Source organism: Klebsiella sp. KTE92 (genome assembly GCF_000398905.1).
Taxonomy (GTDB): domain Bacteria; phylum Pseudomonadota; class Gammaproteobacteria; order Enterobacterales; family Enterobacteriaceae; genus Klebsiella; species Klebsiella variicola.
On the sequence record NZ_KB976100.1, the window covers coordinates 1,270,682 to 1,460,370 of the forward strand.

Sequence of the window (189,689 nt, forward strand, 5' to 3'; positions counted from 1 at the left end):
TGCGGGCTGCCCCGGCCTGCCGGGAACGTCTCAGCGATGTTGAGGCCGCCAGCATCGGCAGTTTCAGCAACAATGGTGAATAAATTAACGGCAGGCCGCACGAATCCCAGGTCGGGTAAGCGGAGCGCCACCCGACAAAACAACGGCGCATCGGGCTAAGGCGCCGGGCAGCGGGGACAGGGTGCGCTCTGTTGCCCTCACCCCGGCCCTCTCCCACAGGGAGAGGGGGAAAACCGAGCCTCACTCCGGCTCTTCATACACAGGAAGAGGGGGGAAACCGGCAGTTTCAGTCGCCGCAAGTGGGTAAATTAACGGCAGGCCGCACGGACCCCAGGTCGGGTAAGCGAAGCGCCACCCGACAAAACAGCGGGCATCCGCTGGCCTCACCTCATCCGGTGTTCTCCGTTGACCAGCGCTTCGCGATCGAAAAAGCGCTGGATCACACCCTCCGCCATAAACGCCGCCCGATCGGACATATGGGCGATGACGTCGGCATCGTGGCTCACCAGCAGATAGGTTATGCCGTGCTCCTGTTTCAGGCGGTTAAGCAGATTGAGAATTTCCGCCTGCACTGACATATCCAGCGCCGAGGTCGGCTCATCCAGCAGCAGGATCTGCGGGCGCAGCAGCAGGGCGCGGGCAATGGCCACGCGCTGCCGTTGCCCGCCGGAGAGCTGGTGTGGATAGCGGCGGACGGCGTCGGCGGCCAGACCCACCTGCTCAAGGGCGGTGGTCACCCGCGGGGCAACGTCGCGGATGCCGTGGATCTGCAGCGGCTCCGCCAGGGTGCGCCACAGAGTATGGTTGGGATGCAGCGAGGCGTACGGATCCTGAAACACCATCTGCACGTTGCGCCGCAGCGCGCCCTGAAAGCGGGCGCCCGGCGCGATGCCCTGGCCCAGCAGTTCTACGCTGCCGCGCCATTCGCGCTGTAATCCGGCGAGCACGCGCAAAATCGTCGATTTACCGCAGCCGGAGGCGCCGATCAGACTGAAGGTTTCCCCGGCGTCGACACAGAAACTGGCGGCAGAGACCGCCGTCTTCGCGCCGAATGTTACCTGCAAATCCTGAAGATTAACGATCGCCATGGGCCGTCTCCGTAAAGTCCTGGGTTCTGTCGAGGGTCGGCAGCATCTGGCCGTAGGTGTGCGCATTCGGCCGGCAGGTCCACAGGGTGCGGGTATAAGGGTGCGTCGCGCTCGGCAGCGCCGACGCCGGCATCTCATCGACCTGTCTCCCCTGGTACATCACCAGCACGCGATCGCAATGCGCGGCCACCAGCGGCAGATCGTGGCTGATCAGTAGCATGGCCATCTGCCGCTGCGCGCACTGCTCCACCAGCAGCTCGAGGATCTGGTTGCGCAGGCGGGCGTCGAGGGCCGAAGTTGGCTCGTCGGCTATCAGCACCTTCGGGTTATTAAGCAGCGCGAGGGCGATCATCACCCGCTGCCCCATCCCGCCGGAGAGCTCCCCGGGATAGCGGCTGAGGACCGGCAGATCCAGACCGACGGCGGCGATGGCGTCTTTAACCGCCTCGGCGCGCCCACGGCGGCTGAGACGCTGATGCAGGGTTAACGCCTCTTCCAGCTGCGTCTGAATGGACTGCACCGGATTCAGCGCATAGCGCGGATCCTGCAGCACCATAGCGATATCGTTGCCGCGCAGCGCGCGCCAGCCGCGGGCGCTGAGGGTTAGCACATCGCGCCCCAGCACCTCCAGCCGTTCGGCGCTCACCACCCCGGGCTTGCGCACCAGGCCCATCAGCGCCCGGGCGGTCATCGATTTGCCGGAGCCGGATTCGCCCACCAGCGCCAGCCGCTCGTTGCCGAGGGTGAAGCTGACGTTGTCCACCACCCGGGCGGTGGGGTAGTCGACGGCGAGTCCCTGGACGGTCAGTCGGATGTCAGTCATGTTGCGGCTCCAGAATATCGCGCAGGCCATCGCCCAGCAGGTTAAACGCCAGGCTGGCGAGCAGGATCGCCGCGCCGGGGATGGCAGCGATCCACCACTGGTCGAAAATCACCTGCATCCCGTCGGCAATCATCGCTCCCCACTCCGCCATCGGCGGGCGGGCGCCCAGGCCGAGAAAGCCGAGACCGGCGGCGGCGAGGATAATGCCCGCCAGATCGAGCGCCAGCCGGACAATCGCCGACGGCAGACACAGCGGCAGAATATGCCCAATCAGTAGCCGCCAGCCGCGGATGCCCAGCATCTCCGCCGCGGCGAGGTAGTCGCTATGGCGCAGGCGCTGAATTTCGCTGCGCGCCTGACGGGCGTAGGCCGGCCAGGTGGTCAGGGCTAACGCCAGCGCGCCGTTGACCAGCCCCGGGCCGAGCATCGCCACGAAAGCGAAAGCGAGGATCAGCCGCGGCATCGACATCACCACGTCGGTAAAGCGCATCAGTATCCGCTCCAGCCACCCGCCATAGTAGCCGGAGAGGATACCTACCAGCAGCCCGACGGGCAGGGTAATGGCGGTCACCAGCGCCACCAGACCCAGCGCCGGGCGGGTGCCGTAGAGCAGGCGCGACAGCAGGTCGCGGCCGTAGCTGTCGGTGCCGAGCCAGTGTCCCGCCCCCGGCCCCTGCAGGCGGGCGGCGGCATCCTGCCAGTTGGGATCGTGCGGCGCCAGCCACGGGGCGAACAGCGCGGTCAGCACCAGCAGGATCACCAGGGTCAGGCCACTGAAGGCGGCGGGTGAGCGGCGCAGACGGCGTAAAAACAGATAAGTCGGCATCAGCGCACCCTCGGATCGGTTAACCGCACCAGCAGGTCGGTCAGGTTATTGATCAGCACAAAACTCACGCCAATCAGCAGCGTGCCGCCCATGATCGCCGTGGTATCTCCGGCGAACAGCGCGGTGGTGAGGTAGCGGCCGATCCCCGGCCACGAGAAGACGGTTTCGGTGAGCACCGCCCCTTCGAGCATGGAGGTCCAGGCTAGAGCGGTCACCGTCAGCAGAGTGCCGCGGATATTGGGCAGGACGTGGCGCAGCAGAATCGTCATCTCTCCGGCCCCTTTGGCCCGCGCCAGCAGAATGTACTCTTTGTTCATCTCGCTCAGGCAGGCGGAGCGGGTCAGGCGGGTGATGCTCGCCAGCGAGTAATAGCCCAGCACCAGCACCGGCAGCGCCAGATGGCCGATCGCATTTTTAAACGCCGCGGTATCGCCGGAGAGCCAGGTGTCGATCAGCGCAAAACCGCTGCGCGGCTCGACGGTGTACTGATAAATATCGTCGAGGCGACCCGGGCCCGGCGCCCACTGTAGCCGGGCGTAGAACAGGGCCAGCATCAGCAGGCCGAGCCAGAATATCGGCACCGAGTTGCCCAACAGGGTAAAGGTGCGCACCGCCAGATCCCACGGTGAACCGACGTAACGCGCGCACAGCACCCCGGCGACGATGCCCAGTACCGCGCCGACGATCAGCGCCAGGGTCGCCAGCTCAAGGGTGGCCGGGAAGACGGCCAGCAGATCGTGGAGCACCGGCTGGCCGGTGGCGCTGGCGATACCGAGATCGCCATGAGCCAGGTTGATTAGGTAGTGCCAGAACTGCACCGGCAGCGGCTGGTCGAGACCCAGCTGATGGCGAACCTGGTCATAGGTCGACTGGCTGGCATGGTCGCCGACGATCTGCAGTACGCGGTCGACGGGCGACAGCGCGGAGAGCGAGAAGGTGACCAGCAACAGCCCGAACAGCGTGAGCAGCAGCGTCAACAGCCCCTGCAGCAGGCGGGTAAGGTGAGTGGAAAACGATGGCATGGAAAATGGAAATTCCTGGTATATCAGCATGATTCCCGACGGCGCGACGCCCGCCGGGCCCGGGTGGCGAAACGGTCATCCGGGCAGGCGAGGCCGCCGTGCCCGGTGACATAACCCGCTTACTTGGTCACGTTATCGTACCAGACCATATCGGCGTTCAGCCCCTGCTGATAGCCCTTCACGTTATCGCGTACCACGATCTGGGTTTTCCCCTGGTCAATAAAGACGTATGGCGAATGCTGCAGCAGGGATTCCTGCATCGTTTTGTACAGATCGAGGCGTTTCGCCGGGTCCGGCTCCGCCACCGCGGCGAGGGTGGCTTTATTCAGCTCAGGGATCTGCCAGCCGTTGAGCCCGGCCACGGTGCTGGATTTACCATCGTTCCAGGCAAAGGCGCTGGCGTTGGAATGCGCATCAAAGTAGTCCGGGATCCACAGGCGGATCGCCGCCTGATGCTGCTTCGCGCGTACCCGGGCATAAACCTGGCTGCCGGCGGCCGGCAGCAGATCCACTTTCACCCCGCCCTGGGCAAAGCTGGCCTGCAGCGACTGGGCGATGGTGATAAACGGCGGTTTGTTCTCCACGTCGAGGGTGAAGTGGGCATCCTTAATGCCCGCTTTATCGAGGATAGCCTTAGCTTTTTGCGGGTCGAAGGTGAACGGATTGGTCTCCAGCGCCCCCGGCAGGCCGGCCGGCAGGAAGCTTTGGTGAATAAAGTACTGGCCTTTCAGCAGGTTTTTGGTGATGCCCTCATAATCGACCAGCCAGCGCGCCGCCTCCCAGAAGGCCGGATTATTCAGCAGCGGGTTGGCGCTGTTGGCGGTATTAAACACCAGATAGTTCTGCTCGGCGGACGGGATGCTCAGCACCTTCACGCCGGGTTTATCCTGCAGGGCGGCAATCTGGTCAGCGCCGAGATCGCGCGCCACGTCGGCATCCCCCTGCTGGATCAGCAGGCGGCGGGAAGCCGGGTCGGGGACGTTTTTAATAATGATGCTCTTGATCTTCGGCGCGCCGGTGGGGGAGCTGGCGTTGGCTTCCAGCACGATGGCCTGATGCGGCTGGTAGACGCGCATTTTATAGGCCCCGCTGCCCGCCGAGTGCATCTTCAGCCAGTCGTTGCCGAAGTCATTATTTTTCGCGTTCGGCGCCACCTGTTTTTCATCAACGATGGAGGCGATAGGGGTGGAGAGAATATTCAGCGCCACCGCCGGGCTGACGTCGGCGGTCCAGTGCAGCGTCAGGGTATGGTCATCAATCTTTTTCAGCTGGCTGGCGATGTTGTCCGGCTGCCAGCCGAGCACGTTGAGAATAAACGCCGGCGATTTATTCAGCGTCACCGCACGGGTGTAAGAGAAAATCACATCTTCCGGGCGCAGCGGATTACCGGAGGCGAATTTAGCATCCGGCTTCAGTTTGATGGTCAGGGTTTTCGCCGCCGGATCGGCCTGCCAGCTTTCGGCGAGGATCGGTACGATTTTTTCAGGGTTGTTGCGGTCCGGCTGCACCAGACGCTGATAGAGGCTGGGGACCGTCTGAATGCTGGAGAGTTCGTTCGCTTCCGCCGGGTCGAGGCTGACGATATCGTCGAGACCCTGGGCGACCACCAGCGTGTTGGGCGGTGTAGCGGCATGCGCGGCGGCGGTGAGCGCCGTCAGTACCAGTAAAGGCAACAGTTTTTTGGTCATGTGCAATCCCTGAAAAATGGTTGTTTTAATTTTTTATGCCTCGCTACGTTAGGCCGCTTGCCAAAAGGCGTAAAGTCAAAATAAGGATATCCTTATGCTAAAAACGCATATTCAAGAACGACAGGTTATTGCCGGCCGCGCAGAAGCGTCTTTCTCCGCTTCTGGCTTCTTGCTATAACAAATCGTCTATTGCAAGGAGGTGGGTGTGCCGGAAATCAATGAGTTTGGCCAGCAGGTGAACGACCTTGTTCCTGGCTGGCAGGGGGCGCAAGTCCTGCGGCGGACGGCGTTAAATGGCCGTTTTTGTCGACTGGAGCCGCTGGACGTTGACCGTCATGCGGCGGATCTGTTTGCCGCCTATGCGCTCGGCGACAACAGCGACTGGACGTGGCTGGCGTCTACGCGGCCGGAGAGCGTGGCGGCGACCGCCCACTGGATCGCGGGCAAGGTGAATGATGATGCTCTGGTGCCGTATGCGGTGGTTGACCTGCGTAGCGAGCAGGCGGTGGGCATCGTCAGCTATCTGGCGATCGAGCGGGAAATGGGCACGGTTGAGATCGGCCATGTCACCTGGTCGCGACGGATGAAAAACACCCCGCTGGGTACCGAAGCGGTCTGGCTGTTACTGAAGAACGGCTTTGACCATGGCTACCGTCGGCTGGAGTGGAAATGCGATTCGATGAATGTTGCCTCGCGCCGGGCCGCCGAGCGGCTGGGCTTTAGCTGGGAAGGACGTCTGCGGCAGAGGCTGGTGCGTAAAGGGCGGACGCGCGACAGCGATATGCTGTCCATCATCGACGGCGAGTGGCCTGCGCGCGATGCGGCGCTGCGGGCGTGGCTGGCGGCGGAGAACTTTACTGCCGACGGGCAGCAGATCAAACGCCTTGAGTCATTTCGCTAACATCACCCTATGTGGTCAAACCCGGGAACGGCACCCCGGTCGCGCTGCGCTTACCGGGGCTACGTTACATTGCCTCAGGGTAGGCCGGGCAAGGCGTAGCCGCCGCCCGGCATTGACCCGTTAACGGCGAACCGGCGCTTCGCCAGCGACATAATACGCCGCGGTGCTGCGCGGCAGCGGCTGGCGGCCGCGAATGGCGTCAGCCATCTTCTCGCCGATCATAATGGTGGTGGCGTTGAGGTTGCCGGTGATGATCTGCGGCATAATCGAGGCATCGACCACCCGCACGCCTTCCAGACCGTGGACGCGGCCCTCGCCATCGACCACCGCCATCTCGTCGTAACCCATCTTACAGGTCCCGCACGGGTGGAACGCGGTCTCGGCGTGGTTGCGCACAAACTCATCCAGCTCGGCATCGCTCTGGCATTCTATTCCCGGACTGATTTCGCGGCCGCGATACTTATCCAGCGCCGGCTGGTTCATGATTTCGCGGGTAATGCGGATGGCGTCGCGGAACTCCTGCCAGTCCTGCTCATGGGACATATAGTTAAACAGGATCGCCGGATGGGCGTGCGGGTCGCGCGACTTCAGGCGCACGTGGCCGCGGCTGGGCGAACGCATTGAACCGACGTGGCACTGGAAGCCGTGCTCTTTCACCGCGTTGGAGCCATTGTAGTTAATCGCCACCGGCAGGAAGTGGTACTGAATGTTCGGCCAGGCGAATTCTGCGCGGCTGCGGATAAAACCGCCCGCTTCGAACTGGTTGCTGGCGCCGATGCCGGTGCCGCCGAACAGCCACTCGGCGCCGATCTTCGGCTGGTTCCACCACTGTAGCGCCGGGTAGAGCGACACCGGCTCTTTGCATTCATATTGCAGATACATCTCCAGATGGTCCTGCAGGTTCTCACCCACGCCGGGGAGATCGTGCACCACCGGGATATCGAACTGCCTGAGCAGCTCCGGGTTACCCACGCCGGAGCGCTGCAGGATCTGCGGCGAGGCAATCGCCCCGGCGCACAGCAGCACCTCTTTGTTGGCCGTCGCTTTTGACGGGATCGTGCTTTCTCCCTCCAGCCACTCGACGCCCACCGCGCGCTTGCCGGCAAAAATAATGTGATCGGTCAGCGCATGGGTGCGGATGGTCAGGTTCGGGCGCCCTCGCGCCTGGTCGAGATAGCCGCGGGCGGTACTGGCGCGACGGCCCTGCGGCGTCACGGTGCGGTCCATCGGGCCAAAGCCTTCCTGCTGGTAGCCGTTGAGATCGTCGGTACGCGGATAGCCCGCCTGCACCCCGGCTTCAACCATCGCCTCGAAGAGCGGATTATTGCCCGGCTTCGGTGTCGTCACGCTCACCGGGCCATCGCCGCCGTGATAGTCGTTAGGCCCGATATCGCGGGTTTCCGCTTTCCGGTAGTAGGGCAGGCAGTTGAGATAGCTCCAGTGCTCCAGACCCGGCTCTTTGGCCCAGTTGTCCAGATCCATCGCGTTGCCGCGAATGTAGCACATGCCGTTGATCAGCGACGAGCCGCCCAGTCCTTTGCCGCGTCCGCACTCCATGCGGCGATGGTTCATGTACGGCTCAGGTTCGGTTTCGTAGGCCCAGTTGTAGCGTTTGCCCTGCAGCGGGTAAGCCAGCGCGGCGGGCATCTGGGTGCGGAAGTCGAACCGGTAGTCCGGGCCGCCGGCTTCCAGCAGCAGGACGGTGGTGTTTGGATCTTCAGTCAGTCGTGTTGCCAGAACGTTGCCGGCGGAGCCGGCGCCAATAATGATGTAGTCAAATTGCAAAAAAACCTCCCGGTTAAAATATGGACTGGAATTTACCCATCTCAACCTGGATGGACTTCACCTGGGTGTAACTCTGCAGCGTCATGACGCCATTCTCGCGGCCAATGCCGGAGTGCTTATAGCCGCCAACCGGCATCTCCGCCGGGGATTCACCCCAGCTGTTGATCCAGCAGATGCCGGCTTCCAGCTGGTGGATAAGACGGTGGGCACGGTTGAGGTTGGGCGTCACCACGCCGGCGGCGAGGCCGTATTCGGTGGCGTTGGCGCGGCGAATGACCTCCGCTTCGTCGGTATAGCTGAGGATCGACATCACCGGGCCGAAGATCTCTTCGCGCACGATGGTCATCTCGTCGTTACAGTCGGTAAACACCGTCGGGGCGACCCACGCGCCGTTATCGAAACCGTCGCCTTTCAGCGCCTCGCCGCCGCACAGCAGGCGCGCGCCTTCGCGTTTGCCGCTCTCGATATAGCGCAGAACGTTGTCGCGATGGGGGAAGCTGACCAGCGGGCCGAAGTTGGTGTCATCGGCAAACAGATCGCCGGGGCGGATGCGGCCCACGTGTTCGAGGATCTTGTGCTCGAATTCCGCCTTCCGTTTCGCCGGGACAAACACCCGGGTGCCGTTGGTACACACCTGACCGGAGCTGTAGAAGTTGGCCATCATGGCGATATCGGCGGCGAGGTCGAGGTCGGCATCGTCTGCGATAATCAGCGGCGATTTACCGCCCAGCTCCATGGTGACCTCTTTCAGCGACGATGCCGCGGAGTTGGCCATCACTTTTTTGCCGCTGGCGACGCCGCCGGTGAAGGAGATTTTGGCGATACCCGGATGTTCGGTCAGATACTGGCCGGTCTCCGCGCCGATCCCTGGCAGGACGTTAAACACCCCGTCCGGCAGGCCCGCTTCGCTGTAAATTTCCGCCAGCTTGAGGGCGGTGAGCGGGGTGACCTCGCTCGGTTTGAAAATCATCGCATTGCCGGCGGCCAGCGCCGGCGCCGATTTCCACAGGGCGATCTGGATCGGGTAGTTCCACGCGCCGATCCCGGCTACCACCCCCAGCGGTTCGCGACGGGTATAGACGAAGGAACTGTCGCGCAGCGGGATCTGGCTGCCTTCCAGCGCCGGGATCAAGCCAGCGTAATACTCCAGCACGTCGGCGCCGGTGACGATATCGACGGCGGCGGTTTCGCTGAGGGGTTTACCGGTATCCAGCGTCTCCAGCCGCGCCAGCTCATCGTTGCGCTGGCGCAGAAGGTCGACGGCGCGACGCAGGATGCGCGAGCGTTCCATGGCGGTCATCGCCGCCCAGATTTTTTGCCCACGCTGCGCGCTTTCAACGGCGCGGTCGACATCCTCGCGTCCGGCAGCCTGAACGGTCGCCAGCACCTCGCCAGTGGCAGGGTTGATGGTCTCGAAGGTGCGACCGCTGGTGGCCGATGTATAACCACCATTAATATAAAGCTGCTGTTCTGCCATTCGGGACATAACGCCTCCTCGGTTATGGGTTCGGTAAATGCTGACGAATAAAGTGGCTGGTCAGCGACTGCGCCAGCGTCTTATCCAGCGGTTTGCCGCTGAGCGCCGCCCGCAGCCACAGGCCGTCTATCAGCGCCGCCAGCCCGTAGCCGGCCTCCTGCGCCTGCTCGCGCGGCAGCTCGCGGCGGAATTCGTACACCAGGTTCGACAGCAGCCGACGGCTGCTGACCTGCTGTAACCGATAAAGCATCGGCTGGTGCATGCTGCTGGCCCAGAAGGCCAGCCAGGCCTTCATCGCCGCGCTGCTGATCTGCGTCTCATCAAAGTTGCCGCCGACAATCGCCTGCAGGCGCTGGCTGGCGCTGCCGTCCGGCAGGGCGTGCAGACGGTTGAGCACCGCGTCGCGCAGCTGGCTGGTGATGTCGCGCATGGTCGCCTCCAGCAGACCATTTTTATCTTTGAAATAGTGACTGATGATCCCCGTCGATACGCCCGCCCGTCGGGCGATCTGCGCGATGGTCGCATCATGCATTCCGACTTCATTTATAGCGTCCAGCGTGGCGTCGATCAGTTGCCTGCGCCGGATTGGCTGCATCCCCAGTTTGGGCATTTTTGCCACTCCATTCATCAGCGTTGGTTAACTATTAAAGCGGTTTTTGATTGGACGTTCAATATAAAATGTGTCTTAATTGTTACGTTATTGAATTTTAATAGTTACAAAAACAGTGGGGATACTGGATGACAGATCTTTCGCAAAACAGAGAAAAGGACAAAATCAATCCGGTGGTTTTTTATACCTCGGCCGGACTGATTTTGTTGTTTTCCCTGATGACGATCTTTTTTCGCGATTTTTCTGCCGAGTGGATTGGGCGCACCCTCGACTGGGTGTCGAAAACCTTCGGCTGGTACTATCTGCTGGCGGCGACGCTGTATATCGTCTTCGTCGTCTGCATTGCCTGCTCGCGCTTCGGCTCGGTGAAGCTCGGGCCGGAGCAGTCAAAGCCCGAGTTCAGCCTGCTGAGCTGGGCGGCGATGCTGTTCGCCGCCGGGATCGGTATCGACCTGATGTTCTTCTCGGTCGCCGAGCCGGTGACGCAATATATGCAGCCGCCGGAAGGGGCGGGGCAGACCATCGAGGCGGCGCGCCAGGCGATGGTCTGGACGCTGTTTCACTATGGCTTAACCGGTTGGTCAATGTATGCCCTGATGGGTATGGCGCTGGGATACTTTAGCTATCGTTATAATTTGCCGCTCACCATCCGCTCGGCGCTGTACCCGATTTTTGGCAAACGGATCAATGGGCCCATCGGCCACAGCGTCGATATTGCGGCGGTGATCGGCACCATTTTCGGCATCGCCACCACCCTCGGTATCGGCGTCGTGCAGCTCAACTACGGTCTGAGCGTGCTGTTCGATATTCCGGACTCGCTGGCGGCAAAAGCGGCGCTGATTGCGCTGTCGGTGATCATCGCCACCATCTCGGTCACCTCCGGGGTGGACAAGGGCATCCGCGTGCTCTCCGAGCTGAACGTCGCCCTCGCGCTGGGGTTGATCCTGTTCGTGCTGTTCATGGGCGATACCTCCTTCCTGCTCAATGCGTTAGTGTTGAACGTCGGCGACTACGTCAACCGCTTTATGGGCATGACGCTGAACAGCTTCGCCTTCGACCGGCCGGTGGAATGGATGAATAACTGGACGCTCTTTTTCTGGGCGTGGTGGGTGGCCTGGTCGCCGTTTGTGGGCCTGTTCCTGGCGCGCATTTCGCGCGGACGCACCATCCGCCAGTTTGTGATGGGCACCCTGATTATTCCGTTCACCTTTACCCTGCTGTGGCTATCGGTGTTCGGCAACAGCGCGCTGTATGAGATTATTCACGGCGACGCGGCCTTTGCCGAGGAGGCGATGGTCCACCCGGAACGCGGATTCTACAGCCTGCTGGCGCAGTACCCGGCGTTTACCTTTAGCGCGTCGGTGGCGACCATTACCGGTCTGCTGTTCTACGTCACCTCCGCCGACTCCGGCGCGCTGGTGCTGGGGAACTTCACCTCGAAGCTGAAGGACATCAACAGCGACGCCCCGAACTGGCTGCGCATCTTCTGGTCGGTGGCCATCGGTCTGTTGACCCTCGGGATGCTGATGACCAACGGCATCTCGGCGCTGCAGAACACCACGGTGATCATGGGTCTGCCGTTCAGCTTTGTGATTTTCTTCGTGATGGCCGGACTGTATAAATCCCTGAAAGTGGAAGATTACCGCCGGGTCAGCGCCAGTCGCGACACCGCCCCGCGTCCGATGGGCCTCCAGGATCGTCTGAGCTGGAAGAAGCGCCTGTCGCGGCTGATGAATTACCCGGGCACGCGCTATACCAAACAGATGATGGAGACGGTGTGCTACCCGGCGATGGAAGAGGTAGCCCAGGAGCTGCGGCTGCGCGGCGCCGCAGTGGAACTGAAGAGCCTGCCGCCGGAAGAGGGCGAGAACCTGGGCCACCTCGATCTGCTGGTGCACATGGGCGACGAGCAGAACTTTATCTACAAGATCTGGCCGCAGCAGTACTCGGTGCCGGGCTTTACCTATCGGGCGCGCAGCGGGAAATCCACCTATTACCGGCTGGAGACCTTCCTGCTGGAGGGCAGTCAGGGTAACGACCTGATGGACTACAGCAAAGAGCAGGTGATCACCGATATTCTCGACCAGTACGAACGGCACCTGAACTTTATCCATCTGCATCGGGAAGCGCCGGGGAACAGCGTGATGTTCCCGGATGGCTAATCAGGGAAGCCCCCGTCGGGAAAAGGCTGACGGGGGCGACGGGCGGTTACGGGTAGTTAAAGGCGTCCGGATGGTTGTCGAGGCTACCGCTGAGGGCGGCAAACAGCACGGTTTTGCCATCGATGGACAGGGCATCGCTGACGTTAAGCCAGGTCAGCTTCTCCTGGTCGGTTTTTTCATCGACCACCGAGTAAACGCCGGACATCTGTTGGCTTTTCTCCGACCAGATCACCGCGATACGTTCATGGCCGCAGTCGTGGGGTTTGCAGGCGCTTAACACCTGCCAGGATTCGCTACCCAGTTTCACCGTCTGCGCCGGTGAACCGGTGCCGCCGGTGGTTACCCAGGCGGGCAGCTGATGGCCTTTGACCATCTGGTTAAACGACGCCCGGGTGGCGGCATCGTGGGCCAGACTGTTCAACGTGACATCGCCTTGCGCCATGACGCTGGCGGAGGCGGCTAAGGTGATAATAGCGGTAAGCGCTTTAAACATGTTTCCTCCTGGACTTATTCCGTCCTCATAACAAGCCTCTTTATAGTGAGCGTAGGGAATGATTAATGCAAACTCTGACATATTTTCTGTGAATGATTAGAAGCGGTGCGCGCATGGACGTTACGCTAAGCGATATGCCATGATGCGGATTGATTTATTTTCCAAATATATGCCCTTGTGATAAAGCAGTCAGCGAAATGGCATAGTTATTCAGGCGATAAAGCATGGCGTATGTGAATCATCTACTGACGTTTATTGAGAGTAATCCGGCGCTGGCGGTGGGGTTTAATCTTATTCTGCTGCTGGTCTCCGGCATATTTGCCCATCTTTTATGCAAGTTCTTGCTGATTAAAGTGGTGCGTAAGGTCTTCTTTAGTAGCCACAAACAGGATGTGCCGCTGGAGAAGGATCGACGCATCGCCGAAAAACTGTCCAATTTCATTCCGGTTATTATCGTCTATTACGTCCTGCAGTTTATGCCGGCGATGCCGGCATCGCTGGTGACGGCGATTAATACCATCTGCGGGATCTTGTTTTTTATTTTTATGTCGGTGTTTTTCAACGAGATGCTGGATATTGTCAACAGCTCTTATCTGCGAAAGACCAAACGTAAAAATCATTCCATTAAGGGCTATATCCAGATAGGCAAAATCTTAGTTCACATCCTGGCGGCGATTATGATCCTCGCCGTGATGTCGAACAAATCGCCGATCATTATTATCTCCAGTCTGGGGGCCGTGGCGGCGGTGCTGATGATCGTGTTCCAGCATACCCTGCTGTCGCTGGTGGCGAACGTTCAGCTGTCGTCTAACGACGTGCTCCAGTTGGGGGACTGGATTGAAATGCCTGACAAGAACCTCAGCGGTGAAGTGACGGATATCGCGCTGCACACCATTACCATCCGCAACTGGGACAATACCATCTCCCGCATCCCGACGAAGAATTTCCTCACCGAGACCTATACCAACTGGCAGGCGATGTTCTCCTCCGGGGCGCGGCGGATCATGCGCAGTATCGCCATCGATCAGCACTCGGTGCGTTTTCTCGACCAGGAGATGCTCTCCTCGATGCTAACCATCCGCGGGGTGAGTGAGCCTTTGGGCACGCTGCTTGACGGCCGGGATCCCGGCGGCGTGGCCGATCGCTGGTTTGTCGATAACGGGCTGACCAACCTGACCCTGTTTCGCCACTATCTGATGCACTATCTCGCCGAGCGACCGGATATTATTAAGGAGATGTACATTGTGGCGAGAACGCTGAAACCGTCGCCGTCGGGCATCCCGCTGGAGATTTACTGCTTCACCTCCTCGACGCTGTGGAAAGACTACGAAAACACCCAGTCGGCGATATTTGAGTACATTACCGCGGTGGCCGGACAGTTTTCCCTGCGACTTTATCAGTATCCCGCCGGGCACGATTTCTGGCGTCTCTCCCAGGAGCATGCCGCCCGGACGGGCCTGCCGCCGTCGGCCGAAGGCTAAGCGCTGATTTGCTGGCGCCAGAGGGCGATCTCCTCCTCCAGCCAGGCGATGAACCGGGCGACTTCCGGCCGGTTCTCCGCCTGCGGGGAGAGGATCAGCCAGTAGTGCCAGGGGTAGGGGACGGTGACGGCGGTGAGCTGCACCAGCTCGCCGCGGGCTATCGCCCCCGCCACCAGCGAGCGCCGCTCCAGCGCTACGCCGGCCCCCAGGCGGACCGCCTCCAGCACCAGATTGGAGTCGTTCAGGCGCAGGCCCGCGGGGACGATCGGCTTTTCCAGCCCCGCCTGGCTGCACCAGGCGTTCCAGGACTCCATGGAAAAAATAATATCGCTGGCGGCGATCGCCTGCGGGGTGGTCGGCAGGTCGCCGCTGCGATAGTGCGGCGCGGCCACCACCAGTTGTTCATCGGCAAACAGATGCCGGCTTTCCATCCCCTCCCAGTCGCCTTGCCCCATGCGAATGGCCAGATCGATACCCTCCTGTTGCAGGTTAACCACCGCCAGGCTGGTCAGCAGGCGCACCGCGATCTGCGGATGCCGCGCCTGAAAGCGCGCCAGCCGCGGCAGCAGCCAGTGGCAGCCAAAGGAGGGGAGCGTCGCCAGGGTCACTTCCAGGGTGCGGGGTTTGATCTGCACCATGCGCGTGGCGTCGGCGATGTGCTGTAACGCCTCGCGGATTTGCAGGGCATAGAGCCGTCCTTCTTCCGTGATGCGCACCCCGCGGCCGTGGCGGATAAACAGTGTGACGCCGACCAGCGCTTCCAGCTGTTTGATGTGCTGGCTGACCGCCGAATGGGTCACGCTCAACTCGTGGGCGGCCTGCGTCACGCTGCCGAGGCGCGCCACCGCCTCAAAGCTGCGCAGGCTGGCGACAGGAGGAAAATCTGCCATGGTGGTTTCTCTGTCAGTGAGTCGATACGTTAACGTTACTACCGGGTTAGCGGCTTTTAAAGCCGCTGCAAACAGGCTGAAAAGGAGCCAAATGCTGCCTCAGTCGGTATAGCACAAGGGGAACTGGAGGGCTACCGCGAATCGCCAATCTGTTAGTTTGACTAACCATTGCGGTAAGTATCCCGTGATATTCGCGGCCTCGGTTTTCCAGTAAGGTAAAGCCGCAACCCCTTTATCGCAGGCAGGAGTGACGATGAAACTCATTGGTATGATGGATTCACCTTATGTAAGACGCGTGGCGGTTTCTCTGGCACTCTATGGCGTGGAATTCGAGAGCCTGCCGCTCTCGGTCTTTAGCGGCTTTGACGAATTTTCCCGTATTAATCCGGTGGTCAAGGCGCCGACGGTGGTGTTCGATAACGGGACGCAGCTGATGGACTCGACCCTGATCCTCCACTATTTCGAAACGACCAATCCCACCGGGCGCCGGCTGCTTCCCGCGCATCCCGAGGCGCTGGCCCGCGATCTGCACCTGCTGGGGGTGATCCTCGCCGCCAGTGAAAAAGCGGTCCAGCATGTTTATGAGCACCGTCTGCGGCCGGAAGAGAAGCAGCATCAGCCGTGGATAGCCCGGGTGACCGGCCAACTGCTCGCCGCCTGTCGGGAATGGGACGCCCGGCTGGCAGACCGCGCCGCCGCCGCGCAGCCGGATCAGGTGCTGGTCACCAGCACGGTGGTCTGGTCCTTTATCCAGTTGATGATCCCGGCGGTGGTGTCGGCAGCGGCGTTTCCTCATATCCGCGCGCTGGCGGAGAAGGGGGAGGCGCTGCCGGTATTTCAACAGTATCCGCTGGTTTAACGGCGGGGGGCGCGTTGGATTGCAGCCGGACGAAGACATTATCGCCCGGCTGGGTTGCGCTCAGCGTCTTGCCAGCGTCACCGCGTGTTGCCAGGACTGCCATCGCTGCACAAGCCTATGATGCCGGATCAGGTCTGGCGCATAAGTGATGTGTTCTGGTAAAAAGGGCTGAAGCTCTGCCACCGTCAGCTTGTGCAACGCTTTACGCGCCAGCAGTGCCGCACCGGTCGCCGACAGCTCGGCCACATCGCTGCGCATCACCGGACACCCCAGCAGGTCAGCCTGATACTGCATTAACCAGTCGTTTTTGGTGGGGCCCCCATCCACCAGCAGCGTGTTGAGCGTAAAGCCATGATGGGCACGCATCGCAGTGATTACATCGGCAATCTGGTAGGTTATTGACTCGAGCGCGGCACGAATGAGATGGGCCCGCTTCACGCCCCGGCTTAATCCATGGATCAAACCGCGGGCCTTATCGTCCCACCAGGGGGCGCCCATGCCGGTGAGCGCCGGCACAAAAAAGACGCCTAAGGTGGAGTCGACCGAGCGCGGCAGATCATTCAGCGCCTGGGCCAGTTCGCCGGGAGCGCGTTCGCTCAATCCGGTACTGTCGGCCATCCACGCCACCGCATCGCCGGTATGGGGAATGTTCCCCTCGAGTGCATAGACCAGCTTTTCTCCGTCGTGCCAGGCCACCGTGGTGGCGAGATTACTGACGTGACACGCCACCGAATCGACGGGCGCCATCACCGAGGTCCCTGTACCGTAGGTGGCTTTAACGCAACCGGCGGCGCCCAGACCGTGGGCGAAAAGGGCGGCATGCGAATCGCCAATCATCGCCATTACCGGAATGCCATCAGGGAGGGTGGCTAAACCCGCGGTGTAACCAAACAGGCCGCTCGAAGGTTTAATCACCGGGAGTGCTGCACGCGGAATGCCAAACAGGGCGAGCATATCGGTATCCCAGTCCGCTGTGTGCAAATTCATGAGCTGCGTACGAGACGCGTTGGCATAATCACAACAAAAATGCTGGCCTTGCGTCAGGTGCCAGAGCAGCCAGCTATCCACCGTACCGAGGCAAATCTCGCCATTTTTCGCCCGGTTCAGGCCATCCGGAGTGTGGTCCAGCAGCCAGCGCATTTTCGAGGCGGAAAAGAGCGGGGCGACTGGCAGGCCGGTTACCGCCTTGATCTGCGGCTCATGACCTTGTTCACGCAGCATGTGGCAAAATGCGGCAGTACGTGCACATTGCCAGCTCAGGGCGGGCGCTATAGCCTCGCCCGTTTCCCGATACCAGCCCACGACGGTTTCGCGCTGGTTGCTGATCGCCAGGGCGGCTACACGCTCCGCGCCAACGGCGGCCACTGCGCGAGAAATCACCTCCAGCGACGCGGCAAGCAGAAGCTCCGCTGACTGTTCTACCCATCCTTCCTGCGGCGTAGCGATTTCAAGCGCACGGGAAAATTGCGCAATTACCCGCCCGTGGCTGTCGAAGGCAACGGCTTTGGCATTGGTTGTGCCCTCATCGAGGGCAATAATAATATCCTTGTTTACCGACATAGCGGCCTCCGGCCTCACTGGTGGAGATAGGTCGACACGCCCAGGTAGCGCGTAAATGCTTCGTGCAAAATTGCGGCACTGGCGGAATGGTTCATCGCGACATGGTGCTCAAAGCCATTGCGGCAGATCCACGACAGCAGATTTTCCAGGTGGGGAACCTGAATGACCGCCCGACAGCCTACCGTATCGAGGGGATCGTCAACCGACCGACCTTCGCCGACGTAGGCTTTGATTTCGCCAGTCAGGTCGTCGGTGCTGAGGCGAAAATAGGTCAGCGCGCCGCTTTTCATGCGACCATGCACGGCACCGCAGGTGTTTTCTTTGCCGACGGTGGTGCCGATAATATCGGCCGTTCCCATGCGCGGCGACTCAAGGCTGGCCGAGGCAAAGTTCCCGCAATGAAACAGCACACATTTATCGCGATCGTCGCCGAAGTTATTGTTCCAGTCCGCGATCGAGGCGGGGCTCAGGTTGCTGCTGGCGAGCGCATACATGGAGAGCGCGCCCATGACATCGACCTCACAGGCGCTTGGCATCAGTTGTCCGGACATCACGCTCATGATGGAGCAGACGTTAATCCCCAGATTTTCCTGAAGCGAGGTCCAGCACTGAATTGCGGTGGTGTCGATGTCGTTGGCAACAATCCACTCGCTCAGGACCACAAACAGTTTCGCCATGGTGATCAATTTATCTGCCGGAATACCGCTGGCGTCAGCATTATCGATCAGCAGGCGGCGCTTCTCATCCACTCGAATATCGTCATCACGCAGGGCTTTAATCCGGGTAAATACCTCTGACAGATCTAACGTTTCCACTGCGATGCCTAAACGTTCGAGCAGTTTTTCACTGTAGCGAACGGTGTTAAAGCCCGCTGGACGAGCGCCAATCGCGCCAACGCGCACGCCGCGCATACTGTTCACCACGCGACATATCTGCGTGAAGCGCCGGAGATCCTGCTCAAACACCTCGCCGCTAAGCGCGCAAACGTGCTGGGTGGTCAGCGTAAACGGGATACCGTACTGGCGCAGGTTGTTGCAAAGGGAAATTTTGCCGCAAAAGCTATCGCGGCGAGTCGACAACCCCATTTTATCCAGATTATCCTCTTCGGCCTGAATAAGCACCGGGACGTTGAGACCGGAGAGGCGCAACGTTTCGGCGATGGCTTTTTCATCACCAAAGTTGGGTAACAGCACCACGACACCGTGAATGTTGTCGCGGTGGGGGCGGAACAGCTCGGCGCAAATTTTGGCATCCTGCCGGGTTTCCACGCCACCCAGTTCCGTCTGGGATGGTTCAAGCATAATGGTGTTAATCCCAAGGCGGCTAAACAGCGCTACCGCCTGTTCGCGCGCTTCGGCGACCAGATAGCTGGGGAAAAATCCCCGGTTGCCAATAATGACGCCCATGGTGAGTTGTTGAGGAATACGGGACATTGCGTTCTCTCCAGTAAGATGTTCTTGTTATTTTTCAGCATGCTTTTTTTGTGTGCAGCTTGCGGGCGTGCTTCACCACCCCGGCGGCATCGATTTCATGGCGCGCGCGCGTGGCGGCGCGATCGGCGGCAATGGCGTATTGCCCGTCAGGGATACCTAAGCGCCGCAACGGGATAGCGCACCCGGCCTCGGCCAGCACTTCCGCCACCAGGCTCCCGACGCCGCCGTTGACGTTGTGTTCTTCCACCGTGATCGCGGCCGGACAGGACTGGATTGCCGCCAGTAGCGCCTGGGTATCACAAGGACGAATAGATGGGACACTGATAACGGTGGCGTCAATACCTTCTGCAGCGAGTTGTGCGGCGGCTTCCACAATTTCATGTACCGTTGAGCCCATGGCAACCAGCGCAATATCGCGCCCCAGACGCAGCACATCAATGTTGCCTGGAATAAACCGGTAATGTTCATCATGCAGTTCCGGCAGCGCTTTACCGTCGAGGCGTATATACACTGGCCCGACGTGGGCAAGGGCATAATCAATAATCTGCCGGCACTCGCCGGGACTGGACGGTGCGTAAATTTCAATATTGCCAAAACCGCGCAGAATGGCGATATCGTCAATACTGTGGTGGGTGCTGGCCAGTGGACCGTAGCTGGCACCCGCGTTCAGCCCGAACAGTTTGACGTTGGTGTTGTTGTAGCAAACGTCAACCTTAATCTGTTCATTGGCACGTGAGATAAGGAATGGCGCCGCGTTGCAGGTCACGGCCACTTTACCCCCCAGCGCCAGGCCGGCGGCAGCGCCAACCAGCGTCTGCTCGGCGATGCCGACGTTGACCAGCCGGCCAGGGAATCTTTTGATAAACGGGGCTATTTTCGCCGTTGAGGTGGAGTCGGCCACCACCGGCACCAGATCCACACCGCGGTCTACAGCATCAATAAAGGCATTCACCATCACCGTGGCGAGATGTTCGCTATTACTCATCTTTCAGTTCCTCCAGCGCCAGTTCAATTTCTTCTCCTTTCGGTACCCGGTGATGCCATTCGGGGCGTCCCTGAATAAAGGAAATACCTGCGCCTTTGGTGGTATTGGCAATCACGACGTGTGGTTTCCCGTTCGGCTGCAAGCGCTCAAGCGTGGCGACCACCTCCGCCATATCGTTGCCGTTGCACTGTGTGACCTCCATGCCGAAAGCGCGCCATTTTTCATCCAGCGGATCGGTATTCATGATCTCTTTGGTCGCACCGGCCAGCTGCAGATTATTTTTGTCGTTGATAATAATAAGGTTATCCAGCTGGTAGTGGGCGGCGACCAGCGCGGCCTCCCAGTTGCTGCCCTCCGCCAGTTCGCCATCGCCGGTGACGACAAATACGCGACGCGGGTTGTTATCGCGTTTCGCTGCTAGCGCAATGCCTACCGCCACGGGCAGACCATGGCCCAGCGCACCGGTATTAAGCTCAATACCTGGCGTTTTGTGCTTTACCGGGTGTCCTGGCAGAGCCGAGTCGGCGTGTTGATAGGTTGCCAGCCAGTCAACGGGAATAAAGCCTGCTTCGGCCAGCACGCAGTAATAACCGCCGACAGCATGCCCCTTCGACTGAATATAGATATCGCGGTCGTCACTCTCTTTTCGCGCAGGGGAGCAGTTAAGGATACGAAAATAGAGGGCGGTCAGAAGTTCGACTTGTGACAGATCGGCACCAGTGTGGCCGCCTGCCGGGCTTTCCGCATTTAAGACGATGATGCGGCGGCGGATGGCACGTGCTTTTTGTTCTAACTCCTTAACGGAGAGTGAAAACGGATTCATAAAACACCTCTTGAAATTAAATTCCTATATGAATAAATATTCCGGCAGGGCAAAGAAACACTTCCCATCCTGACTACCTTTTATCGTCGTCAAAACAAGGTATTAATAACTGATTGAATATATATTCAGTTATGATTTATTATTCATGTAGGTAAGATATGCCCCGTGACGGGGTTTGTCCACGATTTGTAGGGCCTATTTTCTAAAAAAGGAGAAAACGATCACATTTGGATCGTCGGGAAAAGGGCGCTGCGCTTGTTATCTATTCAATGATGCATAAAAATAACGAGCAGAAAACAGAGGGGAATGCCATGTCGAAGCAGGATGAACAGCGGTTGCTGGTGAAGATCGCCACGCTTTACTACAGCGAGAATAAAAAGCAGTCCGAGATCGCCTCGCTGCTGCATCTGTCCCAGTCTTTTGTTTCACGGGCGCTAACCCGCTGTCAGAAAGAGGGGCTGGTGAAAATTACCGTGGTCCAGCCGACAAACATTTTTGTCGATCTGGAAAAGGCGATTGAGGAGCGTTTTGGCATTCGACAGGCGATAGTCGTGGATGTGGGCGAGAACGCCAGTTACAGCCAGGTAAAGCATGCCATCGGCAGCGCAGCGGCGCACTATGTCGAAACGCGGCTGCGGCCGGAAGACCTCGTGGGGATCTCGTCCTGGAGCAGTACGATCCGCTGTATGGTGGATGAGATGCATCCGCAGAACATTCGCGCCGCCGGGGTGATTCAGCTGTTGGGCGGCGTCGGTCCCAACGGCAACGTGCAGGCCACCATTTTAACCCAGCAGCTGGCGGCGCATTTAGGCTGCCCGGCGTGGCTGTTGCCGTCGCAGAGTATTGAGCACTCCGTGGAGGAGCGCAGCCGTCTGGTAAACAGCCCGGACGTCGCGGCGGTGGTGGCGAAATTTGCCGAAGTGGATGTGGCCATCGTCGGTATTGGTGAACTGGAGCCTTCGCAGCTGCTGAAAAACTCCGGTAACTATTATAATGAAACCATGCTCCAGCTGCTGGCGGCGCGCGGCGCGGTGGGGGATATCTGCCTGCATTACTATGATGCGGCGGGCAAACCGGTACTGAGCCAGGATGAGGATCCGGTGATCGGTATGGAGCTTGATCAAATTCGTCGCTGTCCGCAGGTGATTGCGCTGGCTGGCGGCGTGGACAAAGAGAACGCCATCCGCGGCGCGTTGCAGGGCGACTATATTGATGTCCTGATCACCGACTTCCCGACCGCGCGCGCGTTAATTAAGGGCTAAGCGGGGGTTGAGACTGGCGTGCCTGGCGCGCCAGCGTCGCCAGTTCGTCCGCGCTGAGGCGAGTCATCCGCAATACGGTTTCAGTGTCCATGCCGTTCTCTAACATCATCAGCGCGATGCGGCAGGCTTCGCGATGCTCACCCGCTTGTAAACCTTCGTTCAAGCCTTGCTGTAACCAGCGTTGTTTTCCCTCTTCGCGACCTTTCTGCTTCAGGTACTCGGCAATCGTCATCAGGGTATCCTCATATTGCGGCAGACGTTCGACCAGCTGGTCGATAAAGTCATCCGGGTCGGCGCTATTGCCATGCAGCGACATATAGGTAAATAACGTTTTGAACTGCTGGTGGTCAGTGTATCCCATCAGCACCACCTCCACCAACTGCTGGAGGATATGGCTAAGATCGCGTTGACGGATGTGTTTCTGGACCAGTTCCAGAAGCGCGATCCGCCGATGCTGTAATATGGCATTGTCGGGAATATCTGTCACATCGACGAGCGGGAAGGCCCCGAGATAAAGCTGTTTTGCCGGTGAGTCAGGTGGAAACTCATCCAGCCAGCACAGTGAAAAGGGATAGGGAGAAATGCTGCCATGATAAAACAGCATGGGTATTACCAGCGGCAGCGCTTTATGGCCGCGATCAAGATGCTGTTGCATGGCCGCGAGGGCATAGCGCAGGAGTCTGAACGCCATATGGCTGTCCGGGGTGCTCTGATGCTCAATGACGACATAGATATAGCCCTCTCCCTTGCTGGTATGCAGAGAGTAGAGAATATCGGAATAGCTGGCGCGCAGGTTGTCCTCAACAAAGCTCCCGGATTCCAGGTGCAGAGTGCTTAAGTCGCACAGTTGCCGCAGCGCGGGCGGCAGATGAATATCCAGAAAATCGCGTGCGGTTTCGCTGTCGCGCAGAAAGCGCTTAAACAGACTGTCGTGCGGGGTCGAGTGAGGACGTTTTTTCATGGCTTCCTTGCCTGGCAGAGCAGAGTGGCGGGATGCTACCACTGCTTGCCGTCGGGCAGGATTTTTCGATGAGATTTTGCGAAGCGCCTCGGAGAAAGGCGCATCGTGAGTCAGGCCCGCTCCCCCTGTGGCCTGAGCCACAGGGGGACTTGCGGTTACTTATTCTCCATAACCGCCCTCTGGGCGACCACCGCCGCCTTCTGCTGCATCCGGTTTTGCATCTGATCGATAATGACCGCCACAATAATCACGATCCCTTTGATGACCATCTGCCAGAACTCGCTAACCCCCATCATCACCAGCCCGTCGGCGAGAAAACCGATGACAAACGCACCAATCAGCGTACCCAGAATGGTTCCCCGGCCGCCGGCCAGCGATGTTCCGCCCAGTACGACGGCGGCGATAGCATTCATCTCAAAAGCGGTACCGTTAGCCGGATGGCTGGCCAGCAGCTGTGCGGAGACCACGATCCCGGCTATGGCGGCGCAAAAGCCGGACAGCGTGTAGACCAGCACTTTAATTTGCTTCACTTTCACGCCGGATAGCTCGGCGGCACGCTCATTGTCACCGATCGCATAAACATGGCGGCCAAAAGGCAAACGCCGGGCGATATAGGCGATGATCAGCGCCAGGAGGATCATCAGCCAGATGGCCCACGGGATGCCAAAGAGCGCACCTGCGCCAATTTCATCGAAACCCGTGTTGCCCAGCTGCGGATTGCCCGCGAGCCCGGGGAAGGTTTGGCCATCAGAGGTCAGCATCGCGGCTCCGCGGAGCACATACATAGTACCGAGGGTGCAGATAAACGGCGCCACATTGTAGCGGGTAATGATCCAGCCATTAACGGCGCCAATCAGCGCGCCTATCAGCAGCACCAGGGGCACAATGACCCACACGCTTGGAAAAATGGCGATGCCGAACATCGGCAAGACGATCCCTTTGGTGATAAGCCAGCCGGCTATCATTCCGCAGAGACCGAGCGTGGCGCCAATCGAGAGGTCGATACCGGCAGTGATAATGACAAAGGTGATCCCCAACGCCAGAAAGGCGTTAATCGCAATGTGTTTAATCATAATCACCATGCTGCCAGCGGATAAAAAACCGGGCACGGTCATCGTGAAGAAGCCGACAATCAGGAACAGCGCGATAAAGGTGCGCAGTTTTAATAACAACAGCAGGATATTTTCACGGGAGAGAGAGGCTCTGCCGCGCGGCGCCAGTGCGACCGATTGTGTCATTTTCATCTTAGAACCCCTGAGCGCTTGCTGAAACCAGCGCCGACTCTTCGGCCTGGTCACGAACGATATCGGCGGTCAGTTTGCCGCCTGACATCACCAGGATACGGTCAGAGACCGCCATGATTTCTTTTAAATCGGAGGTGGAGAACACCACCGCCATTCCCTGCTGCGACAATTGCACCATCATGCGAAACACATCCCCCTTTGCGCCGATGTCGATCCCGCGCGTAGGCTCGTCAAGAAACAGCACCTTCGGATTGGTTAACAGCGAACGGCCAATAACCACCTTTTGCTGATTGCCGCCGCTGAGCGCCTGGATCTCGACTTCTGGTGATGAGACCTTGATGGATAGATTGCCAATTGTGCTGGCGACGACGGCCTCTTCCTCTTTATTGGCAATGGTTACCCCGCGCTGAAGACGACGCCACAGGCTGGCAATGGTCAGATTGCTGGCGACTGAAGAGATGGGAAAAATCCCGGTCCGCTTACGATCTTCCGGCACCAGACTCATGCCCATGCGGATACGTTCGGCCGTGGTTAATCGCTGGGGAACCGGTTTGCTGTCCAGCCAGATCTTGCCAAAGTAGTGGCGCGCTGTCCCCAGCAGACATTCAAACAGCTCGGTTCGTCCGGCGCCCATTAGACCGTAGATCCCAATAATTTCACCGGCATGTGCTTTAAAACTGATGTTATCCACCACCGTATTGCCCGCGGCATTCACGCAGGTCAGGTTCTCCACTTCCAGCAGTGGGGCGCCGAAGCGGCGATCCGGAGGAAGAAAATGGCTTACCGGATCGCTTCCCAGCATTTCACGGACGATCCATGGCACATCAATTTCACTCACCCTGGCCTCCGCCTGGAATTTGCCGTCACGCAGAATGGTAATGACGTCGCCGATGGCCATCAGCTCTTCCAGACGGTGTGAGATGTAGATGATGGACACCCCCTGACGCGTCAGCTCGCGGATGACCCGAAACAGGATATCCACCTCGGTTTTGCTTAAGGCGGATGTAGGCTCATCAAGGATCAGAATGTCCGCATTTTCCGCCAGCGCTTTGGCTATCTCAACCAACTGCTGCTGACCGACCTTCAGGTTACCCACCAGCTCCCGCGGCGAGATCGGCTGATCGAGTCGCTGCAACAGCTCCGCGGCTTGTCGTTCCTGCTCTGCTTCGTTAATTGGCGTAAGCCCGCGCTGTAGCTCGCGACCAAGAAAGATATTTTCCGCGACGCTAAGATTTTCAAACAGGTTCAGCTCCTGGTGGACCATACCAATGCCGTGGGCGGCGGCCTCGCGGGTGCTGGAGAAATGGACTATGTTGCCGTTGAGTTCCATTTCGCCCAGGCTCGGCTGTTGCACACCGGCGAGAATTTTCATGAGCGTTGATTTACCCGCGCCATTTTCTCCGATGATCACGTTAACTTTGCCACGCCAGACGTTGTAGTCGACGTTATCCAGCGCCACCGTGCCGGGGAACAGCATGGAAATACCACGGGTGCGTAAAATGATTTCCTCTGCGGGTGAACTGGCCATCAGCGCGCCTCCTGTTTTAGCTCAAGAGCGGCCGCATCCTGCAGGCTGCCGTTAACCACCGTGACCGCAAAGAGAATATCGACAGACTTGCCTGTCCAGCTCGCGTCCACTGTCGGCAACGATTTTATTGCCTCCCGGTTGTAGGCGCGTGAAAGCTGCGCAAACTGCACCTGGTTGGTAAAGTCTTCAAATTTAAAACCGCTGGCATCGCGAATGGCGTTGCCTCGCATGACAGGACCCAACTGCACGACCAACGGCTGGCCCAGTAGCGTAAGAGTGAGCTTTTGCTCGCGTGGGTTGCTGACGTCAGTCCCGGTCACCTCGCTGTTCAGGCGGACAAAGACGCTCTGTGGCGTAGCGCCAGACGCCTGGCGCACTTTTTCCAGCGCAGTCGCGTCCAGAGCATGTTGGTTCGCTGCGTCAATCACTCGAGATTGCCAGGTTTGTTGCGCGATCTGCTGCGGGGTGAGATGGTCGAAGCTGGGTTTCGCGTTCGGGTCGGCAGGCAGCACTGGCTTGCCATTCTCATCTAAGTCCACCACCGTGCAGGCCGTCAGCAACAGGGCGGCGCAGCCCATCAGCACGGCGCCCCATTGTTTTAACCGCATCATTTCCGCCTTACTCGCTGAGGTTGAACATGTTGAGTTTTTTCGCATTGCCACTATCGATGAGGATGCAGTCCATCAACTGCTTCTCTTCTTTCTGGGCTTTCCCGTTCTTCAGGAAAAAGTCCGCCTGTTCCACGGCCATTTGCGCCTGCTTCCAGCCAGGCTGGAGAACCGTGGCTTTAATGTTGCCCTGCTTGAGTATCGAGTCGCGGGTGTAGTCGCTACCGTCGAAGCCGACGACAATCACGTCGTTTTTACCCGCGGCTTTCAGCGCCGCTTCCGCCCCCAGCGCCATGGTATCGTTGCCGGAAATCACGCCGACGATATCCGGATTGGTCTGCAGAATGGCTTCCATACGGGTAAAGGCTTCCGTCTGGCTCCAGTTCGCCGTCTGCTGGGCGACCATTTTCATTTCCGGATAGTCGTCCAGCACATCGTGATAACCCTGCGAGCGGACGCTGGCGTTAGTGTCGGACTGACGACCTAACAGTTCGACATACTTGCCTTTACCGTTGAGGAGGCTGGCGAATTTTTCCGCGCCAAGCTGGGCGCCCTGATAGTTGTTAGAGACGATCTGCGCCACGGCGACGCCGGTTTTATTGATCTCTCTGTCGATTAAAAATGCCGGCACACCTGCCGCTTTTGCTTTTTCCAGCGGGCCGACGGTGGCATCCGCGCCAGCGTTATCCAGGATGATGGCTTTGGCTTTCCGCGCAATAGCCGTTTCAATCAGTTGGTTTTGTTTGTTGACGTCATCATCGTGGGAGGCGACCAGGGTGCTGTAACCCAGCTCTTTCGCTTTCGCCGCTGCGCCGTCAGCCTCCGCTTTAAAGAATGGGTTATCATGTGAAGGGGTAATGATCGCGATCAGGCCATTATCGGCGGCGAAAAGTGAGCCAGATGCGGCCATCATGGAGGCAAACAGAACAGACTTTATCAGGGTAGTTTTCATTATTATCTCCGCATTGAATATATATTCAATAATGATTTATTATTCAATGTAACCATAAAGCGGCCAGCCAGAACTGTCTACGGTTTGCACAGGTAATTTCTTAAAAAGCGAAAAGGATCACGCTTCGCGAGGCGGGCAGGTACAGGTAATAACGAAATCGTCTTTTATCAGATGATTGATTTGCAAGGTGAAATCAGCAAGCTGTACGGAGAAGCTGGCGGTAAAACGTAAATGAACCTGCTGCGCAGTGAGCGCCACAATCCGGGCGCTATGGAAGCCGGGCAGGGCTAAAGCATGAGAGGACCAGGCCTTAAACCCACTCTCTTTTGCCGAAAACGCCAGCGTCAGCGCCAGCGGGAAGGGCAGGCCGCTGCGCAGCAGCGCTGTTTTTTCCGTCGGACTGATAATGCTGTCCTCCAGCTCCGCCGCCATCTGGGGGGTAAACCGGCGCTCAATATCGACGCCCACCGGCCGATCGGCGATCACCGCCAGCGCGCGCTGGGCGCAGTGGCTGATGCTACCGAACCAGGGCGTGGGCCACAGCGGCTGGCGCTGGTCGCCGATGGCGGGAGGCTGTTTCTCCCCCACCTCGCGCAGGGCGTATACCGCGGCGATGCGTCCGGCCAGGTGCTCCGACTGCCGCTTGCGGCCCCAGCCCCTCAGACTGGCGTGATAGGGCAGCCAGAACAGATCTTCAGGCTGGAAAGTCGCCGGGTCGAAGTCGATCTGCTGCAGCGTATAGCCGGCCAGCGGCAGCGTGGCGTGATGGATGCGCATAGGACAAGGTTACCGCGGTTGTCCCCGCCCTTTATCCTGCAAGGGCGGGGGAGGGAGAACCCGCTATCAGAAGTGGGTGTTGACGCTCAGGTACCAGGTGCGGCCCGATTCGTTATAGGTCTCGGCGCCGGCGCCATACATATAGCCGGTGGTGCCCCCGGTGGTCTGGGCGTTGCCCGCGCGCCAGTGACGCTTGTCGAAGACGTTATCCACGCCGCCGGTCAGACTGACGTATTTGGTGACGTCCCAGGTCGCGCTCAGGCCGAGGATGCTGTAGGGGCTGACCTCGTTCTTCTCGCTGCCGGTAACCGGTTGACCCTTGTAGTTGTACTTCTTCGGCTCCTGCTTGCCGTACCAGGTGAAGGTCGACTGCAGCGAAACATCATCGCGTACCTGCCAGCTCAGGGTGGAGTTCAGCGTGTATTCCGGGATAATCGACAGACGATCGCCGGTCTCTTTGTTCTTACTCTGCAGCATATAGGTGATGTTGTTGGTCCAGTTGACGGTCTCGCTCACCGGCACGTTCAACGTCCCTTCCAGGCCTTCCACCACCGCTTTTGGTACGTTTTCCCATTGGTAGAGGTCGGTGCCGCTGCCGTTGGTATAGACCGGGGCATAGCCCGCTTCAATCTTGTTGCGGTAGTCGTTGCGGAACCAGGTGACGCCCGCCAGCCAACCGTCGCGTTTAAACTCGAGGCCAATCTCTTTGTTGATGCTGGTCTCGGCTTTTAAGTCGTCGTTACCCTGCAGATAGCAGCCGGATTTACTGGCGTAGCAACCCTGGCCTTTGCTGTAGAGAATGTAGTTCGGGTTGGTCTGATACAGGCTCGGCGCTTTATAGGCGCGGGCGATACCCATCTTCAGCGTGAAGTCGTCCCACAGGCCCTGCGACAGGTTGAGGGACGGGCTCCAGTTGTTGCCGACGATGCTGTGATGATCGAAACGCAGCGCCGGGGTCAGCATGGTGGTGTCGGTCAGCTCCATGTTGTTCTCAGCGAACAGCGAGAAGATTTCCGCCTGCGAGTACGGGCTGCGGCCGGTGCTGTCGTAGCCCGGGATGCTGCCGCCCGACAGCGCCTGGGTGTTGGAGGCGTTATCCTTCATCCGCTGCTGGTTCCACTCGCTGCCCAGCGTCAGGTTCTGATTAACCAGATAGTCGAAGGGAATGCTGACTTCACTGTGCAGCATCACATCCGCCAGATCGATATCCGAGAACTGATTACTGTTAAAGATCCCCTCGGTGCCCCCGGCCAGGCCTTCGCCTTTGCGCGAGTTGCGGGTGCGCTCGTACTGCGCCCAGTTGCTGGTGGTCACCCCGTTGTCCCAGGCGCCGTTCCAGGTGACCGAGTAGGTGTTGCGATACAGACGGTTGGTCTCTTTACCGTAGTTCTCTTTCACCAGGTCGTTGGTGTTGGTGTTCTGAGTGTCGCCGGCGTAGAGGTTGCCCTGGCGGCTGTAGCCGGCTTCAAACTCCAGCGACTGCATCGGGGCGAATTCCCAGCGCACCAGACCATCGATGTTTTTATTTTGTACCCCTTCGCGCCCGGCAGGCAGGGTGTCGGCATAGATCCCGGTACGTTCGGACTGATGGCCCTGGTTGATATCCCAGGCGTCGGCCTGCGTTTTGTCGAGGTTACCGAACAGACGGAAGCTGAAATCGCCGCCCAGCGGGCCGCTGAGGCTGAAGTTAGTGCGTTTGGTGGAGCCTTCATCCTTGTGCTCCGGGGCGTTCATATAGGTGTTCCATGAGCCGTGCCACTCATCGCCGGTTTTTTTGGTGATGATATTCACCACCCCGCCGGCGGCGCCGTTGCCGTAGCGGGCGGCGGCCGGGCCGCGGATCACTTCGATGCGTTCGATCATCTCCGGCGGCACCCAGCTGGTGTCGCCGCGGGTGTCGCGCTCGCCGCGCCAGCCAAGGCGCACGGAATTGCGGCTGGTGACCGGCTTGCCATCGATCAGGATCAGGGTGTTTTCCGGACCCATGCCGCGGATATCAATCTGGCGGTTATTGCCGCGCTGGCCGCTGGTGGAGTTGCCGGTCAGGTTGACCCCCGGCATGGTGCGAATGATCTCCGAGACGTCGCGCGCTGGCGGGCGTTTGCGGATCTCATCGGCGGTGATGGTGGAGACGCCCGGCGCCTGCAGATTCTGCTCGGCGGCGGTGACCACCATGGTCTCTTCAGCAGCGCTGTTTTTATCGTCGGTGGCGGTTTCCGCTGCGCTTAACGGAAAAGCAACCCCGTAAATTCCCAGATTGACCAGCAAGGCCAGGGATTTGATCCTGTTATTCATTGTTATTCCTGCTCTTTAGTCGCCACGTTCCCCAAACGCCCCTTCCCACCGGGAGGGGAGGCGGCATAAATGTTGCCGGAAGAGGGCAAAGGCACTCCGTCGCTAGCTGAATAAGCTCTCTTCGACATGTTTTGTGAAAGACGCGCTTCCCACGGCGCGCTAATACGCTATTGCAAATGCAAATAGTTATCAATAATATTATCAATAAAGAATTACAATTAATTAAAAAAGTCACGCTATACATAGGGTTAATGACAGAATGTTAAGGACAGGAAGCGAGGAGTGGTGGCAAACCCTGCAGGGGCCGCAGTGCCGCGCAGTGGATGGCGCCATCGAGGTGACGTTCTGGTGGCGGGATCCGGCGGGGGATGAAACGCACTCTCCGCGCCGTCGGGTATGGCTCTATATCACCGGCGTGACCGACCACCATCAGAATGCGCGGCCGCAATCGCTGACGCGTCTGCCCGGGACCGACGCCTGGTCCTGGCGAACCACCCTGTCGCCGACCTGGCGCGGTAGCTACTGTTTTATTCCCTCCGACCGTGACGATGATTTTTCCCCTGAGGTGTTCAGCGCTGACGCGCCCGACCGCGCGCTGCTGCGCGAAGGCTGGCGCAAACTGCTGCCGCGGGCGATAGCCGATCCGCTGAACCCGCACAGCTGGCAGGGCGGACGCGGCCATGGCGTGTCGGCCCTGGAGATGCCGCAGGCGCCCGCGCAGCCCGGCTGGGACCAGTTTAATGAGGCGCATCCTCCCGCCCGATGCCTTGAGTGGCGCAGCGCGCGTCTGGGCAACCATCGCCGGGTCTGGATCTACACCACCGGCGAGGCCGTCGACCCGCAAACGCGGCCCCTGGCGATCCTGCTCGACGGCCAGTTCTGGGCCGAGAGCATGCCGGTGTGGTCGCCGCTGGCCGCGCTGACCAACGAGGGGAGTCTGCCGCCGGCGGTCTACCTGCTGATCGATGCGATCGACAACCAGCGCCGCGGGGTTGAGCTGCCCTGTCACCGCGATTTCTGGCTGGCGGTGCAGGAGGAGCTCCTGCCGCTGATCCGCGGCCATGCCCCGTTCAGCGACCGCCCGGAGCGGACAGTGGTGGCCGGGCAAAGCTTCGGCGGCCTGGCGGCGATGTTCGCCGCCCTCAACTGGCCGCAGCGCTTTGGCTGCGTACTCAGCCAGTCAGGCTCCTACTGGTGGCCGCACCGTGATGGCCGCGGGACGGGCTTTATCGGCGAACAGCTTCGCCAGGGTGAGGTGTCCGCGGCCGGGCTGCGCATCTGGCTGGAAGCGGGCCAGCGTGAACCGATTATTTTTCGCGCCAACCAGGCGCTGTTGGCGCAACTCACTACGACACAGCAGACGATTTTCTGGCGTCAGGTTGACGGCGGGCATGATGCGCTTTGCTGGCGCGGCGGGCTGACGGCAGGGCTTATCCAGCTCTGGCAGCCTCTGCTGTCGCACCCTTAGCACCGCGCTTTACGACAGGAGTTTGATATGCAATTCAGTAACCCCTTCGACAATCCGCAAGGGCAGTTTTACATTCTGCGCAATGATCAGCAGCAGTACAGCCTGTGGCCGGCGCACTGCGACCTGCCTGCCGGCTGGGCGGTGGTGTGCCCCCCGCAGTCGGCCGAGGCCTGCAACGCCTGGCTGGCGGCCAACTGGTCAACCCTGACCCCCGCCCATCATGCGTCATAAGGAGCTGACAATGACCACTCGTTTACCGCTGGTTGCCGCGCAGCCGGGGATCTGGATGGCCGAGCGCCTCTCCACTCTGCCAGGCGCCTGGAGCGTGGCCCACTATGTTGAACTGCGCGGCGCGCTCGACCCAACGCTGCTGGGAAAAGCGATTGTCGCCGGTCTGCAGCAGGCGGACACCCTCAGCCTGCGCTTTGAGGAAGAGGAGGGGGAAGTCTGGCAGTGGGTGGCGGCCGACCGCACCTTTGGCGAACCGTCGATCATTGACCTGCGTACGGCGCCGGATCCGCATCGCGCCGCCACGGAGCGGATGCAGGCGGACCTGGCGCAGGATCTGCGTGTCGACGGCGGCAACCCGCTGGTGTGCCATCAGCTGCTGCGCGTCGGCGACGACCGCTGGTACTGGTATCAGCGTTATCACCACTTGCTGGTGGATGGCTTCAGCTTCCCGGCGATAACCCGGCAGATCGCCGCCATTTACCGCGCCTGGCAGCGGGGGGAAGCCACACCTGAGTCGCCTTTCACCCCCTTCGCCGAGGTGGTGGACGAGTACCAGCGCTACGCCGGCAGCGAGGCCTGGCAGCGGGATAAAGCCTTCTGGCAGGCTCAGCGCCAGGCGTTACCGTCGCCTGCCTCACTCTCTGCCGCGCCGCTGGGCGGACGCGCCGCCGGGAGCGATATCTGGCGGATGAAGCTGGAGATGAACGCCGACGCCTTCCGCCGTCTGGCTGGCCATGCGCCGCAGTGTCAGCCCGCTGACCTGGCGCTGGCGCTCACCACGCTGTGGCTGGGCCGCCTGTGCAACCGGATGGACTACGCGGCGGGCTTTATCTTTATGCGCCGGATGGGTTCAGCCGCGCTGACCTCGACGGGGCCGGTGCTCAATGTTCTGCCTCTGGCGGTGCATATTGACGCCCAGGAGACGCTGGCAGACCTGGCGATGCGCCTCGCCGCTCAGTTGAAAAAGATGCGCCGCCATCAGCGCTATGACGCCGAACAGATCGTTCGCGACAGCGGTAAAGCGGCAGGGGACGAACCGCTGTTCGGCCCGGTGCTGAACGTCAAAGTCTTTGATTACCAGCTGGATATCGATGGTGTGCAGGCACTGACCCACACCCTCGCCACCGGCCCGGTCAACGATCTCGAGCTGGCGCTGTTCCCGGATGAAACCGGCGGGCTGTCGCTGGAGATCCTCGCCAACAAGGCCCGGTACGATGAAGCCGAGCTCCGTCGCCATGTGGCGAGACTGACCGCGCTGCTGGCGCAGTTCGCCGCCGATCCGGCGCTGCGCTGCGGCGAAGCAGAAATGCTCTCCGCCGATGAGCTGGCCCGGCTGGCGGCGGTCAACGATACCGCTGTGCCGCTGCCTGCCACCACCCTCAGCGCGCTGGTGGCCGACCAGGCGCGGAAGACCCCGGATGCCCCGGCGCTGGCGGACGCCCACTGGCAGTTCAGCTATCGCGAGATGCGTCAGCAGGTGGTGGCGCTCGCGCAGCTGCTGCGTCAGCGCGGCGTGAAGCCGGGCGACAGCGTGGCGGTGGCCCTGCCGCGCTCGGTGTTCCTGACCCTGGCGCTGCATGGCATTGTCGAAGCGGGGGCCGCCTGGCTGCCGCTGGACACCGGCTACCCGGACGACCGCCTGCGGATGATGCTGGAAGACGCCCGGCCGTCGCTGCTGATCACCTCGGAGGATCAACTGGCCCGCTTCAGCGATATTCCGGGGCTGGAAAGCCTCTGCTATCAGCAGCCGCTGGCCGCCGGGGATGACGCGCCGCTGGCGCTGTCAAAACCGGACCATACCGCCTACATCATCTTTACCTCCGGCTCCACCGGGCGGCCTAAAGGGGTGATGGTCGGCCAGACCGCCATCGTCAACCGCCTGCTGTGGATGCAGGATCGCTATCCGTTATCTGCCCAGGACGTGGTGGCGCAGAAAACGCCGTGCAGTTTCGACGTGTCGGTGTGGGAGTTCTGGTGGCCGTTTATCGCCGGCGCGCAGCTGGTGATGGCCGAGCCGGAGGCGCACCGCGACCCGCAGGCGATGCAGCAGTTCTTCGCCCGCTACGGCGTGACCACCACCCACTTTGTGCCGTCGATGCTGGCGGCGTTTGTCGCCTCGCTGGATGCCGACAGCGTCGCTGCCTGCCGCACGCTGCGGCGGGTATTCTGCAGCGGCGAAGCGCTGCCGACGGAATTGTGCCGCGAGTGGGAGCGCTTAACCGGCGCGCCGCTGCATAACCTGTACGGCCCGACGGAGGCGGCGGTGGACGTCAGCTGGTATCCGGCCTGCGGGCCTGAGCTGGCGGCGGTGACCGGCAGCAGCGTGCCGATTGGCTGGCCGGTGTGGAACACCGGGCTGCGCATTCTCGATGCCGCGATGCGCCCGGTGCCGCCGGGGGTGGCGGGGGATCTTTATCTCACCGGCATCCAGCTGGCGCAGGGCTATCTGGGACGTCCGGACCTCACCGCCAGCCGCTTTATCGCCGACCCGTTTGCCCCCGGTGAGCGGATGTATCGCACCGGCGACGTGGCGCGCTGGCTGACGAACGGCGCGGTGGAGTATCTTGGCCGCAGCGACGACCAGCTGAAGATCCGCGGGCAGCGCATCGAGCTTGGCGAGATTGACCGGGTGATGTCGGGCCTGCCGGACGTGGCGCAGGCGGTGAGTCACGCCTGCGTCTTCAACCAGGCGGCGGCGACCGGCGGCGATGCCCGACAGCTGGTGGGCTATCTGGTCTCTGACTCCGGCCTGCCGCTGGATACCGCGGCGCTGAAAGCGCGGCTGGCGGAACAGCTGCCGCCGCATATGGTGCCGGTGGTGCTGATGCAGCTCGCTGAGCTGCCGCTTAGCGCCAACGGCAAACTGGACCGCAAAGCGCTGCCGCTGCCGACCCTCGGCGGGGAGCGCAGCGGCCGGCCGCCGGAGCCCGGGATGGAAACCCTTGTCGCCACGGCCTTCAGCCAGCTGCTGGGCTGCGAGGTGAACGATATCGACGCCGATTTCTTCGCCCTCGGCGGTCATTCTCTGCTGGCGATGCGTCTGGCGGCACAGCTCAGCCGCCAGCTGGCGCGGCAGGTGACCCCGGGGCAGGTGATGGTGGCCTCGACGGTGGGCAAACTGAGCGCGCTGCTGGCTGCCGATCTCAGCGATGAGCAGGCCCGGCGCCTGGGGCTGGATACGCTTCTGCCGCTGCGCGAGAGCGACGGCCCGACGCTGTTCTGCTTCCATCCGGCCTCCGGCTTCGCCTGGCAGTTCAGCGTGCTGGCGCGCTATCTCAGCCCGCGCTGGTCAATAACCGGTATTCAGTCGCCGCGCCCGCAGGGGCCGATGGCCAGCGCCGCCAGCCTCGACGAGGTGTGCGAGCACCATCTGCGCACGCTGCTGGCGCAGCAGCCGCACGGCCCTTATTACCTGTTTGGGTATTCGCTGGGCGGCACCTTAGCCCAGGGGATTGCCGCCCGCTTGCGCCAGCGCGGCGAAGCGGTGGCCTTCCTCGGCCTGCTGGATACCTGGCCGCCGGAGACGCAAAACTGGGCGGAGAAAGAGGCCAACGGGCTGGATCCCGAGGTACTGGCGGAGATCGACCGCGAGCGCGAAGCGTTCCTCGCTGCCCAGCAGGGGCAAGCCTCCGGCGAGCTGTTCAGCGCTATCGAAGGTAACTATGCCGATGCGGTGCGGCTGTTAACCACCGCCCACAGCGCGAAGTTTGACGGCAAGGCGACGCTTTTCGTGGCGGAGAAGACGCGGCAGGCGGGGATGGATCCGCAGGTCGTATGGGGCCCGTGGGTGGCGGAACTGGAGGTGTTCAGCCAGAACTGCGCCCACGTCGACATTATCTCCCCGCAGGCCTTTGAAGCCATCGGCCCGGTGGTCAGGGAGATTCTGGGGTAACGGTTGAGTTCGGGCTACAGCAGGTAGCCCGGCTCAGCGTAGCGCAAGCCGGCGAAAGAGGAGATTACCGGCGGCCCAGCGGGACCACCAGCGGCGTATGCGCCACCGGATCCTCAATGATCGTGCAGCGCAGGCCGTAAATCCGTTCAATCAGATCGGCGGTGACGATCTCCTTCGGCGCCCCCTCGGCGACGATCTTGCCGTCGCGCAGGGCGATCAGGTGGGTGGCGTAGCGGCAGGCCTGATTAAGATCGTGCAGCACCGCCGCCAGGGTATAGCCCTTCTCGCGATTCAGCTCACTCAATAGCTCCAGCAGGTCGATCTGATGGCTGATGTCCAGCCAGGTGGTTGGCTCATCCAGCAGCATAATCGCCGTCTCCTGGGCCAGCACCATCGCAATCCACGCCCGCTGCCGCTGGCCGCCGGAAAGCGTGTCGACGCTCTGCAGCGCCAGATCGCTGATCCCGGTCGCCCGCATCGCCTTGTTCACCGCCTCTTCATCTTCTTTGCGCCAGCGGGTAAACAGCGGCTGGTGCGGATAGCGCCCACGGGCCACCAGCTCCTGCACCGTGATATCGCCAGGAGTGGTGGCATTCTGCGCCAGCAGCCCGATGCGGCGGGCAACCTCTTTACTGGCGTACTGCTGGATCTGCGCGCCGTCGAGCCAGACGTGGCCGCTGGCCGGCGTCATCAGGCGACTGAGGGTGCGCAACAGCGTCGACTTGCCGCAGCCGTTGGGGCCGATAATGGCGGTGAAGTGGCCGTCAGGGATGGTCACGTTCAGCGACTCGGCGATGGTCTTGTTACCGTAGGCCAGGGTTAACTGCTCGCCGCGCAAACGGGAGGGGACAGCACTCATTTTTTGCGGGACTCCTGAATCAACAATGCAATAAGGTAAATACCGCCGAGGCTGACGGTTAACACGCCAACCGGCAGCTGCCACGGCATAAACAGCCGCTGGGCGCCGTAATCGGCCAGCGCCAGCAGCAGCGCGCCACACAGGGCCGATTGGGTCAGTCCCCAGCGGGCCGTGCCGCTCAGGCGGCGGGCGATATGCGGTGCCACCAGCGCAATAAATGAGATCGGCCCGGCCAGCGCCGTCGAGGCGGCGGTGAGCACCACCGCCACCAGCATCAGCAGCAGGCGCGAACGCTCGACCTGTACCCCCAGCGCGCAGGCGGTATCGTCGCCCATCTCCAGCAGTCGCATCCGGCGAACCAGCAGGGCGCTGCTCACCAGCATCAGCAGGATCAGCGGCGCCGACGGCCAGGTTTTACCCCAGGTCAGGCCGTTAAGCGATCCGGCGTTCCACAGGCCCGCAGAAAGGGCGGTCTCCAGCGAGGCGCGCAGCAGCAGCCAGGTGTTGAATGCCACCAGCATGGCGCGCACGCCGATGCCGATAATGATCAGGCGGAAGGTCTCGATCCCGTTGCGCCAGGCCAGCAGCCAGACCACCAGCGAGGTCAGCACCCCGCCGGCCATCGCCGCCAGGGCAATCGCCGTCAGGTTCTGGCCGAAGAGGACCATCGCCACCAGCACGCCGCTCCAGGCGCCGGTGTTAAAGCCCATCACGTCCGGGCTGCCGAGCGGGTTACGGGTCAGCGACTGGAAAATGGCGCCGCTGACGCCGAGCGCGGCGCCGATGAGCAGCGCCATTAACACCCGCGGCAGCCGCCATTCGTTCACCACCATCGCGACGTTGCGCGGCGCATCGCCGAACAGCGCGGAGAACACCTGGTCAATCGTCAGGGGCACCGGGCCTTGCGCCAGCCCGAGCAGAGAAATCAGCAGGCTGGCGGCTATCAGCAGCAGGCAACTGGCTATCAGGCGGCGGGACGGGGCAATCACAGGCCACCTCCCCGCGGCTGGCGGCGCACCAGCCAGATCAGCACCGGCGCGCCGAGAAAGGCGCTCACCACCGATACCCGCAGTTCGCCGGGCACCAGCAGGCGGCCAATCACGTCGGCAAACAGCAGCAGGGCCGGGGTGGCGAGCAGGGTGACCGGCAGCGACCAGCGATGATCGGCCCCCACCAGCCAGCGCGCCATATGCGGCATCATCAGGCCGATAAAGGCGATGGGGCCGACGACGGCGGTGGCGCTGCCGCACAGGACGGTGATGACGATCAGGCCGATCAGCTGGGTGCGGGCGACGCGGCTGCCGAGGGCGGTGGCGGTATCGTTGCCGAGGCTCAGACTGTTAAGCGCCCGGCTCAGCAGCAGGGCGGCGATCCCCGCCATCACCACCGGCAGCAGGACAATTTTCAGCGTCTGCAGGGTGCGGATATCCAGCGAACCGGCCTGCCAGAAGCGCAGCTGATCGTAGACGTCCGGGTTGAGCAGGGCGATGCCGTTGGACAGCCCCTCCAGCACCGCCGCAAGGGCGACCCCGGCGAGGGTGAGGCGCACCGGGCTCAGCTGGCCGCCGCCCTGACTGCCGGTAAAGGCCACCAGCAGCGAGGCGCAGAGCGCGCCGCAAAACGCCAGCAGCAGTTGCTCCTGCGGGGAGGTGATCCCGAACAGCGCCGCGCCGAGGACGATGGCGAAGCTGGCGCCGGAGTTGACCCCCAGCAGGCCGGGGTCGGCCAGCGGGTTGCGGGTGAGCGTCTGCATCAGCGCGCCGGCGAGACCGAGGGCGACGCCGGCCAGCAGACCGGCCAGGGTACGCGGCAGGCGCGCGTCCAGCACGATGGTGCAGTCGGCGCTTTGACAGGTTCCGCTGAAGGCGGTGAATACCGTGCCGATCGGCAACGATTTGGCGCCGATGGTCAGGCTAAGCGCGGCGGCTAAGGCGAGTAATAGCAACAATCCGGGCACGGCGACAGAGCGTACCGCGGTCGTAGAAAACGACATAACTGACATCCCTGATATGATAATGATAGTAATTATCGTTATCGATTTTATTCAGCTATGGTAGCATGACCCACAGTAAAAAGGGTATTAAAAATAACGACAAGGCGCTGTAATGAACCGACAATCCTGGCTGCTCAATCTCAGCCTGCTGAAAACTCACCCGGCGTTTCGCGCCGTTTTTATCGCTCGCTTTATCTCTATTCTGTCGCTTGGCCTGCTGGGCGTGGCCATTCCGGTCCAGATCCAGATGATGACCCATTCGACCTGGCAGGTCGGGCTGTCGGTGACGCTGACCGGTGCGTCGATGTTTGTTGGTCTGATGGTGGGGGGCGTGCTGGCTGACCGCTATGAACGTAAACGCCTGATCCTGCTGGCGCGCGGCACCTGCGGCGTGGGCTTTGTCGGTCTGTGTCTGAACGCCCTGCTGCCGGAGCCGTCGCTGGCGGCGATCTACCTGCTGGGGATCTGGGACGGGTTCTTCGCCTCGTTGGGGGTGACCGCGCTGCTGGCGGCGACCCCGGCGCTGGTGGGGCGGGAAAACCTGATGCAGGCCGGGGCCATCACCATGTTGACGGTGCGCCTTGGCTCGGTGATTTCGCCGATGATCGGTGGCCTGCTGCTGGCCACCGGCGGCGTGGCCTGGAACTTCGGCCTGGCGGCGGCGGGGACCTTTATCACCACCTTAACCCTGCTGCGTCTGCCGCAGCTGCCGCCGCCTCCGCAGCCGCGCGAGCATCCGCTGCGATCTCTGCTGGCGGGGCTGACCTTCCTCTGTCAGAGCCCGCTTATCGGCGGGATTGCGCTGCTTGGCGGTCTGCTGACCATGGCCAGCGCGGTGCGGGTGCTCTATCCGGCGCTGGCCGGGAGCTGGCAGATGTCGGCCGGACAGATTGGCCTGCTGTACGCCGCTATTCCGCTCGGTGCGGCGCTGGGGGCGTTGACCAGCGGTCAGCTGGCCCAGACGGTGCGGCCGGGTGCGCTGATGCTGGCGACCACGGTGGGATCGTTTGTCGCCATTGCGCTGTTCAGCCTGATGCCGCACTGGGCGTTGGGCGCGCTGTGCCTGGCGCTGTTTGGCTGGCTGAGCGCTATTAGCTCGCTGCTGCAGTACACCCTGATCCAGACCCAGACGCCGGAAAATATGCTTGGGCGGATTAATGGTCTGTGGACCGCGCAAAACGTCACCGGCGACGCCATCGGCGCGGCGCTGCTCGGCGGATTAGGGGCGGTGATGACCCCGGCGGCATCCGCCAGCGCCAGCGGCTGGGCGCTGGCGCTCGTCGGCGTGCTGTTGGTGGGGCTGCTACGCGAGCTGCGCCGTTTCCAGCGCCCGGAAATCGTCAACGAAAGTTAAGTAGGGTGCACTTGCCCGGTGGCGGCTACGCCTTACCGGGCCTACAGTCTCGGGCATTGTAGGCCGGGCAAGCGCAGCGCCGCCCGGCAAAGAGTTCAGGTTGCGTTCCCGTCCTGATACCCGGTGGCGGCTACGCCTTACCGGGCCTACGGTCTGGCCTGGGGGACTCTGGCATTGTAGGCCGGGCAAGCGGAGCGCCGCCCGGCAAAGAGTTCAGGTTACGTACCCGTCCTGATGGCACGGCCCGCGTTAGCCGAACAGGCTGGAGAGACGCTGGAGCACCAGCAGGGCGCTGTAGTAGTCAAGACGGAAGGTCTCGGTGCCCAGCGGGTAGACGCGTTTGCCTGCGACCGCCGGGAGATGCGCCAGCAGCGGGTTGGCGTAGATGGCATCCGCATCTTTCTGGTCGCCGGCGAACAGGAACAGGCTCTGGCCGTTCAGACCGGCCGCGAGGTTCTCCCCGCCCAGCTGCACGATATCGTGGCGTTTACCCTGGCTATGGCTGGCGGGCAGGCCGCCCGGCAGCGTCGCTAGGCTAAAGCCCAGCTGTTCGAGCATCTGCCCCTGGGCCGATGCCGGCGTCCAGATATTGGCGCTGTGCGCGGCGGCGGTATAGACCAGGGCGGTCACCGGCTGCGGCGGCAGTTTCATTTTTTCTTTTAACGAAACGAGCTGTTTATTGAAGTCGGCGATGCGCGCGCTGGCCTGCTGCTCATGGCCGGTGATCTGCCCCAGTTGGGTGAGCAAGGTTTGCCAGCTTTTATCGTCATAGTTGATGACCAGCGTCGGGGCGATCGTTTTGAGCTGATCGTACAGCGGCAGGGCAGAGTCGCCGCCGGTGGCGCTCACCAGGATCAGGTCCGGCATCTGGGCGGCCACCGCTTCCGCGCTTGGTTCGCCGATGTACAGCCGCGCCAGCTTGCGGGCTTTGGCGACCTCGCTCCACTGGCGCAGAAAGCCCTGACTATCGGCGACGCGGTTGTTCGGCGTGGTGGCGCCGCTGGCGACCACCGGAGCGTCAATCGCCAGCAGCGAGCCGGTGAGGGTCACGCTGGTGGAGACAATGCGCAGCGGCTGGCTTGGCAGGGTGTGTGTCCCGTAGCTGTCGGTGACCTGGCGCGGCCAGTCCGCCGCCTGGGCTGAGGTAATTCCTAAAAGCAACAGCATGCCGGTCAGCGCACCGCGGCGGCAGAAAGAAAAGAAGTTCACGTCATCGCATCCTGATTCGAAAGGTAATAAATGCGTCTCATTTTCAACTTTGCGTCAGCAGGATGCAAGCCAAAGTGGCGCGCAATGACGTAACGCGGTTGACATGGCGGGCAATACCTTTTAGGTTAGCCAACCAAAATACAAATGATAATTATTCGTAATATATTTATCGTTTTTGGAGGATGATATGGAAACGTCACTGGCTGAGGATGTACAGAAACACACCCAGACCCTGTCTCCGGACAGCTTCTTCTTTATGTCGCCGTACCGCAGTTTTAGCACCTCCGGCTGCTTCCGCCGCTTCTCACAGCCCGCTGTCGGCGGCGATGCGCTGAACGGCGAGTTCCAGCAGCAGCTGGCCGCCGCTTTTGCCGAGGCCCGCGCGGCGGGGATCCGCAAGCCGGTGATGGTGGGGGCTATCCCGTTCGACACCTGTCAGCCTTCCGAGCTCTATATCCCCGAGCGCTGGGAAGCGTTCTCTCGCCCGGAAAAACAGCGTTCCGCCCGCTACGCCGCGCCGCTGGAGACAATGGAAGTGGTGGAGCGCCGGGAGATCCCGGAGCAGGACGCGTTTTTAGCCATGGTGGAACGCGCTGCCGCGCTGACCGCCACCCCGGAAGTGGACAAGGTGGTGCTCTCAAGGCTTATCGATATTACCACCCGCGACCGCGTCGATAGCGGCGCGCTGATGGAGCGACTGATCGCCCAGAACCCGGCGAGCTTTAACTTCCACGTGCCGCTCTCCGACGGCGGCGTGCTGCTGGGCGCCAGCCCGGAGCTGCTGCTGCGTAAAGACGGGCCGCGCTTCAGCTCATTGCCGCTGGCTGGCTCCGCCCGTCGTCAACCGGACGATGTGCTGGACCGGGAAGCGGGCAACAGGCTGCTGGCATCCGGCAAAGATCGCCACGAGCACGAGCTGGTGACCCAGGCGATGAAGAGCGTGCTGGGCCCGCGCAGCAGCCAGCTGTCGCTGCCGGCATCGCCGCAGTTGATTACCACCCCAACGCTCTGGCACCTGGCAACACCAATCGAAGGCACCGCGCTGGCGCAAGAAAACGCCATGTCGCTGGCCTGTCTGCTGCACCCGACCCCGGCGCTGAGCGGCTTCCCACACCAGGTGGCGAAGCGCCTGATTGCCGAACTGGAACCCTTCGACCGTCAGCTGTTCGGCGGCATCGTCGGCTGGTGTGACGATGAAGGCAACGGCGAATGGGTGGTGACCATCCGCTGCGCGCGTCTGCAGCAGCGTACGCTGCGCCTGTTTGCCGGCGCGGGAATCGTTCCGGCCTCCTCGCCGCTGGGCGAATGGCGCGAAACCGGCGTCAAACTGACCACCATGCTTAACGTATTTGGCTTGAATTAAGAGGCAAGGATGATTGCATTTACCCGTTGGCCGGATGCGTTCGCGGCCCGCTATCGTCAAAAAGGCTACTGGCAGGATCTGCCGTTAACCAATCTGATCACCCGTCACGCGGAAAACGACGCCGTGGCGATTATCGATGGCGAACGGCAGATTAGCTACCGCCAGTTTAATCAGCTGGTGGACAACCTTGCCTGCTCGCTGCAGCGCCAGGGACTGAAGCGCGGGGAAACCGCGCTGGTGCAGTTGGGCAACGTCGCCGAGTTTTACATCACCTTCTTTGCGCTGCTGCGCATCGGCGTCGCGCCAGTGAACGCGCTGTTCAGCCATCAGCGCAGCGAGCTTAACGCCTACGCCGCGCAGATTAAACCGGCGCTGCTGATTGCCGATCGCGAGCACGCGCTGTTTGCTGACGATAGCTTCCTCCATGCGTTTATCGCTGAGCATCCTTCCCTGCGCGTCGCACTGTTGCGTAACGACGGCGGCGAGCGCGATCTGGCGACGGAGATTAACCGCCCGGCGGATAACTTTGTCGCCAATCCAACCCCTGCCGACGAAGTGGCCTTTTTCCAGCTCTCCGGCGGCAGCACCGGGACGCCGAAGCTGATCCCGCGCACCCATAACGATTACGACTACAGCATCCGCCGCAGCAACGAGATCTGCGGGATCAACGCGGAGACGCGCTACCTCAACGCGCTGCCGGCGGCGCATAACTATGCGATGAGTTCCCCGGGTTCGCTCGGCGTCTTCCTCGCCGGCGGGCGGGTGATCCTCGCCGCCGACCCGAGCGCCACCCTCTGTTTCCCGCTGATTGAACAACATCAGATCAACGTCGCGTCGCTGGTGCCGCCGGCGGTCAGCCTGTGGCTGCAGGCGATCCATGAATGGGGCAGCAATGCGCAACTGCAATCGCTGGAGCTGCTGCAGGTCGGCGGCGCGCGCCTGTCGGCGACCCTCGCCGCGCGCATTCCGGCGGAAATCGGCTGCCAGCTGCAGCAGGTGTTCGGCATGGCGGAGGGGCTGGTGAATTACACCCGCCTTAACGACAGCCCGGAGCGGATCATCCATACCCAGGGCTGCCCGATGTGCCCGGACGATGAAGTGTGGGTAGCGGATGCCGATGGCAACCCGCTGCCGCGCGGCGAAGTGGGCCGCCTGATGACCCGCGGGCCGTATACCTTCCGCGGCTACTACAACAGCCCGCAGCATAACGCGGAAGCCTTTGATGCCGAGGGGTTTTACTGCTCCGGCGATCTGATTTCGATCGATGAAGACGGGTATATCACCGTCCAGGGCCGGGAAAAAGATCAGATCAACCGCGGCGGCGAGAAGATCGCCGCTGAAGAGATCGAAAACCTGCTGCTGCGCCATGAGGCGGTGATCCACGCCGCGCTGGTCAGCATCGAAGACAACCTGCTGGGCGAGAAAAGCTGCGCTTATCTGGTGGTGACCTCGCCGCTGCGCGCCGTCGCGGTGCGCCGCTTCCTGCGCGAGCAGGGGGTGGCTGAATTTAAACTGCCGGATCGCGTGGAGTGCGTTGCCGCGCTGCCGCTGACGCCGGTGGGCAAAGTCGATAAAAAACAATTACGTCAGTGGCTGGCCGAAGGCAAGCTGGGCTGAAGGAGAACAGAGAATGGCAATCCCTAAATTACAGGCATATGCGCTGCCGGAAGCCAGCGATATCCCGGCGAACAAAGTCAACTGGGCCTTTGAGCCGTCGCGCGCCGCGCTGCTGATCCACGATATGCAGGAGTATTTCCTCAACTTCTGGGGCGAAAACAGCGCGATGATGGAGAAAGTGGTGGCCAATATCGCCGCCCTGCGCGACTTCTGCAAACAGAACGGCATTCCGGTGTACTACACCGCCCAGCCGAAAGAGCAGAGTGATGAAGATCGGGCGTTGCTGAATGATATGTGGGGGCCGGGCCTGACCCGCTCGCCGGAGCAGCAGCAGGTGATTGCCGCGCTGGCGCCGGATGAAGACGATACCGTGCTGGTGAAATGGCGTTACAGCGCATTTCATCGCTCGCCGCTGGAGGAGATGTTGAAAGAGGCCGACCGCGACCAGCTGATCATCACCGGCGTTTATGCTCATATCGGCTGCATGACCACCGCCACCGATGCTTTCATGCGCGATATCAAACCGTTCTTTGTCGCCGACGCCCTGGCGGACTTCAGCCGTGAAGAGCACCTGATGGCGCTGAAATACGTCGCCGGCCGCTCCGGCCGCGTGGTGATGACCGAAGAGCTGCTGCCGCTGCCGGCCTCCAAAGCGGCGCTGCGCGCGCTGATCCTGCCGCTGCTCGACGAATCCGACGAACCGCTGGATGATGAAAATCTGATCGACTACGGTCTGGATTCGGTGCGGATGATGGCCCTGGCCGCCCGCTGGCGCAAAGTGCACGGCGATATCGACTTCGTGATGCTGGCGAAGAACCCGACCATCGACGCCTGGTGGGCGCTGCTCTCCCGTGAGGTGAAATAATGGCGGCGCTGGATTTCCACGGCCAGACCGTGTGGGTGACCGGCGCAGGTAAAGGGATTGGCTATGCCACCGCGCTGGCTTTCGTCGAGGCCGGGGCTAACGTCACCGGTTTCGACCTTGCCTTTGACGGCGAAGGTTATCCGTTTGCCACCGAAACGCTGGACGTCGCCGATGCCGGTCAGGTACGCGACGTGTGCGCGCGGCTGCTCAACAACATCGAACGACTGGACGTGCTGGTGAACGCCGCCGGGATCCTGCGCATGGGCGCCACCGACCAGCTGAGCGCGGAAGACTGGCAGCAAACCTTCGCGGTCAACGTTGGCGGCGCGTTTAATCTGTTTCAGCAGACGATGGCCCAGTTCCGCCGTCAGCGGGGCGGGGCGATCGTCACCGTCGCCTCCGATGCCGCGCATACGCCGCGTATCGGCATGAGCGCCTATGGCGCCTCGAAAGCGGCGCTGAAAAGCCTGGCGTTAACCGTTGGCCTTGAGCTGGCAGGCAGCGGCGTGCGCTGCAACCTCGTGTCGCCGGGCTCCACCGACACCGATATGCAGCGCACCCTGTGGGTCAGCGACGATGCCGAGCAGCAGCGGATCCGCGGCTTCGGCGAGCAGTTTAAGCTGGGCATCCCGCTGGGCAAAATCGCCCGCCCGCAGGAGATCGCCAATACCATTCTGTTCCTCGCCTCTTCTCACGCCAGCCATATTACGCTGCAGGATATTGTGGTCGATGGCGGCTCGACGCTGGGGGCGTAAATGGCCTGGAAGCGAGAGCTCACGCTGGCGGCGCTGAACGCCAGCAGCGAAAACACCATGGTGGCGCATCTTGGCATCATCTACACCCGACTGGAAGCGGGGCTGCTGGAGGCGGAGATGCCGGTGGATGCGCGCACCCATCAGCCGTTTGGTCTGCTGCACGGCGGCGCCTCCGCGGCGCTGGCGGAGACGCTGGGCTCGATGGCCGGTTGGCTGATGACCGAAGAAGGGCAGTGCGTGGTGGGCACCGAGCTTAACGCTACCCACCATCGTCCGGTCTCCAGCGGGAAAGTGCGCGGCGAATGCCGACCGCTGCATCTTGGCCGCCAGAGCCAGAGCTGGGAGATAGTGGTGTATGACGAGAAGGGGCGGCGCTGTTGCACCTGTCGTCTGGGCACCGCGGTGCTGGGCTAAGAAGCCGCTATTTCCCCGGCTTGCGCGACGCTTAGCCGGGCTACGTATCGGCGCAATGAGTAGCCCGGATAAGGCGCAGCGCGCCGCCATCCGGGAATTTCCCTGCTCGCGCTGCGCTTAGCAGGGCTACGGTTTATGGACCAGGAAGCCGCTATTTCCCAGGTTTGCGCTACGCTTAGCCGGGCTACGGATCTGTAGGTCGGGTAAGGCGTTAGCCGCCACCCGACAAACAAACGGCACCGTTCACGGTAATCCTTTCATTCATTTTCCTGCCTTAAGTGATCTCGCTAGCAATGTGAGACAAATCTCTGTGGGTGTACGGCATCTGCGCTGTTTCGATGTTGTTAAATTCTGCGTTGTGATCTAGAAACAAAATGTAACATCCTGATTACCCTACCGGTGGACCACAACAATGAATAATTCAGGGAAATACCTTATCTGGACACTGCTCTCCGTGATCGGAGCCTTTGCCCTCGGCTATATCGCCTTAAACCGGGGTGAGCAGATAAATGCGCTGTGGATTGTTGTCGCGGCGGTCTGCGTTTATCTGATCGCATATCGTTTCTACGGTCTGTATATCGCCAAAACCGTTCTCGGCGTTGACCCGACGCGGATGACGCCGGCGGTACGACATAATGACGGCCTCGATTATGTTCCGACCGACAAAAAAGTGCTGTTCGGTCACCATTTTGCCGCCATTGCCGGCGCGGGGCCGCTGGTGGGCCCGGTGCTTGCCGCGCAGATGGGCTACCTGCCGGGGATGATCTGGATCCTCGCCGGCGTGGTGCTGGCCGGCGCCGTACAGGACTTTATGGTGCTGTTTGTTTCGACCCGTCGCGATGGCCGCTCGCTTGGCGAACTGGTTAAAGAGGAGATGGGGCCAACCGCTGGCGTCCTGGCGCTGGTGGCCTGCTTTATGATCATGGTCATCATCCTCGCGGTCCTGGCGATGATCGTGGTGAAAGCGTTGACCCACAGCCCGTGGGGGACATACACCGTCGCCTTTACCATCCCGCTGGCGATCTTTATGGGTATCTATATTCGCTACCTGCGCCCGGGGCGCATCGGCGAGGTGTCGGTGATCGGCCTGGTGATGCTGGTGTTCGCCATCATCTCCGGCGGTTGGGTGGCGGAAAGCCCGACCTGGGCGCCGTGGTTTGATTACACCGGCGTACAGCTGACCTGGATCCTGGTGGGCTACGGCTTTGTCGCCGCGGTACTGCCGGTCTGGCTGCTGCTGGCCCCGCGCGACTACCTCTCCACCTTCCTGAAAATTGGCACCATCGTGGGGCTGGCGATTGGCATTCTGATTATGCGCCCGACCCTGACCATGCCGGCGCTGACCAAGTTCGTCGACGGTACCGGCCCGGTGTGGAGCGGCAACCTGTTCCCCTTCCTGTTTATCACCATCGCCTGCGGCGCGGTCTCCGGCTTCCACGCGCTGATCTCCTCCGGCACCACGCCGAAAATGTTGGCCAACGAAGGCCAGGCCTGCTTTATCGGCTACGGTGGTATGTTGATGGAATCCTTCGTCGCCATTATGGCGCTGGTGGCGGCCTGTATTATCGACCCGGGCGTCTACTTCGCGATGAACAGCCCGATGGCGGTGCTGGCGCCGGCGGGAACCACCGATGTGGTGGCCTCGGCGGCGCAGGTGGTGAGCGGCTGGGGCTTTAGCATTACCCCGGATACGCTGCATCAAATCGCCAGCGAGGTCGGCGAACAGTCGATTATCTCCCGCGCTGGCGGCGCGCCAACCCTGGCGGTGGGGATGGCCTACATCCTGCACGGCTCGCTGGGCGGGCTGATGGATGTCTCGTTCTGGTACCACTTCGCCATTCTGTTTGAGGCGCTGTTTATCCTGACGGCGGTTGATGCCGGCACCCGTGCGGCGCGCTTTATGCTGCAGGATCTGCTGGGCGTGATTAGCCCGGGGCTGAAAAAAACCAGTTCGCTGCCGGCCAACCTGCTGGCGACCGCGCTGTGCGTCCTGGCGTGGGGCTACTTCCTGCATCAGGGGGTAGTGGATCCGCTGGGCGGGATTAACACCCTGTGGCCGCTGTTCGGTATCGCCAACCAGATGCTGGCGGGGATGGCGCTGATGCTCTGCGCGGTGGTCCTGTTCAAGATGAAACGCCAGCGCTACGCGTGGGTGGCGCTGCTGCCGACAAGCTGGCTGCTGATTTGTACCCTGACCGCCGGCTGGCAGAAGTCGTTCAGCCCGGACACCAAAGTCGGTTTCCTGGCCATCGCTAATAAATTCCAGGCGATGATCGACAGCGGCAACATTCCGCCGCAATATACCGAATCACAGCTGGCGCAGCTGGTGTTTAACAACCGTCTCGATGCCGGGCTGACCATCTTCTTTATGATTGTGGTGGTGGTGCTGGCGCTGTTCTCGATTAAAACCGCGCTGGCGGCGCTGAAAGAGGATAAACCGACGGCGAAAGAGACGCCGTACCAGGCGATGCCCGCCGATGCGCAAACTATAACCGCGCAGGCGAAGCGCGCGCATTAACCGGTGTGCCGGGTGGCGGCTTCGCCTTACCCGGCCTACATTTCTGATCCTCCTTCTCCCTTTGGGAGAGGGAAACAAAAGAGAAATGACTTATGTTCGACACCCTCTCCAAAGCGGGAAAATATTTAGGCCAGGCGGCGAAGATGATGATCGGCGTGCCGGATTACGATAACTACGTCGAGCACATGCGAATAACCCACCCGGATCAGACGCCGATGACCTATGAAGAATTCTTTCGCGAGCGCCAGGACGCGCGCTACGGCGGCAAGGGCGGGGCGAAGTGCTGTTAACCCTCTTTCGGCAGATAGAGGCTGATCTGCTCCTGGGTACAGCCGTAAATCGCCGCCAGCTTCTCGCGGGTGCGCTTCTGCGGACGGGAGTCCAGCGCTTCCAGCTGCGACACGGCGGACTGGCTGATGCCGAGTTTAGCCGCGACCTCCTGCTGGGATAGCCCGCGCAGGATGCGCCACGCGGCCTGCAGACTGACGTTTTCTTTATGCATCACGTCGCATACTTCGCCTGGTAGCATGACATTATCATAGATGTCTGATTCATAAGGAATATCTTCCCGGTCGCTTTCATCCTCGTCGTCGTACTCCAGCAGAGCCAGGCGCATACGAAAGTAATCGCTGTAAGGAATGACGACATACTGGTCTTTTCCTTCTTCATCCTTGATGTACTGAATAGTCATATTCGGTATCTTCCTCATGAAGGTAGGTGGTGGTGGTTCGGCGTTTAACCGCCACGACGTAGCAGGTATCGCCCGGCGGATCCCCAAAGGTGTAGATGACTCTGTAATCACCTAATCGCAGGCGGTAGTGGTTTTCGGGAGAGGACAATTTTTTGATATCCGAGATAGATGAAGCTTTATCATCCATCTTCTCCAGCCTGGATTTAATGCGGCTCTTATACCGATTATCGATTTTAGAAAATGGCTTATCTGCCGTTTTTGACCAGACAATCTTCATCCGTACCTCCACTGTACGCCCACACAAAATATAAGGAAATAATAAGACTATTAGATAAATTCCGAATTTCTTATGGGGTACTGTAGAGCGGAGAAAAAACGCAGGTAAGAGGCAAAACGCAACCCGTCGAGGCGGCGCGGGAAGGCCTCTGTCGGGCGACAGAGGCTTGCAGAAAATGTGCGATCAGGCGTTCAATCCGCCATCCACGTCCAGCCCCGTACCGGAGATCTGCCCGGCTGCCGGGCTGGCGAGGAAGGTGACCGCCGCGGCGATGTCTTCCGGCTGGCCGTAGTGACCGACCGCAATCATCTGGCGCTGGGCTTCCGCCTGTTCTCCGTCTTCCGGGTTCATATCGCTGTTGGTCGGCCCTGGATGGACAAGGTTAACGGTGATCCCGCGAGGGCCTAAATCACGCGCCAGGCCACGGGTCAGGGCGTTGAGGGCGGACTTGGTCATGGCGTAAACCGCGATGCCCGGCATGGCCACGCGATTAGCCAGACAGCTGCCGATGTTGATGATCCGTCCGCCATCGGCCATATGCACCAGCGCTTCCTGGGTGGCGATGACCACCCCACGAATATTGACGTTGATAAGCGCGTCAATGTCCGCCAGCGTCATGGATTCCAGTGGACCGCCGCGGGCGATCCCGGCGTTGTTGACCAGAATGTCCAGCCCGCCGAGGGACCGGGCCGCATGGGTTACCGCCTCCTGAATAGCCTGCGCGCTGGCGCTGTCGGCCTGCACCGCCTCGCCGTGCCGACCCAGGGCCTTTATTTCATCGGCGACCGCCTGGGCTTTATCGGCCGATTTTTCATACGTAATAACCACATCGGCACCGGCGCGTGCCAGCGACAGCGCGATTGCGCGACCCAACCCACGGCTGGCGCCGGTAACCAGCGCCTTTTTACCTGTTAAATCGATCTGCATGATGACCTCGTTGCGAGAGTGGTGAGCATCATCATTAGGTATAGACGGTCGGGGCGATTAACGGCTGAAGTATTCCACCTTCTCAAACGCCGCGCGCAGAACCTCAGGGGTTAACGTCACTGGTAAATAGTGAATCGACTCGCCCGGGCGCAGGGTATGGGCAATGACCCGGTCCAGTTCTGTGCGGTTATTGATATCGACCTCCAGTGCCGCCAGGGTGGTCGGCAGGTTAAAGCGCTGATACGCCTGCACTAACTGCGCCAGTACATCGTCCTGAGCAAGCAGGGCGCTCTGTACCAGAATGCCGTAGGCGACTTTGGTACCGTGGAGGAATTTATCCGTCTGCGGCAGCACCGTCAGTCCGTTGTGCACCGCATGGGCGGCGGCGACCCGGGTGTAACGTTCCCCCAGCCCGCCAACCATCCCGCCGCCGGCGATAATCGCCTCCACCACATCGCGAAACGCCTGGGTCAGATCGCCGCGGCGCTGGTCCGCCAGCGCCGTTTCGCTGCTGGCCAGCAGCACGTCGCGGATCGCCAGCGCGCCGTTAATCCCCAGCCGCACGGTGAGCGGCAGCGCCTCCGGCTGCGGCGCCAGCACTACGGCCTCATACCATTTGGCTAAGGTGTCGCCAATGCCCGCCAGCAGGTACTCCGCCGGGGCGTTGAGAATGATGCGCGGCTCGACCAGCACCAGGAAGTTGGCGTCATCGAAGATCTCAAAATTCAGGGCCTGTCCGGCGTCGCTATACCACACCGACAGCGGCGTCCACGCCGCGCAGGTAGCGGCGATGGTCGGGATGGCCACCAGCGGTACCCCCAGGCGGCGGGCCAGCACTTTCGCGCTGTCGAGCAGCGCGCCGCCGCCGACGCCAATCACTACCGCCCGATCGTCACCGGAGGCCTGCACCAGCGCCGCCACGTCGCGTTCGCTGCAGTGGCCGGGAAAGCGGATCTTTTTTGCCTCCGGCAGGTGGAAGGCCGCCGGCAGAAAAGGTTCGGCGCCGGCCAGGGCGCGCTCGCCATAGACCCACACCGCCCGCGAGAGCTGGTCGGCGCTGAAAAAATCGCTCAGCCGCTCAAGGCTGCCAGGGTGGGAGAAATAGTTGGCCGGGCCGGGTACGACGCGGATATCGCTGTTGCTCATGGAAGCTGTCCTTATAGGTGTTGGGCTAAACTGATGTTATGTCTGGACATCCAGATGGCTAATATTATTTCGTTGTATCTTATGCTTTTTACGCAGTTGTCAGCCAGCGGCGGCTATGAAAAATTCGTTAAATCAGAAGATTAATTACCGCACGGGAACAGTGATGAGCGCGAACCGCCTTGAGATGCATAACATTAGCCTGGCCTTCTCCGGCTTTCAGGCACTGAACAAGGTGGACTTTACCCTTCATGGCGGGTCGGTGCATGCCCTGACCGGGGCCAACGGCGCGGGTAAGTCGACGCTGATGGCCGTGCTGTGCGGGACGCATGCTCACTATCAGGGCGAGGTGACGATCAACGATCAGCCGGTCACCATTCGTTCGCCGCGGGATGCTAAACAGTTGGGGATCCACCTGGTGCAGCAGGAGGTGGATGTGGCGCTGGTACCTGGCCTGAGCATTGCGGAAAACATCATGCTGGACAGGCTGGCAGAGCCGGGCATGGCGTTTCGCTGGTCGCGGGTTCGGCAGCTGGCGCGCGAGGCGCTGGCGCAGCTGGACGTGGCGCTGGACGTCAGGCGCTCCATTGACAGCTGCACGCTCGCCGAAAAACAGCAAATCCTGCTGGCTCGCGCTCTGTCGCACCATTGCCGCTTTTTGATCCTCGATGAGCCCACCGCGCCGCTGGATCAGCATGAAAGTGAGCGCCTGTTTGCGGTAGTACGCCGTCTGCAGCAGCAGGGGATCGGGGTGGTGTTTATTTCGCATCGTATCCATGAACTGAAGGCGAGCTGCGACACCCTGACGGTGCTGCGCGACGGGCGGCTAATTGAGAGCGGCCCGATGGCGCCGCTGAGCGGCGAACAGATCGTCGAAAAGATGCTGGGCCACGAGCTGAGCGATATCTTCCCACCGCCGCGCCCGCCGCACGGCGAAGAGGTGCTGTTGCAGGTTGACGGTTTGCATGATGAGGCGCTGCTGCAGGATATTTCGCTGCGTCTGCGGAAGGGGGAAATTCTGGGTATCGCCGGGCTGGCCGGCGCGGGCAAAACCGAGCTGTGCAAAGCGCTGTTCGGCGCCAGCAAAAGCCGGGTGCAGCGTGGCGAGCTGAACGGCCAGCCGTGGCGACCGCGCGATCCTGCCGACTCGGTGGGGCGCGGCCTGGCGCTGGTCCCGGAGGAGCGGCGCAAAGAGGGCATTTTCATCGAAGAGCCGATCGCGATGAACCTGGCGGTCAGCGCCGATAACAGCTTTTCGCGCTGGAGCCTGTTTGGCCATCGGCAGGCCTGGCGCTGGGCGGAGGAGGTGATTGCCCGCCTCGGCGTGCGCGCCACTGGCCCGGGGCAGATGCTGCGCCGTCTTTCCGGCGGCAACCAGCAGAAGGTGGCCATTGGCAAATGGCTGCGCAGTCATGCCAATGTTTTGATTTTTGACGAACCGACCAAAGGGGTCGATGTGAAAGCGAAAACCGATCTGTTCATGCTGATCGATGGTCTGGCGCGGGAAGGCAAAGGGGTGATTTATGCCTCGGGTGAATTCGCCGAGCTGGTCGGTTTATGCGACCGCATCTGCGTGCTATGGGACGGACGGATTGTGGCGGAGATCCCCGGCGCGGAAGCCCGGGAAGAGACGTTGCTTTATTATTCAACCGGAGGAGCGGCAGCGTGAGCAAGGCCCTGGCAGTAAACGCGACGGTATCGGGCCGTCAGCGATTTTTTGATTTTCTCTATAAGTGGGGCATGTTGCTGACCGTGGTGCTGCTGGTGGCGGTCTTTGGCCTCGCCTCGGACAACTTCCTTGATCCGTTCAACATCATCAACATTCTGCGCTCGATCGCGATTGTCACGGTGATTGCCATCGGGGTGTCGATTTCTCTCACCATTGGCGGCTTTGATCTGTCAGTGGGATCGACGGCATCGCTGGCTAACGCGCTGGTGATTTCCCTGTTTGTCTGGCATGGCCTGGGGACCACCGAAGCGATTCTGATCACCCTCGCGCTCTGCACCCTGGTGGGGCTGTTTAACGCCTTTCTGATCGTGGTGCTGCGCATTCCTGACATGCTCGCCACCCTGGCCAGCCTGTTTGTGATTCAGGGCGTGGCGATGACCTACAGCTACGGCGGTTCGATTACTGAAAACATGGTGCTGCCGAGCGGCGAGATGGCGGAAGGCACTATCCCGGCGGGCTTTGGCGCGTTGGGGCAGGTGCCGACCATCGTCATCATCATGCTGGTGGTGACGCTGGTCGCCCAGCTGGCGCTGTCGTTCACCACCCACGGACGGCGGATGTACGCCATCGGCGGCAACCCGGAGGCCGCGCGGCTCTCCGGCCTGCGGATCACTCGTTACAAAGTCGCAGCATACGTGATTGCCTCGCTGCTGGCCGGGCTGGGCGGCATTCTGCTGGCCTCGCGTATCGGATCCTCGCAGGTCAACGCCGGCGGCGGCTATCTGATGGACGCGGTGGCGGCGGCCTGGATCGGCTTTTCGCTGGCGGGCTCCGGTAAACCGAACGCCCTGGGGACGCTGGTGGGGGCGGTGATCCTCGGCGTGCTCTCCAACGGGCTGGTGATGCTCTCGGTGCCGTATTACGCGATGGACATTATTAAAGGGTTGGTCCTGGCTGGCGCGCTGGCACTGACCTATTTTCAGCGCCGTACTTAACATTTTACAGGGTAAACAGCATGAAAAAGATCGCACTCTCTCTGATGACGCTGGGTCTGCTGCAGTCGACGGCGGCGCTGGCCACTGCCCCGACGCCGGTGCCGGCGGCGATTGCCGAGCACAGCGGCCCGATCCGTATTGCGGTGATCCGCAACCTAGGGTCTGACGATAACACCACCCAGTTTGTCTCCGGGGCGCTGCAGGAAGGCAAAAAGCTCGGTTTCAAAATCAGCACCTTCCTGAGCAACGGCGATGACGCCAAATTCCAGGACTTCGTCAACCAGGCCATCAGCCAGAAATACGATGGCATTATTCTCTCCCAGGGGCGTGACCCGTATTCCACCGCCCTGGTGAAGAAGGCGGTGGATGCCGGGATCAAAGTGGCGGTGTTCGATACCGCGGTGAGCGGTGAGATCCCCGGGGTGACGGTCAGTCAGCAGGATGACGCGTCGCTGACCGAGCTCTCTTTTGGCCAGCTGGTGAAAGACTTCAACGGCAAGGCCAACATCGTCAAGTTGTGGGTGGCGGGCTTCCCGCCGATGGAGCGCCGTCAGGCGGCTTACCAGACGCTGCTGAAGCAAAATCCGGGGATTAAAGAGCTGGAGTCGATCGGCGCCGTGTCATCCGATGTGCAGGGCGACACTGCCAACAAGGTGGGGGCGATCCTCGCCAAGTATCCGAAAGGGAAAATCGACGCGATCTGGGGCACCTGGGATGCCTTTAGCCAGGGGGCCTATAAAGCGCTGAAAGAGAATGGCCGCACCGAGATCAAACTCTACAGCATTGATATTTCCAACCAGGATCTGCAGCTGATGCGCGAAGCCGGCAGCCCATGGAAGGTGAGCGTGGCGGTGGATCCGAAGCTTATCGGCGCGACCAACGTGCGGCTGATCGCCAATAAGATCGCCGGCGAGCCGACGCCAGCCACCTACGACTTCAAGGCGGCGGCGATCCCGCAGGCGCTGCTGGCGGCCCAGCCGGGGGCGGTGAACGTGGCGTCGCTGGGGAAAATTATCCCTGGCTGGGGCCAGACCGAAGACTTTATCGCGCCGTGGTTCGCGACGCTGGAAGCGAAAAACAAATAAAATCAAGCCGGGTGGCGGTGGGCGGTGGCCTGGTGCCCTCACCCCGGCCCTCTTCCGCAGGGAGAGGGGGAAAACCATGCCACCGGGCGAGAGGGATCCCCTATGTCAGCATTACCTTCCCCCGAATACAGCCGCAATATGCGGCTGATTGGCCATAGCGATCAGGGCGGTCGTCCGGACGGCGTGCAGCTGATGGTGCACCGCGGATTCGCCTATATCGGCCATATGGTGTCGCAGGGCTTTTCCGTGGTCGATGTTCGCGATCCGACCCGGCCTACCACCGTCAACTATATTGCCGCGCCGCCGGGCACCTGGAACGTGCATCTGCAGGCGCATGACGATCTGCTGCTGGTGATCAACGCCCGGGATCTGTTTGCCGACGCCCGTTTTGCTGATGAGAAGGTCTACTACACCCGCTCGGTGGGCGACACGGTCAGCGATGTGCAGGACAAGGGCTGGAGCGCCGGGCTGCGCATCTTTGATATTTCCACTCCCGCGCAGCCGCGGGAAATCAGTTTCCTGTCGCTTAACGGCATCGGTATTCACCGCATCTGGTACGTCGGCGGCCGCTGGGCGTATGTGTCCGCGTTGATCGACGGTTTTACTGACTACATCTTCCTGACCATCGATCTGGCCGATCCGCGTAAGCCCGAAGTGGCCGGGCGCTGGTGGCTGCCGGGGATGCACCAGGCGGGCGGTGAAACACCGGACTGGCCGCAGGGCAAACGCTATGCGCTGCATCACGCCATTATTGCCGGGGATACCGCCTACGGCAGCTGGCGCGACGGCGGCCTGACGCTGCTGGATGTCAAAGACCGTACCCAGCCGACGCTGATTAGCCATCGCAACTGGAGCCCGCCGTTCGGCGGCGGGACGCATACCGCGCTGCCGCTACCGGATCGTGACCTGCTGGTGGTGCTGGATGAAGCGGTGCTCGACAATCAGGAGGACGGTGAGAAGCTGATCTGGCTGTTTGATATCCGCGAGCCGTCAAACCCGGTGAGCATCGCCACGTTCCCGCCGCCGGATGAAATCGACTATGTGGCGAAAGGGGCGCATTTCGGTCCGCACAACCTGCATGAGAATCGTCCCGGCAGCTTTGTCAGCTCAACGCTGATTTTTGCCACTTATCAGAATGCCGGCGTGCGGGCTTACGATATATCTAACCCGTATCGTCCGCTGGAGACCGGGGCGCTGGTGCCGGCGGCGCCGAAGACGATGATGGATACCCGTCCCGGCCGCCCGCAGGTGATCCAGTCCTGTGACGTGTTTGTCGATGCGCAGGGCATTATCTACAGCACCGATTACAACGGCGGGCTGTCGGTGATTGAGTATCTGGGATGAGGACAAGGTAAACGCAAAATTGTGCTCGCATGTCTGCCGGGTGGCGGCTTTCGCCTTACCCGGCCTACAAAAGTCTGCAAGATCAAACCGTTATGCGGTTATCTGTAGGCCCGCGCAAGCGCAGCGCCACCGGGCAATCCCAGAAGATTGCACTTTTTAGGCTTTGCTCCCTCTCCCTGTGGGAGAGGGTTGGGGTGAGGGCAAGGTAAACGCAAAAAGGCAATGACAATGGCCTTTTTTAGGGTGTGCTCCCTCTCCCTATGGGAGAGGGCCGGGGTGAGGGAAAACAGGCCGCACTCAGCTGTACTGGCGTACCCGCGCCAGCAGCTCGTCGACGCTGTCGATACGCTCAGCCAGCACAATCAGCGCTTTGCCGAGGGTAATGGCGTGGCGCAGGCATTCATGGCGCATGGCGTCGTCCTGGATAGTGTCGATATCCGCGACGTGCGACAGTCCGACGCTGCGGCGGATCAGTTCGCTGCCGCAGAAGCCAACCGCGTCGGCCCAGACTTTCTTCAGAAAGGCGGAAGCGTAGCCGGGGTAAGCCAGGGCCGCGTCGCGGGTTTTCTCCGCCGCCAGCGCCTGGAAGCGTTCGGCGAAGGTGGTCCACAGCTGGTGGATATCGTTCAGTCGCTGCTCGCGTGCGGCGGCGGCGTCGCGAATGCCGAGCTGGCCCGGCAGGCCGCAGTAGTTAAGCAGCAAGTTGCCGATGGCGGTGCCGATATCGAAGCCAATGGGGCCGAAATAGCCGAACTCGGCGTCGATGGCCTTCAGGCTGCCTTCGGCAACGAAGATCGACCCGCTGTGGATATCGCCGTGCAGCAGCGCTTCCGCATGGGCAAAGAAACGATGCTTCAGCGCCGCCACCGCCAGCTTTAGCTGGGCGTCGTCGCGCAGGACGGCAACATCGGCCTCCAGCTCCGCCGGGTAGTTATTACGCTCGTGGATCTGATACGGGTCGTTAAAGAACAGATCCTCGGTGATCTCGCACATCGCCGGGTTACTAAACTGCGCCACCTGCGCTTTTTTCTCGTGGGGATGGAGATAGAAATCGCTGGTGTGGAACAGCACCTGCGCCAGATAGTCGCCAAGCTGGCGGGCCGCCTGCGGGTAGTAGACGTTAGCGATAAGCTCCCCGCGCCAGATGCGGTGGTCGGAAAGATCTTCCATCACCATCACCGCCAGCTCGGGATCAAAGTGATGGATTTTTACCGTGTGCTGCGGGCTGTGCTGATAGTGGGCGACCAGGGTCTGCGCTTCCAGACGGGCGCGGTCGAGGGTCAGGGGCCAGGATTCGCCGACACAGCGCACGTAGGGCAGGGCCTGTTTGACGATCGCCCGGCTGACGCCCTGGCGATCGAACACTTTAAACACCAGATTGAGGTTGCCATCGCCCACTTCCTGCGCGCTGACCAGCTCAGATGGGTTGTCGATGCCGGCGAACTGCTGCGCGTAAGCCACGGCATCGTGGGCGGTGAAGGTATGGTATTGCGACATTGCCTCGATCCTCGAATTCTGATTAAGCCGTTCAGACGTCTATACTTCTGGATTCCATCCTGACACAATGTGATACAACAACGCAACAGGGATTTAACGACATGCAGACATTACAGACCACCAGCCTGCGGGTGAGTGAAAATCAGCTTTTTATTCTCGACCAGCAGGCCTTGCCGCAGGAGAAACGCTGGCTGGCGGCGGATAACATTGCGCTGCTGGTGGACCATATTCATGCCCTGCGGGTGCGCGGCGCGCCGCTGATTGGCCTGTCCGCCAGCCTGCTGCTGGCTCTGCTGGCCCAGCGCGGCCTGAACCGGGATGCACTCCAGCAGGCGCTGGAGACGCTGCGCGCGGCGCGGCCGACGGCGGTCAACCTGATGAATAATCTGGATCGCATGAAGCAGGCGCTGGCCCGGGAAGATTACCCGCAGGCGCTGGAAGCGGAAGCTTTGCGTCTGGTCGAAGAAGATAAACAGCTGTGCGACCGCATCGCTGAGGCGGGCAGTGCGCTGGTGAAGCCCGGCAGTCGACTGCTGACCCACTGCAACACCGGTGGCCTGGCGACCGCCGGGGTAGGGACCGCCCTGGGGGTTATCGCGCTGGCGCACCGGCAGGGAAAGGTGGCCAGCGTGTGGGTCGATGAAACCCGGCCACTGCTGCAGGGCGGACGTTTAACCGCCTGGGAGCTGGGCGAACTGGGCGTGCCGTATCAGTTGATCACCGATTCAATGGCCGCCAGCCTGATGGCGCAGGGGCAGGTGGATGCGGTGTGGGTCGGCGCCGACCGTATCGCTGCCAACGGCGACGTGGCGAATAAAATCGGCACCTATTCCCTGGCGGTTTTGGCCCATTATCACCAGATCCCGTTTTACGTCGCTGCCCCGCAGACCACCCTCGACCGCCATTGCCCGAACGGCGCGGCGATCCCCATTGAGCAGCGCGCGGCGGCGGAAGTGACCGGGGTGGCGGGCAGCTTCGGCGCGGTACAGTGGGCGCCGACGGGGGCTGCCGTTTACAATCCGGCGTTCGACGTCACGCCTGCTGGGCTGGTGAGCGGCTGGGTGCTGGACAGCGGGGTGGTCACCCCGGCGCAGGTCGCCGCCGGGGCGTTTGCGCCGGACAATGGATAGCCGACACCGTGCCGGGCCTGGAAAAAATGGCTTTCCCGGGCCCGGGCAAGCGCTGCATTGCTACGGCAGGACCATGGCTACCGCCGGGGCGGATGACCGGTCGATACGCTGACCGAGGGCGGTAATAGCCGCCTGGAAGGGACACAGCGTACCGACGTCGGTCTGACGGCAGCCCGGCTGACGCCACTCCTGACGCAGCATCGGGTGCTGCGCGTCCGGCGTCTGCAGACGACGCAGGTCGTCGAGGCCTTGCGCCTGGAAATAGACCCGCAGATAGCGTTCCCCGCTCTTCGCGTTGCGCCAGCGCTCCAGCACCAGGCTACTGCCCGGCGGGATATTTCCCCGGCTGTAGCCCGGCAGCTGCCAGCTAAAGTTCATCAGCGTGCGCACCATGGCGATATTGGTGTCATGGGCCACCAGCAGCAGCCAGCGTACGTTCGGATTCGCCTCCGGTTTGACGCCGTCGAGCATGGCGTTGAGCAGCACCGACCCGCGTTTTTGCGCGGTATACAGCACGTCGTTACTCAGATCGTAGTTTTCCGTTAACAGCGGCAGCAGGGCGGTGATCTGCCTGGCCTAGGTGATCTTGCCCCACGCCAGCTGGCTGAGAGGCAGGTTTTCACTCCAGCCGAGACGCAGCGTCTCCACCATATTGGCCATCACGCTCAGTCCGCTAATAGTGGTTTTCCCGCTTTTGCTCTGCTCCACCTGCCAGGGGGTGTCGAAGATCGGGCAGGGTTTATCGGCCTGACAAACCGCCTGTTGCAATAGCTGGATGGCCGGCGCCAGCGCCTGCCGACGCTGCGCCAGATCCCCGGCCTTCTCTTTCACCGCCGCCAGCTGGCGGGCGGGGTCGGTTTGCGTGGCGGCGAACTTGTCGGTCTGAAACAGGGGATCGGCATCCCCGCTGACATAATGGATAGCGACGCCGCAGCCGGGGAAGGCGCCATCCACCAGCGCCTGGGCGGTCGCCCGCGTCCGCTGCAGCGGGCTGGCGCGCACGTAAATCGACTCCGCCGTCGGGCATCCCGCCTGCAGCAGGCCAAGCTGGCGATAGTGCTGGCCTTCCTCACGCCCTTTGTTGACCACGGCGGCATAGCCATGGCCGGTGAGCTCGCCGTCATGGGTGGTCCATTCGGTCCACGGTCGTCCGGTGGCGGCCTCGATGGCTTCCCTGTTACCGGCTGTCGGCGGGCGGATACCGTGGCGGCTGAGCTCGACCACTTTCTCCAGCTGCCAGTCCGCGGCGGCGGCAGATTGCAGCGCCAGCAGCGGCAGCGCGCAGGCGATAAACAGGCGTAACAGCCCCTGATGTCTTGCAGGCATCATATCTTCTTCCTTAATTCGTTAATCGGTTATGAGGAGAACGAGGTCTGCCGTTCGACGGCATGGCGCCGGGCGACGATGGCGGCAGTGGTAAAACAGAGTAGCGCGGAACCCAGACCGGTACCCACCCAGAACAGCGCCAACGTGCTGAAATCATACAGCGTTTTGCCGTTCTCAAGGATAGCCGTTTTATCAATAATGATCCCGGTGAGAAACTCGCCCAGGCCGGCGCCGGCGTAGCTGGCGATGCCGATGGTGCCGAGCGCGGCCCCGGCGGCTTTGCGCGAGGAGATATCGACGGCGATCAGCCCGCCGAGGAAGCAGGTCAGGGCGCCAATGGTGGCCCCGAAGATAATCATCGCCAGAATATCAGTGTAATAATTGTGCGGCGACCAGAGCATCAGGGCGAAGCCGGCGGTGTTCAACAGGCTGATAAACCCGGCCATCACGCTGCGGTTGCGTGGGAAAAAGCGGTCGGAGAGCATGCCGGCGATGATGGTCCCGGCGATGCCGGCGATGGCGTTGACGCCGATAATCCCGGACGCCTCCAGCGTGGAATAGGCTTTATCCTGCTCGAGAAAGAAGATCCCCCACGAGTTGACGGCGTAGCGGTCGATGTACATAAAGGCGGAGGCGAGGGCGAGGGTCCACAGCGCCGGGTTGCGCAGCGCCAGCAGCTGGTTTTTAAACACTGAGCCGCGGGCTTCGGCCTCCTCCTGCGGTTCATCGCGGATGACGTTGATGGACGGGAAGCCACTGCTCTGCGGCGAATCGTGCATGAACAGCACCAGCAGCACCACCCCGGCGGCGCCGAGCGCGGCGGTGGACAGGTAGCCCATCTGCCAGCCAAATCCGGCGATCACTGCGGCGATCACCATATAGGTCACCGCCTCGCCGATATTATGCGCCGTCGACCAGATGCCATAGAAGGTGCCGCGCTCCTTAACGCCGTACCAGCGCGCCAGCGAGACCGCGCAGGGGCCGACGCCCATCGACTGGGCCCAGCCGTTGATCCCCCAGAAGATGGCCAGCAGCAGGGCGTTGGTGGTCATCCCCATCATCAGGTTCATCCCGGCGCTGAGCAATAAACCGAGGCTCATATAGCGCACCACGTTGGCGTGATCGGCGATAAAGCCGTTGACCAGCTTGCCGATGGCGTAGCTGAAGAACAGGGTTGAGCCGATCATGCCCAGCTCCGTCGGGGTGATCCCCAGATCCACCAGCGCGCTTTTGGCGACGGTGAAGGATAACCGGCAGACGTAAAAGGTGACGTAGGCCAGGGTCATGGCGATAAAGGTTTGCCAGCGCACCCGGCGAAAACGCTGTTCATCAAACGCGGCGCCCGCTTTCGGCGGCGACGCCCGGAAAAAAGCGATAATTCCAGACATAGGTGGTTCTCCGCAGGTCGGAGGCCTGACTGATTGATGTGGTTCGTCCGTGAATGAAGTTATCGTTACTGTGTAGAGTACATAATCAGAGATAGCCTGACCCGTAAGGGTTAATGTAAGGGTTGTGGGATCATCTTTTTCAGCTGCGGGTAGAGCGTCTGGCTGGCCAGCAGTAGCGGGTTGCCGCGCTGGATCCCCTCCTGCGCCAGAAAATCGTTGCTGGCGCCGCCCGCTTCGCGCATCAGCACCAGCCCCGGCAGAGCGTCCCACGGGTTCATGTGCGGCTCGTAGTAGCCAATCAACCGGCCCGCCGCCGCCCAGGCGCTCATCAACGCCCCGGAACCGTTGCGGATAAACATGCCGCCGTCGCTGAGCAGCGCCTGCAGAAACGGCAGAAAGTCCGCCGGGGTGACACGATGCGAGGTGCCGACGCCCATCACGCCCTCTTTGACCGTCGTCGCGGGGTGTGGACGGATCGGGGCGTCGTTGAGCCAGGCGCCATGGCCCCGCAGGGCGTGAAACAGCTCGCGATGGTTGGGGTCGTAGACCACGCCGATGACCGGTTCGCCGTCGGCGACGATCGCCAGCGACAGGCACCAGGTGTGCAGGCCGTTGAGGAAACAGCTGGTGCCATCGATGGGGTCGACCACCCACAGGATCCGGGCGTCGGGCAGGCGGGTGCCGCTCTCTTCGCCGAGAAAGCCATCTTGCGGAAACGCGCTCTGAATGCGCTGTTTGACAAAGGCCTCCACCCGTTTGTCGGCCACGCTGACCACATCCTGCAGGTCATTGCCTTTATGGTCGACGGTCAGCGCCTCGCGCTGTTGATAGTATTCAAACGCCAGCTCAGCCCCCGCTTTCGCCAGCTCGCAGGCCAGACGGTAGCGGGCCTGTAGCGCTTCTGATTCCTGAGATTGCATAGTGACTCCCTATTTTGCACACGTGTGCATTTTGCGTGAAAAAAACAGCCCCGAAGGGCCGAATGAGTGTGGCCGGGTTTCGCAGAAGATTCTGTGATCGCTCCAGCATAAAATGATTTTTTCATTTCGCACTATGACGAATAATTAGTTTCACCGGCACTTCGCGATGGCGTGAGGGCAGGCTGAAGCGGGCGATCCGCGTCATCAACAGATCCACCGCGTGGTGCGCCAGCAGGGCGGTATTCTGCTGGACGGTGGTGAGCTGATAGGGCTGCCAGTCCGCCTGCGGGATATCGTCAAAGCCGACGATGGCCGGCAGCGGGGCGGGGGCGTCCCGCAGGCCATCCAGGGCGCCCAGCGCCAGCATATCGGTGGCGCAGAACAGCGCCTGCACTCCGGGGTTTTCAGCAACCAATTCTCTGGCGGCCTGGTAGCCGGCCTGATAGCCGCCGCCGTCGCAGAAGCGGCTGCTCACCGCCATACCCGACGTCCGGGCGATGAAAGCGTCATAGCGCTGGCGGGTGCTGAAGTTCTCGCGATTTTCGCCAATAAAGCCAACCTGCTGCCAGCCTCGACGACTGAACAGATCCGCCACCAGCTTTGCTCCCTGGGCGTTATCGCTGCACACCCGGTCGCAGCCGGCGAGGTCCGCATGGCGGTTGATCAGGGTGACGGGGATCTTGCGCGCCAGATACTCTTCCGCCAGCGACAGCGGCGGCGCGCCGGAGGTGATGATCACCCCGGCGACGTGATAGCTCAGCAGTTGTTTAAGCGAGGGGGCGAGCTGCTGCGGATCGTCAGCGTTCATCAGCAGCGGCATAAAGCCATTGAGCGCCAGCTGATGGACCAGCGGCGCCAGCAGTTTGCTGCGAAACGGGTTGTCGAAACCGGCGGTGACGATGCCGATAAAATTACTGCTGCCAGTGATCATCGTCCGGGCGATGATATTCACCTGATAGCCCAGGGCTTCCGCGGCGCTCAGCACCTTCTGCCGGGTCTTCTCCGACACCGAGGCGCCGGGGGTGAAGGTGCGGGAGACCGCCGAGCGCGAGACGCCGGCCAGTCTGGCCACGTCCTCGGCCTTAATCCATTTTTTATCGCTCATCGTCGTTTCGCGCCGTCTGTTTTCCAGGAAGCCGACGCCCGGGCGGGCGTCGGTCACGCACACTGCCTGAAAAGGTATCACAGAAAGGCGCCGACGCGCAGCGCCTTGCGCCTTATGCCGGGTAGCGGATGTGCTCCACCTCACGCTGCAAAATCACCTTGCCGTGGCGAATGGAGGTCAGCACCCGTGCCTGACGACGGACGGCCTCGTAGTCGTTTTCCGCATCGAGGATCAGCAGGTTCGCCGGGCGGCCTTCGGCGAGGCCGTAGTTATCGCCCAGACACAGCGCCCGGGCGCTGTTGTCGGTGACGAAGTCGAGGCAGCGCTGCAGATCGTCATAGCCGAGCATATGGCAGATGTGCAGCCCGGCATCCAGAATGCGCAGGATATTGCCGTTCCCCAGCGGGTACCACGGATCCTGAATCGAGTCCTGGGCAAAGCAGACGTTGATGCCGGCGCGATCCAGCTCCGCCACCCGGGTGACGCCGCGCCGTTTCGGCCAGCTGTCAAACCGGCCCTGCAGATGAATGCTTTCGGTCGGGCAGGAGATGAAGTTGATGCCCGAGGCTTTCAGCAGGCGAAACAGCTTTGAGCAGTAGGCGTTATCATAAGAGCCCATCGCGCAGGTGTGGCTGGCGGTGACCTGCGCCCCCATGCCGCGCACCCGCGCCTCCTCCGCCAGTACTTCAAGGAAACGCGATTGCGGATCGTCGATTTCATCGCAGTGGACATCCACCAGGCGGCCGTAACGCTGGGCGAGGTCCATCAAAAACATCACCGAGCTGACCCCTTTGTCGCGGGTGTTCTCATAGTGCGGAATGCCGCCCACCACGTCGGCGCCCATCTCGATGGCGCGGGTCATGAGTCCGCGGCCGTCGGGGTACGATTCGATTCCCTCCTGCGGGAAGGCGACAATCTGCAGATCGATAAGATCGGCGGCCTCTTGTTTCACCGCCAGCAGCGCCTTCAGGGCCGCCAGCGACGGATCGGTGACATCCACATGGGTCCGGACGTGCTGGACGCCGAAGTCGCGCAGCATGCCGATGGTTTTCAGCGCCCGCTGGCGGGTGTCCTCCGGGGTAATACTCGCTTTGCGCTGGCTCCAGCGGGTGATGCCTTCAAACAGGGTGCCGCTGCGGTTCCACTCCGGCTCGCCCGCGGTGAGGGTGGCGTCAAGATGGATATGCGGCTCGACGAAGGGCGGGATCGCCAGCCGGCCCTGGGCGTCGATATCCCCGGCGTCGGCACTCTGCATCGCGGCCTGGGCGGAGATACGGTGAATCATCCCGTCCTGCAGGTCAAGAGTAAACAGCGCCTCCTGGCGGCGCAGGCGAGCGTTAATAATTTTCATGGTGGGTCCTGTAAATGGTTTTGCGATAAACGCCAGATCACCAGCGCGACCGAGGCGTTGAGATGAAACTGGGGGTGGCTGACCGGGTAGCCGGTCAGTTTTTCAATACGCTGGATGCGCTGATGCAATGTGTTGCGATGCAGGCCCAGCCGGTCGGCGGCCCGCACCACGTTGCCGTTCTCCTGCAGCAGCGTCTCGAGGGTCTCCAGCAGCAGCCATGGCGCTTTGCGGCCCGGTTCGATCAGGCAGCCCAGGGTGTCGTGCATAAAATCGTTGAGCAGCGCCGGGTCGCTGACCGCGGACAGCAATTTGATAAACCCCAACTGCTGATAGTCGCTGATACGCTGGGTCGGCCGCAGGGTATCGCACAGATCCAGCGCCTGGCGCGCCTGCGACAGCGCCCGCGGATAACCCTGCAGCTGCCTGACCGGTGCGGAGAGGCCGCAGAGCAGCGACAAACCCTCCTCTCCGTCCGCCAGCGCCTGCAGCCACTGCTGCAGCCATTTTTTCTGCTGAAAGCCTTCCCCCTCCTCATCCGGCAGCAGGAAAAGAAACATATTGCTGCGCTCCAGCAGCGGGAAGGGGTTGCCCTGCTGGTTGAGCTGCTGCTGCAGCTGCTGACGCACGCTGCGGTGGGCCTGCAGCAGCCAGGCTTCGGCCTGCTCGGGCGGGAACTGGCGAAACAGGCGGGAAAGCCCCTCCAGACGCAGCGCCGCCAGCCGCAGCGGACGGGTAAAATCGAGCTGCTGATGGAGGGCGCGCTGATGGAGCATCTGCAGATCCGGATAGTCGCCGGTGACCAGCTGCATCAGAATGTCGCGCTGTGACTGCAGGGCGTTTTCACTGCGGACCAGCGCGGTGCCGATGCGCTCGGTGACAATTACCATCTTCAGCAGGTAGGGCTGCTCAATCAGCGGAATGCCCAGCTCGTCGGCAAGGGCGATCAGCGTGGCGGGAATGGCGTGGATATAGGCCTCGCCGGTGAGGATCACCATCCCGGCGATGCCGCGCTGTTTTCCCTCCATCAGCAACTGGATCAGGTTGGCTTCATCACGGGGATGGTTGATGCCGGTAATAAAGACCAGCTCGCCGCCCATGATCCACTCGGCGATATGTTCATTTTCCGCCACGTAGTACCAGCGTACGGCCCGCTGCAGCCCTTGCTTTCCCGCCCGCAGACGCAGGGCGGAGAGTCCCTCAAGGGCCAGCAGTTCGCTGACCGTCAGGCTCATGGCTCCTGCTCCGCGACGGCGGCAGGCTGGCGTTTGCTTAGCAGGCTCAGGACGATATAGACCAGCGCGGAGACGGTGATCCCCACCAGCGGCGCGATCCACGGTGACAGATAAGCCACCACCGCGCCGGCGGCGTAGGCGCCGAGTCCCAGCCAGTTAAAACGCGGCAGGCGGGCGTTCTGCAGCAGGGGATAGCGCCCGCCGCGGGCGAACCAGTAGTCGGCGAGGATCACCCCGCCAATGGGCGGAATAATACTGCCCAGCAGCACAAGGAAGGGGATCAGCATTTCATACATACCGCCAATAGCGAGCACAATGCCCACCCCGGCGGCGGCGAGGGTTAGCGTCCGGCGACGTTCGCTGCGCAGCAGATGGCAGGCGGCGGCGGAGACGTTATAGATGGTGGGCCCCTGGATGGTCAGCAGGTTGAGACACAGCATGATCACCGCGGCGACCGACAGCCCCTGCAGGATCAGGACTTCCACAATATCGGCCTGTTGATAAACGATGGCGCACCAGGCGCCGGCGACGATCATCAGCCCGTTGCCGATGAGGAAGCTGCCCATGCTGGCGAGAATGGCGGTCCGGCTGGAGTTAGCCAGCCGGGTCCAGTTCGTCGCCTGGGTGGCGCCGCTGGCGAAGGTCCCGAAGACCATGGTGATGGCCGCCGACCAGGTCATGGTGTCGCTCGGGGCAATATGGGTCATCGCCTGCCAGCCGCCGGCGTGGTGCAGCGCCAGATACATGGAGACCATCAGCAGCACAAACATCAATGGCACCGACAGGCGCGACAGCGCGTCCAGTCCCTTGTAGCCCACCAGCGCGGTGACGCAGAACAAAATACCAAACAGCACCATCAACGGCTGGGTCAGCGCCTCGGGCAGGGCGAGGATCTTCACCAGCGAGATAGCGACCGTGGCGGTCCCCCAGGCGTACCAGCCCAGTTCGGCAAAGCCAAGAATAAAGTCGGCCAGCTTGCTGCCGATCTCCCCGAAGCAGAACCGGCCCATCAGCACCGTATTCAGGCCGCTGCGCGCGGCGATCCAGCCCAGCGACGCGGCATAGAGGGCCAGCAAGGCGTTGCCGATGACGGCTATCCACAGCAGATTGACGATGGAAAAGGAGACGCCGAGTTTGCCGCCGGCAAACATCGTGCCGGTGAAAAAGGTAAAGCTGAACAACACCATGGCGATGGAAAATACGCCTTTGCGTCCGGCGGCGGGCGCTTCGACGAGGGGAAAATCATTGCTGTTTGACATCCTGGAACCTCTGGCTGGTAGATGGGCGGTGATAGCCGGAAGTAGCAAGAGATGTGCCAGGAAAAACCGGGCACGGGGAATATCACAGGATGTGCACAGTGCACAGTAATGAGGAGGTAAAGAGGAGGAGATGCCATTTTAGTGGGCATCCTGCCATGTTTTGCACCAGTCCAGGGCAGAGGAGGGCGGCGAGCGCATCCCTGGCGCAGGAGGAGAATTTCAGCCAGGGCGATCCGCCAGTTTTTGGCCAGCGAGTAGTGGAGAATAGCGGTGTACTGAAAACGGTTGGTTAAATCACTGTGAATAAGGGTTATTTAATATGCATTTATGATATAACCATTTGTCTTGTGTGTGTTTCCTGAAATATTGTCCCCTCCGGTTAGCGGTGTTAGTATCGGGTAAATAGCCATTTAGACGGCTAAATAAATCATCGCTAACCTAAGGAACTGCTATGTGGCAAGAAAGACTCGCGCAACTGGTCACCACCTGTCATTGGATCGGGGCGAAAGGCTGGGCGCCGGCGACCGGCGGCAATATGTCGGTGCGTCAGGATGACACCTGGTGCTGGCTAAGCGAGTCGGGCCGCGACAAAGGCAGCCTGACGACCGAGGATTTTCTGCAGGTTGAGATCGCCACCAACCAGGCGCCTTCCGGACGGAAGCCGTCGGCCGAGACCGGCCTGCACACCCTGGTGTATCGCCTGTTCCCGGAAGCCAACGTGGTGCTGCATGTGCATACCGTCAACGCCACCGTGCTGTCGCGCATCGAAAAAAGCGACACGCTGGCGCTGCAGGGGTATGAAATGCAGAAAACCCTTAGCGGGCAGCACAGCCATCTCGATACCGTTCCGGTCGCCATCTTTGATAATGACCAGGATATTGACGCCCTGGCGGCGCGGATTGCCGATTATGCGCAAACGCGCCCGCTGCGCTACGGCTTTCTGCTGCGCGGCCACGGCCTGACCTGCTGGGGGAAAGATATTCAGGAGGCCCGCCGTCAACTGGAGGGGCTGGAGTTCCTGTTCGAGTGCGAGCTGATGCGCCGCCGCTACGAGCCCTGAGCCGGAGCAGGTATGGATTTTTATCTTGGGATCGATATCGGCACCTCGCGGGTGAAAGCGGTGCTGTTTGATCAGCATTTCACCGCCTGCGCCAGCGCCGCGGAAAATACCTCACCCCGCCTGTCGGCCAATGGCTACGCGGAACAGGATATGACCCAGCTGTGGCATTCGGTGCTGGCTATTCTGCGCCAGATTGCCCGCCACCCGGCGCTACAGGCGGGGCGGCTGCGGGCCATCGGCCTCGCCGGGCAAGGGGAGGGGGTCTGGCTCAGCGATGAGCAGGGCGAACCGGTGGGCCCGGGGATCCTGTGGAGCGATACCCGCAGCCACGAGCTGATGAGCGACCTGCTGCGCCGACCCGGCTTCGACCGCCGCTATTTCGCCGATACCGGCACCCACCTGCAGCCCTGCAATACCAGCCTGCAGCTGTACTGGCTGAAACAGTATCAGCCGGCGCGGCTGGCGGCCGCGCGCTATCTGTTTTTCGCCAAGGACTGGATCCGCTTTCGCCTGACCGGTGTGGCGGCGCTGGAGTTGACGGACGCCAGCAGCTCGTTACTCAATCAGCAGACCGGCAGCTGGTCCTCGGTGGTGATGAACGAGATGGGGCTGAACGAACTGCTGCCGCTGTTTCCCCCGCTGCTGGCCCCGGATGCTCCGGCCGGCACGCTGAGCGATGCGGTGGCGGCGCTGACCGGGCTGCCCGCCGCGACGCCGGTGGCCGCCGGGGCGCTGGATGTCTGTAGCGCCGCGCTGGGCTGCGGCGCGGTCAACGAAGGGGATATCTACACGATCCTCGGCACTACCTGCTGCACCGGGATCGTCTGCCGCGGCCCGCAGACGGTGAACGAGGCGACGCGCTTTGTCACCCATACCGAAGCCGGGCAGGTGATCTCGCTGTTTCCGATGCAGGCCGGTACGCCAAACATTGACTGGCTGCAGCAGCATATTTCGCTGGACGCCGATCTGGGTCGGCTGGAGCAGGCGATCGCGGAGGTGGAGCCAGGCAGCGGCGGCGTCTTCTGGCAGCCGTACCTCAATGGCGAACGTGCGCCGTTTTACAGCCCGGACGCGCGGGCCGGCTTTTTCGGCATTAGCCCGCACACCACCCGCGCCGAACTGCAGCGCGCGGTGTTTGAAGGCCTGGCCTTCGCCATTGTCGATGCGCTACAGGGTTATCCGCAGGGCGGCGAGCTGTATCTGACCGGCGGCGGCGCAGCCTCGGCGACCTGGCTGCAGATTATCGCCGACTGTACCGGGCGTACGGTGGTCTCCAGCGCCTTTAACGAACTGAGCGCGCGCGGCGCGGCGATTCTGGCGGCCCGCAGCGTCGCGGCGCTGGCCGAGACGCCTCCGCTGGCGCAGACCCGCTATCAGCCGCGCCCTCAGGCGCATGCCCGCTACGCGGCGCTGTATCCCGTTTACCGCCTGCTGCGTGAGCAGATGCTGCCGGTATGGCAGGCCAGACAGGCCGCCCTTCAACCTCTTTCTCAGGACGTACAACCATGAAAATCGTTTTTACCGCCGAGCATGCTGGCGACCTTAGCGCCTTCCACCAGCTGGGCGAGCTGCTGGTGGAGGGATGGGCGCTGGGCAAACCGAAACTTAGCGCCGGTCAGCTGATTGAGCTGGCCCATGACGCCGAGGTGCTGGTGACCAGCTATGATGAGGTGACAGACGCGGTAATGGCCGCCTGTCCGCGCCTGCAGGTGATCGCCTGTACTCGCGCGAATCCGGTGAATATTGATACCCAGGCCGCCCAGGCGCGCGGCATCCGGGTGCTCTACACCCCGGGGCGCAATGCCGATGCCGCCGCGGAGCTGACGCTTGGCCTGATGCTCAGCCTGGCGCGCCATATTCCGCAATCCCATGCGGCGCTGAAGCGGGGGGAATTCACGCAGGCTGATAATGCCGCCGCCGCCACCCAGCAGGGTCTGCGGCGGGATGTGGTCTGGGACGTGAGCCCGGAAAGCCCCTATGAAGTGTTTAAAGGCAGTGAACTGCGCAATAAAACGCTGGGGCTGGTGGGGTATGGCAACATTGGCCGCCGGGTGGCGCGTATCGCCCGGGCGTTCGGCATGGCGGTGTTGGTGGTGGATCCGTTCGTCGCCGCAGAGGATATCAATGAGCCAGGACTACAGAAAACGACCCTGGAGGCGCTGTTCCGCGAGGCGGATATCGTCAGCCTGCACCTGAGCAGCGGGCCGCACAGTGACGGGCTGGTGAATGCGGCGCTGTTAAACAGCATGAAGCCCGGCGCGCTGCTGATCAATACCTCTCGCGCTGCGGTGGTCGACGAGGCGGCACTAATTGATGCCCTGCGTCACGGCCCGCTGGGCGGCGCGGCGCTGGATGTCTATCACCGCGAACCGCTGTGGCGAGATCATCCTTTTGTTATCGAGTTCGATAACGTGATTATCACGCCGCATATCGCCGGAGCCACCCGGGAGAGTATCGCCAAACACACGGCGATGATTGCCGCCGATCTTCAGCGCTATGTCGCCGGGGAGCCGCTGCTGTACCAGTGGCGTTAAGCCGCTTGCGCCGCTGCGGCGGCGCGGGTCCATCGTCAGGGGCGATGGGCCGCCATAAAAGCCTGGGTCTGTTCCCAGTCCACTACCCCGGCATCCGATCCCATCCCGGTCGCCACCAGCGCGGCCACCGCCGAGGCGACGTCACACGCTGCTTTCACGCTGAGTCCGCGCGCCAGCGCGGCAATAAACCCGCCGCAGTAGCTGTCGCCGCAGCCGGTGGTATCCACTGCCTCGACCGGCCACGGCGCAATATGCTCCAGCGCGCCATCTCGACGGATAAGCCAGGAACCGTTCTCGCCGTCTTTCAGAATGCAGGTGCCCACACCGAGTGCCAGGAAGAAGCGGCCGATGGCCTCCGGCTGCGTCTCGCCGGAGAGAAAGGCGGCTTCCTCCAGCGAAGGCATGAAATAATCCACCGACGGCAACAGGGGCCGCAGTAGTTCGAGGGTGTCTTCATTCGGGGCGATAAGGTCAAAGCTGGTGGTGACTCCGCGTGCTTTAGCCGCCTGCAACAGCCGCGCGCTCTGTCCCTGGTCCATTGCCGCCAGCAGTCCGGTCCCGCCGTGATGCAGGAAACGACAGTCGAGGACGGCGTCAAATTCCGTTTCACTGACGAACAGGGCATCGGATGCGCCCCGGCAGTGCAGGGCCGGACGCTCGCCGTTGGGGCGAATCGGCAGGATCGTCGCCGAGGTCTCTTTCAGCGCGGTGCGCTGGATAAGCGAGCAGTCGATGCCCAGCCGGGCATAGCTGGCGAGGATAAAGTCGGCCTTTTCATCTTGACCCAGGCAGGCCACCGCTGCGGTGCGGATCCCCAGCTTCGCGGCGTTAATATTGGCCCCGGCGGCGGTGCCGGCGGGGTTGAGGCGAATTTGCTCAATAAAGGCGACGCCGCCGCGCGGCGGTATCGCCACCACCGGGCGCCCGGCGATATCCAGAATAGTCAGGCCGACAAACACGGCGTCAAAGGTTGCCATCGTTCTCCCGTTTAGCGATGCGTTTGGCGCAGGCGCGCCTGCCAGAAGGAAAGGGCGAGGGCCACCACCAGAATCACGCCGACCAGCGCGTCCTTCACCAGATAATTGAGCCCCATCAGGTTCAGGCTATTATCAATAATGGCAAGGAACAGCACGCCGCCGAGGGTGCCAAGGATGCTGACCCGGCCCAGACGATTAAAGGCGGTGCCGATAAATACTGCCGCAATGGCGTCCATCAGGTAAGACTGCCCGGCCAGCGGGGTAAACTGCCGCAGGTTGGCGGAGAGGATCACCCCGCCGACGGCACAGAGCGCCGAGGCGGCCACCAGCACGCCGAGCATGGTCAGGCGATCGCGGATCCCGGCGATGCGCGCTGCTTCGCTGTTCTGACCGATGGCGCGGACATATTTGCCCCACAGCGTGCGCTCGGTGACCAGCCAGGCCACCAGCCACAGCGCCAGCACAATCACCACCGGCGTGGGGATCCCACCAAGGCTGCCCACTGCCAGATCGTGATATTCCGGCGCCATCCGCCGATAAGCTATCGCGCCGCCGCCGTCGGTATAGATGCGCTCGGCGCTGCTGGCGATAAACCAGGTGCCGAGCGTGGCGAGGAAGGGGCGGATCCGGCAGATGAGGATCAGAAAGGCATTGAGCAGGCCAATCAGGACGCCGCCAAGCAGGGCGCAGCCCACCGCGGCCTGCCACGGCAGATGCCAGGTTTTCAGGGCGACGAGGGCGAAGGCGGCGCCGAAATCGAGCGCAACGCCCACCGACAGATCAATCGCCCCGGCGCTGACGATCAGGGTCATCGCCATCGCCACAATCAGCAGGATCGCGCTGCCCTGCAGCAGGTTGGCCCAGTTATCCACGGTTAAAAATACCGGATTCGCCCAGCCAAACAGGGCGATGGCCAGCAGGGTGATGACGCCAAATCCGGCCCGCGATAGCCAGGCCAGCGGGCTGCTGGCCGTCTGTTCTGTCGGGGCAGGGGTTTTCAGGGTGATTTGGCTCATGCCTCGCCTCCTTTGTGTCTGACCGCCGATGCCGCCAGCACCACCAGGATCAGGCCGCCTTTAATGGCGCCCATCCAGAAGATATTGACTCCCAGCAGGCCGAGCCCGTTAGAGAGGGCGTTGACCAGAATTGCCCCCAGCAGCGCCCCCCAGATGGTGACCACCCGGCGGCGCGAGAAGGCGGCGCCGATAAAGGTCGCCAGCACGGTTTCCAGCAGCAGCGGCGTGGCCGTCCCGCTGGAACTGCCGGAGCCCTGGCTGAGCAGCGGCAGAATAGCCAGCCCGGCGGCAATGCCCGCTAACAGCCAGACCAGCAGGGTCAAGCGGCGCACGTTCAGGCCGCTCATCTGCGCCATATCGCGGTTGCCGCCCACCGCCTGCACATGCTGGCCGAAGCGGGAGTGGTGGAGCAGGAACTGGAACAGGATAAACACCCCCAGCAAATAAATCAGCGGCCAGGGCAGGCCCAGCACGCTGTTATCGCGAAAGGCGACCATCAGCGGATCGCTGACCGCGATGCGTCGCTGGCCGGTCAACAGATCTGTCAGGCCGGTAAACGCCACGGAGGTCGAGAGGGTGGCCAGCAGCGGCGGCAGGCCGGCCGCCAGCACCAGGAAGCCGTTGATCGCCCCGCAGAGCAGGCAAACCGCCGCCAGCAGGGCCAGCAGCAGGAGATACGGCGTGTGCCATTCGGCCAGCCCGAGACTGAGCAGCGCGACGCCGAGCACCGCCGTCGCCGGCAGGGAGAGGTCGATGCCGCCGGAGACCACGTCATCCCCGCCCACGGCGATAACGCAGACCAGGCCGAAACAGAGGATCGCCAGCGGAACGCTCTGGACCAGCATCAGGCTGATATTTTGCCAGCTGAGAAAGTAGGGAGACTGTACGCTCAGCCATACCAGCAGCGCCAGAAACAGGATCAGGGGAAATTTTTCAATCAGCGTCGCCAGGCCCGGACGGCCGCGACGCTGGATAGCGGTACTCATAGTGAAGGCTCCTGTCCGCCGTTGATCGCCACCAGCAGGGCGTCCAGCGTTAGCCCGCGGGTGGGCAGATTGGCCGCCAGCGCGCCGCGCCAGAGGACCAGGATCCGGTCGCATAGTCCGAGCAGTTCGGGGGCGTCGCTGGAGGAGACCAGCACCGCCCGTCCTTTATCGGCCAGCTGGCGCGTCCGTTGATAAATATCGCGACGGGCGCCGATATCGACCCCAAGGGTGGGTTCATCGAGAATAAACAGCCTGGCATCGGTGCCGAGCCAGCGGGCGAGGATCGCTTTTTGCTGGTTGCCGCCGCTCATGTAGCGTACCGGCAGCGCCGGGCGTCCCGGGCGGATCGCCAGCTGTTCTATCCAGTAGCGCGCTTTCTGCTCGGCGATACCCCGCCGCTCCCAGCCAAAGGTAGCGGTCTCCGGCAGTGAGGCGAGATTAATATTGTCGGCGGTGGTGAAGGGCAGGATCAGCCCCTGATGGCGGCGGTCGCGTGGCACCAGCGCCATGCCGGCGCGGATCGCCTGCTTCGGCGTACGAATGCGCCGCGGCTGGCCGTCGAGGTGGATCGTACCGCGTTCTGCCGGGCGTAAGCCGTAGAGTAAGTCGACCAGCACATCGCGTCCGGCGCCCAGCAGGCCGGCGACGCCGACGATTTCGCCCGGCTGAATATCAAAAGAGAGATCCTGCAGCTGCCGCCCGTCGCTCAGTTGGCGCACCGAGAGCAGCGGGGTCGCCCCGTTGTCTGCCGCCGGGCGCTGGCGCGGGGTATACAGCTGGTCGATTTCCCGGCCGACCATCATGGCGATCAGCGCCTCGGTATTCTGCAGCAGGTCGCGGTCCGGGTAACCGACCACTTCCCCGTTACGCAGCACGGTGCCGCGGTCGCAGAGGGTGGCTATCTCATTGAGGTAGTGGGAAATATACAGAATGGCAATGCCCTGGTCGCGCAGGCGAAGGATGGCGGAGGAGACCAGACTGGCCTCCTGCGTCTCCAGGGGGGCGGTGGGCTCGTCGAACACCACCAGTCGCGCCGCGCCGTCGATCAGCGCGCGGGCAATCTGCACCAGCTTGCGCTCGGCCAGGCTCAGGTCGCGCACCAGCCGTTCGGGGTCGATCGCCAGCTGCCAGTTTTGCTGGAAAAATTGCGCCGTGGCGGCCTTCATCCGTCGGCGATCCAGCGTCCCCCAGCGGGTGCGATACTCCTGGCCGAGAAACACCGATTCCGCGACGGTAAAGTGCGGGATCAGGTTAAGCTCCTGGTGAATGACGCGAATGCCGGCGGCTTCAATGGCTGCCGGATTGCCGAGGGGCAGCGGGTGACCGTCGAGGGTCGCGCTGCCGCTGTCAGCCTGATAGACGCCGGCGAGGATTTTAATCAGCGTCGATTTACCGGCGCCGTTCTCGCCAATCAGGCCATGAATTTCCCCCGGATTGAGGCGCAGGGTGACTGAATTAAGCGCCGTAACGCTGGCAAAACGTTTGCCGATCTGGTCCATGACCAGACCCGCGGCGGGGCGCTCCCCGCCAGGGTGTTGATTTATCACTGCAGTTCGCCGTATCCCAACTGTTTATACACCGCTTTCGCCTCCTGCGGACCTTTCACCGGTATCACCGGGATAAAGGTTTGCACCGGCAGTTTCTGACCGGCAAAGTAGCGGGCCACGTTGTCGGCGGAGGTCTGGCCAATCAGATGCGGCTGCTGCGCGACGTTAGCCACAAACGGACTGCCGGGCTCTGCCATGATCTCCAGCGTCTCCGGACCGGCGTCGATGGCCGTCACTTTCACGTCCTTATCACGGCCGGTCTCTTCCAGTGCCTGGACGATACCGATGGCCGGTTGATCCCAGCAGGCGACATGGATGGCGTCCAGTTTGCCTTTCGGATACTGGCTGAGTAATTCGAGGGTTTTCTTCCGCGCGTCTTCCGGCGAGTTGGCGAACTGTTCCGCGAGCTCAGGCTGGATAATATGAATATCCGGATAATCCTTAAGGACATATTTCCACTGATCGTAGCGAATTCCGCAAATACGCAGCGCGCTGGAGAACGCGTTAAATACGGCGACGTTGCCTTTGCCGCCTAATTCATCCGCCATGTAGCGGCCGATGGTCGAGCCTAAGGTGTAGTTATCGGAGGTGGTATTGTTGACCGAATATTGAGAAACATGATCCACGGTAAATACCGGGATACCAGCATCACGCAATGCTTTAAATTTTGGTTCGACGGCGCTGTCGCCGAGAATACTAATTACCGCGTCCACCTTGCGTGACAGTAAAATATCGTGATTATTGGCATGAACCTGATTATCGCGACCGCCATCAACGCCAATGACTTTGCCCCCCAGTTTCTCCACTTCCTCTGTCGCACCCTTAAAGGCCTCGCGATCCCAGAAATGCTGAGTGCCGACAACGGCAACGCCAATGGTTTTTCCCTGTAAGGAGAGGGCGTCTGCGGCAGTGACGCTCAGCGAGGCAAGGGAAAGCAGTCCCAGCGCGGCAGGCAATAATTTTCTCTTCTGCGACATTGTTATTATGATCCTGTGATGAAGGTGGTTGCGGACTGGTAGCATGACAAGAAGCACCTCGCCACCTCAAATACAAAATAAGTCTAAGTTATGCCGGGAATGTTATATCGCAGAAACGCCAGAGAAAAAGGTTATTTTGCCATCGGGAACCTGAAAATATTTCATGATGCAAAATATACCTTTTTATTTTGTGGTTTTATTTTTTTCTTATTCCGTGTTTATTTAACGGATAAAGACGGCTTTCTGTTTATTGTGATGGCGTGGAGAAATAGGGCCCTTGCAGGGAAATGCAGGTGATTGCGCGGGCTACTAGTTTTTTTAGCAGAGTAATGTCTGGCTGGGGCGGGGATATTTCCGTCATTTCCTCGATTTATATTAACGAGTTTTTTGGCTGAGAAGAACGCGAGTGCTATGAAGAAACAGCATAATTATACGGTGATGCACTGGGGAACGTGGCAGGTGGAGAGCCGCGAGGGCGATATCGTGGCGGTTAATCCGGTGCCCTGGGATAAAAATCCGTCACGCATCGGTCAATCGCTCCCCGACGCGGTGACCAGCCAAACGCGCATTCGCCGTCCGGCGGTGCGCGCCGGCTATCTTCAGCAGGGGCCGGCGTCACGAGAAGGGCGAGGCAAGGAGCCCTTTGTCGAAGTCAGCTGGGAGGTGGCGCTGGAGCTGCTGGCTCGCGAGCTGCGCTCGGTCAAGGCGCGCTGCGGCAATGAGGCGATTTACGGCGGCTCCTACGGCTGGGCCAGCGCTGGACGCTTTCACCATGCGCAGAGCCAGCTGCACCGGTTTCTTAAGGGCTTTGGCGGGTACACCGCCAGCACCAATACCTATAGCAGCGCCGCGGGCGAGCGCATTCTGCCGCATATTCTCGGGCCGCTGAGCCCGCTGCACCGTCAGCATACCCATTTTTCCGAGCTGGCGCGGGAGTGTCAGCTGTTTGTCGCGATTGGCGGTCTGCCGCTGCGCAATGCCCAGGTCAACGGCGGCGGCGCCAATGACCATATGCTGCCGTACTGGCTGGATAAGATGCAGGCCAACGGCACCCGGTTTATGAATATCAGTCCGGTGCGCAATGACCTCAGCGCGGTGCCCGACGCCGAGTGGCTGGCCATTCGGCCGGGCACCGATACTGCACTGCTGCTGGCGCTGAGCTATGTGCTGATCGCTGAGTCCCTTTACGACCAGGCGTTTGTTGCCAGCCATACCGTCGGGTTTGCCCCCTATCGCGCTTATCTGTTGGGTGAGCACGACGGCGTAGCGAAAACCCCGGCGTGGGCGGCGGCGATTACCGGCCTGGACGCCCAGCGCATCGCCGACCTGGCGCGGGAGATGGCCCGCCACCGGACGATGGTGAATATCTCCTGGTCTATCCAGCGCGCCCGTCAGGGGGAGCAAGCCTACTGGGCGACGGTGGCCCTGACCGCGCTGCTGGGACAGATCGGCACGCCGGGCGGCGGCCTCGGATTTGGCTACGCCTGCACTAACCTGGCAGGCGCGGTGCGAAAAGCGTTTTCCGGCCCACGCTTACCCGCCGGGGAGAATGCGGTGGATAGCGTTATCCCGGTGGCGCGGCTGTCCGATATGCTGCTGCACCCGGGAGAAGCCTATGAGTTCGACGGTCAGCAGCTGCGCTATCCCGACATCCGTCTGGTTTACTGGGCGGGAGGCAATGCGTTTCATCATCATCAGGATATCAACCGACTGTGCGAGGCCTGGCGCCGTCCGGAGACGGTGGTGGTGCATGAGCAGTACTGGACCGCGCAGGCTAAATTCTCCGATATTGTCCTGCCAGCCACCACCTCGCTGGAGCGAGAGGATATCGGCAGCGGCGGTCACGACGGGTTTATGATCGCCATGAGCGCGCAGATCCCGCCGGTGGGCGAAGCGCGTGACGATTACGCCATTTTCCACGATCTGGCCGATCGGCTGGGCTTCGGAGAACAGTTCAGCGAGGGGCGGGACGCCGGGCAGTGGCTGCGTCATCTCTATGAGGAGTCAAGACCGCGGGCGCAGGAGGAGGGTATTGCGCTGCCCTCGTTCGAGGACTTCTGGCAGCAAGGGGTACTGGAGTACAGTGCGCCGGAGCGGCCGCAGATCTTTCTCGCCGATTTTCGCGCCGATCCGCAGCGCTATCCGCTCTCCACGCCCTCCGGCAAGATTGAACTCTTTTCCGCTACCGTCGCCGGGTTTGGCTATCGTGAATGCCCGGGCCATCCATGGTGGGATGAGGAAGAGGCCGCCCGGCAGCGACAGGAGGCGGCGCGGTGGCCGCTTCATCTGCTCTCCAGTCAGCCGCGCGCCCGCCTGCACAGTCAGTACGACCACGGCAGCGTCAGCCGGGCGACGAAAATTCAGGGACGCGAGCCGCTGTGGATGCATCCGAGCGATGCGCAGGCAAGAGACATCCGCGAAGGCAGCGTGGTGAAGGTCTATAACGACCGCGGGGCGATTCTGGCGGGCGTGCACCTGAGCGAGCAGATTTTGCCCGGCGTGGTACAGATGTCCACCGGCGCCTGGTATGACCCGCTGGATCCCAATGAAAAAGGAACGCTCGATAAGCACGGTAATCCCAACGTGTTAACCGAGGATCGCGGCAGTTCGCGCCTGGGGCAGGGCTGTAGCGCCCAGAGCTGTTGGGTGGAGATCGCCCCGTGGCGTGAGGCACTGCCGCCGATCACCGCCTTTGATCCACCGAGGTTTATTGAGGTTTAGGCGTTGGCGCTCGCCGGCGGCGGGGCGGGTAGTCCGGAGGAGGCGCGGTATGCGCCGCCTCCGGCAAAGCCCGCGCCTGGCGGTTTAAGACTGACGACAGTTTGACGTTACGCCAGCCGCGGGTAGGCGCTGGCGATATCGTCACCGGTAAACTGGGCGATCCAGCCTTCCGGGTTATCAAAAATGCGAATGGCGGTGAAGTTCGGTTCTGAACCCATATCAAACCAGTGCGGGGTGTGGGCGGGAACCGAAATCAGATCGTTCTTTTCGCACAGTACCTGGAACACCTCGTCGCCAATATGCAGGCAGAACAGGCCGGCGCCCTCGACAAAAAACCGCACCTCGTCTTCGCCATGGGTGTGCTCGTTGAGGAATTTTTCCCGCAGCGCCTCTTTTTGCGGGTTATCGGCGCGCAGGCTGATGACGTCCCAGCTCTGGTAGCCCTTTTCGGCGACCAGTTTATCAATCGCATGCTGATAGGCGGCAATGACCGTTTCCGGGCTGGGATTTGCGCCGAGGTCACGGTCGGCCTGCCAGCGCTCGAAGCGGACGCCTTTGGCGTTAAGTTGATCCTGAATCGCTTTGGCGTCGGTGCTGTGCCAGAGCGGTGTTTGCGGATCGGTCACGGAAAAAAGAGTTAATGCGCTCATGCTGGGATCTGCTCCGGATGAATGTCGTCAAAACGCTGAACCTGAGGATGGTGGCTCGCCGGGTCGCGGTCGCCGCGTACCAGCTGGATCGTTCGCAAACCTGCAGCCTCGGCGGCGTCGAGCTCCTGATGGATATCCGACAGGAACAGGATGGTGCCAGGGGCATGGCCCAGGTGTTCAGCAATGTTACGGTAGGACTGCACCTCGCGTTTGGCGCCTACCAGGGTATCGAAATAGCCCGTGAACAGATGAGTAATATCACCTTCATCGCTGTAGCCAAATAACAATTTCTGCGCGGCAACGGAGCCTGAGGAATATACATACAGATCAATGCCCTGCGCTTTCCATTTCTCCAGCGCCGGCAGTACGTCCGGATAGAGATGGCCGGTAAAGTCGCCGTTGAGATAGCCGTCACGCCAGATGATCCCCTGCAGCGCCTTTAGCGCCGTGGATTTACGGTCTTCGTCCATAAAGGCGAAGAGGGTAGTGATAAGGTCGGCGGTGCTGGCGGCCGGGGCGTCTGTCTCGCGGCGCAGGTTGTCGAGAATGGTTTTGACGGGCTCAGCGTACTGCTGAGCGGTCACAAAGCCGGCCAGTCGTTCGCGGGCGTAGGGGAACAGCACGTTATGCACGAAGCGGATATCGCTGGTGGTGCCTTCTATGTCGGTCACGATGGCGCGGATCATGGTTTCTCCAGAGTGGCGTGGCGCGGAATAACATTAGCATTTAGACGTCTAAGCGTCTTGATTGCCAAATATTAACATCGTGTTATAGTGGCTTCAACAACAGCATTACAATCGGTATAAAAAGAATGAGCAATAACCCTTTGATTCCAGAGAGTAAACTTCCTGCGCTCGGCACCACGATTTTTACCCAGATGAGTGCCCTGGCCCAGCAGCATCAGGCCATCAACCTGTCACAGGGCTTTCCCGATTTCGACGGCCCGCGCTATCTTCAGGAGCGTCTGGCGTACCATGTGGCGCAGGGGGCGAATCAGTACGCCCCGATGACCGGCGTGCCGGCGCTGCGCGAGGCGATCGCCGGGAAGACAGCGGAGCTGTATGGTTACCTGCCCGACGTCAATAGCGATATTACGGTCACCGCCGGCGCGACGGAGGCCCTGTACGCGGCGATCACCGCTCTGGTGCGCCGCGGCGACGAGGTGGTCTGTTTCGATCCCAGCTATGACAGCTATGCCCCCGCGGTGGCGCTGGCCGGCGGCGAATTACGCCGTATTGCGCTGCAGCCGCCGCATTTTCGCGTCGACTGGCAGCAGTTTGCTGCGGCGCTGAGCGATAAAACCCGTCTGGTGATCCTCAATACCCCGCACAATCCATCAGCCACCGTCTGGCAGCGCGAAGATTTTGCTGCCCTGTGGCAGGCGATTGCCGAACGCGAGATCTATGTCCTCAGCGATGAGGTCTATGAGCACATCTGCTTTGCTGAGGGCGGCCACGCCAGCGTGCTGGCGCATCCCCAGCTTCGCGAGCGGGCGGTGGCGGTCTCCTCGTTTGGCAAAACGTTTCATATGACCGGCTGGAAGGTCGGCTACTGCGTGGCCCCGGCGGCCATCAGCGCCGAACTGCGCAAGGTGCATCAGTATCTGACCTTCTCGGTGAATACCCCGGCGCAGCTGGCGATCGCCGACATGCTGCGCGAAGCGCCTGAGCACTATCGTGAGCTGCCGGCGTTTTATCGGGAACGCCGCGATCTGTTTATTGAAGCGCTGCGCCCAAGCCGACTGGAACTTCTGCCCTGTGAAGGGACCTATTTCCTGCTGGCGGACTACAGCGCCATTTCCGATCTTGACGACGTCAGCTTCTGCCGCTGGCTGACGACCGAAGTCGGGGTGGCGACGATCCCGCTCTCCGTCTTCTGCGCCGATCCGTTCCCGCACAAGCTGATCCGCTTATGCTTTGCCAAACAGCCGGCGACTCTGTTGGCAGCGGCGACGCGTTTGTGCCAGCTGTAGTTACTTAATCGTCCACGCCTGGGAGAACTGGCGGCCAGCGAACATCTCCGTGAGGCCGCTAATTTGCTTCAGGCGCAATACCTCATCGGCATCCATCCCCAGCTCTTTGCCGATTTTCTGTGGCGTCCAGCCAAGCTGGGTCAGTTCGCGGACAATCTCTGACATGGCGTGGATTTGGTGGCGCCCGCGCGCCCGGTTATGGCGTATGGTCGCTGCCATCAGCCCGTCACGCGAGGCGGCTTCACTCGTCAGGCAGGTCACTGGCAGATAACCTTTCAGCGTTTTTTTCAGCACCGCTTTGCTGCAGGCCAGCTCATGACGGTGAAAACCGTCGACAATCGTATACGCCTGCGGGCTTTGCTGGATGACGACGACCGGCTGGGTAAAGCCGTCGGCTTCCAGCGACGTTTGCAGCAGGCGTTTTCCGGTGGCGCCACGTTATTCGGATTGTAGTCGTTGGGGATGACCTGCTCCTGTTTTACCCACAGCACGCAGTCAACGGGCTGGGAGCGGAAGGGACTGCGCTGGTGGAGCACCTGACGAAACGCATTGATTGCCTCGATGCGCGCCTCGTCATCCAGCGTTTGCAGATAAGCGTCCAGCGCCTGCGTCAGTTGTTGTTGCATAATATTCCCCATTGTTGGCGATGTTTTTCCATGCGTTTACGGTAGCGCTGATAGTGGCTGCTTTTGGTCGGGCTAAACGAAAGCTGACGGCACCAGTAGTCGTTATTGAGCAGCACTTTGCAGACCCGCCGCCAGGACGGGATATCTTTGGTGCCAATGTCCGCAGGCTGGGTGTCCGGAATATCTTCCATGCCTTTTTTCTGATACCAACGCAGGTAGACGGCGATTTTGTTGCGGTAGTGCTCGGCAGTGGTTTCCGGCATGCTGTCGAGCAGGAACAGCGCATAGCTTTTCCATGTCAGGTGGTCGGGCTTGTCGATTTTTCGGTGGCCGTAAAATTGATTATCATGCCCGGCATAGACCCCGCCGCTGTGTGCGCCGCTCACCCGCTGACACATTGCGGCCCAGCGCTCAGGCTCCAGCACATGGTAGAGCCACAGCCCCTGGCGCTGCTCCGGACCGAACGGTTCGCAGATGCGCATATAGCGCAGCGGCACCCCGGCCTGATACATCAGATCGTACAGAGGGTTATAAGACTGCCCGCTTTTGGCAAACCAGGTCCAGATGTCGGCCGTTTTCCAGTCATAGAGCGGGTAGATATACCAGGCGTGGCCGCCCGGCGCCGAGGTGGTCCAGGGTTTATCATCGGCGAAGCGCTGTTTACGCTGCGAAGAGATGGCCATAAAGCGATTCAGTGACTCGTCGGCGCGAATGCCCACCAGCACGGCGGCGGGGCGCCGCTGTGAAAACCACTCGGCGAAGTGGCTGACAAAGGACTCAAAGCTCATCCCCGGTTGATAAAATGAAAAATAGCCCGGGTGGGTAATCGCCCAGGGCGGCGGCTGACGGACCCAGTCGGCCCCGGGCTCCCAGCATTGCCATTGCGGTTTATACTGCGTCAGCGCGTTTTGGGTGGTGAGCGGCAGGGCGACCCAGTAAAAGGTTTCGACAACATCCGCATACAGCGCACGCAGTTTTTCGCAGTGGGCGATGGTGCAGGAGAACTGCGCTTCCCAGTCAATAAACAACACACTGATTTTTTTACCCTGTAATCGCGCCGCCTGGGCGGTTAAATGCAGCATGACGGTGGAGTCTTTTCCACCCGAGAAAGAGACGCAAACGCGTGAAAAATTATCCAGCACCCACTGGATGCGCTGCTCAGTTGCCTGCAGCACCGATTCCGGTAAGGGATATTTAATAAACGACATGACCATTAATCCTTTAATAGTAGAGCTTCCCGTTTGTTCAGTATAAACGATGAGCGCTGCGAAATTAATGGTCGATCTGCATTCAAACAGTGTGAAAACAGGTGGGCAGTTACTCACTATTATTAAGTTGTGGGCGTGATATATCTCTGTCATTCATTAGAATGGAGATTAATTCAGATAGAAAATGATTTTGTGTAGATGATTGATGGTAGTTAATGTATATCGTGATCTCTGGAAAAAGTGCCTCTATATCGAGAGCGTGAAGTGGCATGGCCGGGAAAATAAAATCATATAAATAGGAGGGGATGAAGCCAATTAAGTCGGTTTTATTGATCATGTTAAGAATGGTCATAAAAGAGTCGCTGCGAAAGGCAATATTACCCGGATTTAACCATGGCGTGCTGCTTTGCTGGACGCGCTGAATGACAGGATCGTTGGTGATATAGTGGGTGAAAAATTCCTGCGCCAGCGCTTCAATCGACGTGAGTTGATCTCGCCGCGGATGGTCCGCCCGGCAAACCGCCAGCGTCTGCACCGTCTGATAGGGCTGACAGATCGTGGCGCGGTTGGTAATAGGCATTCGGGTGAACACCAGGTCCGCCTGGCGATACGCCAGCAGCTCCTCAGCCGATTCCGTGGTGGTCAGGTTATGGTGTTCAATCTGCAAATTGGCCTGATGACAGAGCTCATTAATCATAAAATGGCTATTCACTGAACAGAACAGCGGGGGGCCATATATCACGATACGTTTACGCAGTTCGGAGCGATTATTGAGATTGATGGTTTTTTCCAGCTGTTCGAGATTTTGTTGCAAATGATAATGAAGATTGACACAGGCGGTGGTGGGCGTCATCCCTTTCCCAACGCGAACAAATAACGGATCGTTTAACTGCTGGCGCAAACGCTGCAACGACTGGCTCACCGCTGACGGGGTGATAAATAACATGGCGGCTGCTTTGCTAATGCTCAAATGTTGATAGATACATTCAAAAATAACCAATAAATTCAAATCGAACTTTTTCAGATCGTAAAGATTTGCCATTAATGCAGTCCTGTGTATTATCAGCGCGGGTGGAAATATTCTTAGTGAGAATGTTGATTGGCTTAATATTTGCGGTGTGAATTTAATTACCGGACTATAACGTTAAGTTCTGCTTAATATATCTTATCGTCGACAGGGGCGCCAGCGGTCGTTGTTATCTGGCGCCATTATGCAATGGGATTATTCTTGTTCGCCCATCATGATCTGCAGTTTTTCTTTATTCGGCAGGCCGACCACCTGCTGCAGCATATTATCCTTATTCATATAGTAAATGGCTGGCGTGACGTTGGCTCCCAGTTCGTCCATCAGTTGCTGATTAACGTTGAGCACTTTCATTTTCTCCGGCGGAATAGCCTGCGGGATCGTCAGGGCCATTTTCCCATTCGATTGCTCATAATCATGCCAGGTCTTCGCCGGATCCTTGGTGGCAAGAATGGCGGCGGCGGTGGCCGGACTCTCTGGTTTGATCACCCCCACCAGCAGGGTGCGGATCTGCACTTTACCGGCTTCCACCCAGGGGCGGGACTGCTGCCAGAACTGTTTACAGTAGGGGCAGAAGGGATCGGCAAAGACATACAGCACGATGGGAGCGTCCTTATTGCCATCCTGCAGCCAGTGGGCGCTGGCCATCTTCTTCCACATCTCCTGTCCTGCCGGGGTATAGAGTTCTTTCTGAAACAACTGCTCGCTGAGGTTGCTGCCGTTCTCATCATACATATAGCCGGAAATGGCATGTTTGCCGTCCGGCGTGAGGTAGATGGCGACCCCCATGTCCTGGTATTTGCCCAGCCAGCCTTTCATTCCCCCTGGCGCCTCAAAGGGTTTTATAATGGTAATGCCCTGTTTTTCAATCGCTTTTACCGGAGCGGGGAGCTCCTCCGCCTGGCTGCATAACGGAAAAAGGCTGAGCAAGAGAAGACGCTTTAACATGAATATTCCTTGTAAAATCAGCAGGAAAGGGCAAAACGATTGTCGAACCTATCACAGTCATAGGCAAGATCAGCAGAATGACGGATTGCCCTTTGCTGGCGTGGGTGATGTAATCCTGGATGCTGTTACATTAAGGTAATGTAGAGCGCAACACATAGCCAGTCTGACTGGCGCTGAACCTACCTTCGGGTATTTCAGGTAACGGGGCCGCCTGAAAGGGTGGCCTTTTTACTTTTGTCGCGGCAAATGATGCGAAAAACAGCGATCAGCGCTGAACGCGTCGACAGGTTCACAGAGTTGTCTTGTTCCGGTTGTTAGATAACGCTTATTGATTCGATAATGTAAACGCATTGGTCGGGTCAGGAAAAATTCGTTAACTTAGACCTCAACGAAAACACGGAGGAAGTATAGATGTCCTTAATTAACACCAAAATCAAACCGTTCAAAAACCAGGCATTCAAAAATGGTGAATTCATCGAAGTCACCGAGAAAGACACCGAAGGCCGCTGGAGCGTCTTCTTCTTCTATCCGGCTGACTTCACTTTCGTCTGCCCGACCGAACTGGGCGACGTGGCTGACCATTACGAAGAACTGCAGAAGCTGGGCGTAGACGTTTACTCTGTGTCTACCGATACCCACTTCACCCACAAAGCGTGGCACAGCAGCTCTGAAACCATCGCGAAAATCAAATACGCGATGATCGGCGACCCGACTGGCGCCCTGACCCGTAACTTCGACAACATGCGTGAAGATGAAGGTCTGGCTGACCGTGCCACCTTCGTGGTTGACCCGCAGGGTATCATCCAGGCGATCGAAGTTACCGCTGAAGGTATCGGCCGTGATGCGTCTGACCTGCTGCGTAAAATCAAAGCGGCGCAGTACGTTGCTTCTCACCCAGGCGAAGTCTGCCCGGCTAAATGGAAAGAAGGCGAAGCGACACTGGCTCCGTCTCTGGACCTGGTCGGTAAGATTTAAGTCTGTTTGTGCCCGGCGGCGCTACGCTTGCACGGGCCTACAAGATTGTAGGCCGGGTAAACGGCGTGCCACCCGGCAATCAATGGGCGCTTTGGCGCCCATTTTATTCCAACACCATGATGCAAGCGCATTCAGGCAGCCTGACAAGGCCGCTTGCATGATGATGTTTTAAGCCCAGGAGATAACAATGCTCGACACCAACATGAAAACCCAGCTCAAGGCCTACCTTGAGAAGCTGACCAAGCCTGTTGAGCTGATTGCCACGCTGGATGACAGCGCTAAATCGGCAGAAATCAAGGAACTGTTGGCTGAAATCGCTGAATTGTCAGACAAAGTCACCTTTAAAGAAGACAACACGCTCGCGGTACGTAAGCCATCATTTCTGATTACTAACCCAGGTTCCGACCAGGGCCCACGCTTTGCAGGCTCTCCGCTGGGCCACGAGTTTACCTCGCTGGTGCTGGCGCTGCTGTGGACCGGCGGTCATCCGTCGAAAGAGGCCCAGTCGCTGCTGGAGCAGATCCGCGATATTGATGGCGATTTCGAGTTCGAAACTTATTATTCACTCTCCTGTCATAACTGCCCGGATGTGGTGCAGGCCCTGAACCTGATGTCGGTGCTCAACCCGCGCATCAAGCACACGGCGATTGACGGTGGGACCTTCCAGAATGAAATTACCGATCGCAACGTCATGGGCGTTCCTGCGGTGTATCTGAATGGTCAGGAGTTTGGTCAGGGGCGAATGACGCTGACGGAAATTGTCGCCAAAGTGGATACCGGTGCGGAAAAACGCGCAGCGGAAGAGCTGAACCAACGTGACGCTTACGATGTGCTGATTGTCGGCTCCGGCCCGTCCGGTGCTGCCGCGGCGGTCTACTCTGCGCGTAAAGGTATTCGTACCGGCCTGATGGGCGAGCGCTTCGGCGGTCAGGTGCTGGATACCGTGGATATCGAAAACTATATTTCGGTGCCGAAAACCGAAGGCCAGAAACTGGCCGGCGCGCTGAAGGCGCACGTCAGCGACTATAACGTCGATGTGATCGACTCCCAGAGCGCGACCAAACTGACGCCAGCGGCGACAGAGGGCGGCCTGCATCAGATTGAAACCGCCTCTGGCGCGGTGCTGAAGGCGCGTAGCGTCATCATTGCCACCGGGGCGAAATGGCGCAATATGAACGTACCGGGCGAAGATCAGTATCGCACCAAAGGCGTGACCTACTGCCCGCACTGCGACGGTCCGCTGTTTAAGGGCAAACGCGTAGCGGTAATTGGCGGCGGGAACTCCGGGGTAGAAGCCGCTATCGACCTGGCGGGCGTCGTAGAGCATGTGACCCTGCTGGAGTTTGCTCCAGAGATGAAGGCCGACCAGGTGTTGCAGGATAAAGTCCGCAGCCTGAAGAATGTCGACATCATTCTTAATGCGCAGACCACGGAAGTGAAAGGCGATGGCAGCAAAGTCACCGGCCTGCAATATCGTGACCGGGTGAGCGGTGATGAGCATCATGTCGCGCTGGCGGGGATCTTCGTCCAGATTGGCCTGCTGCCTAACACCACCTGGCTGGAAGGCGCCGTTGAGCGCAACCGCATGGGTGAGATCATCATCGATGCGAAGTGCGAAACCAATGTCAAAGGCGTATTCGCCGCTGGCGACTGCACCACCGTGCCGTACAAGCAGATTATTATCGCGGCAGGGGAAGGGGCAAAAGCGTCGCTGAGCGCCTTCGACTACCTGATCCGCACGAAAACCGCATAACAAGTCAGACAATAGACCTGCATAACAAAGAGGCTACCCTGGGGTAGCCTCTTTTTTTCTATTTCGTCATATTTACCTGACGACCATCACCGGGATATGGGCATGGCGGATCACGCTTGAGGCATTGGATCCGAGCAGGTGGGTACTGATGGACGGGTTGCGCGAGCCAATCACCACGACATCGGCGTTAATTTCGCTGGCCAGCTCGTTGACCATATCGCGCACGCTGCCGAAACGGACATGCAGCTTGATACGTGAGGGGTCAATGCTGAAATGGCTGACCATCGTCTGCAGACGAGTTTCCGCCTCATGCTGCAGGTGTTCTTCAAACCGCCGCAGATCGGCGGTAAAGCGGCTCATGGTGAAGCTCGCAGAGCCGGGTAATACGTGGAGCAGATGGATCACCCCGTCCTGCTGGGCCAGAAACTCCGCATGCCGGACGGCTTTATCGCTCAGCGCCATCTCAAAGACATCAACGGGCATAATGATAGTCTTATACATATGCAATCCTCCTTGTTCATTTGCGTCTATATCAACATATTATATGCGGATATAGTGTCATTCAGGTCGCAAAACTGTCAGTCAGGCAGGTGCAAAGCGTAAAAAAAGGTTAGCGGGGGAAGAAACAGCAGAAAGAGGATGTATGGACATCCTCTGAATAAAGCGCGAAACGCCTCAGGCAGCAGGGATTAGCGGTGGAATTCGCCAGCGGCTTCCGGCTGGTACAAGAGCTCCAGCACTTCCAGGTGTGTCGATGCACCGCCCGGCAGCTCCCAGTGAATGGTGCTGCCGACTTTCAGACCCAGCAGCGCGGCGCCCACCGGCGCGAGGACGGAGAGCTGGCTGGCGCTGTCAGTCACCTGAGACGGAAACACCAGCGTCCGCACGCGCTCTTCGCCGCTGGTTAAATCGCGGAATTTTACCTTACTATTCATGGTGACGACGTCATGCGGCATCGCTTCCGGCGCCAGCATTTGCGCGCGGTCGAGCTCGTCATTCAGGGCATCGGCAACCGGTAAGTTGGCGAAAGCCGGCTGCTCCAGCAGCCTGTCGATACGTTCGGCATCCAGTTCGTTAATGATGATTGCGGGTCTGGTCATTGCATACTCCATGTTATCCAGGAACCTGTCCGTAAAAGAAAACCCTCGCCGAAAAGGGCAAGGGTTAAGGTCCTACCATCATACTGAGAGTTGCCGGTAGTTTGAAGTGATGAAACGCACATTCAGCGTGCAACGCCCCCCGGCGGGCGGCGTTTTCTGCTCAGCATGTCGCTTTGCGCTACTGACCGACCTTGTCCAGGATAAACTGGGTTCCACAGTTGCCCGGATGGGGTTGCGGCAGAAAGGCGGACGTGGTCAGCGGGGCGTTGATGGTGGCGGCGTTGAGGGAGATTTGCATCTCGGTCAGATAGGCCGGATTACCGTTACAGGTTAATTTAAACGCCTTCACGCTTTGCGGACCCCAGGCGCGGGCCACCGCGGCATCGAAGTCGGCGCGGCTGACGGTTTGACCATAATGCTTCGCGAGGAAATCGCCTACCGGGCTATGCTTAATTTCCCCATTCAGGCGCACCATGGTGCCAAAATAGCTATCGGGATCAAAGCCGAAGCAGACGCCATGTTTGGCGTATTCGTAGCGCTCCAGGCAGGAGGTGCCGCCCGAACCCGGCATCACGTTATTGAGCTTATTGGCCATCTCCAGCGACAGCCCGGTTTCCGCCGCCTGGCATTTGCGGTTCGCTTTCACTTCCGGCATGTTGGGCACCGGGCGCGTGGCGCAGCCGTAGCGCATCCAGCGTCGTTCATCCACCCCGCGCGCGGCAATCGACTTTGGCAGCCCGGGCCACAGGCCGTGCACGGTCAGAAAGTCGGCTTTGTTCGCGGTGTCCTGCTGCAGGCGACACTCTTCCGGTTCGCTACGGTTGCGGTCAAGCATGCTCTGACAGAATCCGGTTTGCCAGGAGAGGGCAAGAACGTAGCGGTCAAAATCAGCGTATCGCGTCGCGGTGAGCGGTTCAGCGCCGGCCTGAGTGGCGGTGAGCACAAGGGCAAGCGCGGCGAAATCCTTCCTGAACATGTTTATTCCTGATTGTGGATGGCAAAAGATAACGGGGAGTTATTAAAGCATAAAAAAGGCGCCCGCTGGCGCCTTTTCGCGTGGTTAGACCATTAGTGGACTGCGCTGCCGGGCACCAGAATCTCAGTGGCGATAATCACCACCAGCAGGCCAACCATCACCGGCACGGAGGTACGTTTGACCACTTCGAACGGCGAAATTTTTGCCATCCCGGCAACGGCGACCACCACCCCGGAGACCGGCGATATCGTGCGGCCGAGGTTAGAGGCCTGCAGCATCGGAATCGACAGATAAGCCGGATTGATGCCGGAAGAGTGCGCCAGCTTGGGGATCATCTCAACGAAGGCGTAGAACGGGGCATTACCGGAACCGGTGGTCATTGCCGCCAGCATGGTCAGGATCACCAGCACCAGCATCAGAATAATACTGGCCGAGCCGAAGGAGGTGGCGATGGAGATCAGCCCATTGATAAAGCCGATGGTGCTTAGCCCCTGGGCGAAGACGCCGGCGGCGACCAGCAGCATCACTACGCCGGCGAAGGCGTCAGCCATCCCGCGGTAGGCGACTTCAAGCCCGCTGAAGACGTTTTTGGTGTTAAACCCGCGCAGGAACTCAAGGATCGCCGCCAGCAGCATGCAGCCGACGAGGATGGTGATAATGTGCAGTTCCGGTCCCCATTTACCATCAAAGATCAGCACGCCGATGATCGGGGTAAACGGCAGAATGGCGTACAGCGCCGGGGCGGTGGTGGTGATGTCGTTGACATCCAGCATTTCGTGGGAAATGTTCTCTTTTTTATCCAGGTAACGCTGCCAGAAGAAATGGGCGATTGCCATGCAGATAATGGCCGCGATGGAGATGGGCAGCGTGGTCTTGAAGGCAAAGTCGATCAGCGGCATTTCTGCGGCTTTAGCCGCCAGTACAACATCGCCAGAGGTAGGCGAGAGGATAATGGCCGCCGGTGAAGCGCAGATGGCTGCCGCCGCCCCGCGACTGATACCGACGTTCACCATCACCGGGAACAGCGTCGCCATCAGCAGCACGCCAAGGCCGGTCGCAGAGGAGACCGCCAGCGACATCAGGCAGGCGACAAAGTAGGCGGCAATCATCAGCAGATAGGGCGAATTAATATAGCGCAGCGGCTTTGATGCTAATTTCACCACCATATCATTGGCGCCAATATGGGTCATGTAGGTGGCGAAGCCGCACAGCATCATAATCATCATACCCAGATCGCCACCGCGGCTCATGAGTAGAATCTTAATGTATTCAATAATATCGGTGGCAGAATAACCGGTGCTGTCGGTATTGCCCGGCAAGACTTTATGCCCCAGCAGGGCGCTGACGATCAATAAGATTAAGCCCCCGACGAACAGCACCCCGGTGGCCGAGTAGCCCTTAATGATATAGCGGGCGACGCCCACAATGACCACAATCCCGATCAGGATCTCAACAAACGTCAGCATTTATTACCCCTAAGCCCAAAGAATATTTAGATAAAAAGCGTCATGCCAAATTTTAATGTGCGAATGTGCCGAAAAAACGGACAAAACTCGCTGATGCAAATCAATAAAGCGATAAGAACTACGCGTCACCCGTCTCGCCTGGATATAATCACCAGATGGATAGTTAAAAGGTTCTGATGGTCACCGGGCAAAAATCAGGAGTTTGCCTTATTTCGTTCAACCTGTATTGAGACTATCTTTGCTATTTTAGGCGGCTTTTAAATGAAAGTGGTAATGGAAAAGTGTTGATGTTACGTCGTTTTTCTCTGTTTTCTCTTGGTTTTTTTGGATGGTTGTTGGTATCCGTAAACGCCAGCGCGTCGTTTTCATCGACCCTCAGCGAAGGTTACCAGACCTTAAGTAATAACGTCGCGCAGACCTGGAATGAGCCGGAGCACTATGACTTGTACGTTCCAGCCATTACCTGGCACGCGCGGTTTGCCTATGATAAGGAAAAGACGGATAAGTATAACGAACGCCCCTGGGGCGCGGGTTTTGGCGTCTCGCGCTGGGATGAGAAGGGAAACTGGCACGGTCTGTACCTGATGGCGTTTAAAGATTCTTTCAATAAATGGGAGCCTATCGGCGGCTACGGCTGGGAGAAAACCTGGCGCCCGCTGACCGACCAGAATTTCCACCTTGGACTCGGCTATACCCTTGGCGTGACGGCGCGCGATAACTGGGACTACATCCCCATTCCGGTGATCTTACCATTGGCGTCAATAGGTTACGGTCCGGCGACTTTCCAGATGACCTATATTCCCGGCACCTACAATAACGGTAACGTTTACTTCGCCTGGGCTCGTATACAGTTTTAATTCGCTAAGTCTTAGCAATAAATGAGATAAGCGGTGTGTCTTGTGGAAAACAAGGACTAAAGCGTTACCCACTAAAAAAGATAGCGACTTTTATCACTTTTTAGCAAAGTTGCACTGGACAAAAGGTACCACAATTGGTGTACTGATACTCGACACAGCATTAGTGTCGATTTTTCATATAAAGGTAATTTTGATGTCTAAGATTAAAGGTAACGTTAAGTGGTTTAATGAGTCCAAAGGATTCGGTTTCATTACTCCGGAAGATGGCAGCAAAGATGTATTCGTACACTTCTCTGCAATCCAGTCCAACGGTTTCAAAACTCTGGCTGAAGGTCAGCGTGTAGAGTTCGAAATCACTAACGGTGCCAAAGGCCCTTCTGCTGCAAACGTAATGGCTATCTAACCAACACGTCAGTAGAATATAAAAACCCGCTTAACGCGGGTTTTTTTTTGCCTGTTTTTCAGATCGTTAACGGCTGGCGGCCTGCGAGAAAAGCCAGAAGGCGACGGCCGTCATGGCAAACGAACCCAGCAAATTCACCATCACGTTGAGGAGTGCCCAGCTCACCCGCCCCTGCTGCAGGAGAAAGACCACTTCCGCCGAGAAGGTGGAGAAGGTGGTCAACCCGCCGCAGAACCCGGTGGTGATCAGGAGCTTCCACATCGGGTCAATATCCGTCAGACGGTTAAACCACGCCAGCCCGGCACCAATCACAAAGGCGCCTACCAGGTTGGCCGTCAATGTCCCAATCGGGATAGCATGATGCACAGGGTTGAGCTTCATGCCGAGCCACCAGCGCAATACGCTGCCGGTGCCACCGCCAATAAAAACGGCGCAAAGAAGTTGAAACACGGTTGTTTCCTGCTATTTGATATAAGAGAACCTCAAGTGTAGCGCGCGACGGGCGCGATTGGCTATTCATAACCTGACCGGAGAAAAACATGCGGGTAGCGGCAGGACAATTTGCCGTCACGCCAGTATGGCGGACGAATGCGCAGACCTGTGTGACGATGATGCAACAGGCTGCGCGTGAAGGGGCGGCGCTGCTGGTGCTGCCAGAGGCGTTACTGGCGCGAGATGACAACGACCCGGATATGTCAGTGAAATCGGCTCAGCCGCTGGATGGGGCGTTTTTGCAGCTGCTGCTGGCTGAGAGCGGGCGTAACCGTTTGACCACGGTCCTGACGCTGCATGTGCCGTCGGCAGAAGGCCGTGCGACCAATACGCTGGTGGTCTTGCGGGATGGCGAAGTAATAGCCCATTATCACAAACTGCATTTATACGACGCCTTCGCAATGCAGGAGTCGCGGCGGGTGGATCCTGGCCAGCAGATCCCGCCGGTAATTGAAGTGGCGGGGTTACGCGTTGGCCTGATGACCTGCTACGATCTTCGCTTTCCGGAACTGGCCCTATCGCTGGCGCTGAACGGAGCTGAGCTGCTGGTACTGCCCACCGCATGGGTGAGAGGGCCACAGAAAGAGCACCACTGGGCGACGCTGTTGGCGGCGCGCGCGCTCGATACGACCTGCTATATCGTGGCGGCAGGCGAATGCGGGACGCGGAATATTGGTCAGAGCCGCATTGTAGACCCGCTGGGAACGACGCTGGCGGGGGCCGGGAGCGAACCGCAGCTGATCTTTGCCGATGTCTCCGCAGAGCACCTTGCGCGGGTTCGCGAGCGTTTGCCGGTACTGCAGAACCGACGATTTGCGCCACCGCAATTATTGTGATGTTTTTTTAAACAGGGCTTGATTCACCTTGTTACAGATTGCTATTGTGTCCGCGCGTCAAATACCCGTATTGTTTATCCTAATAATTCGCTGTGCACGTCAGGACGGACACCCCTGCGCTAACTCCTTCAGGGGGAAGGCTCTGGGCCGAATCACGCAGCCCACGCACAGGTGGATTACAATATGACGGATAAATGCGTGTATGATGGCGTATTCGCAGCTTGTATAGAGAAGAAGGTTAGCTATGGGTGAGATTAGTATTACCAAACTGCTGGTAGTCGCAGCACTGATTATCTTAGTGTTTGGTACCAAGAAATTACGTACGCTGGGCGGCGACCTGGGTTCGGCTATCAAGGGCTTTAAAAAGGCCATGAACGAGGATGACGATAGCGCGAAGAAAGCCACCGTGGAAGAAGAAGCGCCGGCGCAGAAGATCTCTCATAAAGAGTAATTGATCCGATGCGTCCCCCCGGAGGGATGCTGGCGGAACGGTGAAGAGGCCGCGACGAATATCGTTGCGGCCTTTGTCGTTTTTGGCGATGCCGCGCAGAAAAGATGCAACGAACTGTTACGAAAACGCGAAGCAGAGGAAGCAGAGGAAGCGGAGAGGGGCCGCTGCGGCGAAAAGGCGCGCAGCGGCAGAAGCGGCAGTTACTTCACTTCCATTCCTTTAGCCTGCAGGTCGGCATGATAGGAAGAGCGAACGAAGGGACCGCAGGCGGCGTGGGTGAAGCCCATCGCCATCGCTTCCGCTTTCATCTCTTCGAACTCTTCCGGGCTGACGTAGCGCTGTACTGGCAGGTGGTGACGGCTCGGCTGCAGATACTGGCCTAACGTCAGCATGGTGACGCCATGGCGACGCAGGTCGCGCATCACTTCAATGATCTCGTCGTTGGTTTCGCCCAGACCGACCATCAGGCCAGATTTCGTCGGGATCTCCGGATGCGCTTCTTTAAAACGCTCCAGCAGCTTCAGCGACCAGTTGTAATCCGCGCCCGGACGCACCTGACGATAGAGACGAGGTACGTTTTCGAGGTTATGGTTGAAGACATCCGGCGGGGTTACCGTCAGAATATCAAGCGCGCGATCCATGCGGCCGCGGAAATCCGGAACCAGCGTTTCGATCTTAATCGACGGGTTTTTCTCGCGAATGGCGCTGATGCAGTCGGCAAAATGCTGTGCGCCGCCATCACGCAGGTCGTCACGGTCCACTGAAGTGACCACGACGTAGCGCAGACCCATATCAGCGATGGTTTGCGCCAGCTTCTGTGGTTCGTTCGCATCTGGTGCAACCGGGCGCCCGTGCGCGACATCGCAGAACGGGCAGCGACGAGTACAGATCGCGCCGAGGATCATAAAGGTCGCGGTACCGTGGTTGAAGCATTCTGCAAGGTTCGGGCAGGAGGCTTCTTCACACACGGAGTGCAGGCCGTTCTTACGCATCGCTGCTTTGATACCCTGGATACGGGACGAATCTGCCGGAAGTTTGATTTTCATCCATTCCGGTTTTCTGAGCAGAGCTTCACGCTCAGTTGCCACGTTTTTCACCGGGATAAGGGCCATTTTATCGGCGTCGCGGTACTTAACACCGCGTTCCATCACAATGGGTTTACTCATAGCGTGCGTGTTCCAGTTGCGAGTCACGAAGGAAAGCGAATTAATTCAATGAAATGTTGCAATTATCAACTATTTTTGAATCAAGAGCAGGCAGTATACCATTGAAAAGGGGCAGAAAGCAGCCTGCCTGCCTCGCAAATTGTAAAATAGTTGTTGTTTTATCCTTTTCCTTTCCGTGCGCTACGCCTTAAACGCCTGGATTACCGTCTCGATAATTTCTTTCAGCAATGGCTCCTTCCCGCTTTGCTTATTGTAGTGCAGCGCAACATTAATTTTTTCGTCCTGCAGGGAGTGAAAATCCAGGGTTTGCAGTGGCCAGAGCCGGGATACCATGGCGAACAGGCGCTCGGTGGTCAGCCCCAGCATGTCGCTCTCGGCGATCATGGCTGCCTGGGTCAGCAGGTTAAAGGTGCTGAATCCGCAGCGTCGTTCGCCCATCTCTTCCTGCAGGCGGCGGTGAAGGGTGGGGTAGCGCTGGCCTTCCGGAAGCAGCAGCGCAAATTCATACTGAGCGAGATGGGCTTCATCCTGTGGGCCGTGCAGCGCAGGGTGCTCAGCACGGCAGTACATCCGTACCCGATCCTGGTACAGCACATGATGGCTTATCGCCTGGCCGCTGTGCAGATGAGTGTCAATTAACAGATCCACCTGGCGCTGGTCGAGCTGCCGTGCGGCGTCGGTGATGGCGATGTTGTGCAACAGGATCTGCGGAAAGGCCGGTTTTAGCGCACTGGCCACGATGGGTATCAGTAGCGCCCCCATGCCTGGCGTGGTGGCGATAGTGATCACCCGCTGCTGGTGGGGGCTACCGGCGATATCCAGCGCACTGAGGAAAGCCTCCATACCCCGGCTGATGTACTGATGAAGATGGGTAGCATACGCGGTGGGCATCACACCTTGCCCCTTGCGGATAAACAGCGGGTCAGGAAAAAGCGCCCGCAGTTTGTTAATCGACTGGCTAATAGCCGATGGCGTGATATTCAGTATCTTAGCGGCGTTGACGATGCCTTTATGGACGTAAACGGCTTCGAAGATGGTTAACAGGTTGAGGTCAATATTGCGCAGGATGCGAAACATCTGGCGGTCATAACGTTCATCCTGTCGTTCAGGGGATTCTGACGGAGACGTATTCTCTGGCACGCGATGAGTCCGGTTGGGAATGATAGGGCAAGTATAGCGGCCCACCACATCCCGTACGTGACAATTGATTGCAAAAATAATGTGTTAATCGTTTAGCGCCCCGCCGCCTGCGGGGCGCTGATCTACCGTTTACTGCTGGGGGAGATATTCGTGCGGGGGATGGTTCAGCAGCGCCAGCAGATTGGCAACCAGCCGCGGGGCGACCGTCTCTGGAGTCACCTCTGGCTGCCACTGGCGCATTTGCGTCATCTCCATGCCGGCATAGCCGCAGGGATTGATGCGCAGAAATGGCGCGAGATCCATCGCGATATTGAGCGCCAGACCGTGGAAAGAGCACCCTTTGCGGATCCGCAGTCCCAGTGAGCAGATTTTGCGATCGCCGACGTAGACCCCAGGGGCATCGGCGCGGGGATGCGATTCGATGCCATACTCGGCCAGGGTATTAACGACCGTTTGCTCCAGCAGCGTCACCAGCTCGCGCACACCCAGCTTGCGGCGTTTAAGGTTCAACAGAACATACATTACCTGCTGTCCTGGACCGTGATAGGTCACCTGGCCACCGCGATCGCTCTGGATCACCGGAATATCGCCGGGCACCAGCACGTGTTCCGCTTTGCCTGCCTGGCCCTGAGTGAAGACCGGGGGATGTTCCACCAGCCAGATCTCGTCGAGGGTGTCTTCATCGCGGGCGTCGGTGAATTCATGCATCGCCTGCGAGATGGGTTCGTATGGTTGCAGGCCAAGCTGCCGGATAAGAATTTTATTGTGCTGCAAAACAACATCTCCGCCGGGAAGAGAGGACTCAGGGCCGGGAGTATATCACAGCAGGGCGGAAGGGGATGAAAGGACCCGGCACGGCGGCCGGGTCGGGGAAAAGGTTACAGCACCATCCGTACGATATCGATATTGCCTAACTCTTCGTACAGCGTTTCCACCTGCTCAATGTGGGTGGCGTTGATGGTGATGGAGACCGAGTGGTAGTTACCTTTGCTGCTCGGTTTTACTGACGGCGAGTAATCACCAGGCGCATGGCGCTGTACCACTTCCACCACCTGATCAACCAGCTCCGGCAACGCCTGTCCCATTACTTTGTAAGTAAAGGGGGTAGGGAATTCCAGCAGTTCGTTAAGTTTGGTTTTCATGTCAGCTCCGGTGTTACGACAAAATAATAACTCCCACCAAGGGCGGGAGTTATCAGGTTACTTGGATAAATAGTATATGGGGATGGAAATCACACTTTCAAGTGTTCGATTTTTAACCAAACCAGTGGTGGAACATTAACTTAATGTAATCAATAATTTTGCCAAAGAAATTCCCTTCCGGGATTTCCTGCAGCACCACGAGCGGGCGCTGATCGATAGTTTTACCATCCAACTGGAAGTTGATGGTGCCGACCACCTGGTTTTTCTGCAGCGGGGCGTGCAGTTCAGTGTTATTCAGCACATAGCTGGCTTTCAGATCTTTCATCCGGCCACGCGGGATGGTCAGGTAGACATCTTTATCCACCCCCAGCGAGGCGCGATCGCTGTCACCGAACCAGGCCGGTTCGGAAGCAAACTCTTTGCCGGCTTTGATCGGGTTGACGGTTTCAAAGAAGCGGAAGCCCCAGGTCAGCAGTTTTTTGCTTTCCGACTCACGACCTTTGAAAGTACGTCCGCCCATCACCGCCGAGATAAGACGCATCTGGCCTTCGGTGGCAGAGGCGACGAGGTTGTAGCCCGCTTTGTCGGTATGACCCGTTTTGATGCCGTCGACGTTCAGGCTGTTATCCCACAGCAGGCCGTTACGGTTCAGCTGGCGGATGCCGTTGAAAGTGAACTCTTTCTCACGATAGATAGAGTACTCGTTCGGCACATCGCGGATCAGCGCCTGGCCAATCAGCGCCATGTCGCGCGCGGAACTGTACTGTCCGTCAGCATCGAGGCCGTGAACGGTCTGGAAATGGGTGTTTTTCAGGCCCAGGGCGTTAACATAGTTGTTCATCAGGCTGACGAAGGCGTCCTGGCTACCGGCAACATAGTCGGCCATGGCCACGCAGGCATCGTTACCCGACTGCAGGTTGATACCCCGGATCAGCTGCGAAACCGGAACCTGCATCCCCGGCTTGAGGAACATCAGAGAAGAGCCTTTGAAAACCGGGTTGCCGGTGGCCCAGGCATCGTTGCCGACAGTGACCAGATCGGACTCTTTGAATTTACCCGCTTTCATCGCCTGACCGATGACATAGCTGGTCATCATTTTGGTCAGACTGGCCGGGTCGCGACGGGAGTCGGCGTTATTTTCCGCCAGCACTTTGCCGGAGTTGTAATCAATAAGCACCCAGGATTCGGCGTCAATCTGCGGGGCGCCTGGGATCATCGTTTTGATATTCAGGTCATCGGCGCGGGCAGCGGAGGAGAGCGCTGCAACGGAGAGCGCCGTGATGAGTAAACGAGCGGTGAAAGAGGTCTTCATGGTCAGAACAACGGCATCCGTGATGGAGTTAAAAAAGTGCCTTACTATAGCAAATGCTCTGCGGGCCAGCATCCGACATTGCGCATGAGTTTGTTAATGACTTTTACATGCGCAAGGTGAACGGGCTGCCCGCGGCGTTTAGTTGGCGCGAGTAATAAAGGACTGCAGCTGCGCTTCGCTTTGCAGGCGCTGCTGAACGGCGCTGGCCTGCGCCTTATCAGCAAACGGGCCCAGCTGAATACGCCATACCGCGCCGTTTTGCGTGACCCGGCCTGGCACCGAGAACTGCTGGCTCAGGCGCTGCTGATACTGCTGCGCCCGCGCCTGGTCGCTCACTGCGCCAACCTGGACGACAAAATTACCGCTGGCGCTGGAGGTGGCGGTAGAGGAGGCGGCAACGGCGCTGGCGGTCGCGGCAGTGGCCGCTGTCGCCGCTACGCTACCCTGGATGGAGCCTGGCGCGGTGACGGGAGCCGTTTGCGTCGCGACGGCAGCAGCAGGGGCCGCAGTGGCGGCGGTCGTGGCTGCCGGCTCGCTACTCTCCAGCACGCCGCTGTTCAGCGGCGTCGGGGCGCCGAGGAAACCGCCGCTGTTCACCGGCGCGCCGACGCTGTCTTCCGGCTTCAGCGTGCTGTTGCTGATCGGGCGAACGTCGGCAGGCGCAGGCTGGTTCATACCTGTGGCGTCACCGCCGTCCAGATTCGGTCGGGCGGGCAGGGCGTACGTCTGTTTGGCGACGGTGGTGCAGGCCATTCCCGGACCGGAAAGCGAACCGTCAGGCGCAACGATGATGGGGTCGATACGCACCTTGGTGTTGTTCGAGGTGTTCAGACGGTCAGCAGACGCACGGGAGAGCGAGATAACGCGATCGTTACCATACGGGCCGCGATCGTTAATCCGCACGACGATCATGCGGCCGTTAGCGAGGTTGGTGATCCGCGCATAGCTCGGGATTGGCAGCGTGGGGTGCGCCGCGGTCAACTGGGTCGGATCGAAGGTTTCGCCGCTGGCGGTCAGGTTACTGTTAGGTTCCGCGTCATAGATCGCCGCAAAACCAGCCTGCGTAAAGTTGGCCGGATCCTGAACGATTTTATAGCTTTTACCGTCGCGCTCATAATCCTGATTCGCCGTGGCGTTCGGCGTTTCATACTGCGGATCGGCGCCGCTGATCTCAACCGTCGGGCCATTACAGACGGCCGGCTGTGGAGTACTGACCGTTTTTTGTTGCACGTCATCACTCGAACATGCCGCCAGCAGCCCCGCTGCTATGCAGATCCCCAGCCATTGCTTACGCATTGCAAACCCCTTTAAACGCTTTTCGACAACATTTTTCTGTGGGTATGGATCGACATCACGATACCAAACCCGGCCATCAATACGATCAGGGCGGAGCCCCCGTAGCTCACCAGCGGCAACGGTACGCCCACCACCGGTAAAATACCACTCACCATACCAATATTTACGAAGACATAAACGAATAAAATCAACATTAAACCACCGGCCATGACCCGGCCAAAGGTGGTTTGCGCCTGGGCGGCGATCCACAGCCCGCGCATGATCAGCAGAATATAGAGCGCCAGCAGGATCAGCACACCAATCAGCCCCAGCTCTTCGGCCAGCACGGCGAAGATAAAGTCGGTGTGGCGTTCCGGCAGGAACTCCAGCTGCGACTGCGTGCCGTGCAGCCAGCCTTTGCCGCGCAGACCGCCGGAGCCAATGGCAATTTTAGACTGAATAATGTGATAGCCGGCGCCCAGCGGGTCAGTTTCCGGGTCGAGGAGCATCATCACGCGCTGGCGCTGATAGTCATGCATCAGGAAGAACCACAGGATCGGAATAAAGGCGGCGACCAGCACCACGGCGATCCCGATAAGACGCCAGCTTAGACCGGAAAGGAACAGCACAAACAGCCCGGAGAGGGCGATCAGAATCGAGGTGCCGAGGTCGGGCTGCGCTGCCACCAGCAGGGTCGGCAGGAAGATCAGCACCAGCGCAATCGCGGTGTTCTTCAGCGACGGCGGACAGACGTCGCGGTTAATAAAGCGCGCGACCATCAGCGGCACGGCGATTTTCGCTATCTCCGACGGCTGAAAGCGGACGATACCGAGATCCAGCCAGCGCTGCGCCCCTTTGGAGATAGCGCCGAAAGCATCAACGGCCACCAGCAGAATAATACAGAAAATATAAAGATAGGGCGCCCAGCCTTCATAGACCCGCGGTGGGATCTGCGCCATGACGATCATGATCACCACGCCCATGGCGATCTGGCCGATTTTACGTTCCATCATGCCGACGTCCTGACCGCTGGCGCTCCAGATAACCAGCGCACTATAGGTCAGTAGCGCCAGCAGGATCAGCAGCATGGTGGGGTCAAGATGGATTTTATCCCACAGCGATTTTTTGTTCGGATTATCCGTCATTATTGATCCTCCCCTGCGGTGACCGCCGGGTTTTCGCTTGGCAGCGTGGTGTTGTTATCGCCCAGCATAATGTGATCAAGGATTTGTCGCATAATGGTGCCGACCGCCGGGCCGGCGCCGCCGTTTTCCAGGATCATCGCCACGGCAACCTGAGGGTTGTTATAAGGCGCAAACGCCGTCATCAGTTTATGGTCGCGCAGACGTTCAGAGATGCGGTGCGCGTTATAGGTTTCGTTGGCCTTCAGGCCGAACACCTGGGCGGTACCGGACTTGGCCGCGATCTTATACGGCGCGCTGGCGAAATATTTGTGCGCGGTGCCGTTGCCGCGGTTGGCCACGCCGAACATGCCGTCTTTGGCGATTTCCCAGTAGCCGGAATGGATGTCGCCCACCGGCGGCTCATGCGGCTGAACCCACGGAACGGGCTTGCCGTCTTCCACGGTGCTTTGCAGCAGGTGCGGCACTTTCACCACCCCGTCGTTAATCAGGATCATCAGCGCCTTGTTCATCTGGATGGGGGTGGCAGTCCAGTACCCCTGACCGATGCCCACCGGAATGGTGTCCCCCTGGTACCAGGGTTTCTTGAAGCGCTTGAGCTTCCATTCGCGGGTTGGCATGTTGCCCGAGCGCTCTTCAGAAAGGTCGATACCGGTGTAGTGGCCGTAGCCAAACTTGCTCATCCACTCAGAGAGGCGATCGATACCCATGTCATAGGCGACCTGATAGAAATAGGTATCCGCAGACTCCTCCAGCGCTTTGGTGACGTTCAGGTGGCCGTGGCCCCATTTTTTCCAGTCACGATAGCGTTTATCGGAGCCAGGCAGCTGCCACCAGCCTGGGTCGAACAGGCTGGTATTGCGGGTGATCACCCCGGCGCTCAGCGCCGAGACGGCGACGTACGGTTTTACCGTTGACGCCGGCGGGTAGACCCCCTGCGTCGCGCGGTTGACCAGCGGCGTGTTCGGATCGTTGAGCAGACCGGAGTAATCTTTACTGGAGATGCCGTCGACGAACAGGTTCGGGTCATAGCTTGGCGTAGATACCAGTGCCAGAACGGCGCCGGTACGCGGATCGGTGACCACCACGGCGGCACGGCTACCGGCCAGCAGGGTTTCGATATACTGCTGCAGCTTGAGATCGAGAGTGAGGTAGATATCGCGTCCGGCCTGCGGCGGCACCTCTTTCAGTTGTCGAATGACGCGGCCGCGGTTGTTCACTTCAACCTCTTCGTAGCCGGTCTGACCGTGCAGGACATCCTCATAATAACGCTCAATACCCAGCTTACCGATGTCGTGGGTTGAGGCGTAGTTAGCCAGCTTGCCTTCTTTGTCGAGGCGGTCGACGTCTTTATCGTTAATTTTTGAGACGTAGCCAATGACGTGCGTCAGCGCCGAGTTATAGGGATAATAACGACGCTTGTAGCCTTTGACTTCCACGCCGGGAAAGCGGTACTGGTTGACGGCAAAGCGGGCAACCTGCACTTCACTGAGGTTGACCTTTACCGGAATCGAGGTAAAGCGATGGGAGCGTGCGCGCTCCTTTTTGAAGCCGGCGATATCATCGTCGGTTAAATCGACGACGTCACGCAGCGCATCCAGCGTCTGCTGCACGTTATCGACTTTCTCCGGCATCATCTCCAGCTGATAAATGGTGCGGTTAAGCGCCAGCGGGGTGCCGTTGCGATCGTAAATAATGCCGCGGCTCGGCGGGATCGGTACCAGCTTGATGCGGTTTTCGTTCGAACGCGTCTGATAATCATTGAAGCGAACGATTTGCACATTGTACAGGTTGGCGACCAGAACGCCGGTAAGCAGCAAAATCCCCAAAAAAGCGACCAGCGCCCGGCGCACGAACAGCGAGGATTCAGCCGTATAGTCGCGGAAAGAATTCTGTAATTTCATTCGCTGCTTAGTCTACCCTGATCATCATTACTCACGGTGGTACGGGTGGTTGGTGGTAATGCTCCACGCCCGATACAGACTCTCGGCCACCAGTACGCGCACCAGCGGGTGAGGTAAGGTGAGGGTGGAGAGCGACCAACTCTGTTCCGCCGCTGCTTTACAGGCTGGAGAGAGGCCTTCCGGGCCGCCTACCAGCAAACTGACGTCGCGCCCGTCCTGTTTCCAGCGTTCCAGTTCGCGCGCCAGCTGCGGCGTATCCCATGGTTTTCCCGGAATATCCAGGGTCACGATACGGTTCTTACCGGCAGCGGCCAACATCATCTCACCCTCTTTTTCGAGGATGCGCTTGATATCGGCGTTCTTGCCGCGTTTACCGGCGGGGATCTCCACCAGTTCAAACGGCATATCTTTGGGAAAACGGCGCAGATACTCGCTAAAGCCGGTCTGTACCCAGTCCGGCATTTTGGTGCCAACGGCCACCAGCTGCAACTTCACGCATTAACTCCAGAGTTTTTCCAGCTCGTACAGACGACGGCTCTCTTCCTGCATGACGTGAACCATCACGTCGCCGAGGTCGACGACGATCCAGTCGGCGGCGGCTTCCCCTTCAACGCCCAGCGGCAGCATGCCGGCGGCGCGGGATTCCTGAACCACGTGGTCAGCGATGGACATCACGTGACGGGTAGAGGTGCCGGTGCAGATAATCATGCAATCGGTGATGCTGGATTTGCCATGTACATCAATGGCGACGATGTCCTGACCTTTCAGGTCATCAATTTTGTCGATAACAAAATCCTGGAGTGCTTTACCCTGCAAGTGTTCCCCCTGGGTGCATGAAGATTGATAATGATAAAGAGCCTGACAGTATACCTGAACTGATGAAAAAGTCGGGTGAAATGTCTGTCGGCAGGCGTTCGTGGCGGGGTATCATCCCATCCCTCGCCGCGGATTGCATCGCCATTTTTGTAAAACAATTTCTGCAAACATGCTGTGGCGGATGCTGCCCGGCAGCGGAGAATAGCAGCCTGCTCTGGCCTGTCAATGGTCTGGCGGGAATTCTTCTTGCGGCTGCCAGACGGCCTGGCTATTTAATACGCGCAGGGTGGTGAAATCGTCGCGCATATCGAGGAGGCTCCAGGCGCCATGGGCAATCGGGAAATGCCACATCGCCGCCGCGGGCATCTGCAACAGCAGGGCCGTCAGCAGGCTCAGGACGCCCTGATGGCCGACAATCAGCAGGTGGTCAAGATGGCGGTAGTCGGCCAGCGTTGTGGTGAATTCGCTGACGCGGCGGGCAAAATTCTGAAAGCTTTCGCCGTTGGTGGGGGCCACGTGCTGCCAGTCAGCACACCACGCGGCATAGTTTTCCGCATCCTCTCGCTGAAGGTCGCGATGATGACGCATCTCCCAGTCGCCGAAAAACATTTCATTGAGCGTGGCATGGCACTCACGCGGGATATGGCGATCGCCAAGCAGCAGATCGGCCGTTGTCCCGGTTCTCGCCAGCTCGCTACAGATGACTTTGTCGAAAGGTACTGCCCGCAGCCGTTCGCCGAGCGCTCGCGCCTGGGCGACGCCGCGCGGCGTCAGAGGAGTGGGGGCGTGGCCGCTGTATAACCCGGCAACGTTGGCTTCGGTTTCGCCGTGGCGAACTAACCATAATTTCATGATGATGCTCAGACAGGCGGTGGAGACGTGGCGCTACGATAGCGCTTTTTTAGCGTCGGGCCCAGTCCGGGGTCAGCAATAGAGTCCCTGCTCGCGGATGTAGTCCAGCACGGTGGCCGGCAGCATCTCGGCGCAGGATTCCCCGCGCTCGAGGCGCTGGCGGATAATCGTCGCCGAGATATCGAACCACGGCGTCTCCGCCAGGTAGATGGCCCCGGCGGGGCGGTTATGCAGGCGCTCTACGTCGTGGGTTAAGTGACGGTCCAGCCACTGCTGATCCGCGTCGTGCGCCATGGTCAGCGGGTAACCCGGGCGGCGGCAGACGATCAGATGAACGTTATCAAGGATGGTTTCATAGCGGTGCCAGGTGGGGAAGGTGAGCAGCGAATCCTGGCCGATGATAAACGCCAGCGGTTTGCGCGGCCCCTGCTCCTGGCGCCACTCCTGCAGCGTTTGCGCCGTCCAGGAGGGGGTATCGCGCCGCAGTTCGCGTTCGTCGAGCGTGAACAGCGGTTTATCGGCAATCGCCAGCTTCAGCATGTGCACGCGCTGGGCGCTGGTGGCTTCCGGCTGGGGACGGTGCGGCGGGACGTTGTTAGGCATGATGATGACCTTGCTCAGGCCAATCTGATTCGCCAGGATCTCGACCGGCTTGAGGTGACCATAATGCACCGGATCGAAGGTGCCGCCATAGATTGCCTGTAACTGAGTCATATCAACCATCAATAAAAACGTCCGCCAGGGCTTTGTGGCAGAGCAACAACGAAAGACTTTCCAGTTCGGGCCAGACGTCGTGCCCGTAATCCTGTTTAAAGGTCAGTTCCGCGCGGGTCAGGAGGGTCACCGCCTGGCGCAACTGTTCCCCGCTCAGTCGGGCGAGGGCATCGCTGAGCAGCTGACGGCGGTTTTGCCAGACCCGATGTTTATCAAACAGCGAGCGCAGCGGCGTGTGCGTCGACTGGCGTTTGAGCGTGACCAGCAGCAGCAGCTCCCGCTGTAGCGTACGCAGCAGGATCGCCGGCTCGCAGCCTTCAAGGCGGAGCTGTTGCAGAACATGCAGCACGCGCTTGCTTTTGCCTGCCAGTAGCGCATCGACCCAATGGTAAGGGGTAAAGTGGGCGGCATCGTTTACCGCCTGCTCAACCCGGGGCAGGGTCAGCTTACCGTCCGGCCAGAGCAGCGCCAGACGCTCCAGCGCCTGCGCCAGCGCCAGCAGATTACCTTCGTAACAGTAGCACAGCAGCTGACTGGCCGCGTCGTCGAGCTGCAGCTGATGCTGTTTGGCCCGGGCGGCCAGCCAGCGCGGCAGCTGCGCGTATTCCGGCGTCTGGCAACTGACCTGGACGGCCCGCTGCGCCAGGGCGGTAAGCCACGCGGCATTCTCCTGGGCTTTGGTCAGCTTATTCCCGCGAACTATCAGCAGCAGGTCGTCGTGCAGCAGGCCGATCAGGGTCGCCAGCTGTTCGTTGATCGCCGCGTTAGGGCCGTTTTCCGGCAGGATTAGCAGCAGCGTTTGCCGGCTGGAGAACAGACTCAACGCCTGGCTTAACGCGAAAATCGCCTGCCAGTCGGTACTGTTATCGATGGTGAAGGTGTGGTGCTCGGTAAAGCCCTGGGCGGCAGCGGCTTCGCGAATGGCGTCCTGGCTTTCCTGCAACAGCAGGGGATCGTTGCCAAGCAGCAGATAGGCCGCGCGCAGCCCTTCAGTGAGCTGCGCGCGGAGTTGTTCCGGGTACAACCGAATCATCATTGACCCAGAGTGGTGGATACGCGGTTACCCGAGGAAGCTGGTGCCGTGCTGCCGGCGACCGGTTTCTCTTCCTGCTGGGTTGCTTCAACATCTGCAACCTGCACGCTCGGCAGCTTACGAATCAGCTGTTCCGCCGCTTTGTCGTACATTTCCTGGATAATCATATCCTGCTCGGCGTCTTTCGCTAACGCCGCCTGCGGGTTATCGAAGAACGAACGATAGACCTTGGTGGTAATCGGATAGATATCGTGACCCGGGATCAGGACGCTGGCATGAACGGTCATGACCATCTGATATTCCGCGGTACGACCATCCTGGAACACCGAGGCGGTATCTTTCTGAATCGACGAACCATCGAGGCGCAGAGAAGGAACATCTTTACGCAGCGTGCTGGCGTCGATCAGGTCCACGCCATTAAGACGCAGCTGATTACGTACCGCGCGACTTAACGGTCCGTTCGGATCGCTCGACTGAAGAATCATGGTTTTCATGGTGGTGGGCACCTTCGTAGTGCTACGCAGATGCCAGCCACAGCCGGCGGTGACAAGCACCGCCAGGGATAACAACATTGTTACCAGATATCGCACGCTTCCTCCCGCGCTTAGCCAACGACCAGATTGAGCAGTTTACCCGGAACGTAAATCACTTTACGCACGGTTTTACCGTCGAGATATTTCGCGACCAGATGCTCCTGGCCGGCACGCTCGCGGACCTGCTCTTCAGTTGCATCTACCGCAACGGTAATTTTACCACGAACTTTGCCATTGACCTGGACGACGACGAGGGTGCTGTCTTCCACCATCGCGCTTTCATCCGCCACCGGCCACGGCGCGTTGTCGATATCGCCTTCGCCGTTCAGCTCGCGCCACAGGGTGAAGCTGGCGTGCGGGGTGAACGGGTTCAGCATACGCACCACCGCCAGCAGCGCTTCCTGCATCAGGGCACGATCCTGTTCGTCTTCCTGCGGCGCTTTCGCCAGCTTGTTCATCAGCTCCATGATCGCCGCGATGGCGGTGTTGAAGGTCTGACGACGGCCGATGTCATCGGTCACTTTGGCGATCGTTTTGTGAATATCGCGACGCAGCGCTTTCTGAGCTTCACTCAGCGCCGCCACGTTCAATGCCGCAACGTCCCCTTTGGTGGTGTGCTCGTAGACCAGTTTCCAGACGCGTTTCAGGAAGCGGTTAGCCCCTTCAACGCCAGATTCCTGCCACTCGAGGGTCATATCCGCCGGGGACGCAAACATCATGAACAGACGCACGGTATCCGCGCCATAACGCTCAACCATCACCTGCGGGTCGATGCCGTTGTTTTTCGACTTGGACATCTTGCTCATGCCGGTGTACACCAGCTCATGGCCTGCCGCGTCTTTCGCTTTCACGATGCGGCCTTTTTCGTCGCGCTCAACGATGGCGTCAACCGGGGAAACCCAGTTACGTTCGCCGTTTTCGCCTACATAGTAGAAGGCGTCAGCCAGCACCATGCCCTGGCACAGCAGCTGCTTCGCCGGCTCATCGGAGTTGACCATGCCCGCGTCGCGCATCAGCTTGTGGAAGAAGCGGAAGTAGAGCAGGTGCATGATGGCGTGTTCGATACCGCCGATGTAGATATCTACCGGCAGCCAGTAGTTGGCCGCTTTCGAATCCAGCATCCCTTCCTGATACTGCGGGCAGGTGTAGCGCGCATAGTACCAGGAGGATTCCATAAAGGTGTCAAAGGTGTCGGTTTCACGCAGCGCCGGCTGACCGTTAACGGTGGTCTTCGCCCATTCAGGATCGGCTTTGATCGGGCTGGTGATGCCGTCCATGACCACATCTTCCGGCAGGATCACCGGCAGTTGATCTTCCGGGGTCGGCAGCACGGTGCCATCTTCCAGGGTCACCATCGGGATCGGCGCACCCCAGTAGCGTTGACGGGACACACCCCAGTCACGCAGACGGTAGTTAATTTTACGCTCGCCTACGCCCATGGCTGCCAGTTTGTCGGCAATGGCGTTGAAGCCGGCTTCATAATCGAGGCCGCTGAACTCGCCGGAGTTAAACAGGACGCCTTTCTCGGTCAGCGCCTGCGCGGAGAGATCCGGCTCGCTGCCGTCAGCGGCGAGGATAACCGGCTTGATGTTCAGACCGTACTTGCTGGCGAACTCATAGTCACGCTGGTCGTGACCCGGAACGGCCATGACCGCGCCGGTGCCGTATTCCATCAGCACGAAGTTTGCCGCCCAGACAGGAATTTCTTCGCCGGTCAGCGGGTGAATGGCTTTAAACCCGGTATCGACGCCTTTTTTCTCCATCGTCGCCATGTCGGCTTCGGCTACTTTGGTATTACGGCATTCGTCGATAAAGGCAGCCAGCGCCGGATTGTTCGCTGCAGCCTGCTGCGCCAGCGGGTGACCCGCCGCGACAGCCAGGTAGGTGCAGCCCATAAAGGTGTCCGGACGGGTGGTGTAGACGGTCAGCTTATCGGCGTAGTTGTTGACGTCAAAGGAGATTTCCACCCCTTCGGAACGGCCGATCCAGTTGCGCTGCATGGTCTTTACGGTGTCTGGCCAGTGATCCAGTTTATCCAGATCGTTCAGCAGTTCATCGGCGTAGGCGGTGATTTTAATAAACCACTGCGGGATCTCTTTACGCTCGACTTTGGTATCGCAGCGCCAGCAGCAGCCGTCGATAACCTGTTCGTTGGCCAGTACGGTCTGGTCGTTCGGGCACCAGTTCACCGCGGAGGTTTTCTTGTATACCAGCCCTTTTTTGTACAGCTCGGTGAAGAACTTCTGCTCCCAGCGGTAGTATTCCGGGGTGCAGGTCGCCAGCTCGCGGCTCCAGTCATAGCCAAAACCCAGCATTTTGAGCTGGTTTTTCATGTAGGCGATGTTGTCGTAGGTCCACGGTGCTGGCGCGGTGTTGTTTTTCACTGCCGCGCCTTCCGCCGGCAGACCAAACGCATCCCAGCCAATCGGCTGCAGGACGTTTTTGCCCAGCATACGCTGGTAGCGGGCAATCACGTCGCCGATGGTGTAGTTACGCACGTGACCCATGTGTAGTCGACCAGAAGGATAAGGAAGCATCGACAGGCAGTAATACTTCTCTTTGCTCTCGTCTTCAGTTACTTCAAATGTACGATTTTCGTCCCAGTGAAGCTGGACTTTCGATTCTATCTCTTCCGGGCGGTATTGCTCTTGCATGGCAGCCAGTGGTCCTGTTTTCAATACAGCTACAAAATGTAGCCAATGGATGTGTTATTTCAGATCGGCATAGCATAGCCCAAACGCCCCCGTCAAAACAGCCTTTCGCACATTAACATCGGCAAAAGCCGCGCTGATTATTTCGCGACTCTGTGGCTTGTCAGACACAGCGGGAGAGGAATAAGGTCTATTATCAGAAGACGTTAACCACACCGGAGGCGAAATGATGAACAAGGTTGCTCAATATTACCGTGAACTGGTCTCCTCGCTCAGCGAACGGCTCCGCCATGGAGAGCGCGATATCGACGCGCTGGTGACACAGGCGCGGGAAAAAATCGCCCGCGCCGGCGATCTCACGCAGAGCGAGATCGAGTCGGTGATTGCGGCAGTAAAACGCGATCTCGAGGAGTTTGCCCGCAGCTACGAAGAGAGTCATGAAGACGAGAGCGACAGCGTGTTTATGCGGGTGATCAAAGAGAGCCTGTGGCAGGAACTGGCTGATATCACCGACAAAACGCAGCTCGAGTGGCGCGAAGTCTTTCAGGATTTGAATCACCACGGCGTGTACCACAGCGGTGAGGTGGTCGGCCTGGGCAATCTGGTCTGCGAGAAGTGCCACTATCACCTGGCAGTGTATACCCCGGACGTGCTGCCGCGCTGTCCGAAGTGTGGCCACGATCAGTTCCAGCGTCGGCCCTTCGAACCCTAAGCGGTGCGAAAACGATGCGCGAGGCTGCGCGCATCGTGGTTTGTCTTATTTCACGGTGTTGACTTCGGTGCTCTTGAAATACTGTTTCCCACCCATGTCGCTAACATATTTCTGCGATGAGTTGAGTACCAGTTTATCGGCGGTTAAGGTCCCGACGCCGCATTTCGCCAGGCCCAGTATGCCGCAACTTTTACCACCATTGACCACTTTGGTGGCGGTTAACGTCATATTGCCGCCCGCGCTGAGGGTGGAATAGTTGTAGATCGCGCCTTTATTTTTGGTATTTAAGGTCAGGTCGCCGGTGCTGCTGATCTGCCCTTCGTTGGTGATATCTGAGTAGGTCGTGATTGAAATATTCTTTGCATTGATAGTGCCATTGTTGCTTACCACGCCATGATCGGTGGTGATATCGGCCGCCTTCATATAACCATTTTGATTCAGCCAGTAGCTGTGGGCGGTAATGGCATTGGTGGCTTCCATGCGACCGCTGGTGCTTTGCGCCAGCGTACCGTTGGTCTGCAGGTTGATATTTTCGCCGGTGATATTACCGAGGTTATAGATTTCCCCGCTGTTTGCGCTGCCATCCTGCTTAAGCGACTGAATGGTGGTTTGGCCGGTAGAGTTAATGTTGCCGGTGTTTTTAAAGCTGTCGCCAACAAACGTCAGGCTGGTATTTTTGGCGCTGATTTTGCCTTCATTGAAGAAATCGCCCATCGCCGTGATGGAAATCTGGTTATTTGACAGCAATGAGGATTTTTCCTCGTTGCTGATTTTCCCGCCGCTGGTCAGCGTTAAACCGTTGGTGCCGGTGATCGAACCGGATTTAAAGCTCGTGATGTTACTGTTGGCGGAGGCAATCAGCTGGCCGCCGGTGAGCGATCCAGTATTGACGATAGAGCTCCCACTGGAAAGCATTAAGTAATAAGCGCCGGCGATGCTGCCGTCATTGGTGATCCCCGTGGCGGTGGAAACCTGGCTCAGCAAACCTTTGCCCGTTATTGTCCCTTTGTTCAGCAGGTTACCGTTGCTGGTGAGCTGCAGCGTGCTGTTAGCGACAATGGAGCCCTGGTTACGTACGCCAAAGCCGATGTTGTTGCCGACCATGCTGATGCTGTTGGCGGTGATGCCGCCAAGGCTGCTGACGTCGATGCTGTACTGCGGGTTGATCGTCATTTCGATAAGCGTCGCTTGTTTACCTGCAGAGGTTATCGCGCCAGAGCTGTTATCCATGGTGAAGCGACCTGCGCTGACCAGGGCATTATTGGCCTGTACTTTACCGTTAATCTTAATCGCGTCGGCGAGCAGAACCGCGTAGCCGTTAGCGGCGTTCATGCCATTTTCGCCGATGGTGAGGGTGCCGCCCGTTACGGTATAGCTGCCGATGGCGCCGTCGCTGGTCATGTTGACTTTACCGGTGGTCAGGATGGCCTTGTTGGTATTGACAAAGCTACAGCCTGAGCAGGTGATGCCGTTCGGGTTGGCGATCACCACGTCCGCTTTCTGGCCGTTGACTTCAATAAAGCCCTTCAGGCTACTGGCGTTTTTGGAGGTGACTTCGTTCAGAATCACCGAGGCGCTGCCGGCCGTCAGGTTGTTGTTTCTGGCAATATTGCCCAGCGTGTCGTGTTTGACATCATCGGCGCTGTTATTGAGGACGGTGCCATTGGCGCCAACGTTGAAGTCGCGATACAGATTATGGGAGACCCCGGCGGCGTTCGGTTTTTCAATATCGATAACCGTGGCGCCGGACGAATGCGTATAGCTGGTCGGGTCGGCATAGACCACCGACGAGGTTAATACTGCCGCGAGCGCGACATAAGAAGCTTTAAACTTAAACATTTTATTTATTCCTTTAAATTAAGATTAATAAACAACGTAGCTGAAAGAATCGATAATGATTGAATTAATACCTCCACTGTAATGAAAAGCCCATATTCAGAGCGTCGCTATGAAACTTATCTGGTTTACTGAGCGGGGTGCTAATAAACAGATCGTATTGCGTTGACCATAGCTCGCCGCGCAGGCCGCTGACGGCGCCGGAAAGGACTTTGCCTTTTTGATACAGATCGGCGCCAATAAGGCGACCCACATCCGCGCCCAGATAGAATTGCCGCTCGCTGCTGGGCAGATCCCAGATAAAATCGTTGCGCCAGTACCATCCCTGATTGCCGGACAGGCTGTTTTCACCGTCAAAACCGCGCACGCTCCAGCGACTGCCAATATTGAATTTATTATCGGAAGCGAGTTTGTCCGGGCTGAACTGCGCGCTCACTCGCGGAGCCCAGGTAAATTTGTCGCCGGTGGCGTCAAATTTCATCATCGCCTGCAGATTGCCATGGACGATCCGCGACAGTGGGCTGTACAGCCCGGCTTTTTCTTCCGGGGTGGTTGTTGAACTGAGCCACGGCAGGCTGCGCTGTATACCGATACTGGCATCGACAATCTTTTTGTTAAAGTAGTGCTGGTGGTTGAGGGTCAATTCCCATGAGGGGTTCTGCTTGCGCATCACCTGTAGCTCACTGCCGCCGAAGTAATAATGCGAGGTACTCTTGGCGATCCGCAGGTCGGCGGTGGTTTTTTGTTGCCGTGTGTGGGAGAGCAGACGACTCAGCGTGGCGCTGTAGTAGCGATTTTTACTCTTATAGTCCATCGTCGACCAGTTGCCGTTAAACTGCTGGCGATACTGGCTGTATGCCCCGTAAGCGCTTAGTGTCCAGTAGCCAAAGGGAATGGAGTAATACAAGCTGCCGTTGTGGTTGCCGTCGTTATGCTGATTGAACTCAATATCGCCCCCGCCGGAAAGATACAGGATATCGTTGAGAGTGGTCAGGTCGTAAAGGTAGAGGGCCCCGCCGGCCTGGTAGCGACCGCTGGCTTTGCTGCCGGCGTCGTCAAGCCAGGCGCCAAGCTGCCATTTTTTCTCCAGGCTGCGGGCAATCTGGATATCGCTTTCCCCTTCGTGCTGGCCCGGCAGCAGTTTCATATGCGCCGTAGCCCCGGGCAGACGCTGCAGATTGGCCATGCCCTGTTCAAGGTCGCTTAAGCGCAGGATCGTGCCGGATGAGGTTGGCAGTGAATTCCACAGGCGGGTGGTGTCTGAGCCATCGGCATAGTCGATAGCGCCCACTCTGCCGTAATGCAGTGTCAGCCTGAGAATACCTTGATCCAGCGACTGAGAGGGCACATCAATCAGCGAGGTGATGTAGCCTTGCGCGATCAGCTCATTTTGCAAGGTATACGCCAGCAGACGAATCCCTTCGCCGCCCAGACAGCGCCCCTGCGCCTGTTGCGCCGTTTTAGCCAGCAACTGGCGGGTAAGCGTCTGGTTATCGGAATTGATATCGACCCGGTTGATCAATTTGCAATGCGTTTCCTCAGGAAAAGGGATACCCTGCGGCGTCACGCGCTGTTGTGAAGACTGAAAATCCTGTTGCTGCGGCGTCAGTGCCTCCTGACGGGCTTTATCCTGCTCCGTCTGGTGAGCCGAAGTGGCCAATTGCGCGGCCCCGGCGGATGAGGTGCCCGCCAGCGTGATAAACAGCAGCCCAGTGAGCGTGCGAGATCGAATTAACATGAAGCAATATCCATTTGTTTCATTGGTTCGGTGACGCATCAGTTATTCTGCGTGCAGCAGAGAACATTGACGGTCTTTATTTCGCACAGGCAAGGTCAGGCGAGAATATTATATTTAATTAATACCATAATCATGCGACGAACCTGTTACGAGGCGTTATATGCTAGCGGCGGTGGTGAGGCAGATCCACGAATTCATTAGTGAATTCTTTATGAAATGATCGATTTAATAAATAAGTTCAGCTTTTATCCCCGAGGTTTATTTAATACGTAAATGATAGTAGCGATAACGGGCCACATAAATAATATTGACGAATAACATGGCGGAAAAGATAAGCTGCGCATACCGGGCGGTATGCGCAGAGAAAAACCATTAATGAAGAATTTTGGCGAGGAAATCTTTGGCGCGATCGGATTGCGGATTGGCAAAGAAGGCCTCTTTGTCAGCATCTTCGACAATCTTCCCTTCATCCATAAAGATCACCCGGTTTGCCACCTTGCGGGCAAAGCCCATTTCATGGGTCACAACCATCATGGTCATCCCCTCGTTGGCCAGCTCGACCATGACATCCAGCACCTCGTTAATCATCTCAGGATCAAGCGCTGAGGTGGGTTCGTCAAACAGCATGGCGATCGGATCCATGCACAGGGCACGAGCAATAGCCACACGCTGCTGCTGGCCGCCAGAGAGCTGCGCCGGGTATTTCTCCGCATGCGCCGCCAGGCCAACGCGCTCCAGCAGCTTGAGACCTTTCTTGCGCGACGACGCTTTATCGCGGTTAAGCACTTTGACCTGCGCCAACGTCAGATTGTCGATAATCGACAGATGCGGGAACAGTTCAAAATGCTGAAAGACCATTCCGACATGCGAGCGCAGTTTGGCCAGGTTGGTCTTTTTATCGTTAACCACGGTGCCGTCGACGATAATCTGCCCCTGCTGCACTGGCTCAAGGCCGTTCACGGTCTTAATCAACGTGGATTTACCGGAGCCTGAAGGCCCGCAGACCACCACAACTTCGCCTTTTTTCACTTCCGTGGAGCAATCGGTCAGCACCTGAAAGTGACCATACCATTTTGAAACGTTTTTCAGGGTAATCATTACACAGTCCTTTTCTTCAACCAACTGACCAACAGCGAGGCGCTGAGGCTAATCACAAAATAGACGCCGCCCGCGAACAGGATCATTTCGACCTGTGTCCCGTCACGCTCACCAATGGTGGAGGCGGTGCGGAAGAAGTCGGCGAGGCTCAATACATATACCAGCGAGGTATCCTGGAACAGGACGATCCCCTGGGTTAACAACAGTGGCACCATGGCGCGGAAGGCCTGCGGCAGGATCACCAGTCGCATCGATTGCCAGTGTGTCATCCCCAGCGCCAGCGCCGCGCTGGACTGGCCGCGGGAGATACTCTGGATGCCGGCACGGATAATCTCTGAGTAGTAGGCGGCTTCGAACATCGAAAACGCTACCATGGCTGAGATCAGGCGAATATCCGTTTTCGGCGATAGCCCCAGCACGTTTTGCAGGAAGCCAGGGACAATCAGGTAGAACCACAGCAGGACCATCACCAGCGGGATAGAGCGGAATACGTTGACGTAGGTTTTAGCAAACCAGGCCAGCGGCAGAAAGCTGGACAGGCGCATTACCGCCAGCAGGGTGCCCCAGACGATGCCGATAACAATTGCTATCACCGTAATCTTCAGGGTGATCACCAGCCCCGCGAGCAGATAAGGCATGGATGGAACGATCGAACTCCAGTCAAAATCGTACATTATTTGCCTCCCATATTGCCAGGCAGGCGAACCTTACGCTCGACCACATACATAATCAGCATAATCACCGCGTTGATGAAGACATAGGCCAGGGTGATGGCCGTAAAAGATTCCCAGGCATGAGCGGAGTAGTCCAGCAGCTTGCCCGCCTGCGCGGCCATATCGGCAAGACCGATGGTGGAGGCGATGGCCGAGTTTTTCACCAGGTTCATCATTTCCGAGGTCATCGGCGGTACGATAACGCGGTAAGCGTTCGGCAGCAGCACGTAGCGGTAGGTTTGCGGCAGGGTCAGGCCCATCGCCAGACCGGCGTTCTTCTGCCCGCGCGGCAGCGACTGAATGGCGGCGCGTACCTGCTCGCAGACGCGGGCGGCGGTAAACAGCCCCAGGCACAGCATGGAGGAGACAAAGAACTGAATGTTTGGGTCCAGCTCCGATTTAAACCACATGCCGATATTTTCCGGCAGGAATTCTGGCACCACCAGGTACCAGGTAAAGAACTGCACGATCAGCGGCACGTTGCGAAACAGTTCGACATAGCAGGTGCCAATGCCCGAGAGGAAGCGATTGGGTACCGTGCGTAAAATGCCGAACAGTGAGCCGACGAGAAAAGCGATGATCCAGGCCGAGATGGAGAGGGCGACGGTTATCTGAAAACCGCTCCACAGCCAGCCCAGGTAGGTAGTGTTGCCGAAGGGGGCCTGTTGCAGGAATATCCCCCAGTTCCAGTCTATTGACATACATGACTCCTGGAAAAAAAAGGGTAGCCATTGCTACCCTCGAAGACGGTTGTCCAGCTTGTTTCGGTATTCGCGGCGGCTGGGGAACGACCAGCCACCGTATAGTCTGTCCGTGCTGTGACAATCATCGGGAGGGCAGGATATCCCGCCCCTGGTTGTTATAATTAGTTCAGTGCTTTGTCATTAGGTGATTTGAACAGCGCTTTCATGTCGTCAGACAGTTCGAAGTTCAGGTTAAGGTTTTTCGGCGGAATTGGATTTTTGAACCATTTATCAAACCATTTCGCCGCTTCGCCAGAGGTCTGGGCCTGAGCAACGGTTTCATCGACCAGCGCTTTGAACGACGGATCGTCTTTACGCAGCATGCAGCCATAGGCTTCTTTCGACTGTGCGGTGCCGACGATTTCCCAGTTATCCGGTTTCTTCGCCTTGGCGCGTTCGCCGGCCAGCAGAGCGTCATCCATCATAAAGGCCACGGCGCGTCCGCTTTCCAGGGTGCGGAAAGAGTCGCCATGATCTTTGGCGCTGATAATGCGCATATTCATTTTTTTCTCATCGTTCAGCTTATGCAGCAGGATCTCTGAGGTGGTTCCGGAGGTGACAACGACCGCTTTATCCTTCAGGTCCGGGAAATCTTTGATCGGACCGCCTTTCTTCACCAGCAGACGGGTGCCGACTACGAAGATGGTATCGGAGAAGGCCGCCTGTTTCTGGCGCTCAAGGTTGTTGGTGGTTGAGCCGCACTCGAAATCAAAGGTGCCATTCTGCAGCAGCGGGATACGGTTCTGCGAGGTGACCGGGATCAGTTTGACCTGCAGGTCCGGCTTGTTCAGCTTTTTCTTGATGGCATCAACGATGGCGTTGGAGTAGTCCTGAGAGTAGCCCACAACCTTCTGCTGGTTATCGTAGTAAGAGAACGGGACTGAAGATTCACGATGGCCGACAACGATAACCCCATTTTTGGCGATCTTATCCAGGGTGCTCTGGCCTGCCGCCGGGGCGGCATCTTCTGCGTGTGCCAGACCGGCGGTCACACCCATGACCAACATTGCGGCGGCCAGTTTACGTAATTGCATATCCAACTCCTTATCCGTAGCGTCAGCGGCGCTATTGATACCCATTGTGATTGTGTGTGTTGTTATTCGGGGCACGCGTCCACGTGCCGCATTTGTAAGTGTTTGTTAGCATTTAGTTTGGCTTAATGTAAAGATTTTGCTGTTTTATTGTTTATTTTTGCGAAGTGCTCCGCACCAATGGGAGGCAAAGATCTTCCATTGCACCAAAATAGCGCGACCGCCGAACGTTTATGGTGCAACCCGGTTGCACTGGGTCGGACGATGGCGCTACCTGGGAGAATAAAGCAATGACTGTGCCAGGATGGCTGGCGCGGGGAGAAAAAATGCCGGCGACGGGCGTCGCCGGCGGAGAAACTTATCGGCGACGCTGACGCAGGCTCATCAGTAGCGCAGCGAAGCCTAACAGCGCCGTCAGCGCCCATAGCGGCCAGTTGCCGGTGCGGGCGTAAGGGGTTAAGCCGCTGGTGGGCGTCACGGTGGTGGTCAACACCTCGCGGGTAAACTGCGGGATCATCTGCTGGATCTCGCCGCGCGGGCCGATCACCGCAGTAATGCCGTTGTTGGTGCTGCGCAGAAGTGGGCGGGCCAGCTCCAGGGCGCGCATCCGCGCCATCTGGAAGTGTTGCCACGGACCGATGGACTTACCGAACCAGGCGTCGTTGGAGATGGTCAGCAGGAAGTCGGTATCCGGCCGGAAGTTATCGCGTACCTGTTCCCCGAGGATGATCTCGTAGCAGATGGCGGCGGTCAGCTTCAGGTTATGCGCCATCAGCTGCGGCTGCACGTAGGGGCCGCGGCTGAAGGAGGACATCGGCAGGTCAAAGAACGGCGCCAGCGGACGCAGAATCGATTCCAGCGGCACAAACTCACCGAACGGCACCAGATGGTTCTTGTTGTAACGGTTGGTCGAGTCGTAGCGGTACGGGTTATCTTTACCGAGGGTAATGATGGTGTTGTAGGTATCGTAGCGGTTCTGCTTATTGAGACGCGCATCGACAATGCCGGTGATCAGCGAACTGTCTTTTGCGCGCAGCAGATCGTCCATCATGCTGAGGAACTGCTGCTGGTTGATCTCCAGATCCGGGATCGCTGACTCGGGCCAGATAATCAGCTGCGAGTGGCCGATATGCGGCTGGGTCAGCGCCAGGTAGGTTTTCAGGGTGTTGACCAGCTGCTTCTCGTCCCACTTCATGGCCTGTGGGATATCGCCTTGCACCAGCGAGACCTGGGTCGCGCGCTCCGGCAGCAGCTGATACCACTGGATATAGCGCAGCGGGAACGGCAGGGCGAACAGCAGCGCGGCAATAGCCAGCGGCTTCCAGTTACGCTGGACGAGGGCCAGGGCCAGCAGGCCGCTAACCATCATCAGCAGGAAGTTGATCGCCTCGACGCCCATCACCGGCGCGAGACCTTTCAGCGGGCCGTCGATCTGGCTATAGCCGAACTGCAGCCATGGGAAGCCGGTCAGCACCCAGCCGCGCAGGAACTCGGTGATTTGCCAGACGACGGGGGCGGCGATAGCCACCCGCAGCCAGCTGGTTTTGGGCCACAGCCGGGAGAGCAGGCCGGCAAACAGGCCGGTATAGAGCGAGAGATAGGCCGCCAGCAGAACGACGAGAAAGACGTTAACCGGACCTGGCATACCGCCGAATTGCGCGATGCTGACATAGACCCAGTTGATACCGGTGCCAAACAGCCCGAATCCCCAGAAATAGCCGATCCCGGCGCTTTGCAGCGGGCGTCGGTTGAGGGTTAACGCCTGCAGACCGATCAGCGAAACGATAGCTGCCGGCCAGAAGTCATAAGGTGAAAAAGCCAGCGTTCCGCTGGCTCCGAATAGCAGCGCCAGCAGCAGACGTACGCGCTGGCGTTCAAGAAGAGAGGCAAATACCATTTAGGCTAATCGTCCCGTAAATTAACGCCTGTTGCCACAGGCTATGCTGTTTGCCAGCAGGGGGAGGGGACAGCCGGGGATCGCCCACGGTCTGTCTCCCGGCTGGCCGTGACCTTCAGCGCCGCGGCTTACTCTTCCAGCTTCGGCTGGGGAGCGTCATCGGGCAGCTTTACATGCACCTGAATGATACGACGGCTATCTGCCATTGCCACCTTGAATTGGTAACCATCAATGTCGATAGATTCGCCGCGGGCCGGCAGATGGCCGAAGGCCTGCATCACCAGCCCGCCAATGGTATCCACTTCTTCATCGCTGAAGTGCGTGTCGAAGGCGTCGTTGAAGTCTTCGATGGAGGCCAGAGCGCGCACCGTCCAAGTGTGGCGGCTCAGCTGGCGGAAATCGATATCTTCTTCTTCGTCGTATTCGTCTTCAATTTCCCCGACGATGAGCTCAAGGATATCCTCGATGGTCACCAGGCCGGAGACGCCGCCGAATTCGTCAATAACGATCGCCATATGGTAGCGCTGTGAGCGAAACTCTTTCAGCATGCGGTCGACCCGCTTGCTTTCCGGGACGACAACCGCCGGCCGTAACACTTTTTCCATGCTGAAGGCTTCGGCGTCGCTGCGCATAAACGGCAGCAGATCCTTGGCCATCAGAATCCCTTCGATGTGATCTTTATCTTCACTGATGACCGGGAAACGCGAGTGAGCGGATTCGATAATGACATCCAGGCACTCGTCCAGCGTCTGGTTACGTTTCAGGGTTATCATTTGTGAACGGGGGATCATAATGTCGCGGACCCGCTGGTCGGCGATATCCATTACCCCTTCGAGCATGTCACGCGTATCTTCATCGATAAGATCGTTCTGCCCGGAATCACGGATCAGCGCCAGCAGTTCATCACGGTTTTTCGGTTCCCCGTGAAAAAGCTGGCTGAGTAACAGGGAGAAAAATCCCTTTTTGCTGTTTACTGTGTCACTACTGTGTGAATTGTCGTCGCTCATGGCGTCGTTTGGGTTCTCATGTTGATTTAACTGTCGCTCGTCGCGCGTAAACTCAGCGCCGGACGGCATGGGTTGCCTGACGTTCAGGCTGGCAAAATGCAGGAACAGCGGCCGGATGCGGCGCAAGCGCCGCCATCCGGCAGGGGGCTATTCAGCAATCTTCTCGGAAATGTACGGGTCCTCATAGCCCAGAGCAAGCATTATCTCTGTTTCAAGGCCTTCCATCTCTTCCGCTTCGTCGTCTTCGATATGATCGTAGCCCAGCAGATGCAGGCTGCCGTGCACCACCATATGCGCCCAGTGCGCCTCCAGCGGCTTACCTTGCTCGCTGGCTTCCTGCTCCACCACCTGACGGCAGATGATCAGATCGCCGAGCAGCGGCATTTCAATCCCCGGCGGCGCTTCAAACGGGAAGGAGAGGACGTTGGTCGGCTTATCCTTGCCGCGGTAGGTCAGGTTCAGCTCGTGGCTTTCTGCAACATCGACCAGACGAATCGTTAACTCTGACTCCTCCTGAAATGGCGGAATGACGGCATCGACCCAGCGCTGAAAAAGGGCTTCGTCCGGCAGGCCGCTGGTCTCTTCGCAGGCCAGCTGTAAATCGAGGATCACCTGACTCATTTTTGCTCCTGTTCCTGGGCTTCGCGTTTGCGCTCGGCGGCCAGTTCTGCTTTACGTTTCTGGTCTGCGGCTTCCCACGCCTCATAGGCGTTAACGATACGGGCAACCACCGGATGGCGCACCACGTCTTCGCTATGGAAGAAGTTAAAGCTGATCTCATCGACTTCGGCCAGCACTTCGATGGCGTGGCGCAGACCGGATTTGGTGCTGCGCGGCAGGTCAATCTGCGTGATGTCGCCGGTGATCACCGCCTTGGAGTTAAAGCCGATGCGGGTCAGGAACATCTTCATCTGCTCGATGGTGGTGTTCTGGCTTTCATCAAGAATGATAAAGGCGTCATTCAGCGTTCGTCCGCGCATATAGGCCAGCGGGGCCACTTCGATGACGTTACGCTCAATCAGCTTTTCGACTTTCTCAAAGCCGAGCATCTCAAACAGCGCGTCATACAGCGGGCGCAGATACGGATCGACCTTCTGGCTCAGATCGCCGGGCAGGAAGCCGAGCTTTTCGCCCGCCTCGACGGCCGGACGGGTCAGCAGAATACGGCGGATCTCCTGGCGCTCCAGCGCATCGACCGCCGCCGCCACCGCCAGATAGGTTTTACCCGTCCCCGCCGGACCGACGCCGAAAGTGATGTCGTGATCGAGGATATTGGCGATGTACTGCGCCTGGTTCGGCGTACGCGGTTTGATCACCCCGCGCTTGGTCTTGATATTGACGGCTTTCCCGTACTCCGGCACGCTCTCGGCGCTCTGCTCCAGCACGCGCGCCTCTTTGATCGCCAGATGGATCTGCTCCGGCTCAATATCCTGAATCTGACCGCGCATCGGCGCCGTATCGACATACAGGCTGCGCAGAATATCGGCGGCGGCGTGTACGCAAATAGCGCGTCCGGTCAGTTTAAAGTGATTGTCACGGCGGTTGATCTCAATGCCTAACCGACGCTCCAGCTGTTTGATGTTGTCGTCAAACGGGCCGCACAAGGCTAACAGGCGTGCGTTATCCGCTGGCTCCAGGGTAATTTCACGAGTGTCTATGTTCAAACTGTTCCTCTTTACGCAGGTGGCCGGACGCGGCGCGTGGCCGGCTAATCAGGAAATTATTTACGTCACAGGAAAATGGCGCAAGCATTGCTGTAGATATAGGGACGGAGAGAGGAATTACAAGGCCTGCCGGAACCGACAGGCCTGAAGGGATCACGGCTGATAGATACCCACGCCAAGATCGTTCTCTTTACGGGTGCGGGCAATCACTGATTCAGGTGATTCAGCGATACGCAGACCCATCTCCGCTTCGGTACGCACGATTTTGCCGCGCAGCGAGTTGGTGTAAACATCGACGATTTCAACATCGACGAATTTACCGACCATATCCGGCGTACCTTCGAAGTTGACCACGCGGTTGTTCTCGGTGCGCCCGGAAAGCTCCATCAAGTTCTTACGCGACGTGCCTTCCACCAGAATGCGCTGTACCGTGCCGAGCATGCGACGGCTCCAGGCCATCGCCTGCTGGTTGATCCGCTCCTGCAGAATATACAGACGTTGCTTTTTATCCTCCTCCGGCACGTCATCGACCATATCGGCCGCTGGAGTGCCCGGGCGAGCGGAGAAGATAAAGCTGTAGCTCATATCGAAATTGACGTCGGCGATTAGCTTCATCGTCTTTTCGAAATCGTCTGTGGTTTCGCCAGGGAAGCCGACAATAAAGTCGGAGCTTATCTGAATATCCGGGCGCGCCTCACGCAGCTTGCGAATAATCGCTTTGTACTCCAGCGCGGTATGGGTGCGTCCCATCAGATTCAGAACCCGGTCAGAACCGCTCTGCACCGGCAGGTGCAGGAAGCTCACCAGTTCCGGCGTATCGCGATAGACCTCGATGATATCGTCGGTAAATTCGATCGGGTGGCTGGTGGTGAAGCGAATACGGTCGATGCCGTCGATGGCGGCGACCAGACGCAGCAGATCGGCAAAGCTGCCGGTGGTGCCGTCGTAATTCTCACCGCGCCAGGCGTTAACGTTCTGGCCCAGCAGATTGACCTCACGCACGCCCTGTGCCGCCAGCTGGGCGATTTCAAACAGGATATCGTCGCACGGACGGCTGACCTCTTCTCCGCGGGTGTACGGCACCACGCAGTAGGTGCAGTATTTGTTGCAGCCTTCCATAATCGAAACAAAGGCGGTCGGGCCGTCGGCGCGCGGCTCTGGCAGGCGATCGAATTTTTCAATTTCCGGGAAGCTGATATCCACCACCGGGCTGCGGTTGCCGCGCACGGCGTTAATCATCTCCGGCAGGCGGTGCAGGGTTTGCGGCCCGAAAATAATATCGACATAGTGCGCGCGCTGACGAATATGGTCGCCTTCCTGGGAGGCCACGCAGCCGCCAACGCCAATAATCAGGTCCGGGTTTTTCTCTTTCAGCAGTTTCCAGCGTCCGAGCTGATGGAAAACTTTTTCCTGGGCCTTCTCACGAATTGAGCAGGTATTGAGCAACAGCACATCTGCTTCTTCCGCCACTTCGGTCAGTTGATACCCATGTGTCGCATCCAGCAGATCGGCCATCTTTGATGAATCATACTCGTTCATCTGACAGCCCCAGGTTTTAATATGGAGTTTTTTTGTCATTGACTTGCTCATGCTCAGTAATAGATATCCAAAACGCGGGGATATATACAGGGTGAATTTCGCTTTCCAGGGCGCGTATTGTAATGCTTTGGTCGCCCCCTGACCAGTGCGAGCGTTATCACCGCAAGGGAACAAAAAATCCGGTAAACTTAACGGATTCTGCTTTAAGGATAATAGCCATGACAATTCACGCAACAGATGTCGCCATCGTGGGCGGCGGCATGGTCGGCGGCGCCCTGGCGTTGGGGCTGGCGCAACAGGGATTTACCGTGACGGTGCTTGAGAAAACGGCGCCTCCGGCTTTCGAACCGGCATCCGCCCCGGATGTGCGGATCTCGGCTATCAGCGCGGCTTCGGTCGGCCTGCTGAAGAGTCTCGGCGTCTGGGATGCCGTACGGGCGATGCGCGTCCACGCTTATCGTCGTCTGGAGACCTGGGAGTGGGAGAGCGCGCACGTCGCCTTTGACGCCGCAGAGCTCAAACTGCCGGAGCTGGGCTACATGGTCGAGAACAAGGTCCTGCAATGGGGCCTCTGGCAAGCGCTGGCGGCGCATGAAGGGGTCACCCTGCGCGTTGGTAGCGAACTGGAGGCGATGCAGCGCGGCGAGGCGCATACCGCGCTGCATTTACGCGAGAGAGAGGCGATCCACGCCCGGCTGGTGATCGGCGCCGACGGCGCCAATTCCCAGGTGCGGGAGATGGCCGGCATCGGCGTACACGCCTGGCAATATCAGCAGTCCTGTATGCTGATCAGCGTCGAATGCGTCGACGATCCCGGCGACAGCACCTGGCAGCAGTTTACCCCCAGCGGGCCGCGCGCCTTCCTGCCGCTGTTCGACCACTGGGCCTCGCTGGTCTGGTACGACACGCCGGCGCGGATCCGTCAGCTGCAGGGCATGACCATGGCGCAACTCCAGCAGGAGATCGCCAGTCACTTTCCGGCGCGGCTGGGTCGTGTTACGCCGCAGGCGGCCGGCGCTTTTCCGCTCACCCGGCGTCATGCGCTGCAGTATGTCCAGCCCGGCCTGGCGCTGGTGGGCGATGCGGCGCATACCATTCATCCGCTGGCGGGGCAGGGGGTTAACCTTGGCTACCGCGATGTGGATGCCCTGCTGGAGATCCTGGCGCAAGCGCGCGGTCGCGGCGAAGACTGGGCCAGCCTGCTGGTGCTGAAGCGCTACCAGGCGCGGCGGCGAGCGGATAATTTTATCATGCAGTCGGGGATGGATTTGTTTTATGCCGGTTTCAGCAATGACCTGGCGCCGGTGCGGATGCTGCGTAATATTGGCCTGATGGCGGCTGAACGCGCCGGGGTGTTGAAGCGTCAGGCGCTGAAGTATGCCTTAGGCTTGTAAAACCGGCTTCCCGGGCAGGGGCGTAGTGGAGAGCGCCTGCCCGGCAGTCAGTACTGCGTAAGCGTGTCAGGACGCCAATAGCAAAAAAGCTCACCGAAGTGAGCTTTTTTGCATTTAAGTGGCTGGGGTACGAGGATTCGAACCTCGGAATGCCGGAATCAGAATCCGGTGCCTTACCGCTTGGCGATACCCCAATTGTCTGTTGCGCTTTACCGTAACTACCCCGGTTGAGGGCAACAGTGCGTTCACTGCTGAACGACTTTTTAATTTGGCTGGGGTACGAGGATTCGAACCTCGGAATGCCGGAATCAGAATCCGGTGCCTTACCGCTTGGCGATACCCCAACAAATTGTTTCGGAATTATCGATGCGTATCGATACGTCCTGAATATGGTGGCTACGACGGGATTCGAACCTGTGACCCCATCATTATGAGTGATGTGCTCTAACCAGCTGAGCTACGTAGCCAAATTGTCTTACTGTTTCTTCGATGGCTGGGGTACCTGGATTCGAACCAGGGAATGCCGGTATCAAAAACCGGTGCCTTACCGCTTGGCGATACCCCAATACCGTCGCGGTGAACCGCAAATATCGAAGAAATATGGCTGGGGTACCTGGATTCGAACCAGGGAATGCCGGTATCAAAAACCGGTGCCTTACCGCTTGGCGATACCCCAATACCGTCGCGGTGAACCGCAAATATCGAAGAAATATGGCTGGGGTACCTGGATTCGAACCAGGGAATGCCGGTATCAAAAACCGGTGCCTTACCGCTTGGCGATACCCCATCCGTACAACGCTAACTGGTGAATGGTGCGGGAGGCGAGACTTGAACTCGCACACCTTGCGGCGCCAGAACCTAAATCTGGTGCGTCTACCAATTTCGCCACTCCCGCAAAAAAGATGGTGGCTACGACGGGATTCGAACCTGTGACCCCATCATTATGAGTGATGTGCTCTAACCAGCTGAGCTACGTAGCCATCTTTTTTTCGCGTAACCTTATCGGCGTTGCGGGGCGCATTATGCGTATTGGGCCTGCGAGCGTCAACCTCTTTTTCAAGGAAAATCGTTGTAATGTGACTGTTTGGTTAGGTTGCGAACAGCTCGCTGCAATATTCGGCAATTATTGGTTATTTATCGTTTTTCAGCGGCATAAATCCTGCAAAAAGAAAACGGACCCCGGAGGGTCCGTTTCGCGTTTCACCGCCCGTCAGGGCTTATTTGTAGGCAGACTGGTGGACGCCCACCGCACGGCCTGATGGATCGTTCATGGTCTTGAACGCTTCATCCCACTCAATGGCTTTCGCTGAAGAGCAGGCCACCGACGGACCGCCAGGGACACACTCCGCCGCGCTCGGCAGCGGGAACAGCTCTTCGAAGATCTCGCGGTACAGATAGCCTTCTTTGGAGGTCGGCGTGTTGTACGGGAAACGGAAGCTCGCCGTTTCCAGCTGCTGATCGCTGATCTGCTTCGCGGCCACTTCTTTCAGCGTATCGATCCAGCTGTAGCCGACGCCGTCAGAGAACTGCTCTTTCTGCCGCCAGGCAACGCTGGCCGGCAGGTAGGATTCAAAGCATTCACGCAGCACGTGTTTTTCCATTTTGCCGTTGCCGCACATCTTATCCTGCGGGTTGATGCGCATCGCCACGTCGAGGAACTTCTTGTCGAGGAACGGCACGCGGGCTTCCACGCCCCAGGCGGACATCGCTTTGTTGGCGCGGGCGCAGTCAAACATATGCAGCGCCTGCAGCTTGCGCACCGTCTCTTCGTGCAGTTCTTTGGCGTTCGGCGCCTTATGGAAATAGAGGTAGCCGCCGAACACTTCGTCCGAACCTTCGCCGGAAAGCACCATTTTGATGCCCATGGCTTTAATTTTACGCGACATCAGGTACATCGGCGTCGAGGCGCGAATGGTGGTCACGTCATACGTTTCGATGTGATAGATAACGTCGCGGATCGCATCCAGCCCTTCCTGGACCGTAAAGTGAATTTCGTGGTGTACGGTGCCGAGGTGGTTGGCCACTTCCTGCGCCGCTTTCAGGTCAGGAGAGCCTTCCAGACCGACCGCGAAAGAGTGCAACTGCGGCCACCAGGCTTCGCTACGCTCCTGATCTTCGACGCGACGGGCGGCGAATTTCTTGGTGATAGCCGAGATGACCGATGAATCAAGACCGCCGGAGAGCAGCACGCCGTAAGGCACGTCGGACATCAGGTGGCTTTTCACCGACTCTTCCAGCGCCTGGCGCAGCTCGTTCTTATCGGTAACGTTGTCTTTCACCGCGTCGTAATCGAACCAGTCACGCTGATAGTACTGGCGAATTTCGCCGTCTTTGCTCCACAGGTAGCTGCCCGCCGGGAACTCTTTAATGGTGCGGCATACCGGCACCAGCGCTTTCATTTCGGAGGCGACATAGAAGTTGCCGTGTTCGTCATGGCCCATATACAGCGGAATAATACCGATATGGTCGCGACCAATTAAGTACGCGTCTTTCTCGCTGTCGTACAGGGCGAAGGCGAACATCCCCTGCAGGTCGTCGAGGAACTCAGGGCCTTTTTCCTGATACAGCGCGAGGATCACTTCGCAGTCAGAGCCGGTCTGGAACTGATAGCGATCGCCATACTCCGCGCGCAGCGCCTGATGGTTGTAGATCTCGCCGTTAACGGCCAGCGCATGGGTTTTTTCGGCGTTGTACAGCGGCTGGGCACCGGCGTTGACGTCGACAATAGACAGGCGCTCGTGCGCCAGAATCGCTTTGTCGCTGGCATACACGCCAGACCAGTCCGGACCGCGATGGCGCATCAGGCGGGAAAGCTCCAGCGCCTTTTTACGCAGCTCGCCTGCGTCAGTTTTAATATCCAGTACGCCAAAAATAGAACACATAGCCTTCTCCATTACCCTGTCGTGTTTGATGTTGTGCTGGCTTCGTCTCGTGGCGAAGCCTGAGTGCGTGCTTAAGAAAATGCCGTAAAGGGGGCGCTGGCGCAAGGGTTTTGCGGCCTGAAAAAGAAAAAACGCAACTGTGATTATTGAACAGTAAAAAAAGAGTATCTTTTGAGCGACTTTATTGAGGAATACGCATTTATAGGCCGTTTTTATTAGATGGATGACTTTTGGCAGGCGCTATAAATGAAAAACCACGTCCTGCGACGTGGTTGGCATCAGAAAATATCGATTTCCGCGACGGAAGGGTAAATCCACGACGGGCGAAACGGCATGCTGTCGATGTCATCGAGGGTGGAGACGCCGGAGAGCACCAGAATAGTCTCCAGCCCCGCCTGGAAGCCGGCCAGAATGTCAGTGCGCAGGTTATCACCTACGATCACTGTCTGCTCGGAGTGAGCCTGCATTTTGTTCAGCGCTGAACGGATGATCCACGGGCTAGGTTTACCGACGTAAAACGGCTTACGGCCGGAGATCTTCTCGATCCCGGCGCACAGCGCGCCACAGGCCGGATAGTAGCCGCGACCGTGCGTATCCGGGTTGGTGGCAATGAAGCGGGCGCCGTTGGCAACGAAGAAGGCGGCCTTATGCATCATCTCCCAGTTGAATGAACGGGTTTCCCCGACGATGACAAAATCCGGGTTCACATCGGTGATGGTAAAGCCGGCTTTGTACAGTTCGTGGATCAGCGCCCCTTCACCCACCACATAGGCTTTCTTGCCTTCCTGGCGGCGCAGGAAATCGGCGGTGGCCATCGCCGAGGTGTAAAACGCGGTATCCGGCACGTCGATGCCCGCGGTGGCGAAACGGTTAGCCAAATCCTGGCCGGTTTGCGACGGGTAGTTGGTCAGCATTACCAGCGGCATGCCTTTATCGAGGATGCGTTTGATAAACTCGGCAGCGCCGGGAACGGCGACGTTATCGTGCATCAGCACGCCGTCAATATCACAAATTATGTTTTGAATGGTCATGGTGGGTCCAGAATCATTAACAAAGACGAAACTATACTCGTCATCGATGAGGTTTCACATCGCTGGTGGACCATACCCACCAGCGACAGGGTGATGCGGATCGTTTCGCGCTATCAATAAAGAGGCGATTAGCTCTCAAGCAAGCGCTGCAGCAGCGTGCCATTGAGCATAGCGCGTTTGACCAGCGCGAAGGCGCCAATCGCTGAGCGATGGTCGAGGGTAGAACGCACCACCGGCAGGTTCTTGCGAAACGCTTTGAGCGCCTGGGCGTTAATGCAGCCTTCGATGGCCGGAAGAAGGACCTTTTCAGCTTCCACTATTTCGCCGGCGACAACGATTTTTTGTGGGTTGAACAGGTTAATCGCGATGGCGATCGTTTTCCCGAGGTGACGCCCCACGTACTCAATCACCTCGCAGGCCAGGGCATCGCCCTTGTTGGCCGCTTTGCAGATAGTTTTGATCGTGCAGTCATCCGGCGTCAGACGGCTCTGGTAGCCCTGCTCAAGCAGGTGGCGAACCCGCTGTTCGATGGCGGCATTGGCCGCGACGGTCTCCAGACAGCCGAAGTTGCCGCAGTGGCAGCGCTCGCCCAGCGGATCGACCTGAATGTGGCCAATTTCGCCGACGTTGCCGTTCCGGCCAATAAAAATGCGCCCGTTAGAGATGATGCCCGCGCCGGTACCGCGGTGCACGCGCACCAGGATGGAGTCTTCGCAGTCCTGACTTGCACCGAAATAGTGCTCGGCCAGCGCCAGGCTGCGGATGTCGTGCCCGACATAGCAGGTGACGTTGAAGCGTTTTTCCAGCGCTCCGACCAGGCCCCAGTTTTCCACCGCAATATGCGGCATATAGCGGATCACGCCGCTTTCCGGGTCGACGAGGCCTGGCAGGATCACCGAGATGGCGATCAGCTCGCGAATTTTGCGCTGACAGTTTTCGATAAAGGTGGCGATGATATTCAGCAGGGCGTGTTCCAGCGTTTCCTGGGTGCGCTCGGGCAGGGGAAAATGTTCCTCTTCCAGGGTCTTGCTGCTTAAATCATACAGGGTCAGAGTGGCGTCATAGCGGCCAAGCCGCACGCCGATGGCGTTGAAGTTGCGGGTTTCAGCGATGATAGAGATAGCGCGGCGGCCTCCGGTGGAGGCCTGCTGATCGACTTCTTTGATCAGGCCGCGCTCAATAAGCTGACGCGTGATTTTGGTCACGCTGGCAGGGGCAAGCTGGCTTTGTTCGGCTATCTGAATGCGCGAGATAGGCCCATGCTGGTCAATCAGGCGGTACACGGCCGCGCTGTTCAGTTGTTTTACGAGGTCAACGTTACCAATTTGAGCTTGTCCGCCTGCTGTCATACTTTTACTTACTCAGTGACGACCTCGTTACCATTAACGATGGTCTTGGTGATTTTATAATCGCGTGTAAAGGCGGTCAGGTTAGCGACCATGCCCGGCGCAATGCTGCCGAGCTGCTTGTCCACACCGATAGCGCGCGCGGGATAGAGCGTCGCCATCCGCAATACTTCGTCCAGTGCCACGCCGCAATGCTCCACCAGATTACGCACCCCTTCAATCATGGTCAGGGAGGAGCCGCTGAGCGTGCCGTTTTCATCTACGCACAGTCCATTGCGGTAGTATATTGTTTTCCCGGCAAAAATGAACTGGTCAATATTCGCCCCCGCCGGCGCGGTGGCGTCGGTGACCAGACACAGTTTGTCGCCTTTCAGGCGCTTGGCGTTACGTACGTTGGCATAATCGACATGCATCCCGTCGACAATAATACCGCAGTAGACATCCGGCTCGTCAAAAATCGCCCCGGCCAGACCCGGTTCGCGTCCGGTAATATACGGCATCGCGTTATACAGGTGAGTGGCGAAGGTAATGCCGGCGCGGAAGCCGACTTTCGCCTCTTTCAGCGTGGCGTTGGAGTGGCCGGCGGAGACGACGATCCCGGCGGCAACCAGCTTGCGGATCACTTCCGGCTCAACGCGCTCAGGGGCGAGGGTCACCTTGGTGATCACATCGGCGTTATCGCAGAGGAAATCGACCAGCGCGGCGTCCGGTTTACGCACGTAGTCCGGGTTGTGGGTGCCTTTCTTGACGATATTCAGCCACGGTCCTTCAAGATGCAGACCCAGCGCCTGATTCGGGTGTTTTTGCAGGTATTCGCGCATGACGCGGATACCTTGCTTCATCAGATCGTCACTGGAGGTAATCAGCGTCGGCAGGAAGCTGGTGCAGCCTGAACGTTCGTTCGCCTTCTGCATGATCTCCAGCGTTTCAACGGTGACCGCCTCTGGGCTGTCGTTAAACTGCACGCCGCCGCAGCCATTGAGCTGAACGTCGATAAAACCGGGGGCAATTATTGCGCCGTTGACCGAGCGCTGCTCCATGTCAGACGGCAAATCCGCCAGCGGACAGAGACGTTCGATTAGGCCATCGGCGATAACAACCGCATGGTCATCGAGAATTTCATGACCGGTATAAACCCGGCCCTGGGTTAATGCATACATTACGACCCCCGGTATATACGCCCCATCAGGTCAGCGATCGTTCATTTGCCGCCGGCATGATGATGCATACAAAGAAAAAGAGGGTCCCGCGCAAGTGGCGGGACACGACTACATTACAGACCTTTAATATTTTCAGCTTCTAATTCGTTGAAATATTTCAGGGTTTTCACTTTCAGCTCCATGGTGGACGGCTCGTCGCAGACAATCACCGCCTTCGGATGCAGCTGCAGGCAGGTAATGGTCCACATATGGTTGACGTTACCTTCTACCGCCGCCTGCAGCGCCAGCGCTTTCTGATGACCCAGCACCAGAATCATCACTTCTTCTGCATCCAGCAGGGTGCCTACGCCCACGGTCAACGCGTATTTCGGCACCAGATCCACATCACCATCGAAGAAGCGGGAGTTCGCCACACGGGTGTCATGGGTCAGGGTCTTAATACGGGTGCGGGACGCCAGAGAAGAGGCCGGTTCGTTGAACGCGATGTGACCATCGTTGCCTACGCCGCCCATGAACAGGTGGATTTTACCGTAGGAACGAATTTTTTCTTCATAGCGACGGCATTCCGCATCGATGTCCGGCGCGTTACCATTCAGCAGATTGATATTTTCTGCCGGAATATCAACGTGGTCAAAGAAATTACGGTGCATGAAGCTATGATAGCTTTCCGGATGCTCTTTTGGCAGGCCGACATATTCATCCATATTAAAGGTGACGACGTGTTTGAAGCTAACCTGGCCTGCTTTATGCATTTCAACCAGCGCTTTGTAGGCGGTCAGCGGAGTGCCACCGGTAGGCAGACCCAGCACGAACGGACGGTCCGCGGTCGGTTTGAATGCATTAATACGGTTAACGATGTGGCGGGCAGCCCATTTACCGACCTGCTCAGCGGTTACCAGGGGGATCAGTCTCATTCTTCACCTCTATAGTTAAAGTAGATTCTGGCGGATTGGCGCCAGCACTCTGAGGAGAGTATTGCAGCAACTGCGCCGACCGGGGTCAATCCGTGTTGATTTTTTGAATGATAAAATAAGTTTTCGATGTTAGCCAGTGAAAGGGAGGGATGAATACGATATTTGGTGATAATTATCACAAAAAATACCCGTTTAATTTGCGATACGAATTAATTTTTCACACACTTTGCCGGTAAGTGATAAAACCGACCTTGTTACACAATAAAAAAGTGGCTTTGAAAATGAGCCTCATCGGGGTCTCATAGGGGGAATAAGATGAATATTTTAGGTTTCTTTCAGCGACTGGGTAGGGCGTTGCAGCTCCCTATCGCAGTGCTGCCGGTCGCGGCATTGCTGCTGCGTTTCGGGCAACCAGACCTGTTGAATGTACCCTTCATCGCGCAAGCGGGTGGGGCGATCTTCGATAATCTGGCGCTGATCTTCGCAATTGGTGTGGCATCAAGCTGGTCCAAGGATAACGCGGGTTCTGCGGCGCTGGCCGGCGCAGTAGGGTATTTCGTGATGACCAAAGCGATGGTCACCATCAACCCGGAAATTAACATGGGCGTGCTGGCCGGTATCATTACCGGTCTGGTGGCAGGGGCGGTGTACAACCGCTGGGCCGGCATCAAGCTGCCGGACTTCCTGAGCTTCTTCGGCGGCAAACGCTTCGTGCCGATCGCCACCGGCTTCTTCTGTCTGATCCTCGCCGCGATCTTCGGCTACGTCTGGCCGCCGGTGCAGCACGCTATCCACTCTGGTGGCGAATGGATCGTCTCCGCAGGGGCGCTCGGTTCCGGTATCTTTGGTTTCATCAACCGTCTGCTGATCCCAACCGGTCTGCATCAGGTGCTGAACACCATCGCCTGGTTCCAGATTGGTGAGTTCACTAACGCCGCTGGCGCTGTGTTCCACGGCGACATCAACCGCTTCTACGCCGGCGACGGCACCGCGGGGATGTTCATGTCCGGCTTCTTCCCGATCATGATGTTTGGTCTGCCGGGTGCGGCGCTGGCGATGTATCTGGCGGCGCCGAAAGCGCGTCGTCCGATGGTCGGCGGTATGCTGCTGTCCGTAGCCATCACCGCGTTCCTGACCGGGGTAACCGAGCCGCTGGAATTCCTGTTCATGTTCCTGGCTCCGCTGCTGTACCTCCTGCATGCGGTGCTGACCGGTATCAGCCTGTTCATCGCAACGGCGCTGGGTATCCATGCGGGCTTCTCCTTCTCCGCAGGTGCAATTGACTATGTGCTGATGTACAGCCTGCCAGCGGCCAGCAAAAACGTCTGGATGCTGCTGGTGATGGGCGTGGTGTTCTTCTTCGTCTACTTCCTGCTGTTCAGCGCGGTGATCCGCATGTTCAACCTGAAAACGCCGGGTCGTGAAGACAAAGCTGCTGACGTGGTAACGGAAGAAGCCAACAGCAACACTGAAGAGGGCCTGACCCAGCTGGCGACCAGCTATATCGCCGCGGTGGGCGGAACCGACAACCTGAAAGCCATTGACGCCTGTATCACCCGTCTGCGTCTGACCGTGGGCGATTCGGCGAAAGTGAACGACGCGGCCTGTAAACGTCTCGGCGCGTCCGGGGTGGTGAAACTGAATAAGCAAACCATCCAGGTTATCGTCGGTGCGAAAGCAGAATCTATCGGCGATGAGATGAAAAAAGTGGTTACCCGCGGCCCGGTAGCGGCAGCAGCCGCCGCACCGGCTGGCAACGTCGCCACCGCAGCGCCAGCGGCTAAACCGCAGGCGGTAGCGAATGCGAAGACCGTTGAGTCGCTGGTTTCGCCGATTACCGGTGACGTGGTGGCGCTCGAACAGGTGCCGGACGAAGCCTTCGCCAGCAAAGCCGTCGGCGACGGTATCGCGGTGAAACCGACCAGCAACATCGTTGTCGCGCCAGCGGCGGGTACTGTGGTGAAAATTTTCAACACTAACCACGCGTTCTGCCTCGAAACCAACAACGGCGCGGAAATCGTCGTCCACATGGGTATCGACACCGTGGCGCTGGAAGGCAAGGGCTTCAAACGTCTGGTTGAAGAGGGCACGGACGTGAAGGCCGGTGAGCCGATCCTGGAAATGGATCTGGACTTCCTCAACGCCAACGCGCGCTCAATGATCAGTCCGGTCGTCTGCAGCAACAGCGATGACTACAGCGCGCTGGTGATACTGGCGAGCGGTAAGGTCGTTGCCGGCCAGACGCCGCTGTATGAGATTAAAGGCAAGTAAGGCTCCTGAGTCGAGTTTATGCCTCAGCGGCGAAGGGAAACCTTCGCCGCTTTTTTTTCCAGCAATCGGCCCCATAATCCTCTTCTGATACCTATTTTACGTAACTAATAGTTGTCACTACGTCCTGCTTGTAAGATCATGTGCCGTTATACGTTGTTTACGCTTTGAGGAACCCGTGATGAGTGAGGCAGAAGCCCGCCCGACTAACTTTATCCGTCAGATCATTGATGAAGATCTGGCTACCGGTAAACATACCACCGTTCACACTCGCTTCCCGCCGGAGCCGAACGGTTATCTGCACATTGGCCATGCGAAATCCATCTGCCTGAACTTCGGCATCGCGCAGGATTATCAGGGTCAATGCAACCTGCGTTTCGATGACACCAACCCGGTGAAAGAAGATATCGAATACGTGGAGTCGATTAAAAACGACGTGCAGTGGTTAGGTTTCCACTGGTCCGGGGACGTTTGCTACTCGTCTGATTACTTTGATCAGCTGCATCAGTATGCGGTTGAGCTGATCAACAAAGGTCTGGCCTATGTTGATGAACTCTCTCCAGATGAAATTCGCGAATACCGCGGCACCCTGAAAGCGCCGGGTAAAAACAGCCCGTATCGCGACCGCAGCGTGGAAGAAAACCTGGCGCTGTTTGAAAAAATGCGCAGCGGCGGCTTCGAAGAAGGCAAAGCCTGCCTGCGCGCGAAAATCGATATGGCGTCGCCGTTCATCGTGATGCGCGATCCGGTGCTGTACCGCATTAAGTTCGCTGAGCATCATCAGACCGGCAACAAGTGGTGCATCTACCCGATGTATGACTTCACCCACTGCATCAGCGATGCGCTGGAAGGCATCACCCACTCGCTGTGTACCCTGGAGTTCCAGGACAACCGCCGCCTGTACGACTGGGTGCTGGACAACATCAGCATTCCGGTGCATCCACGTCAGTACGAATTCTCGCGCCTGAATCTCGAATACACCGTGATGTCCAAGCGTAAGCTGAACCAGCTGGTGACCGAGAAGCACGTGGAAGGCTGGGACGATCCGCGTATGCCGACCATCTCCGGTCTGCGTCGCCGTGGCTACACCGCTGAATCCATCCGCGAGTTCTGCAAGCGCATCGGCGTGACCAAGCAGGACAACACCATCGAGATGGCATCGCTGGAGTCCTGCATTCGTGAAGATCTGAATGAAAACGCCCCGCGCGCGATGGCGGTGATCGATCCGGTGAAACTGGTTATCGAGAACTATCCGCAGGGCGAAAGCGAAATGGTGGCGATGCCGAACCATCCGAACAAGCCGGAAATGGGCAGTCGTGAAGTGCCGTTCAGCGCCGAAATCTGGATCGATCGCGCGGACTTCCGTGAAGAAGCCAATAAACAGTACAAGCGTCTGGTGCTGGGCAAAGAAGTGCGTCTGCGCAACGCCTACGTGATCAAAGCGGAACGTGTGGAGAAAGATGCCGAAGGCAATATCACCACCATCTTCTGCACCTACGATGCCGACACCCTGAGCAAAGATCCGGCCGACGGCCGCAAGGTCAAAGGCGTGATCCACTGGGTAAGTGCGGCGCATGCGCTGCCGGTGGAGATCCGTCTCTACGATCGTCTGTTCAGCGTACCAAACCCGGGGGCGGAGGAAGATTTCCTCGCGGTAATCAACCCGGATTCGCTGGTGATTAAGCAGGGTTATGCGGAACCGAGCCTGGCGCAGGCCGAAGCGGGTAAAGCTTACCAGTTTGAGCGTGAAGGTTACTTCTGCCTCGACAGTCGCTATGCAAACGCCTCCAGTCTGGTGTTCAACCGCACTGTCGGGCTGCGTGATACCTGGGCGAAAGTCGGCGAATAAATTTCCCTCCCGTAAAAGCGTCGCACCTTGCGGCGCTTTTTTTTGTTTCAGAATCAGCCAATTAAACTTTTCATTTTCGCGATGCGAATTAATCCTGTTACTGCGCGGTAATAAATAGCGCTTCTGATGTTTCCTGTCATATACAAAAAACCAATGTAATCGCTTTCAGTTCTTCTATTTTTCCCTGATTTTGCAATGACTTCCATGACAAAATTATCAGGGATAAGACTGTAACAAAAAGACATAAATTATGTGCGCTTTGTCATAATCTTAAGCTTTGCCTCACGAAAAATATTGATAATTCGCGTCACGAAAAATAGTCTATCTACAGTGGTTTCGCGGCCTTTTTCACCGCCCCACATTTTGCAGTTTTATTTATTTTTTTAGCGAATGACCGTTGGTCTTCGCCTTTTAAAACGTCAAAGAGGATATGCACATGCGTACGTTTAGTGGCAAACGTAGTACGCTGGCGCTGGCTATTGCCGCCGTCACCGCGATGTCGGGCTGGGTTGTGGTTCCGCAGGCCAGCGCAGCAGGCTTTATCGATGATTCAACCTTAACCGGCGGTATCTATTACTGGCAGCGTGAGCGTGACCGTAAAGATGTCACCGACGGCGACAAATATAAAACCAACCTTTCCCACTCCACCTGGAACGCTAACCTGGACTTCCAGTCCGGCTATGCTGCCGATATGTTTGGCCTTGATATTGCTGCATTTACCGCGATTGAAATGGCCGAGAACGGCGATAGCGGCCACCCGAACGAAATTGCCTTCTCATCGCGCAACAAAGCCTATGACGAAGACTACTCCGGCGATAAGAGCGGTATCAGCCTGTATAAAGCCGCCGCGAAATTCAAATACGGTCCGGCGTGGGCACGTGCGGGCTATATCCAGCCAACCGGCCAGACTCTGCTGGCCCCGCACTGGAGCTTTATGCCAGGTACCTATCAGGGGGCGGAGGCCGGGGCTAACTTCGACTATGGCACGGCGGGCGCGTTAAGTTTTTCCTATATGTGGACGAACGAGTATAAAGCGCCATGGCATATCGAGATGGACGATTTCTATCAGAACGACAAGAAAACCAAAGTTGATTATCTCCACTCCGTCGGCGCCAAATATGATTTCAAAAACGACCTGGTGCTGGAGGCGGCATTTGGTCAGGCTCAGGGCTATATCGATCAGTACTTTGCAAAAGCCAGCTACAAGTTTGACGTCGCCGGCGCGCCGCTGAGCACCAGCTACCAGTTCTACGGCACCCGCGATAAGGTCAGCAACGGCGGGGTCAATGACATCTATGACGGCACCGCATGGCTGCAGGCGTTAACCTTCGGCTATAAAGTGGCGGATGTGCTGGATCTGCGTCTGGAAGGCACCTGGGTGAAGGCCGATGGCCAGCAGGGCTACTTCCTGCAGCGTATGACGCCGACCTATGCCTCTTCCAACGGTCGGCTCGATATCTGGTGGGATAACCGCTCCGACTTTAACGCCAACGGCGAAAAAGCGGTCTTCTTCGGCGCGATGTATGACATGAAAAACTGGGATATGCCTGGCTGGGCGTTTGGCGCGTCTTATGTCTACGCCTGGGATGCGAAGCCGGGAAGAATGTCCTCTCCGGATGCGTACTATGACCCTGACTATCGCCTGAAAGAATCGGCTTACAGCCTGGATGCGTTGTATACCGTGCAGGAAGGTCGGGCGAAGGGCACCCTGTTCAAACTGCACTTTACCCAGTACGACAACCATTCCGATATTCCGAGCTGGAGCGGCGGCTACGGCAACATCTTCCAGGATGAGCGCGACGTGAAGTTCATGGTTATCGCCCCGTTCACTATTTTCTGATGCCTGCGCGGCGGGCGTGAGCCTGCCGCACCTCCGGGAGAACGACAATGAAAAAAATGCTGCTTATTGCCATGATGGCCTCGGGCCTGGTGGCCTGCGCCACGTCGCCAGCACCGAAAGAAGACACCAAACTGAAAGATGCCTATAGCGCCTGTATTAATACGGCGGAAGGGAATCCGGACAAGATTGAAGCCTGTCAGAGCGTACTGAATGTACTGAAAGAGGATAAACAGCACCAGCAATTTGCCAATCAGGAGAGCGTTCGCGTCCTGGATTACCAACAGTGTATTCAGGCCACCCGCACCGGCAACGATCAGGCGGTGAAAGCGCGCTGCGACCAGATCTGGAAGGAGATCCGCAGCAATAATACGACCCATTAAATCAGACGTTAGCGGCAAACGGGCGGAGCATACCTCCGCCCGTTTGTTTTTTTAGCGCTGACTCTCCGCCGGCTGATAGCCTCGGCTCAGCCGCACGAACAGCAGCGCGGTGGCAATGAACCCGCACAGCGCGGCGCACATTAGCCACCAGCCCGGCGCGCTTTTATCGCCGGTGAGCTCGACCAGGGCGGTAGAGATAGCCGGCGTCAGGCCGCCGAAAATGGCAGTAGCGAGACTAAAGGCCAGAGAGAATCCCACAGTGCGGACGTACACCGGCATCACTTCGGTGAGCGCCGCCACCATCGCGCCGTTATACATGCCAAAAAAGAACGAGAACCACAGCAGGACCAGCGTCATACGCGTAAAATCGGGCGCGGCGGTGAGCCAGTGCATCACCGGCCAGGTGGTGAGCAGCGCCAGCACGGTAATGCCCATCAGCACCGGGCGACGACCGATCCGGTCAGAGATCGCCCCGCCAATCGGTAACCAGATAAAGTTAGAGATGCCCACCAGCATGGTCACCAGCAGGCTGTCGCGAGCGCTGAGGTGCAGCACCGCTCTGCCGTAGGTCGGCGTATAGACGGTGATAAAATAAAAGGTGGTGGTGGTCATCGCCACCAGTAATGTCCCCGCGCTAATAATGCGCCAGTTCCTGGCGATGGTGGTCAGGATCTCCTTGGTATCCGGGCGGTGTTTACGCTGCAGGAATTCCTCTGTTTCCTGCAGCGAGCGGCGCAGCACGAAAATCAGCGGAATAATCAGGCAGCCAATGAAGAAAGGGATGCGCCAGCCCCAGTCGGCGATCTCCTCATGCTCAAGCGTGGCGTTCAGCGCATAGCCAATCAACGCCGCCATGACGATAGCCACCTGCTGGCTGGCGGACTGCCAGCTGGTATAGAAGCCTTTATTGCCCGGCGTGGCGATTTCCGACAGATAGACCGACACCCCGCCAAGCTCGACGCCCGCGGAAAACCCCTGCAGCAAGCGGCCCACTAACACGAGGATCGGCGCCAGCACGCCGATGGTCTGATAGCCAGGTACCAGGGCGATGAGTAGCGTCCCGCAGCCCATGATCGCCAGGGTGACCATCAGCCCTTTGCGGCGCCCGATTCTGTCGATATAGGCGCCGAGGACCACCGCGCCGATGGGGCGCATCAGGAAGCCCGAACCAAACACCGCAAAGGTCAGCATCAGCGCTGCGAACTCGCTCTCCGCCGGAAAGAAGGTGCGGGCGATATAGGTGGCATAAAAGCCAAACAGGAAAAAGTCGAACTGTTCGAGAAAATTACCGCTGGTCACGCGGAGGATAGCGCCGACGGTGCCGGCGCGCGTGGATTGTTGCGTCATAGGGTGTGCTCTCCATTGTCTTTATCTTGTTTTTATAGAGGTAAGAGGGAGCGGGTTAGTCGCCTGCGACTGCCGCCTGTTTTCCGCGCCGCTTCTCAATTGCCCACTTGAGTAGCGCCGCACAGCGATAAAATCCGTGGGCAAATTTTCCGTAGGGAAGGGTTAAGAACAGGGCCATTACCACCCCGAGGTGAACAGCGAGCAAAATACCCATCCATGAGGTATCCCGTCCCGCCAGCAGCGCCAGGCCGGTGAAGCTGGTCAGCAGCAGTAGCAGGATAAAGCCGCGGTCCATCGGTTTTTGTCGTGCATCGCCGTGCAACGGCGACCGGCGCAGGTTTAGCCACAGCAGGCCAGCCGGCCCCACCAGCAGGCCGATGCCGCCAAGGGTCCCCAGCAGCACCGGGACGCTGAAGAACGGGTAGGGGGCTTCCCGGTCGGCGAAATAGTGATAGCCCGTGGCCACCACGGTGGCGGCGAAGCAGAGCATAAAGCCGTAGAAGGTGAAGTGGTGGAAACGGCGGCGCATCAGCGTGAAGGTGTCATCGGCTTCGTTGCAGCCTTTGCCATGCCCGCCATCGAGATATTTCAGCGTCAACGCATCCTGTGAGGCCTTTGCGATATCAACCGCGTGCGGCTGGCCCGGGGAGATCTCGCGCCAGAAGCGGATCACCCCGGTCATCAGCAAGCCAAAGGCCAGCACGAAGACCGAGCCAAACATCCACGCCAGCAGGTTATGCGGGAATATCTGATAGAAATCGCCCGCCAGCGGCGGATGAAGCAGCGAGCCTTTGAGCCCCATCGCCAGTAGCAGAAAGAAAATCAGTCCGCCGACCAGCGCCAGTACGGTGGTCACGCCAGCCCGGCGGTACAGGCTGCCAAAGGCGGCGGGCTGGGCGTAATGCTGATAAGTTTCCAGCCGAACTTCGGCCATCGCCTTCGGCACGTTAATCGCGAATTCGTGCGGCGGCGCGTACTGACAGGCGTGCAGGCAGGCGCCGCAGTTATGACACAGGTTAGCCAGATAGTTAATATCTGCTTTGCCAAAGGCCAGGCGCTGGGTCATCGCCGGGAATACGGCGCAAAACCCTTCGCAGTAGCGGCAGGCGTTACATACCTGCATCACCCTTTCCACTTCCGCCTCCGGCTCGGTGATGATCTGCGCCTCAATGATCAGCTTCTCAAGCGACTTCATGGTGTTTCTCCTGCTGTGCCGCCCGGGCGGCTTGCTGGCCGGCAATGCGGCCGAAGGTGGTGCCGATCGACATCCCGACGCCGGCGGTATAGCCTTTGCCCAGCACGTTGCCAGCCATCATTTCCCCGGCGACAAACAGGTTGCGGCTGGGTTTACCGGCGAAGTGGACGGCGGCGGTGTCGTCGACGTAGAGCCCGAGGTAGGTGAAGGTGATCCCCGGACGTAAGGCATAGCCGTAGTAAGGCGGCGTATCGATAGGCCGCGCCCAGTGGGTCTTTGGCGGCGTCAGGCCGGCGGTGGCGCAGTTATCCAGGCGGGTATGATCGAACTGGCCTGGCGCGCAGGCGGCATTATAGTCGGCGATGGTTTGCGTAAAGCGTTCGCTGTCCAGGCCGAGCTGGCGGGCCAGCTCGGGAAGGGTGTTGGCCTGAGCGCCGGGAAAGACGGGCGGCATAAAGTGGCCGATGGCTTTGCTGTCGATGATCGAGTAGCCGATTTGCCCGGGCTGGTGGGCGACCAGCCGGCCCCAGATGGCATAGCGTTTGGGCCAGAAATCTTCTCCTTCATCGTAAAAACGGTCGGCATCGCGGTTGACCACTACCCCCAGCGACACGCAGTCGACGCGGGTACAGATCCCGCCATCGTAGAGCGGCGCCCGGGCGTCAATGGCGACGCAGTGGGACTGCGAGGGATCGCCGATAATATCGGCCCCGGCGTCGATCATAAACTTGAGCAGCACTCCCTGGTTGAAGCGGGTGCCGCGGATGAGAAAGTTATCGGCGGGCCATTCACCGCGGTCATTTTGCCCCCAGGCCTCGCGCAGCCATTCGCGGTTGGATTCAAATCCGCCGGCGGCGAGGACGCAGCTTTTTGCAACAATCCGTTCCTCGCCCGCCAGCGCGGCGACAAATTCGCCGTTGCGCAGCTCGAGAGCCAGCACCGGTGTGTTGTAGCGGATCTGCACCCCCATTTGCTCCGCGCTGCGGTAATAGGCATTGACCAGCGCTTTGCCGCCGCCCATAAAAAAGGCGTTGGTGCGGGCTACGTGCAGGGCGCCGGAGAGCGGCGGCTGAAAGTTAACTCCGTGCTGGCGCATCCAGTCCCGGCATTGTGACGAGGTGCGGATCACCAGTCGGGCCAGCGCTTCGTTGGTATTCCCCTCGGTGACGCGCAGCAGATCCTGCCAGTACTCTTCTTCCGGGTAGCTGTCGACCAGCACGTCCTGCGGCGCATCGTGCATACAGCGCAGGTTACGCGTGTGCTGCGAGTTGCCGCCGCGCCACTCCCGCGGCGCCGCCTCCAGCAGCAGCACCGAGGCGCCAGCTTCCCGGGCGGTTAAGGCGGCGCATAGCGCGGCATTGCCGCCGCCAATGACCAGTACATCCACCATTATCGGTTCCCTTGTAATTTAATTAATTGTTAAATTTGTAATGGGAATGTAGGCGGTAACGGCGGCAGGGAGCTATGGCGTAGCGCTAAAGAGGGGTTTAGTTAACGTAAAGGGTAGCGCCTGGCCAGCGATCGGACTCCACCAGCTGGCGCATGACTTTGCTCAGTATTACCCGTGCTGCAAGGCCAGCCGGAGTGAGCTCATCATCCGACAGGCTGACCAGAAAGTTGGGGCGGCTGAGGACCGGATTAGCGATGCCGATCACCCTCAGCGCCTGATGGTCGAGATGGGAAATGGCGGCCCCAGGCTGCAGGGTGGCCCCCAGTCCGCTGCGCACGGCCTGCATCAGCAGGGCCAGACCGTCAATGTCCGCCACCACCTCAACGCTGAGATGATGCTGCTGGCAAACTGCCTCCAGCCTGCCGCGCAGGCCATGGCCCTGGCTTGGCATAATCAACGGCAGGGAGGTGAGCTGGTCAGGGGAGATGTGGTCCTCCTGCAGGGGGGCCAACAGCGCATGGGTGCCAATCAGGAACAGGCGTTCTTCCAGCACCGGTCTGGCGCTCCAGCGCAGGATCTTTTCCTGCTGGAAAACGATAGCTAAATCGAGCTGGCGGGTGTTGATCATCCGCTCCAGATTACCGGAGAGGCTTTCCACCAAATGCAGGCGCACGTCGGGATAGCTTTCGCGCATCGCATTGATGAACGGGACGCCGAGAACGGAGGCGGTGCTGGGGGCCATGCCGACGCTAACGTGGCCTGACAGGCGCGCCTCGCGGGCGGCGAGGATGGCATCATCGGCATGGCGCAGCGCCAGCTGTGCCTGCGAGTAGAAAGCGAGACCCGCGCTGGTGGGCGTGACCCCGCGGGAGGTCCGCTGCAGCAGGCGAATGGCCAGTTCGTTTTCCAGGCGTGCGATCTGCTGGCTGAGCGCCGAGACGCCGATATTAAGATCAAGCGCGGCGCGCCCCATGCTGCCGGTTTCAACAATGCGCACAAAATAGCGTAGCTGGCGAAGTTCCATATCAACTCTCCGGACAAAACGGGGACGCGGGAAGGTCACCTGTGGGACGAGAGCGGTAAGGGCAGCAGAGGCGCCCATAAAAAAGCCAACCGGCAGGTTGGCTTTTCAGTCTCAGCGAAGCGGGGAATTATTTTTCCACCGCGTCGTGGGCGTGTTCGTCCTCGCGGCAATCACCTTCCGCACAGTGGCCGTACAGATACAGACTGTGGTTGGTCAGGCGGATGCCGTGGCGGGAGGCAATTTCACGCTGGCGTAATTCGATCGAGTCATCGCTGAATTCGATCACTTTGCCGCAGTCGAGGCAAATCAGGTGATCGTGGTGATGCTGCTGGGTCAGTTCGAAAACGGATTTACCGCCTTCAAAATTATGACGAGTCACGATACCGGCATCATCAAACTGGTTGAGTACGCGGTAAACGGTCGCCAGACCGATCTCTTCGCCCATGTCGATCAGGCGTTTATATAAGTCTTCCGCACTGACATGATGGTTATCCGGTTCCTGCAGCACTTCAAGGATTTTCAGTCGAGGAAGTGTGACTTTCAGGCCAGCCTTCTTTAATGCGGTATTGTTGTCAGTCATGCGGAATCTGTCCTGTTGCTAAACGATCTACTTCCTTCAACGGAAGTCATACAGAAATTAACCCGACGTAATGCGTCTCATTATAGAACTGCCACTGGTAAATGAAAACTGCAAGTATCAGGCCTGGTTTGCTGTCAAAAACGAGGCACCAGCTACAAACTGCGTCACGTGCCTCGTAGAATCAGAGGACATTGTACAGATATGTGATTAAAAGTTAAAAACTTGTAGCTATTAGTTTGATTGCTTTTGTCTATTAATGCGACGCAACTCAATGATTGCGCCGCTTAATCATCAGGCGTTTTTGATTTCTTCGAGGTGCAGCTCTTCGGCAACCTGCTTCACCCATTTCTCAACGCGCTCGTTGGTCAGCTCCGGCTGGCGGTCTTCATCAATGGCGAGGCCGACGAAGTGGTCGTCATCTGCCAGGCCTTTGGAGGCCTCAAAATGATACCCGGCTGTCGGCCAGTGACCGACGATGGTCGCGCCGCGCGGCTCAATGATGTCGCGGATGGTGCCCAGCGCGTCGCAGAAGTATTCTGCGTAGTCTTCCTGGTCGCCACAGCCGAACAGCGCCACCAGTTTACCATTGAAGTCGATCTCTTCCAGCGTCGGGAAGAAGTCGTCCCAGTCACACTGCGCTTCGCCGTAGTACCAGGTCGGGATACCGAGCAGCAGAATGTCGTGGGCTTCCAGGTCTTCTTTGCTGCTTTTGGCAATGTCGTGAACATCAGCAACATCTTTACCAAGCTGCTTTTGAATCATTTTTGCAATATTTTCGGTGTTGCCGGTGTCGCTGCCAAAAAAGATGCCGATGATTGCCATGAGTAAAATAACCTCTTGAAACTTAAATGATGTGGTAGGGACGCGATGCCCATAGATAACGGCAATCATAGCAGAACAGGCAAGGGCGCGGAAACAGCAATCACGCCCGACTGCACACTCTGCTACACGAATGCGGATTTTTCGCGGAAAGTTAGACTTTTCCCTGGCTGTGCAGGGCGCGCAATTGGGTCATCAGCATCTCTTCAATGAGATCGCTGCGGCTCATATTACGCGCTTCCGCCAGTTCATTGAGCGCATCGACCGCGTCGGCGTTGAGTTTTAACTCGACGCGCTTCAGCCCGCGAACCTTATCGCGTTTCAGCTGGTTACGTTTGTTGATGCGCAGTTGTTCATCGCGCGACAGCGGATTGGTTTTCGGTCTTCCCGGGCGACGCTCGTTTGCGAACAAATCTAATGTCGTACGGTCCGTTTGTTCTTTTGCCATGATTCTGAGTGACTTCGGGGAAACAAGCTGCCGGGCTCTAGCCGGCGCAGATAGCGCGCCATCATACATCAGGCGAACGGCTGCGCCAACGACCGCGGGCATTCTGCGGCGCGGTCGGGCATATTTTAGCCAATCAGGCGGCGATGCTCGTCAGATAGCGGCGGATGGCGCGTAACACCGCCTCGGGTTTCTCGGCATGCACCCAGTGTCCGGCGCCAGCGATGACGTGCGCCCGGGCCTGCGGGAACTGCGCCAGCAGCGCGTCGCGGTAGGCGTCGGTCACATAGGGCGAGTTGCCGCCGGGAATAAACTGCGTCGGGTGCGGCCAGGCCGGAATGGTTTCCCAGCCGACGATATGCGGGTACTGGTCCCACAGCACCGGCACGTTAAAGCGCCATTCGCCGTCGACAAAAGATTTCAGCAGGAACTGAATCACGCCCTCTTCCCGCAGATGCTCACGCATCACCTGCGCCGCCTGCTGGCGGCTGCTGGCGGAGGATTCGCTGACGGCGCGGATAGCGGCGAAGATCTCATCATGGCGGCGCACATGATAATCCACCGGCGCGATATCGATCGCCACCAGTCCGCTGATGCGTTCCGGCGCCAGGGCGGTCAACGCCATCACCGCTTTCCCGCCCATCGAATGGCCGATAAAGGTGGCGCGCTCGATCTGGTGCGCGTCAAGCGTATCAAGCAGATCCTGCGCCATGGCGGGGTAGGTCATCTCTGGCGATCGCGGCGACAAACCGTGGTTGCGCATATCGACCTGCACAATATCGTGGTCGGCGATCAGGTCGCGGGCGAGGATGCCCAGGTTGTCCAGGCTGCCAAACAGACCGTGGACCAGCACGATCGGGGAGTGGTTGTGCGGATTCTGTGCAGATTGCGCTCGGCTATTTAATTTCATGGCAAAGTTCTTTTTTTCGCTCCGTCGGGTTAGGGTATTATGTTGGACATTCTGCCATCCGGCTGCAAGACCCAGAAGTTTTCTGAGTTTTACCGCCATCCTGGTTTGACGCTATCCGCGGTTGGGATTTGTACTTATAATCCCAACGATTTGTATTCAGAAAAGATATCGCACTGGATTAAGATGAAAACAATTGAAGTTGATGATGAACTCTATCGCTATATTGCCAGCCACACTCTGCATATCGGCGAGAGCGCATCCGACATTTTACGGCGCATGCTGAAATTTTCCGCCGTTTCCCAACCGGCTACACCGGTCAGCAAAGCCGCGCCGGCACTGGCGCCAGCGCCTGCCGTGGAGGTGAAACCCGCTAACCCGGCGAAAGATAAAGTCCGCGCCATGCGCGAGCTGCTGTTATCTGATGAATACGCCGAGCAGAAGCGCGCGGTGAACCGTTTCATGCTGGTGTTGACGACCCTCTATTCTCTGGACAATAAAGCATTTGCCGAGGCGACCGAGTCTCTGCATGGCCGCACGCGCGTCTACTTCGCAGAAGATGCGCGTACGCTGCTGAAAAGCGGTAATCAGACCAAACCAAAACAGGTTCCTGGTACACCGTGGTGGGTTATCACTAATACCAATACCGGCCGTAAATGCAGCATGATTGAGCACATCATGCAGTCGATGCAGTTCCCTGCGGAGCTGATTGAAAAGGTTTGCGGCACGATCTAGCTTTTTAACATTTGCACCAGAAGGATCAGGCAATGGCAATCGATAAACGTGCGGGGCAGCCTGCGCAACAGAGTGATTTGATTAACGTCGCCCAACTGACTGCTCAGTACTACGTGCTGAAGCCTGAAGTCGGTAATGCGGAGCATGCGGTAAAATTCGGCACCTCTGGCCATCGCGGTAGCGCGGCGCGCCACAACTTCAATGAACCGCATATCCTGGCCATCGCCCAGGCCATTGCGGAAGATCGTGCGAAGAACGGGATCACCGGTCCGTGCTATGTCGGCAAAGATACCCACGCCCTTTCCGAGCCGGCGTTTATTTCGGTGCTGGAAGTGTTAACCGCCAACGGCGTTGACGTGATCGTGCAGGAAAACAACGGCTTCACTCCGACGCCGGCGGTCTCCAATGCGATTCTGGTGCATAACAAAAAAGGCGGTCCGCTGGCAGACGGCATTGTGATCACCCCGTCACACAACCCGCCGGAAGATGGTGGTATCAAGTACAACCCGCCAAACGGCGGCCCGGCTGATACCAACGTCACCAAAGTGGTGGAAAACCGCGCCAACGAACTGCTGGCCGCCGGCCTGCAGGGCGTGAAACGCATTTCTCTGGACGCGGCGCTGGCTTCTGGTCACGTTAAAGAACAGGATCTGGTGCAGCCGTTCATTGAAGGGCTGGCGGACATCGTCGACATGGCGGCGATCCAGAAAGCGGGCCTGACGCTGGGTGTCGATCCGCTGGGCGGGTCCGGTATCGAATACTGGAAACGCATTGGCGAACACTACAAGCTCAATCTGACCATTGTGAACGATCAGGTTGACCAGACCTTCCGCTTTATGCACCTCGATAAAGACGGCGCCATCCGTATGGACTGCTCCTCAGAGTGTGCGATGGCAGGCCTGCTGGCGCTGCGCGATAAGTTCGATCTGGCGTTTGCTAACGATCCGGATTACGACCGCCACGGGATTGTCACCCCAGCCGGGCTGATGAACCCGAACCACTACCTGGCGGTAGCGATCAACTACCTGTTCCAGCATCGTCCGCAGTGGGGCAAAGAGGTGGCGGTGGGGAAAACGCTGGTCTCCTCCGCGATGATTGACCGGGTGGTGAACGATCTGGGCCGCAAGCTGGTGGAAGTGCCGGTGGGCTTTAAATGGTTTGTCGACGGCCTGTTCGACGGCAGCTTCGGTTTCGGCGGCGAAGAGAGCGCCGGGGCCTCCTTCCTGCGCTTTGACGGCACGCCATGGTCCACCGATAAAGACGGCATCATCATGTGCCTGCTGGCGGCGGAAATCACCGCGGTGACCGGGAAAAACCCACAGGAGCATTATAACGAACTGGCCGAACGCTTCGGTGCGCCGAGCTACAACCGTCTGCAGGCTTCCGCAACTTCCGCGCAGAAAGCGGCGCTGTCCAAGCTCTCTCCGGAAATGGTCAGCGCTGACACCCTGGCGGGCGATCCGATCACTGCCCGTCTGACCGCGGCGCCGGGCAACGGGGCGGCGATTGGCGGCCTGAAGGTGATGACCGACAACGGCTGGTTCGCGGCGCGTCCGTCAGGCACCGAAGACGCCTACAAGATCTACTGCGAAAGCTTCCTCGGCGAAGAGCATCGCAAGCTGATTGAAAAAGAAGCGGTAGAGATTGTCAGTGAAGTGCTGAAGAACGCGTAACCGCAGCCAAACATCAGGCCCCTTGTGGGCCTGATTTTTTTCGCAAGGATAGCGATGAAAATACAACGGAAGCCCCTGTTTTTATTCTGGGCGTGGATGGATCTCTTTTTCGTCCTGCAATTCTTATGGTGGAATATTGCCCACCGCCGCCTCCCTTTTTACGACGACCTGCTGGCTTATCTCCAGCTGCTGCATACTTACGGCTCTGGGGCGGTCTGGCTGTATCCGCTGAATGTTCTGCTGATTATCAGCATCCCGCTGTCGATGATCCTTTTTTTCCGTCAGAGCCGCTATGCGCTGTGGCTGGCCTGGGGGCAGGCGCCGCTCAGACTGGTGTTTATGCAGCCTTCGCTGTCGCTGGGTCTGTGGCTGATTCAGGCTGCCGGCGTCAGGCATGTAGCGATCCTGGCCGGTTTTCTGCTGCTCTCTGAAGGGCTGAAAATCGCCAGCCTCTGGTACTGCAGAGGCGGGGCTCAGGGCATAAAGCGATAGCCAATGCCGGTTTCAGTAAGCAAATGCTGCGGCCGTGCCGGATCGGCCTCCAGCTTTTGTCGCAAATGACCCATATAGATCCGCAGATAGTGGCTGTGCTCCACGGCGTTAGGCCCCCACACCTGATTCAGCAACTGGCGCTGGGTAAGCACTTTGCCGGGATTATTCAACAGCGCCGCCAGCAGGCGAAACTCGATGGGCGTCAGGTGGATCTCTTCGCTGCCGCGCAGGATGCGGCGGGCGGGGATATTGACCTCCAGGTCAGCGAAGCGCACCACTGGCTCATCGGCCTGCGCCGCGCCGTGGCGACGCAGCGCGACGCGCAGGCGAGCCTGTAGCTCGCCGATGCCAAAGGGTTTACTTAAGTAGTCATCGGCGCCGGCATCCAGGGCGGCAATTTTGTCATGCTCTTCGCTACGCGCTGACAGGACGATAATCGGCATCTGGCTCCACTGACGCAGGTCGCGAATAAAATCAATGCCGTCACCATCCGGCAGGCCCAGATCGAGGATCGCGAGGTCGGGCTTACGGGTAGCGGCTTCAATCAGCCCACGCTGCAGGGTTTCCGCTTCAAATACGCGCATGCCGTCGGCTTCCAGCGCGGTGCGCAGAAAGCGTCGGATAGCGTGTTCGTCTTCGATAATCAGAACGTTAATCACAATTCCTCAGGTAGCTCTTCCAGTTCAGGGGGCGTTTCTCCCGGCAGTGTAACACGGAATGAGGCACCGCCCTCGGGCCGGTTGCTGGCGGAGATGGTCCCGCCGTGAACGTCGACGATGGCCTGACAGATGGCAAGGCCCAGCCCGACGCCAGGGATCGCCGACTCTTTGTTGCCGCGGGCGAATTTATCAAAGATAGCCTGTTCCTGGCCTGCCGGGATCCCCGGACCGTTATCCCATACCTCCAGCGACAGCTGCCGGGCGTCCGCCTCGGCGCGGATGCCGATGTTCGCCCGGGCGCCGGCATACTTATGGGCATTTTCCAGCAGGTTGATCAGCACCCGCTCGAACAGCGGCCCGTCGACATGCACCAGCTGGAGGGGATCGGGGAGATCCAACTGAATGTGCTGGCCGCCGAGGCTCGGTTCGAGCATGCGCAGCGCGCTGCCGACCACTTCCTCCAGCGTCAGCCACTCCTTATGCAGATTAAAGCCGCCGGACTGGATCCGCGCCATATCCAGCAGATTGTTCACCAGACGGGTGGTGTTGAGCACATGCTGGCGAATTTCATTGGCCTGCGGAGCATGCTTTGAACCTTCGCTGGCCAGATCGAGGGTCAGAATTTCCGCCTGGCCAAACAGCACGGTCAGCGGAGTACGCAGATCGTGCGACAGGGCGGCGAGCAGCGAGTTACGCAGGCTTTCCCGCTCGCTGGTCAGCCGGGCCTGCTCTTCGCTGGCGGTCAGGGTGAGGCGCTCCAGGGCGCTGGCCACCAGCAGGGTAAAGGTCTCCAGCAACCGCTGCTGCTCCGGGATCATCAGCTGGCGCAGATTCTCCGGCTCCACCACCAATAGCCCCCAGGTGCGGGCGGCGCTCTTCAGCGGTAAAATTTGGTACGGCACGCCGGGCAGGGTATCGGTGCCGGCGCCGGCAGGCTGCCCCTTATCAAAGCTCCAGCGGGCGATGGCGTCATCCCATGGGGTCAGCCCTGGCTGGTGGGTTAAGGGCAGCAGTTTTCCCTGGGCGTCCGGCAGCAGCAACTGGCTGCGGGCCTGAAAGGTGGAGGCGATGAAGCGCTCGCTGGTGGTGGCGATATCCTGCTGGCTACGACCCACCGCCAGTGCTTTAGACATCTCATACAGGTGGCGGGTACGGCGTTCACGGTAGCGCGCCACCCGCGCCTGGTAGCGTACGCCAGCGGTGAGGTTACCGATAAGCAGGCCCACAGTGAGCATCACGCCGAAGGTGAGCAGATACTGGACATCTGACACCGCCAGCGTCCCGCGCGGGGCGACAAAAAACAGATCGAAGCTGATAACGTTGATCACCGTCGCCAGCACCGACGGCCAGCGGCCATAGACCAGGGCGATGATCACCACCCCCAGCAGATAGAGCATCACCAGGTTGGCGGCTTCGAAGGCCATCAACCACTGCATGGCCACCAGGGTGATGATGGCGCATAGCGCCACCGCCACCGCGCAGCCCTGCAGCTGCAGGCGCCACTTTTCCAGCGCCGTACGGCTGTCGTTGGCCCGGGCAGGGAGAGGGGACGGTTTTTCATCGAGGGCGATCACCACCAGATCGAGGTCCGGCGCATGGCGAGCCAGACGGTCGGCGAAGCCGCTGCGATCCCACCAGCGGCGTTTGCGCTGGCGGCCGATGACGATTTTGCCGAGGTTATGCTCGCGGGCGTAATGGAGGACCGCTTTCTCTTCCGACGGGTCGGAGAGGGTGGCGGTTTCGGCCCCCAGTTCCTGGGCCAGACGCAGTGCGGCGAGGATAGCCCGCCGCCGGGCTTCCGGCAGGCGGTGCAGGGAAGGGGTCTCGACATACACCGCATGCCAGACGCTGCCCAGACGGGCGGCGAGCCGGGCGGCGGCGCGTACCAGCTTTTCGCTGCCGGTGTTGTGCCCGATACAGAGCAGGATCGCATCGCGGGTGTGCCAGACTTTCTCCTGGCCCTGGCGGTCGCGCCAGGCACGCATCTGTTCATCGACGCGGTCGGCGGTGCGGCGCAGAGCCAGCTCGCGCAGCGCAATCAGGTTTCCCTTGCGGAAAAAGTTTTCGATGGCGCGCTCGGCCTGGCCGCCGATATAGACTTTGCCCTCATTGAGCCGCTGGCGCAGATCGTCAGGGGGGAGGTCCACCAGCACCACGTCGTCCGCGGCGTCAAAGAAGGGGTCGGGAACGGTCTCCCGCACCTGCACGCCGGTGATCCCGCTGACGACGTCGTTCAGGCTTTCCAGATGCTGGACGTTGACGGTGGTAAAGACATCAATTCCGGCCTCCAGCAGTTCATCCACATCCTGCCAGCGCTTCGGATGGCGGGAGCCGGGCGCATTGCTGTGCGCCAGCTCATCCACCAGAATCAGCGCCGGACGGCGGGCGAGGGCGGCGTCGAGATCGAACTCATACACGTACCGCCCGCGATGAGCGAGCCGCCGCGGCGGCAGGGTGCTCAGGCCCTCCAGCATCGCAGCGGTCTCTTTTCGGCCGTGGGTCTCCGCCACGCCAATCAGAATATCCAGCCCCTGGGCGCGCAGCCGCTGCGCTTCCGCCAGCATCGCCCAGGTTTTCCCCACCCCGGCGCAGGCGCCGAAGAACACTTTCAGTTTGCCGCGATGCGGGGCGGCGGTGTGCTGCAGCAGGCGGTCAGGGTCCGGGCGCAGCGGCTCGTCACTCATTTACTTATCCTTCAGGGCATCCAGCGCCATATTGAGTTGCAGTATATTGACCACCGGCTGACCAAGGAAGCTCAGCAGCGGGGTTTGTGTGGCCTGGTTCACCAGCTGGCTTACCTGCTCAACGCTCAGCTGGCGCGCTTTAGCCACCCGGGGGACCTGCCACAGCGCGGCGGCCGGGGTCAGGTTGTTATCGAGACCGCTCGCCGAGGTGGTGACCAGCTCGACCGGCACCCGCGGGTCGGCGTCCGGGTTCGCGGCGCGCAGGGCCTGTACGCGCTCGCTCACCGCTTTATCCAGCGCCGGGTTGCTGGCGGCAAGGTTGCTGCCGCCTGACGCCATGGGATTATCCGCCGTCTCAGCGGTGGCCGACGGGCGGCCCTGGAAATAGCCTGCGGCAGTATAGTTCTGGCCAATCAGTCCGGAGCCGCGCACCTCACCGTTCAGGCGGATCAGCGAGCCGTTGGCCTGTGAGTTAAACCACCATTGTCCCAGGCTGGTGGTCAGCAGAGGATAGACGCCGCCGGTGAGCAGCGTTAACAGAATAAATAGCACAAGTGCTGGACGAATCAATGACATAGTTTTTTCCTCACACCAGACCGCTCAGGGTCAGCAGCAGGTCGATGGCTTTAATACCGATAAAGGGCACCAGCAGACCGCCGAGGCCGTAGATCCACAGGTTGCGGCGCAGCATCGCCGAGGCGGAGAGTGGGCGATAGCTCACGCCTTTCAGGGCCAGCGGGATCAGGAAGACGATGATCAGCGCGTTAAAGATAACGGCGCTAAGGATCGCTGACGACGGCGAATGCAGGCCCATCACGTTCAGCATGGCCAGCTGGGGATAGACCGCGGCAAACGCTGCCGGAATAATGGCGAAATATTTCGCCACGTCGTTGGCAATACTGAAGGTGGTCAGCGAGCCGCGCGTCATTAACATCTGTTTGCCGATATGGACCACCTCAATCAGCTTGGTGGGGTTGGAATCCAGGTCGACCATGTTGCCCGCTTCCTTCGCCGCCTGGGTGCCGGAGTTCATGGCCACCGCCACGTCGGCCTGAGCCAGCGCGGGCGCGTCGTTGGTGCCGTCGCCGGTCATCGCCACCAGCCGACCTTCCGACTGATACTGGCGGATCAAGGCCAGCTTGGCTTCCGGCGTCGCTTCGGCGAGGAAATCATCGACCCCGGCCTCGGCGGCGATCGCCGCGGCGGTCAGGCGGTTATCGCCGGTGATCATCACCGTTTTAATGCCCATTTTGCGCAGCTGGGCGAAACGTTCTTTGATACCGCCTTTAACGATATCTTTGAGCGAAATAATTCCCAGCACCTTTTCCCCTTCGGCGACCACCAGCGGTGTGGCCCCCTGGCGGGCGACCTCTTCCACCTGCTTATCGACATCGGCAGGGAAGTGGCCTCCATTGGCCTCCACGTGGCGGCGAATGGCGTCCACCGACCCTTTGCGGATCATGCGTTGATCGATATTGATGCCGCTCATCCGCGTTTGCGCGGTAAAAGGGACAAAGGTGGCGTGCAGCGACTGCAGATCGCGTTCGCGCAGGTTAAAGCGCTGTTTCGCCAGCACCACGATGCTGCGCCCCTCAGGGGTTTCATCCGCCAGCGAGGAGAGCTGGGCGGCGTCGGCGAGGGTTCGCTCTTCCACGCCGCGCGCCGGCAGGAAGGCGGAAGCCTGACGGTTGCCGAGGGTAATGGTCCCGGTTTTATCCAGCAGCAGGACATCGACGTCGCCAGCGGCTTCCACCGCGCGGCCGCTGGTGGCGATGACGTTGGCGCCGAGCATACGACTCATCCCGGCGACGCCGATGGCCGACAGCAGCCCGCCGATAGTGGTCGGGATCAGGCACACCAGCAGGGCGACCAGCACGGTAACGCTGACCGCATTGCCGCTCCACGCCGAAAACGGCCAGATGGTGGCGGTGGCCAGCAGGAACACCAGCGTCAGGGCGATCAGCAGGATCGTCAGGGCGATTTCGTTCGGCGTTTTACGGCGCTGGGCGCCTTCCACCATGGCGATCATCCGGTCGAGGAAGGTTTCTCCCGGGTTCACGCTGCAGCGGATCACCAGCCAGTCGGAGAGAATGCGTGTCCCGCCGGTCACCGAGGCAAAATCGCCACCGGATTCACGGATCACCGGGGCAGACTCGCCGGTAATGGCGCTTTCGTCCACCGAGGCGCCGCCTTCGATGACTTCGCCATCGCAGGGGATAATATCCCCGGCTTCCACCAGCACCACGTCGCCTTTGCGCAGGTCTTCCGCTGGCACGTGGTCGACCGTCGCGTCATGCTGCGGGGCGCGCAGTTTGCGGGCGAAGGCCGTTTTTTTCACCCCTTTCAGGCTGTTGGCCTGGGCTTTGCTGCGGCCTTCCGCCATCGCTTCGGCAAAGTTAGCGAACAGCACGGTAAACCACAGCCAGATGCTGACGGCGGCGGTAAAGGTGGCGCTACCGGTCAGGGCGCCGCCAGCCATGGCGATCGCCAGCAGGGTGGTTAACAGACTGCCCACCCAGACGATAAACATCACCGGATTGCGCCATTGCACCATCGGGCTGAGTTTTTTCACGGCATCCAGCAGCGCCTGGCGCACCAGCGTCGGCTCCAGCAGGGCTAATTGTTTGCGACTCATAACAGGGTGCTCCGCATCGCTCAAAGTAAGGAAAAGTGTTCAGCCAGCGGGCCAAGCGCCAGCGCAGGAATAAAGGTCAGGGCGCCCACCAGCAGCACGGTGCCGATCAGTAAACCGATAAACAGGGCGTCGTGGGTGGCCAGGGTGCCGGGGCTGGCCGGTTGAATTTTCTTCGCCACCAGCGAGCCGGCGATGGCCATCACCGGAATGATGACGGCGAAGCGGCCGACCAGCATGCAGAACGCCAGCAGCAGGTTCCAGAACGGCGTCGCCGCACCCAGGCCAGCGAAGGCGCTGCCGTTGTTATTGGCCGCCGAGGTGACGGCGTACAGCACTTCGCTAAAGCCGTGCGGTCCAGGGTTGAACATCCCGGCGCGGCCGGCGTCGGTCATCATCGCCAGCGCCGTGCCAAGCAGCACCAGCGTCGGGGTGACCAGAATGGCGAGGGCGATCATTTTCATTTCCCGGACATCGATTTTCTTCCCGAGATACTCCGGAGTACGGCCGACCATCAGCCCGGCGATAAATACCGCCAGCATAACGAACAGCAGCATGCCGTACAGGCCCGAACCGACGCCGCCGAACACCACTTCGCCAATCTGCATCAGCCACATCGGCACCATGCCGCCCAGCGCGGTGAAGGAGTCATGCATGGCATTGACCGCGCCGCAGGAGGCGGCAGTGGTGATCACCGCGAACAGACTGCTGGCGAGAATACCGAAGCGACTCTCTTTACCTTCCATATTCAGGCTACTGTCAGCGCCCAGCGTCAGCAGGTGGGGGTTGCCGCGAGTTTCCGCCCACATCACCACGGCGACGCAGAGGATAAAGATCAACGTCATTGCCCACAGGATGGCGCATCCCTGACGTCGATCGCTCACCACCTCGCCGAAGGCGAAGCACAGTGCCGCCGGGATCAGGAAGATTGCCAGCATCTGCACGAGATTGGTCAGCGCGGTCGGGTTTTCAAACGGGTGAGCGGAGTTGGCGTTAAAGAAACCGCCGCCGTTGGTGCCCAGCAGCTTAATCGCTTCCTGCGAGGCGACAGGCCCCATCGGCAACAGCTGGTGCGCCCCTTCGAGGGTGGTAAAGGGCTGGTAGGCCAGCAGATTCTGCGGCACACCCTGCTGAATAAAGAACAGGGCCACCAGCAGGGAGAGCGGCAGCAGCAGCCACAGGGTAATGCGCGTCAGGTCGACCCAGGCATTGCCAAGGGTGGACATTTTCTGCCGGGCGAAGGCGCGGGTCAGGGCGAATACCACGGCGATCCCGGTGGCGGCAGAGAGAAAATTCTGCACCGTCAGGCCGACCATCTGGCTGAGATAGCTCATGGTGCTTTCGCCGGCGTAAGCCTGCCAGTTGGTATTGCTGACAAAGCTGACCGCGGTATTGAGCGCCAGATCCCATGACAATCCCGGCAGATGCTGCGGGTTAAACGGCAACACGCCCTGGAGCATCAGCAGGGCAAACAGGGCCAGGCCGCCGAGGGCGTTAAACAGCAGGATCGCCAGCAAATACTGCAGCCAGCCCATCTCCTCGGCGCGGATCCCGGCCACGCGCCACAGGACGCCCTCGACGCCGGCCAGGCCGGGAAGCGGGATATCGTTCACCATCCTCGCCAGACACGTCCCCAGCAGGCGCGCCAGCACCAGCAACACCAGCAGGTAGCTGGCTAATAATAAAAATCCCTGGGCAGCCATCAGAATGCCTCCGCGTGTATCAAGGCATAAACCAGATAAGCCAGTAACAGGAACACCAGCCCAACGCCAGTGAGTACGCCTGCAGTCACAATCCACCTCCGGGTGTCTTTTTTGATTTACCGGGAGAATAGAAATTACGGCGCAAAGATTTCGCAAAAATCGGCGGGCGCGGTGTAAAAAAAGTATAAAAATGACAAAGGCACAATTTAACTGATGGTTAGTATTAATTTAACTTTTTTGTAACTAATTTACGTGGTGAATGTAAATTAAGTATAAATACGTGCTTTTTAGTGGTCGGATGAGTAGTAAAATTACAACCAGAGCGGTATTATTTTGCTCAGACAAACATGATTAATTTTACCGGCGCTGCTTGCCGGCCTGACAAAGGGGAGAGAAATGATGGCGTTGTACAAAGCTTATCCTGCTCATATTATTTTACTGCGTCGTGCTTTCGCCGTCGTGGCTGGCGTCGCGGCGCTGCCGGTGATGCTGTTCTGGAAAGATCGCGCCCGCTATTACAGCTGGCTGCACCGGGTGTGGTCGAAAACCAGCGAGCAGCCGGTGTGGATGGCGCAGGCGGAAAAAGCCGCTCACGATTTTTATTAATCGTCCTGCTGCGACGAAGACAAGAAAACCGCCGGTTGCCCCCGGCGGTTTTTTTTCGTCGCTTGTCTACACTCGTTTTCATGCACCGCAGTGGAATTGGCAGGTGCTTATTTTGCCGGAGCGCGCTATTTTTTCCGGCTTATATCATGAGATGAGTTTTGCTGACGGATATCGAGGAGTTATATGGCCACCCATCTGGTCTGGTTACGCACGGATTTACGCATTCACGATAACCTGGCGCTGGCCGCCGCCTGCCGGGATCCGCAGGCGCAGGTGCTGGCGCTGTATATCGCCACCCCGGGGCAGTGGCGTGAGCATCACCTGGCGCCGCGGCAGGCCGCGTTTATCGTCAGCCATTTACACAGTCTGCACACCGCGCTGGCGGAACGGGGCATACCGCTGTGGGTCGAAGAGGCGGATGATTTTACCGCCAGCGTCGAACGGCTGGTCCATTTCTGCCAGCAGCACCAGGTCAGTCACCTGTTCTACAACTATCAGTACGAATTCAATGAACGTCAGCGCGATGCCGCCGTTGAGAACACCTTGCGCGATGTCATTTGCCAGGGCTTTGACGACAGCGTCCTGTTGCCGCCCGGCAGCGTCATGACCGGCAGCGGCGAAATGTATAAAGTTTTCACGCCGTTTAAGAATGCGTTTATTCGCCGTCTGCGGGACGGGCTCCCGGCGTGCGTGGCGGCGCCGAAGCCGCGCCAGGCGCCTGCCCGCCAGGCGCCGCCGCTGCCTGAGCTCAACTACCCGCAAACGCCGTTCGATGGGCTGCTGTTTGCCGCGGATGAAAAAACGGCGCTAGCGCGGCTGCGCGCGTTTTGTCAGCAACCGGCGGCGGAGTATGAGGGGCAGCGTGACTTCCCCGCCGTGGAAGGGACCAGTCGCCTGTCGCCCTGCCTGGCCACCGGGGTGTTGTCACCGCGCCAGTGCCTGCATCGTCTGCTGACGGAACACCCCGCCGCGCTGGACGGCGGGGCAGGCGCAACCTGGCTTAATGAGCTGATCTGGCGCGAGTTTTACCGCCATCTGATGGTCTACTATCCGAAACTCTGTAAAGGACGCCCGTTTATCGCATGGACTGATAAGGTCGCCTGGCGTGAAGATGACGCCGCCCTGCAGGCCTGGCAGCGCGGGGAGACCGGCTTTCCGATAGTCGATGCCGCGATGCGCCAGCTTAACGCCACCGGCTGGATGCATAACCGGTTGCGCATGATTGTCGCCAGCTTCCTGACGAAAGATCTGCGCCTCGACTGGCGGGCAGGGGAGCGCTACTTCATGAGTCAACTGATTGATGGCGACCTGGCGGCGAACAACGGCGGCTGGCAGTGGGCGGCCTCGACAGGCACCGACGCCGCGCCCTATTTCCGCATATTTAACCCCACCACCCAGGGCGAGAAGTTTGATAAGCAGGGGGTGTTTATGCGTCGCTGGCTGCCTGAGCTGGCAAAGGTGCCGGAGAAGGCGCTGCATCAGCCGTGGGCGTGGGCGGATAAACAGGGGATCAAACTGGATTATCCGCGCCCGATAGTCGATCACAAACAGGCGCGGCAGGAGACGCTGGCGGCCTGGGAGGCCGCCAGAAAAGGAATTACTCCACCGCCAGACGGCGGGTCCTGACCTTCAGCGAGTGATACAGCCAGATGACCAGCACCACGCCGACACAGGCCAGCGCGCCCCAGGTGATCTGGCTGAAGACCTTGATGTAGGCGTCAATGGAGTAGTTCACTGCCCCGGCGGCGTCGAAGGACGCCTGCGAGGTCTGGTCAGCGATGACGCCGGCCAGATAGTTGGCGATGGCCCCGGAGAGCAGCATATAGATACCGGTCAGCACCCCGGTGACCCCCGGGATCTCAATGCGGGTGATTTGCGACATGGCGACCGGGTCGATAAACAGTTCGGCAAAACCCATCACCGCCAGCCCCAGCACCATCAGCGGCATGGACGACTGGCCATAGGCCGCGGACCAGCGGGCGCTGAGGGTCAGGATGCAGAACCCGGCGCTCATCAGGCCCAGACCGAGGGCAAATTTCCCCCAGATGCGCACGGTGCGATTGCCACCGACGCTCTCTTTCACCAGCCACGCCAGCACCATCCCGCAGAGCATCACCGCGAAGGCGTTGACCGACTGGAACATGGCGGTAGGGACTTCGTAGCTCATGATATGGCGATTAACGAAGCGGTCAATATACAGGCTGATGGAGCTCCCGCCCTGCTGGGCGAAGGCCCAGAACAGCAGGCTAAACGCGGTGAGGACGACGATCAGGCGCAGATCCTTACGCTGTTTATCGGTTTCAGCGCGCAGGTAGATCCGCGCCAGCACCGCCAGGCCGATAACGGTGGCCACGATCAGGGCATACACCGACCACTCCTGCCAGAACAGCACGGCGATCAGCAGCGGGGCGGTAACCAGCAGCACCAGCAGCCAGCCCCAGTTCGGCAGCAGGAAGCGGCGCGCGCACAGCGCCTGGCGGTTGACGCCGGCAGTATGCTGGAAGTGACGGTTGCCGCAGAGAAAAATCACCAGTCCCGCCACCATGCCGGTGGCCGCCAGGGCAAAGCCCATCGCCCAGCTATACTCCTCCTGTACGTAGCCGCAGGCGATCGGCGCGATAATCGAGCCGATATTGCCCGCGGCATACATCAGCGAGAAGCCGCCGTCGCGACGCGGATCGGCAGGTTCGTAGAGTTCGCCCAGCAGACAGCTGACGTTGGATTTAAACAACCCGTAGCCGCAGACGATGATCGCCAGCGACAGGTAGAGGAAGACTGGGGCGGTTTCGCTGGCTCCGAGCACCAGATGGCCAATGGCCATCAGCAGCGCGCCGAGCATGACCGCCATCCGGTTGCCTAACAGCTTATCGGCCAGATAGCCGCCGAGGATCGGCGTGACATAGACCAGCGAACAGTAGGCGCTGAACAGGGCATAGGCGTGGTTATCGTCATATTTGAGCTGATTGGTGAGATAGAGGATCAGCAGGGCGCGCATGCCGTAGAAGCTAAAATATTCCCAGATTTGCAGCGCCACGACGTAGTAAATCGCCCGCGGTTGCGATGATGTTGTCTTCATGAGAAGTGTGGTTTCCTGGCGTAAAGCGAAAGTCGATCGTTCTGCATGAATAGCGCTTTATTAGTCATATTCATGGCTTGAGGGGCTTTCTGTTTATTTAATATGCTTTATTAATGCATAAATATACACGAATGCGCGATGGGGTGGGTAGACAAAATGCGGGATTAACAAAAAAGTCATGGTCGGTGCCGGTTGTGGACTATCGACGGCCCGAATGGATCTGGTTATGTTATGCCTTTGTATACCCTGATTATCTGCTGGAGTGGCGATGAAAAATAGCGAACTGGAACAACTGATAAACGACAAGCTCAATAGTGCGGCCATCAGTGATTTCGCCCCTAACGGTCTGCAGGTGGAAGGACGTGATACGGTGCAAACGATCGTCACCGGGGTGACGGCCAGCCAGGCGCTGCTGGATGAAGCCGTTCGGCTGCAGGCGGATGCGGTGATCGTCCATCATGGCTATTTCTGGAAAAACGAGTCGCCAGTGATCCGCGGCATGAAGCGCCGCCGCCTGAAGACTCTGCTGGCCAACGATATCAATCTCTACGGCTGGCACCTGCCGCTGGATGCCCACCCGGAGCTGGGCAACAACGCGCAACTGGCGCATCTGCTGGGGATTAACGTGCTGGGTGAAATCGAACCGCTGGTGCCTTGGGGCGAACTGTCGATGCCGGTTTCCGGCCTCGAACTGGCCTCGTGGATCGAAGCGCGGCTGGGGCGCAAGCCGTTATGGTGCGGCGATACCGGGCCGGACACCGTCAGCCGCGTCGCCTGGTGTACCGGCGGCGGCCAGAGCTTTATCGACGCCGCGGCGCGCTTTGGGGTGGATGCGTTTATTACCGGCGAGGTGTCGGAACAAACTATTCACTCTGCCCGCGAACAGGGGCTGCATTTTTATGCCGCCGGCCACCACGCCACCGAGCGGGGCGGCATTCGCGCCCTCAGTGAATGGCTGACGGAAACGACCGACCTGGATGTCACCTTTATTGATATTCCTAACCCTGCCTGACGGGAGAGAGAAAAGTGCAGCGAGCGCGTTGTTATCTGTTAGGAGAAACGGCCGTCGTGCTGGAGCTGGAGCCGCCGGTCACGCTCGAGAGCCAGCAACGGATCTGGGGATTGGCCCAGCGTCTGTCTCACCATGAAGAGGTGGTTGACGCCATTCCCGGCATGAACAATATCACCGTGGTGCTCCGCCGCCCGCAGGAGATGGCGTGGGAGGCGATAGACCGTCTGCAGCGCTGGTGGGAGGAGAGTCTTGCGCTGGAGCCGGAGTCGAGGTCATTAACCATCCCGGTCGTGTACGGCGGCGAGGCCGGGCCGGATCTCGGGGTGGTGGCGCAACACAGCGGCCTGAGTGAAAAACAGGTTGTGGAGCTGCATGCCTCGGTGGAATACCTGGTCTGGTTTATTGGTTTTCAGCCGGGATTCCCCTACCTGGGCGGGCTGCCGCCGGCGCTGGCGACCCCGCGTCGCGCCGAACCGCGTGTGCGGGTCCCGGCCGGATCGGTGGGCATTGGCGGCGCGCAAACCGGCATCTATCCGCTGGCGACGCCCGGCGGCTGGCAGCTGCTGGGGCGGACCGCGTTGACGCTGTTTGACCCGGCGCGTAAGGAGCCTGCGCTGTTGCGCGTGGGCGATAAAATTCGCTTTGTGCCGCAAAAGGAGGGGGTATGTTAACCCTGATCCGCGCCGGTCTGTACACCTCGGTACAGGACGGTGGACGAGAAGGCCTGCGCCAGTCTGGCATCAGCCGCTGCGGCGCTCTGGATTATCCCTCGCTGGTGATTGCCAATCTGCTGGTTGGCAACGAGGCGAACGCCGCCGGGCTGGAGATTACCCTCGGTCAGGTGGAGATCGAATTTGCCCGCAGCGGCTGGTTCGCGCTGACCGGCGCCGCCTGCGAAGCGACGCTGGACGGCAAAGCGGTCTGGGTGGGCTGGCGCACCGCCTACCGGGCCGGGCAACGGTTGGTGCTGAAAACGCCGCAGCATGGCATTCGTAGCTATCTGGCGGTGGCGGGCGGGGTCGCGGTCCCGGTGGTGCTTGGCTCGCGCAGCACGGATCTTAAGGCGGGGATTGGCGGTCTGGAAGGACGCCGCCTGCAGGATGGCGACCAGCTGAAGCTCGGGAAAGCCGCCCGCCGCTTTACCACCTCGCGCGGCGTCAAGCAGCTGCCGCTGGGCAACCGCATTCGCGCGCTGCCGGGCCCGGAGTATCACGAGTTTGATGCGGCCTCGCAGGCGTCGTTCTGGCGCTCCCCCTGGCAGCTCAGTCCGCAGAGCAATCGCATGGGCTACCGCCTGCAGGGGCAGCCGTTGAAACGGACCACCGATCGCGAGATGCTGTCGCACGGTCTGCTGCCGGGCGTAGTGCAGGTGCCGCATAACGGCCAGCCCATCGTCCTGATGAACGATGCGCAAACCACCGGCGGCTATCCGCGCATCGCCTGCATTATTGAGGCTGATATGTACCAGCTGGCGCAGATCCCGCTGGGGCAGCCGATCCACTTTGTCGCCTGCTCGCTGGAGGAGGCCTTAAAAGCACGGGCCGATCGCCAGCGTTATCTTGAACAACTGGCCTGGAGACTCCACGATGATGATTGATCTCAATGCCGATCTCGGGGAAGGGGGCGCGAACGATAGCGCGCTGCTCCAGCTGGTCTCGTCGGCGAATATCGCCTGCGGCTTTCATGCCGGCGACGCCGGACTGATGGTGCAGAGCGTACGCGAGGCGCTGAAGTACGGCGTGGCGGTTGGCGCCCATCCGGGATACCCCGACCGGGAAAATTTTGGCCGTACGGCGATGGATCTGCCGCCGGAAACGGTCTATGCCCAGACGCTGTATCAGATTGGCGCCCTGGCGGCGATCGTTCAGGCGCAGGGCGGCGAGCTACAGCATGTGAAGCCGCACGGCATGCTCTATAACCAGGCGGCCAAGTCGCCGCCGCTGGCGGACGCGATCGCCCGCGCGATCCGTGATGTTAACCCGAAGCTGGTGCTGGTGGGGCTGGCGGGCAGCGAACTGATCCGCGCCGGGCAGCACTATGGTCTGACGACGCGCCAGGAGGTGTTTGCCGACCGCGGCTACCTGGCCGACGGTAGCCTGGTGCCGCGCAGCCAGCCCGGCGCGCTGATCGACAGCGAAGAGCAGGCCCTGGCGCAAACCCTCGAGATGGTGCAGCACCACCGGGTGCGCAGTATCAGCGGCGAGTGGGCGAACGTGGTGGCGCAGACGGTGTGTCTGCACGGCGATGGCCCGCACGCGCTGGATTTTGCCCGCCGTCTGCGGGCGGCCTTTGCCGGGCGCCATATTCTGGTCAGCGCGCAACTGGACGCTGAAGCGTGACAACCTGAATGACCGCGAAGGAGAGGATGATGGCGGGAGTATTGCTCACCGGTTTTGAACCCTTTGATGGCGAAACGGTTAACCCTTCATGGGAAGTGGTGAAGCAGCTGGACGGGACGATGATTGCCGGTCAGCCGGTGATCGCCCGCCAGCTCCCCTGTGTGTTTGGCGAGGCGCTGTCGGTGCTTTACGCGGCGATAGAAGACCTGCAGCCGAGGCTGGTCATTGCCGTTGGGCAGGCTGGTGGTCGCGTCGATATCAGCGTTGAACGTGTGACTATCAACGTCGATGATGCGCGCATTCCCGATAACAAAGGCCAGCAGCCTGTCGACACGCCGATCGTCGACGGGGGGCCGGCGGCGTGGTTCAGTACCTTACCGATCAAAGCGATCGTCAGCGCGTTGCGCGATCGCGGGATCCCGGCTTCGGTCTCCCAAACCGCCGGCACCTTCGTCTGCAATCACGTGATGTATGGTTTGCTACATAAGCTGCAGGAGCAGGCTGGCGTCAGGGGCGGCTTTATCCATATTCCATGGCTACCGGCGCAGGCGGCGGCCCATCCCGGCGAGCCGAGTATGGCGACCGCCACCGTGCGGGAAGCGCTGGAAACGGCCATTGCCGTGGCGCTGCGCCAGTCGGTAGATAGTAAACTGGGCGGCGGCGCCACCCATTAACAGAAGGATGACAGTATGCCGGAAGGTCCGGAGATCCGCCGCGCGGCGGATAAACTGGAGGCGGCAATCAAAGGCGAACCCTTAACCGATGCCTGGTTCGCCTTTCCGCAGTTGCAACCCTATCAAAGCCAGTTGATTGGCCAGCGGGTGACCCATATCGCCACCCGCGGCAAGGCCCTGTTAACACACTTCTCCGGCGGGCTGACCCTGTACAGCCATAATCAGCTGTACGGCGTCTGGCGCGTGGTTGACGCCGGGGAACAGCCCGCCTCTAACCGGGTGCTGCGCGTCAGGCTGCAGACCGCCCGCAAGGCGATTTTGCTCTATAGCGCCTCGGACATCGAGATGCTCACGGCGGAGCAGGTTGCCCATCACCTGTTTTTACTGCGCGTGGGGCCAGATGTGCTGGATATGACGTTAACCGTGGAGGAGGTGAAAGCGCGGCTGCTGTCGGCCAAATTCCGCCATCGTCAGTTTTCCGGCCTGCTGCTGGATCAGGCTTTTCTGGCCGGGCTCGGTAACTATCTGCGGGTGGAGATCCTCTGGCAGGTGGGATTAAGCGGAAAGCGTAAAGCCGCTGAACTGAGCGATAGTCAGCTGGATGCGCTGGCGCACGCGCTGCTGGCTATTCCGCGGTTGTCGTATCACACCCGCGGCCAGGCCGATGACAACAAGCATCACGGCGCGCTGTTTCGCTTTAAGGTCTTCCATCGCGACGGGGAAAGGTGCGAGCGCTGTGGGGGTGTGATTGAGAAGACGACACTCTCCTCGCGGCCGTTTTACTGGTGTCCTGGATGCCAGCATTAAGCCCGGCAGTCAGGCAGATAAAAAAACGCGCCAGGCGGCGCGTTTTTTTTCATCCGGACGGCAAGATTAGCGCTTAATGTCGGACTGGTAATCGCGTTTGGTGTAGCCAGTGTACAGCTGACGCGGACGGGCGATCTTCATGCCATCGCTGTGCATTTCGTTCCAGTGCGCAATCCAGCCCACGGTACGCGCCATGGCGAAGATAACGGTAAACATGGAGGACGGAATACCCATCGCTTTCAGGATGATACCGGAGTAGAAGTCGACGTTCGGGTAGAGTTTCTTCTCGATGAAGTACGGGTCGTTCAGCGCGATATGCTCCAGCTCCATGGCTACCTGCAGCAGATCGTCTTTGGTGCCCAGCTCTTTCAGCACTTCATGGCAGGTTTCACGCATCACGGTGGCGCGCGGGTCGTAGTTTTTGTAAACACGATGGCCGAAGCCCATCAGGCGGAAAGAGTCATTCTTGTCTTTCGCACGACGAACAAATTCCGGAATGTGCTCAACGGAGCTGATCTCTTCCAGCATCTTCAGCGCCGCTTCGTTGGCGCCGCCGTGCGCCGGTCCCCACAGGGAGGCGATGCCAGCAGCGATACAGGCGAACGGGTTAGCGCCGGAGGAGCCGGCGGTACGTACCGTCGAGGTCGACGCGTTCTGCTCGTGATCGGCGTGCAGGATCAGAATACGATCCATCGCGCGTTCAAGCACCGGATTGACTTCATACTCTTCGCACGGTGTCGCGAACATCATGCGCAGGAAGTTGCCGGCGTAGGAGAGGTCGTTGCGCGGATAAACAAACGGCTGGCCGATAGAATACTTGTAACACATGGCTGCCATGGTTGGCATTTTGGACAGCAGACGGTAGGCAGCAATCTCGCGGTGACGTGGGTTATTCACGTCGAGGGAGTCATGATAGAACGCCGCCAGGGCGCCGGTGATCCCGCACATCACGGCCATCGGGTGGGAGTCGCGACGGAATGCATGGAACAGACGCGTGATCTGCTCATGAATCATGGTGTGGCGGGTGACGGTGGTTTTGAATTCGTCATATTCGGCCTGAGTCGGTTTTTCACCGTACAGCAGAATATAACATACTTCGAGATAGTTAGATTCGGTCGCTAACTGGTCGATCGGGAAGCCGCGGTGCAGCAGGATCCCCTCGTCACCATCGATAAACGTAATTTTAGATTCACAAGAAGCAGTGGATGTGAAACCTGGGTCAAAAGTAAATACGCCTTTTGAACCAAGACTACGAATATCAATAACATCCTGACCGAGCGTGCCTTTTAGCACATCCAGTTCAATAGCAGTGTCACCACCCAGGGTGATTTTTGCTTTAGCATCAGACATTTATGGTCTCCTTAGCGCCTTTATTGCTTAAGACTGCCGGGTGGTGGATTTGCTTTCGGCCCGCGCCTGCATACGTTACCAGTTTGTTATGTTGCACACAGCTCTGCGTCAGCGAAAAGGGCAGGGTACAGAGCAACGGCGCTTGATGGTACGTCCTTCAGGGCTGCGGTGAAACAACAGCAAATCAGCGTTTTAGCAGTCCGAATATTAAAACCTGTATACCACTAATAACTGTCCTGATTACATCGGTCAATACTGACACACTGTTACATAACTTATTCTCAGGTGAAAGAGTGACCCCATAACTTTTGAGCATTATTGCATTTAACTGGTAATGGTTGTAACAAGAATGTTTAATATTTGTCAAATCAGGTGATTAAAAATTAAAAAAATGTTGTTATCGTGACCTTGATCACTGTTCCGGAGAAAACCCAACAAACTATATGTAGGTTAATTGTAATGATTTTGTGAACGGCCTATACTGCGGCCAGGTCTCCGGAACACCCTGCAATCCCGAGCCACCCAGCGTTGTTTAGTGATGTTTTAATGCCTGAAAAGACGTTTTAACATGACTTCTGGTTATAGAAAGGACGCTGTCTGACCCGCAAGCAGACCGGAGGAAGGAAACAATAAGAACAGCATGTGGGCGTTATTCATGGTAAGAAATGTGAAAAAACAAAGACCTGTCAATCTGGATCTACAAACGATACGGTTCCCAATCACGGCGATAGCGTCCATTCTCCATCGCGTTTCCGGTGTCATCACCTTCGTGGCGGTCGGAATTCTGCTTTGGTTGCTGGGCACCAGCCTTTCCTCCCCTGAAGGTTTTCTGACGGCGGCCTCGATCATGGATAGCTTCTTTGTGAAGTTCATCATGTGGGGCATTCTCACCGCACTGGCCTATCATGTCGTTGTCGGTATCCGCCATCTGATGATGGACTTTGGCTACCTGGACGAAACCCTCGAAGCAGGGAAACGTTCCGCCAAAATCTCTTTTGTTATTACTGTCGTGCTTTCACTTCTCGCAGGAGTCCTCGTATGGTAAGCAACGCCTCAGCACTGGGACGCAACGGCGTACATGACTTTATTCTGGTCCGTGCTACCGCCATCGTTCTGACCCTCTACATCATCTACATGGTTGGCTTCTTCGCCACCACCGGTGAAATCTCATGGGAAGTGTGGACCGGATTCTTTGCCTCCGGCTTCACTAAAGTCTTCACTCTGCTGGCTCTCGTCTCCATTCTCATCCATGCCTGGATCGGGATGTGGCAGGTGTTAACGGACTACGTTAAACCACTGGCTCTGCGCCTGGTTCTGCAACTGGCTATCGTTGTGGCGCTGGTGGCTTACGTTCTTTATGGATTTGTTGTGGTGTGGGGTGTGTAATGAAATTGCCAGTCAGAGAGTTTGATGCTGTTGTTATCGGTGCCGGCGGCGCAGGTATGCGCGCGGCGCTGCAAATTTCCCAGAGCGGACAGACCTGTGCACTGCTCTCCAAAGTGTTCCCTACCCGTTCCCATACCGTATCCGCGCAGGGTGGTATCACCGTCGCGCTCGGTAACTCCCATGAAGATAACTGGGAATGGCATATGTACGACACCGTAAAAGGGTCGGACTATATTGGCGACCAGGACGCCATCGAATATATGTGTAAGACCGGCCCGGAAGCGATTCTTGAGCTGGAACATATGGGCCTGCCGTTCTCCCGTCTTGACGACGGCCGTATTTATCAGCGCCCGTTCGGCGGCCAGTCGAAAAACTTCGGCGGCGAGCAAGCGGCACGCACCGCGGCGGCGGCTGACCGTACCGGCCACGCGCTGTTGCACACCCTGTATCAACAGAACCTGAAAAACCACACCACTATCTTCTCCGAATGGTATGCCCTCGATCTGGTGAAAAACCAGGACGGCGCGGTGGTCGGTTGTACCGCCCTGTGCATCGAGACCGGCGAAGTGGTCTACTTTAAAGCCCGCGCCACCGTGCTGGCGACCGGCGGCGCAGGCCGTATTTATCAGTCCACCACCAACGCCCACATCAACACCGGTGACGGCGTCGGGATGGCCATCCGCGCCGGCGTTCCGGTGCAGGATATGGAAATGTGGCAGTTCCACCCGACCGGCATCGCCGGTGCAGGGGTGCTGGTCACCGAAGGTTGCCGCGGCGAAGGCGGTTACCTGCTGAACAAACACGGCGAGCGCTTTATGGAGCGTTATGCCCCGAACGCCAAAGACCTGGCGGGTCGTGACGTGGTGGCGCGTTCCATCATGATCGAAATTCGCGAAGGCCGCGGCTGCGATGGTCCGTGGGGCCCACATGCGAAACTGAAACTGGATCACCTGGGTAAAGAGGTTCTGGAATCTCGTCTGCCAGGTATCCTTGAGCTGTCCCGTACCTTTGCTCACGTCGATCCGGTGAAAGAGCCGATCCCGGTTATCCCAACCTGCCACTACATGATGGGCGGTATCCCGACCAAAGTCACCGGTCAGGCGCTGACCGTGAATGAGAAGGGCGAAGACGTGGTGATCCCGGGCCTGTTCGCGGTAGGCGAAATTGCCTGCGTATCGGTCCACGGCGCCAACCGTCTGGGCGGCAACTCGCTGCTCGACCTGGTGGTCTTCGGCCGCGCGGCGGGCCTGCATCTGCAGGAGTCCATCGCCGAGCAGGGCACGCTGCGCGACGCCAGTGAATCGGATGTCGAAGGCTCGCTGGACCGCCTCAATCGCTGGAACAATACCCGCTCCGGCGAAGACCCGGTGGAAATCCGCAAAGCACTGCAGGAATGTATGCAGCACAACTTCTCGGTTTTCCGCGAAGGCGATGCGATGCACAAAGGTCTGGAGCAACTGAAAGTGATCCGCGAGCGCCTGAAAAACGCGCGTCTCGACGATACTTCCAGCGAGTTCAACACCCAGCGCGTCGAGTGCCTGGAGTTGGACAACCTGATGGAGACGGCGTTTGCGACCGCCGTGTCCGCTAACTTCCGTACTGAAAGCCGTGGCGCCCATAGCCGCTTCGACTTCCCGGATCGTGATGATGAAAACTGGCTGTGCCATTCCCTGTATCTGCCAGAGTCGGAATCCATGACGCGTCGTAGCGTCAACATGGAACCGAAACTGCGTCCGGCATTCCCGCCAAAGATTCGTACTTACTAATGCGGAGACAGGAAAATGAAACTCGAGTTTTCAATTTATCGCTATAACCCGGATGTTGACGACGCTCCGCATATGCAGGATTACACCCTCGAAGCGGAAGAAGGTCGTGACATGATGCTGCTGGATGCGCTGATCCAGCTGAAAGAAAAAGATCCGTCGCTGTCGTTCCGCCGCTCCTGCCGTGAAGGGGTTTGCGGTTCCGATGGTCTGAACATGAACGGGAAAAACGGTCTGGCGTGCATCACGCCAATCTCCGCGCTGAATCAGCCGGGCAAAAAGATTGTTATCCGTCCGCTGCCAGGATTACCGGTTATCCGTGATTTGGTGGTGGACATGGGGCAATTCTATGCACAATATGAGAAGATTAAGCCTTACTTGTTGAATAATGGGCAAAATCCTCCGGCTCGCGAGCATCTGCAGATGCCTGAGCAGCGTGAGAAACTCGATGGTCTGTACGAGTGTATTCTGTGCGCATGTTGTTCAACCTCGTGCCCGTCGTTCTGGTGGAACCCGGACAAGTTCATCGGCCCGGCTGGCCTGCTGGCCGCGTATCGCTTCCTGATCGACAGTCGCGATACCGAAACCAGTGAGCGCCTGGAAGGCCTGAGCGATGCTTTCAGCGTATTCCGCTGTCACAGCATTATGAACTGCGTCAGTGTGTGTCCTAAAGGGCTTAACCCGACGCGCGCCATCGGCCATATTAAGTCGATGCTGCTGCAGCGCAGCGCGTAAGCAACACGGTCTGTCCCGGATGGCGCTTGCGCTTATCCGGGCTACCAAAGCAGTAGCCCCGGTAGCGTTTGTGCCACCGGGAAATGAATACCCTAAATAATTCGAGTTACAGGAAGGCGGCGACGCAGCGAATCCCCAGGAGCTTACTCAAGTAAGTGACTGGGGTGAGTGAGGAAAGCCAACGCACATGTAACTTGAAGTATGAAGGGGATAGCAGGAAATCTTTAAAAACCGCCACAAGATGTACCAGTAATCGAGGCGTTCAGTGCGAGGTAAGGCGGCAACTGAGCGCATCCCCGGGAGCATAGTGAACTATGTGACCGGGGTAAGCGAAGGCAGCCAACGCAACCGCAGCCTGAACGCTGAAGATTAATGGCAGTTTTTAAAGGTTCCTTAGCGGATAGAAACCACAACTCGTCCGCAACAAGTGAACCCCGGCACGTGCACTCGGTGTGCGTGGTAGTTTCTACGGCGAAATAAGCATAAAAGTGCTTAAGGGATCACGATGCAGAACGGCGCAATGAAAGCCTGGCTGGACTCTTCTTTCCTCTCTGGTTCGAACCAGAGCTGGATAGAACAGCTCTATGAAGACTTCTTAACCGATCCTGACTCTGTTGACGCCAACTGGCGTTCGATGTTCCAGCAGTTACCTGGCACCGGAGTTAAACCGGATCAATTCCATTCCAAAACACGTGATTATTTCCGTCGACTGGCGAAGGATGCCTCACGTTACACTTCTTCGATTTCCGACCCTGACACCAATGTGAAGCAGGTTAAAGTCCTGCAGCTCATCAACGCATACCGTTTCCGTGGCCACCAGCATGCGAATCTCGATCCGCTGGGACTGTGGAAGCAAGAGAGAGTGGCGGATCTTGATCCGGCCTACCACGATCTGACCGAGGCCGATTTCCAGGATAGCTATAACGTAGGTTCATTTGCCATCGGTAAAGACACGATGAAGCTGGGCGACCTGATTGCCGCCCTCAAGCAAACCTACTGCGGCTCCATCGGCGCGGAATACATGCATATCACCTCTACTGAGGAAAAACGCTGGATCCAGCAGCGTATTGAATCGGTAGCCGGTAAAGCGAGCTTCACCGCGGCAGAGAAAAAGCGCTTCCTCAGTGAACTGACCGCTGCAGAAGGGCTGGAACGCTACCTCGGCGCCAAATTCCCGGGGGCGAAACGCTTCTCGCTGGAAGGGGGTGATGCCCTGATCCCGATGCTCAAAGAGATGATCCGCCATGCAGGCAAAAGCGGCACCCGCGAAGTGGTGCTGGGCATGGCGCACCGTGGCCGTCTGAACGTGCTGGTCAACGTGCTGGGTAAAAAACCGCAGGACCTGTTCGACGAGTTCGCGGGCAAACATAAAGAACACCTCGGCACCGGCGACGTGAAGTACCACATGGGCTTCTCTTCCGATATGGAAACCGAAGGCGGTCTGGTCCACCTGGCGCTGGCGTTTAACCCGTCGCACCTGGAGATCGTCAGCCCGGTGGTTATCGGTTCCGTACGCGCCCGTCTGGATCGTCTGGACGAGCCAAGCAGCAACAAAGTTCTGCCTATTACCATCCACGGCGACGCCGCCGTTACCGGCCAGGGCGTGGTTCAGGAAACCCTGAACATGTCGAAAGCCCGAGGTTACGAAGTCGGCGGTACCGTGCGTATCGTTATCAACAACCAGGTTGGCTTTACCACCTCCAACCCGCTGGATGCGCGTTCTACGCCATACTGTACCGATATCGGTAAGATGGTTCAGGCGCCGATTTTCCACGTTAACGCGGATGACCCGGAAGCCGTTGCTTTCGTTACCCGTCTGGCGCTGGATTTCCGTAATACCTTCAAACGCGATGTCTTTATCGACCTGGTGTGCTACCGCCGTCACGGCCATAACGAAGCCGACGAGCCGAGCGCAACCCAGCCGCTGATGTACCAGAAAATCAAAAAGCATCCGACCCCGCGCAAAATCTATGCTGACAAGCTGGAGCAGGAGAAAGTTGCGACGCTGGAAGACGCGACTGAGCAGGTTAACCTTTACCGCGATGCGCTGGATGCCGGCGAATGCGTGGTAGAGGAGTGGCGTCCGATGAATATGCACTCCTTTACCTGGTCTCCCTACCTCAACCACGAGTGGGACGAGAGCTATCCGGATAAAGTGGATCCGAAACGTCTGCAAGAGCTGGCTAAACGCATCAGTACGGTGCCGGAAGGTATCGAAATGCAGTCCCGTGTAGCGAAAATCTACGGCGATCGCCAACTGATGGCCGCCGGCGAGAAGCTGTTCGATTGGGGCGGCGCTGAAAACCTGGCTTATGCCACCCTGGTTGACGAAGGCATTCCGGTGCGCCTGTCCGGTGAAGACTCCGGTCGCGGCACCTTCTTCCACCGTCACGCGGTTATCCATAACCAGAGCAACGGTTCTACCTATACCCCGCTGCAGCATGTGCACAACGGCCAGGGCCAGTTCCGCGTCTGGGACTCGGTGCTGTCTGAAGAAGCCGTGCTGGCGTTCGAATACGGTTACGCCACCGCAGAGCCGCGTACGCTGACCATCTGGGAAGCGCAGTTCGGCGACTTCGCCAACGGCGCGCAGGTGGTGATTGATCAGTTCATCTCCTCTGGCGAACAGAAATGGGGCCGGATGTGCGGTCTGGTGATGTTGCTGCCGCACGGCTACGAAGGGCAGGGCCCGGAGCACTCCTCCGCGCGTCTGGAACGCTATCTGCAGCTGTGCGCTGAGCAGAACATGCAGGTTTGCGTACCGTCCACCCCGGCACAGGTTTACCATATGCTGCGTCGTCAGGCGCTGCGCGGTATGCGCCGTCCGCTGGTGGTGATGTCGCCGAAGTCTCTGCTGCGCCACCCGCTGGCGGTCTCCAGCATGGACGAACTGGCGAACGGCACCTTTATGCCGGCCATCGGCGAAATCGACGAACTCGATCCGCAAGCCGTGAAGCGCGTCGTACTGTGCTCTGGTAAGGTTTACTACGACCTGCTGGAACAGCGCCGCAAAAACGAGCAAAAAGATGTCGCCATCGTGCGTATCGAACAGCTCTACCCGTTCCCGCATCAGGCGGTGCAGGAAGCGCTGAAAGCTTACTCGCACGTACATGATTTTGTCTGGTGCCAGGAAGAGCCGCTCAACCAGGGCGCATGGTACTGCAGCCAGCACCACCTTCGTGAAGTAGTTCCATTTGGGGCCTCTCTGCGTTATGCAGGCCGCCCGGCCTCCGCCTCTCCGGCGGTAGGGTACATGTCCGTTCACCAGAAACAGCAACAAGATCTGGTCAATGACGCGCTGAACGTCGATTAATTAAAGGATACACAATGAGTAGCGTAGATATTCTGGTTCCCGACCTGCCTGAGTCCGTAGCTGACGCAACCGTCGCCACCTGGCATAAAAAACCGGGCGACGCGGTCGTCCGTGACGAAGTTCTGGTCGAAATCGAAACTGACAAAGTGGTACTGGAAGTACCGGCATCAGCGGACGGCATTCTGGATGCAGTGCTGGAAGACGAGGGCGCTACCGTCCTGTCTCGCCAGATCCTTGGCCGCCTGCGTGAAGGCAACAGCGCAGGTAAAGAAACCAGCGAAAAAGCGGATGCGAAAGCGTCCACCCCGGCGCAGCGCCAGCAGGCTTCTTTGGAAGAGCAGAACAACGATGCGCTCAGCCCGGCGATCCGTCGTCTGCTGGCGGAGCACAACCTCGACGCCGCTGCCATCAAAGGTACCGGCGTGGGTGGCCGTCTGACTCGTGAAGACGTCGAGAAACATCTGGCGAAAGCCCCGGCGGCGGCTGAAGCCAAAGCGCCAGCGGCTACTGCGGCAGCGACACCAGCGCCGCAGCTGGGTCACCGTTCAGAAAAACGCGTCCCGATGACCCGTCTGCGTAAACGCGTGGCCGAGCGTCTGCTGGAAGCGAAAAATTCCACCGCCATGCTGACGACCTTTAACGAAGTCAACATGAAGCCGATTATGGATCTGCGTAAGCAGTACGGCGATGCCTTCGAAAAACGTCACGGTATCCGTCTGGGCTTCATGTCCTTCTATGTGAAAGCGGTGGTTGAAGCGCTGAAACGCTACCCGGAAGTGAACGCTTCCATCGATGGCGACGACGTGGTTTACCACAACTACTTTGACGTCAGCATGGCAGTGTCCACTCCGCGCGGCCTGGTAACCCCGGTTCTGCGTGACGTTGACCTGCTGGGCATGGCGGACATCGAAAAGAATATCAAAGAGCTGGCGGTGAAAGGCCGTGACGGCAAGCTGACTGTAGATGACCTGACCGGCGGTAACTTCACCATTACCAACGGCGGCGTCTTCGGTTCCCTGATGTCCACGCCGATCATCAACCCACCGCAGAGCGCCATCCTGGGTATGCATGCCATTAAAGACCGTCCGATGGCGGTGAATGGCAAGGTAGAGATCCTGCCGATGATGTACCTGGCGCTCTCCTATGACCACCGTCTGATCGATGGGCGTGAATCGGTTGGCTTCCTGGTGGCGATTAAAGAGCTGCTGGAAGATCCGACTCGTCTGCTGCTGGACGTGTAGTCAGTAAGAGTATGACTTACCGTAGGCCGGATAAGGCATTTTTGCCGCCATCCGGCGTTGATGAGATGCCTGATGGCGACGCTAGCGCGTCTTATCAGGCCTACAGGTTTAAAGATAATTACACCCTGAAGGATGGACTGAACACATGAACTTACATGAATATCAGGCAAAACAACTTTTTGCCCGCTATGGCTTACCGGCGCCGGTGGGTTATGCCTGTACTACTCCGCGTGAAGCAGAAGAAGCCGCTTCAAAAATCGGCGCGGGTCCGTGGGTAGTGAAATGTCAGGTTCACGCTGGTGGCCGCGGTAAAGCGGGCGGTGTGAAAGTAGTTAAGAGCAAAGAAGAGATCCGCGCTTTTGCTGAGCATTGGCTGGGCAAACGCCTGGTGACCTACCAAACCGATGCTAACGGCCAGCCGGTCAACCAGATTCTGGTGGAAGCGGCGACCGATATCGATAAAGAGCTGTATCTGGGCGCGGTCGTTGATCGTAGCTCCCGTCGCGTGGTGTTCATGGCGTCGACTGAAGGCGGCGTGGAAATCGAAAAAGTCGCGGAAGAAACCCCACACCTGATCCACAAGATCGCCATCGATCCGCTGGCGGGCCCGATGCCTTATCAGGGGCGTGAACTGGCGTTCAAACTGGGTCTGGAAGGTAAGCAGGTTCAGCAGTTCACCAAGATTTTCATGGGTCTGGCGACCATTTTCCTTGAGCGCGACCTGGCGCTGATCGAAATCAACCCGTTGGTGATCACTAAGCAGGGCGACCTGATCTGCCTCGACGGCAAACTGGGCGCTGACGGCAACGCGCTGTTCCGTCAGCCGGATCTGCGCGAAATGCGCGACCAGTCTCAGGAAGATCCGCGCGAAGCGCAGGCGGCGCAGTGGGAACTGAACTACGTTGCGCTCGACGGCAACATCGGTTGCATGGTTAACGGCGCAGGCCTGGCGATGGGCACCATGGACATCGTTAAGCTGCACGGCGGCGAACCGGCTAACTTCCTCGACGTTGGCGGCGGCGCCACCAAAGAGCGCGTGACCGAAGCGTTCAAAATCATCCTCTCTGACGACAACGTTAAAGCGGTTCTGGTTAACATCTTCGGCGGTATCGTACGTTGCGACCTGATCGCTGACGGCATCATCGGTGCGGTAGCGGAAGTTGGGGTTAACGTTCCGGTCGTGGTTCGTCTGGAAGGTAACAACGCCGAACTGGGCGCGAAAAAACTGGCTGACAGCGGCCTGAATATTATTGCAGCGAAAAGTCTGACGGACGCAGCACAGCAGGTTGTTGCCGCAGTGGAGGGGAAATAATGTCAGTTTTAATTAATAAAGATACCAAGGTTATCTGCCAGGGCTTCACCGGTAGCCAGGGGACCTTCCACTCTGAACAAGCGATCGCTTACGGTACGCAAATGGTTGGCGGCGTGACGCCAGGCAAAGGCGGCACCACCCATCTGGGTCTGCCGGTGTTCAACACCGTGCGCGAAGCCGTTGAAGCGACCGGCGCGACCGCGACCGTTATCTACGTTCCGGCACCGTTCTGCAAAGACTCCATTCTGGAAGCAATCGACGCGGGCATTAAGCTGATTATCACCATCACCGAAGGTATCCCGACGCTGGATATGCTGACTGTGAAAGTGAAGCTGGACGAAGCGGGCGTGCGCATGATTGGCCCGAACTGCCCAGGCGTTATCACCCCGGGCGAATGCAAAATCGGCATCATGCCGGGTCACATTCACAAGCCGGGTAAAGTGGGCATCGTTTCCCGTTCCGGTACCCTGACCTATGAAGCGGTTAAGCAGACCACCGACTACGGCTTCGGCCAGTCTACCTGTGTCGGTATCGGCGGCGACCCGATCCCGGGCTCCAACTTCATCGATATCCTGAAGCTGTTCCAGGAAGATCCGCAGACCGAAGCGATCGTGATGATCGGTGAGATCGGCGGCAGCGCGGAAGAAGAAGCGGCAGCCTACATCAAAGAGCACGTGACCAAGCCGGTTGTCGGCTACATCGCGGGCGTGACCGCGCCGAAAGGCAAGCGTATGGGCCACGCGGGCGCCATCATCGCTGGCGGTAAAGGTACTGCTGATGAGAAATTCGCAGCCCTGGAAGCCGCTGGTGTGAAAACCGTTCGCAGCCTGGCCGATATCGGCGAAGCGCTGAAAGCTATCATCAAGTAAACCCTCTCTGCTTCTCCGAAGCAGAAATCTGTCCGATTTCGACATGGTTGGCCACCGTCAGGTGGCCTTTTTTATGGGCGTTATCCATCTCGCCAGAACATCCGCTGAACCGGCGGAATGCCTGCTCCGCGAAAAACCTTACCTATCATATTGATTTTATGAATTATTTCATGAATATAATCCCGGCAGCGTGGTTGCTGAAGGAAATATTTCCGCAATTCGCGACAGGCAAGGGTTTTAGATAGTGAAAAAACAGAAGAGAAGGGCATAAGAAAACAGGAAAAATACTGTGAGCAGTCTAGCATTATTAGGATCGGCGCATTTTTTTCATTTTTCCCCGCGGCGTTAAATAATATTACCTATGATTCTCATATCTCTCTTTTCAGTAACCAAGCAAGCCATACTTTAAACACAACATTAACATTAAGTTCACCAATATTCTTTATTGAGCTACATAATTAACACGTAGAGTAAAAATTGATTTATATCAATGCTTAATGCTTGGAAAAATTCTTCAAAAAACGTTAAATTGTCGCAAGTCAAATTGGCCTAAACAGGCTATCTTCGCTATATATTGATCACCGTCGAAAAATGTAAAACTGGAACAATAAAAACATATTTATTGTAAGGTTATTGCGGCGTAATATATTGGGGAATCAATTGGGTTTTCGTTAACGTATTTGTAACCTTGACGTGGCGTGGCTTCACTTTCAGGTGAAACTCGCTGCGGAAGGGCCAACAAATAACTTTTGTATTGGGGCATGCGTATGAGCCAGAGCTTCTCGGTTCATTTTCGGAGTCTTCATGCGATGAGCAAGGAGTCATGATGTTAGATATAGTCGAACTGTCGCGCTTACAGTTTGCCTTGACCGCGATGTACCACTTCCTTTTTGTGCCGCTAACGCTCGGTATGGCGTTCCTGCTGGCCATCATGGAAACGGTTTACGTCCTTTCCGGCAAACAGATTTATAAAGATATGACCAAATTCTGGGGCAAGTTGTTTGGTATCAACTTCGCGCTGGGTGTGGCGACCGGTCTGACCATGGAGTTCCAGTTCGGGACTAACTGGTCGTATTACTCACACTATGTGGGCGATATCTTCGGTGCGCCGCTGGCCATTGAAGGTCTGATGGCCTTCTTCCTCGAATCCACCTTTGTAGGTCTGTTCTTCTTCGGTTGGGATCGTCTGGGTAAAGTTCAGCACATGGCGGTCACCTGGCTGGTTGCGCTGGGCTCCAACCTCTCCGCGCTGTGGATCCTCGTCGCCAACGGCTGGATGCAGAACCCTATCGCATCGGACTTCAACTTCGAAACCATGCGTATGGAGATGGTCAGCTTCTCTGAACTGGTGCTCAACCCGGTCGCCCAGGTGAAGTTCGTTCACACCGTGGCGTCTGGCTATGTCACCGGCGCGATGTTCATCCTGGCTATCAGCTCCTGGTATATGCTGAAAGGCCGCGACTTTGCCTTTGCTAAGCGCTCCTTTGCCATCGCAGCCAGCTTCGGTATGGCGGCGATCCTCTCCGTTATTGTGCTGGGTGACGAATCCGGTTACGAAATGGGTGACGTGCAGAAAACCAAACTGGCGGCTATCGAAGCTGAGTGGGAAACCCAGCCGGCGCCGGCTGCCTTTACTCTGTTTGGTATTCCCGATCAGAATGCGCAGACCAACCACTTCGCGATCCAGATCCCTTACGCGCTGGGCATCATCGCCACCCGCTCGGTGGATAAGCCGGTTATCGGCCTGAAAGATCTGATGGTTCAGCACGAAGAGCGTATCCGTAATGGGATGAAAGCGTACGCGCTACTGGAGCAGCTGCGCGCCGGTTCGACCGACCAGGCCGTGCGTGACCAGTTCAATAGCGTGAAGAAAGACCTCGGCTATGGCCTGTTGCTGAAGCGCTATACCCCGAACGTCGCTGACGCCACGGAAGAGCAGATCGCCAAAGCGACCAAAGACTCTATTCCAAGCGTCGCCCCGCTGTACTTCGCCTTCCGTATCATGGTGGCGTGCGGCATCCTGATGCTGTTGATTATCGGCGCCTCCTTCTGGAGCGTGATTCGTAACCGCATTGGCGAGAAAAAATGGCTGCTGCGCGCCGCGTTCTTTGGCCTGCCGCTGCCGTGGATTGCCGTGGAGTCAGGCTGGTTTGTTGCCGAGTATGGCCGTCAGCCGTGGGCGATTGGTGAGGTCCTGCCGACCGCGGTGGCCAACTCGTCGCTGACCGCAGGCGATCTGATCTTCTCAATGTTGCTGATCTGCGGTCTGTACACGCTGTTCCTGGTGGCTGAACTGTTCCTGATGTTCAAGTTTGCCCGCAAAGGACCTAGCAGCCTGAAAACCGGCCGCTATCACTTTGAACAGTCCTCTGCGGCTATTCAGTCGGCACGCTAAGACAGGAGTCGTCAAATGATCGATTATGAAGTATTGCGTTTTATCTGGTGGCTGCTGATTGGCATTCTGCTGATTGGCTTCGCTGTCGCCGACGGGTTCGACATGGGGGTGGGCATGCTCACCCGTTTCCTCGGCCGTAACGACACCGAGCGTCGGATTATGATCAACGCCATCGCTCCGCACTGGGACGGTAACCAGGTGTGGCTGATCACCGCCGGCGGCGCGCTGTTCGCGGCCTGGCCGATGGTTTACGCCGCAGCGTTCTCTGGCTTCTATGTGGCGATGATTCTGGTGCTGGCTTCGCTATTCTTCCGTCCGGTCGGTTTTGACTACCGTTCCAAGATCGAGGACTCCCGCTGGCGCAACATGTGGGACTGGGGCATCTTCATCGGTAGCTTCGTGCCGCCGCTGGTGATTGGTGTGGCCTTCGGCAACCTGTTGCAGGGCGTGCCGTTCCACGTCGATGAATACCTGCGTCTGTTCTATACCGGAAACTTCTTCCAGCTGCTGAACCCGTTTGGTCTGCTGGCCGGTATCGTCAGCGTGGCGATGATCCTGACTCAGGGCGCCACCTACCTGCAGATGCGTACCGTAGGCGAACTGCACCTGCGTACCCGCACCGTTTCCACGGTGGCGGCGCTGGTGACGCTGGTCTGCTTCGCGCTGGCCGGTGTGTGGGTCTACTACGGCATCGACGGCTATGTGGTGAAATCAGTAATGGATCATAGCGGCCCGTCTAACCCGCTGACTAAAGAAGTCGTGCGTGAGGCCGGTGCATGGATGGTGAACTTTAATAACATGCCAGCGCTGTGGGCCGTTCCTGCCCTGGGCGTGGTGCTGCCGCTGCTGACCGTCGTCTCGACTAAAGCGGATAAAGGCGCGTGGGCATTCCTGTTCTCCTCGCTGACCCTGGCCTGCATCATTCTGACCGCCGGTATTGCGATGTTCCCGTTCATCATGCCGTCCAGCACCATGCTGAACGCCAGCCTGACGATGTGGGACGCGACCTCCAGTCAGCGGACGCTGAACCTGATGACCTACGTGGCGATTGTCTTCGTGCCGATCATTCTGGCCTACACCAGCTGGTGTTACTGGAAGATGTTCGGCCGCATTACGCGCGAAGACATCGAAAAGAACACCCACTCGCTGTACTAAGGTAAGGAGCTATATATGTGGTACTTCGCATGGATTTTGGGAACGCTTCTTGCCTGTGCCTTTGGGGTGATTACCGCGCTGGCGCTTGAGCACGTGGAAGCCACCAAAGCAGGTAAAGAAGAACACTGATGAGTATTATCGTGATGCGATATACGAAATCATTCGGATTGCATCGAGGCGGCAAGTCTGTGAATCCCCAGGAGCTTACACCAGTAAGTGACTGGGGTAAGCAGACGTAGCCAACAAAGAGGCGACGTGAATGATAAAGTATATGTATGCGATAATGGACAAGCGCCCGTTAAGGGCGCTTTCCTTATTGATGGCGCTGCTGCTGGCCGGCTGCATCTTCTGGGATCCGTCGCGCTTTGCGGCGAAGACCAGCGAGCTGGAAATCTGGCATGGTTTCTTGCTGATGTGGGCGGTTTGCAGCGGCGTTATTCACGGCGTGGGCTTCCGTCCGCGTGCCGTTCACTGGCAGGGGATTTTTTGTCCGCTTATCGCTGATATCGTGCTCGCTTTGGGTCTCTTCTTTTTCTTCTTTTGAATAAGAGATCTCTGTTAATGGTATGGGCTTGCATAAGCCCATAAAAATTTACGCCCCGTTTACTTTCCCCCATTCCAAACCACCTTTCCCGCGCGTATAGTAGCGAAGTTTGAAAGCTCTAACCTTTTTTTGCATTACCGGGATGTAAAGTGAATACAACGCTGTTTCGATGGCCGGTTCGGGTCTACTATGAAGATACCGACGCCGGTGGTGTGGTTTACCACGCCAGTTACGTCGCTTTTTATGAAAGAGCACGCACAGAGATGCTGCGCCACCATCACTTTAGTCAACAGGTGCTGTTGGCTGAACGCGTTGCCTTCGTGGTTCGCAAAATGACGCTGGAGTATTTTGCCCCCGCCAGACTCGACGACATGCTCGAAGTCCAGACGGAAATTACCTCGATGCGCGGCACCTCTTTGGTTTTCACGCAGCGAATCGTCAACGCCGAGAATACAGTGTTAAACGAAGCTGAGGTTCTCATTGTGTGCGTTGATCCACTCTTAATGAAGCCACGTGCGCTTCCCAAGTCTATTGTCGCGGAGTTTAAGCAGTGACTGACATGAATATCCTTGATTTGTTCCTGAAGGCGAGCCTTCTGGTTAAACTTATCATGTTGATTTTGATTGGTTTTTCTATCGCTTCCTGGGCTATCATTATTCAGAGAACGCGTATCCTTAACTCGGCCGCGCGTGAAGCTGAAGCGTTCGAGGACAAATTCTGGTCCGGGATCGAGCTGTCCCGTTTGTACCAGGAGAGCCAGGGGCGTCGCGATAACCTGACCGGTTCGGAACAAATCTTCTACAGCGGTTTCAAAGAATTTGCGCGCCTGCATCGGGCCAACAGCCATGCGCCGGAAGCGATTGTCGAAGGGGCATCGCGCGCGATGCGTATTTCGATGAACCGCGAGCTGGAAACGCTGGAAACCCATATCCCGTTCCTCGGCACCGTAGGCTCCATCAGCCCGTATATCGGTCTGTTCGGTACTGTCTGGGGGATTATGCATGCCTTTATCGCCCTTGGCGCGGTGAAGCAGGCCACCCTGCAGATGGTGGCGCCAGGTATCGCCGAAGCGCTGATCGCCACCGCGATCGGTCTGTTCGCCGCGATCCCGGCGGTCATGGCGTACAACCGCCTGAACCAGCGCGTGAACAAGCTTGAACTGAACTACGACAACTTTATGGAAGAGTTCACCGCTATTCTGCACCGTCAGGCCTTTACCACCAGCGAAAGCAATAAGGGGTAAGCCATGGCCAGAGCACGTGGACGCGGACGTCGCGAACTGAAGTCCGAGATCAACATCGTTCCGCTGCTGGATGTCCTGCTGGTACTGCTGCTGATCTTTATGGCAACGGCGCCCATCATTACGCAGAGCGTGGAAGTCGATCTGCCGGACGCCACGGAATCGCAAGCGGTGAAAAGCAATGACGATCCGCCGGTGATTGTGGAAGTCTCCGGGGTAGGGCAGTACAGCGTGAAAGTGGGGCAGGAGACGCTGTCCCAGCTGCCGCCGGAGCAGGTGATTGCCGAAGCGAAGCGTCGTCTTGAAGCCAATGAGAAAACGGTATTCCTGATCGGCGGTGCGAAAGACGTCCCTTACGATGAAATTATTAAAGCGCTGAACCTGTTGCATAGTGCAGGGGTTAAATCGGTCGGCTTGATGACCAAACCTATTTAATCGCTTCAGGTATGTGCGTCCGCGTGGCGTCCGATGGTGGGTATCGCTCGCCGTCGGCGTGCATCGCGGGTACAGGCGAACAGTTTTTGGGAACCGATAGTGTCAAAGGCAACCGAACAAAACGACAAGCTTAAACGAGCGATCATCATTTCAGTCGCGCTGCACATCATTCTGATCGCGCTGCTGATCTGGAGTTCGTTTGACGAGCATCTGGATGCCTCTGCCGGCGGCGGCGGGGGATCGTCCATTGATGCCGTCATGGTCGATCCGGGGGCGGTGGTAAATAACTATAACCGTCAGCAACAGCAGCAGGCCAGCGCACGTCGCGCCGCTGAGCAGCGTGAAAAACAGGCACAGCAGCAGGCGGAAGAGTTACGTGAGAAACAGGCAGCGGAACAGGAACGGCTGAAACAGCTCGAACAGGAACGGCTGCAGGCGCAGGAAGCGGCGAAAGAAGCGAAGGAACAGCAGAAGCAGGCTGAGGAAGCGGCTGCCAAGGCTGCCGCGGCGGCGAAAGCCAAAGCGGATGCGCAGGCTAAAGAAGCGCAGGAAGCGGCTGCCAAAGCGGCTGCCGACGCAAAAGCGAAGGCGGATGCCCAGGCAAAAGCGGCTGAGCTGGCAGCGGCTAAAGCCGCCGCCGACGCGAAGAAACAGGCCGATGCCGCCGCCGCGAAAGCGGCAGCCGATGCGAAGAAACAGGCGGAAGCCGAAGCGGCGAAAGCCGCAGCAGAAGCGCAGAAGAAAGCGGAAGCGGCAGCGGCGAAGAAAGCGCAGCAGGAAGCAGAGAAGAAGGCCCAGCAGGAGGCGGCTAAGCAAGCTGCGGCTGAAAAAGCGGCAGCAGAAAAAGCTGCCGAAAAAGCCGCTGAGAAAGCTGCCGCCCAAAAAGCGGCCGCAGAGAAGGCCGCCGCCGAGAAAGCCGCCGCAGCTGAAAAAGCGGCGGCAGCCAAAGCGGCTGCGGCTGAGAAGGCAGCGGCCGATAAAGCGGCCAAAGCGGCAGCAGCAAAAGCGGCGGCAGCGAAGAAAGCGGCTGCCGCGAAAGAAGCGGACGGCGTTGACAACCTGCTTGGCGATCTGAGTTCGGGTAAGAATGCGCCTAAAACAGGCGGAGGAGCCAAAGGAAACAATGCCTCTGCTGCCGGGAGTGGTAATACTAAAAACAGTGCCTCGGGGGCTGATATCAATAACTATGCCGGGCAGATAAAGTCGGCGATTGAAAGTAAGTTTTATGACGCATCGTCCTATGCAGGCAAAACATGTACCTTGCGTATCAAACTTGCTCCTGACGGCCTGTTGTTAAATATACAGTCCGAAGGTGGTGATCCTGCTCTGTGCCAGGCCGCTCTTGCCGCAGCCCGGCAGGCTAAGTTCCCGAAACCACCTAGCCAGGCAGTATATGAAGTCTTCAAAAATGCGCCACTGGACTTCAAACCTCAGTGATATTTTTCCCCGTGCAAACGGGGAAAAACAATCTATGGTAGTCACAGGGTTTTGGTAGTTTTGTATATTTGAGTTTGTTAACATTCTGCTAAATTATCGTGGGCTTTCCGCCCGGATAAGGGAGATATGATGAAGCAGGCATTACGAGTAGCATTTGGTTTTTTAATGCTGTGGGCGGCGGTGCTGCACGCAGAAGTACGTATCGAGATCACCCAGGGGGTGGACTCGGCACGCCCTATCGGCGTGGTACCGTTCCAGTGGGCCGGCCAGGGCGCTGCGCCTGAAGATGTTGGCGGTATCGTGGCAGCTGACCTGCGCAACAGTGGTAAATTCAACCCGCTGGATCGCTCGCGTCTGCCGCAGCAGCCGACCAGTGCCCAGGAAGTGCAGCCTGCTGCCTGGTCTGCGCTGGGTATCGACGCCGTGGTCGTCGGTCAGGTCACGTCAAACCCGGATGGTTCTTATCAGGTAGCATATCAGCTGGTGGATACCGGCGGTGCGCCGGGTACAACGCTGGCGCAAGGCTCTTTTAAAGTCACTAAACAGTACCTGCGCTACGCAGCGCACGCTGCCAGCGACGCGGTATTTGAGAAGCTGACCGGCATCAAGGGCGCCTTCCGTACCCGTATCGCCTACGTGGTGCAGAAAAACGGCGGCCAGTTCCCTTATGAACTGCGCGTGTCCGACTACGATGGTTACAACCAGTTCCTTGTTCACCGTTCCTCCCAGCCGCTGATGTCCCCGGCCTGGTCTCCGGACGGTTCTAAACTGGCTTACGTGACCTTTGAAAGTGGTCGTTCTGCGCTGGTGGTTCAGACCCTGGCGAACGGCGCTGTGCGTCAGATCGCCTCCTTCCCGCAGCACAACGGCGCGCCGGCGTTCTCTCCGGATGGCTCTAAGTTGGCCTTCGCGCTGTCGAAAACCGGTAGCCTGAACCTGTACGTGATGGATCTGGGCTCCGGTCAGATTCGTCAGGTGACTAACGGTCGCAGCAACAACACCGAACCAAGCTGGTTCCCGGACAGCCAGAACCTGGCCTTCACCTCTGACCAGGCCGGTCGTCCGCAGGTGTATAAAGTCAACATCAATGGCGGCACGCCGCAGCGTATCACCTGGGAAGGTTCACAGAACCAGGACGCCGACGTGAGCGCGGATGGTAAAACCATGGTAATGGTCAGCTCGGCCGGCGGTCAGCAGCACATTGCCAAACAAGATCTGGAAGCGGGTGGTGTACAGGTTCTGTCATCAACGTTTTTAGACGAAACGCCAAGTCTGGCACCTAACGGCACTATGGTAATCTACAGCTCTTCTCAGGGGATGGGATCCGTGCTGAATCTGGTTTCTACAGATGGGCGTTTCAAAGCGCGTCTTCCGGCAACTGATGGACAGGTAAAATCGCCTGCCTGGTCGCCGTATCTGTGATAATAAATAATTGATTATTAAAGGAATCAAAGAAATGCAACTGAACAAAGTGCTGAAAGGGCTGATGATCGCTCTGCCGGTTATGGCAATCGCGGCATGTTCTTCTAACAAGAACGCCAGCAACGACCAGAGCGGTGAAGGCATGCTGGGTGCCGGCACTGGTATGGACGCTAACGGTAACGGCGGCAACATGTCTTCTGAAGAGCAAGCTCGTCTGCAGATGCAGCAGCTGCAACAGAACAACATCGTTTACTTCGATCTGGACAAGTACGATATCCGTTCTGACTTCGCTGCCATGCTGGACGCGCATGCGAACTTCCTGCGCAGCAACCCGTCCTACAAAGTGACTGTAGAAGGTCACGCGGATGAGCGCGGTACGCCGGAATACAACATCGCTCTGGGTGAGCGTCGTGCTAACGCCGTTAAGATGTATCTGCAGGGCAAAGGTGTTTCTGCCGATCAGATCTCCATCGTTTCTTACGGTAAAGAAAAACCAGCAGTACTGGGTCATGACGAAGCGGCATATGCCAAAAACCGTCGCGCCGTACTGGTTTACTAAGAGAATTGCATGAGCAGTAACTTCAGACATCATTTATTGAGTCTGTCGTTACTGGTTGGCATAGCGGCCCCCTGGGCCGCTTTTGCTCAGGCGCCAATCAGTAGTGTCGGCTCAGGCTCGGTCGAAGACCGCGTCACTCAACTCGAGCGTATTTCCAATGCTCACAGCCAGCTTTTAACCCAACTCCAGCAACAACTTTCTGATAACCAGACTGACATTGATTCTCTCCGTGGCCAGATCCAGGAGAACCAATATCAGCTGAATCAGATCGTTGAGCGCCAGAAGCAGATTCTGCTGCAGATAGATAGTCTGAGCAGCGGTGGCGGCGCAGCGGCAGCATCAGGTACGCAGGCTCCATCGTCTTCCGGCGATCAGAGCGCGGCTGCCACCAGCGCAGCGCCAGCGGCCTCGTCAGGCGCCCCGGCGATGACCGGCGATGCGAACACCGATTACAATGCGGCCATTGCCCTGGTGAAGGATGCTTCACGCCAGGATGACGCAATGGTGGCGTTTCAGAACTTCGTTAAAAAGTACCCGGATTCAACTTATCAGCCGAACGCCAACTATTGGCTCGGACAGTTGAACTACAATAAGGGGAAAAAAGACGATGCGGCGTTTTACTTCGCCTCGGTGGTGAAGAACTACCCGAAATCGCCAAAAGCGCCTGACGCCATGTTTAAGGTCGGCGTGATCATGCAGGACAAAGGTGATACTGCGAAAGCGAAAGCGGTTTACCAGCAGGTGATCAGTAAATTCCCCGGCACCGACGGTGCGAAACAAGCGCAAAAACGTCTTAATGCTCTTGGTTGATTACGGCATGACCAGAAATCGCGTTATTTCTGGTCTTGTCGCCTGAATCACCAGCAGTTAAGTGATCTTTATCGAAATTTTAGTTGCGCTGAATTCTGAAATCAGTAATATATGCCGCCGTTGCCAAGGGATATCAAACAAGCCCAAAGCGATGCCAGAGTGGGTCGTTAGCTCAGTTGGTAGAGCAGTTGACTTTTAATCAATTGGTCGCAGGTTCGAATCCTGCACGACCCACCA

Annotated in this window: 166 protein-coding genes, 9 tRNA genes and 2 pseudogenes; 69 read left to right on the forward strand and 108 right to left on the reverse strand. The window is 58.9% G+C overall.

The window, feature by feature from the left end:
- Positions 1 to 383 precede the first annotated feature (383 nt).
- From A1WC_RS19135 to A1WC_RS19115, 5 genes are all read right to left on the reverse strand, one after another.
- Positions 384 to 1,088, reverse strand: a complete 705-nt coding sequence (locus A1WC_RS19135) for an ABC transporter ATP-binding protein (RefSeq protein ID WP_016160447.1) — start codon at positions 1,086 to 1,088, stop codon at positions 384 to 386.
- Entirely contained in the window at positions 1,075 to 1,911 is an 837-nt protein-coding gene (locus A1WC_RS19130) for an ABC transporter ATP-binding protein (protein ID WP_012542510.1), read from the reverse strand. The genes A1WC_RS19135 and A1WC_RS19130 overlap by 14 nt, the downstream gene beginning before the upstream one ends.
- The gene (locus tag A1WC_RS19125; protein WP_008805558.1) at positions 1,904 to 2,737 is read right to left on the reverse strand and encodes an ABC transporter permease; all 834 of its coding nucleotides are present in this window, start codon (positions 2,735 to 2,737) and stop codon (positions 1,904 to 1,906) included. Before A1WC_RS19125 ends, A1WC_RS19130 begins: the two co-directional genes overlap by 8 nt.
- Positions 2,737 to 3,759 (reverse strand): ABC transporter permease, encoded by a 1,023-nt coding sequence (locus A1WC_RS19120; RefSeq protein WP_016160448.1) that lies wholly within the window; start codon positions 3,757 to 3,759, stop codon positions 2,737 to 2,739. Before A1WC_RS19120 ends, A1WC_RS19125 begins: the two co-directional genes overlap by 1 nt.
- Before the next feature lie 119 nt (positions 3,760 to 3,878).
- Positions 3,879 to 5,447 (reverse strand): ABC transporter substrate-binding protein, encoded by a 1,569-nt coding sequence (locus A1WC_RS19115; RefSeq protein WP_008805560.1) that lies wholly within the window; start codon positions 5,445 to 5,447, stop codon positions 3,879 to 3,881.
- A gap of 205 nt (positions 5,448 to 5,652) precedes the next feature.
- Here A1WC_RS19115 and A1WC_RS19110 point away from each other — a divergent pair, with 205 nt between their 5' ends.
- Positions 5,653 to 6,348 (forward strand): GNAT family N-acetyltransferase, encoded by a 696-nt coding sequence (locus A1WC_RS19110; RefSeq protein ID WP_016160449.1) that lies wholly within the window; start codon positions 5,653 to 5,655, stop codon positions 6,346 to 6,348.
- A 120-nt stretch (positions 6,349 to 6,468) separates the two neighbouring features.
- Here A1WC_RS19110 and betA read toward each other — a convergent pair whose 3' ends face one another.
- The 3 genes from betA to betI are packed head-to-tail and all read right to left on the reverse strand — an operon-like array spanning position 6,469 to position 10,220.
- On the reverse strand, positions 6,469 to 8,133 hold the full coding sequence (gene betA / locus A1WC_RS19105; RefSeq protein ID WP_016160450.1) for a choline dehydrogenase: 1,665 nt from the start codon (positions 8,131 to 8,133) through the stop codon (positions 6,469 to 6,471).
- Positions 8,134 to 8,146: 13 nt separating this feature from the next.
- Positions 8,147 to 9,619, reverse strand: a complete 1,473-nt coding sequence (betB, locus tag A1WC_RS19100; RefSeq protein WP_016160451.1) for a betaine-aldehyde dehydrogenase — start codon at positions 9,617 to 9,619, stop codon at positions 8,147 to 8,149.
- A gap of 13 nt (positions 9,620 to 9,632) precedes the next feature.
- Positions 9,633 to 10,220, reverse strand: a complete 588-nt coding sequence (gene betI / locus A1WC_RS19095) for a transcriptional regulator BetI (RefSeq protein WP_004151671.1) — start codon at positions 10,218 to 10,220, stop codon at positions 9,633 to 9,635.
- A 128-nt stretch (positions 10,221 to 10,348) separates the two neighbouring features.
- On the opposite strand from betI, the gene betT reads away from it, so the two are divergent.
- Positions 10,349 to 12,382: a choline BCCT transporter BetT gene (gene betT, locus A1WC_RS19090; RefSeq protein ID WP_016160452.1), complete on the forward strand. Its 2,034-nt coding sequence runs from the start codon at positions 10,349 to 10,351 to the stop codon at positions 12,380 to 12,382.
- A 46-nt stretch (positions 12,383 to 12,428) separates the two neighbouring features.
- Here the strand turns inward: betT and ivy are convergent, their stop codons facing one another.
- The gene (gene ivy / locus A1WC_RS19085; protein WP_008805565.1) at positions 12,429 to 12,875 is read right to left on the reverse strand and encodes an Ivy family C-type lysozyme inhibitor; all 447 of its coding nucleotides are present in this window, start codon (positions 12,873 to 12,875) and stop codon (positions 12,429 to 12,431) included.
- Positions 12,876 to 13,099: 224 nt separating this feature from the next.
- On the opposite strand from ivy, the gene A1WC_RS28510 reads away from it, so the two are divergent.
- Entirely contained in the window at positions 13,100 to 14,356 is a 1,257-nt protein-coding gene (locus tag A1WC_RS28510) for a mechanosensitive ion channel family protein (RefSeq protein WP_008805566.1), read from the forward strand.
- Here the strand turns inward: A1WC_RS28510 and A1WC_RS19075 are convergent.
- On the reverse strand, positions 14,353 to 15,246 hold the full coding sequence (locus A1WC_RS19075; RefSeq protein ID WP_016160453.1) for a LysR substrate-binding domain-containing protein: 894 nt from the start codon (positions 15,244 to 15,246) through the stop codon (positions 14,353 to 14,355). The genes A1WC_RS28510 and A1WC_RS19075 overlap by 4 nt on opposite strands.
- 253 nt (positions 15,247 to 15,499) lie before the next feature.
- On the opposite strand from A1WC_RS19075, the gene A1WC_RS19070 reads away from it, so the two are divergent.
- Entirely contained in the window at positions 15,500 to 16,105 is a 606-nt protein-coding gene (locus A1WC_RS19070) for a glutathione S-transferase (RefSeq protein ID WP_008805568.1), read from the forward strand.
- A gap of 60 nt (positions 16,106 to 16,165) precedes the next feature.
- On the opposite strand, the gene A1WC_RS19065 is transcribed toward A1WC_RS19070, so the two are convergent.
- Genes A1WC_RS19065 through A1WC_RS19050 form a run of 4 tightly spaced genes read right to left on the reverse strand, consistent with a single transcriptional unit; the run spans position 16,166 to position 20,906 of the window.
- Positions 16,166 to 17,665, reverse strand: coding sequence for an FGGY family carbohydrate kinase (locus A1WC_RS19065; RefSeq protein ID WP_016160454.1), 1,500 nt, complete (start codon positions 17,663 to 17,665; stop codon positions 16,166 to 16,168).
- Positions 17,666 to 17,679: 14 nt separating this feature from the next.
- On the reverse strand, positions 17,680 to 19,098 hold the full coding sequence (locus tag A1WC_RS19060; RefSeq protein ID WP_016160455.1) for an L-fucose/L-arabinose isomerase family protein: 1,419 nt from the start codon (positions 19,096 to 19,098) through the stop codon (positions 17,680 to 17,682).
- A gap of 34 nt (positions 19,099 to 19,132) precedes the next feature.
- Complete coding sequence (locus A1WC_RS19055) at positions 19,133 to 20,083, reverse strand: transketolase family protein (protein WP_016160456.1); 951 nt, start codon at positions 20,081 to 20,083, stop codon at positions 19,133 to 19,135.
- Positions 20,076 to 20,906 carry a transketolase gene (locus tag A1WC_RS19050; protein ID WP_004178953.1) on the reverse strand — a complete coding sequence of 277 codons (831 nt, stop codon included), beginning with the start codon at positions 20,904 to 20,906 and terminating at the stop codon, positions 20,076 to 20,078. Before A1WC_RS19050 ends, A1WC_RS19055 begins: the two co-directional genes overlap by 8 nt.
- A 311-nt stretch (positions 20,907 to 21,217) precedes the next feature.
- Here A1WC_RS19050 and A1WC_RS19045 point away from each other — a divergent pair, with 311 nt between their 5' ends.
- A complete protein-coding gene (locus tag A1WC_RS19045; protein WP_016160457.1) occupies positions 21,218 to 22,168 on the forward strand; it encodes a sugar-binding transcriptional regulator in 951 nt (316 codons plus the stop codon).
- Here A1WC_RS19045 and A1WC_RS19040 read toward each other — a convergent pair.
- The 7 genes from A1WC_RS19040 to fepA form a co-directional block, all read right to left on the reverse strand.
- A complete protein-coding gene (locus tag A1WC_RS19040) occupies positions 22,158 to 23,129 on the reverse strand; it encodes an Rpn family recombination-promoting nuclease/putative transposase (RefSeq protein WP_016160458.1) in 972 nt (323 codons plus the stop codon). The genes A1WC_RS19045 and A1WC_RS19040 overlap by 11 nt on opposite strands.
- Before the next feature lie 155 nt (positions 23,130 to 23,284).
- On the reverse strand, positions 23,285 to 24,373 hold the full coding sequence (locus A1WC_RS19035; protein ID WP_016160459.1) for an ABC transporter permease: 1,089 nt from the start codon (positions 24,371 to 24,373) through the stop codon (positions 23,285 to 23,287).
- 1 nt (position 24,374) lies between these two features.
- Positions 24,375 to 25,901: a sugar ABC transporter ATP-binding protein gene (locus A1WC_RS19030; RefSeq protein WP_016160460.1), complete on the reverse strand. Its 1,527-nt coding sequence runs from the start codon at positions 25,899 to 25,901 to the stop codon at positions 24,375 to 24,377.
- Positions 25,901 to 26,509, reverse strand: coding sequence for a DUF2291 family protein (locus tag A1WC_RS19025; protein WP_032691137.1), 609 nt, complete (start codon positions 26,507 to 26,509; stop codon positions 25,901 to 25,903). The genes A1WC_RS19030 and A1WC_RS19025 overlap by 1 nt, the downstream gene beginning before the upstream one ends.
- A 10-nt stretch (positions 26,510 to 26,519) precedes the next feature.
- Positions 26,520 to 27,461 carry a D-ribose ABC transporter substrate-binding protein gene (locus tag A1WC_RS19020; RefSeq protein ID WP_004178959.1) on the reverse strand — a complete coding sequence of 314 codons (942 nt, stop codon included), beginning with the start codon at positions 27,459 to 27,461 and terminating at the stop codon, positions 26,520 to 26,522.
- 117 nt (positions 27,462 to 27,578) lie between these two features.
- Positions 27,579 to 28,238, reverse strand: coding sequence for an enterobactin synthase subunit EntD (gene entD / locus A1WC_RS19015; protein WP_016160462.1), 660 nt, complete (start codon positions 28,236 to 28,238; stop codon positions 27,579 to 27,581).
- A gap of 66 nt (positions 28,239 to 28,304) precedes the next feature.
- The gene (gene fepA / locus A1WC_RS19010) at positions 28,305 to 30,533 is read right to left on the reverse strand and encodes a siderophore enterobactin receptor FepA (protein WP_016160463.1); all 2,229 of its coding nucleotides are present in this window, start codon (positions 30,531 to 30,533) and stop codon (positions 28,305 to 28,307) included.
- 259 nt (positions 30,534 to 30,792) lie between these two features.
- Between fepA and fes the strand changes: the two genes are divergently transcribed.
- The 3 genes from fes to entF are packed head-to-tail and all read left to right on the forward strand — an operon-like array spanning position 30,793 to position 36,124.
- Positions 30,793 to 32,001, forward strand: a complete 1,209-nt coding sequence (gene fes / locus A1WC_RS19005) for an enterochelin esterase (protein ID WP_016160464.1) — start codon at positions 30,793 to 30,795, stop codon at positions 31,999 to 32,001.
- 27 nt (positions 32,002 to 32,028) lie between these two features.
- A complete protein-coding gene (locus A1WC_RS19000) occupies positions 32,029 to 32,232 on the forward strand; it encodes an MbtH family protein (protein ID WP_004178967.1) in 204 nt (67 codons plus the stop codon).
- 10 nt (positions 32,233 to 32,242) lie between these two features.
- Complete coding sequence (entF, locus tag A1WC_RS18995) at positions 32,243 to 36,124, forward strand: enterobactin non-ribosomal peptide synthetase EntF (RefSeq protein WP_016160465.1); 3,882 nt, start codon at positions 32,243 to 32,245, stop codon at positions 36,122 to 36,124.
- Between the two features lie 64 nt (positions 36,125 to 36,188).
- Here entF and fepC read toward each other — a convergent pair whose 3' ends face one another.
- The 3 genes from fepC to fepD are packed head-to-tail and all read right to left on the reverse strand — an operon-like array spanning position 36,189 to position 38,976.
- Positions 36,189 to 36,983 carry an iron-enterobactin ABC transporter ATP-binding protein gene (gene fepC / locus A1WC_RS18990; protein WP_012542491.1) on the reverse strand — a complete coding sequence of 265 codons (795 nt, stop codon included), beginning with the start codon at positions 36,981 to 36,983 and terminating at the stop codon, positions 36,189 to 36,191.
- A complete protein-coding gene (fepG, locus tag A1WC_RS18985) occupies positions 36,980 to 37,972 on the reverse strand; it encodes an iron-enterobactin ABC transporter permease (RefSeq protein WP_016160466.1) in 993 nt (330 codons plus the stop codon). The genes fepC and fepG overlap by 4 nt, the downstream gene beginning before the upstream one ends.
- Entirely contained in the window at positions 37,969 to 38,976 is a 1,008-nt protein-coding gene (fepD, locus tag A1WC_RS18980) for a Fe(3+)-siderophore ABC transporter permease (RefSeq protein WP_008805582.1), read from the reverse strand. The genes fepG and fepD overlap by 4 nt, the downstream gene beginning before the upstream one ends.
- Before the next feature lie 112 nt (positions 38,977 to 39,088).
- Here fepD and entS point away from each other — a divergent pair, with 112 nt between their 5' ends.
- A complete protein-coding gene (entS, locus tag A1WC_RS18975; protein ID WP_008805583.1) occupies positions 39,089 to 40,330 on the forward strand; it encodes an enterobactin transporter EntS in 1,242 nt (413 codons plus the stop codon).
- 249 nt (positions 40,331 to 40,579) lie between these two features.
- On the opposite strand, the gene fepB is transcribed toward entS, so the two are convergent.
- Positions 40,580 to 41,539, reverse strand: coding sequence for a Fe2+-enterobactin ABC transporter substrate-binding protein (gene fepB, locus A1WC_RS18970; RefSeq protein WP_012542488.1), 960 nt, complete (start codon positions 41,537 to 41,539; stop codon positions 40,580 to 40,582).
- A gap of 187 nt (positions 41,540 to 41,726) precedes the next feature.
- On the opposite strand from fepB, the gene entC reads away from it, so the two are divergent.
- From entC to A1WC_RS18935, 7 genes are all read left to right on the forward strand, one after another.
- Positions 41,727 to 42,902: an isochorismate synthase EntC gene (gene entC, locus A1WC_RS18965; protein ID WP_016160467.1), complete on the forward strand. Its 1,176-nt coding sequence runs from the start codon at positions 41,727 to 41,729 to the stop codon at positions 42,900 to 42,902.
- A 9-nt stretch (positions 42,903 to 42,911) separates the two neighbouring features.
- Positions 42,912 to 44,519 carry a (2,3-dihydroxybenzoyl)adenylate synthase EntE gene (entE, locus tag A1WC_RS18960; protein ID WP_012542486.1) on the forward strand — a complete coding sequence of 536 codons (1,608 nt, stop codon included), beginning with the start codon at positions 42,912 to 42,914 and terminating at the stop codon, positions 44,517 to 44,519.
- 13 nt (positions 44,520 to 44,532) lie between these two features.
- On the forward strand, positions 44,533 to 45,384 hold the full coding sequence (gene entB / locus A1WC_RS18955; RefSeq protein ID WP_016160468.1) for an enterobactin biosynthesis bifunctional isochorismatase/aryl carrier protein EntB: 852 nt from the start codon (positions 44,533 to 44,535) through the stop codon (positions 45,382 to 45,384).
- Positions 45,384 to 46,139 carry a 2,3-dihydro-2,3-dihydroxybenzoate dehydrogenase EntA gene (gene entA / locus A1WC_RS18950; RefSeq protein ID WP_012068428.1) on the forward strand — a complete coding sequence of 252 codons (756 nt, stop codon included), beginning with the start codon at positions 45,384 to 45,386 and terminating at the stop codon, positions 46,137 to 46,139. The genes entB and entA overlap by 1 nt, the downstream gene beginning before the upstream one ends.
- Positions 46,140 to 46,553 (forward strand): proofreading thioesterase EntH, encoded by a 414-nt coding sequence (entH, locus tag A1WC_RS18945; RefSeq protein ID WP_008805589.1) that lies wholly within the window; start codon positions 46,140 to 46,142, stop codon positions 46,551 to 46,553. It begins immediately after the preceding gene.
- Between the two features lie 412 nt (positions 46,554 to 46,965).
- A complete protein-coding gene (gene cstA, locus A1WC_RS18940) occupies positions 46,966 to 49,071 on the forward strand; it encodes a pyruvate/proton symporter CstA (RefSeq protein ID WP_008805590.1) in 2,106 nt (701 codons plus the stop codon).
- 92 nt (positions 49,072 to 49,163) lie between these two features.
- Complete coding sequence (locus A1WC_RS18935) at positions 49,164 to 49,361, forward strand: YbdD/YjiX family protein (protein ID WP_002893903.1); 198 nt, start codon at positions 49,164 to 49,166, stop codon at positions 49,359 to 49,361.
- On the opposite strand, the gene A1WC_RS18930 is transcribed toward A1WC_RS18935, so the two are convergent.
- The 4 genes from A1WC_RS18930 to A1WC_RS18915 all read right to left on the reverse strand — a co-directional run bounded on the left by A1WC_RS18930 (position 49,358) and on the right by A1WC_RS18915 (position 52,112).
- Positions 49,358 to 49,762 (reverse strand): helix-turn-helix domain-containing protein, encoded by a 405-nt coding sequence (locus A1WC_RS18930; protein WP_016160469.1) that lies wholly within the window; start codon positions 49,760 to 49,762, stop codon positions 49,358 to 49,360. The two genes, A1WC_RS18935 and A1WC_RS18930, sit on opposite strands and share 4 nt — an antisense overlap.
- Positions 49,737 to 50,039, reverse strand: a complete 303-nt coding sequence (locus A1WC_RS18925) for a type II toxin-antitoxin system RelE family toxin (protein ID WP_012068431.1) — start codon at positions 50,037 to 50,039, stop codon at positions 49,737 to 49,739. The genes A1WC_RS18930 and A1WC_RS18925 overlap by 26 nt, the downstream gene beginning before the upstream one ends.
- A 183-nt stretch (positions 50,040 to 50,222) precedes the next feature.
- A complete protein-coding gene (locus A1WC_RS18920; RefSeq protein WP_012068432.1) occupies positions 50,223 to 50,966 on the reverse strand; it encodes an SDR family NAD(P)-dependent oxidoreductase in 744 nt (247 codons plus the stop codon).
- A gap of 57 nt (positions 50,967 to 51,023) precedes the next feature.
- Positions 51,024 to 52,112, reverse strand: a complete 1,089-nt coding sequence (locus A1WC_RS18915) for an oxidoreductase (RefSeq protein WP_016160470.1) — start codon at positions 52,110 to 52,112, stop codon at positions 51,024 to 51,026.
- 163 nt (positions 52,113 to 52,275) lie between these two features.
- Here A1WC_RS18915 and A1WC_RS18910 point away from each other — a divergent pair, with 163 nt between their 5' ends.
- The 4 genes from A1WC_RS18910 to A1WC_RS18895 all read left to right on the forward strand — a co-directional run bounded on the left by A1WC_RS18910 (position 52,276) and on the right by A1WC_RS18895 (position 57,202).
- Positions 52,276 to 53,778, forward strand: coding sequence for a sugar ABC transporter ATP-binding protein (locus tag A1WC_RS18910; RefSeq protein ID WP_016160471.1), 1,503 nt, complete (start codon positions 52,276 to 52,278; stop codon positions 53,776 to 53,778).
- Positions 53,775 to 54,773 (forward strand): ABC transporter permease, encoded by a 999-nt coding sequence (locus A1WC_RS18905; protein WP_012968720.1) that lies wholly within the window; start codon positions 53,775 to 53,777, stop codon positions 54,771 to 54,773. Before A1WC_RS18910 ends, A1WC_RS18905 begins: the two co-directional genes overlap by 4 nt.
- Positions 54,774 to 54,793: 20 nt before the next feature.
- Positions 54,794 to 55,858: a sugar ABC transporter substrate-binding protein gene (locus tag A1WC_RS18900; RefSeq protein ID WP_008805596.1), complete on the forward strand. Its 1,065-nt coding sequence runs from the start codon at positions 54,794 to 54,796 to the stop codon at positions 55,856 to 55,858.
- Between the two features lie 102 nt (positions 55,859 to 55,960).
- A complete protein-coding gene (locus A1WC_RS18895) occupies positions 55,961 to 57,202 on the forward strand; it encodes an LVIVD repeat-containing protein (RefSeq protein ID WP_012968719.1) in 1,242 nt (413 codons plus the stop codon).
- Positions 57,203 to 57,499: 297 nt separating this feature from the next.
- On the opposite strand, the gene mtnK is transcribed toward A1WC_RS18895, so the two are convergent.
- Positions 57,500 to 58,699 carry an S-methyl-5-thioribose kinase gene (mtnK, locus tag A1WC_RS18890; protein ID WP_016160472.1) on the reverse strand — a complete coding sequence of 400 codons (1,200 nt, stop codon included), beginning with the start codon at positions 58,697 to 58,699 and terminating at the stop codon, positions 57,500 to 57,502.
- Positions 58,700 to 58,800: 101 nt separating this feature from the next.
- Here mtnK and mtnA point away from each other — a divergent pair, with 101 nt between their 5' ends.
- Positions 58,801 to 59,829 carry an S-methyl-5-thioribose-1-phosphate isomerase gene (mtnA, locus tag A1WC_RS18885; RefSeq protein WP_016160473.1) on the forward strand — a complete coding sequence of 343 codons (1,029 nt, stop codon included), beginning with the start codon at positions 58,801 to 58,803 and terminating at the stop codon, positions 59,827 to 59,829.
- Between the two features lie 60 nt (positions 59,830 to 59,889).
- Here the strand turns inward: mtnA and A1WC_RS0124925 are convergent.
- From A1WC_RS0124925 to codB, 7 genes and pseudogenes are all read right to left on the reverse strand, one after another.
- A pseudogene (locus A1WC_RS0124925) lies at positions 59,890 to 61,158 on the reverse strand (histidine phosphatase family protein).
- A gap of 26 nt (positions 61,159 to 61,184) precedes the next feature.
- Complete coding sequence (locus A1WC_RS18880; RefSeq protein ID WP_008805601.1) at positions 61,185 to 62,543, reverse strand: MFS transporter; 1,359 nt, start codon at positions 62,541 to 62,543, stop codon at positions 61,185 to 61,187.
- 110 nt (positions 62,544 to 62,653) lie between these two features.
- On the reverse strand, positions 62,654 to 63,463 hold the full coding sequence (locus A1WC_RS18875; RefSeq protein ID WP_008805602.1) for an inositol monophosphatase family protein: 810 nt from the start codon (positions 63,461 to 63,463) through the stop codon (positions 62,654 to 62,656).
- 121 nt (positions 63,464 to 63,584) lie between these two features.
- The gene (locus tag A1WC_RS18870) at positions 63,585 to 64,535 is read right to left on the reverse strand and encodes a LacI family DNA-binding transcriptional regulator (RefSeq protein WP_162708855.1); all 951 of its coding nucleotides are present in this window, start codon (positions 64,533 to 64,535) and stop codon (positions 63,585 to 63,587) included.
- A gap of 145 nt (positions 64,536 to 64,680) precedes the next feature.
- Positions 64,681 to 65,919, reverse strand: a complete 1,239-nt coding sequence (gene codA / locus A1WC_RS18865) for a cytosine deaminase (RefSeq protein ID WP_008805604.1) — start codon at positions 65,917 to 65,919, stop codon at positions 64,681 to 64,683.
- Complete coding sequence (locus tag A1WC_RS18860; RefSeq protein WP_012542475.1) at positions 65,916 to 67,151, reverse strand: PucR family transcriptional regulator; 1,236 nt, start codon at positions 67,149 to 67,151, stop codon at positions 65,916 to 65,918. Before A1WC_RS18860 ends, codA begins: the two co-directional genes overlap by 4 nt.
- Positions 67,148 to 68,410, reverse strand: coding sequence for a cytosine permease (gene codB / locus A1WC_RS18855; RefSeq protein WP_012542474.1), 1,263 nt, complete (start codon positions 68,408 to 68,410; stop codon positions 67,148 to 67,150). Before codB ends, A1WC_RS18860 begins: the two co-directional genes overlap by 4 nt.
- A gap of 451 nt (positions 68,411 to 68,861) precedes the next feature.
- Here codB and A1WC_RS18850 point away from each other — a divergent pair, with 451 nt between their 5' ends.
- Genes A1WC_RS18850 through A1WC_RS18840 form a run of 3 tightly spaced genes read left to right on the forward strand, consistent with a single transcriptional unit; the run spans position 68,862 to position 72,004 of the window.
- Positions 68,862 to 69,470, forward strand: coding sequence for a methylthioribulose 1-phosphate dehydratase (locus A1WC_RS18850; RefSeq protein ID WP_008805607.1), 609 nt, complete (start codon positions 68,862 to 68,864; stop codon positions 69,468 to 69,470).
- Positions 69,471 to 69,482: 12 nt separating this feature from the next.
- Entirely contained in the window at positions 69,483 to 70,979 is a 1,497-nt protein-coding gene (locus A1WC_RS18845; RefSeq protein ID WP_016160477.1) for an FGGY-family carbohydrate kinase, read from the forward strand.
- Positions 70,976 to 72,004 (forward strand): 2-hydroxyacid dehydrogenase, encoded by a 1,029-nt coding sequence (locus A1WC_RS18840; protein ID WP_002894255.1) that lies wholly within the window; start codon positions 70,976 to 70,978, stop codon positions 72,002 to 72,004. The genes A1WC_RS18845 and A1WC_RS18840 overlap by 4 nt, the downstream gene beginning before the upstream one ends.
- Before the next feature lie 35 nt (positions 72,005 to 72,039).
- On the opposite strand, the gene A1WC_RS18835 is transcribed toward A1WC_RS18840, so the two are convergent.
- From A1WC_RS18835 to A1WC_RS18815, 5 genes are read right to left on the reverse strand one after another with little or no spacing between them, the layout of a single operon-like run.
- Positions 72,040 to 72,981 (reverse strand): carbohydrate kinase family protein, encoded by a 942-nt coding sequence (locus tag A1WC_RS18835; RefSeq protein ID WP_016160478.1) that lies wholly within the window; start codon positions 72,979 to 72,981, stop codon positions 72,040 to 72,042.
- An 11-nt stretch (positions 72,982 to 72,992) separates the two neighbouring features.
- Positions 72,993 to 73,997 (reverse strand): ABC transporter permease, encoded by a 1,005-nt coding sequence (locus A1WC_RS18830; protein WP_016160479.1) that lies wholly within the window; start codon positions 73,995 to 73,997, stop codon positions 72,993 to 72,995.
- A complete protein-coding gene (locus tag A1WC_RS18825) occupies positions 73,994 to 74,983 on the reverse strand; it encodes an ABC transporter permease (protein ID WP_008805611.1) in 990 nt (329 codons plus the stop codon). The genes A1WC_RS18830 and A1WC_RS18825 overlap by 4 nt, the downstream gene beginning before the upstream one ends.
- Positions 74,980 to 76,482: a sugar ABC transporter ATP-binding protein gene (locus A1WC_RS18820; RefSeq protein WP_172437974.1), complete on the reverse strand. Its 1,503-nt coding sequence runs from the start codon at positions 76,480 to 76,482 to the stop codon at positions 74,980 to 74,982. Before A1WC_RS18820 ends, A1WC_RS18825 begins: the two co-directional genes overlap by 4 nt.
- Before the next feature lie 44 nt (positions 76,483 to 76,526).
- Positions 76,527 to 77,507, reverse strand: a complete 981-nt coding sequence (locus A1WC_RS18815) for a sugar ABC transporter substrate-binding protein (protein WP_008805613.1) — start codon at positions 77,505 to 77,507, stop codon at positions 76,527 to 76,529.
- 411 nt (positions 77,508 to 77,918) lie between these two features.
- Here A1WC_RS18815 and A1WC_RS18810 point away from each other — a divergent pair, with 411 nt between their 5' ends.
- A complete protein-coding gene (locus A1WC_RS18810; RefSeq protein ID WP_016160481.1) occupies positions 77,919 to 80,228 on the forward strand; it encodes a molybdopterin-dependent oxidoreductase in 2,310 nt (769 codons plus the stop codon).
- Positions 80,229 to 80,335: 107 nt separating this feature from the next.
- On the opposite strand, the gene A1WC_RS18805 is transcribed toward A1WC_RS18810, so the two are convergent.
- Complete coding sequence (locus A1WC_RS18805) at positions 80,336 to 80,878, reverse strand: 1,2-dihydroxy-3-keto-5-methylthiopentene dioxygenase (protein ID WP_008805615.1); 543 nt, start codon at positions 80,876 to 80,878, stop codon at positions 80,336 to 80,338.
- The gene (gene mtnC / locus A1WC_RS18800) at positions 80,875 to 81,564 is read right to left on the reverse strand and encodes an acireductone synthase (RefSeq protein ID WP_008805616.1); all 690 of its coding nucleotides are present in this window, start codon (positions 81,562 to 81,564) and stop codon (positions 80,875 to 80,877) included. Before mtnC ends, A1WC_RS18805 begins: the two co-directional genes overlap by 4 nt.
- A gap of 140 nt (positions 81,565 to 81,704) precedes the next feature.
- Between mtnC and A1WC_RS18795 the strand changes: the two genes are divergently transcribed.
- Complete coding sequence (locus A1WC_RS18795; RefSeq protein WP_165459483.1) at positions 81,705 to 82,850, forward strand: pyridoxal phosphate-dependent aminotransferase; 1,146 nt, start codon at positions 81,705 to 81,707, stop codon at positions 82,848 to 82,850.
- Here the strand turns inward: A1WC_RS18795 and A1WC_RS25830 are convergent.
- The 4 genes and pseudogenes from A1WC_RS25830 to dsbG form a co-directional block, all read right to left on the reverse strand.
- A pseudogene (locus A1WC_RS25830) lies at positions 82,851 to 83,476 on the reverse strand (IbrB-like domain-containing protein). It abuts the gene before it with no gap.
- The gene (locus A1WC_RS18785) at positions 83,461 to 84,684 is read right to left on the reverse strand and encodes a phosphoadenosine phosphosulfate reductase (RefSeq protein ID WP_012542463.1); all 1,224 of its coding nucleotides are present in this window, start codon (positions 84,682 to 84,684) and stop codon (positions 83,461 to 83,463) included. The pseudogene A1WC_RS25830 and the gene A1WC_RS18785 overlap by 16 nt, the downstream one beginning before the upstream one ends.
- A 109-nt stretch (positions 84,685 to 84,793) precedes the next feature.
- Entirely contained in the window at positions 84,794 to 85,726 is a 933-nt protein-coding gene (gene citR, locus A1WC_RS18780) for a DNA-binding transcriptional repressor CitR (RefSeq protein ID WP_016160485.1), read from the reverse strand.
- A gap of 180 nt (positions 85,727 to 85,906) precedes the next feature.
- Entirely contained in the window at positions 85,907 to 86,656 is a 750-nt protein-coding gene (gene dsbG, locus A1WC_RS18775) for a thiol:disulfide interchange protein DsbG (RefSeq protein ID WP_016160486.1), read from the reverse strand.
- Positions 86,657 to 87,067: 411 nt separating this feature from the next.
- On the opposite strand from dsbG, the gene ahpC reads away from it, so the two are divergent.
- Positions 87,068 to 87,631, forward strand: coding sequence for an alkyl hydroperoxide reductase subunit C (ahpC, locus tag A1WC_RS18770; RefSeq protein WP_002894394.1), 564 nt, complete (start codon positions 87,068 to 87,070; stop codon positions 87,629 to 87,631).
- 187 nt (positions 87,632 to 87,818) lie between these two features.
- Positions 87,819 to 89,384: an alkyl hydroperoxide reductase subunit F gene (gene ahpF, locus A1WC_RS18765; protein ID WP_008805622.1), complete on the forward strand. Its 1,566-nt coding sequence runs from the start codon at positions 87,819 to 87,821 to the stop codon at positions 89,382 to 89,384.
- Between the two features lie 72 nt (positions 89,385 to 89,456).
- On the opposite strand, the gene uspG is transcribed toward ahpF, so the two are convergent.
- From uspG to dcuC, 4 genes are all read right to left on the reverse strand, one after another.
- Complete coding sequence (gene uspG / locus A1WC_RS18760; protein ID WP_002894401.1) at positions 89,457 to 89,885, reverse strand: universal stress protein UspG; 429 nt, start codon at positions 89,883 to 89,885, stop codon at positions 89,457 to 89,459.
- A 188-nt stretch (positions 89,886 to 90,073) separates the two neighbouring features.
- Positions 90,074 to 90,484: a nucleoside diphosphate kinase regulator gene (rnk, locus tag A1WC_RS18755; protein WP_008805623.1), complete on the reverse strand. Its 411-nt coding sequence runs from the start codon at positions 90,482 to 90,484 to the stop codon at positions 90,074 to 90,076.
- Between the two features lie 178 nt (positions 90,485 to 90,662).
- The gene (rna, locus tag A1WC_RS18750) at positions 90,663 to 91,460 is read right to left on the reverse strand and encodes a ribonuclease I (RefSeq protein WP_016160487.1); all 798 of its coding nucleotides are present in this window, start codon (positions 91,458 to 91,460) and stop codon (positions 90,663 to 90,665) included.
- Positions 91,461 to 91,552: 92 nt separating this feature from the next.
- A complete protein-coding gene (gene dcuC, locus A1WC_RS18745; RefSeq protein WP_008805625.1) occupies positions 91,553 to 92,926 on the reverse strand; it encodes an anaerobic C4-dicarboxylate transporter DcuC in 1,374 nt (457 codons plus the stop codon).
- 335 nt (positions 92,927 to 93,261) lie between these two features.
- On the opposite strand from dcuC, the gene pagP reads away from it, so the two are divergent.
- Positions 93,262 to 93,783, forward strand: coding sequence for a lipid IV(A) palmitoyltransferase PagP (pagP, locus tag A1WC_RS18740; protein ID WP_306047527.1), 522 nt, complete (start codon positions 93,262 to 93,264; stop codon positions 93,781 to 93,783).
- 193 nt (positions 93,784 to 93,976) lie between these two features.
- Positions 93,977 to 94,186, forward strand: coding sequence for a transcription antiterminator/RNA stability regulator CspE (cspE, locus tag A1WC_RS18735; RefSeq protein ID WP_012542460.1), 210 nt, complete (start codon positions 93,977 to 93,979; stop codon positions 94,184 to 94,186).
- Positions 94,187 to 94,252: 66 nt separating this feature from the next.
- On the opposite strand, the gene crcB is transcribed toward cspE, so the two are convergent.
- Positions 94,253 to 94,636 (reverse strand): fluoride efflux transporter CrcB, encoded by a 384-nt coding sequence (gene crcB, locus A1WC_RS18730; RefSeq protein WP_008805628.1) that lies wholly within the window; start codon positions 94,634 to 94,636, stop codon positions 94,253 to 94,255.
- A gap of 89 nt (positions 94,637 to 94,725) precedes the next feature.
- Here crcB and A1WC_RS18725 point away from each other — a divergent pair, with 89 nt between their 5' ends.
- Together A1WC_RS18725 and tatE are read left to right on the forward strand one after the other, a co-directional pair.
- On the forward strand, positions 94,726 to 95,514 hold the full coding sequence (locus A1WC_RS18725; RefSeq protein ID WP_008805629.1) for a deaminated glutathione amidase: 789 nt from the start codon (positions 94,726 to 94,728) through the stop codon (positions 95,512 to 95,514).
- A gap of 244 nt (positions 95,515 to 95,758) precedes the next feature.
- Positions 95,759 to 95,965, forward strand: coding sequence for a twin-arginine translocase subunit TatE (tatE, locus tag A1WC_RS18720; RefSeq protein WP_008805630.1), 207 nt, complete (start codon positions 95,759 to 95,761; stop codon positions 95,963 to 95,965).
- Between the two features lie 200 nt (positions 95,966 to 96,165).
- On the opposite strand, the gene lipA is transcribed toward tatE, so the two are convergent.
- From lipA to leuS, 15 genes are all read right to left on the reverse strand, one after another.
- A complete protein-coding gene (gene lipA, locus A1WC_RS18715) occupies positions 96,166 to 97,131 on the reverse strand; it encodes a lipoyl synthase (RefSeq protein ID WP_002894467.1) in 966 nt (321 codons plus the stop codon).
- Between the two features lie 180 nt (positions 97,132 to 97,311).
- A complete protein-coding gene (locus A1WC_RS18710) occupies positions 97,312 to 98,271 on the reverse strand; it encodes a YbeF family transcriptional regulator (protein ID WP_012968702.1) in 960 nt (319 codons plus the stop codon).
- Positions 98,272 to 98,400: 129 nt separating this feature from the next.
- Complete coding sequence (gene lipB, locus A1WC_RS18705) at positions 98,401 to 99,045, reverse strand: lipoyl(octanoyl) transferase LipB (protein WP_008805632.1); 645 nt, start codon at positions 99,043 to 99,045, stop codon at positions 98,401 to 98,403.
- A 104-nt stretch (positions 99,046 to 99,149) separates the two neighbouring features.
- The gene (gene ybeD / locus A1WC_RS18700) at positions 99,150 to 99,413 is read right to left on the reverse strand and encodes a DUF493 family protein YbeD (RefSeq protein WP_002894474.1); all 264 of its coding nucleotides are present in this window, start codon (positions 99,411 to 99,413) and stop codon (positions 99,150 to 99,152) included.
- Positions 99,414 to 99,525: 112 nt separating this feature from the next.
- Positions 99,526 to 100,725 (reverse strand): D-alanyl-D-alanine carboxypeptidase DacA, encoded by a 1,200-nt coding sequence (gene dacA, locus A1WC_RS18695; RefSeq protein ID WP_008805633.1) that lies wholly within the window; start codon positions 100,723 to 100,725, stop codon positions 99,526 to 99,528.
- Between the two features lie 138 nt (positions 100,726 to 100,863).
- Complete coding sequence (gene rlpA / locus A1WC_RS18690; RefSeq protein WP_008805634.1) at positions 100,864 to 102,021, reverse strand: endolytic peptidoglycan transglycosylase RlpA; 1,158 nt, start codon at positions 102,019 to 102,021, stop codon at positions 100,864 to 100,866.
- An 11-nt stretch (positions 102,022 to 102,032) separates the two neighbouring features.
- Entirely contained in the window at positions 102,033 to 103,145 is a 1,113-nt protein-coding gene (gene mrdB, locus A1WC_RS18685) for a peptidoglycan glycosyltransferase MrdB (RefSeq protein WP_008805635.1), read from the reverse strand.
- Positions 103,145 to 105,046 (reverse strand): peptidoglycan DD-transpeptidase MrdA, encoded by a 1,902-nt coding sequence (gene mrdA / locus A1WC_RS18680; RefSeq protein WP_008805636.1) that lies wholly within the window; start codon positions 105,044 to 105,046, stop codon positions 103,145 to 103,147. The genes mrdB and mrdA overlap by 1 nt, the downstream gene beginning before the upstream one ends.
- 27 nt (positions 105,047 to 105,073) lie before the next feature.
- A complete protein-coding gene (gene rlmH / locus A1WC_RS18675; protein WP_002894620.1) occupies positions 105,074 to 105,541 on the reverse strand; it encodes a 23S rRNA (pseudouridine(1915)-N(3))-methyltransferase RlmH in 468 nt (155 codons plus the stop codon).
- Positions 105,542 to 105,544: 3 nt separating this feature from the next.
- Positions 105,545 to 105,862 carry a ribosome silencing factor gene (gene rsfS, locus A1WC_RS18670; RefSeq protein ID WP_002894623.1) on the reverse strand — a complete coding sequence of 106 codons (318 nt, stop codon included), beginning with the start codon at positions 105,860 to 105,862 and terminating at the stop codon, positions 105,545 to 105,547.
- 222 nt (positions 105,863 to 106,084) lie between these two features.
- Positions 106,085 to 106,714, reverse strand: coding sequence for an adenosylcobalamin/alpha-ribazole phosphatase (locus tag A1WC_RS18665; protein WP_016160489.1), 630 nt, complete (start codon positions 106,712 to 106,714; stop codon positions 106,085 to 106,087).
- A 72-nt stretch (positions 106,715 to 106,786) separates the two neighbouring features.
- Entirely contained in the window at positions 106,787 to 107,437 is a 651-nt protein-coding gene (gene nadD / locus A1WC_RS18660) for a nicotinate-nucleotide adenylyltransferase (RefSeq protein WP_012968700.1), read from the reverse strand.
- Positions 107,430 to 108,461 (reverse strand): DNA polymerase III subunit delta, encoded by a 1,032-nt coding sequence (gene holA / locus A1WC_RS18655; RefSeq protein WP_032691138.1) that lies wholly within the window; start codon positions 108,459 to 108,461, stop codon positions 107,430 to 107,432. The genes nadD and holA overlap by 8 nt, the downstream gene beginning before the upstream one ends.
- Complete coding sequence (gene lptE, locus A1WC_RS18650) at positions 108,461 to 109,051, reverse strand: LPS assembly lipoprotein LptE (protein ID WP_008805640.1); 591 nt, start codon at positions 109,049 to 109,051, stop codon at positions 108,461 to 108,463. Before lptE ends, holA begins: the two co-directional genes overlap by 1 nt.
- Positions 109,052 to 109,065: 14 nt before the next feature.
- On the reverse strand, positions 109,066 to 111,648 hold the full coding sequence (gene leuS / locus A1WC_RS18645) for a leucine--tRNA ligase (protein WP_016160490.1): 2,583 nt from the start codon (positions 111,646 to 111,648) through the stop codon (positions 109,066 to 109,068).
- 226 nt (positions 111,649 to 111,874) lie between these two features.
- Between leuS and A1WC_RS18640 the strand changes: the two genes are divergently transcribed.
- Positions 111,875 to 112,357, forward strand: a complete 483-nt coding sequence (locus tag A1WC_RS18640) for a zinc ribbon-containing protein (protein WP_032691348.1) — start codon at positions 111,875 to 111,877, stop codon at positions 112,355 to 112,357.
- Positions 112,358 to 112,402: 45 nt separating this feature from the next.
- Here the strand turns inward: A1WC_RS18640 and A1WC_RS18635 are convergent, their stop codons facing one another.
- The 11 genes from A1WC_RS18635 to miaB all read right to left on the reverse strand — a co-directional run bounded on the left by A1WC_RS18635 (position 112,403) and on the right by miaB (position 125,662).
- On the reverse strand, positions 112,403 to 114,196 hold the full coding sequence (locus A1WC_RS18635) for a filamentous hemagglutinin N-terminal domain-containing protein (protein WP_016160491.1): 1,794 nt from the start codon (positions 114,194 to 114,196) through the stop codon (positions 112,403 to 112,405).
- Between the two features lie 64 nt (positions 114,197 to 114,260).
- Positions 114,261 to 115,931, reverse strand: a complete 1,671-nt coding sequence (locus A1WC_RS18630) for a ShlB/FhaC/HecB family hemolysin secretion/activation protein (protein ID WP_016160492.1) — start codon at positions 115,929 to 115,931, stop codon at positions 114,261 to 114,263.
- A gap of 372 nt (positions 115,932 to 116,303) precedes the next feature.
- Positions 116,304 to 117,029, reverse strand: coding sequence for an amino acid ABC transporter ATP-binding protein (locus A1WC_RS18625; protein ID WP_004885898.1), 726 nt, complete (start codon positions 117,027 to 117,029; stop codon positions 116,304 to 116,306).
- Entirely contained in the window at positions 117,029 to 117,703 is a 675-nt protein-coding gene (gene gltK, locus A1WC_RS18620) for a glutamate/aspartate ABC transporter permease GltK (RefSeq protein WP_016160493.1), read from the reverse strand. The genes A1WC_RS18625 and gltK overlap by 1 nt, the downstream gene beginning before the upstream one ends.
- The gene (locus A1WC_RS18615) at positions 117,703 to 118,443 is read right to left on the reverse strand and encodes an amino acid ABC transporter permease (protein WP_002894709.1); all 741 of its coding nucleotides are present in this window, start codon (positions 118,441 to 118,443) and stop codon (positions 117,703 to 117,705) included. The genes gltK and A1WC_RS18615 overlap by 1 nt, the downstream gene beginning before the upstream one ends.
- A 164-nt stretch (positions 118,444 to 118,607) precedes the next feature.
- Entirely contained in the window at positions 118,608 to 119,519 is a 912-nt protein-coding gene (locus A1WC_RS18610) for an amino acid ABC transporter substrate-binding protein (RefSeq protein WP_012542450.1), read from the reverse strand.
- Between the two features lie 355 nt (positions 119,520 to 119,874).
- Positions 119,875 to 121,413, reverse strand: coding sequence for an apolipoprotein N-acyltransferase (lnt, locus tag A1WC_RS18605; RefSeq protein WP_016160494.1), 1,539 nt, complete (start codon positions 121,411 to 121,413; stop codon positions 119,875 to 119,877).
- 128 nt (positions 121,414 to 121,541) lie between these two features.
- Positions 121,542 to 122,420, reverse strand: coding sequence for a CNNM family magnesium/cobalt transport protein CorC (gene corC, locus A1WC_RS18600; protein WP_004197606.1), 879 nt, complete (start codon positions 122,418 to 122,420; stop codon positions 121,542 to 121,544).
- Positions 122,421 to 122,567: 147 nt separating this feature from the next.
- Positions 122,568 to 123,041 carry an rRNA maturation RNase YbeY gene (ybeY, locus tag A1WC_RS18595; protein WP_002894722.1) on the reverse strand — a complete coding sequence of 158 codons (474 nt, stop codon included), beginning with the start codon at positions 123,039 to 123,041 and terminating at the stop codon, positions 122,568 to 122,570.
- Positions 123,038 to 124,084, reverse strand: coding sequence for a PhoH family protein (locus A1WC_RS18590; protein WP_008805649.1), 1,047 nt, complete (start codon positions 124,082 to 124,084; stop codon positions 123,038 to 123,040). The genes ybeY and A1WC_RS18590 overlap by 4 nt, the downstream gene beginning before the upstream one ends.
- A 153-nt stretch (positions 124,085 to 124,237) precedes the next feature.
- Positions 124,238 to 125,662, reverse strand: coding sequence for a tRNA (N6-isopentenyl adenosine(37)-C2)-methylthiotransferase MiaB (miaB, locus tag A1WC_RS18585; RefSeq protein WP_016160495.1), 1,425 nt, complete (start codon positions 125,660 to 125,662; stop codon positions 124,238 to 124,240).
- 179 nt (positions 125,663 to 125,841) lie between these two features.
- Here miaB and ubiF point away from each other — a divergent pair, with 179 nt between their 5' ends.
- Positions 125,842 to 127,017, forward strand: a complete 1,176-nt coding sequence (gene ubiF, locus A1WC_RS18580) for a 3-demethoxyubiquinol 3-hydroxylase (RefSeq protein WP_016160496.1) — start codon at positions 125,842 to 125,844, stop codon at positions 127,015 to 127,017.
- Positions 127,018 to 127,136: 119 nt separating this feature from the next.
- On the opposite strand, the gene A1WC_RS18575 is transcribed toward ubiF, so the two are convergent.
- From A1WC_RS18575 to nagB, 13 genes are all read right to left on the reverse strand, one after another.
- A tRNA-Gln gene (locus A1WC_RS18575) sits at positions 127,137 to 127,211 on the reverse strand.
- Between the two features lie 75 nt (positions 127,212 to 127,286).
- Positions 127,287 to 127,361: transfer RNA gene (locus tag A1WC_RS18570), tRNA-Gln, on the reverse strand.
- 46 nt (positions 127,362 to 127,407) lie between these two features.
- A tRNA-Met gene (locus tag A1WC_RS18565) sits at positions 127,408 to 127,484 on the reverse strand.
- Between the two features lie 23 nt (positions 127,485 to 127,507).
- Positions 127,508 to 127,582, reverse strand: a tRNA-Gln gene (locus A1WC_RS18560).
- A gap of 36 nt (positions 127,583 to 127,618) precedes the next feature.
- Positions 127,619 to 127,693, reverse strand: a tRNA-Gln gene (locus A1WC_RS18555).
- Positions 127,694 to 127,729: 36 nt separating this feature from the next.
- Positions 127,730 to 127,804, reverse strand: a tRNA-Gln gene (locus A1WC_RS18550).
- A 23-nt stretch (positions 127,805 to 127,827) separates the two neighbouring features.
- Positions 127,828 to 127,912 (reverse strand) — tRNA-Leu (locus tag A1WC_RS18545).
- Between the two features lie 8 nt (positions 127,913 to 127,920).
- Positions 127,921 to 127,997: transfer RNA gene (locus tag A1WC_RS18540), tRNA-Met, on the reverse strand.
- Between the two features lie 237 nt (positions 127,998 to 128,234).
- Entirely contained in the window at positions 128,235 to 129,899 is a 1,665-nt protein-coding gene (asnB, locus tag A1WC_RS18535; RefSeq protein ID WP_008805652.1) for an asparagine synthase B, read from the reverse strand.
- Between the two features lie 278 nt (positions 129,900 to 130,177).
- The gene (locus A1WC_RS18530) at positions 130,178 to 130,930 is read right to left on the reverse strand and encodes an HAD-IIA family hydrolase (protein ID WP_008805653.1); all 753 of its coding nucleotides are present in this window, start codon (positions 130,928 to 130,930) and stop codon (positions 130,178 to 130,180) included.
- A gap of 128 nt (positions 130,931 to 131,058) precedes the next feature.
- Positions 131,059 to 132,279: a DNA-binding transcriptional regulator NagC gene (gene nagC, locus A1WC_RS18525; RefSeq protein WP_008805654.1), complete on the reverse strand. Its 1,221-nt coding sequence runs from the start codon at positions 132,277 to 132,279 to the stop codon at positions 131,059 to 131,061.
- A gap of 8 nt (positions 132,280 to 132,287) precedes the next feature.
- Positions 132,288 to 133,436, reverse strand: a complete 1,149-nt coding sequence (nagA, locus tag A1WC_RS18520; RefSeq protein ID WP_012542447.1) for an N-acetylglucosamine-6-phosphate deacetylase — start codon at positions 133,434 to 133,436, stop codon at positions 132,288 to 132,290.
- Between the two features lie 113 nt (positions 133,437 to 133,549).
- The gene (gene nagB / locus A1WC_RS18515; protein WP_012542446.1) at positions 133,550 to 134,350 is read right to left on the reverse strand and encodes a glucosamine-6-phosphate deaminase; all 801 of its coding nucleotides are present in this window, start codon (positions 134,348 to 134,350) and stop codon (positions 133,550 to 133,552) included.
- A gap of 315 nt (positions 134,351 to 134,665) precedes the next feature.
- On the opposite strand from nagB, the gene nagE reads away from it, so the two are divergent.
- The 4 genes from nagE to chiQ all read left to right on the forward strand — a co-directional run bounded on the left by nagE (position 134,666) and on the right by chiQ (position 140,687).
- Positions 134,666 to 136,621, forward strand: a complete 1,956-nt coding sequence (nagE, locus tag A1WC_RS18510; RefSeq protein WP_004147599.1) for a PTS N-acetyl glucosamine transporter subunit IIABC — start codon at positions 134,666 to 134,668, stop codon at positions 136,619 to 136,621.
- 178 nt (positions 136,622 to 136,799) lie between these two features.
- The gene (glnS, locus tag A1WC_RS18505; protein WP_012542445.1) at positions 136,800 to 138,467 is read left to right on the forward strand and encodes a glutamine--tRNA ligase; all 1,668 of its coding nucleotides are present in this window, start codon (positions 136,800 to 136,802) and stop codon (positions 138,465 to 138,467) included.
- A 436-nt stretch (positions 138,468 to 138,903) separates the two neighbouring features.
- Positions 138,904 to 140,307 carry a chitoporin ChiP gene (chiP, locus tag A1WC_RS18500; RefSeq protein ID WP_008805658.1) on the forward strand — a complete coding sequence of 468 codons (1,404 nt, stop codon included), beginning with the start codon at positions 138,904 to 138,906 and terminating at the stop codon, positions 140,305 to 140,307.
- Between the two features lie 47 nt (positions 140,308 to 140,354).
- Positions 140,355 to 140,687, forward strand: a complete 333-nt coding sequence (gene chiQ, locus A1WC_RS18495; RefSeq protein ID WP_008805659.1) for a ChiQ/YbfN family lipoprotein — start codon at positions 140,355 to 140,357, stop codon at positions 140,685 to 140,687.
- 51 nt (positions 140,688 to 140,738) lie between these two features.
- Here the strand turns inward: chiQ and A1WC_RS18490 are convergent, their stop codons facing one another.
- From A1WC_RS18490 to ybfF, 8 genes are all read right to left on the reverse strand, one after another.
- Complete coding sequence (locus A1WC_RS18490; protein WP_016160497.1) at positions 140,739 to 142,034, reverse strand: MFS transporter; 1,296 nt, start codon at positions 142,032 to 142,034, stop codon at positions 140,739 to 140,741.
- Between the two features lie 55 nt (positions 142,035 to 142,089).
- Positions 142,090 to 143,229, reverse strand: coding sequence for a tricarballylate utilization 4Fe-4S protein TcuB (gene tcuB / locus A1WC_RS18485; RefSeq protein WP_016160498.1), 1,140 nt, complete (start codon positions 143,227 to 143,229; stop codon positions 142,090 to 142,092).
- Positions 143,216 to 144,619 carry an FAD-dependent tricarballylate dehydrogenase TcuA gene (tcuA, locus tag A1WC_RS18480; RefSeq protein WP_016160499.1) on the reverse strand — a complete coding sequence of 468 codons (1,404 nt, stop codon included), beginning with the start codon at positions 144,617 to 144,619 and terminating at the stop codon, positions 143,216 to 143,218. Before tcuA ends, tcuB begins: the two co-directional genes overlap by 14 nt.
- A 97-nt stretch (positions 144,620 to 144,716) precedes the next feature.
- Positions 144,717 to 145,643 carry a tricarballylate utilization LysR family transcriptional regulator TcuR gene (gene tcuR / locus A1WC_RS18475; protein ID WP_016160500.1) on the reverse strand — a complete coding sequence of 309 codons (927 nt, stop codon included), beginning with the start codon at positions 145,641 to 145,643 and terminating at the stop codon, positions 144,717 to 144,719.
- Between the two features lie 127 nt (positions 145,644 to 145,770).
- A complete protein-coding gene (gene fur, locus A1WC_RS18470; protein ID WP_002894761.1) occupies positions 145,771 to 146,223 on the reverse strand; it encodes a ferric iron uptake transcriptional regulator in 453 nt (150 codons plus the stop codon).
- A 291-nt stretch (positions 146,224 to 146,514) separates the two neighbouring features.
- On the reverse strand, positions 146,515 to 147,045 hold the full coding sequence (gene fldA / locus A1WC_RS18465) for a flavodoxin FldA (RefSeq protein WP_002894765.1): 531 nt from the start codon (positions 147,043 to 147,045) through the stop codon (positions 146,515 to 146,517).
- Between the two features lie 151 nt (positions 147,046 to 147,196).
- Positions 147,197 to 147,490, reverse strand: coding sequence for a LexA regulated protein (gene ybfE / locus A1WC_RS18460; RefSeq protein WP_012542441.1), 294 nt, complete (start codon positions 147,488 to 147,490; stop codon positions 147,197 to 147,199).
- Positions 147,491 to 147,623: 133 nt separating this feature from the next.
- The gene (gene ybfF / locus A1WC_RS18455; protein ID WP_012542440.1) at positions 147,624 to 148,397 is read right to left on the reverse strand and encodes an esterase; all 774 of its coding nucleotides are present in this window, start codon (positions 148,395 to 148,397) and stop codon (positions 147,624 to 147,626) included.
- 183 nt (positions 148,398 to 148,580) lie between these two features.
- Between ybfF and seqA the strand changes: the two genes are divergently transcribed.
- Genes seqA through A1WC_RS18445 form a run of 3 tightly spaced genes read left to right on the forward strand, consistent with a single transcriptional unit; the run spans position 148,581 to position 151,294 of the window.
- Positions 148,581 to 149,129: a replication initiation negative regulator SeqA gene (gene seqA / locus A1WC_RS0124935; RefSeq protein WP_012542439.1), complete on the forward strand. Its 549-nt coding sequence runs from the start codon at positions 148,581 to 148,583 to the stop codon at positions 149,127 to 149,129.
- 32 nt (positions 149,130 to 149,161) lie between these two features.
- A complete protein-coding gene (gene pgm, locus A1WC_RS18450; RefSeq protein ID WP_002894773.1) occupies positions 149,162 to 150,802 on the forward strand; it encodes a phosphoglucomutase (alpha-D-glucose-1,6-bisphosphate-dependent) in 1,641 nt (546 codons plus the stop codon).
- A 54-nt stretch (positions 150,803 to 150,856) separates the two neighbouring features.
- Positions 150,857 to 151,294, forward strand: a complete 438-nt coding sequence (locus tag A1WC_RS18445; RefSeq protein WP_016160502.1) for a hypothetical protein — start codon at positions 150,857 to 150,859, stop codon at positions 151,292 to 151,294.
- On the opposite strand, the gene kdpE is transcribed toward A1WC_RS18445, so the two are convergent.
- The 6 genes from kdpE to kdpF are packed head-to-tail and all read right to left on the reverse strand — an operon-like array spanning position 151,276 to position 159,061.
- Entirely contained in the window at positions 151,276 to 151,953 is a 678-nt protein-coding gene (kdpE, locus tag A1WC_RS18440) for a two-component system response regulator KdpE (protein WP_002894776.1), read from the reverse strand. The genes A1WC_RS18445 and kdpE overlap by 19 nt on opposite strands.
- Positions 151,950 to 154,637 (reverse strand): two-component system sensor histidine kinase KdpD, encoded by a 2,688-nt coding sequence (kdpD, locus tag A1WC_RS18435; protein WP_012542437.1) that lies wholly within the window; start codon positions 154,635 to 154,637, stop codon positions 151,950 to 151,952. Before kdpD ends, kdpE begins: the two co-directional genes overlap by 4 nt.
- Positions 154,638 to 155,213, reverse strand: a complete 576-nt coding sequence (gene kdpC / locus A1WC_RS18430) for a potassium-transporting ATPase subunit KdpC (RefSeq protein WP_012542436.1) — start codon at positions 155,211 to 155,213, stop codon at positions 154,638 to 154,640.
- Between the two features lie 10 nt (positions 155,214 to 155,223).
- Complete coding sequence (gene kdpB, locus A1WC_RS18425) at positions 155,224 to 157,272, reverse strand: potassium-transporting ATPase subunit KdpB (protein ID WP_008805672.1); 2,049 nt, start codon at positions 157,270 to 157,272, stop codon at positions 155,224 to 155,226.
- Between the two features lie 20 nt (positions 157,273 to 157,292).
- Entirely contained in the window at positions 157,293 to 158,972 is a 1,680-nt protein-coding gene (gene kdpA, locus A1WC_RS18420; RefSeq protein WP_016160503.1) for a potassium-transporting ATPase subunit KdpA, read from the reverse strand.
- The gene (gene kdpF, locus A1WC_RS27365) at positions 158,972 to 159,061 is read right to left on the reverse strand and encodes a K(+)-transporting ATPase subunit F (protein WP_020323459.1); all 90 of its coding nucleotides are present in this window, start codon (positions 159,059 to 159,061) and stop codon (positions 158,972 to 158,974) included. Before kdpF ends, kdpA begins: the two co-directional genes overlap by 1 nt.
- A gap of 307 nt (positions 159,062 to 159,368) precedes the next feature.
- On the opposite strand from kdpF, the gene A1WC_RS18415 reads away from it, so the two are divergent.
- Both A1WC_RS18415 and phrB read left to right on the forward strand, forming a co-directional pair.
- Complete coding sequence (locus tag A1WC_RS18415) at positions 159,369 to 159,578, forward strand: DUF2517 family protein (RefSeq protein ID WP_004142243.1); 210 nt, start codon at positions 159,369 to 159,371, stop codon at positions 159,576 to 159,578.
- Positions 159,579 to 159,761: 183 nt separating this feature from the next.
- Positions 159,762 to 161,204: a deoxyribodipyrimidine photo-lyase gene (gene phrB, locus A1WC_RS18410; RefSeq protein ID WP_016160504.1), complete on the forward strand. Its 1,443-nt coding sequence runs from the start codon at positions 159,762 to 159,764 to the stop codon at positions 161,202 to 161,204.
- On the opposite strand, the gene A1WC_RS18405 is transcribed toward phrB, so the two are convergent.
- Complete coding sequence (locus A1WC_RS18405; RefSeq protein ID WP_016160505.1) at positions 161,176 to 162,654, reverse strand: MFS transporter; 1,479 nt, start codon at positions 162,652 to 162,654, stop codon at positions 161,176 to 161,178. The genes phrB and A1WC_RS18405 overlap by 29 nt on opposite strands.
- A gap of 268 nt (positions 162,655 to 162,922) precedes the next feature.
- Between A1WC_RS18405 and A1WC_RS18400 the strand changes: the two genes are divergently transcribed.
- From A1WC_RS18400 to nei, 6 genes are read left to right on the forward strand one after another with little or no spacing between them, the layout of a single operon-like run.
- Positions 162,923 to 163,666, forward strand: coding sequence for a type 2 GTP cyclohydrolase I (locus A1WC_RS18400; protein ID WP_008805677.1), 744 nt, complete (start codon positions 162,923 to 162,925; stop codon positions 163,664 to 163,666).
- A gap of 14 nt (positions 163,667 to 163,680) precedes the next feature.
- A complete protein-coding gene (pxpB, locus tag A1WC_RS18395) occupies positions 163,681 to 164,337 on the forward strand; it encodes a 5-oxoprolinase subunit PxpB (RefSeq protein ID WP_012542432.1) in 657 nt (218 codons plus the stop codon).
- Positions 164,331 to 165,263 carry a 5-oxoprolinase subunit PxpC gene (pxpC, locus tag A1WC_RS18390; protein ID WP_008805679.1) on the forward strand — a complete coding sequence of 311 codons (933 nt, stop codon included), beginning with the start codon at positions 164,331 to 164,333 and terminating at the stop codon, positions 165,261 to 165,263. Before pxpB ends, pxpC begins: the two co-directional genes overlap by 7 nt.
- Positions 165,253 to 166,005 (forward strand): 5-oxoprolinase subunit PxpA, encoded by a 753-nt coding sequence (pxpA, locus tag A1WC_RS18385; RefSeq protein ID WP_016160506.1) that lies wholly within the window; start codon positions 165,253 to 165,255, stop codon positions 166,003 to 166,005. The genes pxpC and pxpA overlap by 11 nt, the downstream gene beginning before the upstream one ends.
- A 29-nt stretch (positions 166,006 to 166,034) precedes the next feature.
- Positions 166,035 to 166,679 carry a pyroglutamyl-peptidase I gene (gene pcp / locus A1WC_RS18380; RefSeq protein WP_016160507.1) on the forward strand — a complete coding sequence of 215 codons (645 nt, stop codon included), beginning with the start codon at positions 166,035 to 166,037 and terminating at the stop codon, positions 166,677 to 166,679.
- A 15-nt stretch (positions 166,680 to 166,694) separates the two neighbouring features.
- Positions 166,695 to 167,486 carry an endonuclease VIII gene (gene nei / locus A1WC_RS18375; protein ID WP_016160508.1) on the forward strand — a complete coding sequence of 264 codons (792 nt, stop codon included), beginning with the start codon at positions 166,695 to 166,697 and terminating at the stop codon, positions 167,484 to 167,486.
- 66 nt (positions 167,487 to 167,552) lie between these two features.
- On the opposite strand, the gene gltA is transcribed toward nei, so the two are convergent.
- On the reverse strand, positions 167,553 to 168,836 hold the full coding sequence (gltA, locus tag A1WC_RS18370; protein WP_008805683.1) for a citrate synthase: 1,284 nt from the start codon (positions 168,834 to 168,836) through the stop codon (positions 167,553 to 167,555).
- Between the two features lie 640 nt (positions 168,837 to 169,476).
- Here gltA and sdhC point away from each other — a divergent pair.
- The 20 genes from sdhC to A1WC_RS18275 all read left to right on the forward strand — a co-directional run bounded on the left by sdhC (position 169,477) and on the right by A1WC_RS18275 (position 189,689).
- Complete coding sequence (gene sdhC / locus A1WC_RS18365; RefSeq protein WP_004142216.1) at positions 169,477 to 169,881, forward strand: succinate dehydrogenase cytochrome b556 subunit; 405 nt, start codon at positions 169,477 to 169,479, stop codon at positions 169,879 to 169,881.
- Complete coding sequence (gene sdhD, locus A1WC_RS18360) at positions 169,875 to 170,222, forward strand: succinate dehydrogenase membrane anchor subunit (RefSeq protein WP_002894949.1); 348 nt, start codon at positions 169,875 to 169,877, stop codon at positions 170,220 to 170,222. The genes sdhC and sdhD overlap by 7 nt, the downstream gene beginning before the upstream one ends.
- Positions 170,222 to 171,988 carry a succinate dehydrogenase flavoprotein subunit gene (sdhA, locus tag A1WC_RS18355; protein WP_008805685.1) on the forward strand — a complete coding sequence of 589 codons (1,767 nt, stop codon included), beginning with the start codon at positions 170,222 to 170,224 and terminating at the stop codon, positions 171,986 to 171,988. The genes sdhD and sdhA overlap by 1 nt, the downstream gene beginning before the upstream one ends.
- Before the next feature lie 15 nt (positions 171,989 to 172,003).
- Positions 172,004 to 172,720: a succinate dehydrogenase iron-sulfur subunit SdhB gene (sdhB, locus tag A1WC_RS18350; protein ID WP_008805686.1), complete on the forward strand. Its 717-nt coding sequence runs from the start codon at positions 172,004 to 172,006 to the stop codon at positions 172,718 to 172,720.
- Between the two features lie 505 nt (positions 172,721 to 173,225).
- Positions 173,226 to 176,033, forward strand: coding sequence for a 2-oxoglutarate dehydrogenase E1 component (gene sucA, locus A1WC_RS18345; protein ID WP_008805687.1), 2,808 nt, complete (start codon positions 173,226 to 173,228; stop codon positions 176,031 to 176,033).
- Positions 176,034 to 176,047: 14 nt separating this feature from the next.
- Positions 176,048 to 177,274, forward strand: coding sequence for a 2-oxoglutarate dehydrogenase complex dihydrolipoyllysine-residue succinyltransferase (odhB, locus tag A1WC_RS18340; protein ID WP_012542428.1), 1,227 nt, complete (start codon positions 176,048 to 176,050; stop codon positions 177,272 to 177,274).
- Between the two features lie 145 nt (positions 177,275 to 177,419).
- Positions 177,420 to 178,586 carry an ADP-forming succinate--CoA ligase subunit beta gene (gene sucC / locus A1WC_RS18335; protein ID WP_002895039.1) on the forward strand — a complete coding sequence of 389 codons (1,167 nt, stop codon included), beginning with the start codon at positions 177,420 to 177,422 and terminating at the stop codon, positions 178,584 to 178,586.
- Positions 178,586 to 179,455 (forward strand): succinate--CoA ligase subunit alpha, encoded by an 870-nt coding sequence (gene sucD / locus A1WC_RS18330; RefSeq protein WP_004885990.1) that lies wholly within the window; start codon positions 178,586 to 178,588, stop codon positions 179,453 to 179,455. Before sucC ends, sucD begins: the two co-directional genes overlap by 1 nt.
- 826 nt (positions 179,456 to 180,281) lie before the next feature.
- Entirely contained in the window at positions 180,282 to 181,850 is a 1,569-nt protein-coding gene (cydA, locus tag A1WC_RS18325) for a cytochrome ubiquinol oxidase subunit I (RefSeq protein WP_012542427.1), read from the forward strand.
- A 15-nt stretch (positions 181,851 to 181,865) separates the two neighbouring features.
- Positions 181,866 to 183,005 carry a cytochrome d ubiquinol oxidase subunit II gene (gene cydB / locus A1WC_RS18320; RefSeq protein WP_016160509.1) on the forward strand — a complete coding sequence of 380 codons (1,140 nt, stop codon included), beginning with the start codon at positions 181,866 to 181,868 and terminating at the stop codon, positions 183,003 to 183,005.
- Positions 183,006 to 183,020: 15 nt separating this feature from the next.
- On the forward strand, positions 183,021 to 183,134 hold the full coding sequence (cydX, locus tag A1WC_RS25875) for a cytochrome bd-I oxidase subunit CydX (protein WP_004100325.1): 114 nt from the start codon (positions 183,021 to 183,023) through the stop codon (positions 183,132 to 183,134).
- Positions 183,135 to 183,264: 130 nt separating this feature from the next.
- Positions 183,265 to 183,549 carry a cyd operon protein YbgE gene (ybgE, locus tag A1WC_RS18315; RefSeq protein ID WP_008805691.1) on the forward strand — a complete coding sequence of 95 codons (285 nt, stop codon included), beginning with the start codon at positions 183,265 to 183,267 and terminating at the stop codon, positions 183,547 to 183,549.
- A 149-nt stretch (positions 183,550 to 183,698) separates the two neighbouring features.
- Positions 183,699 to 184,103 carry a tol-pal system-associated acyl-CoA thioesterase gene (gene ybgC, locus A1WC_RS18310; RefSeq protein WP_002895056.1) on the forward strand — a complete coding sequence of 135 codons (405 nt, stop codon included), beginning with the start codon at positions 183,699 to 183,701 and terminating at the stop codon, positions 184,101 to 184,103.
- A complete protein-coding gene (gene tolQ / locus A1WC_RS18305) occupies positions 184,100 to 184,792 on the forward strand; it encodes a Tol-Pal system protein TolQ (protein ID WP_004152221.1) in 693 nt (230 codons plus the stop codon). Before ybgC ends, tolQ begins: the two co-directional genes overlap by 4 nt.
- A 3-nt stretch (positions 184,793 to 184,795) precedes the next feature.
- Complete coding sequence (tolR, locus tag A1WC_RS18300) at positions 184,796 to 185,224, forward strand: colicin uptake protein TolR (RefSeq protein WP_002895061.1); 429 nt, start codon at positions 184,796 to 184,798, stop codon at positions 185,222 to 185,224.
- Positions 185,225 to 185,323: 99 nt separating this feature from the next.
- The gene (gene tolA / locus A1WC_RS18295; protein ID WP_012542426.1) at positions 185,324 to 186,661 is read left to right on the forward strand and encodes a cell envelope integrity protein TolA; all 1,338 of its coding nucleotides are present in this window, start codon (positions 185,324 to 185,326) and stop codon (positions 186,659 to 186,661) included.
- A gap of 129 nt (positions 186,662 to 186,790) precedes the next feature.
- The gene (gene tolB / locus A1WC_RS18290) at positions 186,791 to 188,083 is read left to right on the forward strand and encodes a Tol-Pal system beta propeller repeat protein TolB (protein WP_008805693.1); all 1,293 of its coding nucleotides are present in this window, start codon (positions 186,791 to 186,793) and stop codon (positions 188,081 to 188,083) included.
- 34 nt (positions 188,084 to 188,117) lie between these two features.
- Positions 188,118 to 188,642, forward strand: a complete 525-nt coding sequence (gene pal / locus A1WC_RS18285; protein WP_002895068.1) for a peptidoglycan-associated lipoprotein Pal — start codon at positions 188,118 to 188,120, stop codon at positions 188,640 to 188,642.
- A 9-nt stretch (positions 188,643 to 188,651) separates the two neighbouring features.
- Positions 188,652 to 189,452 (forward strand): cell division protein CpoB, encoded by an 801-nt coding sequence (cpoB, locus tag A1WC_RS18280; RefSeq protein ID WP_008805694.1) that lies wholly within the window; start codon positions 188,652 to 188,654, stop codon positions 189,450 to 189,452.
- 161 nt (positions 189,453 to 189,613) lie between these two features.
- Positions 189,614 to 189,689: transfer RNA gene (locus tag A1WC_RS18275), tRNA-Lys, on the forward strand.

What these genes read in the sequence shown, in the direction of transcription:
- A1WC_RS19135 (WP_016160447.1), bottom strand. Translation starts at nt 1,088, where the DNA reads ATGGCGATCGTTAATCTTCAGGATTTGCAGGTAACATTCGGCGCGAAG.
- A1WC_RS19130 (WP_012542510.1), bottom strand. Translation starts at nt 1,911, where the DNA reads ATGACTGACATCCGACTGACCGTCCAGGGACTCGCCGTCGACTACCCC.
- A1WC_RS19125 (WP_008805558.1), bottom strand. Translation starts at nt 2,737, where the DNA reads ATGCCGACTTATCTGTTTTTACGCCGTCTGCGCCGCTCACCCGCCGCC.
- A1WC_RS19120 (WP_016160448.1), bottom strand. Translation starts at nt 3,759, where the DNA reads ATGCCATCGTTTTCCACTCACCTTACCCGCCTGCTGCAGGGGCTGTTG.
- A1WC_RS19115 (WP_008805560.1), bottom strand. Translation starts at nt 5,447, where the DNA reads ATGACCAAAAAACTGTTGCCTTTACTGGTACTGACGGCGCTCACCGCC.
- betB (WP_016160451.1), bottom strand. Translation starts at nt 9,619, where the DNA reads ATGTCCCGAATGGCAGAACAGCAGCTTTATATTAATGGTGGTTATACA.
- betI (WP_004151671.1), bottom strand. Translation starts at nt 10,220, where the DNA reads ATGCCCAAACTGGGGATGCAGCCAATCCGGCGCAGGCAACTGATCGAC.
- betT (WP_016160452.1), top strand. Translation starts at nt 10,349, where the DNA reads ATGACAGATCTTTCGCAAAACAGAGAAAAGGACAAAATCAATCCGGTG.
- ivy (WP_008805565.1), bottom strand. Translation starts at nt 12,875, where the DNA reads ATGTTTAAAGCGCTTACCGCTATTATCACCTTAGCCGCCTCCGCCAGC.
- A1WC_RS28510 (WP_008805566.1), top strand. Translation starts at nt 13,100, where the DNA reads ATGGCGTATGTGAATCATCTACTGACGTTTATTGAGAGTAATCCGGCG.
- A1WC_RS19075 (WP_016160453.1), bottom strand. Translation starts at nt 15,246, where the DNA reads ATGGCAGATTTTCCTCCTGTCGCCAGCCTGCGCAGCTTTGAGGCGGTG.
- A1WC_RS19070 (WP_008805568.1), top strand. Translation starts at nt 15,500, where the DNA reads ATGAAACTCATTGGTATGATGGATTCACCTTATGTAAGACGCGTGGCG.
- A1WC_RS19065 (WP_016160454.1), bottom strand. Translation starts at nt 17,665, where the DNA reads ATGTCGGTAAACAAGGATATTATTATTGCCCTCGATGAGGGCACAACC.
- A1WC_RS19060 (WP_016160455.1), bottom strand. Translation starts at nt 19,098, where the DNA reads ATGTCCCGTATTCCTCAACAACTCACCATGGGCGTCATTATTGGCAAC.
- A1WC_RS19055 (WP_016160456.1), bottom strand. Translation starts at nt 20,083, where the DNA reads ATGAGTAATAGCGAACATCTCGCCACGGTGATGGTGAATGCCTTTATT.
- A1WC_RS19050 (WP_004178953.1), bottom strand. Translation starts at nt 20,906, where the DNA reads ATGAATCCGTTTTCACTCTCCGTTAAGGAGTTAGAACAAAAAGCACGT.
- A1WC_RS19045 (WP_016160457.1), top strand. Translation starts at nt 21,218, where the DNA reads ATGTCGAAGCAGGATGAACAGCGGTTGCTGGTGAAGATCGCCACGCTT.
- A1WC_RS19040 (WP_016160458.1), bottom strand. Translation starts at nt 23,129, where the DNA reads ATGAAAAAACGTCCTCACTCGACCCCGCACGACAGTCTGTTTAAGCGC.
- A1WC_RS19035 (WP_016160459.1), bottom strand. Translation starts at nt 24,373, where the DNA reads ATGAAAATGACACAATCGGTCGCACTGGCGCCGCGCGGCAGAGCCTCT.
- A1WC_RS19030 (WP_016160460.1), bottom strand. Translation starts at nt 25,901, where the DNA reads ATGGCCAGTTCACCCGCAGAGGAAATCATTTTACGCACCCGTGGTATT.
- A1WC_RS19025 (WP_032691137.1), bottom strand. Translation starts at nt 26,509, where the DNA reads ATGCGGTTAAAACAATGGGGCGCCGTGCTGATGGGCTGCGCCGCCCTG.
- A1WC_RS19020 (WP_004178959.1), bottom strand. Translation starts at nt 27,461, where the DNA reads ATGAAAACTACCCTGATAAAGTCTGTTCTGTTTGCCTCCATGATGGCC.
- entD (WP_016160462.1), bottom strand. Translation starts at nt 28,238, where the DNA reads ATGCGCATCCATCACGCCACGCTGCCGCTGGCCGGCTATACGCTGCAG.
- fepA (WP_016160463.1), bottom strand. Translation starts at nt 30,533, where the DNA reads ATGAATAACAGGATCAAATCCCTGGCCTTGCTGGTCAATCTGGGAATT.
- fes (WP_016160464.1), top strand. Translation starts at nt 30,793, where the DNA reads ATGTTAAGGACAGGAAGCGAGGAGTGGTGGCAAACCCTGCAGGGGCCG.
- A1WC_RS19000 (WP_004178967.1), top strand. Translation starts at nt 32,029, where the DNA reads ATGCAATTCAGTAACCCCTTCGACAATCCGCAAGGGCAGTTTTACATT.
- entF (WP_016160465.1), top strand. Translation starts at nt 32,243, where the DNA reads ATGACCACTCGTTTACCGCTGGTTGCCGCGCAGCCGGGGATCTGGATG.
- fepC (WP_012542491.1), bottom strand. Translation starts at nt 36,983, where the DNA reads ATGAGTGCTGTCCCCTCCCGTTTGCGCGGCGAGCAGTTAACCCTGGCC.
- fepD (WP_008805582.1), bottom strand. Translation starts at nt 38,976, where the DNA reads ATGTCGTTTTCTACGACCGCGGTACGCTCTGTCGCCGTGCCCGGATTG.
- entS (WP_008805583.1), top strand. Translation starts at nt 39,089, where the DNA reads ATGAACCGACAATCCTGGCTGCTCAATCTCAGCCTGCTGAAAACTCAC.
- entC (WP_016160467.1), top strand. Translation starts at nt 41,727, where the DNA reads ATGGAAACGTCACTGGCTGAGGATGTACAGAAACACACCCAGACCCTG.
- entE (WP_012542486.1), top strand. Translation starts at nt 42,912, where the DNA reads ATGATTGCATTTACCCGTTGGCCGGATGCGTTCGCGGCCCGCTATCGT.
- entB (WP_016160468.1), top strand. Translation starts at nt 44,533, where the DNA reads ATGGCAATCCCTAAATTACAGGCATATGCGCTGCCGGAAGCCAGCGAT.
- entA (WP_012068428.1), top strand. Translation starts at nt 45,384, where the DNA reads ATGGCGGCGCTGGATTTCCACGGCCAGACCGTGTGGGTGACCGGCGCA.
- entH (WP_008805589.1), top strand. Translation starts at nt 46,140, where the DNA reads ATGGCCTGGAAGCGAGAGCTCACGCTGGCGGCGCTGAACGCCAGCAGC.
- cstA (WP_008805590.1), top strand. Translation starts at nt 46,966, where the DNA reads ATGAATAATTCAGGGAAATACCTTATCTGGACACTGCTCTCCGTGATC.
- A1WC_RS18935 (WP_002893903.1), top strand. Translation starts at nt 49,164, where the DNA reads ATGTTCGACACCCTCTCCAAAGCGGGAAAATATTTAGGCCAGGCGGCG.
- A1WC_RS18930 (WP_016160469.1), bottom strand. Translation starts at nt 49,762, where the DNA reads ATGACTATTCAGTACATCAAGGATGAAGAAGGAAAAGACCAGTATGTC.
- A1WC_RS18925 (WP_012068431.1), bottom strand. Translation starts at nt 50,039, where the DNA reads ATGAAGATTGTCTGGTCAAAAACGGCAGATAAGCCATTTTCTAAAATC.
- A1WC_RS18920 (WP_012068432.1), bottom strand. Translation starts at nt 50,966, where the DNA reads ATGCAGATCGATTTAACAGGTAAAAAGGCGCTGGTTACCGGCGCCAGC.
- A1WC_RS18915 (WP_016160470.1), bottom strand. Translation starts at nt 52,112, where the DNA reads ATGAGCAACAGCGATATCCGCGTCGTACCCGGCCCGGCCAACTATTTC.
- A1WC_RS18910 (WP_016160471.1), top strand. Translation starts at nt 52,276, where the DNA reads ATGAGCGCGAACCGCCTTGAGATGCATAACATTAGCCTGGCCTTCTCC.
- A1WC_RS18900 (WP_008805596.1), top strand. Translation starts at nt 54,794, where the DNA reads ATGAAAAAGATCGCACTCTCTCTGATGACGCTGGGTCTGCTGCAGTCG.
- A1WC_RS18895 (WP_012968719.1), top strand. Translation starts at nt 55,961, where the DNA reads ATGTCAGCATTACCTTCCCCCGAATACAGCCGCAATATGCGGCTGATT.
- mtnK (WP_016160472.1), bottom strand. Translation starts at nt 58,699, where the DNA reads ATGTCGCAATACCATACCTTCACCGCCCACGATGCCGTGGCTTACGCG.
- mtnA (WP_016160473.1), top strand. Translation starts at nt 58,801, where the DNA reads ATGCAGACATTACAGACCACCAGCCTGCGGGTGAGTGAAAATCAGCTT.
- A1WC_RS18880 (WP_008805601.1), bottom strand. Translation starts at nt 62,543, where the DNA reads ATGTCTGGAATTATCGCTTTTTTCCGGGCGTCGCCGCCGAAAGCGGGC.
- A1WC_RS18875 (WP_008805602.1), bottom strand. Translation starts at nt 63,463, where the DNA reads ATGCAATCTCAGGAATCAGAAGCGCTACAGGCCCGCTACCGTCTGGCC.
- codA (WP_008805604.1), bottom strand. Translation starts at nt 65,919, where the DNA reads ATGAAAATTATTAACGCTCGCCTGCGCCGCCAGGAGGCGCTGTTTACT.
- A1WC_RS18860 (WP_012542475.1), bottom strand. Translation starts at nt 67,151, where the DNA reads ATGAGCCTGACGGTCAGCGAACTGCTGGCCCTTGAGGGACTCTCCGCC.
- codB (WP_012542474.1), bottom strand. Translation starts at nt 68,410, where the DNA reads ATGTCAAACAGCAATGATTTTCCCCTCGTCGAAGCGCCCGCCGCCGGA.
- A1WC_RS18850 (WP_008805607.1), top strand. Translation starts at nt 68,862, where the DNA reads ATGTGGCAAGAAAGACTCGCGCAACTGGTCACCACCTGTCATTGGATC.
- A1WC_RS18845 (WP_016160477.1), top strand. Translation starts at nt 69,483, where the DNA reads ATGGATTTTTATCTTGGGATCGATATCGGCACCTCGCGGGTGAAAGCG.
- A1WC_RS18840 (WP_002894255.1), top strand. Translation starts at nt 70,976, where the DNA reads ATGAAAATCGTTTTTACCGCCGAGCATGCTGGCGACCTTAGCGCCTTC.
- A1WC_RS18835 (WP_016160478.1), bottom strand. Translation starts at nt 72,981, where the DNA reads ATGGCAACCTTTGACGCCGTGTTTGTCGGCCTGACTATTCTGGATATC.
- A1WC_RS18830 (WP_016160479.1), bottom strand. Translation starts at nt 73,997, where the DNA reads ATGAGCCAAATCACCCTGAAAACCCCTGCCCCGACAGAACAGACGGCC.
- A1WC_RS18825 (WP_008805611.1), bottom strand. Translation starts at nt 74,983, where the DNA reads ATGAGTACCGCTATCCAGCGTCGCGGCCGTCCGGGCCTGGCGACGCTG.
- A1WC_RS18820 (WP_172437974.1), bottom strand. Translation starts at nt 76,482, where the DNA reads ATGGACCAGATCGGCAAACGTTTTGCCAGCGTTACGGCGCTTAATTCA.
- A1WC_RS18815 (WP_008805613.1), bottom strand. Translation starts at nt 77,507, where the DNA reads ATGTCGCAGAAGAGAAAATTATTGCCTGCCGCGCTGGGACTGCTTTCC.
- A1WC_RS18810 (WP_016160481.1), top strand. Translation starts at nt 77,919, where the DNA reads ATGAAGAAACAGCATAATTATACGGTGATGCACTGGGGAACGTGGCAG.
- A1WC_RS18805 (WP_008805615.1), bottom strand. Translation starts at nt 80,878, where the DNA reads ATGAGCGCATTAACTCTTTTTTCCGTGACCGATCCGCAAACACCGCTC.
- mtnC (WP_008805616.1), bottom strand. Translation starts at nt 81,564, where the DNA reads ATGATCCGCGCCATCGTGACCGACATAGAAGGCACCACCAGCGATATC.
- A1WC_RS18785 (WP_012542463.1), bottom strand. Translation starts at nt 84,684, where the DNA reads ATGTCGTTTATTAAATATCCCTTACCGGAATCGGTGCTGCAGGCAACT.
- citR (WP_016160485.1), bottom strand. Translation starts at nt 85,726, where the DNA reads ATGGCAAATCTTTACGATCTGAAAAAGTTCGATTTGAATTTATTGGTT.
- dsbG (WP_016160486.1), bottom strand. Translation starts at nt 86,656, where the DNA reads ATGTTAAAGCGTCTTCTCTTGCTCAGCCTTTTTCCGTTATGCAGCCAG.
- ahpC (WP_002894394.1), top strand. Translation starts at nt 87,068, where the DNA reads ATGTCCTTAATTAACACCAAAATCAAACCGTTCAAAAACCAGGCATTC.
- ahpF (WP_008805622.1), top strand. Translation starts at nt 87,819, where the DNA reads ATGCTCGACACCAACATGAAAACCCAGCTCAAGGCCTACCTTGAGAAG.
- uspG (WP_002894401.1), bottom strand. Translation starts at nt 89,885, where the DNA reads ATGTATAAGACTATCATTATGCCCGTTGATGTCTTTGAGATGGCGCTG.
- rnk (WP_008805623.1), bottom strand. Translation starts at nt 90,484, where the DNA reads ATGACCAGACCCGCAATCATCATTAACGAACTGGATGCCGAACGTATC.
- rna (WP_016160487.1), bottom strand. Translation starts at nt 91,460, where the DNA reads ATGTTCAGGAAGGATTTCGCCGCGCTTGCCCTTGTGCTCACCGCCACT.
- dcuC (WP_008805625.1), bottom strand. Translation starts at nt 92,926, where the DNA reads ATGCTGACGTTTGTTGAGATCCTGATCGGGATTGTGGTCATTGTGGGC.
- cspE (WP_012542460.1), top strand. Translation starts at nt 93,977, where the DNA reads ATGTCTAAGATTAAAGGTAACGTTAAGTGGTTTAATGAGTCCAAAGGA.
- A1WC_RS18725 (WP_008805629.1), top strand. Translation starts at nt 94,726, where the DNA reads ATGCGGGTAGCGGCAGGACAATTTGCCGTCACGCCAGTATGGCGGACG.
- tatE (WP_008805630.1), top strand. Translation starts at nt 95,759, where the DNA reads ATGGGTGAGATTAGTATTACCAAACTGCTGGTAGTCGCAGCACTGATT.
- lipA (WP_002894467.1), bottom strand. Translation starts at nt 97,131, where the DNA reads ATGAGTAAACCCATTGTGATGGAACGCGGTGTTAAGTACCGCGACGCC.
- ybeD (WP_002894474.1), bottom strand. Translation starts at nt 99,413, where the DNA reads ATGAAAACCAAACTTAACGAACTGCTGGAATTCCCTACCCCCTTTACT.
- dacA (WP_008805633.1), bottom strand. Translation starts at nt 100,725, where the DNA reads ATGAAGACCTCTTTCACCGCTCGTTTACTCATCACGGCGCTCTCCGTT.
- rlpA (WP_008805634.1), bottom strand. Translation starts at nt 102,021, where the DNA reads ATGCGTAAGCAATGGCTGGGGATCTGCATAGCAGCGGGGCTGCTGGCG.
- mrdB (WP_008805635.1), bottom strand. Translation starts at nt 103,145, where the DNA reads ATGACGGATAATCCGAACAAAAAATCGCTGTGGGATAAAATCCATCTT.
- mrdA (WP_008805636.1), bottom strand. Translation starts at nt 105,046, where the DNA reads ATGAAATTACAGAATTCTTTCCGCGACTATACGGCTGAATCCTCGCTG.
- A1WC_RS18665 (WP_016160489.1), bottom strand. Translation starts at nt 106,714, where the DNA reads ATGAAATTATGGTTAGTTCGCCACGGCGAAACCGAAGCCAACGTTGCC.
- nadD (WP_012968700.1), bottom strand. Translation starts at nt 107,437, where the DNA reads ATGGTTGATATGACTCAGTTACAGGCAATCTATGGCGGCACCTTCGAT.
- holA (WP_032691138.1), bottom strand. Translation starts at nt 108,461, where the DNA reads ATGATTCGGTTGTACCCGGAACAACTCCGCGCGCAGCTCACTGAAGGG.
- leuS (WP_016160490.1), bottom strand. Translation starts at nt 111,648, where the DNA reads ATGCAAGAGCAATACCGCCCGGAAGAGATAGAATCGAAAGTCCAGCTT.
- A1WC_RS18640 (WP_032691348.1), top strand. Translation starts at nt 111,875, where the DNA reads ATGAACAAGGTTGCTCAATATTACCGTGAACTGGTCTCCTCGCTCAGC.
- A1WC_RS18635 (WP_016160491.1), bottom strand. Translation starts at nt 114,196, where the DNA reads ATGTTTAAGTTTAAAGCTTCTTATGTCGCGCTCGCGGCAGTATTAACC.
- A1WC_RS18630 (WP_016160492.1), bottom strand. Translation starts at nt 115,931, where the DNA reads ATGTTAATTCGATCTCGCACGCTCACTGGGCTGCTGTTTATCACGCTG.
- A1WC_RS18625 (WP_004885898.1), bottom strand. Translation starts at nt 117,029, where the DNA reads ATGATTACCCTGAAAAACGTTTCAAAATGGTATGGTCACTTTCAGGTG.
- gltK (WP_016160493.1), bottom strand. Translation starts at nt 117,703, where the DNA reads ATGTACGATTTTGACTGGAGTTCGATCGTTCCATCCATGCCTTATCTG.
- A1WC_RS18615 (WP_002894709.1), bottom strand. Translation starts at nt 118,443, where the DNA reads ATGTCAATAGACTGGAACTGGGGGATATTCCTGCAACAGGCCCCCTTC.
- A1WC_RS18610 (WP_012542450.1), bottom strand. Translation starts at nt 119,519, where the DNA reads ATGCAATTACGTAAACTGGCCGCCGCAATGTTGGTCATGGGTGTGACC.
- lnt (WP_016160494.1), bottom strand. Translation starts at nt 121,413, where the DNA reads ATGGTATTTGCCTCTCTTCTTGAACGCCAGCGCGTACGTCTGCTGCTG.
- corC (WP_004197606.1), bottom strand. Translation starts at nt 122,420, where the DNA reads ATGAGCGACGACAATTCACACAGTAGTGACACAGTAAACAGCAAAAAG.
- ybeY (WP_002894722.1), bottom strand. Translation starts at nt 123,041, where the DNA reads ATGAGTCAGGTGATCCTCGATTTACAGCTGGCCTGCGAAGAGACCAGC.
- miaB (WP_016160495.1), bottom strand. Translation starts at nt 125,662, where the DNA reads ATGACAAAAAAACTCCATATTAAAACCTGGGGCTGTCAGATGAACGAG.
- ubiF (WP_016160496.1), top strand. Translation starts at nt 125,842, where the DNA reads ATGACAATTCACGCAACAGATGTCGCCATCGTGGGCGGCGGCATGGTC.
- asnB (WP_008805652.1), bottom strand. Translation starts at nt 129,899, where the DNA reads ATGTGTTCTATTTTTGGCGTACTGGATATTAAAACTGACGCAGGCGAG.
- A1WC_RS18530 (WP_008805653.1), bottom strand. Translation starts at nt 130,930, where the DNA reads ATGACCATTCAAAACATAATTTGTGATATTGACGGCGTGCTGATGCAC.
- nagC (WP_008805654.1), bottom strand. Translation starts at nt 132,279, where the DNA reads ATGACAGCAGGCGGACAAGCTCAAATTGGTAACGTTGACCTCGTAAAA.
- nagA (WP_012542447.1), bottom strand. Translation starts at nt 133,436, where the DNA reads ATGTATGCATTAACCCAGGGCCGGGTTTATACCGGTCATGAAATTCTC.
- nagB (WP_012542446.1), bottom strand. Translation starts at nt 134,350, where the DNA reads ATGAGACTGATCCCCCTGGTAACCGCTGAGCAGGTCGGTAAATGGGCT.
- nagE (WP_004147599.1), top strand. Translation starts at nt 134,666, where the DNA reads ATGAATATTTTAGGTTTCTTTCAGCGACTGGGTAGGGCGTTGCAGCTC.
- glnS (WP_012542445.1), top strand. Translation starts at nt 136,800, where the DNA reads ATGAGTGAGGCAGAAGCCCGCCCGACTAACTTTATCCGTCAGATCATT.
- chiP (WP_008805658.1), top strand. Translation starts at nt 138,904, where the DNA reads ATGCGTACGTTTAGTGGCAAACGTAGTACGCTGGCGCTGGCTATTGCC.
- chiQ (WP_008805659.1), top strand. Translation starts at nt 140,355, where the DNA reads ATGAAAAAAATGCTGCTTATTGCCATGATGGCCTCGGGCCTGGTGGCC.
- A1WC_RS18490 (WP_016160497.1), bottom strand. Translation starts at nt 142,034, where the DNA reads ATGACGCAACAATCCACGCGCGCCGGCACCGTCGGCGCTATCCTCCGC.
- tcuB (WP_016160498.1), bottom strand. Translation starts at nt 143,229, where the DNA reads ATGAAGTCGCTTGAGAAGCTGATCATTGAGGCGCAGATCATCACCGAG.
- tcuA (WP_016160499.1), bottom strand. Translation starts at nt 144,619, where the DNA reads ATGGTGGATGTACTGGTCATTGGCGGCGGCAATGCCGCGCTATGCGCC.
- tcuR (WP_016160500.1), bottom strand. Translation starts at nt 145,643, where the DNA reads ATGGAACTTCGCCAGCTACGCTATTTTGTGCGCATTGTTGAAACCGGC.
- fur (WP_002894761.1), bottom strand. Translation starts at nt 146,223, where the DNA reads ATGACTGACAACAATACCGCATTAAAGAAGGCTGGCCTGAAAGTCACA.
- fldA (WP_002894765.1), bottom strand. Translation starts at nt 147,045, where the DNA reads ATGGCAATCATCGGCATCTTTTTTGGCAGCGACACCGGCAACACCGAA.
- ybfE (WP_012542441.1), bottom strand. Translation starts at nt 147,490, where the DNA reads ATGGCAAAAGAACAAACGGACCGTACGACATTAGATTTGTTCGCAAAC.
- ybfF (WP_012542440.1), bottom strand. Translation starts at nt 148,397, where the DNA reads ATGAAATTAAATAGCCGAGCGCAATCTGCACAGAATCCGCACAACCAC.
- seqA (WP_012542439.1), top strand. Translation starts at nt 148,581, where the DNA reads ATGAAAACAATTGAAGTTGATGATGAACTCTATCGCTATATTGCCAGC.
- pgm (WP_002894773.1), top strand. Translation starts at nt 149,162, where the DNA reads ATGGCAATCGATAAACGTGCGGGGCAGCCTGCGCAACAGAGTGATTTG.
- A1WC_RS18445 (WP_016160502.1), top strand. Translation starts at nt 150,857, where the DNA reads ATGAAAATACAACGGAAGCCCCTGTTTTTATTCTGGGCGTGGATGGAT.
- kdpD (WP_012542437.1), bottom strand. Translation starts at nt 154,637, where the DNA reads ATGAGTGACGAGCCGCTGCGCCCGGACCCTGACCGCCTGCTGCAGCAC.
- kdpC (WP_012542436.1), bottom strand. Translation starts at nt 155,213, where the DNA reads ATGTCATTGATTCGTCCAGCACTTGTGCTATTTATTCTGTTAACGCTG.
- kdpB (WP_008805672.1), bottom strand. Translation starts at nt 157,272, where the DNA reads ATGAGTCGCAAACAATTAGCCCTGCTGGAGCCGACGCTGGTGCGCCAG.
- kdpA (WP_016160503.1), bottom strand. Translation starts at nt 158,972, where the DNA reads ATGGCTGCCCAGGGATTTTTATTATTAGCCAGCTACCTGCTGGTGTTG.
- A1WC_RS18415 (WP_004142243.1), top strand. Translation starts at nt 159,369, where the DNA reads ATGATGGCGTTGTACAAAGCTTATCCTGCTCATATTATTTTACTGCGT.
- phrB (WP_016160504.1), top strand. Translation starts at nt 159,762, where the DNA reads ATGGCCACCCATCTGGTCTGGTTACGCACGGATTTACGCATTCACGAT.
- A1WC_RS18405 (WP_016160505.1), bottom strand. Translation starts at nt 162,654, where the DNA reads ATGAAGACAACATCATCGCAACCGCGGGCGATTTACTACGTCGTGGCG.
- A1WC_RS18400 (WP_008805677.1), top strand. Translation starts at nt 162,923, where the DNA reads ATGAAAAATAGCGAACTGGAACAACTGATAAACGACAAGCTCAATAGT.
- pxpC (WP_008805679.1), top strand. Translation starts at nt 164,331, where the DNA reads ATGTTAACCCTGATCCGCGCCGGTCTGTACACCTCGGTACAGGACGGT.
- pxpA (WP_016160506.1), top strand. Translation starts at nt 165,253, where the DNA reads ATGATGATTGATCTCAATGCCGATCTCGGGGAAGGGGGCGCGAACGAT.
- pcp (WP_016160507.1), top strand. Translation starts at nt 166,035, where the DNA reads ATGGCGGGAGTATTGCTCACCGGTTTTGAACCCTTTGATGGCGAAACG.
- nei (WP_016160508.1), top strand. Translation starts at nt 166,695, where the DNA reads ATGCCGGAAGGTCCGGAGATCCGCCGCGCGGCGGATAAACTGGAGGCG.
- gltA (WP_008805683.1), bottom strand. Translation starts at nt 168,836, where the DNA reads ATGTCTGATGCTAAAGCAAAAATCACCCTGGGTGGTGACACTGCTATT.
- sdhC (WP_004142216.1), top strand. Translation starts at nt 169,477, where the DNA reads ATGTGGGCGTTATTCATGGTAAGAAATGTGAAAAAACAAAGACCTGTC.
- sdhD (WP_002894949.1), top strand. Translation starts at nt 169,875, where the DNA reads ATGGTAAGCAACGCCTCAGCACTGGGACGCAACGGCGTACATGACTTT.
- sdhA (WP_008805685.1), top strand. Translation starts at nt 170,222, where the DNA reads ATGAAATTGCCAGTCAGAGAGTTTGATGCTGTTGTTATCGGTGCCGGC.
- sdhB (WP_008805686.1), top strand. Translation starts at nt 172,004, where the DNA reads ATGAAACTCGAGTTTTCAATTTATCGCTATAACCCGGATGTTGACGAC.
- sucA (WP_008805687.1), top strand. Translation starts at nt 173,226, where the DNA reads ATGCAGAACGGCGCAATGAAAGCCTGGCTGGACTCTTCTTTCCTCTCT.
- odhB (WP_012542428.1), top strand. Translation starts at nt 176,048, where the DNA reads ATGAGTAGCGTAGATATTCTGGTTCCCGACCTGCCTGAGTCCGTAGCT.
- sucC (WP_002895039.1), top strand. Translation starts at nt 177,420, where the DNA reads ATGAACTTACATGAATATCAGGCAAAACAACTTTTTGCCCGCTATGGC.
- sucD (WP_004885990.1), top strand. Translation starts at nt 178,586, where the DNA reads ATGTCAGTTTTAATTAATAAAGATACCAAGGTTATCTGCCAGGGCTTC.
- cydA (WP_012542427.1), top strand. Translation starts at nt 180,282, where the DNA reads ATGTTAGATATAGTCGAACTGTCGCGCTTACAGTTTGCCTTGACCGCG.
- cydB (WP_016160509.1), top strand. Translation starts at nt 181,866, where the DNA reads ATGATCGATTATGAAGTATTGCGTTTTATCTGGTGGCTGCTGATTGGC.
- cydX (WP_004100325.1), top strand. Translation starts at nt 183,021, where the DNA reads ATGTGGTACTTCGCATGGATTTTGGGAACGCTTCTTGCCTGTGCCTTT.
- ybgE (WP_008805691.1), top strand. Translation starts at nt 183,265, where the DNA reads ATGATAAAGTATATGTATGCGATAATGGACAAGCGCCCGTTAAGGGCG.
- tolR (WP_002895061.1), top strand. Translation starts at nt 184,796, where the DNA reads ATGGCCAGAGCACGTGGACGCGGACGTCGCGAACTGAAGTCCGAGATC.
- tolB (WP_008805693.1), top strand. Translation starts at nt 186,791, where the DNA reads ATGAAGCAGGCATTACGAGTAGCATTTGGTTTTTTAATGCTGTGGGCG.
- pal (WP_002895068.1), top strand. Translation starts at nt 188,118, where the DNA reads ATGCAACTGAACAAAGTGCTGAAAGGGCTGATGATCGCTCTGCCGGTT.
- cpoB (WP_008805694.1), top strand. Translation starts at nt 188,652, where the DNA reads ATGAGCAGTAACTTCAGACATCATTTATTGAGTCTGTCGTTACTGGTT.